The organism is Pseudorhodoferax aquiterrae (assembly GCF_014652235.1).
Lineage (GTDB): Bacteria > Pseudomonadota > Gammaproteobacteria > Burkholderiales > Burkholderiaceae_C > Pseudorhodoferax > Pseudorhodoferax aquiterrae.
Window position 1 is genome coordinate 1 of sequence record NZ_BMYK01000008.1, and the last position, 230,060, is coordinate 230,060.

Below are 230,060 nucleotides of genomic sequence, written 5' to 3' on the forward strand. Positions count from 1 at the left end.
TTGCGCGATCGCGGCCCCCGTCAGTGGGTCAGTTTTCAACGATCGCCAACACCACTGCATCATGCTTGTCGCCACGTCCACTTCCGCACGTGCTTGAACGAGAGGCTTCCCCTGCTCGAGCGTCAAGCAGCGGGCGATGTCCTCGCGACGCGCACGAATGGCATCGATGCCGTGCTGCAGCATGCGCTGACGTTCTGCCGCTGGCACTCGCTTCCATGCCGCAAAGCCGCGCTCGGCCGCGACAAGCGCGGCGTCTAGATCGGCGGACGAAGCGTGGCTTAGCTCGTCCAGCGTATTACCGGTAGCCGGGTCGATGACTGGGCTGGCTGTGCTGGCTGATCCTAGGCGCCAATGGCCACCAATCAGCATCTGGGGCGCGGTGTAGGCGCGGAGGTCGTCGGTGTTCAGCATCAGCAGTCAGTCTTTCATTACGCGGGTTGCTCGACCCCCGCCTATCGTCGGAACCATATCCCGAGCGCCAGTATCAGCGTCTCGTCATGTCCTGATAAATGAAAACTTCAACTAGAACATGCAGTTTTGGACATACCTGTGCCACGCCGGTCGGGTGCTTTAAACGACATCGGACCGAAAAAATGGGGTCCATGCGTACTCGTCAAGCACCGTTTTGGCAGGCTAGGTCGATTCAGTCCAACTATCGACTTGTCAACAAGTCGACCTGGGGTCATCGCCGAAAAGTACGTGTTCCGGTGCTTCGGAACGCAATGCCGTCGAGAGTAAGGATCGAGTCTTCGACGACTGCTCTGGCACACCTGATCCGCCTGAGCCATCGACCGTGCGACGCCGCGGCCTTCAGGGCGCGCTGCCATAAGGCCGAACGTGTCTAGATCCCTGGACGATGGACTAACCAAGCAATGTGAATGCGCGCGCATGGCCGTGAGCAGTCTCACGCTTGAATGGTTGACAGCGCGAATTGTTGCTCGGGCTGCCCATCCGACATGTGCGCAGGCAATCAACCCATTGGCTCCTGCTATTGCCTAAACGCACTTCTTATCGACGTCGCCCAGCCAACCGAGCCGACGACCAGCAGGTCTCACTGGGCAGATCAAGCCACGTCGCAATGGAAAAACACGCGCCGTTGCGCCATGAGCACGAGTAGGTACGCGCCTGTCTCTGAAAGCTCTTCAAAGTTTTGAGCGACCCAATGGACGTCGAGACCTAGGTCCACGTACAGCTTTCCTTCAGCAGCGCCGGAGGCCAACATGCAGATGACAGCGCAAACGAGCTCTACGCACGGCACAGCTCTGCGCTTCCAAAGCGTAGCGAGAAACGGCACCTGCCCGGTCCAGACGAACCTTAATAGAAGTACCGCGAGAAGCGCGGAGAGGACGTACGGAACCATTGGCCTGTACCACAGCTGAACCGTGGAAGAGTAACGGGGGCCCGTGTCGGCGGCCATCTCGTAAGGAGGCAGAAAGCAGGCCCCCCAACTCAGCTCACGCGCAGCAAGGACAAACCAGACGGGAGCCATCAAGCGCCAAAACGTTCGCAGTTGGGCTGCCGTTTGCGTCTGCGCGTAGCGAAGGGCTAGAAGGCCCCCAGAGATCAGCATCGCAACTTGCAGATTCTCGACCGGCCCGTTCTCCCAGCCGGTCCACTTTGGTAAACGCGACGACGCAAAAAAACTCAGCGCAAGGAACAGTACAGTGGCTGGGACTGCGATTGAATGATCCGAGGCAGGTGGCGGTGCATTAGTAGCCCTTCTAAAGTGCATTTCGCCCTTGACCTTCGCGTAAGGTGGGCCGAAAGAGTTAAGCCGGCGACGATACCGCGTTCTGACGACTTCTCGCAGCGCTAAGTCTGCGCTTCGCAGCCGCAGTTGAATTCGACTGGAGCAGGCGGAATAGACTGGCGAAGCTGCGCTTGTGATCGCTTCAGAGTCTGACTTCACTGATGCGCACCGCCGCTCGCTGAGTGCTCACTCGAGCTGGTGGTGGGGCCGCCCGATGGACGACCGCTGCTGATCGGGTGCGGGTGCACTGTCTGCGGACAAGCGGAAGATATACCCCTAGTGAAAATCCCGCGACGTCGTCTCAAGCCCCCCAAGCAGCGGCGTCAGGTCCGCCAGCTTGTGCGCGACCAAGTTCTTGACACCGTCCTGCAACTGCCACTGCCCGTACACCGCCAGCAAGCGCGCACGCAGCACTTCTGCCCTTTGCTTCTCCTTCAACGTGGGCCACACGATGACCTGCACGTTGCCGGTCTCGTCCTCGAGCGAGATGAAGACGACGCCCTTGGCCGTCTCCGGCTGCTGTCGCACGGTGACGATGCCGGCGTAGCGCACGAAGCGCCCCCCCGGCACACCGTCCAGGTCGACAGCGCGCGCGAGCTTGCGCTTGTTCAGCTCCGGTCGCAGGAGCAGCATCGGATGGCTGCGCAAGGTCAAGCCGACGGTCTCGTAGTCGTGCACGACCTCTTCTCCCTCCAGAGCCGCAGGCAGCTCCAAAAAGTCCTCGTCGACCACCGCATCGTGCAGCAGCTCCGGCGCACGACGCAACGCCGAGGCTTGCCACACCTGCTGCCGGCGATGGCCGGACAAGCTCATCAGCGCATCGGCCCCGGCGAGAAGCTGCATCTCGTGCTGCTCGAGCCTTGCGCGTCGGGCCAGGTCCTCCGGATCGTCGAAGGGCGCCTGGGCTCGCGCCGCCACAACACGCGCGACCGATGCCTCCTTCAGGCCCTTCACCAGGCGCAGGCCCAATCGCACGGCCGGCGGATCAGGAAGGTCTTCGAGCGTGCAATCCCAGTCGCTGTGCATGACGTCCACTGCCCTCACCTCGACGCCGTGCCGCTGCGCGTCCTGCACCAGCTGGCTCGGCGAGTAGAAGCCCAGTGGCTGCGAGTTCAGCAGCGCGGCCAGGAACTCGGCAGGATGGTGGTGCTTGATCCAGCAGCTGGCGTAGACCAGCAGGGCAAAACTGGCGGCATGGCTCTCGGGAAAGCCGTATTCGGAGAACCCGCGGATCTGCTCGAAGATCTGTTCGGCGAAGGCTTTCTCGTACCCGCGCTTCGTCATGCCCGTGATGATCTTGTCGTAGTACTGCTGCAGGCCTCCTTTGCGCTTCCAGGCGGCCATGGAGCGTCGCAGCTGGTCGGCCTCTCCGGCCGTGAAGCCCGCGGCGAGGATCGCCACTTGCATCACCTGCTCCTGAAAGATCGGCACACCCAGCGTCCGCCCAAGCGCTTCCTCCAACGCCTCGCTCGGGTACGACACGGGCTCGCGGCCCTGACGCCGGTTGAGGTACGGATGCACCATGTTGCCCTGGATGGGCCCGGGGCGAACGATGGCCACCTCGATGACGAGGTCGTAGAAACACTTTGGCTTGAGCCTTGGCAGCATCGACATCTGCGCGCGCGACTCGATCTGGAACACACCGACGGTGTCCGCGCGGCTGATCATGCGGTAGGTCGCTGGGTCCTCGGGCGGAATGTCCTGCATGGAGAACACGTGGCCCTTGCGCTCGCCGATGAACTCCAGCGAGCGGCGGATGGCCGACAGCATGCCCAGGGCCAGCACGTCGACCTTGAGCAAGCCCAGCGCGTCCAGATCGTCCTTGTCCCACTCGACGATGGTGCGGTCTTCCATGGCCGCGTTCTCGATCGGCACGAGGCGCTTGAGCGGCCCTTTGGTCAGCACGAAGCCCCCAGGATGCTGGCTCATGTGACGGGGCATGCCGATCAGCTGAGAGGTGAGCAGCATCAATTGCTCCACCACCAGTTCCTTCGGATCCAGGCCGGCCTCGGCGACGCGTTGCTGCAGCACCTCGCTGCCGTCCCACCACGCGAGGTTCGACGCCAGCGCTTCGAGCCGCTCCAATTCGATGCCCAGGGCCTTGCCGACGTCCTTGAACGCCGACTTGGCCCGGTACTTGATCACCACCGAGGTCAGTGCGGCCCGGTCACGGCCGTACTTGCCGTACAGGTACTGGATGACCTCTTCCCTGCGCTGGTGCTCGAAGTCCACGTCGATGTCGGGCGGTTCGTTGCGCTCCTTGGAGATGAAGCGTTCGAACAGCGTTGACATGCGCGCGGGGTCGACCTCCGTGATGCCCAAGCAGTAGCAAACCACGGAGTTGGCGGCGCTGCCGCGCCCTTGGCAAAGGATGTGCTGCGACTGCGCGAAGCGCACGATGTCGGCGACCGTGAGGAAATAGTGCTCGTAGCCGAGCTCGGCGATCAGTTCCAGCTCGTGCTCGGTCTGGCTTTGCACCTTCGCCGGCATCCCGCCTGGCCACCGGCGGCCCGCGCCTTCGTAGGTGAGCTGGCGCAGGTAGCTGGTCGGGGTCTGGCCCTCCGGCACGACCTCCGCCGGGTACTGGTAGCGCAGCTCGTCGAGGGAGAACGTGCAGCGGCTTGCGACCTTCAACGTTTCTGCGAGCAAGGCGTCGGAGAAGCGCTGCGCGAGCTGGACACGGCTGCGCATGTGCTGCTCGCTGTTGAGTTCCAGGTCCAGACCGCATTCGGTCAGCGGGCGGCCGACGCGCGTTGCGGTCATGACGTCGTGCAAGGGTTTGCGCGATCGGACGTGCATGCGCACGTCGCCGCTGGCCACCAGATGGATGGCCGTCATCTCGCTGATCCGCTCCATGCGGTACAGCCACATCTCGTCGTCGAGGACGCGCTGCATCTCGACCGCGAGCCAGCAGCGGCCGGTGAAATGCGTCAGCAGCCAACGCGCGATCGTTTCCAGCTGGTCGTCGGTGGACGCGCGGTCGGGCGACACCAGGACCACGCAGTCCGTTAACGCCGCAGGGTCGATGGCATCGATTGTTAGGCAGTACGTGCCCTTCGCCGCGCTGCGGCGCAGGCCCGTGATGAACTCGCAGAGGTTGCCGTAGCCCTCGATGTTGCAGGCGAGCACGACCAACGTGAACGGGCTGTCGCATTCCACGGCGAACTGGCTGCCGTGGATGACGTGAACGCCCTGCTCCTTGCCCTCCGTGTGCGCGCGCACGGCGCCGGCCATGGAACACTCGTCGCACACCGCGATCGCGCTGTAGCCGAGTTGCTTGGCGCGCTCGACCAGCTCCTCCGGCCAGCTGGCACCTTTGAGGAAGGAGAAGTTGCTGAGCGCGCGCAGTTCCGCGTAGGGTGGGATGCCGGCACGTGGGTCGGTGTTCATGAGAAGGATCCGTGCAGAAACCAGGCGGAGTCGTCGCGCGCCAGACGCTCCTGGAACACCCAGAGCACTGCGCCCAGCGGGCTCTGCGCGACCCAGTAGTCGCGCACGACGATTGCGGTCGCTTCGTTGTCACCATCTCGCAGGCGATGCCACCACCCGCCTTCGACGCGGTGCGGGCCGATGCGCAGCTCCAGGACACCCTGGTACAGCGGTTTGTCCCCGCGCATCGCCAGGCGCAGCGGCTTGGCCAGGATGAAGCTGGGCTCGGGGAATCGGCTGCGACGCGCGCGCTTCTTCGGCAGCGACTGCGGCGCTGGCTGCCAATGGGTCTGCCATTCCGGCCTATGGTCCTCGACGACCACGGGGCGCAGCACCTTTTCGGCGCCCAGGCGGGCAGCGATGCGTTCTAGGGTGAGCGTCAACGACTCGCCTTGCTGTGCGACGTCGGGCAACAGGGACTTGCTCACTTCCTCGAGCGCGTGCACCTCGACCGCCTCGAGCTCCAGGTCACCAGCAGGCGCCTGCAGCTCTACTTTGGCGAGGTTCTCGGCGAGCAGCCGGCACAGGTGCTCGACGTCGCGCATCGGCGCGGCGGTGCGGATCGTCACTTCGCCGCCAGCGTTCGAACCGCGCGGTCGCATCGCATCGTGCACCCAGCGCAGCGTGAAGGCGGTGATGCCGGAGTGGCGCGCCGCGAGCCAACCGCACAGCAGCAGCAACAGGCGCCGGGCACCGAACAGCAGCGCCGGTGCGGAGTCGACACGGGACATCAGCTCCAGGCGTTCTCGGAACGTTTCCGGGGCTTCGATCCAGACGTGCGCCTCCGGCCGTAGCCCATAGGCCTGGTCCATCGCTGTCAGCAGCGCCTTGTCGAAACGCCTGCTGATGCCGCCCCGCGGCAGCTTGCGCACATCGCCAAGCGTTCGGCAGCCGAGCTGCGACAGCGTCGTCGCATGCGGACGCACCGCCGACAGCGTGTCCATCGGAAGCTGGTCCAGCAGCGAGGCAAGCGCACCGCGCACACCGTTCTCCTTGCCGGCCCGCGCAAAAGCCAGCGCAGCCAGGCTCGTGGGCGCCCAGGCAAGGCTGGCTACGCCAAGCTCTGCGACCTCCGCCACGATGCGGTCGCGAAGCGCACGGCGCCCGCCGAAGAGCGTGACGCTGGCCTCCAGCTCGACGACCACGGAGTCCTCGACGATGGCGGTGCGCGGCGAGAACTGCAGCGCGTACATCGTGAGGCCACGCAGCTTGTCATCAGGCGGCGGCGTGCTGGGCTTGGACCGAATCAGCAAGGCTACCCAGAGCATGGGAGATCTCGGGCGCGACGGGACGGGTCAACCGTCGCAGTCGCGGAGTCAGGACGGCCGCGAGGCCGCCGGGGATCGATGGCAGCGTCAGCGGCTGCTCGTGCGTCGGGCCCCGCCGCTTCAGGATGTGCACGTGCAGGTTCCAGTCCAGACCTGCGGATGCCTGCACCCGCAGGGGCGCAGCAGAAGACTCGTGGCGTGCCGCCTCGGGTCGGCACAGGATTGCCAGCCCATCGCAGCCCTGGGCGCAGACCTGCAAGCGGCGGATCTGGTCGGCGCGCGCCTTGGGCAGCCAGGCGATGACAGCGCCGGCCGCGCGGGACTTGATGAGCTGCTCGGTCGTCCAGAGCCGTTCGGCCGGCTGGTCGGCTTGGATCCAGACGAACTGGCGTTCACTCAGACCGAGGTGCTGCAGGCCAGGCAGATGGGGGTGACGAGGAGGTCCGACCACGACGACTTGACCACCGCCTTGCACGACGCTGCGCAGCGCCGGCGACAACAGCCGCCACTCGAGCACCGCTGGCTGCGCCGACAGGATCTCGACGAGCGATTGCTGGGGCCAACCGCCGCCGGGAAGTTCGGCATCCAGTTCGGGCCAGCCTGTGGGCTGGACGGCCGTGGTCCGGTGCTCCAGTTCGGTACCCCGCCACACCGACTCGGCGATTTGCGGTGCGACCGGCTGCAGGTGCGCCTGCGCCCTGGCGGGTCTGGCGGGGGCAGGTGGGTCGAAGGCGGGGACGGCAGACATAGTATAAAGTTACTGTACATCAATACAGTATCACGAACTTCTGGTTGTGTCTGCCGGGCGGCAGCGGTTTTTGAAGCCGTCGGCAACCGACCACGCCGCATGCAAACCAACCTGTTCGCCAACGACGAAGTCCAGTCCATTCCTGGTGTGCAGTACCAGCCGGACTTCCTGAGTCCGCAGGAGGAGCGCAACTGCTTGCGGTCATGCGCAGAAGATTGGCAAGGTGGCTCGCCGACCCGGCACACGCGAATGTGGGTTGCCAGGAAGGAGACCAGAGGGAGACGCGACTGCCGCGACAGACCACCGGCCAGTCTGCGACGGCGCAATGTCCCACACGGCATTCAGCTGCTCGGCCTGAGTATGGAGGGCTCCACCACCACTGCTGGACCTCCCGGCCACCGAAATGTCTTCAGTCCAACCGCCAGCCCCCGCAGGCGCTGTGCCCAAGCCGGCACTCACATCCGTGCAGCTGCGCATCAACGGCATGGCGCACGACCTGCAAGTCGAGCCCTGGGTCACCTTGCTGGACCTGCTGCGCGACCGCCTTGAGCTGACAGGCACCAAGAAAGGTTGCGACCATGGGCAGTGCGGTGCCTGCACAGTGCTGGTGAACGGTGAGCGCATTCTGTCCTGCCTGACGCTCGCGGTGATGCGCGACGGCGCTGAGGTGACTACGGTGGAGGGGCTCGCGCAGGGCGATAGGCTGCACCCACTGCAACAGGTCTTCATGCGACGTGACGCCTTCCAATGCGGCTACTGCACCCCCGGTCAGCTGTGCTCGGCCGTCGGCCTCATCAACGAGGGGAACGCAACCAGCCTGGACGAAGTGCGGGAACTGATGAGCGGCAACCTGTGCCGGTGCGGCGCCTACGTGCAGATCGCGCAGGCCGTGGCCGAAGTGGCGCTGGGGCAGCCCGACGCCACAAGCGCGCGCTCGCGCTGCCCTATCGTCACCGGAACGGTGCCGGCATGAACGACTTCGACTACGCCATGGCGCCTGACTCGGGCGCGGCCCTGGCTGCCTTGGGGCCAGACGCCAAGTTGATCGCCGGCGGTACCAACCTACTGGACCTTATGAAGGAAAACCTGCTGCGCCCAGCGCGGCTGGTCGACATCAACCGGCTGCCCCTCGCTGGAATCGAGGCGCTGGCCGATGGCGGCCTGCGTTTAGGCGCCCTGGCACGCAACGCAGCCACTGCCTATCACCCCCTCGTGCGCGAGCGGTTGCCGCTGTTGTCCAGCGCCATCCTGGCAGGTGCCTCGCCACAGATCCGCAACATGGCCAGCAACGGCGGCAATCTGCTACAGCGCACGCGCTGCTACTACTTCTACGATGCCGGTGTGCCATGCAACAAGCGTCAACCCGGCTCGGGTTGCCCGGCCATCGGCGGCCTGGCCCGGCAGCACGCGATCCTGGGTGCCAGCGCACACTGCATTGCCACCCATCCCTCGGACATGTGCGTGGCACTGGCGGCGCTGGACGCTGTGGTGCACGTGCGGTCGTTGCGGGGGCCGCGGGAGATTCCGTTCGCGGCGTTCCACCGGCTGCCGGGCGACACGCCTGAGCTCGACAACACACTGGCGGACGACGAACTCATCGAGTACATCGTGGTGCCGGCATCTGAGCAGTACGCCGCCCATTCCGTCTATCTCAAGCTGCGTGAGCGCCAATCCTATGCATTCGCGCTGGTGTCCGTGGCCGCCGCGTTGGACCTTGACAGCGCAGGGCGGGTACGGAGCGCGCGCGTGGCGCTGGGCGGCGTGGCGCACAAGCCGTGGCGCGACCCGGCGGCAGAGGAACTGCTGTCGGGGCAGTTGCCGGACATCGCTGCATTTGAGCGCGTCGCCACTCGTCTGCTCCAGGGGGCGCAGCCGCAAGGTATCGGCGTGGGCAGCAATGTCTTCAAGCTTCCCATGGCACATCGGGCCATCGTGCGCGCGCTGGAGACGGCTATGCAGGGCACCGTGCGCAATACCGGGGAGAACCTCCAATGACGAGCCCTCACAACGATGTGCAACCGGTGGCCGAGCCAGGCACGGGCTACGTGCGCAAAGGCGATGGCGTGCCGCGGGTGGACGGCCGTGCCAAGGTCACAGGCCAAGCGCGCTATGCTGCCGAGCACCTGGCAGACGGCATGATTTTCGGCGTGGTGGTCAATAGCACCATCGCCAAGGGCCGGATTGCGACGCTTCAGCTGGATGCGGCCAGGGCCGTACCTGGCGTGGTGGAGATCCTGTCGCATCTGAACCGCCCGCGCATGCGCAAACTCGACCTGTTCTACAAGGACATGACGGCGCCTGCCGGCTCACCGTTCAAGCCCTTCCACAGCGACGGCATCCTGTACAGCGGCCAGCCCATCGCCCTGGTGTTGGCCGACTCGTTCGAAGCTGCTCGCTACGCCGCCTCTCTGGTGCGAGTGCAGTATGTGCAGGAGGAGCACGAAACGCACCTGCTCTCCCACTTGGAGCGCAGCCACAAGCCGAGTCGGCTGAAGGCGGGCTTCTCGCCACCGCCCGACGAGACAGGCGATGCCCAGGCTGCGTTCGACGCCGCGCCGATGCAGGTCAGCGCAGAGTATTACGCCGGCGTGGAGCACCACAACCCGATGGAGATGCACGCCAGCACGGTGCTATGGGGCGAGGACGGCCATCTGACGGTCTACGACAAAAGCCAGAGTTCGCAGAACAGCCGTTGGATGGTCTCGCACGTGTTCGGTATTCCCAAGCACAGGCTGACCGTCAAGAACCCATTCGTCGGTGGCGCCTTCGGCTCCGGCCTGCGGCCACAGTACAACCTGATTCTTGCCGTGATGGCGGCCCTGCACCTCAAGCGCTCGGTGCGCGTGGTGCTGACGCGCCAGCAGATGTTCACCTTTGGCCACCGGCCCGAGACTTGGCAGCGCGTGCAGCTCGCGGCGCGGGCTGACGGCACCCTGGCTGCCGTGTTGCATGAGGCCATCGCCGAAACCGCCCGAATCGAGGACTACGTCGAAGTGGTCGTCAACTGGTCGGGCCAGCTCTACAAGTGCGACAACGTCAAGCTGGGCTACCGGCTGGTGGCCTTGGACCATTACAGCCCCATCGACATGCGTGCGCCGGGCGCGGCGCACGGCATCCATGCACTCGAAGTGGCGATGGACGAATTGTCGTACGCGGTGGGCATGGACCCATTGGCCTTGCGTCTGCATAACTACAGCGAACGCGACGAAGCGCAGGACCTGCCGTACTCGACCAAGGAGCTGCGCGCCTGCTACGAACAGGGCGCCGCGCGCTTTGGCTGGAGCCAGCGCCCCATGGCGCCGCGCTCGATGCGGGAAGGCCACGAGCTGATTGGCTGGGGCATGGCCACGGGTCAGTGGGACGCGATGCAAATGTTCGCGCGCGCTCATGCGGAGCTGCACGCCGACGGCCGTCTAGTGGTCGGCAGCGCTGCCACCGACATCGGTACTGGCACCTACACCGTCATGGCCCAGATTGCTGCAGATGCGATGGGCCTGCAACTGGAAGACGTCGTGTTTCGCTTGGGCGATTCCACCCTGCCGGTAGCGCCCATCGAAGGCGGGTCCTCACACGTCGCTACGGTCGGCTCGGCCGTCGAAGGCGTCTGCGAAAAATTGCAGAAGAAGCTTTTCGCGCTGGCACGTCGACTGGACGACCTGCCCTTCGCCAAGGCGAGGTTCGCGGACGTGCAATTCCGTGAAGGCAGCATGGTGCTGCAGGGCGGCCCCGGCGGTTCCTGCGCCATTTCGCTGCAGCAGCTGCTGGCCCGCGCCGGCGAGACCAGAGTGGAGACCAAGTACCTGATGCTGCCCAATATCCTCAAGCAGAAGAAGTACGTGCGGGCAACCCACTCGGCGGTGTTCTGCGAGGTGCGCGTGGACGAGGACTTCGGCACCGTGCGCGTGACCCGTGTGGTCAGCGCCGTTGCGGCCGGCCGCATCATGAATCCGCAGCTGGCGCGCAGCCAGATCATGGGCGGCGTGGTCTGGGGCATTAGCCAGGCCCTGCACGAAGAGACCCATGCCGACCACCGCCTGGGCCGGTTCATGAACCACAGCCTGGCCGAGTACCACGTCGCCGTGCAGGCGGACGTCCACGACATCGATGTGCTGTTCGTCGAGGAGGATGACCGCATCGTCAGCCGCCTGGGGGCCAAGGGTGTCGGCGAGATCGGCATGGTGGGCGTCGCCGCGGCAGTGACCAATGCCATTTACCATGCTACCGGGCGACGCATCCGTTCCACGCCCATGACACCGGACAAGGTCATGACGCCGGGCATGGGATGGGAGGCGCGCGACAGCGCAGTAGGCATTGGCGTGGGTTTGGACCCGCGCAGTGTGGCGCGGTGAACGAGGACGCCGCAACCTGGGTTCGAGTGCATGCGGCCGGGCCAGTGGTGTGAGTCGGGCAGTCCATGGGCGGCATGGTGGGCCTGGGTTTGGCGATCCGGCATCCGCAGCTGCTGCGTGGCCTGATGGCGGCGCACTCCTGCGCTCTCTATCCCGAGGTCGCGCGCGCGGCCTGGGACCAGCGCATCGCAACGGTCGCTGCCGACGGCATCGCCGCAATTGCGAACACGGTCATGACGCGCTATTTCCACGCGGCGTTCCGCGCGCGCAGCATCCCGAAGTGGAAACGGCTGCGCGCGCTACGCTGCTGGCCACCGACCCGGCCGGTTACCTGGGCTGCTGCCACGCGGTGCGAAACGTAGACTGGCGTGCCGGGCTGGCGGACATCCATTGCCCCCCTCTGGTGGTCGCGGGCGCCCTGGATCAGGGCGCGCCGGTCGCACCAAAATGATTGCTCACGGAGTGTCAAGGGTGCAGGTACGGGTCCTGCAGAAGTCATCGCACATCGGGTTACTTGGCCCTACATTGAGCAGCCGACCGCGCACGTGCTTTGCGTCCTCTCTATGCGCCTGTTGAGCGGCTGCTTGGCGCCCTCTGCAGGCCTCTGTCTGCTGAACCCAAGCGTCAGCAGTGCAGCGGTTGCTGTCAGTCGTTGCTGCGAGATCAACTGACGCTGACTGCCACAATGCGGCCGCTCCAGGCTGGCTTGGGCAGACTACCATGCGAGCCTCTTTAGGATGACCACCACACCATCAAGCTAAGCCTTACGCCAATACGGGAGAAGACATGAAGGTTGTCCGGCTGACCATCTCGAACTTCCGCGGCATCAAGTCGGCGGAGCTCCTGTTCGACGGGCACACCCTGATGGTGGGTTCCAACAATGTCGGCAAGAGCACGCTCTGCGAAGCCCTCGACTTGGTCTTGGGCCCCGACCGGCTCAACCGCTTCCCTCCGGTCGATGAGTTCGACTTCTACAACGCTGAATACCTGGCCCCTGCCGCAGAAGAAGGCGCGGAACGGGTGCCGACTCCGCTTCGGATCGAGGCGGTCCTCATTGAACCCGGCGCCGAGATTGGAGCCAAGTGCGGCGGCAACATCGAGTTCTGGCATGTAGCCGAGCAAAGACTGCTCGGGCCGGGAGAGGCCGACGCTGCCAATCTGCCCCATGCCGTCCCCTGCCTTCGGATCGAGACCATCGGCCAATACAACCTCGAGGAAGACGAGTTCGAGGCACGCACCTACTTCTCCCATAGCCCCGACGCTCCCCCCGGGGAGCTGACCAAGGTGCCCAAGCCGATCAAGCGGCTGTTTGGTTTCCTATACCTGCGGGCGCTTCGGACCGGCTCGCGGGCGCTGAGCTTGGAGCGTGGGTCGCTGCTCGACATCATCCTGCGGACCAAGGGCGTGCGCACCAGCCTGTGGGAGAAGACCATCGAGCGCCTGCGCGGCCTCGATATCGAAGCCGACGCGGCCGAGATCGCGCCGGTTCTTCGATCCGTGGAGAGGCGGCTGGCCCGCTACATCGCATTGGAGTCGCCCGGCAACGCCACCAAGCTGCATGTCTCGGAGCTCACGCGTGAGCATCTGCGTAAGACGATGACGTTCTTTTTGGCGCTGTCGGCGGACCAAGGACACGTTCCATTCCCCCACGCCGGCACGGGCACCATCAACACGCTGGTGCTCGCGCTGCTCTCCTTCATCGCCGACCTCAAGCCCGACACGGTCATCTTCGCCATGGAGGAGCCTGAGATCGCAGTGCCGCCGCACACCCAGCGACGCATCGCCCAGTACCTGCTGACCAAGACAACGCAGGCCTTCGTGACCTCCCACTCGCCATTTGTGATCGAGAAGTTCGAGCCATCCAAGACACTGCTGCTGGCTCGCAATGCCGGCGTGGTCACGGCGCGAAAGGTCTCCGACGCCACCGGCCTCAAAGACAACGACTACAAGCGCTTCTCTCGCTCCGGCCTGTCTGAATGCATGCTGGGACGAGCAGCCATCGTCGTCGAAGGCGTTACCGAGTTGCATGCGATGCCCGTCGTAGCACGGCGCATGGAGGAGAGCGATCCCAACTTGCAGCCGCTGGACATCGCGGGTGTGGCCTTCTTCGACGCTGATGGCGAGTCGAACATGCCCAAGTTCGGAAAGTTCTTCAAGACGCTGGGGCTACGCACCTTCGCTTTCTACGACCTTGACTACAAAAAGAAGCGCAAGCCCGAGCAGACACAGGCTCTGGCGGACAACTTCGATATCAATGTCGAGCACGCCTACAAGGGCTTCGAAGACCTCGTCGTGGCGGAGGTACCCGTGGATCGGCTGTGGTCCTTCCTGTCGGGCCTAAAAGCCAATGATGAGAACGGCAACGTCGCGATCCCCGATGCGCGCCCGAGCGACGACGCGGTCAAGGCCATCGTCAAAGAAGCCCTTGGCGGCAACAAAGGCGCCGGCTGGTCGGCGCGCCTGTTCGAGGAGTGCGAGCTCCACGAGCTGCCGGCCACTGTGACGAATTTTCTGGCGTCAGTGTTCGCACTTTTCCCACCCCCACCCCCGATCGACGACGGCGATGAAGCACCACCCGAACCGGCCGCCGCTGCGGCCGCTTCATGAACGAGCCTTGTAAGCTGCGCGAAAGCGTCATGGCTTGCGAGGGCCATGCCTTGGTCATCGGCGGACCCGGCAGCGGCAAGACGACGCTCGCGCTGCGCAAGGCGGTCAAGCGGATTCGCGACGGCATGCTTCCGGGTCAGTCGGCCTTGTTTCTGAGCTTCTCGCGGGCGGCAGTGGCGCGCATCTTGGATGCCGCCAAGCTCGAATCCACCAAAGCCGAACAGGAGCAGCTCTCCGTCCAGACGTTCCATTCGTTCTTCTGGGACATCCTCAAAGCCCACGCCTACCTGCTCGGGGGACAGCGTAGGCTCTCGATCTTGCTGCCACACGACGAGAAGGCCCTGTCGGGCGGCCTCGGCGACGAAGACGATGGCTGGTACGAGTGGCTTGCCGAGCGTGAGCGGCTGTTTCGCGAAGAGGGGCGGATCGCGTTCGATCTGTTCGCGCCCAATGCGACAGCTCTGTTGGCTCGCAGCTCGCATCTTTTGGCGTCGATCGCTCATCGGCATCCCGTCATCATCGTGGACGAGGCCCAGGACACCGGCCAATACGCGTGGCAGTGCATCCAGATGCTCGCGCCACACACGCAGGTGCTGTGCCTGGCAGACCTCGAGCAGCAAATCTTCGACTACCTGCCAGGCGTCGGCCCGGAGCGCGTGATCGCCATCAGGGAGGCATTGAAGCCGCACGAGATCGACCTTGGGACGCAGAACCACCGCAGCCCGGACTCCGAAATCTTGGCGTTCGGCAATGACATCCTGACGGCCAAGCCACGCGGCGCGCCTTACAAGGGCGTGTCCGCCCTTGCCTACCGCCCCGAGAAGCCACCGCCGAACTGGAATCATCTGCTGCGCCGAGCCCTCGGGGAGCTCTTGAAATCAATTCGGGCTCAGAGCGACAAGAAGGTGGAGACGATCGCGATACTGGTCACCAACAACCGCAGTGCGTTGAAGATGTCCAACGCTCTGAATGCGTTGGGGGCCAATGTCGGGAAGCCGGTTCGGCACAAGCTGCTGTTCGACGAGGCCGAAGCGCTGCTGTCAGCCCGTTTCGCGGCCTTTCTGCTGGAACCCAAGGACCTCGCCCAACTGGAGTCCGATGTCGCCACCAGCATGGAAATGATCGCCGCCGCGAGGCGCGCGACGGGACAGGGCCGGAAGGAAGTCGCCAAACTCTTGGAGCAGGCCAACAAAATCAAGGGTGGCAAGGCCCTGAACATCAACATCGCCAACGCGCTGCGCGGTCTGATTTCACGCTTGACAGTCAACGATTTCAGCGGCGATCCCGCCGAGGACTGGCTCACGGTCAAACATGAGCTGCGGGCGACCAATCAAGACGAACTCACGCGGGTTGCTGCGCAGCTGGACTTCTTGGCGGCGTTCCGTCGGGGACATCGCATCTCGGCTGCCCTCTCTGATGAATGGCTTCGCGACGGCGCCTACACCAATGCCCGCACCGCTCTCGACTTGGCTCTCGCACAGGAGCAAATCCTCGACGGCGTGGAACCGCCGATGGGCTTGCAAGTCATGAATTTCCACAAGGCCAAGGGCAAGCAGTTCGACGGAGTCATCCTCGTCCGCGAAGCTCGTCGGACCGGCCCCGCCGTCGAATCATCGTTCGTGTGGCGAGGCGACACTGCACCGTATCCCAAAAGCCGACGTGTGCTTCGAGTCGGCATCACGCGAGCAAAAGTCCACACGCTCATCCTCGATCCGCTTTGGCCGCAATGCCCCCTTCTCAAGGGGCACAAGCTTTAAGGAAAACTCCTCGTCAGTCGGACTGGCGCGTGGCGTTATGACGCAGGGTGACGGAGTTTTGCACGAAGACCAAGGTCTTCCCTCTTGAGCCGACCGGGCTGGCTACAGATTCCGACTGAGAGTTGTCGGCGACGAAGGGAATCGCTTCGCACGAGGAAGGTCAATGACCGGCTCCGGCAGCCGCTGACATTCGCTTTAGAACGTCGAACGACCGTACCCAGTCTGGAGCTGTCTATCGCGGCTCCGCGGCGGGCGGCTGCTCCTGGCCGAGAGCGGACGCTTGCAGCGGCGGTCAGCCTCCCCAAAGAATGATGATCAACTGCTGCTCCCAGCCGCCATTAGCTCGTCGAGTGCAGAGATCAGCGCCTTGAACCGTTTCTCCCCCACCAAATCGGACCACTCCTTTTCAACGGCTCGCACCGTGGCGCGCTGCAGTTTCGCGACCTTCCAGCCCTGCTCTGTCAGTGACACCAGGCGGCCATTCGAGCCGCCTTCGGCCACGCGCTGAACGTAGCCCATGTCCTCCAGCTGAGCCAGCAGGTAGTTCATCGCCTGCTTGGTCATGCCGGCCCGCTGGGCAAGGTCGATGGGACGCTCGTTCTCGGGTGGCGGGAACCGCAAGACCTTGAAGTGGGCACGGTTCAGATCGGCGAAGCCTTCATCACGCAACGCCTGCTCAATCCGCTCCTCAACGGCCGTAAGTGCAAAGCGCAGACGCGCTCCGATCAGCGGGTCGTCCGGGTCCGAGTCGTTCGGGAAGCGTTCGTTGATTGCTTGACGAGAGGCGGCCACGTGGTAAAGTCGCTTTACTTAAAGGTAGAGGGCATTATGGAGCGAGAGACAGACGAAGTGATCGCCATCGGGGCCATCACCATGCGCTTTCTGGTTGACGGCACCACGACCGATGGGCACATGGCCATGGCCGAAATGGTCGTGCAGCCACAGGCCAAGGTTCCACCTCCGCATCGCCATGACGATGTCGACGAGACCATCCGGGTGATCGAGGGAGCCCTGACCTACCGCGTGGATGACGAGGTCCGTGTGTTGCAGGCCGGCGACCACTGTTTCTCGCCGCGCGGCAGCGTGCACCACTTCAGCAACCAGGGCGACGTCCCAGCGCGTGCCCTCGTGGTGTTCTCGCCGGCGTCGATTGGGCCGGCCTACTTCCGTGACGTCGCAAATGTCCTTGGTGCCGGCGGACCGCCTGACCCGCACGCATTTTCCGCTGTGATGGCGCGGCATGGCATCGCCCTAGCGACCTGAGTTCCCCGTCCGGCTTCTGATGCGCCGCGTCGTGCGGCGGGAGACCGGCTGTCCGTAACCTTGCCAAGGCACAACTGTGAATATGACCCGTTTCCTTCGCCGCACCTCGCTATTCGCTGCGCTGCTCTCCCTCCACGCCTTCTTGGCCCCCTCCGCGCATGCGGACATCGTCCGGTTGGTCGATCCTACGTCGAACATGCTGAGCTGGGCCAAGGGCGTTGCGCTGGGAGACGAACTCTACGATGTCCGATTCGTCCAGGGCGCAAGTTGCGCCACCGTGTACGCCGGCTGCGCCAGCTTCTCGCCGTCGTCGTTCACGTTCACAACCCAACAGAGCGCGAACGACGCCGCACGGGCCTTGCTCGAGCAGGTCTTCGTTGACGATCTGTCGAGCGGGAAGCTCTGGGACTCAAACATTGCATTGACCTGCGGCAACGCTCGCTACTGCAACGCTGCCGTGCCTTACGGCTTTGAGCTGAACGCCCAGGGTCAGCCGTACGGCGTGAACTTCAGGTCCGTCTTGAACCAACCGGGTACCGCGTCGGGCAACTCCAATCGCTACGTGAGCGGGTATCGGGGCATCGGGCCGAGCAGCGTGTTCTCAGACACGGTCTACACCGTTTGGACGTTGGCCGAACCCGAGCCTGTGCAGGAGGTTCCTGAGCCGACGACTGCCGCCTTGGTCTTGCTGGCCCTGATTGGGTGCGCAGGAGCTCTCCGACCGGGCCATATGGTTCATCGCAAGCGCAGCCAAGCAATGCTGAGCCGCCTTCACTAGCTGGCGCGCCGGATGACGAGGGAGACCGCGACGCCCGCACGAATCGTGTTGTGGACTTCAGCGACCGCGTCCGTCTGCCGAACAAGCTCCGCGACGTCGTTGGCATTGGCGGACGAGGAGACCTTCACTTCATAGCGGATGTTGGTCGCCGCCAAACCGATGCCGGGGAAATCGGCAGTCGCCTCAACAACGACCCCGTCCACCGGCACATTCAGGCGCTGAGCTTCACGGTACAGGTCATTGCAGTAGCACGTTGCGAGCGCAAGCATGAGGAATTCACCGCCATTGACCGCCGACCCCTGGCCTGAAGGCTTGGAGGCCACAGCGATGGCCTGCTCGTTCGACCCTGTGCGGACGACGACTTCGTGGCTGGACCCCGAGTTCCGGACAGTTGCAGAAATCAGCACGGTGACCTCCGATTCGCCTAAGCAACACGACCCCAGATTCTGCCTGCGCCCCCGCCACCAAGCGCTGCCTGCGCCGCAGGACTGACGGGAAGCAACGTGGTCTGTGGCGACGCCGGTCTTAGCCTTACGCTTTCGCGCGCGGCGGCATCCGAAAGCTGATGCCCAGGCGGTTGATGGCGTTCATGGTGGCAATCGTCACCGTCAGGTCCACCAGGTCCTTCTCCTCGAACATCTTGGCGGCCGCCGCATAGGCTTCGTCGCAAGCGTGCGACTCGCTCACGCGCGTGACCTCCTCCGACCACGCCAAGGCCGCGCGCTCCGCCTCGGAGAAGAGGTACGCGGCCTCGTGCCAAACAGGGATGAGCACCAAGGTGTCGACGGGCATCCCCTCCTTGAGCAGGTCGCGGGTGTGAATGTCGATGCAGTGCGCACAGCCGTTCAGCTGGGAAACACGCAGAAAGACGAGATGCACGAGGCGCGACGGAAGACCCGTGCCCGTTGTCACGAAATGGTGGAGGCTGCCAATGGCCTTTGCGGCGTCGGGGGACACCTGGAACCAGCTTGCACGCTGCATGTCTTGCTTTCCTTCGGATGGCGATGGCCAACGGGAATCGTCGGCCCATCACTTGCAAGACGTGCGAGGGAGCACGGCTGTGACAGCCTGCTCAAAGAATGTGGACGCTGGTGGGGCACGAGCGCTACTGCGGCGTGACGATGGCGTGCCGGTAGTGCGGCCGCACCCGCCTGTCGAGGATGGCTTCCTGGGCCGCGAGGTCGCTGCGTGAGGGGTTCAGCCAAGCATCCAGGTCCGCGGGCTGGATGGGACAGATGCAGCGGTCGTGCCCTACTGCAGCGATTTCCGGTGGCGGGTCTTCCGTGATGAGCGCGAACGACAACAACTCGGGTTGACCAGGCCGGGACCACCGGGACCAGATGCAAGCGGCCAGGAGGTCCTGGGGTTCTTCGGGTCGGAACTCGACTTGCACCGTTCCAGGCGCTTGCTCGGGTGGGCGGTTCTCGGCGCGATGCCGCGGCACGTGTTCGTAGAACGCGCTGAGGACAACCACGCCGTGGTGGCTTCCGTACAGGTCTCGCCAAAACCCTTTCAAGCTGTCCCTGCGCGCGATGTAGCACCCCGGGTACTCCTTGTCGAAGCTCTCCGGCATGTTCCACGGCCGACAGCGGTACCGCATGGGCTTGAACACGCGCTGCCCGTTCTCCCAGACCATCACCGGCACATAGCTGCCCGGGAAAATCCGCGAATCCGACGCGTCGAGTTCCGCACGTTGGAGGTGGTCGATGCGCTCCTGGAATGCCGAAATCTTGTTGAGCGCGATGCGCCGGTCATCTGTGGCTGCTTTGGTTGTCTTCTTGGCCAGCTTCGCCTCGGCTGCGGCCAGCCGCTCTTGCTGCGCAGCCTGCTTCAGCCGGAGGTCCTCGACATGCGCAGCGGCGTGCTGCGCAATCATGCTTCGGATTTCCCGCGCCTCGTCGGTCTCAGGCGAAGCAAATGCCGACTCGACGGCGCGCGGAACCACCATCGTTGGGTCGCCCAGGCGGCGCCAGAACAGGTCGAAGAAGTCCTTGATGCTCAGGACCGCACCGTACTCTCGGACGAACCGGCTGTAGTCGGCCTTGATTTGCGCGCTGTAGCACATGGTGGGCTTGGCTCCCTTGCAACACGACTGGATTGCGGCTCGCGTCGTTCAGCGATGGTGCCGCAAATTGGCTGCCTGCGCTGCACATCGACGGTTCCTCGCCCCTTCCCGTGCATTCATGACGGCGCGCTCTCCATCTTCGTGGGATTGGCCTATACCCAACCGTGCGCAGCCGCGGACGGGTCGCGTCAGACGCAGCAGTAAGAAGGTCGTTTCGCGCGCCGAGATGGTCAAGGGCTACGAGGTTGAGCGCGACCACTTCGTCCTGTTCAGCCAGGACGAGCTCAAGGCGCGTGAGCAAGCCAGCAGTCATGTCATCGACACCGTGGCCTTCATCCCCGAAAAGACCGTCGACCCGCTGTACAACGACGGCCCTGAACTGGTCCCTGCGCAAGGTGCAACAGGAGCTGGGGATGTCCTGGCGCATCGTCGCGGGCTTCATGGCTGAAGGCTTCGTGCCTCCCACCAGAGTCGCGTGCAATCCGGTGCACTCGTTCCGCGACCGTTGCTGCTGCGCACTGTTCGGATGGCGAGCGAACTGCTAAAACCGCACCCGGGCGTGGACGTCGTGCCGAATGCCGCCACTCACGGCTTGATCGAGGGGTACCTTGCGGTTCTCAACAGGCTCGCCAGGTGGTGGGTGAGCCGCGCCAGCGTGCGCGTTGTCCCAGCAGTTTTCTCGGGCGTGGACTTCAGATCGACGTAGTTGGTGCTGCCCATGGCCTCGCCGACCCAGTAGGTGGACGCGCTCGCCGGGATAGTGAACCCCACATCGACTAGAGCCTGGAACACCTCGGCACAGACGTGGTGGGCGCCGTCCTCGTTGCCCACGACGGCGACGCCCGCGACCTTTCCGTACGCCGGCATGTGCCCCGTGTTCTCATCGACTTCACTGATGAAGGCGTCCATGCGTTCGAGCACGCGCTTGCAGACGCTCGATGGCTGGCCGAGCCAGATCGGCGTGCCGATCACAACGATGTCGGCCGCCATGATGCGCTGGCGCACCGCTGGCCACTCGTCGCCAGGCCCCTCGTCCGACGTCACGCCGGGCAGCAGGTTAAGGTCTGCCGCGCGGACCGACTGCACGTCGATGCCAAGCTTGCGCCACTCGGCTTCAACCTCGTCAAGCAACCGTGCGGTGGACGAGACGGCGTCCTTCGCCGTGGACTTGAGGGAGCAATTGATGGTGAGGGCCTGCATGGTCAAGTTTCCTCCCTTGGACGAAGGCCAGTGGCGGTGGGGGCGCGGCCCGTGGGTGCGCCGTCTCCGGCGAGAAGGTCCTGGCCGACCTCCTGCAAGCGCCGACGCACTGACGGTCCATCGATGATCCAGAGCAGGTCGAAGCGGTCCTTGGGCCACGCCGCGGGAACCTGCGCGGCCGCAGCGCTGTCGGCCAGGTAGGCCCGCGCCAGCGCCGGAAGGCCTTGGTGCGACCAAGCCACCAGGGCGACGCCGTCAGTGCGTTGGAGGCAGGCAGCGAGGCGGCTCTCGTCCTGTTTTTCGACTGTGGTATCGATTTCGAGCCCCAGTGCACGCGCCAAGGGCCCAAGCGTTTGCACAGACCGCCGGCTTGGCGCCTGCGCTGTTGCCGGACAGGCGTACAGGCAAGTGGGTACCGCAAGTGCAGGCGCACTGGCGGCGAGCTGGCGAAACAACGGCACCAGCGCGCCAGCACGTTGCCACCCGGCCACGCTCAGGCTGTGCGGACAAGCGCTGCCGTCCTCGGCCACGCCAGCCTCGCGCGCTCTCCTCGGCCGCTCGCCGTGGCGGATCAGCATGAGGAAGTCCAGTGCCATGGCGCGCAAGCGCTATCCGCGCCGCCCCTTGAGGTTGGCCACGACGCCGGCCCACCACTCGCGCGCGCTGCCCAGCATGGCCTTGCGCGCGTCCGGGTCGCCCTTGAGCAGCGCCGCTGCGTAGGCACGCATCTGCGCGCCGGTGACGTGTGGTGGCACTGGCGGCACATTCGGATCGGTGACCATCTCCAGCACGACCGGCCTTCCGGCGGCGAACGCCTGCTCCCACGCTGGGCCGACCTGCTCTGGATCGTCCACGCGTATCCCGCCCAGGCCAAGTTGCCGCGCGAACTCCGCGTACGCGAAGGTCGGCAGGTCCTGCGAAGGAGAAAACTTGGGGTCGCCTGCGGTGGCCCGCTGCTCCCATGTCACCATGTTCAGATCGCCGTTGTTCAGCACCATGATGACCAGCCCCGGATTGCGCCAGTGCTTCCAGCTGGCCGCGATGGTGATCAAGGCGTTGATGCCCAGCATCTGCATTGCGCCGTCGCCCAGCAGCGCTACAACCGGCCGGTCCGGATGGGCGTGCTTGGCGGCCAGCGCATAGGGCAACGCCGGTCCCATGGTGGCCAGGCCTCCCGACAGCGAGCCCATCATGCCGCGGCGCAGCTGCAGGTCTCGCGCGTACCAGGTGGCCGCCGTGCCGGAGTCGCAGGTCAGGATGCAGCCGTCCGGCAGGCGCGGCGAAAGCTCCCAGAACACGCGCTGCGGATTGATCGGCTCGGCGGGCTGCATGGCGCGTTCCTCCAGAACCCGCCACCAGCGGGCGACCTTGTCCTCGATCTCTTCGCGCCAGGCAAGGTCGGTCTGCTGCCGCAGCCTTGGAACCAGGGCCGCCAGTGTGGCACGGCTGTCGCCGACCAAGTTGAGCTCCATCGGGTAACGAACACCGAGCCGCGCGGCATCCGTATCGATCTGCACGCCACGGGCCTTGCCCTCCTCGGGCAGGTACTCGGCATAGGGAAAGTTGGATCCGACCATGAGCAGGGTGTCGCATCCTTCCATGAGCTCGGAGCTGGGGGCGGTGCCGAGCAGCCCGATCGAGCCGGTCACGTAGGGCAACGCATCGGGCAAGGCGGCTTTGCCCAACAAGGCTTTGGCCACGCCGGCGCCCAGGCGGTCGGCCACGGCCATCAGCTCGTCACTCGCGTGCAGTGCGCCAGCCCCGACGAGCATGGCGACGCGGCGGCCGGCGTTGAGGATGTCAGCCGCTGCATCCAAGGCTGCATCGTCCGGCACCTGGGCGCGGTGGGTGATGCCGATGCCACTGCGCACGCTGCCGTGTTCGCGCGGCGGCACGGCCACGGCGTCCAGCTCCTGCACGTCGTTGGGCAGGATGATGCAGGTGACGGTACGGCGCTCGGAGGCGATGCGCAGCGCGCGGTCCACCACGTGGCGCAACTGCGCCGGCACGGAAACGGTCTGCACAAACTCCGAGGCCACGTCCTTGAACAGGCTGGACAGGTCCACCTCCTGCTGATACTCGCCGCCCAGCGCACTGCGGGCCTGCTGGCCGACGATGGCGACGACAGGCTGATGGTCCATGCGTGCGTCGTACAGACCGTTCAGCAGATGGATCGCGCCAGGCCCTGAGGTGGCCAGGCACACACCTGGCATGCCGGTGAACTTGGCGTGCGCGCAGGCCATGAAGGCTGCCAGTTCCTCGTGCCGCGCCTGCACGAATGCGATGCCGTGGTCGTCGCGGCCCAACGCCCCCATCACGCCGTTGATGCCATCGCCTGGGTAGCCGAAGATGCGACGCACACCCCATTCGGACAGGCGCTGGACTAGGTGGTCACTGACGTTCATTGCGTTGGCTTTTCGTATCGGTAGTGCAGAGGTTGCGCATTCCGCGCGGCGATCCGGCAACCGTACGGCGGGGAAGCCACTAGCGGGGTCAGCCAGCCACCCCGCAAGGCCGTCGGCATGTCCTACGGTGCGGCGCTGTCACGGTCCTGTTAACGCTGTGGTCGGTGGTGACAGTGGGCACCAAGTGGTGCCGCACACCTTCGCGCTTCAATGGCTGTTCGTCCTCCGGTGGCCAGAAGCGCTTCCTCCGGGGTTTCCATGAACGTCGCGCCTGCACTGGTCCGGCGTGCTCCGCTGTCTTCTCCCATGGTGACGTGCCAACTAGGAGGGTCCTGCGGCGCCAGTGATGCAGAGGAACTGGATTGATATACAGTATATGCATGTCATCCCTGTCCCCTAGCCCTACTGCCACGCCCGTGCTCGATAGGGAAGCGGCCCGGCGCTCTGACCCGTTCGCCGACCTCAATGCGGCTCAGCGTGCCGCCGTAGAGCACGGCACCGAGGCGGAGCCGGAGCTGCGCCCGCTGCTGGTGATCGCCGGTGCCGGTTCAGGCAAGACCAACACGCTGGCCCATCGCGTTGCCAGGCTGATCCTGCACGGCGCCGATCCCCAGCGCATGCTGTTGCTGACGTTCTCGCGCCGGGCGGCGCAGGAGATGGAGCAACGGGTCTCTGGTGTGCTGCGCCGCGTCCTGGGCGGCACCACGGCCCCGGCCGTCCTGCCTTGGTCCGGCACCTTCCACAGCGTCGGCGCGCGCCTGCTGCGCGAGTACGCAGGCCGCATCGGCCTGGAGGCCAACTTCACTATCTCGGACCGCGGCGACGCCGAGGACTTGTTGGGCCTGGTGCGCAACGACCTGGGCCTGACCCAGACCAGGAGCCGCTTCCCGCAGAAGGGCACCTGCCTGTCGATCTACTCGCGGGTGGTCAACACCCAGGCGCCGCTGGCCGAGGTGCTGCAGCAGACTTTCCCGTGGTGCAGCGCCTGGGAAGACGAACTGCGCCGCCTGTTCGGCGCCTACGTGGAGGCCAAGCAGCACCAGAACGTGCTCGACTACGACGACCTGCTGCTGTTCTGGTCCGAGATGATGGGCGAGCCCAGCCTGGCGGCCGAGGTCGGCGCCGCATTCGACCATGTGCTGGTCGACGAGTACCAGGACACCAACCGCCTGCAGGCGACCATTCTGCTGGGCCTCAAGCCCGAGGGCACAGGCATGACCGTGGTGGGCGACGACGCCCAGTCCATCTACGCCTTCCGGGGTGCGACGGTGCGCAACATCCTGGACTTCCCGCACCAGTTCGGCCAGCCGGCCCGCAGTGTGGCGTTGGAACAGAACTACCGCTCGACCCAGCCTATCCTCGCGGTGTCCAACGCCGTGATCGCAGCGGCCAGCGAGCGCCACGCGAAGACCCTGTGGACCGAGCGGCCCGGTGCGCAGCTGCCGCAGCTCGTCACCGTGCCGGACGAGGCCAGCGAAGCGCGCTGGGTCGCCGACCGCATCCTGGAGCACCGCGAGGCCGGCCTCACGCTGAAGTCGCAGGCGGTGCTCTTCCGTAGTTCTTCGCACAGCGCCGTGCTGGAGCTGGAGCTGACTCGGCGCAACATCCCTTTCGTGAAGTTCGGCGGCCTCAAGTTCCTGGAGGCCTCGCACGTGAAGGACCTGCTGGCCATCCTGCGCTTCGCGCAGAACCCGCGGGGCCGGTTGGCTGGGCTGCGCACGCTGCAGCTGATGCCGGGCATTGGACCGGTGACGGCCACGCGTGTGCTGGAAGCCATCGAGCAGGCCGCCGACCCGCGCGAGGCCGTGCAGGCCTTCGAGCCGCCGGCGGCCGCTGCAGCTGAATGGGCAGGCTTCGTGGCGCTGTTCCTGGCGATGCACAAGAGCAGCGGCGCGGCGACCTGGCCGGCCGAGGTCGGCTTGGCCAAGCGCTGGTACCTGCCACAGCTCGAGCGTCTGCACGACGACGCCGAGGCGCGCCGCGCCGACGTCGAGAACCTGGAGCGAATGGCCGCCGGCTACGCAGACCGCGAGCGCTTCCTGTCCGAACTCACACTCGACCCGCCCGAAGCCACGAGCGACCAGGCCGGCCCCCCAGGCCGAGACGAGGACTATCTGATTCTGTCGACCATCCATTCGGCCAAGGGCCAGGAATGGAACGCCGTGTTCCTGCTGCGCGCGGTCGATGGCTGCATGCCCTCGGACCTGGGCACGGGCAGCAGCGCGGAGATCGACGAGGAGCGCCGGCTGCTTTACGTGGCGATGACCCGCGCCAAGGACCATCTGCACGTGATGGTGCCGCACCGCTTCTACATCACGCAGCAGGGTTCGATGGGGGACCGCCACGTGTACGCGGCGCGCACGCGCTTCATCGCCGACAGCCTCCTGCCGCAGTTCGAAAGCATCTCCTGGCCGCAAGCGGCCGCGGGACACGGCCCGCGAGCACCGCAGACCGCCGTCATGCAGATTCGCGACAGGGCGAGGTCAGCATGGCGATGACCATCATCTCCAGCGTCGGCGACCACAACGACCTGCGCACCTCCGGTGCGGAGGCTCTGGCGTTGGAACAATTGCCGGATGGTGAACTCGCTGAACTTGCCAGGTCCCTGCGCGTGGAAGCACTGCGCGGCAACCGCAAGGCCCGCGGTCAAGCACACATGTGCGAGGTGGAACTACGCCGGCGGCACAGCGCGACCGAGGCGCGGTCGAGGGAGCCGCTCGACTTGCGCTCGCTCGAACAGCGTCAGCGACCACAGGCGTGGTGGAAGCTCTGGTGAGGATGGCCTTCGGAGCACGCCAATCCCCTTGGGCGCGTCGGCACGGTTTGCGCTCCAGGTGACGTGAGCGGTCGCGCATTGCAGCCGGCCCAGGCGCCAGGCCAGTTCTTGAAAGCTTCCAGCCGGTCATCTTGCCCAGGGGCGCGTTCGGATTGCCACCTTCGCCAACTCCGCTCGCACGTGCTCTTCAACCCGCGTCGAATGCGGCGTCCACTTCCAGGTGCTCCATCCACCTGCGCGGGCAATCCATGCGCTGATGGCGCCGGCCGCCGTAGGTGGCCTGCGTGAGAGGTCCGGCCCTGCTTCCGCCCGTCCAGCGTACCCGTGCGGGTACTGCAACAATTTCTGTGTTGTAGCGCTATCCTTTGCAAGTTGGACGGCAACGACGCTGTTCTACCAGGTACGGGCCGCAGCCCGGGAGTCTTCACAACCTGGAGATATGCAGACGACCATCCCTCCCCATCACCTTCAAGCATGCGTGCAGGCACTGGCGCGCGCGGACGCGTCGGACGAGATGCGGCCGCTCGCATGCGATCTGCTCACAAGGTTGATTCGTCTGAACGACACCGGACGCTTGAGCAGAGATGTGCTCATGCTCGCCTTGGACTCACTGGCGTTGGTTCCGGAACTCGAGTCTCACTTGGAGCCGCTGCGCATCCACGCGGGTACGAGCAAACCCGCAGACCTCGGGTAAGGGGTCCTACCCACCTTCGCTGCGGCATCGGCAATCCTGGGGCTCCGATGATTGCTTGCTACGGTTGGACGTGATGGTTGTTCGCGTGTTCTTGGTCGAAGACAACCCCACCATTCGTGATGGCCTGATGGAAACGTTGAGCGAACTGCTCGACGTGCGGTGGGCCGGGTGGGCTCCCGACGAAGCAGGTGCCATCGCGTCCATGCGGGCAGTGCCATGGGACATCGCATTGGTCGACTTGTTCCTCGAAGCTGGCTCCGGCATCGGCGTGGCGCGGGCATTTGAGAGCCGCGGTGCGGCCAAGCTTTTCGTGCTGACCAACTACGCGACGCCAGACATGAGAGAAAGATGTACTGAGGCGGGGGTCGACGCGGTATTCGACAAGTCCGTCGAACTCGATGCGCTGTTGGCCGCCATCGAAGATGTCGACGCGGCAGGAGACCCATAACCCGAGGCCTCCGGATGGTCCGTCCTGCGAGCCACAAGTTGGGCTGCGCCCCTCGAGCGGGCCTTTTCCCGACCAGAGCAGCCGGCGCGACGGGTCTGCACCGACAAAGTAGCGGCGTTGGACTACGCTCAGGGCCTCTGCTCCGTCATACGGTGAATCGGTTTCAACGAATACCGGAGGCGATGATGGGACGCACACCAAGCACCAGCGGAGAAGGCTCCAGACCGACCACCGACGGAACGGTTGCCAACATCGGCGCCGGCAGCAAGCTGGACGTCGGGCGCGCAGCGACTGGCGAGCCGAACAACGGGCCGGCGGATCCGGAGCGCATGCAGGACAAGCGGGCCGATGCGCAAGCCGCAGAGCATGACGATTCCGTGCCCCTGGGCTTGCAGGGCGACAAGCACCCCCAGTCCAACCAGGAGCCGCAGCCCCCATCGCGCAGGTCCTGAACTACTGAACGTCGACTTTGCTGCACGGAGGTTCGAATGGCGACCGCGCGCTCCATTGCATCGCTCACCCTGAGCTTCGGGCTCGTCAACATTCCTGTCCGCCTGTACTCGGCGACCGAATCGGGCTCGGACGTCCACTTCAACCTGCTGGCCAAGGATGGTTCGCGCCTGAAACAGCAGTACATCTCGGAAAAGACGCAGAAGGTCGTGCCCCGCTCCGAGATGATGAAGGGATACGAGGTCGAGAAAGACCACTTCGTGCTGTTCAGCCAGGATGAACTCAAAGCCTTGGAAGAAGCCAGCAGCCATGTCATCGACATCGTCGCGTTCATCCCCGAGAAGTCGGTGGACCCGCTGTACTACGACAAGGCCTACCTCCTCGCCCCGGACAAGCGCGGCGGCAAGCCCTACCAGCTGCTGATGGCGGCCATGCGCAAGAGCGGCCGCTGTGCACTCGCCAAGTGGGCGTGGAAGGCAAAGCAGTACGTGGTGCAGATTCGGCCGGCTGAGGACGGCCTGATTCTTCAGCAGCTGCGCTACGCCGATGAGGTACGCATGCCGAGCGCGCTGGGCATCGAGAAAACTGACGTCAGCAGCAGCGAGCTGCAGTTGGCCCTGCAGCTCATCGACCAGATCGCAGAGGACACCTACGACCCCGCGCAGTTCGCCGACGAAGAGAAGCAGCGCGTTCTCGCCGCCATCGACAAGAAGATCGCTGGCAAGCAAATCGTCGCCTCGGCCCATCCGGAAGACGCAGTCGGGGGTGGACAGGTCGTTGACCTCATGGCCGCGCTGCAGGCCAGCCTCGGGAAGGGCAAGTCGGTGGGCAAGCCGTCCATCGCGAAGCGGTCATCGTCGCCCTCGAACGTGACGATCATGGACGATGCGAAGGCCCGCAAGACCGTCAAGCGCGCACCCAAGTCGGGGTCTGCGGAGCAAACGCCTCCGCGCACGAGGTCGCACAAGTGAGCACACCCGCGAATCCGGAACTGAACTGGTCCCTGCGCCAGGTCGAGCAGAAGCTGCGCCTGTCCAGGCGCATCGTGACCGGCCTCATGGCCGAGGGCTTTGTGTCCCCGACCAGAGGCGCGCGCAACGCATTCCAGTTCTCGTTCCGCGATCTGGTGCTGCTGCGCACTGCCCATGGTCTGCGCAGCGCCCAGGTGCCTCCGCGGACGATTCTTCGAGCGCTTGGCAAGCTGCGCGCCGAGTTGCCACCATCGCTTCCGCTGACCGGTCTTCGCGTCACAGCCGATGGTGGCAATGTCGTGGTCTGGGACGATGAAGGTCCGCGCGACGCCTTGAGCGACCAGCTGATGCTGGACTTCAGGCTCGTTCCGGACGAGGACGATGGCTTGGTGGTCCTCGAGACCACCGTTCCGAGGGTACAACCGGTCGGCATGGGAGGACCATCCCAGGCCGAACTTGCATTTAAGAGGGGCGAGCTCCTCGAAGATGTTGACCGCGCCGCTGCGGCCTCCGCGTACCGAGACGCGCTATCGCACGATCCGACGCAGACGCATGCCGCCATCAACCTCGGTGCCATGCTCTGCGAGGAGAAGAAGTGCGAAGCAGCGCTGCAGGTGTTCGAGGAGGCGCGACGCAACGGCGTCCAGCACCCCCTGCTCCACTTCAACCATGGCGTGGTGCTGGAGGACCTCGACAGGCCCGACGAAGCCCTGCGTGCCTACGATGAGGCGCTGCGCCTGGACCCGGTGTTCGCGGATGCGCATTTCAACGCTGGAATGCTGCGTCGCCAGCTTGGCGATGAACGTGGAGCGCTGCGACACCTCAATGCGTACCGCCGGCTGTACAACGACGCAGGGCGCGTGTCGTAGGCGTGCGCTTTTGGCGCCGACCACGTGAGACCCGGACTTTTGCGAAGCGCTCGTCAGGCGCCCGGGCCGGCCCCTTGCTCGTCCGGCGATGAGCCGTTCTCAGGCGGTGATTGAGGGCAACGCCAACGCTACCGTGCCGCCCAAGGCCTCTCGGTCAGTGCAGCCGCTTCAAGCCGCAGCCTAAGTCTGCGCGTCAAGGTAAGCAGCGGCCTCCAGCGCTCCCATGCTTCGTGCCAGTTCCGCCGCGGACAACCCCTCTGAACTCTTTCTATGGACGTCCACACCACGCGACAGCAGCAGCTTCACGATCTCCAGCCTGTTGAACATCGCCGCAAACATCAAAGGCGTCTTCCCGCCTGGCGGAGCGAAATCCGGGCCGGCTCCGTGGCGCAGCAACGCGTCCACCACCTGAAGGTGACCCTTGAACGTGGACGCGCCGAGCGGAGTTTGGGCCATGTCGTTGTACTTGTCGGGGTCCGCGCCCGCCCCCAGCAGCGCCGTGGTCGCATCGACGTGCCCGTGATAGGCGGCGAGCATCAGCAACGTGTCGCCCTTGTGGTTGCTCATGTTCGGCGGAAGACCTTTCTCCAGAAGGCGGCCCAGCGTTGACGCGTCCCCCGAGCGCGCAAGCTGAAACACCTCCTGTGCGAATGCGTTGAACTCCGCCTGTGACGCGGGACCCGTGGGTGAAATGGACATTGCTGCTCCTTCAATTGGGTTGGTCGCCCGTGCAAGCTTCGCCACATTTGGAATCGCGTGGCCAGAGCTCCCGCCAAGATCGCCTGTGTCCGAGCAAACGCACGACTCTCGGATCCCGCATCGCTGCCCCGCGCCCCGGGCGCAGTGGCTCGCATCCGGTGCCGGCCCGCTTCACTGCACACGCTCGCAGGTCAGCGCGGTGGTCCACGTACCGTTACCGCAGCGCGGACAACGAGCAGTCGCCATGGCATGAAGCTCAGCAGGGGCACCACAGCGAACACAGCAATACAGCCCAGGGGATGGTGGTTCGGTGACGACCCGTCGATGTGGGGGCGGAAGTACCGACAAGCCGGGTCGTACATCCTGCGGCTCGAAAAAGTACAGGCTCACGTCACCATCGATCTCCAGGATGGCGAGTCGCACTTGGCCCAGGTGTTCGACGCCGCGCTGCCGAAGCTCCATAAACAGTTCTGAGGATGACATGTTGAGCCCCTCCAAGGACTCCAACTTGTACAGCCCGTCTTCGATCACGGTCACCGGCTTGCCGTCCATCCACCGTTCGAGCCGCTTACTGCGCGCCATGGCGTAGGTGGTGACGCGGTACAGCGCAAGAAGGGTCAGGAAGACCATCGCCACAGGAAGCATCGGCACGTCTTCGTAGATCGACACATCGCCAGCGGCCGACCCGAGCGTCAAGATGACCACCAGCTCGAACAGCGACAGCTGCCGGATCCCGCGACGGCCGCTGAACTTGAGGAATAGGAATACGACGACGTACGCGAACGCACTTCGCAGGGCGACCTCGCCCAGAAACGCCACCGGCAGGTCCTTGAGGAACATGCGGGCGGGATCGAAGGAGGTCATCATGGGGACTCAGCCTTTGACACGGTGGCTTACAGCGGTATGGGTTCGGTACGGAAACGGGAAAGTTCGAGCCCTTGGGCCTTCCGGCGCACAGCCAGCGGTGCTTGGTCCGGCCGATGCGGGATCGCTTGTGGTGCGTCGCACAATTTGGTCACGCGCGCATCTAATTGCACCGTCTTCGCAGGAACTCCAATGATGAGAGTCGCGGCGCCGTCCGACAACTGGCGTTGCGTGCAAGCCTCGATAAGCGCGAGTGTCGGCGCACAACTGCCTGCTTGCCTGTTCTTCCGATTTCCTGCGAGGCCGGCTGGAGTAGGACTTCATGAGTCATTCGCGCGCGCAGGTCGCCCTGCCAGCGGCGCCCGGGACTTGGTACGAAGGCAGGACTTGGTACCGAGCGCGCCGGTGCTGGCCACGGACGCGGGCTGCAGTTGCTGCCAGTATGGTCGAGCTGTACCGTAGGTCTTGCAGACTACGGCAGGCAACAGCACGACCAATGGCCAAGCCCTGATGATTACTGCCACCGCCGCAAGGACCGTCACCCGCGCGCGAAGCGCCTCCGGCAAGCGAGAGATTGCCTCGTTACCGAAGGTGCCACCAACGTAGGGATCAGACGCCCATGTGCCGCGCGGAGCGCCTACCGCGCGAGCGACCTAGTCCTTTGGCCAATCCAGCGCTTCCCCAGGCGTTCTCAAGGGTTGAGCCGACCTCCTTCCATTTCCAAGTCTCGGCAATCCAGCCAGTTGGCGGCTTGCTTTGCACACGAGGCGCCGGAGGCACCGGTGGGTAAGCAAGTGCCACCGCAGGCGAGACGGGAAACTTCAATCCCCAACCGTTGCACGCGCGCTCAGTCCTTCGCCCGCGCCTCGTTGCGCAGATCTCGGATCTGATCGTGATTTTTCTGGGCACCTTCGGCTTGGCGCTCAACCACAGCTCGAACGTCCGCCGGCAGCTCGCTCTTGAGGGCCTTGCGGTACCGCGCGATGGCAGTGTCTTCTCCGCGCTCGCAAGACTCCAAGATGGACAGCTCGCTGTCTGCACCGACGGCGCCCTTGACGGCCACCCAGCCGCGGTGCATGGCGCCGTACATCGTCCCGCCGTTGGCCGGCTCGCCTCCGTACTGGCGGATCAGGTGAATGAGTTCCTCGCCGGCAACGCGGCAGCCTTCTGCACGCGAAGCGAAGAGTTCCTTGGCGCGAGCAGTCTGGACCTGGTCGGCGCAGGTCTTGAACCCGTACTCGCCGTCGCGCGCGTTTTCCAACAGGTCGTTAAGGACGTCCACGACGTCGTCTCGCGACGGGGCCTCGCTGCTGACGATGGTCGCCCCGGTGCTTTCGCGCGCTGGTACGTTGACCGGCGTGGCCTGTGCTAGGTTGTTGATCAGAGTGGGGTCGGTGGTGTTGGTCATGGAAGCTCCAGAGGTCTATGCCTACGCTGAGGCGAAGAAACCACTTTGCGGCCTTCAGTGCTCTCGCTGGGTAGGCGAGGAGTTGAGCCCTGGGTAGGCGCCGCGCCATTGCGATGGTCCATGACGCGAGTCGTCAGAACAGACTTGGGCGGCCGTCATCCTGCTGTAACGCCTGTAAGCAACGCTTTGCAGAATTTTTGTGACGGCGATCACACGCCGGCTGTAACGGCCCAACTTACGATTGCCGCGAAATGAAACAAGTCCGAATCGCCACTTCCCTGTCTGCGCAACTGCCGACCGAACGCTTCACATGCGAGTGGATGGAAGGCTCGATGATGAACCGCTGGCTCCTCAAGGCTCGTTTGTCCGAGGCTCTGGCGGCGCATGGCGAGGACACCCACTGGATCGAGACCCGGGACAAGCCACGCGTCGAAGAAGCAGCGCTTGCCTGAACGCCATGAGCTTGCCCTGGCAGGTCGGTTGCTTTTTCGCGCTCATGGTGGCCGTGGCTGGCTGGGAGCGGATACCTGACACTTGGCGCTCGGACGTGACAGAAGGGCCGGCCGGGCGGACACTGCGCTTCGCGTTCTGGAGCGCAGCCGCACTTGTTTATTACAACCTGCTCCCTTGAGTGCGCCGCATTCGACCGCATGGGGAGCCGAGCCGCAGCGGCGGTGCGTTCGGGCCACGGCTCGACCTCCGTCGGAAGACTGGCCGTGCCCCTACCCAAGTTTGCGATCCCTCCCATGTATTCCGCAACCGTCTGGACCGACCCAAAGCTCTACGCCGGGCATTTCCAAGGTCACATCGACCTGAACGCGTTCCACGAAAGCTTCCGGCGGCGCGCGGCAGGTAATCGCGTTGCTATCCCGACCGAAGTGGACCAGGCGTTCCTTGACACGCAAGAGGCCGAACTTGAGCCCATCCGCGACCTGGTGATTCGACATCGGCTCGCACAAATTCAGGCCGCCGACGAAGAGATCGCATCGCAAGTGGCACGGTTGGCTGACGCGCAGCACCGCCTCGGGTCGAAGGAAGCGAAGGCCGCCGGGCACAGCGCGCGCATGTCCATGCACAAGATTGCGGCGGCGCGGCGACGTCGCGCTTCACTCGCTCAGAACGTGGATGGATGCCAGCTTGGGCGGATGTTTCCAGGAAGCTTCGTGCCGATCGTGACCGTCCAGGACGGCCAGACGCTCATCAGGCCCATGCGATACCAATGCAGGCCCTCCAGCGTCGAGCGTCGCATGGAGAACCTGCTGGAGAGCCCGCACCATGCGCGCAAGGACTGCCTGCAAGGTCGATGGCGGACGGAGTTCGGCCACACGCACGGAGTGATCGCCGTCGAGTCGCTCTTCGAAGCGGTTGCGCTCCATCGCCTGCGAAACCGCCAGCTCCTGAGAGGTGAAGGCTTGGCCGCACTCGAGCTGGAGTTCCTTCCCACCCCGCGCCAGACCTTGTACGTGGCGTGCCTGTGGTCCCATTGGCAACGACCTGGCAGAGCCGACTTGCTGTCTTTTGCGACCATCGTCGACAGGGCTCCAGCCGAGGTCCAAGCCGCTGGACAGGACATCTGCCCCGTGGTGATCAAGCAGGAGAATGTCAATGCCTGGCTCAACCCGGATCCGACGGACCTTGCTGCCAGCCTTGCGATCTTGGAGGATCGCCCCGCGGTTTCGTACGAGCACTTTCCGTCTTCGGCCGAGCGGGAGCGTCTTGCCCGTCCGGCGCCGGCAAAAATCATCAACCTCTGGAAACCGCCTCAATCGAGGAGCCCGCTGGCGGCATAGGCTTCGCCATGTCTTCGGGCCAACGTTTCTCTTTACAGACGCCACTTCCTACCGTAGATCCGCATGAACTGGCTGGCCATCGAACGTTGCGCGTCTTCCATTGAATCGGAATCGAAGGCATGGAAAGGCCACCGCAATGTAGATCGTGCGGGCGCGCGGACCAGCAGCCCGTGCTCGTTGGCAAGCGGAAGCTTCTCGGCTCCGAACATGGTGCATGTGGCAATGACGGTTTCATCGACTCCAGCCGCGTGCAGAACGCGCCACCCGACGTCCACGCATCCATGAAGGCGTCCGCATAGAACGTGGCGACGCAAGGCAACCGGCCGACTTGCTCCGGAAACCTCCATATGGCCGCGAGGAAATGGCCGTCGCTGTGAAGCTCGGTAACGTATCCCGCCAGCCGGTCCTTGTCGTGGGATGCCAGCCCATCGAGCACCATGGCAGGGCCTTGCGGTCCTTTGAAACCGTGCCACCATCCATCGGATGCCGTGGCCGACCCTGCTCGAATCGACTGCGCCACATCGGCATTGAACAGATCGATGCTTCGGGGGGCCTCTGAAGCCATCTGCCAAACCAAGGACGGTACGTCGCGCAGCCCATAGTCGTCGAGCAAGTTTAAGCGCTTGCGTTCAAAGAAACGTTCTCGCATTTCAAGGGCCGCCGCGTGTTGGGGAAAGGTCACGGACGCTCCTTCTTGATCGGTTTCATCGCTGGGCGCGCTCGACAAACATGCTCCAAAGCAACTCGGCGTATTCATCCTGAGTCAGAAGATCAGCTCGCCCGAACCTTGTCGCCATCCCCATGGAGCGCATGTGCAACGCATGCGGACTGGCCTCCACACTCAGCATCTCGTTGAACGAGGTGTCGCTGTGCTGGCGGCCCAATGAAATCACGATGCCGTTGGAGTTGAACAAGCCGCCTAGACGCACCGAGCACTCCGTGAGCGTCTTGCCGTGGCGGCAAAGAACCGCGTGCATGCGTCGCGAATCGATGCGCTCGAAGCTGCCCTGCACGTTCGAATGCTGCTTTCCGATGTCGTGGATCGACTTCTCGAAGTAGTTGCAGACGAGGTCGAAGGTGTTTCGCACGAACGCATCCCGGTCCTGGTCCGAAAACTCTTCCTTCAACCGCAAGTTGCCCGAGCGCGGACCGAACAGCCCAGGCTGCGATGCGGTCTGAAGATCCGCACGCATTGGACTTGCCGTCGGCGCGGGAGAGCGTGCCGGCGTCTCAAGGCTTTCGATCGCCCTTCGAACCTGGAGGACCACGTCGGTGAATGCCTCGTCGCGGTCTTGCCAACTGGTCACGGCTTTGCCGTCTTTCGGCGCCGCCATCAACTTCCCGAAGGGTGCGGATTTCCAGTCGCAATGACGCAAGATCACGGGTATGACACGCGCCTGCCTTGTGTCGTGCCGTTCCATCGCGCGGACCATCTCCCGGGAGTAGCAGTACCACGAGTTGATGAAGTCCGAACTGATGAGCAACAGGATGACATCGGCACTTTCCAAGTTTTGGAAGATTGCGGATCCAACTCATCACCCGCGAGGATCTTGCGGTCGTGCCAGTGCTCGATCAACCCCTGGTTCTTCAGCAGTCCTAGGTGCGCCTCCAGCTCGTCGCGCAGCGCTTCCGTCTTTGTGACTGTATGAAAAGAACAAGGTGGCCATGGACCTATTGTGCATGGCACGAGGCACTTCCAATGGGCCGATCTCGCAGCTAAACCGTTGGCGGCGAACTCGACGTCCGATGCTCAGCTGGCCGTCGTTCCAGACGGACAGCGGCGCTTCGAGCGAAGCCTCTTGCGCGACGACTTGATTCCGGGCGTCAAGGTCTCACCCGAAAACTCCTCGATGCCGAGCCCCTCGACCTCGCTCATAACGCGATCAAGAAGAGCCTGGAGTTCGCGTTGCTGGGGGTGCCGCAAAGAAGTACATTCGCGGGCTCCACGGAGCCGTTTTGCTGTGACCCATCGAGCGCCTGACCCATCGCATTCCGCAGGACAACTACTGCGAGAGCTGGGCCGTGCGCTTCGCAGGCCGGGCCTGCCTCGCAGGTCCGTGTTCACCGGCGCCCCTGGGGTCTTCGCCTACTCCGCCGACCCCGAGGATCCAAGCCGCCTCGTTCGGGAGGCAGAGGACGGCACGCGCACCGTGGGCGTGTGGCGCGGTGGACGATTCCGGCCCGTCCGGAGGGGCAGGTGAGCGTCGCGCGCGGCGCTTGACGCAAGGCGGACAGCCATGCAGGCAGAGCATCAAGTTCGAGCACTCCTGGACCGCTACACGTCCATGTTCAGACAACCCGACCTGCTCGATGTCTACGCAGGATGGGTCTCGCCGTTGGTCGCGCTGTGCGCTGAAGTCGAGGTCCTACTTGTCGGTGGTCCGTTTGTCTTCCATTTCACTCGGATCAAAGAGAAGTTCGGGCAGTGCCGCATCTCCTTTGTGCTTGAGCATGGGCCTGATGCGCGGCGAACTGCAGAGACCGAGGACGAGTTGGAGCGGTGCACGAAGGAGATCGAACAGCGAGTCAAAGCAGCGCAGTGCGCTTGCGCCTCCCGCTGCTTGGTGTGCGGTCGCACCGCAGCGGCCCCCGCCGCTTGCATGCCCACCCCGCTGTGCAAATTGCACGCGTGGTCAGAGGACCAGCGGGACCCCTGGTCGATTGGAAAGATCCACCTCACCGTTAGGCTGGACCGCTGACATCAAGGTGCTGCACCTCAAAGCTTGCACACGTGGCGCGAAATTCCCAGCGACTGTACGATGAGCTACTCAAGAGGACTTGCGTAGATGACACACCGTCTCCTCACTCCGTACAAACTCGGTCCATCCGCCGTGCCGATCGACGGGCTTGTAGACACCGTGCTGATTCCGACGTATGCGATGCCGATGGCCCGCTGTTTTGCCGTTGCGCGAGCCGTGACCGTACGGGGTGGAACCCCGTTGCTCTTGCGTGCTGCGAATCAGCCGATGCCGTCCATGCCGGAGTTCCTGCGTATCCGAAGGTGCGTGCGGAACTGCTGTCGGTCGACGTGCGCTTCGCCGAAGAGTCCACGAGTGACGAAGAACTGCTTTCCCACGTCGCCCAGGCTATCAAGGGCTGCCTGCCCGCCTCGAACGCCCCACCGCCCAAGTTGGGGAGGGGGCGGCCGGTCCCCGGCCCAAAGATTCCGGATCTCACTGCCGAGGAGCGGAAGCAGTTTCTGGCTGCGATTTACTCGCCCAGGCGCATCTATGACGCCCCCTGAGGCAGTCGACGCGCATCCTTCCCGAAGCATCCCGAGGGACCATGCAATGGCAGGACACTTCGAACCGCCCCCTCCGGGCTACCGTCAGACGTTCCGCGGCATAGCGCTGCTTGAAATGCACGCCATGGCAGAAGCGTGGTCGGAGTTCACGGAGATGCTGGATCAGGATCCGAACTACGCGCACCAAGTTCTTGGATTGGTTCTGCGCCGAGGATCAAGTTGACCACTACTGTTGGCGCCGACCGAAAACTGAGCCACTTTTGAAGGGTCTGCCGACCCAAAACTGAGCCAGGTGAAGAACCTACTCTGCTGCTTTTTTGTGCAGCAGAGGAATAGGAGTGATCACCATGGACATGATTGGCAGAATCCGGCGGCTGCACAGCCGGGGCAACAAGTCGGAGCGCGAGATCGCGCGCATCACGGGGCTGTCGCGCAACACAGTCTCCAAGTGGCTGCACGGCCAGGTCGACGGCCCGCCGAAGTACCAGCGCGGCGAGCAGCCGACCAAGCTCACGGCGTTCCACGAAGCGCTGCGCCAGGCCCTGACGGCCGATGCCCGGCGACCGAGGCAGCAGCGTCGCACCGCCCGCGCCCTGTACACCGAGATCAAGGTCGCCGGCTACGAGGGCGGCTACAGCCGCGTGACCGACTTCATCCGCGCGTGGCGCCAGGGCGAAGGCCAAGGCGCTGCGACCAACGCCTTCATCCCGCTGGCGTTCGCGCTCGGCGAGGCCTACCAGTTCGACTGGAGCGAAGAGGGCCTGGTGGTGGGCGGCATCTACTACCGCGTGCAGGTCGCGCACATGAAGCTGTGCGCCTCGCGGGCGTTCTGGCTGGTGGCCTACCCCAGCCAGGGCCACGAGATGCTGTTCGACGCCCACACGCGTTCGTTCGCCGCACTCGGCGGCGTGGCCCGACGCGGCATCTACGACAACATGAAGACCGCGGTGGACAAGGTCCGCAAGGGCAAGGGCCGCGTCGTCAACGAGCGCTTCGCCACCATGTGCGCGCACTACCTGGTCGATCCGGACTTCTGCAACGTGGCCTCGGGCTGGGAGAAGGGCGTGGTGGAGAAGAACGTGCAGGACAGCCGCCGGCGCATCTGGATCGAGGCGGCCAAGCGCAAGTTCTCCAGCTTCGCCGAGCTGAACGCCTGGTTGGCCGAGCGGTGCCGAGCCCTATGGGCCGAAGTGCGCCACCCCGAGCACGCGCAGTTCAGCGTGGCCGAGATGCTGGAGCATGAACGCGCGCACCTGATGCCCATGCCGGCGCCGTTCGACGGCTACGTGGAGAAGCCCGCTCGCGTGTCCAGCACCTGCCTGGTGGCGGTGGCGCGCAACCGCTACTCGGTGCCGTGCGAGCTGCACGGGCAGATGGTCAGCACGCGGCTGTACCCCGCCAGCGTGGCCATCGTGGCGGGCGACAGTGTCGTTGCGCGCCACGACCGGCTGAGCAACGCTGGAGAGACCCGTTACGACTGGCAGCACTACATCCCGCTGCTGCTGCGCAAGCCCGGCGCGTTGCGCAACGGCGCGCCGTTCGCCGACATGCCCGAGCCGCTGCAGCGCCTGCGTCGCGGTCTGCTGCGCAATCCGGGCGGCGACCGCGTGATGGCGCAGGTGCTGGCCATCGTGCCGGCGGCCGGGCTGGACGCGGTTCTGGTTGCCGTGGAGCTGGCGGGCCACCGGGCAAGGTCAGCGTGGAGCACGTGGTCAACGTGCTGGGCCGGCTGAACGCGGCGCCCATCCCGCCGACAGCGTCCACGCACCTGAAGGCCATCACGGCGCCGCTGGCCGACACCGCGCGCTATGACCGCCTGCGTGCGGGCACCGAGGCTGCTGTCGAGGAGTCCAGCCATGAAGCCTGACGTGCTGATCGAACTGAAGGCGCTGCGCCTGCACGGCATGGCCGGCGCGTGGGCGGACCTGGTCGAGCAAGGCGGTGGTGCGGGTGCAGGCGCTGGCATCGAGTCCTCGCGCTGGCTCATCGAACACCTGCTGCAGGCCGAGGCCACGGACCGCGCGATGCGCTCGGTCAGCCACCAGATGCACGCGGCCCGCTTCCCGGTGCACCGCGACCTGGCAGGCTTCGACTTCGAGGTCTCGCCGGTGGACCGCGCGCTCGTGACCACGCTTGCCACGACGGCCTTCACGGACAACGCGCACAACGTTGTGCTGGTCGGCGGGCCGGGCACCGGCAAGACCCATCTGGCCACGGCCATCGGCGTGTCTGGCATCACCCGACACGGCAAGCGGGTGCGGTTCTATTCCACCGTCGACCTGGTCAACGCGCTGGAGCAGGAGAAGGCGCAGGGCAAGGCCGGACGCATCGCTGCGAGCCTGTTGCGCATGGACCTGGTGATCCTCGATGAGTTGGGCTACCTGCCGTTCAGCCAGGCCGGCGGGGCACTGCTGTTCCACCTGCTCAGCAAGCTGTACGAGCACACCAGCGTGGCGATCACCACCAACCTGGACTTCGCCGAATGGTCCAGCGTGTTCGGCGACGCCAAGATGACCACGGCGCTACTGGACCGGCTCACGCACCACTGCCACATCGTGGAGACCGGCAACGAGTCCATCCGCTTCAGCCGCAGCACGGCGGACGCCAAGAAGCGCATCAAGGCCCGCGAGCAGGCACGCAAAGGCGCCAAAGCCGACGCCGGGATCGAACCGTTCTGAGCCACGCGCGATCAACACGGCATCGAGGAGGTCCACGAAACAGGCTGACAACTACACTTATCCACAGCCGACCATCTCAACGTCGGCTTCCACCCCTGGCTCAGTATTCGGTCGGCGCGGTGGCTCACTTTTGCATCGGCGCCGACAACCTGGCGCTGGAGCGCCTGAAGGCCCTGCAGCGTCAGCTCTTCGCGGCCAAGAGCGAGGCGCGCAGCACTGACCAGAAGGACCTGTTCCTCAACGAGGCCGAGCAGCTCGCCCCCACGGACCAGACGCCAGCAGTGCTGACCGAGGAAGAGGAATCGACGCCGGTCGCCGGCCACCAGCGCAAGAAGCGCGGCCGCAAGCCACTGGACCCGGCACTGCCGCGCGAGATCGTGCGCCACGAGTTGCCCGAGGCCGAGCGCGTGTGCGCCCACGACGGGCACGCGCTGGTGGAGATCGGTGCAGAGGTCAGCGAGCAGATGGACGTGATCCCCGAGCAGGTGCGCGTGCTGCAGCACCACCGCATCAAGTACGCCTGCCCGTGCTGCGACCAAGGCCTGAAGGTCGCGCCGACACCGGCACGCATCATTCCCCGCGGGCTGCTTACCGAGCGGGCACAGGCCTGGGTCATCACCGGCAAGTACCAGTTCGGCATGCCGCTGTACCGCACAGCCGCACTGCTGCGCCGCTTCGGCGGCGACATCGCGAGCAACACGCTTGCCGCCGGCGTCGTGCGCATCGGCCAGGCCGTGCAGCCCGTCATCAACCTGCTGCGCGACCACCTGCTGGACGCGGACCTCATCTACGGCGACGAGACCACAGTCCAGGTGCTCAAGGAGCCCGGGCGCAAGGCACAGACCAAGAGCTACATGTGGGCGCAGATGAACGGCACGGGCCCGCCGGTGCGGCTGTTCGCCTATGCGCCGGGACGTGGCGCCGCGCATGCGGAGAAGCTCTACGCCGGCATCCGCCCGGGCGCCACGCTCATGAGCGATGGCTACGAGGTCTACAACGGCATTGCCAAGGCCGGCGGGCTCACGCACCTGGGGTGCTGAGTCCATGCGCGCAGACCGTTCATCAAGGCTGAAGACGCCATCCCGAAGGCCGCACGTTCAAAGGACCAGGTCGCCAGCCGGTTCGTGCGGCTCATCGCCAAGCTGTACCGCGCGGAGGCACTTGCCAAGGACTGGGCTGCAGCGCGCCGGCTGCGGCTGCGCTCGCGTTACAGCCGCGCGGTCGTGCGCGAGATCGAGCAGATGCTGCTCACGCACCTGCACCGCGTCGCGCCGTCCAGCCTGCTGGGCGAGGCGTTGCACTACCTGCACGGGCAATGGCCCAAGCTCGTGCGGTTCCTGGACAGCGGCAGCTGGCCGCTGGACTCCAACCCGGTGGAGAACGCGATCCGGCCGTTCGTCGTCGGAAGACGCAGTTGGTTGTTCGCCGACACCGTGGGCGGCGCCAACGCCACTGCCAACCTGTACTCGTTGATCGAGACCGCCAAGGCCAACAACATCGAGCCCTACCGCTACCTCGTCGCGCTCTTCAAGAAGCTGCCGCTCGCGCAGACCGTGGACGACTACGAGGCTCTGCTGCCCTGGAACATCGTGCTCGGCGAGCCGTAGAACGCGGCTCGCGGATCGGCGCCAGCGCCGCGCGCAAGGGCGGGGTTCATTGACGGCTTACGAAGGAGCTGCTCAAGAACGCGAACGAGCGGCGTTCTGAAGACAGCCGCTTTTCACGGCAAAGGCTGGACAAGCTGAACGGCAGAGACTACACCGCATCGGTCATGGTTGAGATGCTGGACCTCAGCAGCCCACTGCCCCCACTCCTTTATGCGAACCTGGAGAAAGCAAGGAAGGCACGCAACAACTGAGCACACGACATGAAGACGCCGGAACACGCCGATGTGGAAGCTTGTCTTTCAGCCATCAAGCAACTGCTCGACGAGTGTGGCATCCAGCTCAACTTGATCGGCATTTTCCGTACTGGAGGACCCACATCGCCAGTTGGGAATGTTGCGAGGCTCAGAGGGGGCCATCCGAACCTCCAAGATCCGGATGCGCCGACCGAATAAGCACCGAAGGCAGCAGTTCGGTCGATTGATGTTTGCCGGCCCAGCTCTTCGGTTGGGGCATCAAAACTCAGAGCCGCCAAAGGCTCGTGCAGAGCGTCGGGCCAACCTTTTTCTGGGTTGATCCGTTTCACAAAGGTCAGTTTGCTCGCGGCGGCGAAGCCCACGTGGGTTGGTGACGCCGCGCAAGTTCGTCTGGCCCGTGCTTGCTGCCCGTGCCGCGCAGCAAGGCTGCGCGAGTGAGTGCGGTGATCGAGGTCAAAGTCGTCTGGCTAAGCACCGGGCCCACGGACACGCACGCGGGCACGGGCACGACTTTCGCGCGCATGGTGCGCGTCCTCGGTGAGACGCTTGCGACCAGCGTCCACACCTCGCAAGCGAACTTTCCTCGCGCTTGAAGATGCTCGCTCCTCACGGCACTGGCGTCTGACCCGCCTCGGGGTTCCCGCCCCAAGGCCGCCTCTCCTGTTAGGTGGCGTTGCAATGCTTGATGCTACGACAGGCATACCTAGACCTCGGGCCGTTGAGGTGACCTGTCGGGGTAAGGCTCCATGAGGCGGAAAGAAGCGCCGGAGAGGGAACCGCTGGCTGGTTCGCGTCAACCCGGCATTGGCGCCGTCGTCTGAGAAAACAACGTTAGATCAAACTCAAATCAATCTCAAAATGCAATAGTTGCATCACAAAGAAAACAGATCGAGCGGCTATGGCCCCGCCGCTAGAGGCGCCGACGCTTACAAGTTGACTTTGGGTCATGCCGACATGATTCTGGAGGTCCTCCGCCCGTATGGCCCATCCACTTCACAACAGGCTGTCGTTTCATGATCTGACGCCCGGCCGACAGTGACACCCCAACTCTCGGACAGCCGTGCGGCCAGCTCCCCGATCTGGCCTGCTGCAAGTGAACTCAACGACATTCGTCAGAACGCCGTCAACAGGACGCAACACCCGAGTCGCGGGTTCAGATCAGACGAAAGGGGACTGGGAGGTCGGCCACCACCAAGCGAGTTGGGTGGCGGAGTTCCAACCTTGACTTTCCCAACGAGTCGCCAATTTGGATTAGCAGGGCTAGAGTCTGCGATCTTCCGATTCATCAAACCCAACAAAACGCGCTGTATTGTGCGACTGAATCAGCAGCGCGCAGCCATGGCGCCTCGTCCACTACCTCCGCATAGAAAAGAGACCGGTGCAGCGAGAATCATGCGGACTGCTTGTCTGCTTTCGCTCTGCCGGGTTAGCGTGGACTCGCCTGATAAAACAAGCAGATAGAAAAATAAGTTCACAAAATCGGCGAGCGCCACTACCGATCCCTTTGAATGGGTGAGTCCCATCGCTCAAATTGAGCAAGAGCACCAGCGAGAGAATCGAAAGGCACCCACCGATTCTCGATCCCCATCCCCCACCTCAAATCAATACAAGCATCCAACAAGCGTTGCAGGGTAGCAACAACGCTACGCTCTGAAGAAAATTTTTGGCCAGAGTCCAAACCGGAGAAGTTGTAAAAAAAACGTGAGGCACATCTCTTGAGAAACAACTCCGCAGTACTTCAGTCTCGCCGGCCCTAACTCAGCACCGAAATCCTCCGAGCCTCTACCAATAAAAACTTGACTTACTTCACTTTCGACATCAAATTCAAAATTTTTTCTTAGCTATCAAGGCTTTATAAAATTCTCGGCCTTCATGCACATTATGGGCCGGCCGTTGAAAACGGGGCTGATTCCGCCGATTTGGGCACTCCATCACCCCGACCCAAAGTGTTACAGAACCCGTCAAAAAAACGGTTGTCAAGAAATTTCGACATCTCAGCGAACGCCAAATCACCTGGCACATAGTTGAAACCAGTCGGCAATTTTCTTAAAGTCTCTCCCAACGCAAGGAAAGACAGGGCCAGCCCTCTCCCCAGGACTGACCCCTAAAACCTGCGTTAACCCTCAGCGCTCATTACAAGTGAGCCCCCTCAATCCCCAAAGAAGGAAAGGATCGCCTAACGAGATAAGCACTAGTTCTAACCCTAATGGCAACTCGCTAAACCGCAGATAACCGACGGATGAATTATGTCGTTATCTGTGAGAGGTGTCAAGGGAGAACTATTGCCGATCGAAATGTGAAGTGCGAAACGTGCAATATGTCCATCAACCTCTTTCAACCCGGTGACGCAACCCGCTCCAATCACGTCCCGGAGCATTTTCGAAGGCTACGCGGCCGAAATAGAGCACCGCTTCGCTGCCATCGATTGTCGGCGAGCGAACCCATTGCGCCACGATTTCTGGTGGCAGCCCGAGGCTGGCAGTTTCCACTGGAACTGGCAATGCGGGCGATGCAATCGTCTCCCGCTCCTGCCATCGCGCCGATGCCAAGCAGTTACTCCCGGGGACTGACCCGGAAGCGGCGCCGGAACTGGCCCGCCACCGCCGGCCGTAGCTACCTCCATTGAGACCTGCCGCGGCGCGCAGCACTTGACCTTTCTCATGCGGCGATGCGCCGCGGGGAAGGGTCGTCACCAGACGAGTTTGACTGTTAACAGGAATCTTATGAAAAAACCGCATTGTGAGATGAGGGCCAAGCAACCCCGAATTACTTGCCGTCGCATGCCCCGCCAGGGTGGCTCGGCCCATCGCGTGGCTGGAAACCGTCCACGGTTGCCGGATCCTCCGACGATTGGAGAACCGTTCGACGATTCTGAGTGGTGGGCAATCTGCAACTCGCTGGGCATCGACCAGCGAACCGCCGCTGAATGAGGGTGCCCCATGCACATTACCACTCATGAGCATTCCCTCAAGGCGCGCATCACACGAGGGCTACGTCGCGCCGTTCGTCGCGGCGCAAGCTCGCAGCCATGTCATCGAGCAGCACCAAGGAGCCGCCCTACCCGTAGCGCCTTGGCAGAAGTTCTCACCTCAGCTCCGGACGGTCGGTGTGCGGCCCAAGCACAGGAGCGAGCGTCCGGTTCGAGAGCAACGACTGCCATCCACGCATCTAGCGTCGCTGCGTCTCACTCTCCAATGCAGAACCGAACAACTGGGATCTGCATGCGGCGAACGGACCAGCACTCGATCTGGGCCATTCAATTCATCAGCCGCTTGAGGCACCTGTGCCCGTTAGGGAGTTTCTACGGATCTTCCGATTGCTGCGAACGCCCCCTAGACCGGCGTGTCGGGGCGCCTTTGTCATCAGTTTTTGCGGGGAGCTTTTGCATGGATACGAAAACGAAGACGGCTGACCTTTCAACTGAAAGGCAGCAACGCTTGAAAGGCCCGACTGCTGCGAAGCGGGCAGCGTCACCAACTTTGGCAGCACGACGCCGGAGCACGCAGTTCAGCGATGACGCGGAAGCCAGTCCCATCGCACGGTCATGGCCCGACTTGCGCCTCATCCGCCGACCAAGGCCGGTGCTGAAGGCGACGTGTCGCGCTTTGCAAGAGCGGCCGAGCCGCTCGTCAGCGGCCCTCACGCCGACGTTCTTGCAAAGGAGTGCTGCTGTGCCTCCGCTGCTCGCCACCTCTGCCACAACTGCCCTGCACGGCCGTCCCAACTGCCGTCGGGTCCATGCGGCGTATGCGCTCCCAGGTCTCGACCGCTTAGGCGGCTCGGACCTCGTCTGAACACGCCGCCTCCGGCGGCGCCCCTCCAACTCGATCGTCGCGCGGCTCATGGCCGCGGGGCGGAGCGTTGCCGCCAGAAATTTGAACTTTATTCCGAGGAACCTAAGTATGACGCTTACCAGAAACCCCTTCTCCACACCGCGTCGCCGCATGACGTGCCACCGGCGCAATCGCCCAGGAGGCGGTACGCACGCCTTGGACCCATCCCGTCCGCAACTGCCGCCGCCCGGTCCGCAATCCGGTGCCGCTGAGCACACCCACCGCTGGGAACGCGCTCCAGCCTTCCACCGCAACCCGCACGTCGCCAACCATTGAAAGGAGCCATCGACATGCAAACGACTACTCACTCGCAGCGCGAGATTGCCCTACCCCCTGTCGGCGACCGCTTGCCCAAGCGGGCGCGGTCGCAGCAAAGCCGAGCCGGCCAACGGCGTCATGCCACCACGGCTACAGCCGCGCATTGCGATCAGAAGAGACCGAGCGCACGAGGCGGCTGGCTCTGCGACTTGCGAATCCGCGACGACAACGGCGCGATCGAGGTGTGACACCCGTGCGCACGACTCGCTTCACACGTTTGCCTTACGCCGGGGAGCAGACCGTCGGCGACTTGGCTTCAACCCATCCGGAGCGGCGGCATCCGAAAGCGCCGAGCTGCCCCCTCTCCATCTAAGGAAAGATCTATGAAACACAAGAGCAACAGCTGGCTGACGAACATGCAGCCGTGGCATCCGAAGCTTCCCTGCGTGGAAGCAATCAACACCGCCATGTTCGACTGCCGTCTCAACGGAGAAGGGCGCGCGAACGTCAACAGCGCGATCGCCAATGGGCCTTCACGTCGGGTCCAAAGCCATCGAGGGAACGTCACCATTCGCTTCACGAGCACGAAGATGGCGACCCAGGTGATGCTCGAGAGCCGACGTGGTGAACTGCCATTGGCCGTGCTCGCGGAGGCCAATCCCGACGTGGTCGCCTTCTTCGCCCAGCCGGATCCGATCGAGCTGGAAATCAAGGACGCCAGCGGCAAGGTGTTGACCCGCCTCTCGTACACGCCAGATCTGATGGTCGTGTTCAAAAACGCCGTGGAGATCTGGGAAGCAAGGGACCTCGCCAAGCTGGCCGCGGATCACCTCAAGAATCCGATGCGCTTCGTCTTGACCGAGGACGGCCAATGGCACGACCGCGCAGCCGAGGAGGCGTACAAGAAGCTTGGCTTCCAGCATCGTCTGATCGACAACAGCTCGATCCCATCGGTGCTGGTGCGCAACATCCGTTTCCTTGAGGACTACACACGCTCAGACAGCCCTCCCCTCGATCCGAAGGTGGGCGAGGCTATCGCAGCGTACGTGCAAGCGCAACGCTTTGTCACCCTGCACCATCTGATTCGGCTCGCGGGGTTCAAAGCTGACGACGTCTACAAACTGGTCCTGCTCAACGGCGTGTACGTTGACATGAAAACTCAGCTTCTCGACAACTCTTCCGATCTCACGATCTACTCCGATGCGACGACGTGCGCAGCTCACCAGCGCGTGGCCACTGCGCAATTGGAGAAGCCGTTGCCAGTACCCGGGCGCGCTTGGATCCGAACAGGAGGTCAGCTCAAGTACCAGGGAGTCACCTACACCGTGATCTTGGTAGGTGAGCGCGACGTCTTGGTGCGCAACTCTGACGGCATCGACTCGACCTTGCAACTCGAGGCCCTCAGGGCGCTCAACGATGCCGGTCACATCGTGACCGACGCATTGACTCAAAAGTCGGACATTCGCCAGCTTGCCGACTTCTCCCCTGAGGAGATCGAACGCGCCATGGCCCGCATGGACGCCATCGCCAACCCTGGTGCATCCAAGTATTCGATTCGCCAAATCAACAAGTTTCGCAGGTGCATCGCCCACTGCGTCACGCAGATCGACGCGCTCATCGCGCTGATGGATCGGCAACGGGACCGCGGCAACTTCAAACCGCGGCATCCGAGTCGATCCCAAGACCTGCTCAGGCAGGCCATCGACGAGCACTACAACAAGCCGGAACGCCCCACCAGGATGGACGCCTGGAAAGAGTACGTCAAAGCGTGTCGCACCACGCTTCCGGACCAGAGCGCGGTCACTCCGATCTCGTACTCACGGTTCTGCAAGTCTTGCAATGAACACGAAGACGTGAAGAAGCGCGAGGGAAAGAAGCAGGCCTACCAAAAGCGCGCCATCGTTCAGTCTCTGGACAACGCCTACCCTGTCCATGGGTTGAGGCCACACGAGGTGGTTCACATCGACCACACGGTTGCGACGATGGCAACCATCAGCCCCAACGGCGCGGACCTTGGCAAGCCCTACTTGAGCATCGCCTTCGATGCTTGCATCGCGAGCTGCCGGGCAATGGTTCTTTCTTACAACCCGCCTTCCTCTGCGACGGTACTGCTTCTTCTGCGGGATTACGTGCGTCGAAATGGCCGCGCACCGAGCGGCTTGGTACTTGATCACGGCAAGGAATTCAAAAGCGCCGAGCTTGCGTTCTTCTGCGCCTTGCACGGGATCGAGATCCGCTACCGACCGCCCGGAATGCCGCGCGGAGGGTCCCCAGTCGAGCGCGCCTTCGGATCGCTGGAGACTGAAGTCTTCGCAGCGCTGGAGGGAAACACCCGCCAAATGCGTGACCCCCGCCTTGTGACCGCCGAGGTGAACCCTTTCGCTCGTGCTACCTGGACGCTGACCGCGCTTTACTACGCGATCGAGAAATATTTCTTCCAGGACAAGCCCAACGAAGTGTCCCCAGCTTTGGGCATGACGCCGAAGGAGTACGAGAAGAAGCTGCTCGAGGAGACCGGGCAACGTGCGCACATGCTCGTTCGTTACGACGAGAACCTCATGCTGTTGACGTGCCCTCACCCGACGCGGCGGCACCATGTGGTCGACCCGAAGCGCGGCGTTTGGGTGAACGGCATGTGGTACATGCACCCCGACTTCAAGAAGCTGCTCGGGAAGACCAAAGCCGAGGTGCGGGTGGAGCCGTGGCTTCATCGCGTGGTGTACGTGCAGATCAACCAACGTTGGGTCGCCGCTACGGCCAGCAACGCTCGTTGGGTTGGCAACAAGACCAAGGAAGAAGTTGAGATCGCCCTGCGAGAGGAACGCCGCCAGGCCGGGGCTGACGCCTAGCGGGACCGTTTGTCGGTGAAGAAGGCAAAGGCGCAAGTGAACGTCAAAGAGCCTTCGTACTTCGACCCGCGGCTGCGCTGCCAACAAGACGAAATGCTGCACCTGTACGGCAGCACCGGCATGCACGGCATGACGTACGCAATGGAATCGGTCAGACCATGCAGGATGGTCGAGGTGGTAGCCGTGGAGCCCTCTAGCAACTCGTTCGCGGCACCGGCCTCTGCAGCGATCGAGCTTTCCGCCCCGACCGGCGAGCCCGCAATCGTGTCCGCAATCACACCGCACTGCGACAGCGAACCTGCTTCGGATAACGGCTCGGGCGATGCGCCTTCGACGATCTTGCAAGACTATGGAGACCAAATTGACCTGCCCGGCTGGCACTGAGACGTTGCCGCTGTTGCGACACCGCATCGGGCATCTGCCACATCCTGCTTGCGCGCGTCGTCCTCGTAAGCCTGGCTGGCAGAGACGGTCGCACGTCATCGTCACCCATCAGTGGCCGTCCTTCGCCCATCGCCTGCACCGCGGCGCCGGCTGTCTCGCTATCGATTCGGCGGCGTCCCATTCACTTGATCCTCAACCGTCCATGAAAGGCTCTTATGACTGTTAACTCCAAAGCACCATCGCCCCTCGACCAGGCGGTCAGCGAAGCCAGCAACCCTGAGCGTCTGGACGTCGACGCATCCCTAATCGGGCTCAAGCGCGAAGCTGTCCTTGGCCTGAGCATGGCTCTGCGCCTTCGGTGGTTCCATTTGCAACAGGTCAGACATCCGCGCTTGCTTCACGTGTTCCAAGACCTCTCTGAACTCATGGAACCCAACAACGACGTCAACATTGTCAGCCTCGTCGGCATGACTGGTGTCGGCAAGACGACTCTGGCGCGCCAGTTGGTGCCGCACATCGTCTCACTCTACGGCGACGCTCCACCCAACGAGATTCCGGTTCTCTATGTCAAAGTGCCTGCAAACGGAGAACGTTCCCTTTCGTGGCGCGTCTTGTACCAGCGCATCTGCAACGCAGCGCAAGAGATCATGCTGCAAAACCGGATCAACGTGGACACCTCCACACCTGGAGAGATGCGATACACCGGACGTGCAGGCAGGTCCATCGCTGCCATGCGAGAGGTACTTGAGCCCATCATCGAACATCGCAACGTGCGCATGCTGATATTGGACGAGGCGGTGCATCTTCTGCGCTTCCAGGAATACAAGGAGGTGATGGACACCGTCAAGAGCCTCTCCGACATCGGCAACATGAAGCTGCTGCTGATCGGCAGCTACGACATCGTCGAACTGATGTCCAGCTACGGCCAAGTGGCCAGACGAAGCGAGATCGTTCACTACCGAAGATACAGCGTGGAGCAAACGAAGCCCGTCGTCAAGGATGGCGTGGAGAAATTGACCGCCGACCAGATGGAGTTCAGAAAAGTTCTCAAGCAGTTCGAGGAAATCTGGCCGAGCAAGAACGTACCGAACCTGCAGCTTGCCTGGTTCGAATGGATGCTCCAGACGCTTGGCTGCATTGGGCTGCTTAAGCTCATCCGATTGGCGGCGCTGCAGCTCAAGGCACCTGGCGAGAAACTGAAAGTGCCGATGCTGAAGAAGATCTTCAAGACGAAGAAGGCGCTGCAGCTGCTCGAGGAGGAAACCAGCAAGGGCGAGGATGCACTTCGCGGCGGCTGCTACGGAGAGTCGCCTTTCGACGACGATGCCCTTGCTGCGCTTTTCAGCACCATGACTGGGGAAAAGATCGTGAAGCCCACCAAGGAGGGCGCCGATGCGGTCGCTTGAAAAACTTTACACGCCGACGCCGCTTTATGGGCTGAAGTTGCTGCGCACATCGGAGGGAGACCCGGAGTCGCTCCACAGCTACTTTCAGCGACTCGCCTTCGCGCACCGAGTCACACCTCATCACCTGCTGCATAAGTTCGTCGCTTGGAGGCATCACGAGCGCACCGGGTATCACATGACCTTCGCATCTGGGGCCGACGCGGGTATCCGAATGCTCGGCGCCACAAAGGCAGCCCAGCGGTTTTGTACCGAGTTCACAATCCTGAACGGAGTCAAAGGTCTGGAGCTTGGCACGGCACTGACTCTTTCAGGACACTGCAGTACGCAGGAACTCGTGACACCCGCGGACCGTGTTTGCCTCGCCTGCGTCCAGGAGGATCTGGAAATCGGCAAAGCATCCTTCGGCCGGCTGCTGTGGCGATTGGCCTGCGTCCGATGTTGCCCGCGGCACGGCTGCAATCTTGTTGAAGTGGGGCACTGCGGCCCCATGCCGTTCAAGTTCGACAGACGGAAACCGGCGAAGCTTTACGGCGTTTGTCCAGCTTGCGCTTCCATTGGCTACAAATGCTTGACACGCGGTGAGGAAGCCGGGCCGGAGGAGCTTGCCACCGCTGTCCTATGTCGTGACCTGCTTGTAGCGGCGCCACACCTTCCGTCGACATCGGAAGCTGCAAAGTCCGCGTTCCGGGAGCTTGCAATGACCCTAGAGGCAGGTTACTCGGGTGTAGCCAAGAACGCCAACTTGAACAAGTCAATCCTAGCGAGGTGGCTCAATGCGCCCGACGCCAGACTGACTTTGCCTGCCATCATCGCCATCGCGAAGGTACTTGAAGTGACAGCGGTGCAGTTTCTAAGAGGTGAGATGACAAGTGCCACGCGGGAGCCTACGCGGACAGTTGGGAGGCAGAAGCGCGTATTCACTACTAGCGATCCTGCCTCGCTCAAAGCTGCGCTTGAGGCCGCGCTTGACTCCGACTCGACGAGCGCTGCAGACATTCTGCGCACCTTCAAGGTGGACAAGAAGGCCTTGCGCCGAGCAGACCCGGTACTGCTCGATAAACTGGTCAAGCGCCGCACGCAACAACGAGCCGAACAGATCCAGAAGCGCTGGGAAGACGCGTATGACCGGGCGGCAAGCGTTGCATTGCGGCTACGTGCGTTGGGTCACCGAGTGACCTTGCAGGCAGCATCGGCACTTGAGGGAGGGAATCGGTGGACGCCCACCGATGTTCATTCAAGAGTCCTATTCGCGCTGGCGTCTGGCAACGTCGAGAAAACGATTCGGCGTCACTTTATTCCGGCAGACATCGCCGATCGATGCCGGAAGTTTGTCGCTGATCGTGAAGCGACGAAGGCTCAGCAGTTCGCAAAGGGACCTGTGTCGGAGTGCCTACCATGAGTTCTGAACTTCCCCAACGAAAGGACGCCACGGCGTCCTTTTTTGTTGTCGAATGAACTACAACGAAGCCTAGTTTGCGTTGAACCACAACGGCGGAATGGCGCCCTTTTATGCGGAACTTGACAATGAGGTACTGCTGCATGTGCTGGGACGCCAGGAACACGCAGTTCTCGAACAGCGCGCTCTGCACCTCCTGGCCTTTGCCGGTGCGCTCGCGCTCGCGCAGCGCGGCCAGCACGCCGATGGCGCCGAACAGGCCGCCCATGATGTCGTTGACCGAGGTGCCCGCGCGCAGCGGCCGGCCCACCGGCCCGGTCATGTACGAAAGCCCACCCATCATCTGCACCACCTCGTCGAGCGCAAGACGGTTCTCGTAAAGGCCGGGCAGGAAGCCCTTGTGCGTGACGTAGATGAGCCGGGGAAAGCGCGCCGACAGCGTGGCGTAGTCCAGGCCCAGCTGCGCCATGAGGCCGGGGCGGAAGTTCTCCAGCACCACGTCGCACTGGCCGGCGAGTTCGGCGGCCGCGGCGCGGCCCTCCTCGCCCGTGATGTCCAGCACGATGCTCTTCTTGTTACGGTTGAAGCTGCGGAAGAAGCCGATGCCCAGGCCCGGCAGCCTGCGCGTCTTGTCGCCGCCGGGCGGCTCGACCTTGATGACCTCGGCGCCCAGGTCCGCAAGGACCATGCCGCAGGTCGGGCCCATGACCATGTGGGTGAATTCGAGCACGCGGATGCCCGAGAGGGGAAGCGTCTGTTCCATGGATGTTCCTAGGCGGTTGGAGCGAACGTCTTGGGCAGGCCGGCGCGCCACAGCGTGCCGTGCAGCACCTCGCCCTGCAGCCAGGCCGCGACCTTGTGGCGCAGCGCGAGCAGCCGGTGCAGGTCGATGCCGGTGGCGATGCCCATGTCCTCCAGCAGGAAGGCCAGGTCTTCGCTGGCCGCGTTGCCGCTGGCACCCGGAGCGTGCGGGCAGCCGCCGATGCCAGCCAGCGTGGCGTCGAAGCGGTCCACGCCGGTCTGCAGCGCCGCGTAGACGTTGGCCAGCGCCAGGCCGCGCGTGTCGTGGAAGTGGCCGCAGCACAGGCGCTCGCCCGCGATGGCCCGGGCCTGCTCGAACAGACGCAACACCGCCGCGGGATTCGCATAGCCCACGGTGTCGGCCAGGCTCACGCGGTCGGCGCCGGCATCGAGCAGCGCCTGCATGCAGCGCAGCACCTCCACGGCCGCCACCTCGCCCTGGAGGGTGCAGCCAAAGGCCGTGCCGACACCACCTTCGATGAGCGTCTTCGACCCCGCCGCATCGCGCAGGGCGCGCATCTTCGCCACCTCGGCCACGACCTCGTCGGGCGTCCTGCGCAGGTTGGCCAGGCTGTGCGCGTGGCTGGCCGACAGCGGCACCAGCATCACGTCGGCCTGGGCATCGATGGCGCTCTCGGCGCCGCGCAGGTTGGGCACCAGCACCGAGACCACCAGGCCGGGCAGCGTCTTCGCATAGGCCACGAGTTCGGCCGTGTCGGCAAGCTGCGGCAGCAGCCGCGCCGGCACGAAGGAGCCGACCTCGATCTCGCGCTGGCCGGCCGCGTGCGCATCGCGGATCCATTCCTTCTTGCGCGCCGTGGGCAGCACGGTGGAGATGCTTTGCAGGCCATCGCGCAGGCCGACTTCGCGCACCACGGCGCGGCGGGGTTGGGTCACGGTCTTGTCTCCGTGTAAAGGCTTGGCCCGCACTCTAGACATGCCGATGCGAATCGAGAAGCGCTATTCTTTCGCGCCTGACATGCCATTTCGGAACGTCTCCATGCACGACCTCGACCTCACCACGTTGCGCCTCTTCGTTGCCACCTGCACGCTGCGCACCATCGCGCGGGCCGGGGAGCAGCAGCACATCGGGGCCTCGGCCATCAGCAAGCGTCTGGCGCAGCTGGAGCGGACCGTCAACGCACCGCTGTTCGAACGCGGCCGCCGCGGCGTGGTGCCCACCGCCGCCGGCGAGATCCTGCTGGAGCATGCGCGCGCCATGCTGGCCAGTGCCGACCGCGTGGCACGCGACATGGCGGCCTACCGGCACGGCATCAAGGGCCAGGTGCGCGTGCTGGCCTCGATGTCGTCGATCGCCGAGCAGCTGCCGGACGACATCGCCGGCTTCCTGGCCGACCCGGCGCACGCCGAGATCCGCGTGGACCTGGAGGAGCAGGTCTCCAGCCAGATCGTGCGCGCCGTGCGCGAGGGCCTGGCGCCGCTGGGCATCTGCTGGGACGCGGCAGACACCGAAGGCCTGCAGACCCGGCCCTACCGCAGGGACCGCCTGGTGCTCGTGGCGCACCCGCAGCACCCAGCGGCGCAGCGGCCACGGCTGGCCTTTGCCGACAGCCTGGTCCACGAGCATGTCGGACTGCCCGCCTCCACCGCGGTCTACAGCATGCTGGCCCGGGCCGCGGCCATCGCCGGTCGGCCGCTGCACTACCGCACGGTGGTCTCCACCTTCGAGGCCAGCCTGCGTTGCGTGCGTGCCGGCCTGGGCATCGCCGTGGTGCCGCGCGAGGTGGTGCCGCTGGTGGCCTCTGCCGATGGCCTGCGCGTGGTGGAGCTCACCGACCCCTGGGCCACGCGGCAGTTCGCGATCTGCTTTCGTGACGCGCAGGGACTGTCGCCCTCGGCGCGGCTGCTGCTCGCGCACCTGCAGGCGAAGGCGGCGACCTGACCATGCCGGCCTGCGTGCCGCACCCCGGTGGCGCGCGGCGGCCGCTGACGGGCGCTGAACCGCGCCGCGTGCGACAGCGCTCAGGCAACCAGCGCGCGCAGGTCGGGCGCCGCTTCCAGCGCATGGATGCCGGCCAGCAACGCGCGGGCGCGCGCGGCGCCGATGACGGGCGACGCCAGTTCCAGCAGCTTGTCCTGCAGCTCCGCATCCGACAGCGGCAACTCGGGGTCGCCCTTGCGGTCGGGCTGCAGCCAGGACAGGCGCCGCCCGTCGCGCGTCTCGATCTCCACGCGCGCGGCGCGGCGCCCCGGGAAGCCGGCGTCGATGGCCGGGTCCACCGCGGCCGAGACGCGGCCGAGCATGTCCCGCAGCCGCGGATCGGCCAGCCGCTCCGGGGTGTACGCGGACAGGCGCACGCTGCCGTGCACGAGCGCGGTGGCCACCACGAACGGCAGGCTGAAGCGGGCTTCGTTCTCGGTCTGGGGCTGGGTGTGGCAGGCGATGTCCAGCGCGGGCCCGTAGGTGGCCACGTGCACGCGGGCCACTTCGTCCGGCCGCAGGCCGTGCCGACGCGCCAGCTCCAGCGTGGCGTCGATGGCCGCGAACGTGTGGCCGCAGCCGATGTGGTTCTTGAAGGTCAGGCGCGTGATGTGGAAGTCGCGGCCCAGCGTGGCACCGACCTGCGCCCAGTCCGGTCCGTCGCTCATGGCGCGGCCGAGACCGACCTCGCCGTCCAGCACGTCGCGCGCGCCCGTCACGCCCTGCGCCGCGAGCTGCGCGGCCAGCAGCCCGCCCTCCGCGGCCCGCCCGGCGTGCAGGGGCTTGGACATCGAGTCCGTGCGGAAGGCCTGTTGCAGCCCCGCGGCGAAGGTGGCCGCGGTCGCCAGCGCATGCGCGAACGGCGCGCCGTGCAGCGCGAAGAGGCCGGCCGCCGCGGCCGCCGCGCCGAAGGTGCCCACCGTGCCGGTGCTGTGCCAGTGGCGGTAGTGCGGCCGGCCGAGCACCACGCCGATGCGCGTGGAGACCTCGTAGCCCAGCACCACGCCGCGCAGGAAGTCCAGGCCGCTCGCACCGCGCTCCTGCGCGGCCGCCAGCGCCGCGGCGACGGTGGCGGCACCCGGGTGGTACATGGCGTCGCGAAAGCTGTCGTCCACCTCCGCCGCATGGGCGGCCGTGCCGTGCAACAGTGCCGCGCTGCGCGCCGGCAGGGCCTGACCGTCGAACCGGCGGGCGCGGCCCTGGCCCAGTTCGTCTGCCAGCAGGGCCTGCAGCTGCGGCACCGGGTCTGCGGCCAGACCCGGAAACAGCGCGGCATACCAGTCGATCACGGCGCGCTTGGCGTGGTGCAGCACGTCGGCGTGCAGCCGCTCGCGCTGGAACGTGGTGACCCAGGCGCCGAAAACTTCGGTGGCGTGCATGGTGGATCCCATCCCTTTCTCGCGTTGTTCAGACAGTGTCATGGTCATTCCGCCTTGATGGACTGCGCCTGCACGAGGCGCAGCCATTTGGCGCGCTCCTCCCGCACGATGCGTTCGGTGGCGGCCGGGTCCTCGCGCGTGAGCTGCAAGCCTTCCTGCGCCGCGCGCCGCTCGAAGGCGGGCGTGGCGCTGGCACGGCGCATGGCGGCGTGTACGGCCTGCAGCAGCGCGTCGGGCAGGCCGGCCGGCGCGAACAGGCCATACCAGACATCGGCCTCGTAGCCAGCCACACCCGCCTCGGCGAAGGTCGGCACGGCGGGCAGCAGCGGTGAGCGCCGGCCCGCGGTCACGGCCAGCGCGCGCAGCTTGCCCGTGGCCAGGAACGGTGCCACGCTCGGCAGCGTGCCGAAGCCCAGATCGATCTGCCCCGCCAGCACATCGTTGACCATGGGGGTCGCCCCCCGGTAGGGCACGTGCGTGACGAAGATGCCGGCCGAGTTCTTGAGCAGCTCGGCAGCCAGGTGGGTCGATGTGCCATTGCCGGCCGAGCCGTAGGCCAGCCCACCGGGCCGGGCCCGGGCCTTGGCGAGGAAGTCGGCTGCCGAGGCCAGCGGGCTCTCGGCACGGACCACGGCCACGTTCGGCGCGCGACCCAGCAGCATCACTGCGGCGAAGGCGGTGTCGGCCGGGTACGGCAACCGCGGGTACAGGCTGGGCACGATGGCCAGTGCGCTGGTGTTGAGCAACAGCGTGTGGCCGTCGGGCGCGCTCTTGGCCACCAGGTCGTTGCCGATCACGGTGCCGGCGCCCGCCCGGTTGTCCACGAACACGGGCTGCCCCGTGTCCTGGGCGATGGCCTCGCCCAGCGCGCGCGCCATCGCGTCGGTGCCGCCGCCCGCCGGGAACGGCACGACCAGCCGGATCGGCCGGGACGGCCAGGCCTGCGCCCGCGCTGCCACGGCCGTGGCCGCAGCCGCGATGGCGCCGCCAGCCTGCAGAAGAATTCGTCGCCGCATGGCGTTGCTCCGTGGAATGTCGGTGGGTGGCGTGCAGCCCCGTCGCGTCCCGGCGCACGGGCCGGCCGGTCCGGGGGCCGCAGGCGGTTCAAAGCAGCACGACGACGCCGTCGGCCGCGCGCACACCCTGGCCTTCGGGCAGCACGAACACGGGGTTGATCTCGGCCTCGAGCAGCCGGTCCCCGAGCTGCGCGACCATCTGCGAGAAGGCGACGACGGCCGTGACCAGCGCCTGCACGTCGGCCCTGGGCCGGCCGCGGAAGCCGTCCAGCAGCGGCCAGGTCCGAAGCGCCTGCGCCATCGCCAGCGCTTCGTCGTGCGACAGGCCGCCCGAGGGCGGCAGCAGGCGCAATGTGGTGTCCTGGAACAACTCCGCCGTCACGCCGCCCATGCCCAGCAGGATGGCCGTGCCCAGTGCATCGCGGTGCATGCCCAGGATCAGCTCGGTGCCGCCGCCGACCATCTCCTGCACGAGGAAGCGCCGGGGCTGCACGCCGGCCCGGGCCTCGACCTCGCAGGCCATCTGGCCCAGGCGTGCGCCGATGGTTTCGGGTGTCAAGCCCACGGCCACGCCGCCGACATCGCTCTTGTGCGTGATCTGCGCCGACAGGATCTTGAGCACCACGCGCCCGCCCAGTGCAGCCGCCGCCGCCTGCGCCTCCTCGGCCGTGGCGACCACGCGTTCGGCCGCACAGGGCACGCCGAAGCGGGCGAACAGCCGCTTGGCCTCGGCCTCGTCGAGCGCGCCGCAGGGCAAGGGGTCCAGCGCCACGGCGCGCGGTGCGGCAGCGTCCTCCCGCACAGGCGCCTGGAACTGCGCCACGCGCAGCATGCCGGCCAGCGCGGCCGTGCAGCTCTCGGCGGCGGCGAAGGCGGGCACGCCGCGCTGCGTCAACAGCGCGCCGATCTCGGGCGCGTGCGGACTCACGTAGGCCAGCACCGGCTTGTCCGAGGCGGGCAGGCAGTCCTGGATCGCGCCAGCCAGCAGTTCGGGCATGGCCAGGCTGGAGGAGCCGACGATGATGACCAGCGCGTCGTAGGTCGGGCTGGCCAGCAACGCCTGGATCGCGCCGCGCAGCAGATCGGGCCGCAGGCCCGCGAGCGTCACGTCGATGGGGTTGCGGTCCAGCACCGCCTCGCTGCCGCTCTGCAGCGCACGCAGCGCATCGGCCGTGGCCACGTCGGGCGCTGGCGTCTCGAAGCCCGCCACCCCCAGGTCGTCGGAGACCAGGGTGCCGGCGCCGCCGGTAGAGGTCAGGATGGCCACGCGCCTGCCGTGCAACCGGCGCCCGGTGGCCAGCGCCGCGGGAATGTCCAGCAGGTCGGAGAAGCTCTGCGCGCGCACCACGCCCACCTGGCGGAACAGCGCGTCGTACATGCGGTCGGCCCCGGCCATGGCGCCCGTGTGCGAGACCGCGGCCTGGGCCCCGGCTTCGGAGCGCCCGATCTTGAAGGCCACCACCGGCTTGCCGGCGCGCGCGGCCTTCAGGCAGGCAGCGCGGAACTTCGCGGGATGGCGCACCGTTTCCACGTACAGCGCGATCACCCGCGTCGCCGGATCGTCGGCCAGGTGGTCCACGAAGTCGGCCAGTTCGAGATCGACCTCGTTGCTCGTGGCGATCAGCTTGGACAGACCGATGCCGCGCGCCGCGGCGCGCGACAGCAGCGCGCCCAGGATGCCGCCGCTCTGCGACACGACGCCGATGCCGCCCACCGGGAACGCGTCCATCTCCAGCGCACCCGAGGGCGAGAGCACGATGCCGTCGGTCAGATTGACCAGGCCGATGGTGTTGGGGCCGAGGATGCGCATGGCGCCGGCCGCCTCCACCAGTTGCTGCTGCCGGCGTGCCCCCTCCGCGCCGGTCTCGGTGTAGCCGCTGGCCAGCACGATGGCCGCCGCGCAGCCGCGCGCCGACAGCTCCCGGACGGCCACGTGCGCGCGCTCGGCGCCCAGCAGCACCACGGCCACGTCCGGCACCTCCGGAAGGGAGGCGATGTCGGGGTAGCACGGCAGATCGCCGATGCGCTCGACCTTGGGGTTGACCGGCAGGATGCGGCCGGCGTAGCCGTGCTTGCGCAGGTAGGCCACGGGACGACCGCTGGTCTTCTTCGGGTCGGCGGAGGCGCCGATGACGGCGACGCTGCGCGGCGAGAGCAGTCTGGAAATGGCGTCGTTCATCGCATCACTCCCTGGCAGCGTTCTTGTGGAGAAAGGCTTCGACGGCGGCGCGGTGCTCGCTGCTCGTGTAGCAGATGCCCTGGGCCTGGCTGCCCTGCGCGAACACGTCGTGCGCTGACAGCTCGAAGCTCTGGTTCAGGATGGTCTTGGTCAGCGCGAGGGCCGTGGCCGAGCCCTGGCCGAGTTCGGCGGCCCAGGCCTGCGCGTCGGCCACCAGCGTCTCGGCGCTGGTCTTTCGGTCCACGATGCCCAGCGCGAGGGCCTCGTCCACCTTGACCTGGCGGCCCGTGAAGATCAGCTCCTTGGCGCGGGCCAGGCCCACACGGCGCGGCAGGAAGTACATGCCGCCGCCGTCGGGGATGATGCCGCGGTGGATGTACGACCAGGCGAAGCTGGCCCACTCGCTGGCGATCACGAAGTCGCAGGCCAGCGCCGTATCCGCCCCCAGGCCCGAAGCGGCGCCATTGACGGCTGCGATCACCGGCTTGGGCATGGTGTGCAGCAGGGCCTGCACATGGTGCACGCGCTGCTGGCGGTGCCAGCCGTTGAAGCCCACTTCACCGGCCGGCGCGTTCATGCGCTTTTGCATGCCGGCGATGTCGCCGCCGGCGCAAAAGCCCCTGCCGGCTCCGGTCAGCACCAGGGCCTTGATGGACTTGTCGGCCGCCACGCGTTCCAGCGCATCGATGAATTCGGTGCGCATGTCGTCGCTCATGGCGTTGCGCTTGTCGGGACGGTTCAGGGTCAGCGTGGCGATGCTGTCGGCCACCTGCAGGGTGATGAGTTCGTAGGTCATGGCGGTCTGTCGGAGATGGGTGGGTTCAGTCGGCCTTGATGCCGTTTTCCTTGACGATGCGGGCCCAGCGGGCCTCCTCGGCGCGCACGTAGGTGTCGAGTTCGGCGGGTTCGCCCGCGCCGATGGCAAGGCCCTCGGCCTCGACCTTGCGCGCGAACTCCGGCGAACGGGCCGCCTTGCGGGCGGCGGCGTTCAAGCGAGAGATCACGTCCTTCGGCGTGCCGGCCGGCGCGTACAAGCCATACCAGCTTTCCACCGTAGCCGGCAATGCTGGCGCCGATGGTGGGAATGCCCTTGAAGGCGGCGGACGGCTCGGCGCTGGTCACCGCGATGGCGCGCAGTTGCCCGCGGTCCACGAACGGCGCGACGGCCGCGGCCGTGCCGAAAAACATCTCCACCTGCCCGCCCATGAGGTCGGTCATCGCCGGGCCCGCGCCGCGGTAGGGCACGTGCAAGGTCTTCACCTTGGCCAGGTTGTCGAACATCTCGCCGGCCAGATGCGCTGAGGTGCCGGCACCCTGTGAGGCGTAGGTCAGTTTGCCCGGGTTGGCCCGCGCGGCGGACAGCACGTCCTGCACCGTCTTGAGCGGACTGGCCGGGCGCACCACCAGCACGTTGGGACCGCGGCCGACCAGCATCACGGGCGCGAAGGCATTGGCGTTGTCGAACGGCAGCTTGCTCTGCAGACTGGGGTTCACCGCATGCGCGAAGCTGGCCATCACGAGCGTGTAGCCGTCCGGCGCCGCCTTGGCCACGGCATCGGTGCCGATGATGGTGCCCGCGCCGGGCTTGTTGTCGATGATGACGGGCTGGCCCAGGTCTTTGGCCATCTCCTGGCCCAGCGTGCGCGCGATCAGGTCGGTGCCGCCGCCGGGCGCGAAGGGCACGACGATGCGCACCGGTTTGGTCGGGAAGTCGGCCTGGGCCGCGCCTGCGGTCAGGGCCAGAACGAGGCCGGCGCCGGCCAGCCGCAGACACCATGCACGGGAAAGGAAAGCTCGCATCGAAAGGTCTCCGAACGTTGGAATGGAACATCCAGCTGCACTGGAATGGCCGCGAGCTTAGGGATCCGAGGCGGCGCTGTGACCCCCCTTGTTCCATGGAGTGGAACCGCAGTCCGGACAGGCGGCGCCCCCACCGCGCTGTCGGCATGGCGTCGTGCCGTACGATGCCGCCATGCCCGCGAGCCGCTCCGCCATCCTCGACCCCAAGCCCGGGGCCTCGCCTGCCAACCGCTCGCTGGAGCGCGGCATCGAGATCCTGCGCGCGTTCCGGCCGGGTTCGGAACTGCTCGGCAATGCGGACCTGGTGGAGCGCACGGGCCTGTCCAAGGCCACCGTGAGCCGGCTCACGCAGACCCTGGTGGGCATGGGCATGCTGCAGCAGGACAGCGCCGGACGCGCGTTCCGCCTGGCACCCGCGGTGCTGAGCCTGGGGCAGGCCATGCGCACGGGCTCGCGCATCCTCGCGGTGGCGGCGCCATTCATGCAGGCGCTGGCGCAGCGCGAGCGCATCAACGTGGGACTGGCCGCGCCCGACCGCGACGAGATGGTCTACCTCGAATCGATCCGCTATGCGCGGCGCGTGGCGCTGCGCCAGGTGGTGTCGGGCCAGCGCGTGCCGATGGAGCTCACCTCGCTCGGCCGCGCCTACCTCGCAGTGGCACCGCCGGCGCGCCGCAAGGCCCTGCTCGCCCTGTTCCGCAGCCGGCGCGGCCGCACCTGGCCGGCATTGGCCGAGGCGATCGAAGCGTCACGCCAGGCGGTGCTTGCGCATGGGTACTGCGCGGCGTCCTGGCAGCCCGAGGTGGTGGCCGTGGCGACGCCGCTGGACGCGTTCGGTGCGCCCTACGTGCTCAACCTCAGCACGTCGACCGAGGAACCCCTCGAACAAGCGGCCGCGCGCCTGGCCACACCGCTGCTGGAACTGCGCGCCGCGGTCGTGCGGGCCGAGGCGCAGCAGTCGGCCTGGCCGGCGGGCTGAGGCGCCACATCGGCGTCCAGACGCCGCGCCGAGCGCCTCGCTTCTTCCTGGCCACGGAGCGGCGAACAGCTGTGGTCGCAAGCCCTGCCGGTCCCAGGGACTGCCGGCCGGGACGACGCGCAGCGGTCGGCGCGGCCAGGCCGAGGCCCATGCGCGGACCATCGCGGAGCCCAACACGTTGCCCGCACCGCAAGACAGCAGTGTGCGGTGGGAAGGGGATTGCTTGAGCACGGCGCGCCTGCTCAATCCAGCTTGACGCCCGCCGCGCGCACCACCTGGCCCCACATCGCGCGGTCGGCCTCGATGAAGGCCGCGAACTCGGCCGGCGTGTTGCAGCGCAGCTCGCCGCCGTAGTCGCGCCACTTCTTCTGCAGGTCGGGCGACTGGCAGACCTTGGCCATGGCCGCGCTGAGCTTTTCCAGGATGGCCGTCGGTGTGCCGGCCGGCGCCAGCACGCCCTGCCAGGCGATGGGCGTGTAGTCGGGAAGGCCCTGCTCGGCGAAGGTGGGCACGTCCGGGAAGCTCGGATGGCGCGCCTTGCCCGTGATACCCAGCAGCTTGAGCTTGCCGCCGCGGATGGGACCGGCCGCCGCCGGCAGGCCGTCGAACATCAGCTGCACCTGGCCGGCCATCAGGTCGGTGTAGGGGCTGTTGCTGTTGTAGGGAACGAGGTTGCTGCGCACGCCGGCCGCGTTGTTGAACCACACGCCCGACAGGTGCGAATAGCTGCCCGGCCCCTGCGTGGCCACGGCGACCGACTCGGGCCTGGCCTTGAGCTGGGCCACGAGTTCGCGCGCGTCCTTCGCCGCCAGGCCCGGCGTGGCGATCAGGCCGGTGTTGAGCACGCCCAGCAGGCTGATCGGCGCGAAGTCGCGGGCGGCGTTGAACGGCAGCTTGCTGTACAGGTGCGGCACCACCGACAGCGAGCTCGTGGTGCCGATGTACAGCGTGTAGCCGTCGGCCGGCGCGCGGGCCGCGGCCTCGGTGCCGATGATGTTCGAGGCGCCCGGACGGTTCTCGACGAAGAAGCTCTGGCCCAGCACGGCCGTGAGCCCGGCCGCCAGCTCGCGCGCGTTGGCGTCCGGCCCGCTGCCTGCGGGGAACGGCGCAACGATGCGCACCGGTTTGGCCGGGTAGTCGGCCTGCGCTGCCGCGCCCAGCGGTATGGCGGCCAGCAGCGCCGCCAGCGCCAACCCCGCCCCGCTTTTCACGAACCCTTGGAAAAAAGCCATCGATGTCTCCTGTTGCGAATGTGTGCCCATTGCACGGCGTGAATCTTACAAAAATCCAGTCTATTGTCAAAATACGATAATTCAGATACTATTTGACCATCGACACGATCATCAAGGACACCCGTTATCGGGAGGAGACAATTCGATGGAAACACCTTCGCAACTGCAGTTCAGCCACATCGGCCTGTACGTGACCGACCTTCCGCGCATGGCGCGCTTCTACAAGGGGGCGCTGCGCTTCACGCAGACCGACGCGGGCGACCTGGGCGCCGTGCAGCTGGTGTTCCTGAGCCGCGACCCGAACGAGCACCACCAACTGGTCCTGGCCACGGGCCGGCCGGCCGACATGGCCTTCAACGTGGTCAACCAGATCTCGTTCCGCGTGCCCGACCTGGCGGCGCTGCGCGGCTTCCACGACCGGCTGCTGGCTGAAGGCGCCAGCGACATGCACCCCGTCACGCACGGCAACGCGGTCTCGCTGTACTGCCGCGACCCCGAGGGCAACCGGCTCGAGCTGTTCATGGACACGCCCTGGTACTGCGACCAGCCGCTGCGCGAGCCCATCGATCTGGCCCGGCCCGATGCCGAGATCCTGGCCCAGGCCGAGGCCATCGCGCGGCGCTACCCCAAGTTCATGCCGCGCGCGCAATGGCAGGCCGAGGTCGCCCGCCGCATGCAGGAAGACCAGCGTGGCTGAAGAAAAGTCCGTCTACGACGTGGCCATCGTGGGCCTGGGGCCCACGGGTGCCATGCTGGCCAACCTGCTCGGCGCCGCCGGCCGGTCCGTGCTGGTGCTGGAGAAGGAGGCCGGCATCTTCCCGCTGCCGCGCGCCATCCACTTCGACGGCGAGGTGCTGCGCGTGCTGCAGTCGGTCGGCCTGCGCGAGCAGGTGCTGGCCATCGCGCGGCCCGGCACCCAGGGCATGCACTTCGTCAACGGCACGGGGCAGACCCTGCTGGTCCGCGGCGGCACGGCCGCGCTGGGGCCGCACGGCGGGGCCAACAACTACTACTTCCACCAGCCCGAGCTGGAGGCTGTGCTGCGCGCCGGCCTGGCGCGCTACCCGCAGGTGGACCTGCGCCTGGGCCACGAACTCGTGGGCATCGCCACGCAGGATGACGGCGTCGCGCTGCAGGTGCGCCATGCCGGCGGCACCGACAGCCTGCGCGCCCGCTACCTGGTCGGCTGCGACGGCGCACGCTCGCCCGTACGCCAGCACATGGGCAGCACGATGGTGGACCTGGGCCTGCGCCAGCCCTGGCTGGTGTTCGACGTCATCCTGCAGCAGCCCGTGGACCTGCCCGCCCACACGGTGCAGCACTGCGACCCGCGCCGCCCCATGACCTACTGCAACGTGGTAGGCGCACGCCGGCGCTGGGAGATCATGGTGCTGCCCGAGGACGACCGCGCCGCGCTGGTGCAGCCCGGGTCGCTGTGGCGCCTGGTCGCGCCCTGGGTGCGCCCCGAGCAGGCGCAGCTCGAGCGTGCGGCCATCTACACCTTCCATTCCGTGATCGCCGAGGGCTGGCGCGCGGGCCGGCTGCTGCTGGCCGGCGACGCCTGCCACCAGACCCCGCCCTTCCTGGGCCAGGGCATGTGCGCCGGCATCCGCGACGCGGCCAACCTGGCCTGGAAGCTGGACGCCGTGCTGGCCGGCCGCGCGCCCGAGGCGCTGCTGGACACCTACGAGTCCGAGCGCAAGCCCCATGTGCGCGCGCTGATCGAACTGGCCGTGCGCCTGGGCGGCATCATCCAGACCACCGACGCCGCCGAGGCCGCCGCGCGCGACGCGCGCTTCGCCGCGGGCCGGCCCGAGATCTTCGAGCTGCCGCCGCAGCTGCTGGGCGCGGGCGCCTTCGACCCGCAGGCCGAAGCCATCGCCGGCCGCCCCTTCCCGCAGCCGCGGCTGCGCGATGGCCGCCTGCTCGACGAGCTGCTGGGCCGGCGCAGCGCCGTGATCGGCCGGCGCGACACGCTGCAGGCCGCCGCCCCGGCCACGGCCGAGCGCTGGCGCCGCAGCGACGCCATCGTCATCGACCAGCCCGAGCCCGGCATCGAGGCCTGGCTGGACGCCCATGGCGCCCAGGCCGTCATCCTGCGCCCCGACCGGTATATCGTCGGCGTCGCGCGCACGGGCCCTGAACTGGATCGCATCTCGCAATACCTTCCCGTCGCGCCATGAACCACTCAACGGGAACCTGCCTTGTCGGAATCTTCTTCGTCCAGCCTGGAGCGCATGCTGGGCGTGCTCGACCTGTTCGACGACACCCACCGCGCGCGCAGCGCGGAGGACATCGCGACGCTGCTCGAGGTGTCGCTGCCCACCAGCTACCGCTATGTCCGCCTGCTGCTGCAGGCCGGGCTGCTGCAGCGCGTGGAGGACTCGCAGTACGCGCTGGGGCCGCGCATCATCCTGCTGGACCACTACATCCGCGGCGCCGACCCGGTGCTCCAGACCGGCCTGCCGGTGCTGCGCGAACTGGTGGCCGCCACCGGCTTCGATTGCGTGGTGACCGGGCTGTTCGGCACCCAGGTGCTGGACACGCACCGCGAGATGGGCGGTGCGCCGGCCACGCTGGCCTACGGGCGCGGCCGGCCGCGCCCGCTGTTCCTGGGCGCGGCCCCCAAGGTGCTGCTGGCCAGCTTCGCGCCGGCGGCGCTCAAGAAGGTGTTCGAGTCCCAGCATGCCGAGGCCGTGCGTGCCGGCCTGCCGGCGGACTGGAGCAGCTTTCGGCGCAGCTTCGCGGCCATCCGCAAGGCCGGCCACTATGTCTCGCGCGGCGAGCTGGAGCCGCAGCTCGTGGCCGTGGCCGCGCCCATTCCCAAAGCCGATGGCGGTGCCTGGGCCGCCATCTCGCTGGTGTTCGCGTCCTCGCGCCTGGCGATCGTCGACCTTGACAAGCTGGTCCGACTGGTCACCGACGCCGCCACGCGCATCGGAGGTCGGTTGGGCTGAAACCTCCCTCCCCTCCCTTTGATAAGGACATCCCGTGAAACTCATCAGCTACCAGACCAACGGCCAGGACAGCTACGGCGCCGTCGTCGGCGAACGCGTCGTCGACCTGCGCGCCGTGTTCGGCGCGCGTGCGCCCGACCTCAAGGCGCTGATCGCCGCCGGCCTCGTCGACGAAGCCCGCACCGCCGTGCAGAACGCCAAGGCCACGCTGCCGCTCAACGAGGTGCAGCTGCTGCCCGTGGTGCCCAACCCCGGCAAGATCTTCTGCATCGGCCTGAACTACGGCGAGCACGTGCGCGAGACCGGCAAGCAGGTGACCGAAAAACCCGTGATCTTCCTGCGCGTGGCCGATTCGCAGCTGGCGCATGGCGAGGACATCGTGCGCCCGCGCGTGTCCGAGCGGCTGGACTACGAGGGCGAGATCGCCATCGTGATCGGCCAGGGCGGCCGCCACATCGCCGAGGCCGATGCCTGGCAGCACATCGCCGGCTACAGCTGCTACAACGACGGCAGCGTGCGCGACTGGCAGCTGCACACCTCGCAGTGGGCGCCGGGCAAGAACTTCTGGCGCACGGGCGGCTTCGGCCCCTGGCTGGTGACGGCCGACGAGATCGCACCCGACCAGCAGATGACGCTGGTCACGCGCCTGAACGGCCAGGAAATGCAGCGCGCCACCACCGACATGATGATCCACAGCATCCCGCGCCAGATCGCCTACATCTCGGCCTTCATCCCGCTGGAGCCCGGCGACGTGATCGTGACCGGCACGCCGGGCGGCGTGGGCAACAAGCGCACCCCGCCCGTCTTCATGAAGCCGGGCGATGTGGTGGAGATCGAGGTCGACGCGATCGGCGTGCTGCGCAACGGCATCCGGGACGAATGAGCGAAGCCGCGTTGCTTGCGCTGGAGGAGCAGCGCCGCACGGCGATGCTGGCCGGCGACATCGCCGCGCTGGAGAGCCTGCTGGCGCCGGACCTGCGCTACACGCACTCCACCGGCGCCAGCGACACGCAGGGCAGCCTGCTGGCCAAGCTGGCCGGCGGGCAGATCGCCTACCGGCGACTGGCCTTCAGGCCGCTGGCCGTGCAATGCACGGCGGACGCCGGCACCGTCGCGGGCGAGATGCACGCCGAGGTGCTGCGCGACGGCCTGCCGCGCAGCGTTGCCGCCTGCTACCTCGCGGTGTGGCTGCGGCGCGCGGGGGCGTGGCAGCTGGCGGCCTTTCAGGGCACGGCACTGCCGCCGCGCTGAGCGGCGCTCAGAACGTCGCCTGCGGCAGGTCCTTGGGGCCGAACACCAGCGACACGCGGGCCTCCTGCGGGATGGGCGGCATCTGCGCGTCCAGCGCTTCCCAGGCCGCACGCAATTCAGCCAGGCGCGCGGGCTGGCGCGCCGCCTGGTTGGCCCGCTCGCGCGGGTCGGCCACCACGTCGAACAGGAACTCGTTGCCGTCCTGGCGCAGGTACTTCCAGTCGCCGCGCAGCAGCGCGCGCTGGCCGCGGTGCTTCATGCGCCAGAACAGGTCGCGCTCGGGCGCCGGCGCGGCCGGGTCGGCGAAGTGCGGCAGCAGGCTCTGGCCATCCAGCGGGTAACCAGGGTGGGGCGCCACGCCGGCCGCATCGAGGAAGGTGGCCGTCCAGTCCATGCTCAGGTTGGGCCGGTCGCTGACACCGCCGGCCGCGATGCGCGCGGGCCAGCGCGCCAGCAAGGGAACGCGCAGGCCGCCTTCGAGCAAATCCATCTTGCCGCCCACGAAGGGCCAGTTGTTGGAGAAGCGCTCGCCGCCGTTGTCGCTCGTAAACACCACCAGCGTGTTGTCCGCCAGGCCCCGCCGCGCCAACGCGTCCAGCACGCGGCCGATGCCCTCGTCCATCTGCGTGACCATCTTCTGGTAGGTGGCCAGGCTGCCGCCGTCCAGGTGCTTGAGGCCGGCGCCGATGCGCGCGGACTCGGCCGCGTCCTCGCGCGTGAGCCAGGGCCAGTGCGGCGCGCTGTAGTGCAGGCTCAGCAGGAAGGGCTTGGCCGCATCCTGGCGTTCGATGAACTCGGCGGCACGCGCGCTGAGCAGGTCCGTGAGGTAGCCCTCGCGGTGGATCTCGGTTTCGTTCTCCCACAGGTCGTGGTTGCCGCGCGGGTCCAGGTGCGAGAAGTAGTCGGCACCGCCCGCATGGAAGCCCCAGAACTCATCGTAGCCCGACAGGCGCGGGCCGAAGTGCGGCGGGTAGCCCAGGTGCCACTTGCCCACCAGGGCCGTGGCGTAGCCGGCGTCCTTCAGCAGCGAGGGCAGCGTGGGATGCGCGGGCGGCAGGCCCAGCACCTTGTCGCCATGGGCGGCGGCCAGCGGCTCCTCGGCCGCGCCGCGCAGGCGGTACTGGTAGCGGCCCGTGATCAGCGCGAAGCGCGTGGGCGAGCAAACGGCCGAGTTGGCATAGCCGCGCGTGAAGCGCAGGCCCTCGGCTGCCATGCGGTCCAGCCGGGGTGAAACGTCGATCGGCCGGTTGGCCGCATCGCGCGCGCCGGTGCAGCCCAGGTCGGCATAGCCCAGGTCGTCGGCAAGGATGAAGATCAGGTTGGGGCGGTTGTCTGGCATGCGCGGGACTCTACGCCAAGCGCGCCGGCACCATCTGCATGGACGGCGGGCCTTCAGGGCGGGCCCAACCCGCGCTCATCTGCGCGGCTTGGCCTGGCGCTCGAACTTGCGCCAGTAGGTGAAGGCGTCCTCGTGCACCTCGAGGTCGAGCTCGGCCACGCGGGCCTGCAACCGCTCCTGCACGTCGGCCACGGCCTGGTTGTAGACGGCAGGGCCGATCTCCTCGAGGAAGAAGCCCAGCAGACCGCCCGCGGCGATGTTGCCGATGGGCTCGTCCATGTGCTCGCGGAAGTAGCGCTCGATGGAGGCGATGGCCTCCTTGCGCACGTCCTTGGACAGTTCGATGGCCATGGCCCGGCGGCCCTCAGGACGGCTTGACGCGGTAGACGGCGCAGAGCTTGTTGCCGTCCGGGTCGCGCACATAGGCCAGGTGCATGGCGCCCATGTTGCTCTCGCGCAGGCCCGGCGGTTCTTCGATGGAGCGGCCGCCGTGCGCCACGGCGACATCGTGGAACTGCTGGACCTGCTCGGGCGAGCTGCACTTGAAGCCGATGGTGCCGCCGTTGGCGCAGGTGGCCGGCTCGCCGTTGATGGGCTGGCTCAGGCCGAAGCTGCTGCCGTCGTGGCGGTAGAACAGCCGCACATGGCCCGAAGCCGCGACATTGCGGAAGGCCTCGCCGGCGCCGAGGACGCCGAGCACGGCGTCGTAGAAGCGCTTGGAGCGTTCGATGTCATTGGAGCCGAGCATCACGTGGTTGAGCATGGGGCACAGGAGTTGGTTGAAGGGGCTGCGATGGTATGGCGACGGTGGGCGGCGAGCTGAGCCGCGCGCGACGGCGCAGCGGCCGGCTGCCCCGCGGCCCGCGCCACCCGCCGGTCAGTCGCTCTCGGGGGGCACAACGCCGAACAAGCGCTCCGCCGCACGAAGCCCTTGCGCAAGCCCCTGCTCCGTGAGCCACACCGACTTCGCCCGACCCACGGGATCGCCGAGCATGCCCTTGGCATGGAGCCGGTCCAACACCCCGAAGTCGAACCCCTTCCACGACCGGCCGCCGTCGAAGCTGAACGCGGCCAGCAGCGCCAATGCCACTTCGTCGATGCGCTCTTCGTCATAGTCCATGCGTGCCTCCAAAGGAAGATCCATCTCCGGGCGACCACCTGGACAGATGCCTGGTGCCGCGTTGCCGGTGCTTTCCAAGACCGGCCTGCCCGAGCCGCCAGGTTCGATCGCCTTATCAGACGACACGGCCTCGCGCTGCGCCAAGTTTTTGCACGGGCTGCGATTGCACCGGATGCCTGAGGTCCCGCTCCCGCACGATCTTGTAGCCGCCCGACAAGTAGTTGGGAAGCGCATGCGGGTGATCATCGGTGGCGGTGTGCAGCCATACCTTGCGGGCCCCTGTCGCGAAGGCCTGTTGCGTCGCCGCTGTCAGGAGGTCCCGACCAAGGCCCTGACCTCGGTATGGGGGAAGCAGTCCAAAGCCCTCGATCTTCACACCGCGGATCGACTCGGTGAGCTCGAAACATCCCACTTGCTGACCCGATACCTGTGCCACCCAGAAGGAGACATTTGGCTGCCGGAGGTGCTCTTGCCACCGCATCGGACTCCAGCGGATGCGCTCAGTCCAGAATCCGGCCCCTACCTCTGACCACAGGCGTTTGCACAAGGCCGCATTGCGTTGCTTCACAGGCACGATCTGGAGGCGGGCTGCATGAGACGCCCGCGGCTGAAACATGGCTGGCGCACATTCGAGCGTAAAGCTGCGATGACGCATCACGCAGTCCCTCGCATGCGAGCACGGCGGCCGCCGAAGGCGGTCCGATCAAGAAAATTGTTCTGCATCGTTGGAACGCGGAGTTGCTGCGCTTTTCTGCCGTCTGCATCTGCCATCCCCGGCCCATTGGCCGGGCAGCATGGAATCCCGTCTCCGGTCAACCCAATGGAAATCAGCCGCTTCGGATTCGCAGCCTTCGGCCGACCACGACGCGTCGGTCATTCAGCAGGCGGAAGCAACTTGGGCGTCATTGGTCCAAGCGCCATTGCAGGAATTGCTCAGCCGTCTCGGGCTGCGCCATTTCAAGCACTGCCTCGGCAATTGCGTGCTGTCCCTGGGCGGCGGCGGTGGCAGACAGGGCACAGGCAACCACACCTCGCTCACGCCGACCGGCGAGAGCCAACGCCGCCAGCGAAGGAAGGCGCGCCAGGGAGCCGAAATAGGCCTCGGACAGCTCTTCGGGAACTTCGACTGCGCCTTTCGCCCTGCAGATCTCCACCCATGCGGGGAATTGCAGAAATGATGCATCAGCTTCGGCTGGCGCGATTGCCAGCGCGGCAATGACATGTGGAACAGCAGCAAACGACGCGGAGTAAACATCGCCTTGGTGAGCGAGTGCGCTCCAAAGACTGAACCACGGCTCGGCATCGCCTTCAGACGATGGAAGCGAACTCAATCGAGCTAACAGCGCGGGCGCGTCCGCCGCGCTGCCATATGCGTGTTGCAGTTTTGACCACTGTTCACTCATCAAACTCAGCACAACGATTCCTTATGACGTCCGACGCCCAAGCTCAACCGACCAACACCTGGTGCGAAGCAAAGAGATTGCGGCTCTTATGGAGCGCACTGTTGGTGCTTGCAATCGTTTGATGACGCCTTGCGCGCCGTTGCAAAGAAGAACCAACCCGCGACCTCCAACACAAGCCCTAAAACGATGAAACCCCCGGACACCGGATTGACGCGCCACCAGAGAAGTGCGCCAGCGATGAGCCAGCAGGTGATGGGGGCCAAATGAAAAAGCCAGCGCATATGGTGTCCAGATGACTATGCCCAACATTGAAATTCAGCGGGCGGTGAAGCCGTCCGCTGCAATGACAGGTTAGGGCTCAGCTAGGCAGTCACCACAGACAAAAAGAGCCCCGTATTCAGTTCAACAACAGAACACACGCGTTTTGTAGCTTCACGCTGCTGGGTTCTGGCTTCTTCACGAAGCTCGAATTTTGAAGAGAAATCTTTTCTACGCTCACAGAACAACTGGATTGGCCGGTTACATAGGTTACCTCGTACTCCTCGCGCGCAGCGGGAAGAAACGATACGCTGACCTTACAAGACCTACCAGGTTCCTCTCCAATTATTGTGAAATGAAAGCGCTTGTCAGCGTGTACCGACGTTTCGAAGTACTGGCCGAGGACATAAGTAGATACAGGGTTCTTCGACATGCCGATGTCACCCAATTCGGGTGCTAGTCCACCAACATTTAGAACTCCTCCGCCCAGACCAACAATCTTCTGGGGCGCTCTGCATCCTTCGCCTGTATGGGCGTACACCGACATCGCCGAATGCTTGTGCTTCTGCTGCGCAGCGACAAATCGGACTTTCGCAGTGTCGTCGAGGCCCATCGGCCGCTGATAGACGGAGTTACAACCCGACAATGTCAGCGCGAGCGCAGTGCAGAAAATTTTTTGCATTCAAGTCTTTTGGATCATTTGAAAGACGTGGCGCGCTGAGCCATAACGTTTGCGGTAAGCGGACCAGCCAGCGTAGCTGGCGCAGGTCCGCTTGACCAAAAGGTTATGGACGCGCATAGCCGCTCTCGCTGAAGAAGTAGATCGCTGCAGTATTCAGTGTGGGAAATGATGCCCAAGAGGAAACCCGTCCCCGCTCCTGGAAATACACCTCGAAGCCGTCGGCGCCTTCAACCAGATACCACCCGTCGAACGCCTTCTGCCGAAAGTGATACCAGTCGCCATCGGTGCCGCCAGCCTGCAGCGCTTCGAAGACAGCGCGGTCCTTGAACAACTCGGCAATGCGCCGCTCATCGCCGCCAAGTCGCGATACAACTTGACTGCGGAGAAAGTCGTAGCTAAACAGCGCCATAACTTGTTGTATCACGCACGCAAACGCCGGATATCACAACCCATGCCGTGCGATCCGGCTGCAGAACGATCGAATAAGCCATTGATTTCCATCAAAATTCATTCAATTTACTGGATCTCCATCCAGTGATAAATTGGCCACCGAAACCTGCGGGCGTTACAAATTTGCTTGACGGCCTGTGGATCTTGCCACGAGGTGCAGCCGATGTTGTCTTCCGCCATTGCATTCCGTCAACGCGATGTGCATACGAACAACATGGCGCCGTTGCCGCCGCTGCAATCGGCGCGCCTGCTCGACCGGGTGCGCGAGCGCATCCGTCTCATGCACTACAGCCTGCAGACCGAGCGGGCCTACGTGCAATGGTGCCGGGCCTTCATCCGCTTCCATGGGCTGCGCCACCCTGTCGACATGGGCAGGGAAGAGGTCGAAGCCTTCCTCACGCACCTGGCCGCCGAGCGCTGCGTGGCGCCGTCCACGCACCGGCAGGCGCTTTCGGCCTTGCTGTTCCTCTATGGCAAGGTGCTGGAGGTGCAACTGCCCTGGATGGCAGAGATCGGCCGGCCCGTGCCCAAGCGGCGGCTGCCGGTGGTGCTGGCGCCAGATGAGGTGGCCGCGGTGCTGGGCCGCATGAAGGGCGAACACGGGCTGCTGGCCAGGCTGCTGTACGGCACCGGGCTGCGCATCAACGAAGGCCTGCGCCTGCGCGTCAAGGACCTCGACTTCGCGCAGCGCGCAGTCTTCGTGCGCGAAGGCAAGGGCGGCAAGGACCGCGTGGTCATGCTGCCCGACAGCCTGGTGCCCGACCTGCGCGCGCAACTGGCGCGCAGCCGGCTGGTCTGGAACGCCGATGCGGCGGCCGGCCAGGCCGGCGTCGAGTTGCCGCATGCGCTGGAGCGCAAGTACCCGCGCGCCGGCAGCAGCTGGGGCTGGTTCTGGGTGTTTCCGCAAGACCATGTCGCCACCGATCCGCGCAGCGGCGTCATCCGGCGCCACCACCTCTACGCAGAAACCTTCCAGCGCGCCTTCAAGCGGGCCGTGCAGCAGGCCGGCATCGCCAAGCCCGCCACGCCGCACACGCTGCGCCACTGTTTCGCCACGCACCTGCTGCAAAGCGGCAGCGACATCCGCACCGTGCAGGAACTGCTGGGCCATGCCGACGTGGCCACCACCATGGTCTACACCCACGTGATCCGCATGGGCGGCATGGCCGTGCGCAGCCCGCTCGACCGGCTGGCGGCCGCTCACGCCTGAAGCGCAGCGCCACCCTCGCCATCCTCCGCCCCCGTCAGCCCCGGCACCGCCGCCCGCATCGCCGCCACGAAACGCAGCAGCCGCGAGGGGTAGTAGCGCGCCTGCGGGTAGACGATGTAGACAGGCAGCGGCGCTGCTTCCCACTGCGGCGCCAGGTGCAGCAAGCGGCCCTGGGCGATGTCGTCCTCCAGCAGCCAGGCCGAACCCGCGCACACGCCCAGGCCTTGGAGCGCCGCGCTGCGCAGCGCGTAGAGGCTGTCGGTGCTCATGCGCGGCTGCAGGGTGATGCGCGCGAGCCGGCCGCTGGCGCGGTGGCGCAGCGCGATCTCGTGGCGGTAGAAGGTCTGCAGCGCCAGCCAGGGCAGCGCCGCCAGCTCCTGCGCGTCCTGCGGCGGCGGCGCGCCGGCCAGCAGCCGCGGCGCGCCGACCACGATGCGCGGCACCTCCGACAGGCGCACGGCCACCACCGAGGGGTCGGCCGGCTCGCCCACCTGCACGGCGCAGTCGATGCCGGCGGCGATGAAGTCGCGCACGTCGTCGCGCAGCAGCCATTCCACCGACACGCGCGGGTGCGCGCGCAGGAAATCGGCCAGCGGCGCGACGAAGCGGTCCTGGCCGAAGGCGTGCGGCATGGCCACGCGCAGCGTGCCCTCGGGCTCCTGCTGGGCACCACGCAGGTCGGCCTCGAACGCGGCCCAGCTGGCCAGCAGCTCCTTGGCGCGCGCGAAGCAGCGCTCGCCATCCACCGTGAGCCGCATCGCGTGCGTGGAGCGCTGCAGCAGGCGCACCCCCAGCGAGCGTTCGAGCAGCTGCAGCCGCCGGCTCACGGTGGGCTGGGTGGACTGCAACTGCGCCGCGGCGGCCGACAGGCTGCCGGCCTCGACGATGCGCACGAAGGTGTCCATGAGCTGCAGGCGGTCGCCCGCGATGGAAGAACTGGTCGGCTCGGTCATGCGCCAAGCGTATAGCAATTGTGCGCCCGGTGCGCCTTCCATGCGAGGCGCGGTGCCCCGACACTTCCTGCCATCGCATCTGGAAGGAAGCATCATGCAAGCAATGAATATCAAAGCCGAGGCGGCGCCTGCCTTGCCGGCGCCGCTGCTCGGTCTCTTGGCCACCGGCGCCGGCATGTCCGTGGCCGCGCTCTACTACAGCCAGCCCATGCTGGGCCGCATGGCGGCCGACCTGCAGGCCACGCCCGGCGCGGCAGGTGCCGTGCCCACGCTCACGCAGCTGGGCTATGCGCTGGGCATCGCACTGCTGGCGCCGCTGGGCGACCGCTTCGACCGGCGCACCATCATCCTCGTCAAGGCCGCCGTGCTGGCGGCCATGCTGCTGGCCACGGCCGCGGCGCCCTCGCTGCAGCTGCTGCTGGCCACCAGCCTGGCGATCGGCCTGGCGGCCACGCTGGCACAGGACATCGTGCCAGCCGCAGCCACGCTGGCGCCAGCGGCCGAGCGCGGCAAGGCCGTGGGCACGGTCATGACGGGGCTGCTGCTGGGCATCCTGCTCTCGCGCGTGGTCAGCGGCTTCGTGGCCGAGCACTGGCACTGGCGCGTGGTCTACGCGGGCGCTGCCATCGGCGTGGCGGCCGTGGGGCTGGCCGCCTGGCGGTTGCTGCCGCGCTTCGCGGCCACCACGCGGCTGGGCTATGGCGCGCTGCTGGCCTCGCTCGCCCAGCTGTGGCGCAAGCACCCCGCCCTGCGCCGCGCCACCGCCGCCCAGGCCCTGCTGTCGGTGGGCTTCAGCGCGTTCTGGTCCACGCTCGCGGTGATGCTGCAGGCCGAGCCTTTCCACATCGGCGCCAGCGTGGCGGGCGCCTTCGGCCTGGCCGGTGCCGCCGGTGCGCTGGCCGCGCCGCTCGCGGGCAAGCTGGCCGACCGCAGCGGCCCGGCCCGCGTGGCGCGGCTGGGTGCGGGCCTGGCGGCCGTGAGCTTTGTCGCGCTGGGCCTGGGTGCCGGCCTGCCGGTGGCCGCGCAGCTGGTGCTGCTGGCCCTGGGCGCCGTGGCCTTCGACCTGGGTGTGCAGGCCACGCTGGTGGCGCACCAGAGCATCGTCTACGGCATCGACCCGGCCGCACGCAGCCGGCTCAACGCCGTGCTGCTGACGGGCATGTTCGTCGGCATGGCCGCGGGCTCGGCCCTGGGTGCCACGCTGCTGGCCCATGCCGGCTGGGCCGCGGTGATGGCGCTGGCCGCCGCCGCATCGGGCCTGGCCTGGTGGCTGCGCCGCTGAAGCTCAGGCACCGGCCACGTGGCGGCCGGCGATGTAGCCGAAGGTCATGGCCGGCCCCAGGTTGATGCCGCCCGAGGGATAGCAGCCGCCCAGCACGCTGGCCATGTCGGTGCCCACCGCGTACAGGCCGGCGATGGGCGCACCGCCGGCATCGAGCACACGCGCACGCGCATCGGTGCGCAGCCCGGCGAAGGTGCCGAAGCTGCCGGGCAGCACCTTCACCGCGTAGAAGGGGCCGCGCTCGATCGGCGCCACGCAGGGGTTGGGGCCTTGGTGCAGCGCATCGCCCATCTTGCGGTTGTAGGGTGTGCTGCCACGGCCGAACGCCGGGTCTTCGCCGCGCCGCGCATGCTCGTTGAACTCCCGCACCGTCTCGGCTAGCGCAGCGGGCGCGATGCCGCAGGCCCGGGCCAGCGCCTCGATGGTGGCAGCGCGCTGCAGGTAGCCGCTGCGCAGGGCCGGCCCCACGGGCAGCGGGAAGGGCCGCGCATGGCCCAGGCCGTACAGGCGCTGGAAGCGGTGGTCGCAGACCAGCCAGGAGCAGACCTCCTCGCCCGCGGGCGCCTGCGCCACCATGGCCGCCGTGTAGTCGTGGTAGCCGTCGGCCTCGTTGACGAAGCGCCGGCCGTTGGACAGCACGCCGATCACGCCGGGCTTGCCGCGGTCGATGATGTGCGGGAAGTGGCCGACTGTGCCGTCTGCATGCGGCACGCGCGAGACCGGCGCCCAGGCGACGGGCGAAGCCAAATCGGTCTCCAGCACACCGCCGGCCCACTCGCCCAGGCGGATGCCATCGCCCGCGCAACTCGTGGGCGGCAGCGCCAGGTGCTCGCGGCCCGTGGGCGTGCGCGGAAACAGCGCCTGGCGCCGCGCCACGTCGTTCGGAAAGCCGCCGGCCGCCAGCACCACGCCGCGGCGCGCGCGGATCTCGGTCTCGCCGCCCTCCATCGCGACGACGGCGCCGCGCACTGCCCCCTCCTCCACGAGCAGCCGCTGCGCGGGGGCCGACGCGATCAGTTGCACCCGGAGGTCCTGCGCCGACTTGGCCAGCCGCCCGATCAATGCCACGCCGTTGACGAGGTGCATGGCGCGGCCGTGCAGCGCCAGATCGCGCAGGTGGCGCAGCACGCGCCCGGCCACGTAGAAGAAGGATTTGGCCGAGCGCGTCATGCTCAGGAAGGCGCCGAGGTCGGCACCGGCCATGATGGGCATGCCCATGAACGCCGTCTCGCGCATGGTGGGCCGCAGCAGCTTGTTCAGTGCGCCGATGGCGCGCGCGTCGTAAGGCGCCGCGATGAGCTGGTGGCCGCCCGTGGCCGCACCGGGCAGCTGGCCATGGATGTCGGGAATGCCGTTGCCGTCCACGAACTGCAGCGCAGTGTGCTGCTCGAAGAAGGCCACCATGGCCGGCGCGTGGTCGAGGAAGGCGTCGATGCGCGCCGCGTCGTAGTGCGGGCCGAGTTCGCTCTGCAGATAGGTGCGCGGCTGCTGCGGGTCCTCGTGGATGCCGGCGCGCTTGGCCAGGGGATTGCCGGGCAACCACATCCAGCCGCCCGACCAGGCCGTGGCGCCACCGAACACCGGGGCCTTCTCGACCACCACGACCTGAAGGCCGTGCCAGGCGGCCGTCACGGCGGCGGAAAGGCCGGCGGCACCGGAGCCGACCACCAGCAGGTCGCAGTCGATGCGCTTCATTCCTCCACCTGTGCGAGCACGCGCCGCGTGGCGGCCAGGGCCCGGCGCGCGCGCTCGGTCGCATCCACGGTGCGCGCGAGCCTCTGCGTCGGCACCTCCACGCTGAGCGGGATGCCCGGCGGCACAGCGCGCAGCAAGCCCACCAGGTCCAGTTCCCCCTCGCCCGGGAACAGCCGCTCGGCGCGCGCTTCGGCCAGGATCGCGTCCATGCTGGGCGGGATCGCGGCCGGCACGTCGCAGAACTGCAGGTAGCGCAGTTGCGCGGGCGGCACCAGCGCAATGTCCTCGAGCCGGCTGCGCGAGCGGCTGAAGTGGAAGGGATCGATCAGCACGCCCGCGTTGGCGCAGCCGCTGTGCGCGACGATGCGGGCCGCCGCGGCCAGGTCCTTCGCCTCCGTCCACGGCATGAACTCCAGCACGGCACCCAGGCCGTAGCGGCCGGCCAGCGCGCAGAAGTCGGCGAAGGCGTCCATCTGGCGCGCATCGTCGGGGTCGTTGCCGGCCACCAGCAGTTCGCGCGCACCCAGCCGTGCCGCGGTCGCGACGGCGGCCTCGTGGTCGCCCACCCGCTGGCCCGGCAGCAGCCGGAAGATCTCGGCATCGAGCACCTGCACACCGGTGTCGGCCAGCACGGCCGCCACCTCGCGCACCAGCGGCGTGTCGCCCACGAGGTCGTACCGCGGCTCGGTACCCGTGGCAGGAATCAGGCGGAGGCCAACGTGGCTGTAGCCGGCATGGAAGGCGCAGCGCACCATGGCGGGCGGGGTCAGCTCGAGCACGGTGAGGGCGGCGAGCGAAAGCGGGCGGGTCATGCAGGTGTCTCCTCGGAAGGCGGCACTCTACTGACGACACTTCGCGCAAACAAGCCGCCGGATGTGGTTCTATGATTCACGAACCGTGAACCTCAATTTCCAGCTCGACGACCTGCGCGTGTTCTGCCTGGCCGCGCGCAAGGCCAGCTTCGCCGCCACCGCGACCGAGCTGGGCACTTCGCCCGCCTATGTCAGCAAGCGCATCGCGCTGTTGGAGAAAGCGCTGGGCGTGGCGCTGTTCCACCGCACCGCGCGGCGCGTGACGGTGACCGAGGACGGCGAGCGCGTCTACGCGGCGGCCCAGCAGATCTTCCAGGGCGTGGACCATCTGGGCGAGACCGTGGCCGGCGGCCGCATCGAGCCGCGCGGCACGCTGCGCGTGACGACGAGCTTTCGGCTCGGCCGGCGCCACATCGGTCCCCTGCTCTCGCAGCTCGCGCAGCGCCACCCGGCGCTGGACATCAAGCTCGATGCGGTGGACCGCCGCGTCGACCTGATCGCCGAAGACGTGGACCTGGACGTGCGCGTGGGCGCCGTCGACGAGCCGCACCTGGTGGCCCACCAGCTCGCCAGCGGCGCGCGGCTGCTCTGCGCCGCGCCCAGCTACCTCGCGCGGCGCGGCGCACCGGCCAGCGTGGCCGAGCTGAGCCGGCACGACTGCCTGGTGCTGCGCGACCGCAACCAGGCCTTCGGCGTCTGGCGCCTGGCCGGCCCCCATGGCGAGGAGAAGGTCAAGGTCACGGGCCGGCTCGCGTCCAACAATGCCGAGATCGTGCGCGGCTGGGGCATCGACGGCCACGGCATCGTGCTGCAGGCGGACTGGGACCTGCACGAGGACCTGGCCGCCGGCCGGCTCGTGCCCGTGCTGCCCGGCACCACGCAGCCGGCCGACATCTGGGCTGCCAGCACGGTGCGGCTCAGCCACTCGGCCAAGGTGCGCGCCTGCGTGCAGTTCCTGCGCGAGGAGCTCGCGGGCGACGGACCGTATGCCTTGCGCCGCGGCGCCGCCAGCGCAGCGCAGCCTGCGTGACAGGCGGCTGCGCCGGCGCGGCCGATACTGGCCCGGCAACCAAAACCAGCAAAGGCACGAACATGCAAGCATCCGCACGCAAGGTCTGCGTCGTCACCGGCTCGTCCTCCGGCATCGGCGCGGCCACCGCCCGCCTCTACGCCAGCCAGGGCTGGAACGTGGCCGTCAACTATTCGCGCGATCCGGCGCCGGCAGAACAGGTCGCGCAGCAATGTCGCGATCTCGGTGCCGAGGTGCTGGTGGTCAAGGCCGATGTGTCCAGCGATGCCGACTGCCGTCGCTTCGCTGACGACGTGCGGGCGCGTTGGGGCCGGGCCGACGTGCTGGTCAACAACGCGGGCACCACGCGCTTCGTGCCGCTCAAGGATCTGGACGGCCTGCAGGCCGAGGACTTCCAGCGCATCTACGCGGTCAACGTGGTCGGTGCCTGGCAGATGACACGGGCCTTCGTGCCGCTGCTGGAGCAGCACCCCATCAGCGCGGTCGTCAACGTGTCGTCCACCGCCTCGTTCATGGGCGCGGGCTCGTCGATCGCCTACATGGCGTCCAAGGGCGGGCTTAACGCGATGACGATCGGCCTGGCGCGTGCGCTGGGGCCGACGATCCGCGTCAACGGCATCGCGCCGGGCCTGGTGGACTCGCCCTGGCTGCGGAACGGGCTCGGCGAAACGACCTATGCCGCGTCGGTGGAGAGCTACAGGCAGCGCGCCGCGCTGGGCGAGATCATCCAGCCCGAAGACGTGGCCCAGGCGGCCTGGTGGCTCGGCGTCGGCGCGGCCAAGACCACGGGCGAGATCCTGGTGGTCGACGGCGGCATTCGCCTGACGCGGGCCTGAGCCGCCCGGTCTAGAACGCCTCCCAGTCCGCCTCTGCCGTCGCCGTTTCCTTGGCCTTGGCCTTGGGCGGCAAGGCGCGGGCGGACGGCGGCGCCGGCGCGCGCACGGTGGCCGGCCGCTGCGGCTGACGTGCCGGCGTCGGCTTCGGCGCCGGCACCGCAGCGCGGGGCGCGGTCGCCAACTGCACCGGGGCGTTGGCCGCCACGCGGAACACCGCCACCGCGCCCGTCATGCGCGCGGCCTGGCTCTTGAGGCTGTCGGCCGCGGCGGCCATCTCCTCGACCAGGGCCGCGTTCTGCTGCGTGACCTGGTCGAGCTGCGACACGGCCTCGCCGATCTGGCCGATGCCGCTGCTCTGCTCACGGCTGGCGGCGCTGATCTCGGCGATGAGGTCGTTCACGCGCCGCACCTGGGCCACGATCTCGTCCATGGAACTGCCGGCCTCGGCAACCAGCCTGGCCCCGGTTTCCACGCGGTCGCCGCTCTGCGTGATGAGCTCCTTGATCTCCTTGGCCGCATCGGCGCTGCGCTGCGCGAGGCTGCGCACCTCGCCGGCGACCACCGCGAAGCCGCGCCCCTGCTCGCCTGCGCGCGCCGCCTCCACGGCCGCGTTGAGGGCCAGGATGTTGGTCTGGAAGGCGATGCCGTCGATCACGCCGATGATGTCCGCCACCTTGGAGGAGGACTGCGAGATGCCCTGCATGGTCTGGATGACCTCGGACACCACGCGCCCGCCGGCCTGCGCCGAGCTCGAGGCCGACTGCGCGAGCTGCGCGGCCTGCTGCGCGGTGTCGGAGTTCTGTCGGATGGTGGCGGTCAGCTGCTCCATGGAGGCGGCGGTCTGCTCCAGGCTGCTGGCCTGGGCCTCGGTGCGCGCGCTGAGGTCGGAGTTGCCGCTGGCGATCTCGGTGGAGCCCGTGGAGATCGAGTCCGAGCTGTCGCGCACCTGGTGCACGATAGTGGCCAGCTTCTCGTTCATCTCGCGCAGCGCAGCGAGCAGCACACCGGTTTCGTCCGTGCTCTGCACTTCGATGACCGAGGTCAGGTCACCCTGCGCCACGGTTTGCGCCACCTGCACCGCGCGCGCCAGCGGCCGGGTGATGGAGCGGGTGAGCAGCCAGGCCAGCACCGCGCCCAGCGCCACGGCCGCAGCCAGGATGCCAATCACTTCCAGCCGGGCCTGCGAGAAAGCGCCTTGCGACTGCGCGTACGCCGCGTCGCCGCCCTCCACCTGCAGCGCGATGGTCTTGTTCAGCGCCGCCACCAGGGCCGCATAGGCCTTGCCGCTGTCGGTCATGTAGAGCCCCCGCGCCTCCTGGGCCGCATCGGGGCCCTTGCGCGAGGCCGCCAGGGTTCTGTCCAGCGCCGCGAAATAGGCTTGCTGCGCGCTCCTGACAGAAGCAGCCAGCGCGCGCTCGGCACCTTCGCCGATGAGCGGCTCGTAGCGCTGCCAGCTCTTGTCCATCGCCGCCTGGGCGGCCTTGATGCTGCTCTCCTGCGCCGCCATGTCGCTGGCCTGGGTGGCCGACAGGTGCGCGCCTTCGGCATCGCGGACCATGGCCAGGTCGGTGCGGTAGTCGTCCAGGGCGTCCATGGAGACCAGCCAGTTCGTGGCCATGTCCCGGGTCGCGTTGTTGACGATGCCGAGTTGGTGCAGCGCGAGCACGCCGACCAGCACCGAGAGCAGCAGCACGGCACCGAAGCCCAGGCCCAGACGCGGGCCGATGTTCAGACGGGACAGGAACTTCATGCGAACACCCCCAGGTACCGATTGGTGAACCCTCGACTGCTTCGGCGTCGGTGCACATGTGTCGCGCCTGGTGTCGCCGCGCCGGCAATTCGGGCGGATTTCTACCACACCCGGCCCACGGCAACTGCGTGCGGCCCGCACCCACAGACAGTGCGGGTCGCCTGGCGACAGGTCTGTCAGCCAGCGACGCCGCGCACTGGCTGCGTGCGCCTACACCCGCGCTGCTCGCGGCCGCCCAGCATGGAGACTTTCCAACCCACGAAGGATCCACACCATGGCCACGACCAAGACCACCAAGGACGCCTGCGACCTGCTGGACGCCGACCACCGCGCCGTCAAGAAGCTGTTCAAGGAATACGAGGAGCTGGCCGGCTCGCGCAGCCGCACCGCCGTGGCGCGCAAGGAGGAACTCGCGCGCGAGATCTGCACGCAGCTGACCGTGCATGCGCAGATCGAGGAGGAGATCTTCTACCCGGCCCTGCGCGCCGCCATGTCGGCCACCGACCTCATCGACGAGGCCGAGGTCGAGCACCAGACGGCCAAGGACCTCATCGCGCAGATCGAGGCCGGCGAGGACAGCCCCGAAGTGCACGACGCCAAGGTCAAGGTGCTGGGCGAGTACATCGACCACCACGTGAAGGAAGAGCGCAACGAGATCTTTCCCAAGGCCCGCAGCGCACGCAAGCTGGACCTGGTGGCCATGCGCGAGCAGCTCGAGGCGCGCAAGGCCGAACTGCTCGAAGAGCACATGGCGGCGGCTTGAGAAGCTGTGAACGAACCCCTCACGACCACGCGAGGCCCGATGACCCGTGGTGTTCAGCACCATCGCCCCGCCCAGGGCCTCGCCCTTCGGGCCGGGGCGCGCCGAGCCACATGCGGGCGTTGCAGGCCTTGCCCGGGCATGAGCCCGGGCGGCGGCCTGCGCCTACGCCTGCGGCCCGGCGCACCCCGTCGTGGCCGCGATCGGTTCATTCACAGCTTCTGAGGCCGCGCGCCACGGCCCGCCGGTTCAGGCGTGCAGCTGGTCCTTGGCCTGGTCCAGCAGGTCCACGGCCACGAGGCTGTCGTTGTGGCGCACGTGCCAGGCGGCCTCGCTGAGCTTGGACAGCTGGGGCTCCAGCGCCTTGTCGTCGCAGGCTTCGAGCAGCTGCATGGCGTGGCGGATCGCGACCAGCGCCTGGGCCCGGTGGTCGCAGTAGAGCTCGACCTGGGCCATCTGCAGGTCGTGGCGGGCCTCGCGCTCGGCGGCTTCGTGCGAAACCGCCGGCGCACTGGATTCCAGGTGGCCGTCGTAGCCACCGGCACCGACGATGGCGCCCAGCAGGACCGAGTGGGAAGCGTTGTCGTTGAACATGGTGAACTCCTTTCAGGGAAGCTTTGTTGCGATGGCTCCATGGTGCGCCGTGGGCGTTGCCGGATGGCTACGCGCAGGGCGGCGCAGGTTGCATCTGCAACCTTGAAGGCATCAGTGCCAGTGGCGGCCGCCCCAGCCCCAGCCGGCATCGACCTCCACACCCACGGGCGCGACCCAGGGACGCTGCACCACCACCGGGGCCGGCGCCACGACCACGGGCGGCAGCATGGTGGTGCTGCCGTAGGCCACCGGTGCCGGCTGCACCACCGCATTGGCCGGCGTCACGCTGACGTTGAGCGGCACGTGGTCGCCCGGGTCGCTGGCCAGCCGCGTGCTGTAACGCTGGCCGTTGTAGTCGTAGACCACGTCGAAGCCGACCAGCCGGTTCTCCACGCGCTGCTCCTGGTGGCAGGTTTGCACCGGGGTGACGACGGTGGGCGCACCGTTGGCCTCGACGTTGTTGCCGGTGATGGCCCCGGCCAGCACGCCCACGCCGGTGGCCAGCGCGCGACCGCTGCCGTGGCCGATCAGGTTGCCGGCGCCGCCCCCGACCAGTGCGCCGATCAGCGCGCCGGCACCGCTGGGTTGGGCCCGGCTGACCTGGTCCTGCTGCACGCACTGCTGCACCGGCACGGCCACCTGGCTGTACACGGCCGTCTTGGAGACCACGGTGCCGTATTCGGTGGCCATGGCGTGGCCGGCCAGCAGCGCCGCGGCCGCGGCCAGGGCCTGCATGGCCCGGCGGTTGGCGTTCTTGCGCATGGTGATTCCTTTCCTCGTCCATGACGGGCCGGGTGCGCCACGCGCCAGCGGCTCCGTTGGAAGGAACTGTGCGCGCGCCGGGTTACGCAGCCATGCAGCCGGCCCACGGATCCATTACGTTTGCAACGGAGCCTGCAGCGCCTGCGCCACGGCCCGCGCAAGCTCGGCCCGCGCCAGCGGCTTGGCCACGACCACGCGCACGCCGGCCGCGGCGGCGCGCTGCGCGAGTTCCGGCCCGCCGTAGCCGCTGGCCAGCACCACGGGCAGGTCCGGCCGGATGCGGCGCAGCGCCGCCGCGAGTTCGGTGCCGGCCAGCTCGGGCATGCGCTCGTCGGTGAGCACGAGTTCGAAGCGCCCGGGCTCGGCCGAGAAGCGTGCCAGCGCCTCGGTGCCGGAGACCAGGCCGAAGGGCTCGTAGCCCAGGCCGGCCAGCATCTCTTCGGCCAGCGCCACGAGCGCGGGCTCGTCGTCGACCACGAGCACGCTCTGGCCCTGGCCCAGCGGCAGCGCGCCGCCGGCCACCGGGGCCACGGCATCGGCCGGCGCGTCCAGGCACGGGAGGTACAGCGTGAAGCAGGCGCCCTCGCCTGCCCGGCTCTGCACGTCGATGGCGCCGCCGAGTTCGGCGGCCACGCCATGCACCACCGCGAGGCCCAGGCCCGTGCCTTTGCGCGGTCCTTTGGTCGTGTAGAAGGGCTCGAACAGGCGGTCCATGGCCTCGGCCGCGATGCCGGTGCCGCTGTCCTGCACGCGCAGCCGCGCGTAGCGGCCGGGCTGCAGCTGGCCTTCGAACAGCGTGCGCGTGGTGTCCACGGTTTCCACTGCGAGCAGCACCTGCAGCGCGCCGCCGTCCGGCATGGCCTGCACGCCGTTGGTGCACAGGTTCAGCACGGCCTCGTACACCAGCGTGGGATCGCCGGCCAGCACGGCGGCCGGCGCCTGCAGCTGCGGCGCCAACGTCACGCCGGGCGGCAGCGAGGCCGCCATGAGCTGCAGCACCTCCTCGACCACGGGCTGCAGTGCGAAGCGCTGGGCCACGTGGGGCGTGCCGCGGCTGAACGACAGCACACGCTCGACCAGCGCCTTGCCGCGCTGGCCGGCCTGCAGCACCTGGTCGAGCTGGCGCGCCTGGTCCGAGCCCGCGCGCGCGGCCGCACGCGCCAGTTCGCCGTAGCCGACCACCGAGGCCAGGATGTTGTTGAAGTCGTGCGCCACGCCGCCGGCCAGCGTGCCGATGGCCTCCAGCCGGCGCGCGCGCTGCAGCTGGTCCGCCAGCGCGCGTTCGCGCGCGCGGCCTTCCACCTCCTCGCTGACGTCGGCAGCCATGCCCGAGAACAGCAGCGGCGCCCCGGCCGCATCGCGCCAGGCATTGCCGCGCAGGCGCACATGGCCCCAGCGGCCGCCGGCCTGGCGCACGCGCACGGTCGCGTCGAACAGCGGCCGGCGCCCGCGCGCATGCGCCGCCAGCGCATGGCGCAACGCGCGCAGGTCGCGCGGGTGCACGCGCTCGCGCAGCAGCGCCATGGGGTCAGGCGGCACGGGCGCATCGCGCGCCAGGCCCAGCAGCTCCTTCATGCGCGGCGACAGGTCCACGCGGCCCGAGCGTGCATCCCACTCCCAGTTGCCCTCCTGCGCGGCCTGGAAGGCGCGCAGCGCCCGCTGCTGGTCGGCCGCCAGCGCCTGCTGCGCCGTCAGGCGCAGCCGCTGCTCGCGAACGTTGCGCACCAGCAGGAACAGCGTGACCGTCAGCGCCGAGGCACCGAAAGCCACCACCAGCCAAGCCTGCTCGGTCCAGTCGGCCAGGGCCGGCCGCAGGTCGCGCGCCACCACGACCATGAGCGGATGGCCGCGCAGGGCCTGCGCGGCCACCAGGCGCTCGCGCCCATCGGCCAGGCGCACCCGGTGCGGCGCCGGCATGTCCCACAGCGCATCGGTCACGCTGGCGGGCAGCAGCTGCGAGGGGTCTTCCCCGGGGCCGTCGGACACCAGCACGCGGTCGCTGCGGTAGATCGCCAGGCTGGTGTCGGCGGCCGGCGCGATGCGGCGGAAATTGCCGTCCAGCACTTCGGGATCGGCCAGCAGCACCACCGCCCCCAGGAAGCCGCCGTCGGCAGCGTTCCAGGGGATGGCCATGGCCACCAGCGGCCGGCCATCGCGCAGGCTGGGGAAGGGCGTGCCGACGAAGGCACGCTCCGCCAGTCCGGCCCGGGCGGCGCGGAAGAAGTCCAGCCCCGCCAGCGAGCCGGCCGGCAGCGGCCCGGGCACCGAACTGGCCAGGATCCGGCCCGCCGCATCGGTGACCGCCAGCGCGCGGAACTGCGGCAGCGCCGCCATGCGCGTGTGCAGCAAGGTCTGCGCGGCCTCGGTGCCGGGCTGGATCAGGCCTTCGGCCAGCTCGGTGCGGGTGGCGCGCAGCGTGGCCTCGGCCACGTCCAGGCCGGCGTCGGCCTGCGTGGCCATGGCGGCGGCCAGCGAGCCGAGCCGCCGCAGTTCGCCGTCCAGCGACTGCTGGCGCAGCACCCACAGGCCCCAGGCCACGGCCAGCAGGATCAGCGCCTCCACCAGCAGCACGGCCGTGACGCCGCGCAGGTGCGCGCGGTCGGGGCCGGGCGGTGGCACGGCTATAGTGGAATCGTCCATTGCATCGAGCCCATCGGAAGCCCCAAGTATGTCCGCCACGCCCCCGCCGGCCGCCCTCGCCGGCCACATCCTGGTCGTCGACGACGACCCCGCCGTGCGCGATCTGCTGCTGGAATACCTGGCGGCCAACGAGCTGCGCGTCTCGGCCGTGGCCAGCGGCGCGGCCATGCTGGAACTGCTGGACCGCGAGGCCATCGACCTCGTGCTGCTGGACCTCAAGATGCCGGGCGAGGACGGCATGCAGCTGGCGCGTGCGCTGCGCGAGCGTGCCGGCATCCCCATCGTGCTGCTGACAGGCAAGGCCGAAGAGGCTGACCGCGTGATGGGCCTGGAACTCGGGGCCGACGACTACGTGACCAAGCCCTTCAGCCCGCGCGAGCTGCTGGCCCGCATCCGCGCCGTGCTGCGCCGCTACCACGTGCAGACCGAGCTGGCCAGCCGCGACGACAAGCGCCGCGCCTACCGCTTCGCGGGCTGGGAGTTCAACCTGCGCACGCGCAAGCTGAACCACGCGGACGGCCGCAAGCTGGACCTCAGCAACAACGAGTTCAGCCTGCTGGCGGCCTTTTGCAGCGCGCCGCAGCGCGTGCTGAGCCGCGACCAGCTGCTGCAGCTCTCGCGCCTGCACAACGCCGAGGTCTACGACCGCACGGTGGACGTGCAGGTGCTGCGGCTGCGCCGCAAGATCGAGGCCGACCCATTCACGCCGCAGCTGATCCTGACCGAGCGCGGCGCGGGCTACCTGTTCAACGCCAGCGTCGAGACGCTGTACTGAGCGGACAGGCGTCGCTCAGACGTCCCAGTTGCCGCCCAGGCCGCCGGCATCAGCATCCGTGGTGTCGTCGTCCCAGCCGGCGCCCGGGTCCCGGATGCCGAAGTCCGGATCGGACCAGCCGTCTGCCACCGGCGCCGCCTGCGCCAGCGGCGCCGTGTAGGGCACGGACGCGGGCGCGGCCACGGTCTCGTGGCCGAACAGGCCCCGGCCCAGTTCCTGCCCGGCGACGGCCGCCGCACCGGCGGCCAGGCCACCGGCCACGCCGGCCGCCACCTGTGCGCCCCAGCCAGGGGTGGCCGCTGCCGCCGGTGCGCCGCCCCAGGGCACCGTGCCCTCGGACGGTGCCGCGCCCCGTGGCCAGGCCATGGACGGGCCTGCCGCGGCCATCGGCGCCATGGCCGGCCCCTGGGCCGGGCGGGGCCGGTTGGCGCGCGTGAGCAGCCAGCCCAGCAGCGCGCCGAACGCCACGGCCAGGCCGAGCCCCCAGGCCAGCGGACGCCCATGGGCCGCCTCGGCCGCGGGCATGGCCAGCGCAGTGCGGCCGGCCGCCACGGGCGTCTGGTCGAGCACGCGGTGCAGGTGTTGCAGCGACTGCTCCTGCACGAAGGGCAGGCCGGGCGCCAGCCGCTCGGCCGTCGCCAGTTCGGTGCGCGCCGGCCCCAGCCGGCCCTGCTGCGCCAGCAGCTCGGCTTCGACGTAATGGGCCTTGGCGCTGTTCGGGTGGTCGCGCAGCACCGGGTCCATCATTTGCAGGGCCTGGTCCACATGGCCGCTGTGGGCGGCCTGGTAGACCTGGTCCAGGCTGGCGTCGGCGGCCAGCGCGGGTCCGGCCAGCGTGGCAGCGCAGGTCAGTGCCAGCAGCAGGCGGGCCGCGCCGCGGCGGCGGGAGGTGGTGGTCGGTACGGTCATGCGCGTCTCCTGCAAGCGGCAGGGCGGGCGGCCCTGCCATGGACGCACTGTCGCGCCGGCGCACTGCAGCGCCGTTGCAGGGGTCGCCGCGTCGATGACATTTGCAACCCGGCGTTCAGCCGAACTGCAACCAGGCCTCGCGCGAACGGTCGTGGCTGTCGAGCCGGCACAGCGGTGGCGCGGCCGGGGCCGCGCGCTGCACGGCGGGCGCCGCGGCGGGCCGGGGCGCAGGCGCCTCCCGTTTCCACAGCTGCAGGGGGCAGCGTGCGGAATTGTGGCCTTCACGGCCGCAGGCGATGCAGTGCATGGCGTACTCCTGAAAACGCCTCCAGCTTGCGCCCGCTGCGGCCCTGCGCGCCAGCGCCGATGGCCGATCTTCGCGTCGGCAGCTGCGCACAGCACGCAGGCCGATGCGCACAGGGCTGTCGGACAGCGCGCCGGCAGGCCATCAAAGGAATCGATGGCCATGCATCAGCAATCCGTATTTCCGTGATGGCCGGCGTTCTGGGACAGTGCCTGCACCGCGGCGCGACGCGCCAAGACCCAGGAGACAAGCCCTTGACCGCCCCCATCCTCCGCCCCGTGACCAACGTGGGCGCACTCGTCGCCCGCAGCGCCCGGCACCATGGCGCGCGCCGCGCCATCGTCACGCCCGAACGCAGCCTGTCCTACGCCGAACTCGACGCGCGTGCCAACCGCCTGGCCAACGCCTTGCTGGGCCTGGGCCTGGCGCGCGGCGACCGCGTGGGCATCTACCTGCCCAACTGCGCCGAGATCGTCGAGACCGAACTCGCCTGCTACAAGGCGGCGCTGGTCAAGGCACCCTACAACGCGCGGCTGTCGCCGGCCGAGGTCGGCGCCACCGTGGACAACAGCGAGGCCGCCCTCGTCATCACCACGGCCGCGCGGGCCGAGTCCTTCCGCCCGCACGTGCGCGGCGCCATGCCGCGCCTGCTGCTGCTCGACGGCCCCGACGACAGCAGCTACGAGGCCGTGCTGGCGCGCGCGAGCGACCGCTTCGAGGCCGTGGCCGTGCACGCGGACGAGCTGGCCGTGCTGCACTACACCTCGGGCTCCTCGGGCGTGCTCAAGGCCGCGATGCAGACCTTCGGCAACCGGCTCGCGCAGCTGCGCAAGTTCCTGATGCGGCCGGACACCACGCGGCCGGACCACATCCTCGGCCTGGTCGGGCCCATCACGCACGCCTCGGGCATGCAGCTGGTGCCGGCGCTGTGCAGCGGCACCACCATCCGGCTGTTCAGCGGCTTCGCGCCCGACCGTTTCCTGGCCGACATGCGGGCCGAGCGCGTGACCCACACCTTCCTCGTGCCGACGATGATCAACATGCTGCTGGCCGAGTTGGAAGGCCAGTACCGACCGCTGCCCGACCTGCAGCGCCTGGGCTACGGCGCCGCGCCCATGGCGCCGGCGCGCATCCTGCAGGCCATGGACGTGTTCGGCCCCGTGCTCTCGCAGGGCTACGGCGCGGGCGAGACCACCTCGGGCGTGTGCGGCCTCACGGTGGAGGACCATCTGCACGCCCGCGCCGCCCGGCCCGAGCGGCTGGCCTCCTGCGGCCGGCCGCTGCTGGAATGCGACGTGCAGATCCTGGACGACGCCGGCCAACCCGTGGCGCTGGGCGAGATCGGCGAGATCGTGGTCGGCGGCGAGGACGTGTTCGCCGGCTACTGGCGCGCGCCCGAACTCACGGCCGAGGTGCTCAAGGACGGCCGCTACCACACGGGCGACCTCGCCCGGCTGGACGAGGAGGGCTTCGTCTACATCGTCGACCGCAAGAAGGACATGGTCATCAGCGGCGGCTTCAACGTCTACCCCTCCGAGGTCGAGGCCGTGCTGTACCAGCATGCGGCCGTGGCCGAGGCCTGCGTGTTCGCCGTGCCCGACGACAAGTGGGGCGAAGCCGTCGCCGCCCATGTGGTGCTCAAGCCCGGCCAGGCCGCCGATGCGCGCGCGCTGGACGCCTTCTGCGCCGAGCGGCTGGCCGGCTTCAAGCGCCCGCGCCACCTGGAGTTCGTCGCCGCGCTGGAGAAGAACAGCAACGGCAAGGTGGCCCGCAAGGCGATCCAGGCCCCCTACTGGGCCAAGCACGCACGCAAGGTGAACTGAGCATGACGACCATTCCCAAGCCCTTGTTCGACGGCCCCTTCGAAGGCAGCGCACGCGCGGCCGACATCATCGCGCGCGTGCAGGATTTCCTGCACGGCGAGCTGGCCGAACTGGCCCGCGCCCACGGCATCGACCACGAGCACGGCGCCGACCGCGCGCTGCTGCAGCAGGTCTGGCGCCGCGCCCATGCGCTGGGCTTTTACGGCATGACGCTGCCCGAGGCCATGGGCGGCCTGGGCCTGCCGGTGCTGGACCATGTGCTGATCAAGGAGGCCATCTACGCGAGCGGGTCGCCGTTCGCGCCGCACGTGTTCGGCGAACTCAGCGGCCCGCCGCGCGTGGGTGCGCTGGCGCGCCAGGCCACGCCCTACCAGATGCAGCAGTTCATCGTGCCCGTGGCCCAGGCCGAGATGGCGATCTGCTTCGCGCTGACCGAAGCCGAGGCCGGCTCGGACGCCGGCGCCGTGCAGACCCGCGCCGTGCTGCAGGGCGAGCACTACCTCGTGAACGGCCGCAAGCGCTTCATCTCGGGTTCGCCATTTGCCGACGCGGCCGTGCTGCTGGCCTCCACTGCCGCCGAGGGCGCGGCCGAGCGCGAGGTCACGGCCTTCTTCGTCGACCTGCGCAGCGAAGGCGTGCGTGTGGAATCGGGCTACAAGACCATGGCGGGCCAGAGCAGCACGGGCGACATCGTGCTCACGGACTGCCGCGTACCGCTGGCCAACCGCATCGGCGAGCCCGGCCGTGGCCTGGCGCTGGCGCTGGGCCGCATCAGCGTGAACCGGCTGCTGCACTGTCCGGCCATGCTGGGCCTGGCGCAGCTGGCGCTGCGCGACGCGCGCGACTATGCGCAACAACGCCGCCAGTTCGGCCGCAGCATCGCGCAGTTCCAGGCCATCCAGCACATGCTGGCCGAGATGGCGACCGAACTGGCCGCAGCGCGGGCGCTGATGCTGGGCACAGCCCGGGCGCTGGACGCCGGCGGCGCCGCGCGCGCCGAAACCTCCATGGCCAAGCTGTTCTGCTCGGAAACCGCGTTCCGCGTGGCCGACCGCGCCGTGCAGATCCACGGCGGCGAGGGCATCGTGCAGGGCCGGCGCGTGGAATTCCTGTTCCGCCTGCTGCGCATGTACCGCGTGCTGACGGGCACCAGCGAGATCCAGAAGAACACCATCGCCAAGGAGCTGCTCGAATCGACCTGAGCGCCTCGCCTTTCGAAGAACACCAGGAGACACCATGCAACCGACCCTGCAACGCCGCGCCCTGCTGGGCGCCGGCCTGGCCGCGGCCCTCGCGCCCTTCGCCCACGCCGCCGACCCCTACCCCAGCCGCCCCGTCAAGTGGCTGCTGCCCTACCTGGCCGGCACCGGCCCGGACAACACCGCCCGCATCCTGGCCGAGGCCGTGGGCCCGCTGCTGGGCCAGCCCGTGGTGATCGAGAACAAGGGCGGCGCGGCCGGCAACATCGGCGCGCGGCTGGCGGCCAAGTCGCCGGCCGACGGCTACACCTGGGTCTACTCGGCCGCGCCCATGGCCGCCAACATGCGCATGTACAAGCAGCCTGGCTTCGACGCGCTCAAGGACTTCCGCCACGTGATGCGGCTGACGAGCTCGGACATCGCGCTGATCGTGCACGCCGACTCGGACATCGACAGCGTGCAGGCACTGGCCGCCAAGCTGCGCGCCGCACCCGGCAAGCTCGAATACGCCTCGGGTGGCGTGGGCACGCCCTCGCACCTGGGCATGGAGCTGCTGCTCAGCGCGCTCGATGCGCGGGCGCTGCACGTGCCCTACAAGGGCGCCTCCGAGCTCGTCAACGCGGTGCTGGGCAAGCAGGTGGTGTTCGGCACACCCATCCTGTCCGTGCCCTACCAGCAGATCAAGGCCGGCCACCTGCGCGCGCTGGCCGTGGCCGGGCCGCGCCGCAACCCCATGCTGCCGCAGGTGCCCACGCTGGCCGAGGCCGGCGTGCCCGGCGTCGAGCTGGTGTCCTGGGGCGGCGTCTCGGTGCCGGCCGGCACGCCGGACGCCGTGGTCGAGCGCATCCGCGCCGCGTTCCGCGCCGCGCTGCAGCAGCCACGCGTGGTGGAAGCCCTGCAGGCCCAGGGCGGCAGCGTGGACATGCTGGACGGCGAGGACTACGTGCGCGGCTTCACGCGCGAGATGGCCCTCACGGAAGCCATGATGAAGCGCGTGGGACTGGCGCCGATGTGAGCCGCACGGGCGCCGGCCGCCCGGCCTTACAGTCCAGCCCCGTGGAACTGCGAACCCTGCGTTACTTCATCGCCGTGCTCGAGGCCGGCAGCCTTTCGCGCGCGGCCAGCACGCTGTACGTGGCCCAGCCCGCGCTGACGGCCCAGATCCGCAAGCTCGAGGACGACCTCGGCGCCCAGCTGTTCGAGCGCTCGCACGCGGGCATGACGCCCACGCCGGCCGGTCTGCAGCTCTACCAGGACGCGCGCCGGCTGCTGTCGGACGCGGCCGCCGTGCGCGAGCGCGTGCGCAGCCTGCCGCAGGGCCCCGAGGGCTCGGTCACGGTGGCCCTGCCTTTCCTGCTGGCCTCGCTGCTCATGGGCCCGGTGCTGGCCGGGCTCAAGGCCACGCATCCGCGCATCCGCGTGTTCGTGCTCGACGACCTGAGCCTGATGGTGCGAAAGGCCATGCTGGACCGGCGCGCCGACATCGGCATCCTGGTCGACACCGCCCAAGTCGACGGCCTGCGCTGCCGACCCTTCGCGCGCGAGGCCATGTACTTCTGCGGCCACGATGCCGATGGCCGCGTGGCCCCGCTGCTGCAGCGCGCCGCGCCGCGCAGCGGCCACCCGCGCATCGCCTTCGCCGACGCCGCGGCCCAGCCGCTCGTGCTGCAGTCGCGCCGCTTCTCGATCCGCCAGCGTGTGGAGGATGCCGCGGCCGGCCAGGACGTGGTGCTCAACATCGCGCACGAGCACGATTCGGCGCGCGTGATCCGTTCGCTCTACGCAAGCGGCGCCGGATTCACCTTCACGCCGGCCTGCGCCCTGCCCGACGCCGGCCACCGCGCCGCGCCGTGGCTGATCGCGCGCGTGGTGCAGCCCGAACTGCAGCGCAGCTACAGCCTGGCGACCGCGGCCGACCGGCCGCTCGATGCGGCCGCGGACGTGGTGGCGCAGGCGCTGGGGGATGCGGCCCGCATGCTGATCGCGAGCGGGCGCTGGGAGGCGGAATGGCTGGGCGAGGCCGCGGCCGCGCCCGCCAGGCGCGCCGGCAGGCCGCGACGCGCCGGGCAGTGAACGGGCTGGGACGCGTGCACTCCATCTGGCGTTCCGAGGCAACCGTCGAGAATCTCTGGAGTGGCATGTCGATCCTGCGCTGCACCGTTCGTCGTGGGAAAAGGCGCGCGAAGCAATGCCTGTCCAAGCGCGGATGCAGCGCGCCACGCCCCAGCCACCCACAACCCAAGGAACCCCACCATGGCGACACAGAGCACAGTGAAAGGCCCCGCCTCCTACTTCCCGTCCATCGAGCGCCAGTACGGCCAGCCCATCGACCACTGGATGGCGCTGCTGCGCGCCGCCGAGCCGCGCAAACACATGGAGTACGTCGCCTGGCTCAAGACCGAACACGGCCTGGGCCACGGGCATGCCAATGCCCTCGTGGCGGCGTTCCTGGCCGAGCGCGCGTAGCGGCCGCTCAAGCCACCAGGATCGGCCGCCCGCCCCGCCCGGCGCGGGCACCCCGCAACACGCCCAGCAGCGCCAGCCCGAGCAAGGCCGCCGTGGACGGCTCGGGCACCTCGGCCGGCGGCCCGTTGTCGGCGGCCAGGTAGAGATCGGAGGCGCCGCTGCCATCCGTCACGCGCAGGCCGAGCAGAAAGCGCCCGTCCTGCCAGGCCTGCAGCAGATCGGCGAACAGCCCGTCCAGGCCCAGCGTGAGTTGCAGCGTGGGCGCGGCATCGGGGTCGTCGTAGGCGAAAGCGAAGCTGAAGTCCGGCGCGATGCCGGCGCTGCCGGCCGGCAGCGCGATGGCGCCCTGCCCCGGCGTGCCGTCGACAGGTGCCAGCGCCACCGTGGCGCCGACCTGCTCCAGGGCTTGCCGCATCGCCGCCGCCTGGTCCGGCCCGGCACTGGCCAGCAGCACCGAAGGCGCATCGTCCACGAGCTGCTTGGCCTGCGTCAGGCTGAGGTTCGTCAGGTCCTGCAGCGTCTTGATGACGTTGAGCTTGCTGGGGCCCGCGGCGGTCAGCACCACGTCGTAGCCGGTGGGCGCCGCGCCGAGCATGGCCACGCCCAGGTTCGCACCCACGGGGACCGAGGGGTTCTGGCGGCTGCTCAGCGCCACCTGCGCACCGGCGTCCTCCAGCGCCTGCTTCAGCTGCGCGTTGCCGGCCGGCGTGGAGGCCGAGCGGACCACGCTGGGCGCGCTGTCCACCAGCGTCTTGGCCTCGGCCAGCGAAATGGCCAGCGCGTCCGACAGCGCCTTGATCACGGCCAGCTTGTTGGCGCCGGGACTGGTCAACACCACCTCGTGGAGCTGGGTCTCGGACAAGCGCGCGAGCGCCCCGCCGGAGACGCTGTCGCGCGCAACCACGCCCGTGCCGTCCTGCACGTACAGACCGGTGATGCGCGAACCCGGCCCCGCGCCGGTGACCAGCTGCAGCACGCCCTGGCTGGCACCGCTGCCAGGATTCAGCGCGGCCGTGAAGCGGCCCGAGGCGTCGTTCGTCCCGTTGTCCGTGGCTTTGTGGAACACGACCGGCTCGGCCTGCGCCGTTTGCCACGGACCGGCGAGCACCAAGCCCCCGCACACCGCCCACGCCACCGCAGCGGCACGCACGCATGTTCTGACCATCGCAAGCCTCCGAGCTTCTCGTGCGGGCGCACCATGCGCCGCACGGACGACGGGGCGCAGTATCGGGACACGGTGCGCGCGCAACCATCCCGCAATCGCGGGAGCCCGGCGCCAGGCTTCAGCCTGCGGCGCGCCGCCCCGCTGCCTCCAGCGCGGGCTTGACGCTCTCGAAGGCCCCGCCGCCATCGCAGGGAATCAGCGCGCCCGAGATGTAGGCCGCATACGGCGAGCCCAGGAACAGCGCCAGGTTGGCGATGTCGTCCAGGCTGCCGAAGCGCTGCAGCGGCACCTGCTGTTGCGCGAAGGCGCGATCCTCGGCGCTCGGCGCCATGAGCTTGCGAAAGCCTTCGGTGCCGTCGATGGGCCCGGGCGAGATCGAGTTCACGCGGATGCCCTCGCCGCCCCACTCCAGCGCCAGCGCGCGCGTGAGCTGGTCCACGCCGGCCTTGGCGGCGCTGGCGTGGGCCTGGAAGCGCATCGGCACGAAGGACTGCGGCGCGCTGATCTGGACCACGGCCGCACCCGGCTTGCGCAGGTGCGCATGGGCCTGGCGCAGCACGTGGAAGCTGCCGACCAGGTCGATGTCCACCACCACCTTGAAGCCGTTGGACGACATGTCCTGCGCCGCGCACAGGAAGTTGCCGGCCGCGCCCGAGACCAGCACGTCGATGGGGCCGAATCGCTCGACCGACTGCGCGAAGGCCGCGCCCACGGCCGCGAAGTCGCGCACGTCGGCCACCACGCCCAGCACCTCTCCGCCCGCCTCGCGCAGGCTGGCCACGGCCGCGTCCACGTTGTCCTGCTTGCGGCTGGCCACGGTCACCCGCGCGCGCTGGCGCGCGAAGGCCTGGGCGATGCCGAAGTTGATGCCCGTGGTGCCGCCGAACACGACGACATGGCGGCCGGTGTAGTCGAGATCGATCTGCATGCTAGTGGTAGCTCGGGCGCGGCACACCGGCGCCGCTGGCGTACAGCGCCAGCTTGCGGCTGCCCGCGAAGATGGACTTGGGCGTGAGCCCGTAGACCTGGCGGATCGAGTGGCTGAAGTGGGTGGAATCGGGGTAGCCCGCGTCCAGCGCGATGTCGGTCAGGTTGCTGCTCTGCGTCACGTAGTACAGCAGGCTGCGTGCGCGCTGCCAGGTGCGAAAGCTGCGGAACGGCGAGCCGGTCTCGGCCTTGAACAGGTGCAGAAAACGCGAGACCGACAGGTGCGCGGCGGCGGCGCACTGCTGCGCCGAGACGTGGCCGTTGGGGTCGGACTTGATGCGGTCCAGCACGGCCTGCACGCGCGCATCCAGCGCCCGCGTGCGCAGCGGCGCGCCGAAGAAGGCTTCGTCGAACGCCGCCGTGCTGGCATAGCGCCGGTTGTCGGCACGGCGCAGGGCGTCCAGCGCCTCGCGCATGCGCTGCAGCGCGGCCGGTGCGTCCACGGCGCCGCGGCCCGTGCGCAGGTGCGGCGGCAGTGCCGCCACGTCCACCGTCTCGGCCTCGACCAGCAGGTTGCAGATCATGCGTTCGCCCGAGACGATGCGGTGGCGCACGTAGGGTGGCACCACCGAGACCGCGCTGTCCTGCCAGTCGCCGCCGTCCACGCAGATGCGGTGCGTGCCGCGCAGCGACAGGTAGACCGAGAAGCCGCCGAAGCAGCGCACCGTGGGCTCGCCGAGCAAGCCGAGGTAGAGCACGCGGTCGGCGTTGATCCACATCATGCGCTGCCAGTCGGCGTCGGGCGGGCGGCGGCCGGGCGGCTGCCCGGTGCCGTGGAAATCGATCTGCATGCCGTTGTCTCCTGTTGCTGGTGGGCGTGGCGTGCGCCTCAGCGGTACTTTGCCAGTTCGAGCTTGCCGATCTGGGCGCAATGCACTTCGTCCGGGCCGTCGGCCAGGCGCAGCAGCCGGGCCGTGGCGTAGGCCGCGGCGATGCCCAGGTCGTTGTTGGTGCCGCCGCCGCCATGCGCCTGGATCACCCAGTCGATGACCTGGCAGGCCATCTGTGGCGCCGCCACCTTGATCATCGCGATCTCGGCCTTGGCCGCCTTGTTGCCCACGGTGTCCATGCGGTGCGCGGCGTTCAGCGTGAGCAGCCGTGCCTGGTCGATCAGGATGCGCGACTGCGCGATGCGCTCCAGCGTCACGCCCTGCTGGGCCAGCGTCTTGCCGAAGGCCGTGCGCGTGAGGCTGCGCTGGCACATGCGCGCGAGCATGCGCTCCGCGAGGCCGATCAGCCGCATGCAGTGGTGGATGCGGCCCGGCCCCAGCCGGCCCTGCGCGATCTCGAAGCCGCGGCCCTCGCCCAGCAGCATGTGCGACACCGGCACGCGCACGTTCTCGAACACGACCTCGGAGGCGCGATCCGGCACGCCGTAGAAGCCGAACACCGGGATCGCGCGCCGCACCTGGACGCCCGGTGTGTCCATGGGCACGAGCACCATGGACTGCTGCCGGTGGCGGTCGGCGTTGTCGGGGTCGGACTTGCCCATGAAGATGCAGATCCTGCAGCGCGGGTCGGTCGCGTTGGTCGTGTACCACTTGTGGCCGTTGACGACGTAGTGCTCGCCGTCGCGCACGATGGAGCTCTCGATGTTGGTCGCGTCGCTCGAAGCCACGGCCGGCTCGGTCATCGCGAAGCACGAGCGGATCTCGCCGGCCAGGAGCGGCTTGAGCCAGCGCTCCTGGTGCTCGGGCGTCGCGTAGCGCGCCAGCACCTCCATGTTGCCGGTGTCGGGCGCCGAGCAGTTGAAGACCTCGGGCGCCAGGTGCGAGCGGCCCATGATCTCGCACAGCGGCGCGTACTCGAAGTTCGTGAGGCCCGCACCGTGCTCGGAGGCCGGCAGGAACAGGTTCCACAGTCCGGCCGCGCGCGCCAGCGGTTTGAGTTCCTCGAGCACGGGTGCGACCTTCCACGGGCCGAGCGCCTCGGCCTCGCGGTAGTAGCGCTGCTCGTTGGGGTAGATGTGCGCTTCCATGAAGGCGGCGAGGCGCTGCTGCAGATCCTGGACCCTGGGCGAGAACTCGTACACATCGTCCTTTCGGGGCGGCCGGTGTGCCGCATGTTGAACAGGCGGGCGGTGACCTGCGCTGGCTCGCGATGGTAGGGCCAGATTGTCAGACAATCATCAGGGTTTGTCCGGCGTGGTGGCGGGCGGACGGCCGAGCCGCTGCACGCGCCTATGCCGCATCCTGGCCGGGGGCTTGTGCCCAGGCGCTGCGGGCTGCGCGACAATGCGGGCCCCATGAAGTCCCTGCCCATCGTCCGCTTCGCCCGCCTGGGCGGCTGCTGCGCCGCGCTGCTGCTGGCCTGCGCCGCGCCGGCCCGGGCACAGCCGGCTGGGTCCGAGGGCCTGGTGGCCGAGACCGTCCACGCCCTCGAGGGGCGCCTGACCTACTACGCGCGCCGGCTCGCCGGCCGCCCGACGGCCAGCGGCGAACGCTTCGATCCCGAGAAGATGACCATGGCGCACGACACCCTGCCCTTCGGCACGCTGGTGCGCGTGACCAACCTGCTCAACCGGCGCAGCGTGGTGGTGCGCGTGAACGACCGCGGCGCCTGGAGCGCCGACCGCATCGGCGACGTGTCGACGGCCGCCGCGCGCGAGCTGGGCATGTTGCAGCGCGGCGTCGTGCGCGCCCAGCTGGAACTGGTCCAGGCCATCGACGGCGCGGCGTCATCGGCGCGTTGAGAGGCCGTCCGGCGCCGGCATCGGGCCTGCCGACGGGCATGGCCTGTCCGCCGATATTGCCGGACAATCCAAGCCCGTGAAGACCAATCCATCCCCTGCCGAAGCACGCGCGGCCCCGCGCCCGGGCGCAGCAGCCGAACGCCACCCGCGCAGCACGCCCGACCGCGTGGCCGATGCGATCAGCAAGGGCATCCTGATGCGCCGCTTCGCCGTGGGCCAGCGCCTGGTGGAGGCCGACCTCACGCGTGAATTGCAGGTCAGCCGCAGCACGGTGCGCGAGGCCCTGCGCATCCTGGCCGCCAGCGGCGTGGTCGCGCTCACGCCGCACCGCGGCGCGGTGATCCGCTCGCTCACGCGCGAGGACGCGGCCGACCTGCTCGGTGTGCTGGAGGTGCTGTCGGGCCTGGCGGCGCGGCTGGCCGCGTCCCGCATCGGCGCCGGCGACAACGCGCGCCGCTTCGCCGCGGCGGCGCACCAGCTCGTCACGGCCGACACGCCCGAGGCGCTGGACCGCGTGCTCGATGCGCGCGCCAACTACTACAAGGTGATGTTCGACATCGCCGGCAACCAGGAACTGGACCGCGTGCTGCCGCAATCGCGCGCCCACCTGTTCCGCGCCCAGTTCTACCATGCGCTCACGGCCGCCGACCTGCGCGCCATGGTGGCCGAGTACCGCGGCATCACCGAGGCCATCCTGGCCGGCGACGCCGCCCTGGCCGAGAAGCGCATGCGCAGGCATCTGCAGAAGTCCGGCGAGCGCACGCTGCCGCGCATGGCGCGGTTGTCGATTTAACGCCAGCGCAGCGCGCCCACAATGCGCGCATGCAAGCCCTCTTCACCGCCGCCGCGCGGGCGCTCGCCATCGGCGACGCGCTCGGGGCGCTGCGCCTGGTCGCACTGCACGAGGACCCCACGGCACTGGCGCTGCGCGGCATCGCCATGGCCCAGCTCGGCGAGCATGGCCGCGCCCGCGAACTGCTGCGCCGGGCCGCGCGCGGCTTCGGCCCGCGGGCCACGGTCGCGCGGGCGCGCTGCGTGGTGGCCGAGGCCGAGATCGCGCTGGCCATGCGCGATCTGGGCGGCTCCACGCGCCCGCTGCTGGCCGCGCTGGCCACGCTCCAGGCACAGGGCGACCTGGTCAACGCATGGCTGGCCCGGCTCGTGGCGGCGCGGCGCGCACTGCTGCTGGGCCGGCTTGACGACGCGGAACGGGCGCTCGCGCCGCTGCGGCCGGTGCCGGCCTCGCCGGCGCGGCTGCGCGCCGTGGCCGAACTCTGCGCGGCCGAGCTCGACCTGCGCGCGCTGCGCACCGCGGCCGCACGCAGCGCGCTGGCACGCGCCGCAGTGGCCGCAGCGCTGGCCGGCGTCCCGGCGCTGCAGGCCGAGGTGCGGGCAGCCCAGGGCGCGCTGGAACAGCCGGCCGCCCGGCGCGCGGACCAGGGCCGTGCCGAGCCGCTGGTACTCGACGCCGTGGCCGCCCTGCTGGCCTCGGGCGCGCTCGTGGTCGACGGCTGCCGCCGCGGCCTGCAGTGCGGCGCGCACTGGATCGCCCTGGCGCGCCGGCCCGTGCTGTTCACGCTCGCGCTGGCATTGGCCGAGGCCTGGCCCGGCGCGGCCGACCGCGCGGGGCTGATCGCCGCGGCCTTCCGCATGCGGCAACCCGACGAGACCCACCGGGCCCGGCTGCGCGTGGAGCTGGGCCGGCTGCGCGCGCTGCTGCAGGGCCATGCGCAGATCGAGGCCACGGCCACAGGCTATGCGCTGCGGCCCCTTGCAGCACCCGAAGTCGCCGTGCTCGCACCGCCGATCGCCGGCGAACAGGCGGCCCTGCTCGCGCTGCTGTCCGATGGCGCGGCCTGGTCCACCTCGGCGCTGGCGCTGGCGCTGGACGCGAGCCAGCGCACCGTGCAGCGCGCGCTCGTGGAACTCGCCGAACAGGGCCGCGTGCGCGCGGTCGGCCAGGCCCGCGCGCGGCGCTGGCTCGCGCCGCCGCTGGCCGGATTCACGACGGTCTTGTTACTCCCCACTGCGCTGCCCCCGGGCTAACAATGGCTTCACCCGGCGCCCTTCCGGTGCCAGTACAGGAGAAGCCCCATGTCCACCGCCACCCAAGCCCCCATCCACACTGCCGAAGTCGTGCGCGAGTACGGCCCCTTCCCCGCCGCCCCGCGCGTGCATGGCGTCTCGCACGACGGACGCCAGGTCTGGGCCGCGACCGATGGTGCGCTGTTCGCATTCGACCCCACCAGCGGCGAGCCCACGCGCCAGCTGGACCGCGCCTGCGATGCCGGCACGGCCTGGGACGGCAAGCACCTCTGGCAGATCGCCGGGGCGCGCATCGACAAGCTCGACCCGGCCACGGGCGAAGTGCTGCACTCCATCCCCGCGCCGGGCGCAGGCAAGGATTCCGGCCTGACCTGGGCCGAGGGCCACCTGTGGGTGGGCCAGTACAGCGACCGCGCCATCCGCCAGATCGACCCGGCCACGGGCGCGGTGCTGCGCAGCATCGCATCCGACCGCTTCGTGACCGGCGTGACCTGGGTCGACGGCGAACTCTGGCACGGCACCTGGGAGCACGACGAGAGCGAACTGCGCCGCATCGACCCGGCCAGCGGCGCCGTGCGCGAACGCCTGCGCATGCCCACCGGCCTGCACGTGAGCGGCCTCGAATGGGACGGCGCCGGCCTGTTCTACTGCGGCGGCGGCTCCAGCGGCAAGGTGCGTGCGGTGAAGCGCCCCGGGCGCGCCGGAAAGGCCGAAGGGCAGCGTCGGTGAACGTTGTGCAGGTTCAGCAACGTCCCTGCTGAAGGCCTGCGGGGACGACTGAAGACGGCCTGCGTGCACGGCGGCGATTTGCCACGCGCCAGCAGACAGGACAGCGGTCATGGGCTGGACCGCCTTCGACAACCACCTGCCTGCGGCGCTGGGCCACATCGGTCCGATGGCGTCCAGACAACGCTGGCGGGCAGCGCAGGGCGAACCTCCGCCTGAGAACCCGGCGGCGTACACCGCTCCTCAGGGCCCCCTCCAGCGGCAGGTCCACGCGCTGTTTCTGCGTGTCGTTGCCTGGCGTACAGCGGTCAAGCCCCCATCCTACGTCGCCGCCCAAATCGCTTCCCACACTTCAGGGATCGCCCCACAGGAGTTCCCATGAGTTCAACACTTGCGTACCAAGATGCCGTCGACCTGCTCGATGCGGACCACAAACTGGCGCAGAAGCAGTTCATCGACTACCAAGGCCTGTGCGAGGACGGCGCGCCGCCCGAAGCGCGCCAGCAACTGGCCTTGAAGATCTGCCAGGACCTCAGCGTGCACACGCAGATCGAGGAAGAGATCTTCTACCCGCGTGTGCAGGAGGCGATCGACGACGACGCGCTGATGAACGAGGCGCTGAGCGAGCATGCCGAAGCCAAGGAGGCGATCGCCCGCATCCGCGGCATGGTGCCCACGGACGCGGCCTATGACAGCACGGTGATCGAATTGGGCCAGGCCATCATGGACCACGTGATGGACGAACGCGAGAAGATGTTCCTCAAGGCGCGCTATGCCCCGGTCGACCTGCGCGGCATGGTGCCCGCGCTCTACGCGCGCAAGAAGGCGCTGCAGAGCGGCAAGCCGGCGCCTGCGCCGGCGGGAAAGAAGGAGGTGGCGGCATGAAAGCCCTGGTCTACAACGGGCCCCGCGATGTCCAGGTGATGGACATGCCCGATGCACGCATCGAGCGCGCGACGGACGCCCTGGTGCGGATCACGCGCACCAACATCTGCGGTTCCGATCTGCACATGTACGAAGGCCGGACCGACATGAAACCCGGCCGCATCCTCGGCCACGAGAATGTCGGCGAGGTGATCGAGGTCGGTGCCGCCGTCGACCGCGTCAAGGTCGGCGACATGGTGTCCCTGCCCTTCAACATCGGCTGCGGCTTCTGCGAGAACTGCGAGCGCGGGCTGAGCAACTATTGCCTGACCACGAATCCCGGCCTGGCCGGTGCTGCCTATGGCTTTGCCGACATGGGCCCCTACCACGGCGGCCAGGCGGAATTCCTGCGCGTGCCCTACGCCGACTACAACTGCCTGATCCTGCCGCGCGACGCAGCCGAGAAGCAGAACGACTACGTGATGCTCTCCGACATCTTCCCCACGGGCTACCACGCCACCGAGATGGCACAACTGCGCCCGGGCGAGTCGGTGGTGATCTACGGCGCAGGGCCGGTGGGGCTGATGGCAGCCCTGTCGGCCACCATCAAGGGCGCGAGCCTGGTGATGGTGGTCGACACCCACAAGGACCGGCTGGCGCTGGCCGAGAAGATCGGGGCGGTCGCGATCGACGACAGCGAGGGCGGCGGCATCGAGCGGGTGATGGAGCTGACCGGCGGGCGCGGCGCGGATTGTGGCTGCGAATGCGTGGGCTACCAGTGCTGCAACATGCACCAGGAGGAAGTGCCGAACCTCACCATGAACAACCTCGTGAACGCGGTCAAGTTCACCGGCCACATCGGCTGCGTGGGGGTGTTCGTGCCGCAGGATCCGAATGGCAAGGACAAGCTGCAGCGCCGGGGCCAGATGGCTTTCGACTTCGGCATGTTCTGGTTCAAGGGCCAGAAGCTCGGCACGGGGCAGTGCCCGGTGAAAGGCTACAACCGCTTTCTGAGCCGCCTCATCGAGCAGGACAAGGTCAAGCCCTCGTGGATCGTGTCGCACGAACTGCCGCTGGACCAGGCGCCGCAGGCCTACAAGAACTTCGATGCACGCGAGGAAGGCTGGACCAAGGTGACGCTGGTGCCCAACGGTTGACATGGAGCGGGCGCTCCGCATCGGAGGCGACCCCGCCCTTGCTGGCGACGCACCGCTTCTCGTTGCAACACGGGCCGCGCGCGCGTACGGGATGTTCAAGAACAAGGAAGACGGGCTCGTGCGAGCGGTCTTCGAACCCTGAGCGCGGAGGTCCCATGGAACTCAGTCACCAACTGCAGGCACGCAGGATCGCGGTGTTGGCCGCGGACGGTTTCGAGAAGGTCGAGTTGACGGTGCCGGTCGCGGCCCTGCGTGCAGCCGGAGCGCAGGTGGACGTGGTCTCGCTGCGTGCGGGGCGCATCCGGGGTGTGAACCTTCACGAGCCCGCAAGCCGTGTGAAGGTGGACCACACCCTGGATGAAGTCTTGCCTGCCGACTATGACGCCTTGCTGATCCCGGGCGGCTTCATCAATCCGGACCTGTTGCGCCAATCCGCGACCGCACGCCAGTTCGTCAAGGACTTCGATGCCTCCGGCAAGCCCATCGCCACGCTCTGCCACGGGCCGTGGCTGTTGGCGTCCGCCGGGCTGGCCTCCGGACGAACGATGACGTCGTGGCCCGGCGTGCGCGACGACATGGTCCATGCGGGCGCGGTCTGGCTGGACCGAGCCGTCGTGCAGGACGGTAACTGGCTCACCAGTCGCGGGCCGCAAGACATGGTGCCGTTCGTGCGGGCCTTGTTGCCGTTCTTCGCAGGCGACGAGCCGAGCCACGGTACGCTGGCGTCCACCGATGCCGGATCCTCCCCTCAACGAGAGGCGCCGCCGCAACTGGTACTGCAAGCCATGAAGTGGCTACACGGACCGCATGCGCAGGCTGCGCAGCCGGCCCACCACGCCGCTCGGGAAGAAGTACACCGAGAGCACGAACACCAGCCCCAGCCACAGCATCCAGCGGTCCGGGTGGAACAGCTCGGGCAGCAGCGGCAGGCCCTTGAGGCCGCCGCTTACGCCGCCCAGCAGGCCTTGCAGGTAGTTCTCGGCCACCACGTAGACCGTCACGCCGACGACCGCGCCGTAGACCGTGCCCAGGCCGCCGATCACGGCCATGAGCAGGATGTTGAGCATGACGTTGAACCCTACCGTGGTCTGCGGCCCCACGTAGCGCAGCCACAGCGCCATCAGCACGCCGGCACAGGCCGCCATGGCGGCGGCCAGGCAGTTGGCCGCGATGCGGTAGTGCAGCGTGCGGTAGCCGATGGCCTCGGCGCGAAAGTCGTTCTCGCGGATCGCCTCGAGCACGCGGCCGAAGCGCGAATTGACCACGCGCAGCATGCACAGGAACAGCACCAGCGCCACCGCGAACACCAGGTAGTAGACGAAGACCTTGCCGTTGACCGTGACGCCGAACACATCCTCCTCGAACGGCCGGAATGCCGGCATCAGCACCTCGGGCAGGCGGAAGCTGCGGCCATCGTCGCCGCCCGTGAGATCGGACAGGCGCAGCACCAGCGCACCGAAGGCAGCGCCAAAGGCCAGCGTCATCATGGTGTAGAAGATCGCGCGCACGCGCAGCGAGATCAGCGCGATCAGGAAGGACAGCAGCACGGCCAGCGCGATGCCGGCCAGCGCACCCAGCGCCATCGCGCCCCAGGTCGGCCCCAGCCTGTGCATGGCGATGGCCACGCCGTAGGCGCCGATGCCGTAGAACATGGCGTGGGCGAACGAGACCACGCCGCAGTAGCCCAGCAGCAAGTCGAAGGACGCGACCAGCACCACGAACACGCAGACCGTGGCCGCCACGTTGAGCGCGCGTGCACCCGGGAACAGGAAGGGCGCCGTGGCCAGGTACAGCAGGATCAGCAGCAGCGCGCCCGAAAGCACGCGGCTGCGCGGGAAGTCGCCCGAGAGCAGATGGGTCAGCATGGCGCGCTCAATGGTGGTTGACGGGGTACAGGCCTTGCGGGCGCCACAGCAGCACCACGGTCATCACGAGGATGCTGGACACCAGCGCCAGGTCCGGCAGCAGGAAGCTCACGTAGTTGCTGGCCAGCGCGATCAGCATGGCGCCGGCGAAGCAGCCCGTGACCGAGCCCAGGCCGCCGATCACCACAATGATCAGCATCTGCACCAGTACCTCGGCGCCGATGGCCACCGTGAACTGCTCGCGGTAGAAGGCCCACATCACGCCGCCCAGGCCCGCCAGCGCCGAGCCGGCCACGAACACGCCGACGAAGATGCCGCGCACGCGGTAGCCCAGGGCCTCGACCATGGCGCGGTTCTCCACGCCGGCGCGGATCAGAAGGCCGATGCGCGTGCGGCCCAGCAGCAGCGTGAGCCCCACGAAGACCACCGCGCCCACGCCCACGGCCACGAGCCGGTAGCGCTCCACCCCCACGTCGCCGACGACGATGGAGCCGCGCACGGCCTCGGGCAGCGGCAGCAGCATCTGGTTCACGCCGAACAGCACCAGAACGAGCTGTTCGATGATGATCATGGCGCCGATGGTCACGAGGATCTGCTTCAGATGGTCGCCATAGACCGGCTTGACGAACAAGCGCTCGTAGACCCAGCCCAGCGCGGCCGTCACCGCCATGGCGGCCGCGATCACGGCCACGATGGCGAGCAGGTTCGCGCCGATGGCCGGCGAGGCCAGCAGGCCCTGGAGCGGCGCCACGAGCAGCGTGGCCGTGTAGGCACCCACGGCCACGAAGGCCGCGTGGCCCAGGTTCATGACGTCCATGAGGCCGAACACCAGCGTGAGCCCGCTGGCCATGATGAACAGCATCATGCCCATGGCCAGCGCGGCCACGGTCAGCGTGATCCAGGTCGGCACGCTGCCGACCAGCGGCAGCGCCAGGACCATCACACCGACGATCATGGCGGCCGGCGCCCAGTCGCGCGTGCGGCCCGGCAGGGGCTCGGGCGCGGCGGCAGCGCGAGGTGGATCGAGAACGGCCATGGCTTCTCCGGAAGAAGGGGCGGCGGCGCGCATCAGTGGACCGCTCCCGCATGCAGGCCCAGCAAGCGCGCCTGCAAGGCCTCGTCGGCCGACAGCGCGGCCATGGCGCCCGTATGCACGATGCGGCCATCGTCCATCACGGCCACGTGCTCGCCCAGCCCGCGCACGAAGTGGAAGTTCTGCTCCACGAGCAGGATGGTGGTGTCGCGCGCCTTGAGGTCCTCGAAGGCCTGGGCCAGGTTGTCGACGATGGCCGGGGCCAGGCCCTTGGTCGGCTCGTCGATCAGCAGCAGCTGGCGCGGCTCGACGATGGCGCGCGCGATCGCGAGCATCTGCTTCTGCCCACCCGAGAGCAGGCCGCCGGGCCGCAGCCAGAAGCGCTTGAGCGCAGGGAACAGGCCGAAGATCCAATCCAGCCGCGCGCTGTCGAAGCGCCCCGCGATGGCGGCCAGGCGCAGGTTCTCCTGCACCGTGAGGCCGGAGAAGATGCCCATGTCCTCGGGCACGAAGGCGATGCCCGCGCGCGCGATCTCGGGCGTGCTGGCAGAGGTGATCTCGCGGCCGGCGAAGGTGGTGCGGCCACGGCTGGCCTGCCACAGGCCCATGATGGTGCGCAGCGTGGTGCTCTTGCCGGCGCCGTTGCGGCCCAGCAGCACCGTGAGCGCGCCGCGCGGCACGGCGAGGTCCACGCCCTGCAGGATGTGGTACTCGCCGATGTGGGTGTGCACGCCTTCCAGGCGCAGCAGGCTGCCGTCAGACATGGGCCGGCTCCTTGCTCTTTCGGCGCACGCCCAGGTAGGCCTCCTGCACGATGGACGAGGCCATGACCTCGGCCGGCCGGCCATCGGCCACGAGGCGGCCGTTGTGCAGCACCACGATGCGGTCGGCCAGCGTCTGAATCACATCCATCTTGTGTTCCACGAGCAGGATGGTCTTGTCGCCGCGCGCCTTGAGGCGGCGGATCAGCTCCAGGATCACGGGCACCTCGTCCACGCCCATGCCGGCCGTGGGCTCGTCGAACATCACGACCTCGGGCTCCAGCGCCATCAGCATCGCCACCTCGAGCTTGCGCTTGTCGCCGTGCGGCAGCTTGGCGGCCAGGTCGTCGCGGCGCGCGGCCAGGCCGACCTGCTCCAGGCAGGCCTGCGCCTGCTCGATGAGGTCGGCGCGCTGGCGCCACAGCGCCAACATGTTGAAGCCGGCGCGGTGCCGGCTCTGCACGGCCAGGCGCACGTTCTCGGCCACCGACAGGCGCGGGAACAGGTTGGTGAGCTGGAATGCGCGGCCGATGCCGCGCGCCGTGCGCTGCGCGGCCGACAGCCGCGTGATGTCTTCGCCCTTGTAGAGCACCGCGCCCGCACTGGCCTTCAGCTGGCCCGACAGCAGGTTGAAGTAGGTGGTCTTGCCGGCGCCGTTGGGGCCGACGATGGCGGTCAGCGTGCCGGCCTCGAAGGCCGCGCTCACGTCGTCGACGGCGGCATGGCCGCCGAAGCGGATGCCCAGACCGCGGCTGGCCAGCGCGGGTGTGCCTGCCATGGGTGCTCAGCGCTTGACGGTGACCGGCACCGGCATCTCGGCCGCCGGGATCTCGCGCACGAGTTCGAACAGATCCCACTCGCCCTGCCCGTCCTTCTTCATGCGGAACTGGTACTGCACCTGCATGGCCTGGTGGTCTTCCTTGCGGAACTGCATCTTGCCCTTGGGCGTGTCGAACTCCATGCCCTCCATCGCGGCGATGAGCTTGGGCGTGTCCACGCTGCCGGCCTTCTTGATGCCGGCCACGATGGCGGCCGCGGCCGTGAAGCCGCCCGCCGTGAACAGGTCCGGCGGCACGTTGTAGCGTTTCCTGTGCTCGGCCACGAGCCAGTCGTTCATGGGGTTCTTCGGGAAGTCGTAGTAGTAGAAGGTGCCGCCGCCCACGTCCAGGCCGCGCCAGGGCTTGGCGTTGTCCAGGTTGGCGCCGCCGATGGACAGGAACTCGATGCCGTGGCGACTCGGATTCAGCTCGGAGATCTTGCGGATCGGGTTGGGCGCGCCCCAGATGACGACCAGGTACTTCTTGCCCTTGAGGTCCTTCATGCGGTCGAAGATGCGCTGCATGTGCGCCGTGAAGTCGGTGGTCGAGAGCGGGATGAACTCCTCGTGCGCGAGGTTCACCTTGCGCTTGGTCGCGCCCAGCGCGTCCTTGAAGGCCTTGACGCCGTCCTTGCCATAGACGTAGTCGGGCGCGAGGAAGGCCACGTTGTCGCCATCGCCCAGCGCGGCCGCCGTGGCCAGCGCGTCCTGGAAGGAGTTGCGGCTGGCGCGGAACAGGTACATGTTCCAGGCCGAGCCGGTCAGCGAATCGGCGATCGCCGGCTCCAGCATGAGGATCCTGCCGTACTCCTCGGCCACGGGCGCCATGGCCAGCGCCCCGCCCGACCAGGACGTGCCGATCGCGATGTCGGCCTTGTCGTCGGCGAAGGCCTGGGTCAGCAGCGCCTTGGACTGCTCGGGCTTCATCTGATCGTCCTTGACGATGAGCTCGATCTTGCGGTCCAGCAGCGTCATCGAGCCTTGCGTCAGGTAGTCCAGCGCCAGGCGCACGCCGCGCTCGGTGTCGCGCGCGTACTGCTCCGAGGGGCCGGTCTTGCTCGCGATCAGCGCGATCTTGATGGGCTTGCCGGCCTGGGCCAGCGCGGCAGGTGGCAGGGCCCAGCAGGACAGGGCCGCGGTGGCGGCGTAGACGAGGTTCTTCAGCATGGCGGGTGTCTCCTGGGAATGTGTTCTGGCGATCAACCGACGGCGCGGCGCTGGCCCTTCCAGTAGGGCTCGCGCAGCACGCGCTTCAAGATCTTTCCGCTCGGGTTGCGCGGCAGTGCGTCGACGATGTCCACGCTCTTGGGGCACTTGTAGTGCGCGAGGTGCTCGCGCATGAAGCCGATGATGGCGGCCGCATCCGCGGACATGCCCGGACGCAGCACCACGCAGGCCTTGACGGCCTCGCCCCAGGTCGCGTCGGGCACACCGATCACGGCGCCGTCGGCCACGGCCGGGTGCCGCATGAGCACGTTCTCGACCTCGGCCGGGTAGATGTTCTCGCCGCCCGAGACGATCATGTCCTTGATGCGGTCGTGGATGTAGAGGTAGCCCTGCTTCAGGTAGCCGCCGTCGCCCGAGCGGAACCAGCCGCCGTTGGCGTTGCGGCCTTCGGGGTAGGCGGCGGCCGTGGCCTCGGGGTTGCGCCAGTACTCCAGCAGGTTGCGGTCGGACTCGATCCAGACTTCGCCGACCTCGCCCTCGGCAACGTCCTGCTGCGTGATCGGGTCCACGATGCGCAGTCGCGCGCCGCCGATGGGCTGGCCGGCCGAGCGCAACAGTTCGGCATCGCCGGCGCGGTGGTCCGCCGGGCGCAGGAAGGTGGCCGGCCCGGAGACCTCGGTCAGGCCGTAGACCTGCAGGAAGTCGCAGGCGAACACGCCGAAGGCCTGCTGCAGCACGGTCTCGCTGATCGGCGAACCGCCGTAGGCGATCAGCTGCAGCGCCGGCTTGGGCATCTCCTTCGCACCCGGCACCTGCAGCATGAACAGCAGCATGGCCGGCACCACGAAGGTGTGCGTGATGCCGTGCGCGGCGAAGGCCGCCAGGTAGGCCTTGGGATCGAAGTCCGGGTAGGCCGCGGTCTGCCCGCCGGTGTAGAGCGTGAGCAGCAGCATGGTCATGCCGGCCACGTGGAACACCGGCAGCGGGTTGCCCAGCACATGGCGCTCGTCGAACTTCCACTCGCGTGCCACCACGCGCGAGGTCGACAGCAGGCCCGCGTGCGACAGCACCACGCCCTTGGGCAGGCCCGTGGTGCCCGAGGAGTACAGCTGCAGCGCCGCGTCCTGCGGCGTCAGGGCCACCGGCGTGCACTGCGCGTCGAAGCCGGCGTACCAGTCGGCCAGGCCGGGCAGCCCGGCACTGGCGCCCTGGGTGCAGACCAGGGTCGTGACGCGCGGCAGGTCGGCCGCCTGCACGGTGGGCAGGAATTCGGCATCGGCCATCAGAAAGCTGGCCTCGCCGTTGTTGACGATGTAGGCCACCTCGGCGCCCGTCAGCCGCCAGTTCACGGGCATGCAGACGGCGCCCAGCTTGCAGGCCGCCAGGGTGACCAGCAGGCATTCGATGTGCTGCTTGGTCAGCACCGCCACGCGGCTGCCGCGGCCCACACCGGTGGCAGCCAGCGCATTGGCGAGCCGGTTCGTCTCGCGCTCCACATCGGCGAACGTGAGACGGCGCTCGCCGCAGCGGTAGGCCAGGGCCTGCGGCCGGGTGGCGAGCTGGCGGGCCAGGCCATCGACCAGCGTGCGGTCGTTCGTGGCGGGGTCGTGCATGCGCATGTCCTTGGTAGATGGGCAGATCCGGCTGGCCACGCGGCCGGTGGCCGGAACCCGGCCACCGCACCCTCATGGAGTTCGCGGAAGGCTACCGGCGGGGTCGCGCCCGCTCTTGCGTCAACTCGCTGTGGCACTGCGGGTCTGCCCGGACCGACCACCGGTCAGCGCAGCGCCTGGGCGCAAGACAGGGCGCCATCTGGGACAGCAGGAATGCGCGAGCCGTCCAACCGCGTCCCGCGTCACAGTTGCGCGACATTTCCAGCGCGCCCTGCCCCTACAGTCGCGACCGCCCCGGCGCAGACCGGACCCAGAACCCACAGGACGAGGACGATGTTGAGCAGATTGAGCATTCGCGCCCGGCTGGCCCTGGCGTTCGGCGGCTTGACCGCCCTGGTGTTGGCCGTCGCCGGCCTCGCATTGCTGGAACTGGCGGCCGCCAACGACCGCTTCCTGCACTACACCCAGGGCCTGAACGCCCGCGCCACCGTGGCCGCCCATGTGCGTGCCGCCGTGGACGACCGCGCCATTGCCGCGCGCAACCTCGTGCTCGTCACCCAGGACGCCGACCTCGCCGCCGAAAAGGCGGCTGTAGCGGCCGCCCACCAGCAGGTGCAGGAGCAACTCGCGCGGCTGGGCCGCATGCTCGCGGAAGACCCCACCGCCTCCGAGCAGGCGCGCCGGCTCGCGGCCGACATCGGCCAGATCGAGCAGCGCTACGGCCCCGTGGCGTCGGCCATTGCCGAACTGGCGCTCAAGCACCAGCGCGAGCAGGCCATTGCGCGCATGAACGCCGAATGCCGCCCGCTGCTGGCGGCCCTGGTGCGCGCCACCAAGGCCTACGTGGACTACACCGAACAACGCACCCGCGACCTGCAGTTGCAGGCCGCCGTGGACTACGGCCGCCAGCGCGCCCAGCTCATCGCGCTGTGCCTGCTGGCCATGGGAGCCGCCATCGTGGCGGGCTGGTGGATCACGCGGGGCATCACGCGGCCGCTGGACCAGGCCGTGCAGGCGGCCGACCGCATCGCCGCCGGCGACCTCGGCATGCCCATCGCCGCCACCGCGAGCGACGAGACCGGCCGCCTGCTGGCCGCGCTGCAGCGCATGCAGCAAGGCCTGGTCGACACCGTGCAGGCCGTGCGCGGCAATGCCGAAAGCGTCTCCGCTGCCAGCACGCAGATCGCCCTGGGCAACAACGACCTGAGCCAGCGCACCGAAGAGCAGGCCTCGGCGCTGCAGCAGACCGCTGCTGCAATGGAGCAGCTGGGCACGACCGTACGCCACAACGCCGACAACGCCCGCCAGGCCGGCGAACTGGCCGGCGCCGCCTGCGCCGTGGCCGCGCGTGGCGGCGCGGCGGTGGGCGAAGTCGTGACCACCATGGGCGGCATCCAGGACAGTGCGCAGCAGATCGGCGAGATCATCGGCGTGATCGACGGCATCGCTTTCCAGACCAACATCCTGGCGCTCAACGCGGCCGTGGAGGCGGCCCGCGCCGGCGAACAGGGGCGCGGCTTCGCGGTGGTGGCCGGCGAGGTGCGCACGCTGGCCCAGCGCAGCGCCCAAGCCGCCAAGGAGATCCGCACGCTGATCACGGCCAGCACGGCCCGCGTCGAGCAGGGCACGGCCTTGGTCGGCCGCGCCGGCAGCACCATGCAGGAGCTCGTGGCCTCGGTGCAGCGCGTGTCCGAGCTCGTGGCTGCGATCAGCACCGCCAGCCAGGAGCAGAGCCTGGGCGTGGACCAGGTCGGCCAGGCGCTGGGGCAGATGGACACCACGACCCAGCAGAACGCCGCACTGGTCGAGGAAAGCGCCGCAGCCGCCAGCAGCCTGCAAAGCCAGGCCCGCGAGCTCGTCGCGGCGGTGGCGGTGTTCCGACTGCTGGCGGCCGAGGCTGCCCCGGCCGCGCGCCAGGCCGAGCGCTCGGGCGGCGACCTGTCCGCGGCCCTGGCAGGCGCCTGATCGCAGCCTGCCCGCACGCGACACCGCGCCCGCCGGCACCGCGCTAGAGTGCGCGGCATGAACACCGCAGCCTCCTCCTTTGCGACCGCCCCGGGCCTGCCGGGCTGGCGCCGCCTGCAGAGCAACGGCATCTCAATCGCCGCCAGCGTGGTCGCGGCCAGGCCGGGCCGGCCCACGGTGGTGCTGCTGCACGGCTTTCCCGAGCTGGCCTACTCCTGGCGCCACCAGATCGCGGCGCTGGCCGCGGCCGGCTACGGCGTGCTGGCGCCCGACCTGCGCGGCTACGGCGAGACCGGTGCGCAGGGCGCGCTGGAGGACTACCGCATGCAGAACCTCGCGCTGGACGTGACCGGCCTGCTCGACGCGCTGGGCATCGCGCGCGCGGTGGTCGTCGGCCACGACTTCGGCGGCGCGCTGGCCTGGACCCTGGCACGCGACCATGCGGACCGCGTGCTGGGCGTGGTCTCGCTCAACACGCCCTACACGCGGCGCACCGAGACCGACCTCGTGGAAACCATGCGCCGCACGCGCGGCCCCACGCACTACATGGTGCAGTACCAGGAGCCCGGCGTGGGCGAGAAGCTGTTGGGCGAGGACGTGGAGGCCACGCTGCGCGGCCTGATGCGCCGGCCCGGCGTGACCTTGGAGCAGTTCGCCCAGGTACCGCAAGACCTGCAGGCGCTGCCGGCCGAGCTGTTCAAGGGACACGAGCAGGTCATGGGCGCGCCATTGCTCAGCGAGGAGGAACTGGCGGTGTTCGTGAAAGCCTACGAACGCAACGGCTTCACGGGGCCCTTGAACTGGTACCGCAACCTGCGCCGCAACTGGGAAGACACGGCCCGCACGCCCGACCACGTCGCTGTGCCGGCCCTCATGGTCAGCGCCGCGCAGGACATCTTCCTGCCGCCCGCGACCACGCGCGGCATGGAGCGCATCGTGCCCGACCTGGAGCGCGCCACCGTGGCCGACTGCGGGCACTGGACACAGCAGGAGAAGCCGGACGAAGTTAATGCGCTGCTGCTGGAATGGATGGGGCGGCGCTTTTCGGCACAGCAGCGCTGAGACCAGTGCATCGGCCCACGCGCCTCAGGCCGATGCCGCAGGCGCCACGTGCAGTTGCAAGCCCAGCGCGCGCAACACCTTGAGCACGGTGCCGAAGCTGGGATTGCCCTGGTCGCTGAGCGCCTTGTAGAGACCTTCGCGGGTGAGGCCGGCATCGCGCGCCAGTTGCGACATGCCACGCGCGCGCGCTACATCACCCAATGCAGCGGTGACCAAAGCCGGATCACCGTCTTCCAAGGCCGCCGTCAGGTACTCCGCGCAGGCCTGATCGGTCTTCAGGTAATCGACCGCATCGAAGACCGGCAACTCCGCCACCTTGATCCTGCCCATGTTCAATCCTCCAGGGTTGCCGCCAATGCCTTTGCCGCGGCGATGTCGGCCTGCTGCGAGGACTTGTCGCCCCCGCCCAGCATCACGATCACAACCGAGCCGCGCTGCACGTAGTACAGACGCCAGCCCGGTCCGAAGAACTCGCGCATCTCGTATACGCCATCGCCGACCGCCTTCACGTCGCCGAGATTGCCCAGGCTCGCCTTGCGCAGCCGGGCCACCAGGCGGCGCTGGGTCATGCCATCGCGCAGTCCGTTGAACCAGGCGTCGAACGCCTGGGTGCGGCGAATCGTGAACATGGGAAAGTGTAAACCCTAGTTCACATATTTCCAACGCGCTGGAAGGTGCAGCCCTCACCCTCATCAGACACAGACCTCCAGTGGGCGCACGAGCCGCCGTCCGCGACCCCGCTTGGACGGGGGCGGCGCCCCAACCACCAGGCGACGCCGACCGCAGCAGCCGCGGCGTTCAACACCCCGTCCACACCGGCTTGCGCTTCTCGTTGAACGCCGCCAGCCCCTCGCGCGCGTCCTCGGTCATGGCCAGCAGGGCGATCTGGCTTTCGGTGTAGGCGATGCCCTCGTCGAAGGACATGGCGGCCATGGCGCGCATGGCGTACTTGCCGCGCCGGATCGCGGTGGGCGACTTGCCGGCCAGGCGCTCGGCCAGCCAGTCGGTCTTGGCGTCGAGCTCGGCGAGCGGCACCACGTGGTTCACGAGGCCGGCCTCGCGCGCTTCGGCCGCGCCGAAGGGCTCGCCCGTCAGGCACCACTCGCGCACGGTGCGGCGCGGAACGATGTCCTGCAGCAGGCTGAGCACCTGCATCGGGAACAGGCCGATCTTGACCTCGGGCAGGCCGAACAGCACATGGTCGGCCGCGATCGCCAGGTCCGTCATGCAGGCCAGGCCCACGCCGCCGGCCATGCAGACGCCGTTGATGCGCGCGATCGAGGGCAGCGTGCTGTTCTGCACCTCGCGCAGCATGTCGGCGTAGTCCACGCTGGGCTGCGAGAGGTCGAACGCGAAGCCGGCACCGGGCTGCAGGTCGCCGCCTGCGCAGAAGGCCTTGTCGCCCGCACCGGTCAGCACGATAACGCGCACGCCCGGGTCGGCATGGGCGGCGCGCCAAGCGGCGCGGATGCCGGCCACCACCTCCTTGTTGATCGCGTTGCGCTTGTCGGGGCGGTGGATGGTGATCCACTGCGCGTGGCCGCGCCGCTCCCAGAGCACGGCGTCGTTGGCAAGGTCTCCCATGGCGGTCTGGTCTCCCGGTGTTCAGTCCTCGATTTCGGCGACCACGCGCTGGGCCGCGACCTGGTCGCCGGCCTTCACATGCAGCGCCACGAGCCGGCCCGCGCGCGGCGCGGCGTGGATGTGCTCCATCTTCATGGCCTCCAGCGTCACGAGCGCCTGGCCGGCCTGCACGGCCTCGCCCACGGCCGCCAGCACGGCCACGACGCGACCGTTCATGGAGGCGCGCAGCTTGCCGTCGCCGCCCGCCTCGCCCTGGCGCACGGCAGCGGCGCGCGTGAGGTCCTGCACGCGCAGCGGCTGGCCGCGGTAGTGCAGCAGCAGGCTGGCACCGTCGCGGTGGAACCAGGCGCGCTCGCCCAGGCCGTCGCAGCTGAAGCGCAGGGCCTGCGCGCCGACCTCCTCGAGCACCAGCGTCGACTGCGTGCCGCCGATCTCCACCACGAAGCGGTGTCGGCGCGGCTGGGTCACGCGGGCTTCCAGCGTCTCGCCACCCAGCGTGAAGCGCAGGCCCACGGGCAGGTCGTAGGTCATGTGTCCGGCCTGTGCACCTGCACTGGGGGCCTGCGTCTGGAGCAACAGCACGGCCGCCAGCACCGCGGCACGCGCGCGCAGCGCGGGGTCGGGCGCCAGCAGGTCCTGCTGGTGCCGGGCGATGAAGTCCGTCGTGGCGCCACCGGCCGCGAACACCGGATGCGCGAGACAGCGCTGCAGGAAGCCCTGGTTGGTCGTGACGCCCAAGGCCACGGCATCCTCCAGGCCCGCGAGCAGCTTGCGGCGCGCTGCCTCGCGTGTGTCGCCATGGGCGATGAGCTTGGCGATCATGGAGTCGTAGTACGGCGGGATCTCGGTCCCCGAAGCCAGCGCGTGCTCCACGCGCAAGGATTCGGGCATCTGCCACAGCGCCATGCTGCCGCTCTGCGGCATGAAGTGTTGGTCGGCATCCTCGGCGCACAGACGCACCTCGATGGCATGGCCGGCGAAGCGCACCTGCTCCTGCGTGAGCGGCAGCGGCTCGCCGGCCGCCACGCGCAGCTGCAGCGCCACGAGGTCCAGGCCCGTGATGGCCTCGGTGACCGGGTGCTCGACCTGCAGGCGCGTGTTCATTTCCATGAAATAGAAGTTGCCGTCGCCGTCGAGCAGGAACTCCAGCGTGCCCGCGCCTTCGTAGCGGATGGCGCGGACGGCCTGCACGGCCACGGCGCCCATGCGCGCGCGCAGTTCCGCGTCCACGGCGGGCGACGGTGCCTCTTCCACGAGCTTCTGGTGGCGGCGCTGCACCGAGCAGTCGCGCTCGCCCAGGTGGATGGCGTTGCCGTGGCGGTCGGCGAAGACCTGGATCTCGATGTGGCGCGGCTGCACGATGGCGCGCTCGAGGATGACCTCGGGATCGCCGAAGGCGCTTTGCGCCTCCGAGCGTGCGCTGCGCAGCAGTTCGGCGAACTGGTCCGCCGAGGGCACGAGCCGCATGCCGCGCCCGCCGCCGCCGGCCGTGGCCTTGACCATCACGGGGTAGCCGATGCGCGCAGCCTCCTGCGCCATGCGCGCCTCGCCCTGGTCCTCGCCCTGGTAGCCCGGGATGCAGGGCACGCCGGCTTCCATCATGAGCGCCTTGGCGCCGGCCTTGTGGCCCATGGCGCGGATGGCCTCGGCCGAGGGGCCGATGAAGACCAGGCCGGCGTCCTGGCAGGCCTGGGCGAAGTCTTCGTTCTCGGCCAGGAAGCCGTAGCCCGGGTGCACGGCATCGGCGCCAGCCAGGCGCGCGGCCTCGATCAAGGCGGGAATGCGCAGATAGGACTGGGCCGGCAGCGGCTCGCCGATGCAGACGGCCTGGTCGGCCTCGCGCACATGGCGTGCGCCGGCATCGGCCGTGGAGTAGACGGCCACCGTGCGGTAGCCCTGGGCCCGCGCCGTGCGCATGATGCGCAGCGCGATCTCGCCGCGGTTGGCGATCAGGATCTTGCGGAACGGGGTGGTAGGTGCGGTCATGTCAGTGGCCCGCCGGGAAGGTGCCCATGAATTTCGAGAGGATCTGCAACATCACCTCGTCCGCCCCTCCACCGATGGAAGTCAGCCGCCCGTCGCGGAAGATGCGCGAGATCGGTGTTTCGTCCATGTAGCCCATGCCGCCCCAGAACTGCAGGCAGCCGTCGGCCACGGCGCGGATCACGCGCCCGGCCTTGAGCTTGGCCATGGTGGCGGTGCGCGTGGCATCCTGGCCGGCCACGACCTCCTGCACGCCCTGCCAGCTCAGCGCGCGCAGGGCCGCCACCTCGGTCTGCAGCTCGGCCAGCGTGAAGTGCACCCACTGGTTGTCGAGGATGGAGCGGCCGAAGGCGCGGCGCTCGCGCGTGTAGGCGACGGTGGTGTCGATGGCGCGCTGGGCCATGGCGCCCGCGTTCAGCGCGCCCCACAGCCGCTCGATCTGGAACTGCTCCATCTGGTAGATGAAGCCCATGCCCTCCTCGCCGATCCGGTAGCGCTGGGGGACGCGCACGCTGTCGAAGTGCAGCTGCGCCGTGTCGGACGCGTGCATGCCCATCTTGACGAGCTTGCGCGCCACGCTGACGCCGGGCGTCTTCATGGGCACGACGATCAGCGACTTGTTCTTGTGCGAGGAGCCGTCCGAGGTGTTGGCCAGCACCACGCAGAAGTCGGCCTGCGTGCCGTTGGTGGTCCACATCTTGCCGCCGTCGATGACGTAGTCGCCGCCCTGCTTACGCGCCGTGGTCTTGACCGAGGCCACGTCCGATCCGCTGCCGACCTCCGAGACGCCCAGGCAGGCCACGTACTCGCCCGCGACGGCCGGCGCCAGGAACTCGTCGCGCAGCTCCCTGCTGCCGCGGTGCGCCAGCGCAGGCGTGGCCATGTCCGTCTGCACGCCGATGGCCATGGGGATGCCGCCGCAGTGCATGTGGGCCAGGCCCTCGGCCATCACGGCACCGTAGGAATAGTCCAGACCCGCGCCGCCGTTCTCCACAGGCTTGGTCAGGCCCAGCATGCCCAGTTCGCCGAGCCGGCGGAAGACCTGGTGGGCCGGAAAGATCTGCGCGCGCTCCCACTGGTCGACATGGGGGTTGACCTCCTTGTCGATGAAGCGGATCAGCGTGTCGCGCACGCTCTCGTGTTCGGGGGTCAGTTGCATGGCTGTGGTCCTCAGGGGCGGGCGACGGAGAACTGCATGGGCTGCGGCTGGCGCAGCTCCGATTCGCGGCAGATCGACAGCACGCGGGCCAGTACCTCGCGCGTGTCGCGCGGGTCGATCACGGCATCGTCCAGCATGCGTGCGCTGGTCGTGAACACGCTCATCTGGCTGTCGAAGCGCTCGATGATGCGGCGCTCCATCTCCGCGAGCTTGGCGCGGTCGACCTCGCCGCCCTTGCGCCGCATGGCGGCTTCGGTCACGTTGACCATGGTCTGCGCGGCCTGCTCGCCGCCCATCACGGCGGTCTTGGCGTTGGGCCAGGAGAAGCAGAAGCGCGGGTGGAAGCCGCGCCCGCACATGCCGTAGTTGCCCGCGCCGAAGGAGGCGCCGCAGTAGATGGTGATCTGCGGCACGGTGGCGCAGGTCACGGCCTGGATCATCTTGGAGCCGTGCTTGATGATGCCGGCCTCCTCGTAGGACTTGCCCACCATGAAGCCCGTCGTGTTGTTGAGGTACAGGATCGGCGTGCGGCTCTGGCAGCAGGCCTGGATGAAGTGCGTGGCCTTGCTCGCGCCGGCCGGGTCGATCGGGCCGTTGTTGGTCACGATGCCCAGCGGCAACCCTTCGATCTTGATGTGGCCGACCACGGTGGCGCTGCCGTAGTTGGCGCCGAACTCCAGGAACTCGGAGTCGTCGGCGATGCGCGCGATCACCTGCTTCATGTCGACCGGCCGCTTGTGGTCCATGGGCATGATGCCCAGCAGTTCCTCGGCGTCGTAGCGCGGCGGCTTGAAGGCGCGCGCGGGCTGCTGCGGCATGCCGCGCTGCCAGTCGATGCCGGCCAGGATCTCGCGCGCGATGCGGATCGCGTCGCGGTCGTCCTCGGCCAGGTAGTCGCCCAGGCCCGAGATGGACGTGTGCATCTCGGCGCCGCCGAGTTCCTCCTCGGTCGCGATCTCGCCCGTGGCGGCCTTGAGCAGCGGCGGGCCGGCCAGGAAGGCGCGCGAGCGGCCGCGCACCATGACGATGTAGTCGGCCAGTCCGGTCTGGTAGGCGCCGCCGGCCGTGGACGAGCCGTGCGTCACGGTCACCACGGGCAGGCCCGCGGCCGAGAGACGCGCGAGGTTGCGAAACAGGTTGCCGCCCGTCACGAACTCCTCGACCTGGTAGGTCATGAGGTTGGCGCCTGCGCTTTCGACGAGCTGCACGTAGGGCAGCTTGTTCTCCAGCGCCAGTTCCTGCAGGCGCAGCTGCTTGGGGATGCCCATGGGCTGCAAGGCGCCGGCATCGATGCCGGAGTCCGAGGCGTTGACCATCACACGCACGCCCGAGACCCAGCCGATGCCACCGATCACGCCGCCGCCCGGCACGCTCTTGTCGAGGTCTGGGTGGTCCAGCCCCAGGCCGGCCAGCGCACCGATCTCCAGGAAGGGCGTGCCCGGGTCCAGCAGCAGCGCCAGCCGCTCGCGCGGCAGCAGCTGGCCGCGCTGCACGAAGCGTTCACGCGACTTGCCCGAGGTGGCAACGCTGCGCTGGGTGTAGCCGTGCACGCGTTCGAGCAGGGCCAGCATGCCGGCGCGGTTGGCTGCGAAGGCGTCGCTGCCGGGGGAGATGGTGGACTCGATGGTGCTCATGGTGCTGTGGGCCAGGGGGTGCCAGCAGCTTAGGCAGCGCCCCGCCCGGGGTCTTGCGCCAACTGGCTACAAGCCCAGTTGTCGCGCTGCCAGATCCTTCATGACCTCCTCCGAGCCGCCGCCGATCATCATGACCTTGACCTCGCGGTAGATGCGCTCGCTGGCCGTGCCGCGCATGAAACCCATGCCGCCCAGCAGCTGCACGGCCTGGTCGGCGCAGAACTGCATGGCCTGCGTGGCCTGTACCTTGGCCAGGCAGACGCGCGCCACAAGCTGGGCAGGGCGAGCGTGGCTGTGCTGGATGCGCCAGGCCAGCTCGTAGACCAAGGTGCGCGCAGCATCGACGCGCTGGGTCATGTCCATGAGCTTGTGGCGCACCACCTGGCGTTCGGCCAGCGGGCTGCCCGCGATCTGGCGCTGGCGCGCCCAGTCCACGGCCTCGCGCAGGCAGACTTCGGCGAAACCGCAGGCCAGCGCGGCCATGAACAGGCGCTCGCTGTTGAAGTTGTTCATGATCACCTTGAAGCCCTGGTTCTCTTCGCCCACGAGGTGGGCCACGGGCACGCGGCAGTTGTCGAAGCGCAGGTGGGCGGTGTCAGAACTCCACCAGCCCATCTTCTTGAGCGGCGTGCGCGTGAGGCCGGGCGTGTCGCCATCGATCACCAGCACCGAGATGCCACCTGCGCCGGGGACGGCAGGGTCGGTGCGCACGGCCGTGGTGATGAAGTCCGCGCGCATGCCGGAGGTGATGAAGGTCTTCTCGCCGTTGACGATGTAGTGCTCGCCCTCGCGGACGGCCGTGGTGCGCAGGTGGGCCACGTCCGATCCGCCGCTGGGTTCGGTCACGGCCAGGGCCGCGATCTTCTCGCCGCGCAGCACGGGCGGGATCACGCGGCGCTGGATGGCGGCGCTGCCGGCCTTGAGGATGGGCGGCAGCGCGATGCTGTGCGAGTTCAGCGAGGCCTGCACGCCGCCGCAGCCGCAGCGCGCGAACTCCTCGGCCACGACGAGCTGGTAGAAGATGTCGGCCGGCGTGCCGCCGAGCTCCTCGGGGTAACCCAGGCCCTGCACGCCGAGTTCTGCCACGCGCGCATAGAGGGCGCGCGGGAAGGTCTCCGCCTCGTCCCAGTCGTTCACATGGGGTGTGATCTCGCGCGCGATGAAGGCGCGCAGCGTGGCGCGGAACTGTTCGTGCTCGGGCGTGAAGTAAAAGGGCAGCGCGGGGGCGTCGAGGAAGTCCATGGGGGCTCCTGGTGGGCCGCCAAGCCTAGCCGCCGCCGCGCACGCCGGTCTTGCGCCAACTGGCTGGAGCAGCCATGGCGGCGCCCCGTTCAGCCGGGCAAGGCCGGGCGTGACTCCTGCACGCCGCCCACCCGGAACACGGACACCAGCGCGGCCAGGCCCTGGGCCTGCTCGCGCAGGCTTTGCGCGGCGGCCGAACTCTGCTCGACCAGCGCGGAATTCTGCTGCGTCATCTGGTCCAGCTCCGCAACCGAGCGGTTCACGCCGGAGATGCCCTGGCTCTGCTCCGATGTGGCGCTGCGGATCTCGCCGATGATGTCGTTGACGCGCTGGACCGAATGCACGATCTCCTCCATCGTGCGGCCCGCGTCGGCCACCAGCTGGGTGCCGCTCTCGACCTTCTCTACCGAGGCGCCGATCAGGCCCTTGATCTCCTTGGCCGCCTCGGCCGACCGGCCGGCCAGGTTGCGCACCTCGCTGGCGACGACGGCGAAGCCGCGCCCCTGCTCGCCAGCGCGCGCGGCCTCCACCGCGGCGTTGAGCGCCAGGATGTTGGTCTGGAACGCGATGCCGTCGATCACGCCGATGATGTCGCTGATCTTCTTGCTGCTGGTGTTGATGTCGCTCATGGTGCTGACCACCTGGGACACGACCTGACCACCGCGCGAGGCCACCTCGCTGGCCGAAGCCACGAGCTGGCTGGCGGTGCCGGCCGAGCCTGCGGTCTGCTGCACCGTGGCGGTCAGCTGCTCCATCGACGAGGCGGTGCTCTGCAGGCTGCTGGCGGTCTGCTCGGTGCGGTGCGACAGATCGGCATTGCCCTGCGCGATCTCGCTGGAGGCGGTGGCAATGCTGTCGGTGGACGAACGCACCTTGCCCACGATGTTCGCGAGCGAGCCGTTCATGTGCTGCAGCGCGCGCATCAGCTCGCCGAACTCGTCCAGGCGGCGTGCATCGATGCGCTGCGTCAGGTCGCCATCGGCGATCGCGCTGGCCACGCGGATCGATTCCTGCAGCGGCTGGCGGATCGAACGCACCAGCCACCACGCGACCAGCATGCCCAGCAACACCACGACGACCGCACCCGCCGCGCCCCAGGACGCGCTGGCCTCGCGCGCGCGGTCGGCCGCGGCCGCCGCATCGGCGCCCTTGCGTCGCTGCAGCTCGACGAACACGTCGATCGACTCCAGGTAGGCACGGGCGGCGGCACTGTATTCGCCATGGACCAGGGCGATCGCCGCGGCCCGGTCGCCGGCGGCACCGAGATCGCGGGCCTTTCGGCTGGCCGCCAGCAGCGCAGCGCCCTTCGCGACGATGTCCTTGAGCTGCGCCTGGTCCGCGGGCGACGTGGCCTGCTTGGTGATGTCTTCGCGCACCTTGGCGACGCGGTCCGCATCGCCGGCGACGTTGGCCTTGAACAGCTCGCCCACGGCCGGGTCGGCACTGATCGCCGAAGCCATGCTGCGAATGACGGCCGCTTCGGTGAGGCCCTTCCAGAGCATGGATTGCTCGATCAGGGCGTTCGCCGCCGTCATGGCCGCCAGGGATTGCCGGTACGCCTTGCCGGCGCCGTACAGCGTGAAGCCGCCGAGCGCCACGACGGCGAGCAACAGCAGCAACAGGGTGGACCAGAGCTTGTGCGCAACGCGCAGGCGGTTGAAGAACATGGTTAAAGAGGGGTTGGGCTGCCAGAGCTGAGGTCGACAGGGCGCCACCAGAGGTCCGGTGGCAAGGCGCAGGAGCGGTTACTTGTCTGAAAAATGAACGATATCTGATCGAATTACGCGAAGTCAACGAATCAAATTGCATTCCGTCCCGCTAGCGACTCCGCACAAGCAGCGACGGCCACGGGTGGCTAAGCTGCGGGCCAGCCATCGACAGGAGACATTGCATGACCATTGCCGCCAAGACCGTTCGCATCGGCGGTGCCTCCGGTTTCTGGGGCGACAGCATGGTGGCGGCACCGCAGCTCGTGCGAGGCGGCCGGCTCGACTACCTGGTGTTCGACTACCTCGCAGAGACCACCATGGCCATCCTGGCCGCGGCGCGCGCCAGGAAGCCGGAGCTGGGCTATGCGACGGACTTCGTCGACATCGCGATGAAGTCGGTGCTGGCCGAAGTCAAGCGCCAGCGCATCCGCGTGGTCAGCAATGCCGGTGGCATCCACCCGCAGGCCTGCGCGGCGGCGCTGCAGGCGCTGGCCGCGTCGCAAGGCATCGCGCTGCGCATCGCGGTCGTCGAAGGCGACGACGTGAGCGCGCAGATGCCGGCGCTGCGCGCGGCCGGCACGCGCGACATGTTCACGGGCGAGGCCCTGCCCGAGAAGGTGCTGAGCGCCAACGCCTATCTGGGCGCGAAGCCGATCGCCGCGGCGCTCGCAGCCGGTGCCGACGTGGTCATCACGGGCCGCTGCGTGGACAGCGCCGTGACGTTGGGCGCGCTCATGCACGCGTTCGGCTGGGCCGACGACGACTACGACCGCCTGGCCTCGGGCAGCCTGGCCGGCCACATCATCGAATGCGGCTGCCAGGCCACGGGCGGCCTGCACACCGACTGGGAGGACGTGCCGGACTGGGCCCACATGGGCTACCCGGTCGTGGAATGCAGCGCCGACGGCAGCTTCGTCGTGACCAAGCCCGCGGGCACGGGCGGCAGCATGCTGCGCGCCAACGTGGCCGAGCAGCTGCTCTACGAGATCGGCGACCCGGGCGACTACCAGCTGCCCGATGTGCGCTGCGACTTCCGCTTCGTCGAAATCACCCAGCTGGATGCGGAACGCGTGCAGGTGGGCCCGGCCCGCGGCCGCGCGCCGACGCCGCACTACAAGGTCTCGGCCACGCAGCTGGACGGCTTTCGCTGCGCCAGCAGCATGGTGTTCATCGGCATCGATGCGGCGAAGAAGGCGCGCCGCACGGGCGAAGCCATCTTCGAGCGCACGGGCGAGATCCTCAAGGCCCAGGGCCAGCCCCCCTACACCTCGACCTACCTCGAGGTGCTGGGCGCCGAGACGCTGTACGGCCCGCATGCGCGCACGGCAGCGGCGCGCGAGGTGATGCTGCGCGTGGTCGCCAACCATCCCGACAAGAACGCGCTGGCCCTGTTCGCGCGCGAGATCGCGCCGGCTGGCACCTCCTGGGCGCCCGGCACGACCAGCCCGGGCGGCGGCCGGCCTGCGGTGTCGCCGCTGGTCAAGCCCTTCGCCTTCCTGCTGGACAAGGGCGCGGTGCCGGTCGCCCTGTGGCTGGACGGCCAGCGGCAGACCGTAGAGGTGCGAGCCGGCACGGACCAGGATGCAACCGTGGCTGCGCCGCAGCCGCCGGCCTGGCAAGAGCCCGACGAGCCGTCGGAAGAACTGCGCCTGATCGATCTCGCCTGGGCCCGCAGCGGGGACAAGGGCGACATCTCCAACATCGGCATCGTGGCGCGCCGGCCCGAATGGCTGCCGCTGCTGTGGGACCGGCTCACGCCGGACGTGGTGGCGGCCTACTTCGCCCACTTGGTGCACGGCCGCATCGAACGTTTCTACCTGCCTGGCATCGCCGCCATGAACCTGCTGCTGCACGCCGCGCTGGACGGCGGCGGCCCCTCGTCCATGCGCATGGACCCGCTGGGCAAGGGCATGGCGCAGATGCTGCTGGACATCCGCATCCCGGTGCCGGCCAGCGTGGCGCGCGCGGCCCGGCGCCACTGAAGCCGCCAAAGAAAAAAGGCCTTGCGACGAATCGCAAGGCCTTTCGTTTGGAGCGGGAAAAGAGTCTCGAACTCTCGACCTCAACCTTGGCAAGGTTGCGCTCTACCAACTGAGCTATTCCCGCATCGTCTCTTCACTGCCGCAGAGCGATGCTCTCTCTGCGGCGTTCTCACTGGAGCGGGAAAAGAGTCTCGAACTCTCGACCTCAACCTTGGCAAGGTTGCGCTCTACCAACTGAGCTATTCCCGCATCGTCTCTTCGCTGCCGCAGAGCGATGCCCTCTCTACGGCGTTCTAACTGGAGCGGGAAAAGAGTCTCGAACTCTCGACCTCAACCTTGGCAAGGTTGCGCTCTACCAACTGAGCTATTCCCGCGAAGCCTCAGATTATAGGCTAAAAATCCCTCTTCCGGCAAGCTTTCCTGAAATTTTCGATCTCAGTGCTTGGTCGAGGCACCGCGCGTGGCATCCGCCCCGGCCGTCGCCGGCACGTCCAGCGCAGCCGCGGCCGGCTCCTCCTCGGCCAGCGCCGATGGCACACGCTCCAGCGCCACCTCCAGCACCTGGTCGATCCACTTGACCGGCACGATCTCCAGGCCGTTCTTCACGTTCTCGGGGATCTCCTGCAGGTCCTTGGCGTTCTCTTCCGGGATCAGCACGGTCTTGATGCCGCCGCGCAGCGCGGCCAGCAGCTTTTCCTTCAGGCCGCCGATGGCCGTCACCTCGCCGCGCAGCGTGATCTCGCCCGTCATGGCGACATCGCCGCGCACCGGGATGCCGGTCAGCGCGGACACGAAGGCCGTCGTCATCGCAGCGCCGGCGCTCGGACCGTCCTTGGGCGTGGCACCGTCGGGCACGTGGATGTGGATGTCGCGCTTCTCGAACACCTCGTCCTTGATGCCCAGGCGGCGCGCGCGGCTGCGCACCACGGTGCGGGCGGCCTCGACCGATTCCTTCATCACGTCGCCCAGCGAACCCGTGCGCGTGATCTGGCCCTTGCCGGGCATGGTCGCGGCCTCGATGGTCAGCAGGTCGCCGCCGACCTCGGTCCAGGCCAGGCCGACCACCTGGCCGATCTGGTTCTGGTGCTCGGCGCGGCCGTAGGTGTGCTTGCGCACGCCCAGGAACTCGTTGAGGTTGTCGGCGTTGACGACCACCTGCGGCGTCATCTTCTTGAGCTGCAAACCCTTGACCACCTTGCGGCAGATCTTGGAGAGCTCGCGCTCGAGCGAACGCACGCCGGCTTCACGCGTGTAGTAGCGCACCACGTCGCGCACGGCGTCTTCGGTGACCAGCAGTTCGTCGTCCTTCACGCCGTTGTTCTTGAGCTGCTTGGGCAGCAGGTAACGCAGCGCGATGTTGACCTTCTCGTCCTCGGTGTAGCCCGACAGGCGGATGACTTCCATGCGGTCCAGCAGGGCCGGCGGAATGTTCATCGAGTTCGAAGTGGCGACGAACATCACGTCGGACAGGTCGAAATCGACCTCGACATAGTGGTCGCCGAAGGTGTGGTTCTGCTCGGGATCGAGCACCTCGAGCAGCGCGCTGGACGGATCGCCGCGGAAGTCCGTGCCCAGCTTGTCGATCTCGTCGAGCAGGAACAGCGGGTTGCGCGTGCCGACCTTGGACAGGCTTTGCAGCACCTTGCCCGGCAGCGCGCCGATGTAGGTGCGGCGGTGGCCGCGGATCTCGGCCTCGTCGCGCATGCCGCCCAGCGCCATGCGCACGTACTTGCGCCCCGTGGCCTTGGCGACCGACTGGCCGAGCGAGGTCTTGCCCACGCCCGGCGGGCCGACCAGGCACAGGATGGGCGCCTTGACCTTGTCCACGCGCTGCTGCACCGCGAGGTACTCGAGGATGCGGTCCTTGACCTTGTCCAGGCCGTAGTGGTCTTCGTTGAGCACTTCCTCGGCGTTGGCCAGGTCGTGCTTGATCTTCGTGCGCTTGCTCCAGGGCAGGTTGGTCAGCACGTCGATGTAGTTGCGCACCACGGTGGCTTCGGCCGACATGGGCGACATGAGCTTGAGCTTCTTGAGCTCGGCCTCGGCCTTCTTCAAGGCCTCCTTGGGCATCTTGGCGAGGCGGATCTTCTTCTCGATCTCCTCGATGTCGGCGCCCTCCTCGCCTTCGCCCAGCTCCTTCTGGATCGCCTTGACCTGCTCGTTCAGGTAGAAGTCGCGCTGGTTCTTTTCCATCTGCCGCTTCACGCGGCCGCGGATCTTCTTGTCGACGTTGAGGATGTCGACTTCGCGCTCGAGCTGGCCGTACAGGTTCTCCAGGCGCTCAAGCACGTCCGACAGGTCGAGCACGACCTGCTTGTTGTCGAGCTTGAGCGGCAGGTGGGCGGCGATGGTGTCGGCCAGGCGGCCGGCGTCGTCGATGCTGGAGATCGAGGTCAGGATCTCGGGCGGGATCTTCTTGTTGAGCTTGACGTACTGGTCGAACTGCTGCATCACGGCACGGCGCAGCGCCTCCACCTCGGTGTTCTTCTGCGCCGCATCGGGCAGCGCGATCGGCGTGACGTTGGCGTTGAAGTGCGACTCGCCGTCCTCGATGTGGTTCACGCGCGCGCGCTGCTGGCCTTCGACCAGCACCTTCACGGTGCCGTCGGGCAGTTTCAGCATCTGCAGGATGGTGGAGACGCAGCCGACGTCGAACATGTCGGTGACCAGCGGCTCGTCCTTGGCGGCGGCCTTCTGCGCCACCAGCATGATGCGGCGCTCGGCCTCCATCGCGGCTTCCAGCGCCTTGATGCTCTTGGGGCGGCCCACGAACAGCGGGATCACCATGTGGGGGAACACCACCACATCGCGCAGCGGCAACAGCGGCAGATCCAGCGGCGTGGATGGCAGGGGGGTTTGACCGGACATCGGAATCCTTTGTGTGACCCAGCGAATATGGTCGCCGACCTCACATTTTCAACCCGTGCCGCGCGCGGCACAGGAGAGGTTGAACAATGCCGGCACCGCCTGGGCGGACACCGGCCGCACGGTCAGGCTTTCTTGGCCGCTTCGCGGTAGACCAGCAGCGGCGCCTTGTTCTCTTCGATGGTGGACTCGTCCACGACCACCTTGTCGACGTTGGTCTGGTTCGGCAGGTCGAACATCGTGTCGATCAACGACAGCTCGAGGATGGAGCGCAGGCCGCGTGCGCCGGTCTTGCGCGCCAGCGCCTTGCGGGCGATGGCCTTGAGCGCCGCGGGGCGGATCTCCAGGTCCACGTCTTCCATCGACAGGAGCTTGGCGTACTGCTTGACGAGCGCGTTCTTGGGCTCGGTCAGGATCTGCACCAGCGCGTCTTCGCTGAGCTCCGCCAGCGTGGCGACGACCGGCATGCGACCGACCAGCTCGGGGATCAGGCCGAACTTGATCAGGTCTTCGGGCTCGACCTCGCGGAACACCTCGGTCAGTGCCCGCTCCTGCTTGCTCTTGACCGCCGCACCAAAGCCGATGCCGGACGATTCCTGGCGGCTTTCGATGACCTTCTCGAGGCCCGCGAACGCGCCGCCGCAGATGAACAGGATGTTGGTCGTGTCGATCTGCAGGAAGTCCTGGTTCGGGTGCTTGCGTCCGCCCTGCGGCGGCACGCTGGCCATGGTGCCTTCGATGAGCTTGAGCAGCGCCTGCTGCACGCCCTCGCCCGACACATCGCGCGTGATCGAGGGGTTGTCGGACTTGCGCGAGATCTTGTCGATCTCGTCGATGTAGACGATGCCGCGCTGGGCCCGCTCGACGTCGTAGTTGCAGCTCTGCAGCAGCTTGGCGACGATGTTCTCCACATCCTCGCCGACGTAGCCGGCCTCGGTCAGCGTGGTAGCGTCGGCCATCACGAAGGGCACGTCCAGCATGCGCGCGAGCGTCTGCGCGAGCAGCGTCTTGCCAGAACCCGTGGGGCCGATCAGGAGGATGTTGCTCTTGGAGAGCTCGACCTCGTCCTTCTTGGCCTTGTCCTTGTAGCGCAGGCGCTTGTAGTGGTTGTAGACCGCCACCGACAGCGTGCGCTTGGCGACCTCCTGGCCTACCACATAGTTGTCCAGGTTGTTCTTGATCTCCAGCGGCGTCGGCAGGTCGCCCCGGCCCTCGCGCGCCTCGCCGGCGGCGGGCACCTCGTCGCGGATGATCTCGTTGCACAGGTCGATGCACTCGTCGCAGATGAACACGGACGGTCCTGCGATGAGTTTCTTCACCTCGTGCTGGCTCTTCCCGCAAAACGAGCAGTACAGGGTCTTTTCGCTGGAGGAGCCTTTTTTCTCGGCCATGGGGCAATGCCTTCTAAAAGACGTTGGGCAATGATAACCAAACGAAAAACGGCGCCTTCCACCAAAAAAGGCGCCGTTCTCCGCGCAATCCGCGCGGCTGTCGCGGGAGCCGGATCAGGGCCGGCGCGAGATCACCTGGTCGACGATGCCGTAGTCCTTGGCTTCGTCGGCCGTCATGAAGTAGTCGCGCTCGGTGTCGTGCTTGACCTTGTCCAGCGGCTGGCCGGTGCGCTCGGCCATGATCTTGTTCATCTGGTCCTTGGTGCGCAGGATGTCGCGCGCATGGATCTCGATGTCCGTGGCCTGGCCGCGGGCGCCGCCCAGCACCTGGTGGATCATGATCTTGGAGTTGGGCAGCGAGAAGCGCTTGCCCTTGGCACCGGCCGCCAGCAGGAAGGCACCCATGCTGGCCGCGAAGCCCACGCACAGCGTGGACACGTCGGGCTTGATGAACTGCATGGTGTCGTAGATGGCCATGCCGGCCGTCACGCTGCCACCGGGCGAGTTGATGTAGAACGAGATGTCCTTGTCGGGGTTCTCGCTCTCCAGGAACAGCAGCTGCGCCACCACCAGGTTGGCAGTCTGGTCGTTGACTTCGCCCACCAGGAAGATCACGCGCTCTTTCAGCAGGCGCGAGTAGATGTCGTAGGAACGCTCGCCGCGGCCCGACTGCTCGATCACCATCGGAACCATGCCCAGGTTCTGGGTCTCGAGCGAACTGTTGTGGATGGCCATGTTTTCTCCGGAAATTGGGTTGGCAAGCATCAAGTGGGGGCCTTGCGGTGCAACGCAAGGCCCACCGGGGCATCAGCCCTGCTGCGCCATCAGTTCGTCGAAGCCGATCGCCTTGTCGGTGACCTTGGCCTGGGCCAGCACGTAGTCGGTCACGTTGTTCTCGATCACGGCGGCTTCCACGTCGGCCAGGCGCTGGCGGTCGCCGTAGTACCAGCGCACCACGTCTTCCGGCTTCTCGTAGCTGGCAGCCAGGTCGTCGATGTGGGCCTTGATCTGCTCGGGCTTGGCCATCAGCGCGTTCTTCTTCACCAGCTCGGCCACCACCAGGCCCAGGCGCACGCGGCGCTCGGCCTGCGGACGCACGATCTCTTCGGGGATCGGCGCCTTGTCGGCGTCCTTGAGGCCGCGCTGCTTGAGGTCGGCACGCGTGCTCTCGATCATGCGGCCGATCTCGGCCTGCACGCTGGCGTTGGGCAGGTCCAGCTCGGCCTTGGTCAGCAGCGCGTCCATGACGGCCTGCTTGTTGCGGGCCAGCAGGCGGAACTTGACTTCACGCTCCAGGTTCTTGCGGATGTCGGCGCGCAGGCCGGCCACCGTGCCGTCGGCGATGCCCAGGGACTTGGCCAGCGCGTCGTCGACTTCGGGCATGTGGCCGGCTTCGATCTTCTTGACCGTGACCAGGAAATCGGCCTGCTTGCCGGCCACGTCCTTGCCGTGGTAGTCGGCCGGGAAGGCCAGCGGGAAGGTGCGGCTCTCGCCGGCCTTCATGCCGCGCACGGCGTCTTCGAACTCCTTGAGCATCTGGCCTTCGCCGACCACGTACTGGAAGTCCTCGGCCTTGCCGCCCTGGAACGGCTCGCCGTCGATCTTGCCTTCGAAGTCGACCGTCACGCGGTCGCCGTCGGCGGCGGCGGCGTCCTGGGCACGCTGGGCGAAGCTGCGACGCTGCTTGCGCAGGATGTCCAGCGTCTTGTCGATGGCTTCGTCCGTCACTTCGGCGGACAGGCGCTCGATCTCGGCCGTGGACAGGTCGTTGATGACCACTTCGGGGAAGACTTCGAAGACCGCGTCGAACGCGATTTCACCTTCGGGCGCGCCTTCCTTCTCGCTGATGCGCGGCTGGCCGGCCACGCGCAGCTGGGCCTCGTTGGCCGCGGCCGAGAACGCCTCGCCCACCTTGTCGTTCATGACTTCGTAGTGCACCGAGTAGCCATAGCGTTGGGCGACGACGTTCATCGGCACCTTGCCCGGACGGAAGCCGTCCATCTTCACGGTGCGCGCCAGCTTCTTGAGGCGGTTGTTGACCTCGTTCTGGATCACATCCACCGGCAGCGACAGGGTGATCTTGCGCTCCAGCTTTTCGAGGTTTTCAACGGTAACGGCCATGGTGGTCTCGGGTAAAAGAAATAGGGGTGTGGTGCGCGGGGGGGGACTCGAACCCCCACACCATTGCTGGCGTCAGGACCTAAACCTGGTGCGTCTACCAATTTCGCCACCCGCGCAGTCTCGGTCAACCCGCCATTTTAGCCGGTCGCGCCGAGCCACTTGCGCGGGCGGCCTGCGCCGCTCAGACGCCCAGTGCCGCCGCCCGGGCGCGCTCCTCGTCGGTGGGCTTCTTCACGCGGAACCAGGCTGCATACATCGCCGGCAGCGACAGCAGTGTGAGCACCGTGGCGACGATCAGGCCGCCCATGATGGCCACGGCCATCGGGCCCCAGAACACCGAGCGCGAGAGCGGGATCATGGCCAGCACGGCCGCCAGTGCGGTCAGCACGATGGGGCGCAGCCGGCGCACGGCCGATTCCACGATGGCGTCCCAGGTCGGCACGCCGCGCGCGCGGTCCTGCTCGATCTGGTCGATCAGGATCACCGAGTTGCGCTGGATCATGCCCATCAGCGCGATCACGCCCAGGAGCGCGACGAAGCCGAACGGCCGGTTCAGCAGCAGCAGCGCGCCGGCCACGCCGGCGATGCCCAGCGGGCCGGTCAGGAACACCAGCATCGCGCGGCTGAAGCTTTGCAGCTGCAGCATCAGCAGCGTGAAGGTCAGGAACAGCATGATGGGCACGCCCGCGGCGATGGACGAGGAGCCGCGGCTGCTCTCCTCCACCGCACCGGACACCTGCACCGCATAGCCGCCCGGGCCCTGCTGTTTCCACTGGGCCTCCAGCGCGCGCAACTTGGGCAGCAGCTCCTCGGTCACGGTGGCGCCTTGCAGGCCTTCCACCACGTCGCTCTGTACGGTGATGGCGTAGTCGCGGTTCTCGCGCCACATCACGCCCGGCTCCCAGCTGAACACCGGCGTGGCGATCTGGGTCAGCGGGATCGCCCGGCCCGACGCGGTCGGCACGTAGGCGTTGACGATGTCGGTGATCAGCGCGCGCTCGCTGGCCGGCTGGCGCAGCACGATGTCGATGAGCTTGTCGTACTCGCGGAACTGGCCCACGGTGGTGCCGGTCAGCGCGATGTTCGCGGTCTGGGCGATGGACTGGCTGGTCACGCCGAGCGCGCGCGCCTTGGCCTGGTCGATCTCCAGCCGCACGGTCTTGACCGACTCGTTCCAGTTGTCGTTCACGCCGCGCGTGTTCGGGCTCTCGCGCATGGCGGCCTTGACCTCGTCGGCGCGCTGGCGCAGCAGTTGCGGGTCCGAGCCGACCACGCGGAACTGCACCGGGTACGGCACCGGCGGCCCGTTGGGCAGCAGCTTGACGCGGCCGCGCACCTCGGGAAACTCCTCGGCCAGCAGCTTGGGCAGGGCCACGCGCAGGCGCTCGCGCACCGGCACGGACTCGGTCAGCACGATGAACTGCGAGACGTTGGTCTGCGGGAACACCTGGTCCAGCGGCAGATAGAAGCGCGGCACGCCCGAACCCACCCACAGCGTGACCGAACGCACGCCCTGCTCCTGGCGCAGCCGCTGCTCCACACGCTTGGCGACGGCTTCGTTGGCGGCGAAGGACGAGCCCTCGGGCAGCCACAGATCCACCAGGATCTCGGGCCGGCTTGAATCGGGGAAGAACTGCTGCTGCACCTTGCCCATGCCCACGATGCCCAGCGCGAACACGCCGACGGTGGCCAGGATGGTCAGCCAGCGGTGCGCCACGCACCAGTTCACCGACCTGCGGAAGGCGTTGTAGAAGCCCGAGTCGAACATCTCGTGCGGCTGGCCCTGCTCGGCGCCTGCGCCATGGTGGGGCTGGGCCTTGAGCAGCAGCGTGCCCAGATAGGGCACGAAGTACACCGAGACGAACCAGCTCAGCACCAGCGCGATCACGGTCACCGCGAAGATCGCGAAGGTGTATTCGCCGGTCACCGACTTGGCGATGCCGATGGGCAGGAAGCCCACGGCCGTGATCAGCGTGCCCGTCAGCATGGGCATGGCCGTGATCTCGTAGGCGAAGGTCGCGGCACGCACCTTGTCGTAGCCCTCCTCCATCTTGCGCACCATCATCTCCACCGCAATGATGGCGTCGTCCACCAGCAGGCCCAGGGCGATGATCAGCGAGCCCAGCGAGATCTTGTGCAGGCCGATGCCCCAATACCACATGGCCAGGAAGGTCACGGCCAGCACCAGAGGGATCGTGATGCCCACCACCAGGCCCGGCCGGATGTCGATGTAGTAGCGGCGCAGCAGGCCGTGCTCGCCCGGGCGCCGGTGGAAGCCCAGCGAGATGAAGCTCACGGCCAGCACGATGACCACGGCCTCGATGAGCACCTTGACGAACTCGTTGACCGAGTTGGACACCGCGCTGGGCTGGTCCTGCACCTGGGCCAGGTGCACGCCGGCCGGCAGGCCCTTCTCGATGTCGGCGAACGCGGCCTTGAGCGCCTTGCCCAGGCGGATGATGTCGCCGCCCTTGGTCATGGACACACCGAGCGCAATGACTTCGCGCCCGTCGTGCCGCACCTTCACGGTGGGCGGATCGACATAGCCGCGCCGGATCTCGGCGATGTCGCCCAGGCGCAGCTGCGCGCCCGAGGGCCCGCGGATCGGCATGTCGCGCAGTTGCTCGACCGCGCCGAACTGGCCCGTCACGCGCACCTGCACCACGTCCAGCGGCGTCTGGATGGCGCCGGCGCTGGCCACCGCGTTCTGCTGGCGCAGTTGCTCGAGCACCTGGTTGAAGTCCAGCCCCAGTTGCGCCAGGCGGCGCTGCGAGACCTCGATGAAGACCTTCTCGTCCTGCACGCCGAACAGCTCGACCTTGGCCACGTCGGGCACGCGCAGCAGGGTCTGGCGCGCATCGTCGGCGAAGGTCTTGAGTTCGGCGTAGCTGAAGCCGTCCGCCGACAGGGCGTAGATCACGCCATAGACATCGCCGAAGTCGTCGTTGAAGAACGGCCCGATCACGCCCTGCGGCAGCTGGTACTGCATGTCGCCGATCTTCTTGCGCACCACGTACCAGAGGTTGGCCACGTCCTTGGGCGGCGAGTTGTCCTTGAGCTCGAAGATGATCTGCGACTCGCCCGGCTTGGAGTAGCTGCGGATGCGGAAGGCATAGGGCACCTCCTGCAGCGTGCGCTCGAGCTTGTCGGTGACCTGCTCGGCCACCTGCTGGGACGTGGCGCCGGGCCAGTAGGTGCGCAGGACCATGGCGCGGAATGTGAACGGCGGGTCTTCGTCCTGCCCCAGCTGGAAGTAGGTGGCGAAACCCAGCAGCATCAGCACCACCATCAGGTAGCGCGTCAGCGCCGGGTGGTCGAGCGCCCAGCGCGAGAGGTTGAAGCCAGCCTTGGGCTGGTCCATGGAATTCGGTTCGCTCATCGTCGGCTCAGCGCGGTGAGGAAGCAGCGGTGGCGGGGGCGCCGGCCTTGTCGCCGCCCACGCGCGGCTGGTAAACGGTGACCTTTTGCCCCGGTGTCAGCACGTGCACGCCAGCCGCCACCACGCGCATGCCGGGCTGCACGCCGGAGCTGATCACCGCATCGTTGCCGTCCGCCGTGGCGATGGTCACGGGTTGCGCGCGCACCGTCATGCTGGCCTCGTCGAGCACCAGCACCGAGGTCTGGCCGGTGCCGGCGTCCTGGCGCAAGGCGCTGGTCGGCAGCTTGATCACGGGCACGCCGCCGCTGCTCAAGGCCTTGGGCGCCACCGTGACCGTGGTGCCCAGCGGCGGCGGCGTCTTGGTGTCCAGCGCCACCTTGACCTGGAAGGTGCGCGTGGCCGCGTCGGCACTGGCCGCCACCTCGCGCACCTTGCCGGCCAGCACCTCGTCCGAGTTCCACAGCTTCACCTCGACCGGCGAGCCGACCGCCACGGCGGCCACGCGGTCCTCGGGCACCGAGAACACCACGTCGCGCACACCGCTTTGCGCCAGCCGCACCACCGGCGTGCCGGCGGCCACCACCTGCCCGGGCTCGGCCTCGATGCCGGTCACCACGCCGGCCACGTCGGCCACCAAGCGCGCGTAGTCGGTCTGGTTGCCCTGGGCGGCCAGCTGGGCCTTGGCCTGGTCGAGCTGGGCCTGCGCCGCCTGGTAGGCCGACTCGCGGCGCTCCAGCTCGGCGCCGCTGATGAAGTTCTGGGCGCGCAGTTCCCTGTAGCGCTTCTGGTCGGCCAGGGCCAGGTCGCGGTTGGTCTGGGCCGCCGCCACCTGGGCGCGCGCGGCATCGGCGGCCAGCCGCAAGTCCTGGGCATCGAGCTCGGCCAGCAGTTGGCCCACACGCACGGTCTGGCCCAGGTCGACGCTGCGGCGCACGATCTTGCCGGCCACCCGGAAGCCCAGCCGCGACTCGATGCGTGGGCGCACCTCGCCCGCGAACTCCATGCCGAAGGTCGACGCGGCCGGTGCCACGGTCAGCAGCTTGACGGAGCGCACCGGCTCGGGCTCGGCTGGCGGCTTGCTGCAGCCCGCCAACCCAGCCGCCACGACCAGGACAGCCGCGCACGGCCAGGGAAAACGGCGCACGCGCCTCGGCTGGTTTGACATTGGGAAGCCCCGATCTAGCGCTCCGGGGCCCGCGCGTCGCCGCTCCCCAGGCCCACTACTGACTGATGGGTTAGTAATCTAGGAGAATTGTTTGCGCATTGTCAACCAAGCGCGCTTCCAAATTGGCGCGGAAAACACAGCGAAAATCCGGCGCACATGCGTGCAAGGCCCCAAAGCGCGCCGGCTGTTGCGCCGAGCGTTACACATTACGAGAACTTCCCCGTCGCGTCCTGGCTTTGTCCACCAGCGCTGCGCCCTGCCGTGGCGGCGATCTACTGGTTCGCGCGCACCGGAGACGACATCGCCGACGAAGGCGACGAGGACGCGGGCAGCCGCCTGCAACGGCTTGCGCAGTACCGGGCCGATCTGGCCGCGCTCTATGCAGGGCAGCCGCTGTCCGGCCGCTGGCCCGGCGTGTTTGCGCCGCTGGACGCCGCCCGGTCCCGGCACCGGCTGCCGTTCGCCCCGCTGGACGACCTGCTGGACGCATTCATGCAGGACGTGCGCAAGACCGCGGCCGGCGCCGGCTACGCCGACCGCGCCGAGTTGCTGGACTACTGCCGCCGATCCGCTGCGCCGGTGGGCCGGCTGGTGCTGCACCTGTACGGCATCGAGGACCGCGAGGCCTTGCGCCAGAGCGACGCCATCTGCAACGCGCTGCAGCTCATCAATTTCTGGCAGGACCTGAGCGTGGACCTGCCGCGCGGCCGCTACTACCTGCCGCAGGACCGCTGCGCCGCGCACGGCACGACGCAGGCCGCACCCGTGCGTGCGCTGGTGGCCGAGCAGGTGCAATGGGCCCGCGCGCTGATGCTGGAGGGCGCACCGCTGGTGCACCGCGTGCCCGGCCGCATGGGGTGGGAACTGCGGCTCGTGGTGCAGGGCGGCCTGGCCATCCTGGACAAGATCGCCGCGTTGGACCATGCCAGCTGGCGTGAGCGCCCGAAACTCCACAAAACCGATGGACCCCGGCTGCTCTGGCGCGCCTGGCGCATGCATGGATGAACAACCAGGCCGTGGACAATCGCCCCCCATGACAACGACACCGGAACAGTACGTCCAGCAGAAGGCAGCGGCCTCGGGCAGCAGCTTCTACTACGCCTTCCTGTTTCTTCCCAAGCCGCGCCGCGCGGCCATCACCGCCTTCTACGCCTTCTGCCGCGAGGTCGACGACGTGGTCGACGAGGTCAGCGACCCCAGCGTCGCACGGACCAAGCTGGCCTGGTGGCAGGCCGAGGTCGCCAAGGCCTATGCTGGCCAGCCCAGCCATCCCGTGATGCAGGCGCTGATGCCGCTCGCGCCGCAATTCGGCATCGAAGAGCGCCAGCTGCAGGCCGTGATCGAGGGCTGCCAGATGGACCTGGAGCAGACGCGCTACCTCGATTTCGCCGGCCTGAAGCGCTATTGCCACCTGGTGGCCGGCGTGGTCGGCGAGGTCTCGGCGCGCATCTTCGGCCAGACCCAGGAGGCCACGACGCAGTACGCCCACACCCTGGGCCTGGCCTTCCAGCTCACCAACATCATCCGCGACGTGGGCGAGGACGCCATGCGCGGGCGCATCTACCTGCCCATCGACGAGCTGCAGCGCTTCGACGTCAAGGCGCACGAGCTGCTCAAGCGCCAGCATTCCGAGCGCTTCGTCGCGTTGATGCGCTTTCAAGCCGAGCGCGCCCATGCGCTGTACGACCAGGCGCTGGCGCTGCTGCCCGCCGCCGACTGGCGCGCGCAGAAACCCGGTCTCATGATGGCCAGCATCTACCGCACGCTGCTGCGCGAGATCGAACGCGACGACTTCGCCGTGCTCCACCAGCGCATCGCGCTCACGCCGCTGCGCAAGTTCTGGCTGGCGTGGAAGGTCCAGGCACTGGGCAGGTTATGAGCCGCGCGGCTTTGCACTCCCTGCGGTCGTGCCACTCCACCCCCCGGGCGGGAGGCACGGCCGGCTTGGGGCGGCCCGGCGCTCGGCCGTGAAGCTCGCCATCGTCGGCGCCGGCTGGGCCGGCTTGGCGGCCGCCGTTCACGCCACCGCGTCCGGCCACCAGGTCGCCGTCTTCGAAGCTTCCCGCCAGGCCGGCGGCCGCGCGCGCAGCGTGGTGCACGCGCATGACGGCCGCACGCTCACGCTGGACAACGGCCAGCACATCCTGATCGGCGCTTACACCGAGACGCTTGCCCTCATGCGCACCGTCGGCGTGGACCCCGCGCAGGCCCTGCTGCGCCTGCCGCTGGACCTGCGCGGGCCCGACGGCAGCGGCATCGCCCTGCCCGACCGCGCCCCGCCCTGGGACGCGCTGGCCGGCATCCTGGGCGCGCGTGGTTGGGGCTGGCGCGACAAGGCCGCGCTGCTGGCAGCCACCACGCGCTGGCAGTTGGCGGGCTTTCGCTGTGCGCCACAGACCACGGTGGCCCAGCTTTGCGCCGCTCTGCCCGCGCGCGTGCAGCAGGCCTTCGTCGAGCCGCTGTGCCTGTCGGCCCTCAACACGGCGGCCGACCAGGCCAGCGCCAGCGTGTTCCTGCGTGTGCTGCAGGATTCGCTGCTGGGCGGCCGCGGCGGCTCCAACCTGCTGATCCCGCGCCGGCCGCTGGGCGCGCTGTTCCCCGAGCCCGCCATGGCATGGCTGCAGGCGCACGGCCAGACCGTGCATCTGGGCGCACGCGTCCACCTGCTGGCGCGCCACGGCGCCCAGTGGCAGGTCGGCGGCCAAGCCTTCGACCGCGTGCTGCTGGCCTGCCCTTCCTGGGAAGCTGCGCGCCTGGTGCGCATGGCCGGCTGCGCCGCCGGCGCCTGGTTGGCCCAGGCCGAGGCGCTGCACTTCGAACCCATCACCACCGTCTACGCCACGAGCGCCACGCGCCTGCCGCGGCCCATGGTGGCGCTGGCGGGCACGCCCGCCCAGTTCGTGTTCGACCGCCGCCACCTGGGCGAGGACGGCCTGCTGGCCTTCGTCGTGAGCGTGAGCCGCGGCACGCGCGAGGCGCTGCAGCAGCAGGTGATCGACCAGGGCCGCACGCAATTGGGCCTCGCGGACCTGCAGCCCGTCGTGACCATCGTCGAAAAGCGCGCCACCTTCGCCTGCACGCCAGGCCTGCAACGGCCCGGCCTGCAGATCGCGGCTGGCCTGGCGGCCTGCGGCGAGTACGTGGCCGGCCCCTATCCCGGCACCATCGAAGGCGCGGTGCGCAGCGCGCGCGAAGCTCTGGCCGGACTCAGCTGAACAACGCGCAGAGCCCGCGCAGGTCCGTCAGGCTTGCGTGCGGCTGCACGGATTGCGTCCACGGGTGTTCGCCGCGGTTGATCCAGGCCGTCTGCATGCCCACGGCATGCGCACCCAGCACGTCGAGCAGCGCGTCGTCGCCGACGTGGAGCACCGCCTCGGCCGGCACGCCCGCCGCCTCGGCGGCGGCCACGAAGATGCGCGCGTCGGGCTTGCCCACGCCGAACGTGGCGGCACTGAACGCAGCGCGGAAATGCGGCATGAGGCCGATGCGACCCAGGTCGGCATTGCCGTTGGACACTGCCACCAGCGGGAAGCGAGCGGCCAGGAATTCCAGCGCCTCCAGGGCATCTTCGTACAACTCGACCTCATGGCGCACGGCGATGAAGACCTCGAACGCCGTGGCCGCCAGCGCCTCGTCGTCGCCGGCCTGCACGAGTGCGCGCCGAATCGATTCGCGCCGCAGGAAGGCCATGTCGTGCGCCAAGTGTTCATGCTCCTGCAGGACCTGCTCGCGCAGCAGGCGGCGCCGTTCGGCATCACTCCAGAACCGGCCTGTCGCCGGCGCGTGGCCTTCGAACCAGGCGCCGAGCGCCTTCTCGGCCTTGGCGATGGTGGGCCAGATCGGCCAGAGGGTGTCGTCCAGGTCGAGCGTGATGGCCCGGACTTTGTGGGTCTGCAGCATGGGTGGCCGAGAATAGCGCAATGCCCTCCCGCCCCGCGCCCGCCGCCCTCGATGCCCCTGGCAAGACCGCCGTTCTGTACTGCAACCTCGGCACCCCCGACGCACCCACCGCCCCCGCGGTGCGGCGCTACCTGGCCGAGTTCCTGTCCGACCCGCGCGTGGTGGAGATTCCCAGGCTGGCCTGGTGGCCCATCCTGCACGGCATCATCCTGCGCGTGCGGCCGGCCAGGTCGGCCGCGAAATACGCAAGCATCTGGACACCCGAGGGCTCGGCCCTGAAGGTCTGGACCGAGCAGCAGACCGGGGGCCTGGGCAGCCTGCTGGCCGAACGCGGCCACCGGCTGGAAGTGCACTACGCCATGCGCTACGGCCAGCCCGCCATCGCGGCCCAGCTCGACGCGCTGGCCGCCGGGGGCGTCACGCGCCTGCTCGTGCTGCAGGCCTATCCGCAGTATTCGGGCACCACCACGGCCAGCGTGCTCGACGCCGTCGCCGCCTGGAGCCAGCGGCAGCGCCGCGTGCCCGAGATGCGCTTCGTCGCCGACTACCACGACGACGCGGGCTACATCGGCGCGCTGGCCGACAGCGTGCAGCGCCACTGGGCGCAGCACGGCCGCGGCGAGCTGCTGCTCATGAGCTTTCACGGCATCCCAGCGCGCAACATCGCGCTGGGCGACCCCTACCAGGTGCAATGCCAGGCCACGGCCAGGCTGCTCGCGCAGCGGCTGGGCCTCACGGACCAGCAATACCGCCTGACCTTCCAGTCGCGCTTCGGCCGCGCCAAATGGCTGGAGCCCTACACCGAACCCACGCTGCGCGCGCTCGCGCAACAAGGCACGCGGCGCATCGACGTGATGTGCCCGGGCTTTCCGGGGGACTGCCTGGAGACGCTGGAAGAGATCAACATGGAAGGGCGCGCCGCCTTCCTCGAGTCCGGCGGCGAGGCCTTCCACTACATCCCCTGCCTGAACGACAGCCCGGCCTGGGCCCGCGCCCTGGCCGACCTCGCTGAACGCCACCTGAGCGGCTGGAATACCCGGACCATGCCGGCGGATCAGCCAGCCGTCAGCTAGCGCTTCTTACGCTCGCCGCACAGCCATGCCCTCTGCGTGGCTGCGTCGGTGCGCGAGTGCGTACCGGCCCGTTCCACTTCGGGGCCGCGTGCTCCCCTGCCTCCATGAAAACCACCCGAGACATCCACGATCTGGTCGGCGGACTGCTGATGACCGCCGCCGGTCTCTTCTTCGCGCTCTATGGCGAGCGCTACACCTTCGGCACGGCCGCCCGCATGGGCCCGGGCTACTTTCCCGTCGTGCTGGGCTGGACCCTCGCCGTGCTGGGCCTGCTGGTCGCGCTGCCCGCCTGGTGGCGGCGCGGCACAGGCATCACGGTGCAGTGGAACAACCTGCTGTGGAGCATCGCCGCGCTGCTGGCCTTCGCCTTCGCGCTGCACCCGCTGGGTCTGGTGCTGTCCTCGTTCCTCGCGGCGCTGCTCTCGCTCGTGCCTTCGGCGATGGCGCTGCGCACCCGCCTGACAGTGTGCGCCGTGGTGGCATTGCTGACCACGCTCATTTTTCCTGTGGGTCTACAGATGATCCTCCCCCTGTGGCCCTGGAGTGCATAGGACCACCCCGTTTGGCTGGCTCACTTCGTGCAGCCATCCCATCCCCCTCCAGGGGCGCACCCAGCGGTCCGGCAGAGCCGGTCCCGCGGGTGCACTCGCATGGCCTGCTCCGCGGCCTTCTGAACCGCTGCCCACAAGACGCCCTCGTGCACCGCGAGTGACACGGCGCGCAATGGACTGACATGGAACTACTTTCGAACCTCTGGCTCGGCCTGCAAGTCGCCTCCGAGCCCAGCACCCTGCTCTACTGCTTCGGCGGCGTGCTGCTGGGCACCGTGGTCGGCGTGCTGCCCGGCATCGGCGCGCTGGCCGCCATCTCGCTGCTGCTGCCGCTGACCTACCACATGCCGCCCACGGCGGCCATCATCATGCTGGCCGGCGTCTACTACGGCGCGCAGTACGGCGGCTCCACGGCCTCCATCCTGCTGAACCTGCCCGGCACACCGTCCTCGGCCGTGACCTGCCTGGACGGCTACCCCATGGCCAAGAACGGCAAGGCCGGCGTGGCGCTGTTCGTGACCACCATCGCCTCGCTGGCGGGCGCGATGTCGGGCCTGGTGCTGCTGGTGCTGTTCTCGCCCGCGATTTCCGAGATGGGCCTGAAGTTCGGCCCGGCAGAGTTCTTCTCGATGATGGTGCTGGGCCTGGTCGCGGCCTCGTCGATGAGCGCGGGCTCGGCCGCCAAGGGCCTGGCCATGGTGGTGTTCGGCCTGCTGCTGGGCATGGTTGGCACCGACGTGAATTCGGGCGTGGCGCGCTTCTCGTTCGACGTGCCCGAGCTCATGGACGGCATCAACCTCGTGGCGCTGGCCATGGGCCTGTTCGGCGTGGCCGAGGTGGTGCGCTGCATCAACTCGGCCGACATGAACCGCAAGCCCGAGAAGGTCACGCTCAAGTCCATGGCGCCCAGCGGCGAGGAGTTCCGCGCCACCGTCAAGCCCATGGCGCGCGGCTCGGCGCTGGGGGCGGCGCTCGGCGCACTGCCGGGCGTGGGCCCGTCGATCGCGGCGTTCATGGCCTACGCCATCGAGAAGAAAGTCGCCAAGGACCCGAGCCGCTTCGGCCGTGGCGCCGTCGAGGGCATCTCGGCCCCCGAATCGGCGAACAACGCTGCAGCGCAGACAGCCTTCGTGCCCTCGCTGTCGCTGGGCATTCCGGGCGACGCGGTCATGGCCGTGATGCTGGGCGCGCTGATCATCCACGGCATCCAGCCCGGCCCCATGCTCATCAGCGAGCAGCCGCAGCTGTTCTGGGGCCTGGTGGTGAGCTTCGCGATCGGCAACATCATGCTGGTGGTGCTGAACCTGCCGACCATCGGCCTGTGGGTTGCGCTGCTGCGCATCCCGTTCGCGTGGATGTACCCGGCCATCCTGGTGTTCGTGGCGCTCGGCGTCTACAGCGTCAACAACAACACCTTCGACATCTTCTCGGTCGCCGTGCTGGGCATCATGGGCTATGCGCTCATGGTGCTGCGCTTCGAGCCGGCGCCGCTGCTCTTGGGCTACATCCTGGGGCCGATGCTGGAGGAAAACCTGCGCCGCACGCTGCTGCTCTCGCGTGGCGACCCGATGGTGTTCATCGACCGGCCCATCAGCGCCGGCCTGCTGGCCGTCACCGGCGCCATGCTGCTGTGGGCGGTGTGGTCCACCGTGCGCGCCACGCTGCGTTCCAGGCGTCAGCTGGAACGCGCGGAGCAGGCTCCGGCATGAACGCGCCATCTGCTAGCCTCGGCCTCCATGCGAATCCTGCTGGTTGAAGACGACGCCGTGCTGCGCGAGGTCATGGCGCGCAGCCTGGAGCACGCGGGCCACCGCGTCGACCCGGCCGAGAGCGTGGAGGACGCCGCCCACCTGTGGCGCGTGCAGCCCTTCGACGCCGTGCTGCTCGACCTGAACCTGCCGCAGCATGCGCGCGCCGGCAGCACCATGGGCTCGGGGCTGGCGGTGCTGCGCGAGGCGCGCGCGCGGGGCGACCGCACGCCGGTGCTGGTGCTCACGGCGCGCAACCGCACCGAAGAGCGCATCGCCGGCCTGGACGCCGGCGCGGACGACTACCTGGGCAAGCCCTTCGACCTGGCCGAGGTCGAGGCCCGGCTGCGCGCACTGGTGCGCCGCGCCATCGGCACCGACGACGTGGCCACGCTGGGCCGGCTGCAGCTGGACCGGCGCGCGCGCCGCTTCAGCGTGGGCGACGCGCCACTGGACCTGCCCGCGCGCGAGTTCGAGGTGCTGTGGGAACTCATGAGCCCGCCCGGCCACGCCGTGCACAAGCGCACGCTGTCGGACAAGCTCTCGGGCTTCGACGACGCACTGGGCGACAACGCGCTGGAGGCCTTCATCTCGCGCCTGCGCAAGAAGCTCGTCGGCAGCGGCGCGGCCATCCGCACGCTGCGCGGCATCGGCTATCTGCTGGAGCCCGAGGCTTGAGCATGGGCGCCGCGGCTGCGCCCTCGTTGCGCGTCCGCATGCTGCAGCACGTGATGCTGCCGCTGGTGCTGATCTGGCTGATCGGCACCGTCGCCACGCTGGGCGTGGCCAGTTATTTCACCGAGCAGGCCTTCGACCGCGCGCTGCTCGACGACGCCTACTCCATCGCCTCGCAGGTCGGCCCCGCGCCCGACGGCCAGGTGGTGCTGCACCTGACCAGCAGCGAGCTCACGGCCGCACTGTTCGACCAGGCCGAAGCCGTGTACTTCAGCGTGCTGCGGCCCGACGGCACGCGCCTGGCCGGCGAGCCGCTGCCACCCATGCCGTTGCCGGCCCAGGCCGAAGGCCATGTCTATGGCAACACCGCCTACAAGGACCAGCCCGTGCGCGCCGTGGTGTTGCGCCACACCGTGGACGGCGCCGACTACCACGTCGTGATGGCCCACACCACGCGCATCCGCGGCGCCCTGGTGCAGCGCCTGCTGGTGTTCGGCGCGCTGCCCTTGCTGGTGCTGCTGGGCATGCTCGCCATCTGGCTATGGCGCGGCATCCAGCGCGACCTGGCACCGCTGAGCCAGCTGCAGGCCGCGCTTGCGCACCGCCATGCGCAGGATCTCTCGCCCGTGCCGCTGTCCCCGTCCACGCAGGAGATCGACGAGGTCGGCCAGGCCGTCAACGCCTTGTTCGAGCGCCTGGGCCGCAACGTGCGTGCCCAGCGCGAGTTCGCGGGCAACGTGGCGCACGAATTGCGCACGCCGCTGGCCGGCATCCGCGCGCTGGCCGACTACGGCCTGGCCCACCCGGGCACCGCGGTCTCGCGCCAGCAGCTGCAGCAGATCGCCAGCAGCGCCGAGCGCGCCGGCCGGCTCGTCAACCAGCTGCTGGACCTGGCCCTGGCCGACGAGGGCGAGCTCGTGCTCCAGCGCGAACGCCTGGCGCTGGGCCCGCTCGTGGGCCAGACCATCGTGCGCCACCTGGACAAGGCCGACGCGCGCGGCGTGGACCTGGGCGCGCGCGGCCTGGACGAGGCCGGCGAGGACGACTTCACGGTCTGGGCCGATGCCGCGCTCGTCGAAGGCATCCTGGACAACCTGGTCGACAACGCGCTGCGCTACGGCGGCCGCACGCTGACCATCGCGTTGCACGACACGCCCGCGCGCGATGCCTGCGTGCTGGCCGTCATCGACGACGGTCCCGGCATCCCGGCTTCGGCACGCCAAGCCTTGATGCAGCGCTGGGCCCAGGGCCGCGACGGCGAGAAGCTGGGCCAGGGCGCGGGGCTGGGCCTGTCCATCGTGGCGCGCTATGCGCAGCTGCTGGGCTCCGAACTGCGGCTGGACAGCGGCGAGGACGGCCGCGGCCTGCATGCCAGTGTGACCTTGCCGCGCGCCTGAGCCGGCGGGCAGCGCAGGGCCGCATTGCCCGCATGTAGGACCCGGCGTGACGGCCGGTTACAAATGGCCGCCGAATGGACTGCCTGCGCGGCTGCCCAGCGGCCGCATGCGCCTACATTCGGCCGCGCACATCGCCACGCACCCCAGCCATGCGGGACCGCGTGCCTTCCCCTCAACGACGGAAAGACCCTCTCGACCATGACGGAGACTGCATGAACGCCCTGAAGAACCTCAAACTCGGCACGCGCCTGGCCTTCGGCTTCGGCCTGGTGGTGGTGTTGCTGGTGGGCGTCGCCGTCCTCGGGCTGGTGTCCATGGCCCAGGTCCAGGACCGGCTGGACGACATCGTGTCGGTCAACAACAAGGCGTCCAGCCTGGCCGGCGCCATGCGCGGCGCCGTGAGCCAGGTGGCGCAGCGCAGCCGCGACATCGTGCTGTACGACGGCGTGCGCAAGCGCGTCGCCATCGAGGGCATCACCCAGGCCCGCCAGCGCTACGAGGCGGCCGAGAAGGAACTGGCCGTGATGTTCGAGCGGCCGGACACCTCGGAACACGAGAAGGAACTCTTCGCCAAGGTCGCCAAGCTCAAGACCGCGGCCGCGCCGCTCGTCAGCAAGGTGGTCGAACTGGGCCGCACGGACATGACCGACGAGGCGGCCCGCTTCCTCGGCACCCAGGTCGATGGGCCGATGCAGGCCTGGTATGAGGCGCTGGGCGAGCTGTCCGACTCCGAGGAGAAAGCCAACAACGACGCGGCGGAAGAGGCGCAGACGGCCTACGCCCGTGCCCGCACGCTGATGCTGGCGCTGTGCGCCGCGGGCGTGGCGCTGGGCCTCGTCGCGGCCTGGTGGATCACGCGCAGCATCACGGTGCCGATCTCCGAAGCCGTGCGCATCGCCCGGACCGTCTCGGCTGGCGACCTGACCTCGCGCATCGAGGTCCGCGGCAAGGACGAAACCGGCCAGCTGCTGGCCGCACTGCGCGACATGAACGACAACCTGATCCGCGTCGTCTCCACCGTGCGCCACAGCAGCGATTCGATCGCCACCGGCGCCGGCGAGATCGCGGCGGGCAACCAGGACCTGAGCCAGCGCACCGAGGAGCAGGCCAGCAATTTGCAGCAGACCGCGGCCTCGATGGAGCAGATCGGCTCCACCGTGCAGTCCAACGCCGAGACGGCGCGCCAGGCTGCGCAGCTGGCCACCGCGGCCGCGGCGGCGGCCGAGCAAGGCGGCGCCGTGGTCGGCCAGGTGGTCGGCACCATGGACGCCATCTCGGGCGGCTCGCGCAAGGTCAGCGAGATCATCGGCCTGATCGACGGCATCGCCTTCCAGACCAACATCCTGGCGCTCAACGCCGCCGTGGAGGCGGCACGTGCGGGCGACCAGGGCCGCGGCTTCGCCGTCGTGGCCACCGAGGTGCGCAGCCTGGCCGGCCGTTCGGCCCAGGCCGCCAAGGAGATCAAGAGCCTGATCGGCGAGAGCGTGAAGATGGCCGAGGTCGGCACCACCCAGGCCGACGCGGCCGGTGCGGCCATGGGTGACATCGTCAAGCAGGTCAAGCGCGTGGCCGACCTGATCGCCGAGATCAGCGCCGCCAGCCACGAGCAGACCACCGGCATCGGCCAGGTCAGCGGTGCGGTGAACCAGCTCGACCAGGTCACGCAGCAGAACGCCGCGCTGGTCGAGCAGTCCGCCGCGGCGGCCGACAGCCTGAACGCCCAGGTCGGGCGCATGGTGGATGCGGTCGGCGTGTTCCAGCTTCCCGCCGACGCTGCGGCTGCCGTGCAGCAGCCGGCGCAGCGCGCCCTCGCCGCGACCTGAGGTCGCTCAGCCGCGCGGGTGGTGCCGCGCGTGCAGCGCGTGCAGCCGCTCGCGCGCCACGTGGGTGTAGATCGTGGTGGTGGAGATGTCGGCGTGGCCCAGCAGCATCTGCACCGCGCGCAGGTCGGCGCCGTGGTTCAGCAGGTGCGTGGCGAAGGCATGGCGCAGCGTGTGGGGCGACGGTGCCACCGTGATGCCCGCGGCCAGCGCATGGCGCTTGACCAGGCCCCAGAACATCACGCGGGACATGGCGCTGCCGGCCTGGGCGCCGCGCGTGGTCACGAAGAGGTCTTCGCTCTGGCGTCCATCCAGCAGCGCTGGCCGCGCCTCCTCGAGGTAGCGCTCCAGCCACTCCTGCGCCACTTCGCCGAACGGCACCAGCCGCTCCTTGTTGCCCTTGCCGGTCACGCGCAGCACACCTTCGTTGAGGCCGATCTGAAAGGTCTTGAGGCCCACGAGTTCGCTCACCCGCAGACCGCTCGCGTAGAGCAGCTCGAGCATGGCGCGGTCGCGCACGCCCAGCGGCGTCTGCACGTCGGGCGCGGCCAGCAAGGCCTCGACCTGGGCCTCGCTCATGGTCTTGGGCACGCGCAGCGGCTGGCGCGCGGACTGCAGCTTGAGCGTGGGATCGGTCTGCACCGCACGCTCGCGCAGGGCCCAGCGGAAGTAGCGTTTGAAGACGGTGAGCCGGCGGTTCGCCGTGGTGGCCTTGGTGCCCGCGTGGCGGGCCGCGAAGTAGGCCTGCAGGTCGCTCTCGCGCGTGGCGTCCAGCGCACTGCCGCGGCCGGCCAGCCATTGCGCATAGAGTGCCAGGTCGCGCCGGTAGGCGGCCAGCGTGTTGCGCGCGAGGCCCTGCTCCAGCCAGAGCGCATCGACGAAGGCGTCGATGCGGGCCTGGCTCTGGTTCAGCACCGCCGAGGGCGGCGCGCTCACTCCAGCGTCAGCTTGGAGGTTTCCACGACCTTCTTGTAGACGTCGAACTCGGCCTTGATCTGCGCCGCGAACTCCTCGGGCGAGTTGCCGATGATCAGCGAGCCCGTGTCCTCGATGCGCTTGCGCACGGCCGGGTCTTCCAGCGCCTTGCGCACGCCGGCGTTGATCTTGTCCACCACTTCCTTGGGCAGGCCCTTGGGACCGACGATGCCGTAGTAGGCCATGCGGTTCACGGGCTCCAGGCCGACTTCCTTGAACGTGGGCACGTCGGGCAGCGCAGCCACGCGCTGCGGCGCCGCCACGACGATGGGCACCAGCCGCTTGCTCTGCACGAAGGGCAGCGTGGACGGCAGGTTGTCGAAGATCATGGGCACCTGGCCGGCGACGGTGTCGTTCAGCGCCGGGCCCGCGCCGCGGTAGGGAATGTGCGTGACGAACACGCCCGCCATGTTCTTGTACAGTTCCATCTGCAGGTGGCCGATGCCGCCCGTGCCGGAGGAGGAGTACGAGTACTTGCCCGGCGACTTCTTGAGCTCGGCCACATAGGCCTTGTAGTCCTTGGCCGGGAACGAGGGATTCACCGCGATGATGTTGGGCGTGGCCGCAATGTTGATGATGGGCGTGAAGTCCGTCAGCGGGTTGTACGGCGTCTTCGGGTTGATGGCCGGGTTGGCCGCCGTGGTCGACACCGTGGCCACGCCCAGCGAGTAGCCATCGGCCGGCGAACGCGCCGTCTCGGAGGCACCGATGATGCCGCCGCCGCCGCTCTTGTTGTCCACCACGACGGGCTGGCCCAGCGCCTTGCCCAGCGGGTCGGCGATGACGCGCGCGATGATGTCCGTGGTGCCGCCCGGCGCGAACGGCACGACCAGCTTGACCGGCTTGTTCGGATAGGACTGGGCGAAGGCTGAGCTGGCGGCGGCCAGCAGGGCCAGGGTGAAAACGGAACGGCGTTGCATCGGGGAAGTTCTCCGCTGAGGGTGGATCGGTGGCAGGTGGCCGGCTCGTGGCCGGCCCCGAAAAATTATAGGAGTCGCCCTGCGCCCGCCGCCCCCGGGCATGCCCTTGCGTGGCGCTGGTATTCTCGGGTGCCGACCCGCGCCGCTGTGCGACCCGACCCGTGAACTACGCACAACTGCTGCTGCCCGATTTCTCGCTGATCCTGATCGGCTTCCTGTTGTGCCGCTACACGCCCATGAACCGCGAGGTCTGGGTCCAGGTCGAGAAGCTCGTCTACTACGTGCTGTTCCCGGTGCTGCTGTTCCAGTCGGTGCTGCGCTCGCGCATCGACTTCGTCGCCACCTCGGACCTGATCCTGGGCGGGCTGGCACTGGCCGCTTGCGGCATCGCGCTGTCCTACAGCCTGCCCTACTGGCCCGGCCTGGCGCGGTACGTGGAGCGGCGCGAGCACGCAGGTGCCGCGCAGATCGCGTTCCGCTTCAACTCCTTCATCGCGCTGCCGCTGGCCGAGCGGCTGGCCGGCGCGCCGGGCGCGCTGGCCATGGCCGTGCTGATCGCGGTCTGCGTGCCGATTTTCAACATCGCGGCCGTGTGGCCCATGGCGCGCGGCGCCAGCGCGAACTTCGGGCGCGAGCTGCTGCGCAATCCGCTGATCGTGGCCACGGGCACCGGCCTGGCGGCCAACCTGGCGGGCCTGCGCATTCCGGAGTGGATCGAACCCACGGCCACGCGCATCGGCGCGTCCTCGGTGGCCATGGGCCTGATGGCCGCCGGAGCCGGCATGCAGTTCGGGCCGCTCGCGCGGGCCAAGGCCCTGGGGCTGGGCCTGCTGGCCATCCGCCACCTGCTGCTGCCCGTCGTGGGCCTGGGCCTGGTGCTGCTGCTCAAGTTGCCGCCCGTGCAGGCCACGGTGCTGCTGATCTTCTCGGCTCTGCCCACGGCCTCGAGCTGCTATGTGCTGGCCGCGCGCATGGGCTACAACGGGCCCTACGTGGCCGGGCTCGTCACGCTGTCCACGCTGGCCGGCATGATGAGCCTGCCCTATGCACTGGGCATCCTGCGGCCGCTGGCGCCTTGAGCGTCAGGCGGTCTGGTCGGCGCGCAGGCTCAGCTCCTCGCTCATGAGCTCGCGGATCCGGAACTTCTGGATCTTGCCCGTCACCGTCATCGGGAACGCAGCCACGAAGCGGATGTAGCGCGGCACCTTGTAGTGCGCAATCCGGCCCTTGCAGAATTCGCGCACGGACGCCTCGGTCAGCACCTGGCCGGGCTTGGGGATGATCCAGGCGCAGAGCTCCTCGCCGTAGCGGCTGTCGGGCAGGCCGACCACCTGCACGTCCTGCACCTGGGGATGGCGGTACAGGAACTCCTCGATCTCGCGCGGGTAGATGTTCTCGCCGCCGCGGATCACCATGTCCTTGATGCGGCCGACGATGTTGACGTAGCCCTCTTCGTCCATGGTCGCGAGGTCGCCGGTGTGCATCCAGCCTTGGGCGTCGATGGCCTCGCGCGTCTTCTCGGCGTCGCCCCAGTAACCGTGCATGACCGAGTAGCCGCGCGTGCAGAGCTCGCCGGACTGGCCGCGCGGCACCAGGGCGCCGCTGGACGGGTCGACGATCTTGACTTCCAGGTGCGGCTGCACCTGCCCGACCGTGGACACGCGCTTGGCCAGCGGCGTATCGGTCGAACTCTGGCAGCTGACCGGGCTGGTCTCGGTCATGCCGTAGGCGATCGTGATCTGCGACAGGTGCATCTGCTCGACCACGCGCTTCATGACCTCGATCGGGCAGGGCGAGCCGGCCATGATGCCGGTGCGCAGCGAGGACAGATCGAACTCGGCGAAGCGCGGATGGTCCAGCTCGGCGATGAACATGGTGGGCACGCCGTGCAGGCCGGTGCAGCGCTCGGCCTGCACGGCCTCGAGCACCGTGAGCGGATCGAAACCGTCGTTGGGATAGACGATGGCGCTGCCGTGCGTGAGGCAGGCCAGGTTGCCGAGCACCATGCCGAAGCAGTGGTACAGCGGCACCGGGATGCACAGGCGGTCAGAGGGCGAGAGCTTCATGCACTCGCCGATGAAGAAGCCGTTGTTGAGGATGTTGCGGTGGGTCAGCGTCGCACCCTTGGGGAAGCCCGTGGTGCCGCTCGTGAACTGGATGTTGATCGGGTCCGTGTTCTTGAGGCTCCGCTGCACCTCGGCAACGCGCGGGTCGGCCTCCTCGCCCGACGCCAGCAGCGCCGAGAAGCGCGTCATGCCGGGCTCTTCCGCACCTTCGCCAGTCCGGTCGATCCAGTAGACGCGCTCGAGCTGGGGCAGCTTGCCGTCCAGCTCGCGCAACATGCCGAGGTAGTCGCTGGTCTTGAAGCGCGCCATGGCCACGATGGCGCGGCAGCCGACCTTGTTCAGCGCGTACTCGAGCTCGGCCGTGCGGTAGGCCGGGTTGATGTTGACGAGCACGAGGCCCGCCTTGGCCGTGGCCAGCTGCATGAGCAGCCAGGCGCTGTTGTTGTGCGACCAGATGCCGATGCGGTCGCCGGGCAGCAGGCCCGAGCGCAGCAACGCGCTGGCCAGGCGGTGGGCGCCTGCCTGCAGTTCGCCGTAGCTCATGCGCACGCCTTCGTGGCGGCTGACCAGGGCCAGCGCATCGGGCTGGCGTACGGCCATGGCGTCGAAGCAGTCGCCGATCGTCTGCTCGATCAGCGCGGGCGCGGTCGCGCCCTTGGCGTAGCTGTCCATGGTCAGGCGGTCTCGGAGAACAGCTCGCGGCCGATCAGCATGCGGCGGATCTCGCTCGTGCCCGCGCCGATCTCGTAGAGCTTGGCGTCGCGCCACAGCCGCTCGACCGGGAAATCCTTGGTGTAGCCCACGCCGCCCAGCGCCTGGATCGCCTCGCCGGCCATCCAGGTGGCCTTCTCGGCCGAGTAGAGGATGGCGCCGGCCGCATCCTTGCGGAAGCTGCGCGCATGGTCCTGCCGGTCGCAGGCCTTGCCCACGGCATAGACGTAAGCGCGCGTGGCCTGCCAGGTGCTGTACATGTCGGCGATCTTGCCCTGCATCAGCTGGAATTCGCCGATGCTCTGGCCGAACTGCTTGCGCTCGTGCACGTAGGGGATCACGGCGTCCATGCAGGCGGCCATGATGCCCAGCGGGCCGCCCGACAGCACGGCGCGCTCGTAGTCCAGCCCGCTCATGAGCACCTTGGCGCCCATGCCCTCGCCGCCCAGCACGTTCTCCTCGGGCACCTCGCAGTTGTCGAAGAACAGCGGGAAGGTGTTGGAACCGCGCATGCCCAGCTTGTCGAGCTTGGTGCCGGCCGAGAAGCCCTTGAAGCCCTTCTCGACGATGAAGGCCGTCATGCCGCGCGCGCCCATCTCGGGCTCGGTCTTGGCGTAGATCACCAGCGTGTCGGCATCGCCGCCGTTGGTGATCCACATCTTGCCGCCGTTGAGCACGTAGTAGCCGTCCTTCTTCTCGGCCTTGAGCTTCATGCTGACCACGTCGGAGCCGGCGCCCGGCTCGCTCATGGCCAGCGCGCCCACGTGCTCGCCGCTGACGAGCTTGGGCAAATACTTGGCCTTCTGCGCGGCGCTGCCGTTGCGGTGGATCTGGTTCACGCACAGGTTGGAGTGCGCGCCGTAGGACAGGCCCACCGACGCCGAGGCGCGCGAGACCTCCTCCATGGCCACGATGTGGGCCAGATAGCCCAGCTCGGTGCCGCCGTACTCCTCCTTGACCGTCATGCCGTGCAGGCCCAGGCTGCCGAGCTTGGCCCACAAGTCCTTGGGGAACTGGTTGTCGCGGTCGATGGCCGCCGCGCGTGGCGCGATCTCGGCGGCGCAGAAATCGGCGATCGCGTCGCGCAGGGAATCGATGGTCTCGCCCAGGTCGAAGTCGAGGCCGGGCAACTGAGAAGTGGGGGAAGCGGGCATGGGGGCAGTCTCCTGAAGGGGTTGCGGTCGCAGCGCGACAGCTTACGCCGGCCTGCCGGGCATTTGACGCCACAATGGTTGCAGATTGCGCCACGCTCCGCTTGCCGCCGCCATGCCCTCCCCCCTCGCCTCGCCGCCCGCCCGCGCCGCCACACCGATGGCCTTCGTCCAAGCCATCGTGCAGGCCTATGCACGCTACGGCCGGGATCCCTCCGCGGCCCTGCGCGCGGCACAGATCGCGCCGCGCGAGCTGCAGCAAGGCGGCGCGCGCGTGACCGCCGCGCAGTTCGAGGCGCTCAACGCCCACGCCATGCAGGAACTGGACGACGAAGCCCTGGGCTGGTTCGGCCGGCGCCTGCCCTGGGGCAGTTACGGCATGCTGTGCCGTGCCTCGCTGACCTCGCCCAACCTCGGCGTGGCGCTGGCGCGCTGGTGCCGCCACCACCGGCTGCTGGTCGACGACGTGCTGCTGCACCTCGAGGTCGAGGGCGGCAGCGCGCGGCTGTGGATCGAGGAGCGGCGCGCGCTCGGGGCGCTGCGCGAGTTCTGCCTGGTGTCCTGTCTGCGCTTCGTGCACGGCTATGCGAGCTGGGCCATCGACTCGCGCGTCTCGCTGCAGGAGGCCAGCTTCCCCTTCCCCGCGCCCGACCATGCCGATGCCTACCCGCTGATGTTCGGCGGCGCGATCCGCTTCGGCGCGCGCGAGGCCGGGTACCGTTTCGACGCGGCCTATCTCGGCCTGCCGCTGGTGCGCGACGAGCGCGCGCTGCGCACCATGCTGCGGCGCGCCTTGCCGCTGACGGTGCTGCAGTACCGGCGCGACCGGCTGCTGGGCCAGCGCGTGCGCGAGCTGCTGCGCACGCGCAGCGACGCCGGCACGGCCGATGCGCTGGCCGGCCTGCTGCATGTGTCCACCCGCACGCTGCACCGCCAGCTGCAGGCCGAGGGCCTGTCGCTGCAGGGCCTCAAGGACCAGGTGCGCCACGAGCAGGCCGTGGAGCAGTTGCGCCGCACCCAGCGCTCGGTCAAGCAGATCGCGCTGTCCGTGGGCTTTCGTAACGAGAAGAGCTTCGCGCGCGCGTTCCGGCAATGGACCGGCATGGCGCCGGGCGCGTTCCGGCAGGCACAGGCGCCCGCTCAGCCTTGAGCCAAAGCCCAGGCGACGTGTTCGCGCACGAGTGCGCTGGCGTGTTCTGCGCGCGTGTGCAACGCGGCGCGCAGCGGTGCCCGTTCCTCGGCCGGTACCTGCCGCAGCGCATTGCCCAGCGCCACCGCGATGTTGCGCAACCAGCGCGCGTGGCCGATGCGGCGGATCGCGCTGCCTTCGGTGCGGCGCAGGAACTCGTCCTCGCTCCAGCCGAACAGCGCGGCCAGCGTGCTGCCGGCCAGGCCCTCGCGTGCATCGAAGTCAGGCAGCGGCGAGCGCTGCGCGAACTTGTTCCAGGGGCAGGCCAGCTGGCAGTCGTCGCAACCGTAGATGCGGTTGGCCAGCAAGTGGCGCAGCGGCAGCGGAATCGGCCCTGGGTGTTCGATGGTCAGGTAGGAGATGCAGCGCCGCGCGTCCACGCGCTGCGGCCCGACGATGGCGCCCGTGGGGCAGATGGCGATGCAGGCCTGGCACTGGCCGCAGTGGGCGCTGACCGGCGCGCTCTGCGGCAGCGCGATGTCCAGGTAGATCTCGCCCAGGAAGAACATGGAGCCGCCCTCGCGGTTCAGCACCAGCGTGTGCTTGCCGCGCCAGCCCTGGCCGCTGCGCGCGGCGAGTTCGGCCTCGAGCACGGGCGCTGAATCGGCGAACACGCGAAAGCCCAGCGGGCCCACTGCCTCGGCGATGCGCTCGGCCAGCTTCTGCAGCCGCGCGCGCAGCACCTTGTGGTAGTCGCGGCCCCGCGCATAGACCGAGACGATGGCCTCGCCGGGCCGCGCCAGCCGCGCGAGCTCGGCGGCCTGCCAGTCGTCCGGCGTGTCCTGCGGCAGGTAATCCATGCGCGCGGTCAGCACGCTGAGCGTGCCCTCCACGAGCTCGGCCGGGCGCGCCCGCTTCATGCCGTGGCGGGCCATGTAGTCCATCTCACCGTGGAAACCGGCCGCGAGCCAGGCCGCAAAACCCGGTTCGGCCGACGACAAATCCACAGGGGCGATGCCGATTTGGGAGAATCCGAGCGCGCTGGCCCATTCCCTGATACGGGACACCAGCCGGAGAGCATCGATCTGAACCACAGCAGCCGTCACCCGCCGATTGTAGAAACCGCACCCTCCCCAGCGGCTGGTGCGCAGACGTCCCCCCTCCCCGTCTCCCTGGTGTTGCACTGGCCCGACGAAGCCGCGACGGCCGCCTTCGCCGCGCGCCTGGCCGCGCAACCGGACACGCGGGAGGCCTTCGTCACGCTGCATGGCGACCTGGGCGCAGGCAAGACCACGCTGGTGCGCCATCTGCTGCGCGCGCTGGGCGTGCAAGGCCGCATCAAGAGCCCGACCTATGCCGTGGTGGAGCCACATGTGGTGGACGACCGCCAGCCCCCGCTGGCGATCTGGCACTTCGATTTCTACCGCTTCGACGATCCGCGCGAATGGGAAGACGCGGGCTTTCGCGACATCTTTGCCAGCCCCGGCCTCAAGCTGGCCGAATGGCCCGAGAAGGCCGGCGCGCTGCTGCCGCCAGCGGACCTCGCCATCACGATCACCGCACGGGCCGACGAGGGCCGCGACGTGCACGTCACGGCCCGCACGCCGCGCGGCCGCGGGCTCCTGGAGAACCTCAAATGACCCCCACGCTCATCGCTGCGCGTATCGCTGCCCCCCGAGGGGGCGCATCGGCGCCTTCGGGCCGCCGGGCGGCGCCGACATGAAACGCCGCCGCCTGCTCGGCCACGGCGCGCTGGTGCTGCTGCTGGGCGTGACCCATGCTGCGCGCGGCGCTGGCATCGTCGCCGTGCGCGTCTGGCCCGCGCCCGACTACTCGCGCGTGACCATCGAGTCCGACGTGCCTTTGACCACCAAGCAGATCTTCGTGGCCGACCCGCCGCGCCTGGCGGTGGACATCGAAGGCATCGACCTGGATGCCGCGCTGCGCGAACTCGTGGGCCGCGTGCGGCCCGACGATCCCAACATCGAACGCATCCGCGTCGGCCAGAACCAGCCCGGCGTGGTGCGCCTCGTGATCGACTTGAAGCGCGCCGCCGTGCCGCAGGTGTTCACCTTGAAGCCCGTGGCGGCCTACCAGAACCGCCTGGTGCTGGACCTGTACCCGGCCGAGAAGGAAGACCCGCTGCAGGCGCTGATCGACGAGCGGCTGCGCGACGTGCAGGCGGGCAAGGCGCCCGCGGCCGACCCGCTGGACGACCTGATCGCGCGCCACACCGGCCCGGGGACCAGCGGCACGCCCGCTGCCGGCCCGGAGCTGCGCGAGTCGCCGCCGCCGGGGCAAGTCAAGCCCCTGCCCGGCCCGGACAGCACGGCACGCCCCCCCTCGCCCGAACTGCCGCACGGCACGCTGGCCGCCGCGCCCGAGAAGGCGCCACCGCGGCCGGCCAAGCCGACGCCTGCGCCGCCCAGCCGCACCGACCGCCTCATCATCGTCGCGCTGGACCCCGGCCATGGCGGCGAGGACCCCGGCGCGATCGGCCCCAAGGGCACGCGCGAGAAGGACATCGTGCTGCGCGTGGCGCACAAGCTGCGCGAGCGCATCAACGCGGCCAGCGTCAACGGCAACCCGATGCGCGCCTTCCTCACGCGCGACGCCGACTTCTTCGTGCCGCTGCAGACGCGCGTGCAGAAGGCGCGCAATGTGCAGGCCGACCTGTTCATCAGCATCCATGCCGACGCCTTCACGACGCCGGCCGCGCGCGGCGCCAGCGTGTTCGCGCTGAGCCAGCGCGGCGCCACCAGCACGGCCGCGCGCTGGCTGGCCGACAAGGAGAACCAGGCCGACCTGATCGGCGGCGTCAACGTGCAGGCCAAGGACCAGCATGTGCAGCGCATGCTGCTGGACATGAGCACCACGGCCCAGATCAACGACAGCCTGAAGCTGGGCAGCGCCGTGCTCGGCGAGATCGGCGGCATGGCCCGGCTGCACAAGCCGCGCGTGGAGCAGGCCGGCTTCGCGGTGCTCAAGGCACCGGACATCCCGAGCGTGCTCGTGGAGACGGCCTTCATCAGCAACCCCGAGGAAGAGGCCAAGCTGCGCAGCGAGGCCTACCAGGACGAGCTGGCGGACGCGATCATGCGCGGCATCCGCGGCTACTTCGCCAAGAACCCGCCGCTGGCGCGCAGCCGCACCGTCTGATCTGGCGCGGCCCCACACGCCGCGCCGGCCCTGGCCTACAGGCGCGGGCCGGTGCCGTTCCTACAGTGGTCCTACAGGCCCATGAAGCCTGGCATCGCAACAGCAAGAGACGAGGTATCCCCATGATCAAGACCATCCTGGCAGTCACCGCGGCATCGGTCATCGGCCTGACGGGCTGCGCCTCCAACCCCACCAGTGCGCAGGTCGGCACCGGCGTCGGCGCCGTGGCCGGCGGCGTCGTCGGCAATGCCGTGTTCGGCAGCACGCTGGGCACCGTGGGCGGCGCCGCAGCCGGCGCGCTGGTCGGCAACGAGGTCGGCAAGCGGCGCGACCAGGGCCGCTGAGGCGCGGTCGCCTGATCGGAAGGGCCCTGCGGGGCCCTTCGCCGTTTCAGGACCCTTCCGGCAACTTGGCCGACTGGCACTGGATCGCGCCGCTCGCCATATGGCAGGCGATGGCCCGCCCGGTCGCAGGGTCGTGGAACCAGGCGGTGCTGCCGTTGCCGCTCGACGACACGCCGACGGGCTGGTAGCTGGGATTGGCGCGGATCTGCGATTGCGCGCTGGGCGCCAGCAGCACACCCAGCGCAATGGCACAAGCGCCCGCTACGGCGATGGCGGGAAGGCGGGAACCGGAGAACAGGGACATGCGAAGCTCCTGAGGAAGAAACCCGCATCATGGCCCAGTGCGAAAGCGCCGGGCGTGACAAGCCGTGTTCAGGACGTGGCCGCGCCGGCGGCGTCGCGCTCGGCCTGGCGCTTGGCCTTCCAGGCGCCGTAGATGGCGATCAAACCGGGGATGAAGATCATCGCCCAGATGATCTTGTCCAGGTTGGCCTTGACCCAGGGCAGGCCGCCCAGGAAATAGCCCGCCGTGCAGATGCCCAGCACCCAGATCAGCGCGCCGGCCACGTTGTAGGCGGTGAACTTGGTGCGGCCCATCTCGGCCACGCCGGCCACGAAGGGGGCGAAGGTGCGGATGAACGGCATGAAGCGCGCCAGGATGATGGTCACGCCGCCATAGCGCTCGTAGAAGGCATGGGCCTGGTCGAAGGCCTTCTTGTTGAAAAAGCGCGAGTCTTCCCACTGGAACACCTTGGGCCCGAAATAGCGGCCGATGCTGTAGTTGCACTGGTCACCCAGGACCGCGGCCACCACCAGCACCGCCATCGCCAGCGGCAGGCTCATGAGGCCCAGGCCGCACAGTGCCCCCACCACGAACAGCAGTGAGTCGCCCGGCAGGAAGGGCATCACCACGACGCCGGTCTCCACGAACACGATCAGGAACAGCAGCGCATAGACCCAGGTGCCGTAGTTGCGCACGAAGGTCTCCAGGTGCACGTCCACGTGCAAGATGAAGTCGATCAGAAAGCTCGCCAGTTCCATGCGGCGGCATTATGGCGGCCCGTCCCCACCGGGCCCGTGACAGGCCCGCGCGGCCAGGGAATTGCCCGCGCAGCGCATTTGCTAGCATCGGCCCGCCCTGGCGCCAGCCGGCCGCAGCCGGCGCACCACGGCCCCGTCCACCCCGCTGTTTTCCTTTGTCCAAGACCTGCCCCGCATGCGGCACCGGGAACCGGCCCATCGCCAGGTTCTGCAGGAAGTGCGCTACCCCTCTGGATCCGGCCACGCCGGCGGCCGGCGCCGCCGCACGTGCGCCGACGGCGCCGGCCGCAACGGCCACGCCAGCCCTGGCCTGCCTGGCCTGCGGCAAACCCAACCGGGCCGGCGCGCGCTTTTGCCGCCGTTGCGGCAAGTCCTTGGCCAGGCCCGCCGAGCCCGCCCTCGCACCCCGGCTGGTCCAACCCGACCGGCAGCCCGGTATGCCGCAGGGCGTGCCGGCCGCGGCGGCGGCCCGGACCGCGCCTGCACCGGCGGCAGCGCGCCACCGCCCGGTCCTGCCGTTGCTGCTGCTCGTGCTGGTGCTCGTGGCCGCGGTGCTGTGGTGGCAGCGCGGGGCAGCGCCGCCGCCGGTCACCGCTCCCCCGGCGCCGGCCGCCGCCCCCGTCGAGGAGTTCCTGACCGATCCGCCGCCCCCGGCTTCCGACAAGCCGCCCGCTCCGGTGGAGGCACCGAGCGTAGCGCCACCGGCGCCACCCGCGTCCGAGCCGGCGCAGGCCCCTGCCCCGCAACGCCCCCAGCCGGCGCCCGCGGCCGTCAAGCCGCCCGAGCCGGCGGCCAGCGCCGCCTCCGCGGCTGCCGCGCCGCCCGCCGAGCTCGCCACCGTCTACACTGCGCCCCCCGCGCCCCGGCCACCACCGCCGCCATCGCCCCCGCCGCGCCAGGCCGCCGCCCCGCCCGCGGCGCCGAGCCCGGAATCGGTCTGTGCCGACAGCAGCAACGGGCTCGCGCGTTCGCTGTGCATCGGCATGCAATGCTTCAAGTCGGAGTTCCGCCGGCACCTGACCTGCGTCCGCCTGGAAAATGAGGCCCGCGAGCAGCGCCGGCGCGAGATCGAACAGGGTCTGGTCGGCAACTAGCCGGCCGCGCCGCAGCCAACCTCAGGAGTACCCCGCCCGTGCTTTCCCAACAGATCAAGGACAGCAGCAGCCTCGTCGACAGCATCGACGCCATGCGCAACTGGCGCGCCCTTGTGCTGCTGCTGGTCACGCTGGTCGCGGGCGCCATGGTCATGGGCCTCGGCACGCTGCTGGCCAGCGTCAGCTACTTCTTCGTCGCGCTGTTCGCGGTGGCGGCCTATGCCGTGCTGTTCTACGGCGTCAATGCCGCCGGCGTGATGCTGATGGACGAGGCGCACGGCGTGCGTTCGCGCTCCATCGTCGAGGCCGTCTCGCATTCGCTGACGCACTCGCACCGCCTGCTGCTGGTCTACCTGTGGATCGCGGGCCTGTACCTGGCCGGCGTGCTGGCGCTGATGGTGGTGGTGTTCCTGTGCAAGCTGCCGCTGCTCGGGCCGCTGCTGTACGCCTTCGTGTTCCCGGTGGCGGTGGTGTTGACGGGCGTGGCGCTGTTCGCGCTGCCCATGGTGGTGTTCCCGCTGTCGGCGCCCTCGGTGTGGAACGGCGCCACGGCCATGGAGTGCGTGAGCCAGCTGATCGCCATCGCGCGGCGCCGGCTCGGCATGGTGCTGCTGCTGATGCTGGTGGTGTCCTTCATCGCGGTGCTGATCGGCCTGTTGATCGGCACCATCCTGTTCGGCGGCGTGGCCATCACGGCCGGCATCTCCGCCCCCATCCTGGGCAACATGGACATGGGCAGCTTCGGCATGGGAAGCGGTGGCGCGCATGCCGCGGCGGCCGGCTTCGGCAGCGGCGTGCTGTTCGCAGCCGCCTGCACGCTGCCGGGCCTGGTGTACCTGCGCGGTGTGAGCAGCGTCTACCTGCGCGCGCTGGACGGCCTGGACCTGGCGGCCGAGCAGGCCCATGTGGACGCCCACCTGGCCTACGCCGTCGACAAGGCCCGCGGCATGCAGGAGCAGGCCCAGGCCCGCGCCCAGCGCGTGGCCGAGCGCGCGCGCGCCGCAGCCGCCAATGCCGCGCAGCCGACCGAGCCGCCCAAGCCACCCGCCACCTGTCCGGCCTGCGGCACCAACGTGCGCGCGACCGACACCCAATGCGCCGCTTGCGGCCAAGCGCTGCAATGAAAGCCCCCACGCGCATCACTTCGTGTCTCGCTGCCTCCCAAGGGAGCGCTTCAGCGCCTTCGGGCGGCCGGGCGGCCCTGAAATGACCGAACGCCGCCAGATCCGCGAGCTGCCCGACGAGCTGATCAGCCAGATCGCCGCCGGCGAGGTGGTCGAGCGTCCGGCCTCGGTGGTGCGCGAACTCGTCGACAACGCCCTCGACGCCGGCGCGCGCCAGATCGTGCTGCGCCTGCTGGCCGGTGGTGTGCGCCTGATCGCCGTGGAGGATGACGGCATCGGCATCCCCGTGGCCGACCTGCCGCTGGCGCTCAAGCGCCATGCCACCAGCAAGATCGGCAACCTGCAGGAGCTCGAGAGCGTGGCCACCATGGGCTTTCGCGGCGAGGCGCTGGCGGCCATCAACTCGGTGTCCGACATGGCGATCGCCTCGCGCACGGCCGAGCAGCCGCACGCCATGCTGCTGGACGGGCGCACCGGCGAGATGAAGCCCATCGCGCGCGCCGTCGGCACCACGGTGGAGGTCAAGGAGCTGTTCTTCAGCACGCCGGCGCGGCGCAAGTTCCTCAAGACCGATGCGACCGAGCTGGCCCACTGCATCGAGGCCGTGCGCCGCCACGCGCTGGCGCGGCCCGACGTGGGCTTCGCGATCTGGCACGAAGGCAAGCTGGTCGAGCAGTGGCGCGCCGCGACCGACGGCGACGATGGCGGCATGGACCAGCGCCTGGCCGACGTGCTGGGCGAGGAGTTCTGCGAGCGCTCGGTGCGGGTGGACTGGTGCAGCAGCGCGCAAAGCGAGGGCGGCGGGCCGCTGATCCGCGTGCGCGGCCGCGCCGGCATCCCGGACGCGGCGCGCGCGCGCGGCGACCACCAGTTCGCCTACGTCAACGGCCGCTTCGTGCGCGACAAGGTGCTCGCGCACGGCGCGCGCAGCGCCTACGAGGACGTGCTGCACGGCCAGCGCCAGCCGGTCTACGCGCTCTACGTGGACATGGACCCTACGCGCGTGGACGTGAACGTGCACCCGACCAAGATCGAGGTGCGCTTTCGCGACAGCCGCGAGGTGCACCAGGCCGTGCGCCGCGCCGTCGACCAGGCGCTGGCCGCACCGCGCGCCGCGCTGGCCCAGCCGGCGCCGCAAGCGCCATTGCCCGGCGTGGCGGCACCCGCGCCGGTGCCGATGCCGGCCTGGCGCCAGCCCGCCATGGCCTTCGCCGAGCCCGTGGCAGCGCCCGCGGCGGGCTTCACGCCCTGGAGCCCGGCTCCGGTGCCGGCCGTCGCCGAACCCATGCCGCGCTGGCAGGAGGCGGCCGACAGCGCGGTCGCCACGCTGCCCGAGCCGCCACCCGCTGCGCTGGCCCGGGCAGAAGCCCCCGTCCCGCAGCCGCGCGCCACGCCCGCACCGGACGAGGCGCCGGCCTGGCCGCTCGGCCGCGCCCTGGCCCAGCTGCAAGGCATCTACATCCTGGCCGAGAACCAGCAGGGTCTGGTGGTGGTGGACATGCATGCCGCGCACGAGCGCATCGTGTACGAGCGGCTCAAGGCGCAGGCCGACGATGCGGCCATGGCCAGCCAGCCGCTGCTGATCCCGGCCACCTTCGCGGCCACGCCGACCGAACTGGCGGCTGCCGAGGCCCATGCCGACACGCTGGCCCAGCTGGGCCTGGACGTGGCGCCGTTCTCGGCGCGCACGCTGGCGGTGCGCGCCGTGCCCGCCAGCCTGGCCCAGGGCGATGCCGTGGCGCTGGCGCGCAGCGTGCTGGCGGAACTGGCCCAGCACGAGGCCAGCGGCGTGGTCGAGCGGGCCCGCAACGAACTGCTCGCCACCATGGCCTGCCATGGCGCGGTGCGCGCCAACCGCCGGCTCACGCTGGAGGAAATGAACGGCCTGCTGCGCCAGATGGAGGCCACCGAGCGCTCCGACCAGTGCAACCACGGCCGGCCGACCTGGCGCCAGATCAGCGTGCGCGAACTCGACCAGCTGTTCCTGCGCGGGCGCTGAACGGTCGCCCGGCCTGGCCCTGATCGTGCTTGCGCTGCGTAGGATTGAACTTACGCCGCACTTCCGAAGTCTGTGCCTGCCATGCGCCGCTTATCCTTGATCGCCCTGCTGTGCTCGACCCTGTCCCTGGGTGCGGTCACGGGTTGCAGCCTGCTCGACGAACGCCAGCGCGACTGGATCTTCCAGCCCGGCGACCGCGCCTGGGGCGGCAGCGCCGCCAGTGCCGAGGGCATGGAGGAGGTCTGGATCGGCTTCGACTCCAAGGTCTCCAGGGAGCCCGTGCGGCTGCACGGCCTGTGGCTGGAGAACGAAGCCGCGCTGCACACCGACCCCGCGCAGGCGCCCATCCTGCTGTACCTGCACGGCGCGCGCTGGAACGTGCAGGGCTCTGCGCCGCGCATGCGCGCCATGCAGCAGCTGGGCTTCTCGGTGCTGGCGATCGACTACCGCGGCTTCGGCAAGAGCACCACCGAGCTGCCCTCCGAGGACCGCGCCTTCGAGGACGCCCGCGCCGCCTGGGACTGGCTGGCCGCGCGCTACCCCGACCGGCCGCGCTACATCTTCGGCCACTCGCTGGGCGGCGCCATCGCGATCGACCTGGCCTCCAAGGTCAAGGACGAGCGCGGCGTGCTCGTCGAAGGCACCTTCACTTCCATCCCCGAGGTGGCGGCCAGCATGAAGTGGGGCTGGCTGCCGATCGGCTGGCTCATCACGCAACGCATGGAGTCCATCCGCAAGGTGCCCCACATCGGGGCCCCGCTGCTGGTGGTGCACGGCTCGGACGACAGCCTGATCAAGCCGGACCTGGGCCGGCGCCTGTACGAGGCCGCGCAGGAGCCCAAGGCCTTCGTCGTGGTGGACGGGGGCACGCACCACAACACCATCGTGCGCGGCCAGGCGCAATACCGCGCGGCCCTGCACCAGTTGTTCGGCTGGCCCGCGAGCAGTGCGCTGGCACAGGCCGGCGAGTAGAGGGCTTTTCCCGAGTGTTGTTCTTTCGCTCAGCTTTCGTACAGCTGGGGCAAGCGAGTACCCCCGGTTAGCGGGCGAATGCCCATAATCGGCGCACCGTAGGCTCTCGGGAGGCTTGTTGTGCACCAAGAAGAAGTACGTGTCCGGACCTGGGGCGAGCAGTCCATCGCAGCCGGAGGTGCCGCATGAACGCGCTGCGCCAGCTGCGCATCGGCGCCCGCCTGACATTGGCCTTCAGCATCCTGCTGCTGATCATCGCCGTCAGCGCCGCCGTCGGCTATTGGCGGTTGCAGGAAACCGCCGCCGACGCCCAGCGCCTGGGCACGTACGACAGCGAGAAGCTGCGCCTGGCCGAGCGCTGGCGGCAGAACATCGAGATGAACTGGGTCCGCACCCAGTCCACGCTGCTCGAGTCCGACGTGGGCCGCATCCCGGCCTGGACGGCGCAGATGGACCGCACCTCCAAGCGCATCTCCGAGGTCAGCGAGCGCATCGGCCAGCTCGCCGTGACGCCCGAGGAAAAGGCCCTGATCGCCGAGATCAACAAGCGGCGCGAGGCCTACCGCGGACCACGTGCCGACCTGATCAAGCGACGCCAGGCCGGCGAGGATGTGGCGTCCCTGCTCAACAGCCAGCTGCGCCCCCTGGCCGACCAGTACGACGCCGCGCTGCAGCGCTTCGAGGAAGGCCAGCAGGCGATCTACGACGCATCGCTGCGTCAGACCGCCGAGCAGGCCGCGCTGGGCCAGTCCATCCTGCTCGGCTTCGCCATCGTGGCGCTGGGGCTGGTGGCCCTGTTCGCCTGGCTGCTCACGCGCAGCATCACGGGCCCGCTCGCGCAGGCAGGCAGCACGGCGCGCCGCGTGGCGGCCGGCGACCTGACCGAAGACATCCAGGTGCACGGCCGCGACGAGGCCACCACCCTGCTGGCCGCGCTCAAGGAGATGCAGCAGCAGCTGGCCAGCGTGGTCTCCGAGGTGCGGCGCAACGCCGAAGGCGTGTCCACGGCCAGCAGCGAGATCGCGGCGGGCAACAACGACCTGTCCGGCCGCACCGAGCAGCAGGCCTCGGCGCTGGAGGAGACGGCCGCCTCCATGGAAGAGCTGAGCTCCACCGTGCGCCAGAACGCCGACAACGCGCGCCAGGCCAACGCGCTGGCGGCCAATGCCTCGTCGGTCGCGAGCAAGGGCGGCGAGGTGGTTTCGCGCGTGGTCGAGACCATGAAGGGGATCCACGAAAGCTCGGACCGCATCGCCGACATCATCGGCGTGATCGACTCGATTGCCTTCCAGACCAACATCCTGGCACTGAACGCGGCCGTGGAAGCGGCGCGCGCCGGCGAGCAGGGCCGCGGCTTCGCGGTGGTGGCCAGCGAGGTGCGCAGCCTGGCCGGCCGCTCGGCCGAGGCGGCGCGCGAGATCAAGACGCTGATCGGCGCCAGCGTGGAGCGCGTGCAGCAAGGCACCACGCTGGTGGACCAGGCCGGCAGCACCATGGAAGAGGTCGTCGCCGCGATCCGCCGCGTCACCGACATCGTGGGCGAGATCAGCGCGGCCAGCAACGAGCAGAGCTCGGGCGTCGCGCAGATCGGCCAGGCCATCACCGAGATGGACCAGACCACGCAGAAGAACGCGGCCCTGGTCGAGCAGTCCGCCGCGGCGGCCGACAGCCTGCGCCACCAGGCCGCGCAGCTGGTGCAGGCCATGGCGGTGTTCCGGCTGCGCGACGGTGCCGTGCCGGCACCCGTCCGTGCCCCGGCCCCGGCGGCGCCCCCGCGCCCCGCCGCTGCGCCGGCGCCGCGCGTGGCCGCGAAGCCCGCCGCCGCACCGACGGCGGCGAAGCCCAGGCCGGTCGCCGCCGCAGCGCCCCGGGCACTGCCTGCCGCCAAGGCCCCGGCCAAGAGCGAAGAGGGTGAGTGGGAAAGCTTCTGAGCGGTTGAAGGCGCGCGCGGGGGACGTGTGCGGCGTGTGCGGCGTGTGCGGCGTGTGCGGCGTGTGCGGCGTGTGCGGCGTGTGCGGCGTGTGCGGGTATGGGCAGGGTGCGGCGTGGCTTTGCCACAATCGCGGGCCTGGCATGCCACGGCGTGCCGCCCGCCCCGCCCTGGACACCATGCGCCCTGCCCTGACCCACCTGCCCTGCCTGCCGCCCGCCACCGCGGCGCGGCGCTGAGGCCGCCAGCCCCGTGGACATCGACTGGATCGGCCTGGCCGGCCCCACGGCCTCCGGCAAGACCGCGGCCGCGCTGGCCATCGCGGCACGCCGGCCGGTGGAAATCGTCAGCGTGGACTCGGCCCTGGTCTACCGCGGCATGGACATCGGCACGGCCAAGCCCACGCCCGCCGAGCGCGCGGCCGCGCCACACCACCTGATCGACATCCTCGACCCGTCCGAGGCCTACAGCGCAGCGCGCTTCGTGGCCGACGCCACACGCCTGGTCGGCGAGATCCGCGCGCGCGGCGCCCTGCCCCTGCTGGTCGGCGGCACCATGCTGTACTTCAAGGCCCTCATCGACGGGCTGGACGCGATGCCGACGGCCGACCCCGCGCTGCGCGCCGCGCTCGAGGCCGAGGCCGCCGCGCGCGGCTGGCCCGCCATGCATGCCGAGCTGGCGCGGCACGACCCGGTCACCGCGGCCCGGCTGGCGCCCCACGATGCCCAGCGCATCCAGCGTGCGCTGGAGGTCTGGCGCCTGACCGGCCGGCCGCTGTCCTCCTTCCACGGCGCGCGCGCACTGAAGGCCGCGCCGCGCCACCGCCTCGTCACGCTCGAGCCCACGGAGCGCGGCTGGCTGCACGCGCGCATCGCAGAGCGCTTCGACGCCATGCTGGCCGGCGGCCTGGTCGACGAGGTGCGCGCCCTGCGCGCGCGCGGCGACCTGCACGCCGACCTGCCGTCCATGCGCTGCGTGGGCTACCGCCAGGCCTGGCAGGCGCTGGATGCGCTGCCCGACCGCGACGCCCCCTTGCCGGCGGCCGCGCTGGCCGCACTGCGCGAACAGGGCATCGCCGCCACGCGCCAGCTGGCCAAGCGCCAGATCACCTGGCTGCGCTCCATGCCGGCGCGCGAGGCCGTGCCCTGCGACGCGCCCGACGCCCTGGCCCAGGTGCTGGAGCGCATCGCATGAGCACCGCCGGGCCGCCCCAAGGTGCGCAGCACCGCAGCGCGCAGCGCGAAGGGACGCCGGTGCCGCCGGCCCTGGCCGTGGATGGTCTGGCCAAGCGCTATGGCGAGACCAGCGTGTTCGCCGATGTCACGCTGCGCGTGGCACCGGGCGAGTTCGTCGCCATCGTCGGCGAATCGGGCGTGGGCAAGTCCACCTTGCTCAACTGCATGGCCGGACTGGACCATTGGGACGCCGGCCGCGTGCTGCTGGCAGGCCGAGACCTGTCGGCCCTGGACGACGACGCGCGTGCGCGGCTGCGCCGGCAGGCGCTGGGCTTCGTGTTCCAGGCCTTCCACGTGCTGCCGCATCTGGACGTGGCGCAGAACGTGGCGCTGCCGCTGATGCTGCTGGGCCGGCACGACACGGACGCTGCGGTCCATGCCATGCTGGAGGCGGTCGGCCTGCAGGGCCTGGCCGCACGGCTGCCGCAGCAGCTCAGCGGCGGCCAGCTGCAGCGCGTGGCGATCGCGCGCGCGCTGGTGCACCGTCCGGGCCTGCTGCTGGCCGACGAGCCGACCGGCAACCTCGACCCCGGCACCGCGGCGCGCGTGATGGACCTGCTGATCGCCCAGGTCCGCGCGCACGGCGCCGCGCTCGTGCTCGTGACCCACTCCGAGGCGGCCGCTGCGCGCGCCGACCGCGTGCTGCACCTGACGGCGCAGGGCATCGCCGATGCGCCGCGCTGAAGCCCCCGCCGGCGTGCTGCGTGCGCTGCTGGCCAGCTTCTCGTGGCGCGAACTGCGCCAGCACCCCTGGCGCAACGCCGCCGCCGTCGTCGCCGTGATGCTGGGCGTGGCGCTGGCCTTCTCGGTGCACCTGATCAACGCCTCGGCGCTGGACGAGTTCGCCAGCGCCGTGCGCAGCGTCAACGGCCAGCCCGACCTGGAACTGCGCGCCACGCAGGGCGGCTTCGACGAGAACCTCTACGCGCGCGTGGCCGCCCATCCGCAGGTGCGCCATGCGAGCCCGGTGCTCGAGCTGCAGACCCTGGCCGGCTCGGACCGCAGCAGCCAGCGCGTGCCGCTGCGCGTGCTGGGCCTGGACGCACTGCGCGTGGCGGCCTTCGCGCCGCAGCTGCTGCCCGCGCCCACGCCCGGCCTGGCCGGTGCGCGCGAGGCCTGGTTCGCGCCGGCCACCGTGTTCCTGAACCCGGCCGCGCAGCAGGCCCTGGGCATGGACGGTCTGCAGCTGCAGCTGGGCCTGGCACTGCATCCGGTGCGGGTGGCCGGCACCGTCGCGGCCGGCGGCCCGGCGCTGGCGGTGATGGACATCGGCGCGGCGCAGGACCTGTTCGAGCGCCTGGGCGAGATCTCGCGCATCGACGTGCAGCTGGTGCCCGGCGCCGTGCGCGCGCAGGTGCTGGCCGAGCTGGCGCTGCCCTCCGCGGTGCGCGCCCAGACACCCGGGCAGGACGCGCAGCGCGTCAGCAACCTCTCGCGCGCCTACCGCGTCAACCTCACGGTGCTGGCGCTGGTCGCGCTCTTCACGGGCGCCTTCCTGGTGTTCTCGGTGCTGTCGCTGTCGGTCGCACGGCGCACGCGGCAGTTCGCGCTACTCGGCGTGCTGGGCCTCACGGGCCGTGAGCGGCAGTACCTGGTGCTGGCCGAATCGGCCGTGCTCGGACTGGCCGGCAGCCTGGCCGGGCTGGCGCTGGGCACGGCGCTGGCAGCGGCGGCCCTGCGGCTGCTCGGGGGCGACCTCGGCGGTGGCTACTTCAACCAGGCGGCGCCGCCGCTGCAGTGGAGCCCGGTGGCGGCCACCGTCTACGGGCTGCTGGGCATCGCCGCCACGCTGGCCGGCGGCTGGTGGCCGGCCCGCGCCGCGCAAGACCTGCCGCCGGCCCAGGCGCTCAAGGGCCTGGGCCTGGCCCCCGCCGGCCTTCGCCGCCAGCTGTGGAGCCTGCTGCTGCTCGCGCTGGGCGGCCTGCTCGCGCTGGCCCCGCCCGTGGGCGGCATCGCGCTCGGCGCCTATGTCTCGGTGGGCCTGCTGCTGGTCGGCGGCATCACGGCGCTGCCGCTGCTGATCCAGGCCTTGTACGACCGGCTGCAAGCGCGCGTGGCGCACCGGCTGCTGCCACTGCTGGCCGTGGAGCGCGCGCGGCGCGTGCGCGAGAGCGCGGCCGTGGCCGTCAGCGGCGTGGTCGCGGCGCTGAGCCTGGCCGTGGCCTTGACGGTGATGGTGGCGAGCTTTCGCGAGTCCATGATCGGCTGGCTGGACCAGGTGCTGCCGGCCGACCTGTACCTGCGGCCGGCTGCGGCGCCCGGCGATGCGCTGTTCTTCAGCCCCGAGACCGTGGAAGCGGTGGCCGCCAGCGAAGGCGTGGCCCGCGTGGCCACCACGCGCCAGCGCGCCGTGCAGCTGAGCCCGGAGCGGCCCGCCGTGCAGTTGCTGGCCCGCAGCCTCGCCGACCCGGCCAGCAGCCTGCCGCTGGTGGGCGCGGCGCTGCCGGTGCCGCCCGGCATGCTGGGCGTCTACGTCAGCGAGCCCATGGTCGACCTGTACGGCGCCGTGCCGGGCAGCCGGCTGGACGCGCTGGCCGCTGCGGCCTTTCCTCAGGCCGACACGCCGCCACTGTTCGTGGCCGGCGTCTGGCGCGACTACGTGCGCCAGTTCGGCGCGGTGGTGTTGCCGCAGCAGGCCTACCAGCAGCTCTCGGGCGACCGGCGCATCAACGACATCGCGCTGTGGCTGGCCCCCGGCACCGATGCGGCGGCACTGCAGCAGCGCCTGCGCGCCCTGGTCGAGGCACAGGCGAGCGGCGCCGGCGCGCTGCTGGAGTTCACCTCGGTCGGCGCGCTGCGCGCCAGCTCGCTGCGCATCTTCGACCGCAGCTTCGCCGTGACCTACTGGCTGCAGGCCGTGGCCATCGGCATCGGCCTGTTCGGCGTGGCCGCCAGCTTCAGCGCCCAGGTGCTGGCGCGGCGCAAGGAGTTCGGCCTGCTCGCGCACCTAGGCCTCACGCGCCGGCAGATCCTCGCCGTGGTGGCCGGCGAAGGCGCGGCCTGGACCCTGGTCGGTGCCGTCGCCGGCCTGGCCCTGGGCCTGGCCGTGGCGGTGGTGCTGGTGCACGTGGTCAATCCGCAGAGCTTCCACTGGACCATGGACCTGCACGCGCCCTGGGGCCGGCTGCTGGCGCTGTGCGGGGCCGTCGTCGCCGCGGGCACGCTGACGGCCTGGCTCGCCGGCCGCGCGGCGGCCGGTCGTGACGCGGTCATGGCCGTCAAGGAGGACTGGTGAACACGCAGCGCGGCATGGTGCTGCGCGGCGCGCTCGCCATGGTGGCCTTCTGGCTCGCCGTGATGGCGCTGCTGTACTGGGCCATGGACCGCTGGCAGCAGCCGCGCGCGGCGCGCGTGACGGCCACGGGCGAACTGCTGATCCCGCGCCATGCCGACGGGCATTTCCGCATCCCCGGCACCATCAACGGCGAGCCCGTGCTGTTCCTCGTCGACACCGGCGCCAGCGTGGTCGGCGTCAGCGAAGCCCTGGCCCGCCGCGCCGGCCTGCAAGGCGGCGAGCCCGCCAGCTTCCACACCGCCAACGGCGTGCGCGAGGGCCGCATGGTGCGGGCCGGCCGCATCGAGTTGCAAGGCGGCGCCAGCGTGCGCGACCTGCGCGTGGGTGTGGGCCTGGCGCTGGGTGACGACGACGCCCAGGCCCTGCTGGGCCAGAACTTCCTGCAGCACTTCGAGGTCCGCATGGACCGCGACAGCATGCGGCTACGCCCACGGGACCCGTGAGGCTGCGATCGGAAAGGGGGAGCACCGCGGTGCGAGAGACGCGCCCTGCAATGGGTGCAGGGGCTGAAGAATCCTGGAGGAGCTACGGGGAATCGAACCCCGCTTCTCAGAATGAAAATCTGATGTCCTAACCGATAGACGATAGCTCCGGGAAGCGCGCATCATACCCCAGAAAGTGGGTCCATTCGCCGCACGCCATCCACAAAGCTCCAGCAAGCGCAGCAGCGGCGACGCGCCCTCCTACATCGCCGTCATGCTTTTGCCACGTGCGTGGCTTAGGGTGGACCGGTAGACTCGCGGGGATGTCCAAGGACCTTCCGGCTGCCCTGCCGTCCCGAGGCGTACGGGGCGACCCTGCGCCAGGCCTGGACCGGATGCGCGCCGTGCTGCTGCTGGCCGGCGCGGCCAGCATTCCGGTCGGCTTGCTGCTCCCTGCGCATTGGGGTTGGGAGAACAGCTGGATCGAGAACCTTCAAGTGCTCATCCTGCTCCTGGGATTCTCTTGCGCTGCCATGTTGCTGCGCCGGTCCCCCGGTCGCCGGGACCGCCTGCTCTGGCTGGGCATCGCGCCGGTCTGGCTGCTGGTCGCCGCCCGCGAACTCAGCTGGGGCGCCGTGTTCGCCGAGCCGCTGGCCTTCACGGCCGAGGGACCGCAGTTCTCGTCGAACACGCTCTGGTTCAAGCCTTACGTCTATGGGCTGGCCGGGGCCGCGCTCGGCACATGCGCCGGCTTGCTGGCCGCCGCCCGGCTCGACCGCGTGATCGGGCAGATGCTCCGCCATGGCGCGTTCCCCTGGGCCGAGGCGCTCGTGGTCCTGCTGGCGGCCATGGGATCGTCGCTGGCCGAAGGCCACCTGGGCTGGGACGCCAATGCGCTCGGAGACCAGGCCCAGGTGCTGGAAGAGCTGCTCGAGCTGGTGGGCTACATGGCGCTGGTGCTGGCGCAGGCCAGGGTGGCCTGGTCCCTGCGGAGCACGGCGCAAGAAGACGTCCGAAGCGGACGCGGCACGCGGAAATGAAAAAGCCGGGCGGTCTCACATCCGAGATGCAACACCAAGCCTTTGCTGATCCATTCATGGATCGTCGCGTCGCGCTGCTCGGCCATGCCTTGCACAAGTTCGCGCATGGCCCGGATGGGCTGCGCCAGTCGAGTGTGGCCCGCGGCCGCTTGTTCAGCAGGTCAGCGATGGCGTCCAGTCCTTCTGGCTGTAGACCGACAGGTCCGTGTCCTTGGGCGCTCGCCTGCGATCACCCCGTCGCAGTGCCATCGCCCCCCGGCCAGGCCAGCCGTGTTCCCTATGGAGGCCGCCTACGACATGCTCTGCATCACCAGCGCTTGCAGGATGCGGTGCCGCTTGTGTTGCAGTGGGTCGGCTCCCGCCAGATGCTGAGCCAGCGCATCTGCATGGGCGGCCGCGCCGATGTAGCCGGCTCGAACGGCAACGGTGGCGGATCGCGCCAAACGGTCGACCACTGCGTCGGGCAGGCCATCGCACACGACCGCATCGTACAGGCGGCTGAGCAGCCTGGCGGTGTCCTCGACCGTCTGCGGCGCGCTGTTCAGGTGCAGATCGGACACCAGCACTGCCACGTTGGCTCCCAGGCCAGAGGCAGCGTTTCGGAAGTCTTCCAGTCCAGCAACATGCCTGCTGGCACAGAGCAGCACGAGATTGCGATGTTTGAACGGCGCCGGCCGGGAACCTGACATCGGCGCATGCCCCAAGCGCCGGGCACATTCGAGCACTGTGTCGAGAGCCGGCCACGCAGGATCCAGGCGCGGGAGGTGCGCAGCAAGCGGTTTGGAGGCGTTGAGCATGTGGCGGTCATGGCTGGTGCCGGATGCCCAAGACTAGAGGCATCGGGCGGGCGGTCCGTTGTTCTCCGTCAAACACTGCAGCATGGGCCGCCGGCCGAACGCCTGATACACGCGGTTCACGCAGTGTTACGGAGCAGTTCCAAGCGTTGGCACGGCCGTGCAGTGCGATGCCTAGCATTGGTGCTCGAGCCATCCTTAGTCGACTGCCAGGAGCACCCCATGTTCAACGCCATCGAAGAGGTTCGCGACCGCACCCACTGGTTGAGCGATGTCGATCCGCTCCGACATCCGGGGGCGCCAGATGCGCGCATCGCGTTCAGTCAACGGATCGTGCAGACCCTCGACCTGGTGCAATCCTCCGCGGCATTGCAGCGTCGCCTGGTGCACGCGGGCGACACCATCTACCAGGCCGGGCAAGCCTTCGAGAATCTGCACATCCTGAGCACAGGGTGCGCCAAGATCGTGAGCCTGAGCGCCGACGGCCGCGAACAGGTCGTCGGCTTCAAGTTCAAAGGCGACTGGATGGGTTTCGACGGCATCGCGGACGCTTGCCATCGCTGCGATGCCATCGCCATGGACACCGGAGAGGTCTGGACCATCGGCTACGACGCTTTGCTGGCCGGCTGCGCCAAAGCGCCCGCACTGCTCAAGCTGCTCCATGCGGCCATGAGCCATGAGATCGCGCACGACCGCGACTCATTGATGTCGGTCTGCACCTTGCCTGCCGAAGCCCGCGTCGCGGATTTTCTGCTGCAATGGGTAGAGTCCATGGCCAAGCGGGGCCTGCGCACCGATGCGATCACGCTCAAGATGACGCGCGCAGAGATCGGGAACTACCTGGGCATGGCACTGGAAACCGTCAGCCGCACGCTGTCCCGCCTTGCGCGCGAGAACATCATCGACTTCGTGGAAAAGGGACGACGCGACCTGCGCATCGCCGACCCCCAGGCGCTGCAGGGCTTCGTCCGGCGTTACGGGGTCGTTTGACCGCCTCAGGCCGATCGCTGGGCTTGCGCCGCCAGCACGCGCGCGATGGCCTGCGCCAGCTGTTGCCGCGAGAACGGCTTGGCAAGGACCTCCCAGCTGGAAGATCCGTGTCCCTCTGCATGGACCAGCTCGGCCGAGAAGCCGGACATCAGGAGCACGGGCAGATCGGCCAACTGCCGCGCATGCCGTGCCAGGTCGGTGCCGCGCATTCCCTGACCGAGCGCGATGTCGGTCAACAGCAGGTCGAAACGTCCATCTCCTTGCAGCTCTGCCAGGGCTTCCTCAGCGCTGAACACCTGGGTAACGACGCAGCCCATCGTTGTCAGGAAGCTCCGCACCACCTGCCGGACCTCAGGATCGTCCTCCACCATCAAGACCTTCAGCGCCGAAGGCAGGCGCGTCGCGTCCGCTTCGGCCTCGCCAGCACAGGGAAGCGCGCGCCCTCCCCGTGGCAGGTACAGCGCGAGGGTCGTTCCCACCTGCGGGACGCTGTCGATGGCGACGGCACCACGTGACTGCTTGACGAAGCCATAGACCGTGCTCAGCCCCAGGCCAGTTCCACGGCCCTTGTCCTTGGTGGTGAAGAACGGCTCGAATGCGTGTTCGCGCACGTGTTCGCTCATGCCGCATCCGGTGTCGGAAACGCTGATCAGCACGAAGCTCTCCGCGGTGGCGGTCGGGTCGTCGAGCCCGAGGCGAACGGAGGCCGGCAGTGTCTGGCAGGGTTCGGCGCTGAAGGTCAGCGTCCCGCCCTCCGGCATGGCGTCCCGAGCGTTGATCGCGATGTTCAGCAAGGCCGATTCGAGCTGGCCAGGGTCAGCGAGCACCTGCGGGCAGTCGGCGGATTGCTGCAACGCGATGCGGACGCGCTGGTCCAAGGTACGTCGCAGCATGTCCACGAGCGACTGCATCAAGGCCCCGAGATCGACCGCCGTCGGCTGCAACACCTGTCGGCGCGAGAACGCCAGGAGCTTGCCCGTCAGTTCCGCGGCACGGCGGCTCGCGCGCGCGGCGGCGGCCAGCAACTCCGGAGCCACCCCATCCGATCGCAACGCGGGCAGCTCGTCCAGCACCTGGAGATTGCCCTGGATCACGGTCAGAAGGTTGTTGAAGTCGTGCGCGATGCCCCCGGTCAACTGACCCACGCTCTCCAGACGCTGCGCGTGGTTCAGCGCTTCCTCGGATTGCGCGCGTTGCAAACTGGTCGACAGCAGGCTGGACAAGGATTCAAGAAAGCGCTTCTCCTCGTCGCCGAAGCGCTTGGGTGTCCGCGAGCGCACGGCCAGTGTGCCGATGACGCGGCCGCGGTCGTACAGCGGCACGGCCAGGGCACTGACCAAGCCCGCCGCAAGGTAAGCCGGGGGAACACGAAAGCGGCGTTCGCTGCGGTAATCCTCCACTGTGATGGCCTCGCCTTGGAGCAGCAGGAATCCCGCCGCCTTGTCCGGGTGCGCCCCAAGGCGCGCGCCGACCTCCTCGCCGGGCAGCAGGCCGACGCCACCTGCCACGCGGAACTCCTGGCGGTCGGGGTCCAGCAGCACGACCATTGCCAAGGGCACCTGCAGGGCTTGTGCGGCGATGGCCGGTGCGATCTCCATGAGCACATCCGCCTCCCGCGCGTCCACCGCCTGGCGCCCGAAGTTGGCGAGGTGCTCGCTGTAGCGGGCACGTTGCAGGGCCTGTTGCACGCGTGGGTATGCGCCGATGCCGCGGATCGCAGCCACCACCAGAGGCAGGCCATCCCCCTGCAATGGGCTCAGCGCGATCTCCACCATGACCTCGCTGCCGTCCTTGTGCTTGGCGACCAGGTCCATCTGCGTGCCCATGGGCCGTGCGCGCGGCGCCCGCTCGTAGCCCTGCCGATAGGCCGCATGGCGTGGACGGATGCCGTCCGGCACCAGTGCATCGACGTTCAGCGCAACGAGCTCCTCGCAGCGATAACCCAGCAGCGCCGCCGCCGCCGGATTGGCCATGGCGATCCGGCCCGTGTGTTCGACCACGAGCAAGGCATCCGGGTATGCGGCGAAGAGCGAGCGAAAGACCGTGCGTTCGTCGATGCCTGCCGCAAGCGCCAGGGCTGGAGGCGGTGCGGATGGCATGGCTTTGCAGGCAATGCCATCAGCAGCGGCTGACGGCCGGAACGAAGACGTAGCCCACACCGCGGACCGACTTGATGATCTGCGGGAACTCGGGATCCGCTTCCATCTTCTTGCGCAGGCGCCCCACCTGCACGTCCACGGTGCGGTCAAATGGTCCGGCCTCGCGGCCGCGGGTCTGGACCAGCAAGACGTCGCGGGACAGGACCCGTCCCGGCCGCCGCGCGAACACGCAGAGCAGTTCGAACTCGCCGGTCGTCAGCGGAACCTCGTGGCCTCGCGGATGCGTCAGCGTGCGGCTGGCGGTGTTCAGTTGCCAGCCCTCGAAGGCCAGCGTCTCGGCCGCGGCAACGCCGACGCGCGCTGCCGGCTGCGAAGCGGGGCTGCGCCGCTCTGGCGCCTGCTGCACCCGCCGCAGCACGGCCTTGACCCGCGCGACCAGTTCGCGCAGATCGAACGGCTTGGTCACGTAATCGTCCGCACCGACCTCCAGGCCCACCACCTTGTCCACAGGGTCGCAGCGGCCCGTGACGATGACCAGGCCGCAGCGCCAGTGCTCGCGCAACTGCCGGGCGATGGAGAACCCGTCTTCGCCCGGGAGCCCGAGATCCAGCAGGACGACGTCGGGCGCGTCCTGCGCCATCAAGGCCATGAGCGAAGCCCCGTCATGGACCTGGGACACGCGGAAACCATGGCCTGCCAGGTACCGGGCCAGCAGGGCCGTGATGTCGACTTCATCGTCGACGACAACAAGATGGACTGCGGTGCTCACGTCTGTGGAAGGACGGTCGGGTGCGTCCAGTTTAGTCAGCAAGGCTGTTTTGGGCGAGCGTCCGGGACGAACGGCGCACGCCCGGCGCGTCCACGCTTGGCGCAGTGCAAGCCTCCGATGGCCTGGGGCTTGGGCCTGCCGACGCCAAAGCGCACGCAGGACGAGGGGCGCTTGCCAATCCCTGATCGGCGTCAAACGCATGCGCGCGCATCCACGTAAGGTAGGCGCTTTCAGCGGAGACCGACCATGGCCATTTCCAGACCATTGCTTTTTCTGTACGCCGCCTTGATCGCAACGGCCGCGTGCGCAGCCTCCACTACCCCCGCGACTCCACCGGCCTCTGCCTCCCGGAACAAGGAGGCGAACACGGAAGGAATGGGCCGCGCCGCAGAGGCCGCGCAGTCGGCAGCAGTGCGCGCTCATGCGGCTGCGGAGCGCAGCAAGGAGGTGGTGGGGGATCTGAGCAAACGAACCGCACTGGCGATCGTGCATCTTGCAGCGAAGGCCGACGCGGCGGCGCGGGCCGCTGCCAGCCAGTGGCGCGAGCAGGTGAAGCTTGCACGCAGCGAAGCGCGCGAAGAGATCGAGCGGGTGGACGAGCAGCTGCGGCAGGCCGCGCAGGCCAGCGCGCAGGCGCTGGACCGCGCGAAAGAAGCTGCACGAGCCAGCGTGCACAAAGGGGAGCAAGAAGCAGAGCGCGCCGCCGCTGCCGCCCGCGAAGCACTTGCACGCGCCGAGGCAACCGCAAATGACGCCGCCCGAGCGGCTGCCGACGCCGCCCGCAAGGCGCTCAAGCGACCGGGCCGCAAGCATGACACCACCGAAGACCAGCCCGGCGACCCGGCTTGAGCGACCCGGGGGCGAAGGCCCAGCGCACGCCCATCCTCTACCAAGGAACGCATGACCGTCACCGCCGCACCAGCAGCTGAACCGCAAGCGTCGGCGCTGCCAGACCTGGGCAATCCCCTTGCGCATGGCAGCTGCATGGTCGGCGGCCGGCCGGCCGCACTGTCCGATCTGCGGGTTCCCATCGCTGCCGTCGGCACGCTCACGCACCGCAGCTCCCCCTGGCGATCGGTCTGCAAGCTGCACCGGCCTGGGAGCGACGTGGCGACATGACCCCGTACCACGAACAACCCGAGGTGCTGGCCCAGGCGATCATCGCGTCGGCGCCGGACGGGATCTTGCTTGTCGACGACAGCAACCACATCCTGCTGGCCAATTCAGCAATGGAGAAGATCTGCGGCTACACGCGCACCGAGCTCGTGGGGCAGCCGGTGGAAATCTTCCTGCCGCCCCAGGCCCGGGAGCGCCACCGGACCAACGTCCAGCGTTATGCAGCCAACCCACAGCAGCGCCCCATGGGCATGGTGGAGAATCTGTCATTGCAGCACAAGAGTGGCCGCATGGTCCCGGTCGACATCGCCCTCGGGCAGGTGGTCCGCGACGGCGGTCAGGCCACCGTCGTCTTCGTGCGCGACATCACCGGCATCAAGGAACTGCAACGCCAGATGCAGTTCCACGCCACACGTGACACGCTGACGGGCCTCGCCAACCGCTGGATGTTCAACCAACACCTGGCGCAGGCGTTCCGGCAGATGGGGCGGCAGCCCGGCAAGCTGGCCTTGCTGCTGCTGGACCTGGACGACTTCAAATCCGCCAACGACCGCCACGGCCATGCCGTGGGCGACCTGGTCCTCGTGGAGGCCGCCCGGCGCATTGCCGCGTCCGTGCGCACCGGGGATGTCATTGCCCGGCTGGGCGGTGACGAGTTCGTCGTGCTGCTGCGAGAGATCGGAACCTCGGACGCGGTGGTCGTGGCCGAGAAGATCGTGGAAGCACTTGCGCAACCATGCATGGTGGAAGGCCACGGCATCACGCTGGGTGGCAGCATCGGCATCGCGTACTGTCCGGACGATGCCCAGGACGCAGACACCTTGATGCGGTATGCCGACATGGCCATGTACCGCGCCAAGTCGCTGGGCCGCGGGCAATGCGCCGTCTACTCCGCAAGCATGGCACAGCAGATCGCCCATCGCGCTCGGGTGCGCGACCGGCTCAAGCTCGCGCTGGACGCTGGAGAGCTGCAGCTGTGCTACCAGCCGCAGATCCGTCTGCCTGGGCAGACAGTGACGGGCGTCGAGGCCTTGCTCCGGTGGACCGACGCGGAGCTGGGCGAGCAACACCCGGCAGACTTCATCCCGATCGCCGAGAGCGCCGACCTGATCGTGCCGATCGGCGAATGGGTCATCGAGATGGCCTGCCGACAAGCCGTCGCATGGCGCGATGCGGGCATGCCGCTACGGGTCGGCGTCAACCTGTCGGCCAGGCAGTTCCGCAACGAAGCCCTGGCCGACCAGATCCGGACGACCTTGGAACGCCATGGGCTGGATCCTGCGTTGATCGAGCTGGAGATCACGGAGTCGGAGGCCATGGCAGACCCCAAGCGAACCGGGCAACTGCTCAAGCGGCTGCGAGGACTGGGTGTGGCCATCGCGCTGGACGACTTTGGCACAGGACATTCGTCGCTGGCCTACCTGCGCGAGCTGCCCGTCACCCGGTTGAAGATCGACAAGGCGTTCATCCGTCCGATCGGCGAGCCTGGGAGCGAGACGGTGCTGGTGAAGGCGATCCTGGCATTGGCCTCCACCCTGGGCCTGGAAGTGGTTGCGGAAGGCGTGGAGACCCGCGCCCAACTGGACTTCCTGCGTGACAACGGCTGCAACGCCTACCAAGGTTGGCTGTTCGCCAAGGCCGTGCCGGCGGAGCGCGTGACGGCGCTGGTGCAGGCCATGCAGCGCTGAAACTTGCGCAACGTCAAACGGCGCTGCGACGGGCTCTCTAGAGTTGCCTCCATGTCAAGGAGAGATCGCCATGGCCCGCAGTATTCCCGCCCCTTCCAATGCTCACATCGCCTCCCATCCGCCAGAAGTCGCCCGCGACGCTGCCGCAGCCGCCGTGGATGCGGAGGTGCAAACGCACCACCGCTTGCTGCTGTGCCTGGAGCAATCGCGGCGTGCACAGCTCCAGATGGTGCACGACTGCATGCGCGACATGCTGGGCACAGCCCGAACCCTGTCGACCAGTACCGACCAGGGCCAGTGGTTGCAAGCGTCGACGGCATTGGCCTGGGGCCTGTGCGCGCGCGGCCTGTCGGCCCAGGCCACGATGTCGGCCGCCTGGTCCGAGTTCCAGCGTTCGGTTCTCGACCAGGCGCGCACCAGCGGAGAGGTCGCCCAGGCCGGCAACTGGCCCTTGGCGTCAGCGCAGCCGGCCACGCCGGGCAAGCCCAGCGCTGAAGGTGCCGATCCGCAATGGCTGACGCAAGCGATGCGAAACTGCGAGAAGCTGGCGACGGCCTGGACGTCCGCATGGATGCCCGGCAGCCTGCAGACCGAGACACCCCGCTGAAACAGTCGGCGCTGGCCTGCGCGACAGCGGCCGGCGCCACCGTCGCATCTTTGGTGGAGGGCATCCCATGACCGTCATCCAGTCGATCCTGCTGCATCTGGACAGTTCCGCCCTGTGCGCGGAGAGAGCGCGCATAGCGCACCGCCTTGCGCAGCAGTTCTCCGCACAGGTGAGCGCCGTCTACAGCGTGACGCCCTCGGTGCTGCGCTATCCGATGGGCCTGGACGGGCCTGCCGGTGCGCTGGGCTTGGAGGAGTACGACGCGCAGTGCCGCCGTGACGCCGGTCGTCTGCTCAGGGATGTCGACGCGAACGTGGAGCGCATGCGGTGGGAAGACGTCCCCGGGGACGCCATCGCCGAGTTCGAGCGGCGCGCCTTCTATGCCGACTTGGTGGTGCTTGGCCAGCGCGCGAACGATTCTGCGCTGGCGGCGCAGACCCCTGCGGACTTCGTGCCCCGGCTGGTCGTGCACAGTGGGCGGCCGTGCCTGGTCGTCCCCTGCGTGGGCTCCTTTCCCGTGGTGGGCCGCACGGTCGTCATTGCCTGGAAGCAGACGCGCGAAGCCGCGCAGGCGGTCACAGCGTCCCTGCCCTGGCTGCGCACGGCGCAGGCGGTGCACGCCCTCGGCTACGGCGAAGGCGCGGCGGATCCGCTCACACGGCTGCAGGCCTACCTGCAAGGCCACCACGTGAACATCACGATCCACCCGGACCCGGGACGAGACGTCGATGTGGGAGAGGACTTGCTGTCCCGGTCGGCAGACCTCGCCGCAGACCTGATGGTCATGGGTTGCTACGGCCGCTCCAGGGCACGCGAATGGGTGCTGGGCGGCGTCAGCCGCTCGGTCCTGCGCGGGATGACCATCCCCGTGCTGATGGCCCATTGACCGCAGGCGTGGTGGCCGGGGCCATGCAGCCCCCGGGCAGCTGCGGTCTGCGCGGGCCTCCGGATGGCCGACATCCCGTGCGGCTCAGCTGTCCTGGTCAGGCGCCCGGCCCCGGACGGTCAGAACGGGCACCTTGGAGAAGCGGATGATCTGTTCCGCGCCGCTTCCCAGCAGGACGCGGCCCAGGCCGCGCCGGCCGTGGCTGCCCACGACGACCAGGTCGGCCTTCCACTGGCTCGCCTCTTCCGCAACGGACTGCCCCAGCCGCTGACCCTCCCGGTCGATCAGGTGGGAGCTGGCGTCGATGCCGGCGGCGCGGCAGATCTCCAGGCCCTCGGTGAGCACACGGTCCGCATCCCTCCTGGCCTGGTCCAGCAGCGCAGGGCCGTACTCGTACCCGCTGAGGTACACCAACGCGTCCAGGCAGTGCAGCAGCCGCAGTTGGGCGCCTGTACCGTGCGCCAGCTCGAGTGCCGTCGCCAGGGCCGCCTTGGACGTTGCACTGCCGTCCAGCGGAACCAGGATCTTCGTGAACGTGGACATGGTGGTGAGCCCGCGTCTTCAGGAGATCTGCAGCACCGAGCCCTTGGCCTGGGCTCGCTTGGGCAAGGTCAGCGTCAATACACCGTCCTTGAACACCGCGGCGGAGTTCTTGTCGTCCACCTCGCAGGCCAGCGTGAACCCGCGGGCCATGCTGCCGTAGTAGCGTTCGCGCGTCAGCACACGCTCGCCGTCCTTGGTTTCCTTCTCGTCCTTGACCTCGGCGCTGATGGCGACGTAGTTGCCCTCGATCTGCACGCGCAGGTCTTCCTTCTTCGCACCGGGCACCTCGGCCTTGACCGTGTAGCGCTCGTCCGTCTCGCTCACGTCGATCTTGATGTCTGCGCCGTCGCGCAGGGCGGGCAGGTCCGTCCGACGCATGACGCGCCGGAACAGGTCCGAGAACGGGTCGGCCATCAGGTCTTCCAGACGGTCGAATCTTGTCAATGCACTCATGGTTAGCTCCTTGGGTTGAATGAACTGGTTTCAGAACTCCGCTGGAAATCCACTGTAGAGACCTCGCGCGCAGGCGGCTTGCGCGGCATCAAGCTCGTCGCGTCCCGCACGCGCCGCAGCTTGCGGTGGACGTCAACGGCGCGCGGTGGAGTAAGCCCAGCAGCGGTGCGAGCCATGCTACGCAGGCCACCACGTCGACGCTCTGACGGGCGTCAAACCAAGACGCAGGCCAGCCAGACGACGCCAGGGTGCAGCGCAGTCTGGCGACGCAGTCTCCGCCAGACTGCGCATCTGCGCGGCGCTGGCACCGCGGTCCGAAGCATCGGCGCAGAGGGAAGCGCCGCGTCCGACACGAAACCTTGACGCCCCGCACAGCGTGCGCACCGGTGCCGGAAACGGCGTCGGCGCTGCGCTGGTTTGTTCTGGCGCAAGTCCCGAACGCCGGCTGTGCCTAGACTTTTTGGCGCGGGAGTTGACGTGCCGCGCCGCGGCAGTCCTGCACAGCAACACAGCGCAAAGTAAACACCATGAAGACCGACGTGCAACTGAAGGACGACATCCTGGCCGAGCTCAAGTGGGCCCCTGATGTCCACGCAACCGATGTGGGCGTGATCGTCAAGTCACCCTGCGCGGCAACGTGCACTCGTGGGCACGTGGTCAATGCATTGACGGTCGACCAGGTCGGCCTGAGAGGCTTCGCACGGCGCGCCCGGTCACCATCCCGCTGAGCACGATCCGATGTTGCCTGCGTTCGATCCTGTCCAGAGTTGCGCGGTCGCGTTTGACGTGATCGCGGCGGGATACGCGAACGCCCCGTCCCTGGACAGGCGCCGGGAGATGCGGCTCGCGATGCTGCTGGCAGCGGCCGTCGAGCGCTCGCCGTTGTACCGTCGGGCGTGCGGCGGCACCCGGAATGTTCCGGCGCTGCAGGATTTTCCCGTGGCGACCAAGGCCGACCTCATGGCGCGCTTCGACGAATGGGTCACCGACCGCCGCCTGGATCTCGAGTCGGTGCGTCGTTTCGTGGCCGACCCCGCGCGCATTGCCGAGCCGCTGCGCGGCCGCTACACGGTGTGGGAGAGTTCAGGGAGCAGCGGACAGCCCGGTCTCTTCGTCCAGGATGCCAAGGCCATGGCGGTGTACGACGCACTGGAGGCGTTCAGGCGCCCCCCGCAACTGGCGTGGCCCCAGCTGCTCGATCCGATGCTGCTGCTCCAGCGGCTGGCATTCGTCGGCGCGACAAACGGACACTTTGCAAGCTTCGTGTCGCTGGAACGCATGCGGCGTCTGAACCCCCTGGCGGCAATGCGTTGTCGCAGTGTGTCGTTTCTGCAGCCGGTCCGCCGCATCGTCGCGCAGGTCGATGCCTGGTCTCCAGCGGTGCTGGCCACCTATCCCAGCGCGGCGGTCATGCTCGCCGAGGAGAAGACCGCAGGGCGGTTGCAGTGCAAACCGCAAGAAATCTGGACGGGCGGCGAGAATCTGACGCCGGCCATGCGCGCGTTCATCGCCACGGCGTTCGGCTGCCGTGTACTGGACAGCTACGGTGCTTCGGAGTTCCTGGCGCTGGCATGCGAATGCAGCCATGGCCGCTTGCACCTCAACAGCGACTGGGCGATCCTGGAATCGGTGGACCGGGAAGGCCGCGCGGTGGCGCCCGGAACGGCAGGCCACCGAACGCTGCTGACCAATCTGGCCAACCACGTGCAACCCATCATCCGTTATGACCTCGGCGACCGCACGGTGCTGCACGCGGCGCCGTGTGCGTGCGGCTCCGCACTGCCCGCCATCGAGGTCTGCGGCCGTGAGGACGACGTGCTCCATCTCGGGAACGCCGAAGGGTCGCCCGTCAGCGTGCTCCCGCTGGCGCTGTGCACGGTGCTGGAGGAACAAGCCGGACTGTTCGATTTCCAGATCCATCAGGTGCACCGGTGCGAACTGGAACTGCGCGGCGGACCCGGAACGAGCGAAGCGGCGCACACCCTGGCGCGCGCCAAGCGTGCGCTCGAAGACTATCTTCGTGGCAGCGGCGCCCACGGCGTGCGCATCCGCTGCATGCATGGCGTGCCCCTGCGCAAAGGCCGCAGCGGAAAGGTGCAGCGCGTGGTGGGCATGTCTTGAGGCCCGGCGTCAGCCAAGGCCATGATCAGCCCACCAGGCCGGCGGGACTGCGCCGCGCGATCCGGCGCGCGTCACACGGCCTCAGGCAGCCTGCGGCGAGAGTTCCGCCGGCCGCTGCGGACCGGGTTCACCCTGGCCCACGATGGCTTCGGCGATGCCGCTCAACCGGCCTGCACACGAGCCGTCCTGGACCTCCGCCGTCGTGAAGGCCGCGCTGAGCAGCGGTGCGCGGCCGAACATGTGCTCGATCTCGGCATCGGCGCGCGCCGCACCGCGGCGCCCCATCACCGAGAGCAGCGCATAGTGACGCGTGCGCGATGCCATGCGCGCCACGAAGCTCCGCATGGGGCTGGCCGCTCGCCCCGCCCAGATCGGAAAGACGAGCACGACCGCACCGAAGTCGTCGACTGCCGGCCCGTCGTAACGGATCTGCGGATGGCGGTGCAACGCGGAATCGAGCAGGCAGCGCACCAGTCCGCGCCAACCGGCGCGGCCCGACGCTTCGCTGATTTCCCCCATGGGCCAACCGCGCTCCGCGCAGAGGCGCTGGGCCAGGAGCCGGCTGCTGCCGGTATTTGAATAGACCACGACCAGCACGCTGCGCATCGCTTTGCTCCTGTACCAATGGTCCGAGCAACTGTAGGCTGCACGGCGCGCACTGGTTTGCGCTGCGTCAAATGCGGTACCGACAAGCCTGCCACCATCGGACGGCATCGAAGGAGAGCACCATGCCCACACTCGCCCCCGCCATCGACGCCAACGCGCGCGAAGCCCTTGCGCCGACCGATGGCGCTGCTCCCACGGCCACGCTGGGCTCCTGCAAGGCGCAGAAGAGGCTGCGCCGCATCCTCGTGCACATCGACGATGCGTCGAGCGCCGTGCTTCGCCTCGTCAGCGCCCGGACCTTGGCGGGAGTGTTCGACGCAGGGCTGCTGGCCTGCTACTGCACGACGCCCAGTGCGAAGTGGCACGCGCTGGAGGTCGGCCTCACCCTGCGCGGGATCGACCGCTGCGACGAAGAAGACTACGCCAGAGGCCGGGCGGCCTATGACGCCTTCGCCCAGACCTGCGAGCGGCTTTCGGATGTGGACTGGCTCGACCTGTGCGGGGAACCTGAACAGGCGTTCGAACGCGAAGCGCTGTACGCAGACTACCTCGTGCTGCAACGACCTGACCGGTTGAACCATGTGGCTGGCGTCTCCGCGTCGTTCGTTGACCATGTGCTGGTCCGGTCCGGGAGGCCGGCCGTCGTGCTGCCACCGCGTGGCGTGCTCCGTCAGATGCCCCGCACGGTGGCGATCGCCTGGACCGAGTCGCCGGCGGCAGCCCGCGCGCTGGCCAGTGCCATGCCGCTGCTTCGTGAAGCAAGGAACGTACACATCATCGGATGCGGTGAAGGGGCTTATTCCTCGGTCGCCGGCCTTGCCGCGCGGCTCGAAGCGCGGGGATCGGTGCCGCGCTCCCACATCCTGGAGGATGCCGGGTCGGATCTGGGAATTCCCCTGCTCAACTGCGCGGCCAGGCTGGGTGCCGATCTGCTGGTCATGGGGTGCTTCGGGCACAGCCAGACCAGGGAGCGTGTCCTGGGCGGTGCCTCGCGCACTGCGCTGGACCGCGCTCCGATGCCCTTGCTGGTGGCCCACTGAGCCCCGCCCAGGGTTCGCCAGCCCTCACGACGCAAGCGCTCGCCAGCCCCGTGACGCCCGGCAGCGGACTGGATGCGCGCAGCCTTGCCGTGCTCGACCGTTTCGGTGCGCTCGGGCGCCTCGATCGACCGGAGCAATTCGCACGGATGGCGCCGGCCCGTCAGCGGATCACCCGCTTGGTGGCTCGGCCCCGGTGCCGCCACAGACGCCAGATGGCCCAGCCGGTGGGCAGGAGGATCCAGGCGGACCAGGGCCAGGGAACCGTGGCCAGCTCGAACACCGCCGCCACGGCTGGGACGGATGTCAGTGCACTCCAGACCAGACAGACGGCCACCAGCAGCACGTCGAAGGCGGTGTTGGCTGCCGCCCGGTGCGCGCCCTGTCGCCGAAACCACACCAGCAGTGCCAAGTTGCCGACGACGATGGAACCCAGGCTGGCGGTGCGCAGAGCGGCTTCGGTCGCGCCGCTGTGGTGGCCGAGCCATTGCACCAGCCCCGCGCCCACGAGCACCAACGCGCCCAGGCCCACCGCCTGGCCCACGGCCGCCAGGGAGAACAGCGCTTCCCGGCGCGGGCGGGGTGGGACCTCCATGCTGTCGCGCGCTGGCGGCTCGGATTCGAATACCAGCGAGCAGGCAGGGTCGATGAGCAACTCCAGCAACACGACTTGCAGCGGAAGCAGCAATGCCGGGCCGCCGAACACCACGGGAACCAGCGCCACACCCACGATCGGCACGTGCACGGCGAACAGGTAGCCCAATGCCCGGCGCAGGTTGGCAAAGATGCGCCGGCCTGCACGGACTGCCTCGACCAGGGAGGCGAAGTTGTCGTCCAGCAGCACCAGCGACGATGCCTCGCGGGCCACATCGGTCCCGCGCTGCCCCATCGCCACACCGATGTCCGCAGCCCTGAGCGCCGGCGCATCGTTGACGCCGTCGCCGGTCATGGCCACGACCTCTCCGCGCGCCTGCAGCGCGCGCACGATCCTGAGCTTCTGGTCGGGGTCGACACGCGCAAAGACACTGACGTCTCCGACACAGCGCCGCAGCGCCGCCGCGTCCATCCGGGCCAGCTCCCGTCCCGTCACGGCCTTCACCTCGCCGCACTCGGCAAGGCCCGCCTGCCGCGCGATGGCGGCCGCGGTCAGCGGCGAATCCCCGGTGATCATCACCACCCGGACACCGGCTCGCCGGCATTGCGCGATGGCAGCCGGAACCTCGTCGCGCAATGGGTCCGCGAATCCGAGCAGCCCCAAGGCGCTGAGCTGCACGTCGGCGGGGAGTGCGGCCTCGTGGCCAGGGCCCGATCCGGTGCCACGCGCGACGGCCAGCACGCGCATCCCTTGTTCGGCCCAGCGGCTCGCCAGCGCACGGAGGTCCTCTGCCAGCACCGGCGTGGCTGCGCACAAGGCGAGCACGGCCTCCGGCGCGCCCTTCACCGCCACGACCTGCCGCGCCTGCCCAGGCGCATGCCACCAATGCACGACGTAGGGCTCGCCCGTCCGGATACCGCGGTGCTCACCGGCCTGCCAACCCGGTCCGAGAGCGACGCCGGCCGCCCGCGCCATGGCACGGATGGCTTCGTCCATGGGCTCGAATCCATCCATGCGGCTGGCAAGCAGCGCCGACGACACCAGGCCGTGCAGACCTTGCGGCGGCATGCCGCTGTCCGACACGCGCCACTGCGCATGGCCGTCGCCCAGCGCGACCAGCGCCATGCGGTTGCGGGTGAGCGTTCCCGTCTTGTCCACGCACAGGACGCTGGTCGTGCCGAGTGCCTCGATGGCTTGCGGCTGCCGGGTCAGCACCTTGGCCTGCGCCAGACGCCAGCTTCCCAGGGCCAGCATGACGCTCCAGACGACCGCGAACTCCTCGGGAATGAGCGCCATGGCCAGCGTCAAGCCGACCAGCAGGCCTTGCGCCCAGGATCCGTCACGGGCAGCGTAGGCGACGGACGCCGCGACGCAGGTGATGGCGGCCAGCAGCGCGACCCGCCGAACCAGGCGCTGGAGTTCCTGTTGCAGGCGGCTGGAGCGCGGCTCCAGTCGGGCCAAGGTCCGGTGGATGGCACCAAGCGCGGTTGCCATCCCGGTCTGCGTCACCCGCGCCGCGCCCTCGCCGCGCACCACGAGGCTGCCGGCATGGAGTTGACCGGCCTCGCCCGGGTCGCCGGGGATCTTGGTGACTGGCGTGGACTCGCCGGTGCGCTCCGACTCGTCCACCTGCAGCCCTGAGGCCTCCAGGATGCAGGCATCCGCCGAGAGACGATCGCCCTCGTGCACGAGCAGGTGGTCGCCCCGCACCAGTTCGCGGCTGGCCACCCGCAAGACCCTGCCGTCGCGCACGACCAGACTGCGCGGGCTCGACAGCACCTTGAGGGCCTCCAGGACCCGCTCGGTCCGCTGCTCCTGATAGACCGACAGGCCCGCGACCGCAAGCACGGAGACGAGGAGCATCCCCGCATCGCGCGCGTTTCCCAAGAGCGCGTAGAGCGCCGCGGCAGCCATGAGCAACACGAACATGGGCTGCGTCAGGGCGCGCCAGCTGATTTCCAGCAGACCGCGGTGCGACAAGGAGGGCAGAACGTTGGGCCCGTCCCGGCGCAATCGCGCCGCAGCTTCGGCGTCGCTCAGTCCTCGCACGGGAGCCGTGGCCACGATGGCGGGGCGGAAGCGGTCAGGACCTGCAGCGGCCCATCACAGCTCGCGCGATTCCAGGTAGTCAGGCACCGTGCACGGCCAGCCATAGCGCTCCTCGATGGCCAGCCGCAGCGCATCGGCCGCGACCGGATCGCCGTGCGTGACGAAAACGCGGCGCGGTTTGCCCTGCGCACCGAGCCAGGTCAGCAACTGCTCGCGATCGGCGTGCGCGGAAAGTGACTCGAGGTTGGCGACCTCTGCCCGCACCGGAACGTAGGCGCCGTGGATCTTGATGGCCTGCGCACCGGCGATCATGGCCGCGCCGCGCGTTCCCGCCGCCTGAAATCCCGTGAAAAGAATGGTGTTCCTGGCGTCGGGCGCATACGCCTTGAGATGGTGCAGAACACGACCGCCGGTCGCCATGCCGCTGGCGGAGACGATGATGGACGGAAAGCGCAACTCGTTGAGCCGGCGTGACTCTTCGACGCTGCTCACGATGACCGTCTGGCGCTGCATCGCGGAACACTGCTCCGGACTGAGGCGGTGTTCCGCGGCGTGGCGCTGGTACAGCCGCGTCGCGTCCGCTGCCATCGGGCTGTTCAGGTACACGGGCATCTCGGGGATGCGCCGTGCCTGTTTGAGCAACTGGATGGCGTGCAGCAAGGTCTGGGCGCGGCCGACGGCGAAGGCCGGGACCACGACCACGCCCCCGCGCGCGGCCGTTCGGTTGATGACCGCGGCCAGCTCGTCCAAGGGGTCCGATCCCGGATGCATGCGATCGCCGTAGGTGGATTCGATGACCACGTAGTCGGCTGGCTCGGCGGGCTCCGGCGCGCGCATGAGCAGGTCGTCGTCGCGTCCCAGGTCGCCCGAGAACAGGATGCTCGTTCCGCCGCATCGCACACGGACGCTTGCCGCGCCGAGGATGTGGCCGGCCCGGCCCAGGCGCCAGCTCCAGCCATCCCATGGTGCGCACTCGCGGCCGGAGGGAACGTCCTTGAAGTGCTTGAGCGCCGCGATGGCCTCCCGTTCGGAATACAAGGGCAGAGCGGGCTGGTGCTTGGACTTCTCGTGGCGGTTCAGGTACTCGGCGTCTTCGTCCTGCAATCGGCCGGAATCCGGTAGCAGCAACTCGCACAGTTCCCGCGTCGCCGGGGTGGCATGCACCGTCCCCGTGAAGCCCAGGCGGACAAGCCGGGGCACGAAGCCGCTGTGGTCCAGGTGCGCGTGCGTCAGCAGCACGGCATCGATGCTCGCTGCTGCGACGGGAAACGCGGCCCAGTTGCGCAGCCGCAGTTGCTTGAGACCTTGGAACAGGCCGCAGTCGACCAGCAGTCGACGTCCGGCGTGCGTCAGGAGGTACTTGGAGCCGGTCACCGTGCCTGTGCCGCCCAGAAAGTCGATGCGCATCGCGGTCTCCTGTGCGCCGCTCAGTGCGACATCAGCACCGGCAGCGTCATGCTGTCCAGGACGGTCCGCGTCGCCCCGCCCAGCACCCACTCCCGCGTGCGGCTGTGGCCGTAGCAGCCCATCACGAGCAGATCCGCGCTGGTGTCGGCCGCGAGCGAAAGAAGCTGGTTGCCGACCTGGTCGTCCCGACTGCCCGCATGCAGGTGCACATCGCCAACCCCATGGGCACGCAGAAACGCGCGCAGCCGTTCGAGCGGCTGCTGCGCATCCTCCCCGTAGGCCACGGCTTGCACGCTGGATGCGGTGCGCAGCCACGGCAGCGCGGCGGTGACGGCCCGGGCGCTCTCCCGGCTTTCATTCCATGCCACGAGCACGCGCTTGCCGATCGGGCCGATGCTGCCGGCGTAGGGAAGGACCAGCGCAGGGCGCCCGCTTTGCAACAGCACGGTCGGCAAGAAATCCGCTGGAAGCAGATGGTCCATGGGATCGCTGCGGTCGCGCTGCCCCAGCAGCATCAGATCGGCGTAGAACGCGTGCCGGGAGAAATCCCAGGGTGACGTGTTGTCCGCTTCGATCCAGTGCAGGCGCGGCGACCCCGCGCCTTCGGTGCTGAACAAGCGGAAAAGGCGGTCCCGGCTGGCTTCTTGTGCCTGGCGCATGGCTTCCACGGCCTGTGTCCCCGCGCCGATCGTGAAGGGGTAGCGCATGAGCTCGGACATCGCGCATGGCCGGCAGGTGACGTCGGCATCCAGGGCTTCGGCCAGGACGCGCGCACAGCGGATACGCTCCGCCGTGCGCGCCGTCGCGTCCAGATGAAGAAGGATGGTACGGGGTGCATGCATCGCAAGGCTCTCGGGTCGTTGGTGACCGCCACCTTAGAGCGTTTCACGGCGGTGACCTTGCGTTGCGTCAAGGTGCGCTCGCGTGGGCGCTCGCGGGCGAAGGCGACCAGCGCCGTGCCCTGTGGCGCTGGTCCGGCGCCGCGTCGAGGCAGACGGGACGCCTGCCTGGGCCAGGCCACTGCCCGGCGAAGCAAACGAGCTTCAGTCCGATGCCGCGGCGGCATCCGCCTCGGCTGCGGGCAGCTGGCGCGCGCCCACCGGCGGCCGGGCCGGCCGCGCGGCGCCGAGCGAGGGCTCCCTGCGCGGCGCGGGCACCGGAGCCGCGAGGCGCGCTGCCGGCTGCGCCGGGGCCCCGCCGATGCGGAACACCGCCACGGCATCGATCAGCTGCGACGCCTGGTTCCTGAGGCTGTCGGCGGCAGCCGCCATCTCCTCGACCAGCGCGGCGTTCTGCTGCGTCACGCGGTCCAGTTGCTGGACCGCCTCGCCCACCTGGCCGATGCCGGCGCTCTGCTCGTGGCTCGCGGCACTGATCTCGGCGATGAGGTCGTTCACGCGGCGCACCTCGGAGACGATGTCCTGCATCGAACTGCCCGCCTGCGAGACCAGTCGGGTGCCGCTCTGCACCTGCGTGCTGCTCTGCGCGATGAGTTCCTTGATCTCCTTGGCCGCCTCGGCGCTGCGCTGGGCCAGGCTGCGCACCTCGCCGGCGACGACGGCGAAGCCGCGGCCCTGCTCGCCGGCACGGGCCGCTTCCACCGCCGCGTTCAGCGCGAGGATGTTGGTCTGGAAGGCGATGCCGTCGATCACGCCGATGATGTCGGCGACCTTGGCCGAGGACTGGGCGATGCCCTCCATGGTCGCCACCACGTCGGCCACCACGCGCCCGCCGGCCTGGGCGGTCGACGAGGCGGCCTGGGCCAGCTGCGCGGCCTGCTGCGCGGTCTCGGAGTTCTGCTTGACGGTGGCGGTCAGCTGCTCCATGGACGCGGCGGTTTCCTCCAGGCTGCTGGCCTGCTCCTCGGTGCGCTGGCTGAGGTCGGCGTTGCCGCTGGCGATCTGGGTCGAGCCGGTGGCGATGGAGTCGGAACTGTCGCGCACCTGGGACACGATGGACGCCAGCCTGCCGTTCATCTCGCGCAGCGCGGCCAGCAGCATGCCGGTCTCGTCCTGGCTGTCGACGCGGATCACGGACGTGAGATCGCCCCGGGCCACGGTTTGCGCGACGGCCACCGCCTGCTCCAGCGGGCGGACGATGGAACGCGTCAGCACGAAGGCCAGCAGCGCGCCCAGGCCCACGGCCAGCACGAGGATGCCGATGACCTGCGTGCGGGCCGCAGCGAAGGTGCTTTGCGAACGCTCGAACGCGGCGACGCCGCCGGCGGCCTGGTAGTCGACCGTCTTGTCGAGGGCGGCGACCAAGACGGTGTAGGCCTTGCCGCTGTCGGTCATGTAGGCCCGGCGTGCGGCTTCCGCGCTTTCCGCGCCGTCGCGCGAAGCCTTGAAGGTACGCGGTACGGCGTCCAGATACGCGCCCAGGGCCTCGTGCACGCTGTTCGCCAGCGCGCGCTCTTCAGGGTCGCCGACGTTGCGTTCGTAGTTCGTCCAGGCCGCTTCGAGGTCCGTCCTGGCGCTGTCGGCCGTGTCTTCCTGGGCCTTGAGGTCGGCCATGGTCGAGGCCGAGAGGTGGGCCCCTTCCGCGCTGCGGATGCGCGCCAGGCCCTTGCGGTAATGGTCCAGCGCGTTCATCGAGGCCAGCCAGTTCTCCGACATGTCGCGCGTCGCGTCGTTGACGGTGCCCAGATGGCGCAGCGCGAGAACACCGACGAGGATGGAGAGCAGCAGAACGATGGAAAAGCCGGCGGTCAGCCGCGGCCCGATGTGCAGGCGAGACAGGAGTTTCACGATGAAGAGCAGCGAGGGACGAAGACAGCCAGGCACGCCGCTTGCGCGCTGCATGCCGGCCGGGGGAGCCGGCTTGTCGCCCCGTAGGGGGCCATCCCGCAGGGGGACACCGGTCTGCGGGCGGGATTCTTCCATGCGCAACGGCGCACGGCAGCCGCGGTCCAGCGCTTCCGTCGCGCCCCCGGCGCACTTCGTCGGTCAACCCAGCATGGGATAGACCTGGGTCAGCGGCGTCACCCGGCCCGCGGCCGCAGGGTCGTAGCCCGGCAACGCCGCCAGCACCTGCCGGAACGCCGGATCGCGCAGCGCCTGCAGCACGGCCTGCAGCGCGGGCGTGGCCATCGCGTCGGCGCGGCACAGCAGGAAGTAGCGCTCGGTCGCGATCGGCACGAAGTCGAGCTTGAACTGGCGCGCGGGCGGTTCCAGCCCGAAGCCCGCATCGGCCATGCCGCTGGCCACGTGCGCAGCCACGGCGGCGTGGGTGTACTCGCCCTGCTCGAAGCCGGCGATGGCGGTCGCTGCCACGTGCTGGGCCGCGAGCAACTGCTCCAGCAGGAAGCGCGTGCCCGAGCCCGGCTGGCGGTTGATGAAGCGCACGCCCGGGCGCGCCAGGTCGGCCAGCGCGAACAGCTCCTTGGGGTTGCCGGCCCGCACCATGAGGCCCTGTCGGCGCACGGCGATGTCCACCAGCTGCAGGTCCAGCCCGCGCAGCCAGCGCAGGTAGTGCGCCAGCGCCGCGGGCTCCACCGGCCCGATGGGAATGTGCAGGCCTGCCACGTCGCAATCGCCATCGCGCAGCGCCGCGGCAGCGGCCGAACTGCTGGCGTAGGAGAACGCGATCTGCGATCCGTCGCCCGCCAGGCGCTCGCGCAGCCGCTCGATGGCAAAGCCATGGCTGGCATGGATGCGCAGCGCCGCCGGCACCTCTTGCAGCACGCTGCGCAACTCCTCGGCCAGCTCGGACGACAAGGTCTGCAACACCGGGCGCAGCCGCGCATGGATGCGCCGGTCGGCCCAGGCGATGCGCGCGCCGAGCTCGGTCAAGGTCGAGCCCTTGCCGCGCTCCATCCGCATCAGCGGCGCCTGGAACAGCGCCTCGCCCTGGCGCACCAGCGCCCAGGCATGGCGGTACGACAGGTCCAGCACGCGCGCCGCGCTCTGCAGGCTGCCCGTCTCCGACACCTGGACCAGCAGCTCGATCAGGCGCGCCGGCAACTGTGCGCCCTGCGCATCCTGGATGGTCCAGACCGGAACGATGGAAACCTGCTTCATGCCTGCTTTGCCCTTTATGAGATGGAGTTCCTATGCACCGGCGGTCGCGCCTCATATTGCCGCACGCGGCGTTCGGAGCGAGGATGCACGCCCGTGGCGATGGCCCCCCGCATTGTCTTGCCCGTGGCACGGGCCCTGACCGCCGTGCCCCGCCGAATCCTTCCACCGAGGCCGCACCGACACCGTGAACGAACAGAAGATCGCGTTCTACCCAGGCCCCGCGGGCGGCTGGGGTGCACTCAACAGCGTGAAGAACGCGCTGCTGCGCCAGGACATTCCGATCAAGGGCGCCAGGACGCTGCTGTCGGCCAACCAGCCCGACGGCTTCGACTGCCCGGGCTGCGCCTGGCCCGACCGCAACCACACCTCGACCTTCGAGTTCTGCGAAAACGGCGTGAAGGCCGTGGCCGCCGAGGCCACGGCCCGGCGTGCCGGGCCCGAACTGTTCGCGCGCCACACCGTGGCCGAACTGCTGCAGCAGAGTGACTTCTGGCTGGAGGACCAGGGCCGGCTCACGCACCCCATGGTCTACGAGGCCGCGAGCGACAGGTACCGGCCCATCGCCTGGGACGAGGCCTTCGCGCTGATCGCACGCCACCTCCACGCCCTGCCCGACCCCGACCAGGCCATCTTCTACACCTCGGGCCGGGCCAGCAACGAGGCCGCCTTTCTGTACCAGCTGTTCGTGCGCGAGTACGGCACGAACAACTTCCCCGACTGCTCCAACATGTGCCACGAGCCCAGCGGCAGTGCCATGAAGCCGCAGATCGGCGTGGGCAAGGGCACGGTGACCCTGGACGATTTCGAGCAGGCCGACGCGATCTTCATCTTCGGCCAGAACCCGGGCACCAACCACCCGCGCATGCTGGGCGAGCTGCGCGCGGCCTCCAGGCGCGGCGCGCGCATCGTGAGCTTCAACCCGCTGCGCGAGCGCGGGCTCGAGCGCTTCCAGGACCCGCAGAGCAAGATCGAGATGGCAACGCTGGGCTCCACGCCCATCAGCTCGCACTACTTCCAGCTGCAAAGCGGCGGCGACCTGGCGGCCGTCAAGGGCATGCTCAAGCGGCTCATCGAGCGCCAGGACGCCGGCGAGGACGTGCTGGACCAGCGCTTCGTCGCCGAGCACACCGTCGGCTTCGAGGCCCTGGCCACCGACGTGCGGGCCGAGCACTGGGACGCGATCGTGCAGGAGTCCGGCCTCACGCTGGCGCAGATCCACCAGGCCGCCGACGTCTACATCGCGGCCCGGAACGCGATCTTCTGCTGGGGCATGGGCATCACCCAGCACCAGCACTCCGTGGCCACGATCCAGATGATGGGCAACCTGCTGCTGGCGCGTGGCAATGTGGGCCGGCCCGGTGCCGGGTTCTGCCCCGTGCGCGGCCACAGCAATGTGCAGGGCGACCGCACCATGGGCATCTGGGAGAAGCCGCCGGCCGCACTGCTCGACCGGCTGGGCCAGGTGTTCCAGTTCGAGCCGCCGCGCAGGAACGGGGGCGACACGGTGCAGGCGATCCAGGCCATGCTCGAGGGCAAGGGCAAGGTGTTCTTCGCGCTGGGCGGCAACTTCGCGGCGGCCACGCCCGACACCCACGCCACCTGGCGCGCGCTGCGCCAGTGCGCGCTCACCGTGCACGTGGCCACCAAGCTCAACCGCAGCCATGTGGTGCACGGCCGGGAGGCGCTGATCCTGCCCTGCCTGGGCCGCACCGAGATCGACATGCAGGCCGCGGGCCCGCAGGGCGTGACCGTGGAGGACTCGATGGGCATGGTGCACATCTCCAAAGGCATCAACCCGCCGGCCAGCGAACAGCTGCTGTCCGAGCCGGCCATCGTGGCGCGCCTGGCGGACGCCACGCTCGCCGGACGCAGCCGCACGCCCTGGCTCTGGCTGGTGGAAGACTACGCGCGCATCCGCGACAAGATCGAAGCCGTGTTCGACGACTTCAAGGACTTCAATGCGCGCGTGGCGCACCCGGGTGGCTTCCGCCTGCGCAACACGGCCAGCGAGCGGGTCTGGAACACGCCCAGCGGCAAGGCCACGTTCTTCGCGCACGCCGTGCCACGCGACACGCCCGTGCACCGTGCCCGCCGGCGCGAGAAGGCACTGGACACCATCGTCTTCTCGCTGCTGACCACGCGCTCGCACGACCAGTACAACACCACCATCTACGGCATGGACGACCGCTACCGCGGCGTGTTCGGCCAGCGCCGCGTGGTCTTCATCCACGCCGAGGACATCCGCGCGCTGGGCCTGCAGGACGGCGACCGGGTCGACATCCACACCATCTGGGACGATGGTCAGGAACGCCGGGCCGATCGGTTCAAGCTCGTGGCCTACGACATCCCGCGCGGCACGCTCGCGGCCTACTACCCGGAGACCAACCCTCTGGTGCCACTGTCGGCCACGGCCATCGCGGCCGGCACGCCAACCTCCAAGGCCATCCCGGTGCGGTTGACGCCACATGCACCGGCCGACGCAGTGCAGCCGGCCGGGTCGGCCAGCGTGTGATGGACCATGGCGCACCGCTGGCCCTGCGCATCCTGCAGGAACTGGCCACGGCGCCGGCCGAGGGCGGCATGTCGCTGCCGCGCCTGGGCAAGCGCCTGGGCCTGGGCGCCAGCGTGCTGATGCGCGAACTCGCGGGGATGGGCGATGCCGCCATCGGCGGCGTGCGCGGCCCGGGCTGGGCGCGCGTGGAGCAGCTGGACGGGCGCTGGGTCGCCCACATCACGCCCGCGGGGCGGGAACGGCTCAGCGCAGGGCCGCGTTGATCCGGTCCAGCGCCCTGGCGCCGGGGCACAGTTCGGGCGCGTCGAGCCGGTTCAGGGGCGTCTGGCTGGTCTGCAACATGGCGTGCAGGTCCTCGGCCTCGCGGTCCACGTAGAGCAAGCCAGTCAGCAACTCGCCACGCGCCTGCTGCGCGACCACATGCTGCAGGGCCGCGGCCCGGTCGCCCGGGTCGTGGTCCTCGCGCAGCTTGCGCAGGCGCAGCAGCGAACCGTCGGCCTGCGGCAGCGTGAGCAGTTCGCCGGGCGCCGGCTCGGCCTGGATCTCGTCGGCCAGCCGGATGAAGTCGATGCGGTTCACGGCCTCGTTGTGGCCGCGCACGTAGTCGTAGCTCTTGGTGCTGCCGGCATGGTTGTTGAAGGCCACGCAGGGGCTCACCACGTCGATGAAGGCCGCGCCACGGTGGCCGATGGCGCCGCGGATCAGCGGCACCAGCTGCGCCTTGTCGCCCGAGAAGCCGCGCGCCACGTAGCTCGCGCCCAGCTGCAGCGCCAGGCCCACGAGGTCGATCGGGCTGTCGTGGTTGACCGCCCCCTTCTTGCTCCTGGAGCCCTGGTCGGCCGTGGCCGAGAACTGGCCCTTGGTCAGGCCGTAGACGCCGTTGTTCTCGACGATGTAGACCATGTTCACGCCGCGCCGCATGGCGTGCGCGAACTGGCCCAGGCCGATCGAGGCCGAATCGCCGTCGCCCGACACGCCCAGGTACAGCAGCTCGCGGTTGGCCAGCTGCGCGCCGGTCAGCACCGAAGGCATGCGGCCGTGCACGGTGTTGAAGCCGTGCGAGGCGCCGAGGAAATAGTCCGGCGTCTTGGAGCTGCAGCCGATGCCCGAGAGCTTGGCCACGCGGTGCGGCTGTACGTCCAGCTCCCAGCAGGCCTGGATGATGGCGGCCGAGATCGAGTCGTGGCCGCAGCCGGCGCACAGCGTGGAGATCTTGCCCTCGTAGTCGCGCCGCGTGTAGCCGACCCGGTTCTTCGCGAGCGAGGGGTGGTGGACCTTGGGTTTGGCCAGGTAGGTCATGCAGCGGTCTCCGGCTGGCGTTGCAGGGCCGAGGTGATGGCGCGGGCGATGAAGCGCGCCGTGATGGGCGTGCCGTCGAAATGCAGCACGCGCACCAGGCGTGCCGGGTCGGCATCGAGTTCGTTGACGAGCAGGCTGCGCATCTGGGCGTCGCGGTTCTGCTCCACCACGAACACGCGTTCGTGCGCGGCGATGAAGCGGCGGACCGAGGCCGGGAACGGGAAGGCGCGCAGGCGCATGGCGTCCACGTGCACGCCGGCTGCGGCCAGTTGCTGCAAGGCCTCGTCCATGGCCGGACTGGTGGAGCCGAAGTACAGGACGCCCAGCGGTGTGGCCTGCGCGGCCGCGCGCTCCACGGGCGCGGGCACGAGGTCGGCAGCGGTGGCGAACTTGCGCAGTAGCCGTTCGACGTTGTAGATGTAGTCCGGCCCGCGCTCGGAGTAGCGCGCGTAGGCGTCGCGCGTGGTGCCGCGCGTGAAGTAGGCGCCGCGGCTTTCGTGCGTGCCGGGCAGGGTGCGCCAGGGGATGCCGTCGCCGTCCACGTCCTTGTAGCGGCCGAAGTCGCGGCCGGCCTCCAGCATCTCGGCCGTCATGAGCTTGCCGCGGTCGTAGCCCCTGCCCTCCTCCCACTGGAAGGGCTCGCACAGGCGCTGGTTCATGCCGATGTCCAGGTCGGTCATCACGAACACGGGTGTCTGCAGCCGGTCGGCCAGGTCCAGCGCGGCGGCGGCATGTTCGAAGCACTCGCGCGGGTCTTCGGGAAACAGCAGCACGTGCTTGGTGTCGCCGTGCGAGGCGTAGGCGCAGGCCAGGATGTCGGCCTGCTGCGTGCGCGTGGGCATGCCCGTGGACGGTCCGCCGCGCTGCACGTTGACGATGGTCACGGGGATCTCGGCGAAGTAGGCCAGGCCGATGAACTCGGTCATCAGCGAAACGCCGGGGCCCGAGGTAGCCGTGAACGCACGCGCGCCGTTCCAGCCCGCGCCCACCACCATGCCGATGGAGGCGATCTCGTCCTCGGCCTGCACGATGGCGTAGCGGCGCTCGCCGGTCTCCTTGTCTTCGCGGAACTTCGTGCAGTAGGACTGGAAGGCCTCGGCCACCGAGGACGATGGCGTGATCGGGTACCAAGCCGCCACCGTGGCGCCGCCGTACACGCAGCCCAGCGCCGCGGCGCTGTTGCCGTCCACGAAGATGCGCTGGCCCACTGCGTCGGCCCGGCGCACGCGGATGGGCAGCGGCGCCTGCAGGTGCTCCTGCGCGAAGTCGCGGCCCAGGTGCAGCGCGCGCACGTTGGAGGCCAAGAGCTTCTCCTTGCCCTTGTACTGCTCGCCGAACAGGTCGACGATGACCTCGGCATCGATGTCCAGCAGCACCGACAGCGCGCCCACGTAGATGATGTTCTTGAACAGCTGGCGCTGGCGCGGATCGCTGTAGACCGCGTTGGCGATCTCGGTCAGCGGCATGCCGATGACCGTGATGTCGCTGCGCAGCTGCGCGGGCGGCACGGGCCGCGTGCTGTCGTAGAACAGGTAGCCGCCGGGCTCGATCTCGGCCAGGTCCTCGGCCCAGGTCTGCGGGTTCATGGCCACCATCATGTCGATGCCGCCGCGCCGGCCCAGGTGGCCGGCCTCGCTGACGCGCACCTCGTACCAGGTTGGCAGGCCCTGGATGTTGCTCGGGAAGATGTTGCGCGGGCTCACCGGCACGCCCATGCGCAGGATGGACTTGGCGAACAGTTCGTTGGCCGAGGCCGAGCCCGAACCGTTGACGTTGGCGAACTTGACGACGAAGTCGTTGACGGCGCTGATCGGGGTCATGCGTGCGCTCCCTGGCACGCGCCTGCCTGCGCGGTCTTGAACAGGAACTTCTGCATGTCCCAGGCGCCCGTGGGGCAGCGCTCGGCGCACAGGCCGCAGTGCAGGCACAGGTCCTCGTCCTTGGCCATCACGCGGCCGGTCTTGAGCGGGTCGGAGACGTAGAGGTCCTGGTCCGGGTGCAGGGCCGGCGCCTTCAGGCGCTGGCGCAGCTCGGCCTCCTCGCCGGGCGCCGTGAAGCTGATGCAGTCCATGGGGCAGATGTCCATGCAGGCGTCGCACTCGATGCAGGCTTCCTGCGCGAAGACGGTCTGCACGTCGCAATTGAGGCAGCGCTGGGCCTCCTTGAAGGCGGTGGCGGCGTCGAAGCCCAGCTCCACCTCCACGCGGATGCTGGCCAGCGCGACCTCGGCCTGCGCCCAGGGCACCTTGAAGCGCGCCTCGGGCGCCACGGCGTTGTCGTAGCTCCACTCGTGGATGCCCATCTTGGTGGACGCCAGGTTGCTGGTGGGCGCCGGCCGGGCCTGCACATCCTGGCCCTGCAGAAAGCGGTCGATGGAGATGGCGGCCTCGTGGCCATGGGCGACGGCCGTGATGATGTTCTTGGGGCCGAAGGCCGCGTCGCCGCCGAAGAACACCCGGGGCAGCGAGGACTGGAAGGTTAGCGCGTCCAGCACGGGCAGGCCGTTCTCGTGGAAGGCGATGCCGCAGCCGCGCTCGATCCAGGGGAAGGCGTTTTCCTGGCCGACCGCGATCAGCACCTCGTCGCAGGGCAGCAGCACCTCGGGCTCACCTGTCGGCACGAGCTGGCGGCGGCCGCGCGCGTCGAGCTCGGCGCGCACGATCTGAAAGCGCATGCCCGTGAGCCGTCCGCCCTCGTGCACGAAGGCCACGGGCACGTGCCAGTTCAGGATCGGGATGCCCTCGTGCTGCGCGTCCTCCTTCTCCCAGGGCGAGGCCTTCATCTCGTCGAAACCGCTGCGCACCACGACCTTGACGTCCTCGCCGCCCAGGCGCCGTGCCGAGCGGCAGCAGTCCATGGCCGTGTTGCCGCCGCCCAGCACCAGCACGCGCCGGCCCGTGCGCGTGACGTGGCCGAACGAGACCGAGGCCAGCCAGTCGATGCCGATGTGGATGTGGGCCTTGGCCTCTTGCCGGCCCGGCAGGTCGAGGTCGCGCCCGCGCGGCGCGCCGCAGCCCACGAACACCGCGTCGAAGTCCTGTGCCAGCAGGCCGGCCATGGAGTCCACGCGCTCGCCACCGCGGAATGCCACGCCCAGGTCCAGCACGTAGCCGGTCTCCTCGTCGATGACCTCTTCGGGCAGCCGAAAGCGCGGGATCTGCGTGCGGATGAAACCGCCGGCCTTGGCCTCGCCGTCGAACACCGTCACGTCGTAGCCCAAGGGGGCCAGGTCGCGCGCCACGGTCAGTGCGGCCGGGCCGGCGCCGATGCAGGCCACGCGCTTGCCGTTGCGCGGCGCGCGCTGCGGCATGCGCCCGCGCACCTCGCCTTTCATGTCGGCCGCCACCCGCTTCAGGCGGCAGATCGCCACCGGTTCAGGCTGCGCCTGGCTGGCCTCTTCGACGCGGCCGCGCCGGCAGGCCGGCTCGCAGGGCCGGTCGCAGGTGCGGCCCAGAATGCCGGGAAACACGTTGGACACCCAGTTGACCATGTAGGCATCGGCGTAGCGGCCCTGGCCGATCAGGCGGATGTACTCGGGAACGGGGGTGTGGGCGGGGCAGGCCCATTGGCAGTCGACGACTTTGTGGAAATAAGACGGACTGGCTACTTGCGTTGGCTGCAATCTTTGTCTCCTTGCCCAGCGGTGCCGGTGGCCCACTGGTCAGACCAGTCTACGCGCGGGGGCGGCGCCGAGCCTACGGTGAATCCCGCACCCGTGGCGCCTGCGCAAACGCACGTCTGGCGCGCCAATTCATCCGGGTATTCGCTATAGTTGTGCGCAGTAACGCCTTGAAACGTCCGGGCGCTGCCGCCCCCCTCTTCTGCACGAGGTTGCCATGACCCTGCCCCTGGCCAAGCTGCTCCGCCTGTCCGTGCTCCTGCTGGCCTGGCTGGCGCCGGGCTGGGCCGCCGCACTGGACAAACCCTCGGGCGAGGTGGTGCTGACCATCAGCGGCAAGGTCGGCCAGCCCAATGCCGGCCAGCGCGCGGTGTTCGACATGGCCATGCTGGAGAAGCTGCCCCAGCACAGCTTCTCGACCAGCACTCCCTGGCATGCCGGCCCCACCCGCTTCACCGGCCCGCTGCTGCGCGACGTGCTGGCCGCCGCGGGCGCCAACGGCACCAAGCTCGTGGCCGTGGCGCTCAACGACTACAAGACCGACATTCCGTTCACCGACGCGGCCCGCTACGAGGTGATCGTGGCCCGGCTGCTCAACGACAAGCCCATGCCGGTGCGCGAGAAGGGACCGCTGTTCATCGTCTATCCCTTCGACAGCAAGGCCGAGCTCAAGGCCGAGACCTTCTACAACCGTTCGGCATGGCAGCTGCACCAGTTGCAGGTGCAGTGACGCCGCCGAACGCTCCAGCGACGACCGGGCGCCGCCCGGCCAGCCCCTTCGCATGCCGCGCAGCCAACGCCTCCTGCGCCTGTTGATCGCCAGCCTGGTGCTGGTCTACATCGCCATCGGCGTGCTGCAGTACCGGCAGTACCGGGCGCTGGACGACGTGATGCGCCGCGGCGACATCAATGCGCTGTGGACCTTCGCGCAGCTCAATGTCGAATACGAGCGTTTCGACCACGCGCTGAATGCGCACCTGCTGGATGCGGCCGCCATGCCGCACAGCCAGCTGCAGCTGCGCTACGACGTGTTCATCAGCCGCGTGGGCGCGGTCGACAAGGGCACGGCCTACCAGCTCATGCGCGACGATCCCGCCTACCAGCAAGGCATGGAGGAGCTGCGCCGCTTCATCGCACAGGGCGACCAGGTGCTGGGCCCGGGCGCCGCGCAGAGCCAGCCACGGGCGGCGCTGGAGACGCTGCGCGAGCAGTACATGGCGATCCGCACGCCGGTGCGCGACATGTCCTTGGCCGCCACCCAGTCCTCGGGCGAGCTGACCGACCAGCGCAACCGCGAGGTGCAGGCCCAGACCTTGCAGACCGGCGTCCTGACGGCCTTCCAGTGCGTGCTGACGCTGCTGCTGGCCGGCGCCATGGCACGCCAGTTCGCAGCCCGCCAGCGCGCCAGCGCCGAGGCGCTGAAGGCCCAGGGCGAACTGGTGGACTCGCTCAAGCGCAGCGAGGAGGCGCTGGAGGCGCGCGTGCAGGAACGCACGGCCGCGCTGGCCGAGGCCAACGAGAGCCTGCGTGCCCAGGAAGGCGCGCTGCGCCAGGCCCAGGCGCGCGCCGAGCAGGCCTCGCAGATGAAGTCCGATTTCCTGGCCAACATGAGCCACGAGATCCGCACGCCGCTCAACGCCGTGATCGGCATGAGCCACCTGATGCTGCGCGCCGAGCTCACGGCGCGCCAGCGCGACTACGTGCGCAAAACCCAGCGCTCGGGCCAGCACCTGCTGGACCTCATCAACGACATCCTCGACTTCAGCAAGATCGAAGCCGGCAAGCTCGAGGTCGAGAGCGTGGACTTCGACCTGCAGAACGTGCTGGACGGCGTGGCCGACCTGGTCGGCGAGAAGGCCACGGCCAAGGGCCTGGAGCTGGTGTTCGACACCGAGGGCGCGCTGCTGCCGCGCCGGCTGCGCGGCGACCCGCTGCGCCTGGGCCAGATCCTCATCAACTACGCCAGCAACGCCATCAAGTTCACCGAGCAGGGCGAGGTCGTGGTGCGGGTGCGCCACCAGGTGCTGGCCGACGGCGCCGTGCTGCTGCGCGCGGAGGTGCGCGACACCGGCATCGGCATGACCGCCGAGCAGAGCGCTCATCTGTTCCAGTCGTTCCAGCAGGCCGACAGCTCGACCACGCGCAAGCACGGCGGCACCGGACTCGGACTGGCGATCTCCAAACGGCTGGCCGAACTGATGGGCGGCGAAGTCGGCGTGGAAAGCCGCCCGGGCCAGGGCAGCACCTTCTGGTTCACCGCCCGGTTGCTGCCGGCCCAGCAGGCCGACGGCGCGCGCCCGTCCGTTCCCGACCTGCGCGGCCGACCCGTGCTGGTGGTGGACGACAACCCGACGGCGCGCGAGATCCTGGGCAGCATGCTGGAGCAGATGCATTGCAGCGTGGCGCAGGCCGCAGGCGGTGCCGAGGCCCTGGCGCTGGCCCGCGCGGCACAGCAGGCCGGCCAGCCCTTCGCGCTGGCCTTCCTGGACTGGCGCATGCCGGACATGGACGGCATCGCGCTGGCCGAGCAGCTGGCGCGGCTGCCCTCGCCGCCCGCCTGCGTGATCGTGACGGCCCATGGCCGCGAAGAGGTGGCGCAGGACGCGCAGCGCGTCGGCGTGGAGCTGCTGCTGGTCAAGCCGGTCAACACCTCGCTGCTGTTCGAAACCGCGATGCGGGCCCTGGCCGTGGCCCAGCCCGCCGCCGCGCCGGTGCCGCGCGCCGCCCAGCAGGCCGACGCACCGCACCTGGCGCCCCTGCGCGGCGCGCTGGTGCTGCTGGTCGACGACAACGACCTGAACCGCCAGATCGGCACCGAACTGCTGGAGGCCGTGGGCATCCAGGTCGAGGTGGCCGAGGACGGCCGGCAAGCGCTGGACCGGCTGGCCGCCAGGCCCTACGAACTCGTCCTCATGGACATGCAGATGCCGGTCATGGACGGTCTGGAAGCCACGCGCGCGATCCGCCGCGACCCGCGCTGGCAGCAGCTGCCCGTGCTGGCCATGACAGCCAACGCCATGGCCATCGACCGCCAGCGCTGCCTGGAGGCCGGCATGAACAGCCACATCGCCAAGCCGATCGACCCGAACGAGCTCTATGCCCAGCTGCTGCAGTGGCTGCCGCGGCGCGAGCGCGCGGCAGCGCCCGCCGTGGTGGTGGCAGAGCCGCCGCAGGACGCCCTGGCGGCCGACGACGCCCTGCTGCGCATTGCCGGCCTGGACGCCGCCGCCGGCCTGCGCCGCGTGCTGCAGCGGCGCAGCACCTACGACGGCCTGCTGCGTCGCTTCGTCGACGGCCAGGCCGGTGCCGTCGCCACCGCGCGCGCTGCGCTGGCCGCGGGCGACCGCACGCAGGCGCAGCGCCTGCTGCACACCCTGAAGGGAACGGCGGCCACCATCGGTGCCGGCCCGCTGGCCCAGGCTGCGCAGGCGGCCGAAACGGTCCTGGGCCAGCCACTGCGGGATGCGACCGAGGAAGAACGGCTGCTCGCCGCGTGCGAGGCGCTGTGCGGCCCGCTCGTGGCGGCGCTGCGCCAGGCGCTGGCGGCCCCGCAAGAAGCCTGCACCCCAGCCACAGGCCAGGAGCTGGACTGGGCCACCGTGCGTCCGCTCGCAGAGCGTCTGCAGGCCCTGCTGGAGCAGGACGACGCCGATGCCATCGACCTGTTCCAAAGCAATGCCGCGGTGTTGCGCCCCGCCCTGGGGGAACGCTACGACGGCATCGCGAACGCCATCGGCGATTTCGACTTCGGCAGCGCCGCGCAGCAGCTGCGCGATGCGCTGCCTGTTGCGGTGCGGTCTTAAGCGGGCAGCGCCAGCGCTGCCGCCACCTCGGGCGGCGCCTGCACGAGTTCGATCAGCACGCCCTCGCCCGCGATCGGGAAGGCCTCGTTGGCCTTGGGATGCAGGAAGCAGATGTCGTAGCCGGCCGCGCCCTTGCGGATGCCGCCCGGCGCGAAGCGCACGCCCTGGGCCGTGAGCCACTCCACGGCCTTGGGCAGGTCGTCGATCCACAGACCCACATGGTTCAGCGGCGTGGTGTGCACGGCGGGCTTCTTCTCGGGATCCAGCGGCTGCATGAGGTCGACCTCGACCTTGGTCGGGCCGCTGCCGATCGCGCAGATGTCCTCGTCCACGTTCTCGCTCTCGCTGCGGAAGTTGCCGGTGACGGTGAGGCCCAGCATCTCGACCCAGAGTTTTTGCAGCCGCTGCTTGTCGGGGCCGCCGATGGCGATCTGCTGGATGCCCAGCACGCGGAAGGGGCGTTGGGGGGTGCTCATGCGTGTTCTCCTGGTTCGATGGAAACGGCGCGGGTGGCGTAGCCCAGCTTGTCGAGCAGCCGGCGGTCGGCATCCGCATCGGGATTGCCGGTCACGAGCAGCTTGTCGCCGTAGAAGATGGAATTGGCGCCGGCCAGGAAGCACAGCGCCTGCACCGGCTCGCCGAGCTGCTGGCGACCGGCGGACAGGCGCACGCGCGCGGTGGGCATGGTGATGCGCGCGACCGCGATCACGCGCACGAAGTCCAGCGGGTCGATGGGCGGTGCGTCGGCCAGCGGCGTGCCGGGCACGCGCACCAGGCTGTTGATGGGCACCGACTCGGGATAGGGGTCGAGGTTGGCCAGCTGCGCGATGAGCCCCGCGCGGTGCACGGGCGACTCGCCCATGCCCACGATGCCGCCGCAGCACACTTTGACGCCGGCCGCACGCACATGGGCCAGCGTGTCGAGCCGGTCCTGGTAGCTGCGCGTGTCGACGATGTCGGCGTAGTACTCGGGCGCGGTATCCAGGTTGTGGTTGTAGTAGTCCAGCCCCGCGTCGCGCAGGGCCAGGGCCTGGTGCTTCTCCAGCATGCCCAGCGTGGCACAGGATTGCAGGCCCAGGCCCTTCACCGTGCGCACGAGCTCGGCCACCTTCTCGATGTCGCGGTCCTTGGGCGCGCGCCAGGCGGCGCCCATGCAAAAGCGCGTGGCGCCCGCGTCCTTGGCGGCCTGGGCTGCATGGCGCACCTCCTCGACCGACATGAGCTTCTGGGCCTTCACGCCCGTGTCGAACTCGGCCGACTGCGGACAGTAGCCGCAGTTCTCCGGGCAGCCGCCGGTCTTGACCGAGAGCAGCGTGGCCAGCTCGATGTCGCGCGCGGGCCAGTGCGCGCGGTGCACGGTCTGGGCCCGGTACAGCAGTTCGTCGAACGGCAGGTCCAGCAGCGCCTGCACGTCCTCGACGCGCCAGCGCTGAAGTGCCGGCGGTGCCGCCCGGCGGGGTGCTGCGAAGTGCAGGGGCTGCGCCTGCGCGGCCGGAGCGGTGGGGGTCAACAGGGATTCTTGGGGCATCGCGTCCTTCCGGGTTTCAAGGGCATCTGCGGCGATTGTGAAAGGCCCGCGCGGCGCCTGGGAAGCCTGCAGCCGCAGAAAGTCGGCCTCATTTTCGTGCCGCCAACTTCGTCGAAATCCGCAGGAAACATGGCCGACGATGCACGGCGTTGGGCGCTTGTTCACGGCACTTGCGCGCTGCCTTCCTGGCAATGCACCGTTCTGCCGCGAACCTGCGACGAACCGCCGCGAACCCAGGGCGCGGCCGCCCGGCGATGGGCGCAGCTGCGCGCGCCCAAACCGGGCCGGCCTCAGGCGAACTCGACGATGGGCTGGTCCACAGCCAGGCTTTCGCCTTTGGTGGCCAGCACCTTGCCGACCACGCCGTCGGCCGCGGCGAACAGCACGTTCTCCATCTTCATGGCCTCGATCACGGCCACGCGCTCGCCGGCCTGCACCTTCTGGCCCGGTTGCACCGAGACCTCGACCAACAGGCCCGGCATGGGCGAAAGCACGAAGCGGCTCATGTCCGGCGGCGCCTTGTAGGGCATCAGCTGGAACAGCTCGGAGCCGCGCGGCGACAGCACCAGCGCGTCGAGCTGCGTGCCGTTGTGCTGCACGCGGATGGCGAGCGGGTTCTTGGGCGTGCCGCGCTCGACCTGGGCGCTGAAGGGCGTGCCGTTGCTGGTACCGGCCAGGCGGATTGCGCCGAGCCGGCTGCTGCTTTCCAGCGCGTAGCTGCGCGAGCCCACCTCCACGGTGCTGCTGCCGGTCTGGCCTTCGTAGCTGGTCACGCGCACGGGCGTGGCCTTGTGGTGGCCGTCCGCGCCCATGGCCACGACCACGAAGTCCTGGCCGACCTTGACGCCATGGCCGGCCATCTGGCCGCTGATGCCGCTGGCGCGGCCCAGGTAACGCCGGTTGGCGAAGGCCGCCAGCGCGAGCAGGAACTCGGGCTCGTCGTGCGGCACGTCCTCGGCATGGAAGCCATGGCTGTAGTGCTCGGCGATGAAGCCGGTGTTGAAGTCGCCCGCGACGAACTTGGGGTGCGCCAGCAGCGCGGCCTGGAACGGGATGTTGCTGCTGATGCCGCGGATGATGAAGCCATTGAGGGCCTCGCGCATCTTGGCGATCGCCTCGTTGCGGTCGCGGCCGTGCACGATGAGCTTGGCGATCATCGAATCGTAGTACATCGGGATCTCGCCGCCGTCCTGCACGCCGGTGTCCACGCGCACGCCCTGCAGGTGCTCGGTGTCGGCCGAGAACATGGTCTCCTGCGGCGGCGCGAAGCGCACCAGGCGCCCGGTGGACGGCAGGAAGTTGCGGAACGGATCCTCGGCATTGATGCGGCATTCGATGGCCCAGCCGTCGCGCTTGACCTCGGCCTGCGTGAGCGGCAGCTTCTCGCCGGCGGCGACGCGGATCATGAGCTCCACGAGGTCCAGGCCCGTGATGCACTCGGTCACCGGATGCTCCACCTGCAGGCGCGTGTTCATCTCCAGGAAGTAGAAGTCCTGGTTCTTGCCGACCACGAACTCCACCGTGCCCGCGCTCTGGTACTTGACGGCCTTGGCCAGCGCCACGGCCTGCTCGCCCATGGCCTTGCGCGTGGCGTCGCTGATGAAGGGCGACGGCGCCTCTTCGATGACCTTCTGGTGGCGGCGCTGGATCGAGCATTCGCGCTCGTTTAGGTAGATCACATTGCCATGGGCATCGCCCAGTACCTGGATCTCGATGTGGCGCGGCTGCTCGACGAACTTCTCGATGAAGATGCGGTCGTCGCCGAAGCTGTTGCGCGCCTCGTTCTGGCAGGCCGTGAAGCCTTCCAGCGCCTCCTTGTCGTTGAAGGCCACGCGCAGGCCCTTGCCGCCGCCGCCCGCGCTGGCCTTGATCATGACCGGGTAGCCGATGTCCCTGGCGATCTGCACGGCGCGCTCGGCCGATTCGATGGCGTCGTTCCAGCCCGGGATGGTGTTGACCTTGGCTTCGTTGGCCAGCTTCTTGGAGGCGATCTTGTCGCCCATGGCCGCGATGGAGTAGTGCTTGGGGCCGATGAAGGCGATGCCCTCTTCTTCCACGCGCTTGGCGAAGGCCTCGTTCTCCGACAGGAAGCCGTAGCCCGGGTGCACGGCCTCGGCGCCGGTCTGCTTGCAGGCTTCGATGATCTTGTCGGCCAACAGGTAGCTCTCGCGCGAGGGCGCTGGGCCCAGGCGCACGGCCTCGTCGGCCAGCTCCACATGGCGCGCGTCCTTGTCGGCGTCGGAGTAGACGGCGACGGTGGCGATGCCCATCTTCTTCGCGGTCTTGATGACCCGGCAGGCGATTTCGCCGCGGTTGGCAATGAGGATCTTCTTAAACATGGCTGGTCTCCGCGGCGAAATCGCCTGCGCACGCTGCGCGTGCCATGCAATGTGATGAAACGCCCGCTGCGCGGTCGTTTTCGCCGCGGTTGGCAATCAGGATCTTCTTGAACATGTTCCTGTTCTCCGTGTCAAAGGGGGATGTTGCCGTGCTTGCGCCACGGGTTGTCGAGCTTCTTGTCCTTGAGCATGACGAGGCTGCGACAGATGCGCTTCCTCGTCTCGTGCGGCAGGATCACGTCGTCGATGAAGCCGCGTGCGCCGGCCACGAAGGGATTGGCGAAACGCGCCTTGTACTCGGCCTCGCGCGCGGCCAGCTTGGCCGGGTCGCTCTTGTCCTCGCGGAAGATGATCTCCACCGCGCCCTTGGCGCCCATCACCGCGATCTCGGCATTGGGCCAGGCGAAGTTCACGTCGCCGCGCAGGTGCTTGGAACTCATCACGTCGTAGGCGCCGCCGTAGGCCTTGCGCGTGATCACCGTGATCTTGGGCACCGTGCACTCCGCATACGCGTACAGCAGCTTGGCGCCGTGCTTGATGATGCCGCCGTACTCCTGGCTGGTGCCCGGCATGAAGCCCGGCACGTCGACGAAGGTCACAACCGGAATGTTGAAGGCATCGCAGAAGCGCACGAAACGCGCGGCCTTGATCGAGCTCTTGATGTCCAGGCAGCCGGCCAGCACCAGCGGCTGGTTGGCCACGATGCCCACCGTCTGGCCTTCCATGCGCGCAAAGCCCACCACGATGTTCTTGGCGTACTCGGGCTGGATCTCGAAGAAGTCGCCGTCGTCGACGGTCTTCGTGATCAGCTCCTTCATGTCGTAGGGCTTGTTCGGGTTCTCGGGCACCAGCGTATCGAGGCTCATGTCCTGGCGGTCGGCCGGGTCGTTGCTGGGCCGCACGGGCGGCTTCTCGCGGTTGTTGAGCGGCAGGTAGTTGTACAGGCGGCGCAGCATCATGAGCGCCTCCACATCGTTCTCGAAGGCCAGGTCCGCGACGCCCGAGCGCGTGGTGTGCGTGATGCCGCCGCCCAGTTCCTCGGCCGTCACCTCTTCATGGGTGACCGTCTTCACCACCTCGGGGCCGGTCACGAACATGTACGAGCTGTCCTTGACCATGAAGATGAAGTCGGTCATGGCCGGCGAGTACACGGCGCCGCCTGCGCAGGGGCCCATGATCATGCTGATCTGCGGCACCACGCCCGAGGCCATCACGTTGCGCTGGAACACGTCGGCATAGCCGCCCAGCGAGGCCACGCCTTCCTGGATGCGCGCGCCGCCCGAGTCGTTCAGGCCGATCACCGGGGCGCCGACCTTCATGGCCTGGTCCATGACCTTGCAGATCTTCTCGGCATGGGCCTCGGACAGCGCGCCGCCGAACACCGTGAAGTCCTGACTGAACACGAACACCAGGCGGCCGTTGATCATGCCGTAGCCCGTGACCACGCCGTCGCCCGGGATCTTGTTGTCGGCCATGCCGAAGTCCACCGAGCGGTGCTCGACGAACATGTCCCATTCCTCGAAGGTGCCGTCGTCCAGCAGCAGCTCCAGCCGCTCGCGCGCCGTCAGCTTGCCCTTCTTGTGCTGGGCGTCGATGCGCTTTTGCCCACCACCCAGGTGCGCCAGCGCGCGCTTCTTTTCCAGTTGTTCCAGGATGTCCTGCATGTCACTCCTCTAGCGGTTGTCTCTGTTCAGTTCGTCGGTACGGATGCGCTGGCCAGCAGCTGGCGCGCGGCGGTCGATGCGGCGATGCGGCCTTCGGTCACGGCGGTCACCATGTCGGGCAGCTGTCCGCGCACGGCGGGGTGGGCGCGGAAGGCCTGCTTGAGCCCGGTCTCGATGCGTTCCCACATCCAGGCCAGGGCCTGCTTCTGGCGCCGGGCCTGCAGGCGCCCGTTGGCCGTCTGCAGCGTGCGGAACTGCACGACCTTCTCCCAGAAACGGTCGACGCCCTCGCTGCGCAGCGCGCTCAGCTGCATGGCGCGGGGATGCCACAGGCTCTCGTCGTGGTGCGCATGGCCGGCGTTGCCGTGCATGCCCAGGAGCCGCAGCGACGAGGTGATCTGCGCCTGTGCGCGCGTCGCCGCGTCGGGGTCGATGTCGGCCTTGTTGATGACGACGAGGTCGGCGATCTCCATCACGCCCTTCTTGATGGCCTGCAGCTCGTCGCCCGCATTGGGCAGTTGCAGCAGCACGAACATGTCGGTCATGCCGGCCACGGCCGTCTCGCTCTGGCCCACGCCCACGGTCTCGACAATGACCACGTCGTAGCCCGCGGCCTCGCAGACCAGCATGGCCTCGCGCGTCTTCTCGGCCACGCCGCCCAGCGTGCCCGAGGACGGGCTGGGCCGGATGTAGGCGCGCTCGTGCACGGACAGCTGCTCCATGCGCGTCTTGTCGCCCAGGATGGAGCCGCCCGAGACGGTGGAGGACGGGTCGATGGTCAGCACGGCGACGCGGTGGCCCTCGCGGATCAGGTACAGGCCCAGGGCCTCGATGAAGGTGCTCTTGCCGACGCCGGGCACACCCGAGATGCCCAGGCGGAAGGCCCGTCCGGTGTGCGGCAGCAGCGCGGTCAGCAGTTCGTCGGCCTGGGCCCGGTGGTCGGCGCGGGTCGACTCCAACAGCGTGATGGCCTTGGCGATGGCGCGGCGCTGGGCCGTGCCTTCGCCGCGCAGAAGCGGCTCGGCCCAGGGGATGGATGGCATGTTCACAGGATCTCGAAAGCACGCCCGTCGGGCAGGCGGTAGCGGGAGAAGTCGCGCACGTCCATGGTCATGATGCGGGTGAGGCCCGAGTCGCGCGCCAGCCAATAAAGGGACGCATCCGCGAGGTCCATCTCGGTGCGCGGCTGCTGCGTGTACTGGGTGATGAATTCGCACATGTCCTGCAGATCCGAGACATCGAACGGGTAGACCTGCACAGCCCCGCCCGCCACCCATTGCAGCAGTGCGATCCGGTAACGCGGTCCGAGCAGGTGGCTGGCTTCCGTCACGCATGGCCAGGTCGTGTACATCTGCAAGGGCTGGTCCGGCTGCTCGATCGCGGAGCGGAAGTGCGCGTGGAAGCGATCCCCCCGGTCGAACAACGCCACCATCGGGCCGGCGTCGAGCAGGCAGGGAGTCAATCCGAGGTCCTCTTGCGCTGGGCCAGATAGGCCGCGTAGTCGTCCTGCTGCCCTGCATGCGCGGCCCGCAGGCTGGTGCGCAAGGCGGCCTTGTGGCCAGGCAGGGCGTCGTCGGGCACGCCTTCGGCCACGTGGTGGTGTGCCGCTTCGTCCATGACCTGGCGGTACAGCGCCGCCGGGTCCTTGCGCCCGAGCGCCCGTTCCACCGCCTCGACGATGAACTGCGACTTGGTGATGCCCTTGCGCTTGGCGGCGAGCTCCAGCTCCTTCTCCAGCAGTGGATCCATGCGGACAGAAACAGCCATGGCAATCTCCGATGAATACGGTATTACCGAATTACACCACGCCCGCCGTCGCCTTGCGAATCTGTTCCAGCACGTCCTTGGCGCTGGCCGGGATCGGCGTGCCGGGGCCGTAGATGCCCTTCACGCCGGCCTCGTACAGGAAGTCGTAGTCCTGGCGCGGGATCACGCCGCCGACGAAGACGATGATGTCGTCCGCACCCTGCTTCTTGAGTTCTTCGATGATGGCCGGCACCAGGGTCTTGTGGCCGGCGGCCAGCGTGGAGACGCCCACCGCGTGCACGTCGTTCTCGATGGCCTGGCGCGCGCATTCCTCGGGCGTCTGGAACAGCGGGCCCATGTCCACGTCGAAGCCCAGGTCGGCGAAGGCCGTGGCGACGACCTTGGCGCCGCGGTCGTGTCCGTCCTGGCCCAGCTTGGAGATCATCACGCGCGGGCGGCGGCCCTGCTCTTCGGCGAAGGCGTCGATCTCCTGCTTGAGCTTGTCCCAGCCCTCGGCCGAGTCGTAGGCCGCGGCGTAGACGCCCGTGACCTTCTGCGTGTCGGCGCGGTGGCGACCGAACACCTTCTCCAGCGCGTCGCTGACCTCGCCGACGGTGGCGCGCAGGCGCACGGCATCGATGGTGAGCGCGAGCAGGTTGCCCTCGCCGCTTTCGGCCGCCTGCGTGAGTGCGGCCAGCGCCGCCTCGACCTTGGCGGCATCGCGCGTGGCGCGGATCTTCGCGAGCCGCGCCACCTGGCCCTCGCGCACCTTCATGTTGTCGATGGACAGGATCTCGACCGGGTCTTCGTTCTTGAGCTTGTACTTGTTGACGCCCACGATCACGTCCTTGCCCGAGTCGATGCGCGCCTGCTTGTCGGCCGCGGCGGCCTCGATCTTGAGCTTGGCCCAGCCCGAGTCCACGGCGCGCGTCATGCCGCCCATGGCCTCGACCTCCTCGATGATGGCCCAGGCCTTGTCGGCCATGTCCTGGGTGAGCTTCTCCATCATGTAGCTGCCGGCCCAGGGGTCGATCACGTTCGTGATGTGGGTCTCTTCCTGGATGATCAGCTGGGTGTTGCGCGCGATGCGCGCGCTGAACTCGGTCGGCAGCGCGATGGCTTCGTCCAGCGCATTGGTGTGCAGGCTCTGCGTGCCGCCGAACACGGCCGCCATGGCCTCGATGGTGGTGCGCACCACGTTGTTGTAGGGATCCTGCTCGGTGAGGCTCCAGCCCGAGGTCTGGCAGTGCGTGCGCAGCATCAGGCTCTTGGGGTTCTTGGGCTCGAACTCGCTCATGATGCGGTGCCACAGCAGGCGCGCCGCGCGCATCTTGGCGACTTCGAGATAAAAGTTCATGCCGATGGCCCAGAAGAAGGACAGCCGGCCCGCGAAGTCGTCCACGTTCAGGCCCTTGGCCAGCGCGGTCTTCACGTACTCCTTGCCGTCGGCCAGCGTGAAGGCCAGTTCCAGCGCCTGGTTGGCGCCGGCTTCCTGCATGTGGTAACCGGAGATCGAGATCGAGTTGAACTTCGGCATGTGCTGGGCCGTGTACTCGATGATGTCGCCGATGATCCGCATGCTCGGCTCGGGCGGGTAGATGTAGGTGTTGCGGACCATGAACTCCTTCAGGATGTCGTTCTGGATGGTCCCACTCAGCTTGTCCTGGCTCACGCCCTGCTCTTCGGCCGCGATCACGTAGCCGGCCAGCACCGGCAGCACGGCGCCGTTCATGGTCATGGAGACGCTGACCTTGTCCAGCGGGATCTGGTCGAACAGGATCTTCATGTCCTCGACCGAATCGATGGCCACGCCGGCCTTGCCCACGTCGCCCGTCACGCGCGGGTGGTCGCTGTCGTAGCCGCGGTGCGTGGCCAGGTCGAAGGCCACCGACACGCCCTGCCCGCCGGCAGCCAGCGCCTTGCGGTAGAAGGCGTTGGATTCCTCCGCCGTGGAGAAGCCCGCGTACTGGCGGATGGTCCAGGGGCGCACCGCGTACATGGTGGCCTGCGGGCCGCGGATGTAGGGCGCGAAGCCAGGCAGGGTGTCCGTGTACTGCAGGCCTTGCAGATCGGCCGCGGTGTAGAGCGGCTTGACGGTGATGCCGTCGGGGGTGAGCCAGTTCAGTGCGGCCAGATCGCCGCCCGGCGCGGATTTGGCGGCCGCCTGTGCCCACTTCTGCAGATCGCCCTGATCCAGTGCCATGTTGCTTGTCCTCTTGTATTGCAGCCTCGCAATGTTCGCAAAAGAGCAGCACCTGCGCAACAAGTGAAAGTGCAAGCATTGCAAACTGCCTCTGCAATGGTGCAAACTTTGCGAATATGGCGAAAGCATTCATGGGTGTGCACCTGAAGACGCTGCGCGAGCAGCGCGGCCTCACGCAGGCCGCACTGGCGCAGGCGCTCAAGGTGTCGTCGAGCTACCTCAACCAGATCGAGAACAACCAGCGGCCCTTGACGGTCAACGTGTTGCTGCGCCTGCAGTCGGCCTTTGGCATCGACCTGCAGCTGTTTTCCGAAGACGCGCAGACGCGCCAGCTGGCCGAGCTGCGCGCGGTGCTGGCCGAAGGCCCGGACGCGGGCACGGTGCCGCAGGCCGAGGCGCAGATGCTGGCCCAGCAACTGCCGGCCGTGTCCAGGGCCATCCTGGCCCTGCACAAGCGCGCGCGCTCGGCCGAAGAGCGGCTGGGGCTGATCGCCGAAAGCAGCGGCGACTCGGCCGCCAGCACGCCGCTGCAGCCCTACGAGGAAGTGCGCGAGTTCTTCTATGCGCGCCACGAGCCGCTGGCGCAGCTGGACGAGCGCGCCGAGCAGGTCTACGCCCAGTTGCAGGACACGTTCGCGCCACCGCGCGCACCCAGCGCCGCCAAGCTGTTCGCCGCGCTAGAGCACCGCCTGCGCCGCCTGCACGGCGTGGCCGTGCGCTGCGAACTGGGCACCTCGGTGGCCGAGCAGCCGCTGCGCAGCTTCGACCCCGCCAGCCGCACCATCACGCTGGCCGCCGGTTTGAGTCCGGCCCAGCAGGCCTTCCAGTTGGGCGTGCAGCTCGCGTTCTTCGAGATGGGGGGCATGATCGATGCCTTCATCCAGGCCAACGAGTTCAGCACCGACGAGGCGCGCGCGCTTGCACGCATCGGCTTTGCCAACCACTTCGCCGGCGCACTGGTGTTGCCCAACCGCATCTTCCAGGAGAGCGCCGAGGAGCTGCGCTACGACATCGACCTGCTCAGCGAGCGTTTCGGCGTGGGCTTCGAGACCGTGGGCCACCGCCTGTCCACCATGCGCCACCCGCATGCGCAGAGCATCCCGTTCTTCTTCGTGCGCGTGGACCGGGCCGGCAACATGTCCAAGCGCCAGTCCTCCGCCGACTTCCACTTCTCGCGCACGGGCGGCACCTGCCCGCTGTGGAACGTCTACGAGGCGTTTTCGCAGCCCGGCAAGATCCTCACGCAGCTCGCGCGCATGCCGGACGGCCGCACCTACCTCTGGATCGCACGCACGGTGGAGCACCGGCGCGGCGGCTACGGCACGCCGCACCGGATCTTCTCGGTGGCGCTGGGCTGCGATGCACGCCACGCCAACCGCCTGGTCTACGGCGACGGGCTGGCCGCCGACGCGGCCGAGCGCGCCGTGCCGATCGGCTCGGGCTGCAAGGTCTGCGACCGAGAGAACTGCGTGCAGCGCGCCTTCCCGGCCATGGGCCGCCCCCTCAGCATCGACCCGAACGCACGGCGCTTCGCACCCTACGCACCCGCGGGCTGACGCGGTGGCTACGGCCACCCCGCACTGCGGGTTTCTCGCGGCACGCTGATGCGCAGCGGCCTGGCCGGCGGCTGCCGTCCTCTGCTACAAACGGTACCAACCGCAGGCAACGCGCTCGTCGTGTGCACAAGCCATCCGGCAGGATCGCGTCCACGCAACCGCGCCAGACTGCCCCGCCTGCTTTTGGAGCCGCCGCATGCCGCCACTGCCCGGGCCCCAGCCCGCCGAAGCCCCACCCCCGCTGCGGCCCATCCACCTGTGGACGGCCGCCGCGGCAGTGGCCTGGCTGCTGGCCACGGCGCTGGCCGGCCACCTGCTTTCCGACCGCATCGTCGGTGCCCAGGTCGAAACCCTCGCCGATGGCGCCCGGCTGGACGCCTCGGCCACCGGGCGGCTGATCGACCGCATGTTCGTCGAACTGGGCAGCGTCTCCAACATGGCGGCGCACCAGGTCGACGTGATCGAGGCTTCGCGGCGCTTCGTCGTCAACAGCCCCATCGAGACGGCGCAGACACCGGCCGAGCGGGCCGCCACGCTGTCGCAGGACCCGCTGGTGCGCAGCGTGGGCAACTACCTGCGCCGGCTGATCCAGGACCTGAGCTACGACCAGATGTTCGTGGTCAACCGCTCCGGCACCGTGATCGCCAGCGGCGACTGGACGGAGCCCGGCGGCCTGCTGGGCGCCAGCTACGGCGACCGCGACTACTTCTACCAGGTGCTGGTCGAGGGCGTGGGACGCCGCTTCGACATGGGCAGCGATGGCCGCCACCCCGGCTTCTACGTGGCCAGCCGCGTCGACGCGAACGACGGCACCTTCGGCGCGGTGGTCGTGCGGCTGGACACCGCGACCATGAACGAGATGCTGGCCGGGCAACGCGTCGCGGCCATCGTCGACGGCGACGGCATGGTGCTGGCCTCCTCGCGGCCGGACTTCGTGCTGCAACGCGTCGGCGCGCTGGTCGGCGAACCAGCCGAACCGCAGGCCGCGCCCTCCGGGGCGGCAGCGCCGTCCATGCTGCCCGTGCAGCGGCCGGCGCAGCTGCTGCATGCCAACCACTGGCTGGTCAAGGGCACGCCCTATGTGGTGGAGCGGGCCGACCTGTCCGAGCCGGGCTACCGGCTGCTCACGCTCAGCGCGCTGGACGCCGTGGCGCCCATGCGCCAGCTGCACCGCACCGTCACCGGCATCGTCGCCGCGCTGGGCCTGCTGCTGATCCTGCTGGCGAGCCGCTCGCTGAGCCAGCGGGCGCGCCACCGCCATGCTGCGCTGCAGGTCAACGCGGAGCACACGGCCTTCCTGCAGTCCGTGCTCGACGCCGTGCCGACGCCCATGTTTTACAAGGATGCGCAGGCGCGCTTTCTGGGCATCAACGCGGCGTTCGAGCAGGCCTTCGGCGTGCAGCCCCAGCAGTTGATCGGGCGCCGCGACGAGGAGCTGGACCCGCAAGGCAGCAACCAGGACCTGGCACTGCGCCAGGAGCAGCGCGCGCTGCTCGTCGAACGCGGCAGCTTCACGCGCGAGCAGAGCTTTCGCTTCGCCGACGGCCAGGCGCACCGAACGCTGTACTCGGCCAGCACCATCACGCGCAAGGACGGCAGGCCGGCCGGCCTGGTCGGCGTGATCGTGGACATGACCGAGCAAAAGCAGGCCGAGGAGGCCCTGCGCCACGCCAACGCACGCCTGCAGGTCGCCCAGGACGCCGGCAGCATCGGCCTGTTCGACCTGGACTTCGAGACCGGCAACCACTACTGGACGCCGCAGCTCGAACGCCTGTACGGCGTGGAGCCGGGCAGCTACGCCGGCGACTTCCTCGAATGGAACGCGCTGCTGCACCCGGACGACCAGGCACGCTCCGCGCAGACCTTCCGCGCCGCGCTGGCCGATCCGGCAACGCAGATGTACAGCGACGAATTCCGCATCGTGCTGCCCGACGGCAGCCTGCGCGTCGCGCAGGCCGTCGGCCGCATCGAGCGCAACGCCCAGGGCCGGGCCACGCGCGTCACGGGCGTGCACGTGGACGTGACCGAACTGGCCCGCGCCCGCGACGAGGCCGGCGCCGCCAGCCGCGCCAAGAGCGACTTCCTGGCCAACATGAGCCACGAGATCCGCACACCGATGAACGCCATCATCGGCATGTCGCACCTCGCGCTGAAGACCGAGCTGACGCCGCGCCAGCGCGACTACATCGCCAAGATCCAGCAGTCCGGCCAGCATCTGCTGGGCATCCTCAACGACATCCTGGATTTCTCCAAGGTCGAGGCCGGCAAGCTGGACGTGGAGTCCACCCCTTTCGACCTGGACGGCATGATGGCCACCGTCTCCGGCGTGGTGGCCGAGAAGGCCACGGCCAAGAACCTGGAACTGGTGTTCGACGTGGCGCCCGACGTGCCGCAGCAGCTCGTCGGCGACCCGCTGCGCCTGGGCCAGATCCTCATCAACTACGTCAACAACGCCATCAAGTTCACCGAGCAAGGCGAGGTCGGCATCGTGGTGCGGGTCGACAGCCTGCACCGCGCGCAAGCGAACACCGGGCCGCAGGCCGTGCTGCGCTTCGAGGTGCGCGACACCGGCATCGGCCTGTCGGAAGAGCAGATGGCCCGGCTGTTCCGCAGCTTCGAGCAGGCCGACACCTCGACCACGCGGCGCTACGGCGGCACCGGCCTGGGACTGGCGATCAGCAAGCAGCTGGCGGCGCTGATGGGCGGCGAGGTCGGCGTGCGCAGTGAACTGGGCAAGGGCTCGGTGTTCTGGTTCACGGCGCGGCTGGGCCTGGGCGAGCGCCGCGCGCCGGCCGCGCTGCCGCTGGTCGACCTGCGCGGCCAGCGCGCGCTGGTGGTGGACGACAACGCGCATGCCGCCAGCGTGCTCTCCGAAATGCTCGAACACATGTCGCTCAAGGTCACGACGGTGCACTCGGGCGAGCAGGCCGTGGCCGCCGCCCGCGCGGCGGCCGACGCCGGCCAGCCCTTCGACTTCGCCATGCTGGACTGGCGCATGCCGGGCATGGACGGCCTGCAGACCGCAGAGGCGATCCGCGCGCTGCAGCTCCAGCGTCAGCCCGAGTTCATGATCGTGACGGCCTATGGCCGCGACGAGATCGTCCAGGGCGCGCAGCAGGCCGGCATCGAGCATCTGGTGCTCAAGCCGGTCAGCGCGTCCGTGCTGCTGGACACCATGATGCGCGCCAGCCACGGCGCGGCCATGCCCGCCGTGGCGCCCGCGCCGGGCGCAGGCCGCAGCGGCGCGCTCGACGCACTGCGCGGCCTGCGCGGCGCCCGCATCCTGCTCGTGGAAGACAACGACCTCAACCAGCAGGTCGCCAGCGAGCTGCTGCGCGACGCCGGCTTTGCCGTCGACATCGCGGCCAACGGCCGCATGGCCCTCGACATGGTGCAGGCACGGGCCGACCGCACGCCGGCCTACGACCTGGTGCTCATGGACATGCAGATGCCCGTCATGGACGGCGTGACGGCCACGCGCCTCCTGCGCGAGGATCCGCGCCACGCGGCCATGCCGGTCCTGGCCATGACCGCCAATGCCATGCAGGCCGACCGCGACCGCTGCCTGCAAGCGGGCATGCAGGACTTCATCGCCAAGCCGATCGAGCCCGATGCGATGTGGCAGGCGCTGGCGCGCTGGCTGCAGCCACGCGCCGGCCTGGGCGCGGAGGCCGGCCCTCCTGCGCTCGCAGCGGCGACCACAGCGGCCACGGCACCGGCGGCCGGACTGCCCGTGGTGCCGGGGCTGGACACGGCCGCCGGCCTGCGCCGCGCGATGGGCAAGCAGGCGCTGTACCGCCAGCTGCTGGAGAAGTTCGCAGCCGGCCAGGCCCAGGCGCCCGAAGCCATCGTGCAGGCGCTGCAGGACGACGACCCGGCCACGGCGGAGCGCGTGGCCCACACGCTCAAGGGCGTGGCCGGCAACATCGGCGCCCACGATCTGCACCAGCACGCCGCGGCCCTCGAGGAGGCGCTGCGCGAACGCCGTCCACGGCCTGCCATCGACGCCACGCTGGCCGCAGCCGCGGCCAGCCTGCACGCGCTGCTGGACGCGCTGCGCCCGCACCTGGCGCCGGCTGCGGCCAGCGGCGCCCATGTGGCTGCACCGGCGGCCGGCCCGTCCGAGCAGGCCTTGCTGCAGCGCCTGGCCCGGCTGCTGGAGCAGGACGACGCGGAAGCCGCCGAGCTGCTGGCCGAGCACCAGGCCACGCTCGGCGCGGCGCTGGGCCCGCGCTACGCCACGCTGTCCCAGGCCGTGGCCGACTACGACTTCGAGGCCGCGCTCGACACGCTGCGCCAGGCCAACGGCCAGGCCGCGGCGTAGCGCGGGCCTTCGTCCGTCTTCAGTCCGCCGCCGCCTCGCGCGGCCCCTTGTTCACGTAGCTCGCGTTGCCAAGGCCCGTGCCGATGGTCAGCACGGCCCAGCGCTTGACGTCGCGCATGAACGGCAACTCCGACAGCCCCTGCACCACGGCGTCGTTGTGCATGAGCACCTGGGTCGCCTCCTGGCCGACCACGGGCAGCTTCTCGCGCAGCGCGGTCGGCAGGTGGAAGGTGTCGGCCGCCCAGTTGCCCGGCAGGTTCTGCGCGCCACGCGCGATGCTGCCGTCCTCGCGGATCAGGCCCGGGCAGGCGATGCCCACGAAGGGCGCCAGGCGGATGCCCCTGCGCCCCGCCCAGGCGATCATCTCGGTGAGCATGGCGACCAGCCCGTCCACCAGCGCGGTGCGGCTGGGCTCGTCGTCGGCATGGCGCCACTTGCTGCGCCGCACCACCTTGGCGCGGGACAGGTCCTTGGCCTTGTCGCGCCGGAACTTCACGATGCCGCAGCGCACGTTGGTGCCGCCGATGTCCAGCGCCAGCAGCGCGTCGGCATGCTCCACGAAGTGTGGCGGCGCCAGGTGCACCCAGCCGATCAGGCCGCCGTCGTCGGGCTCGTGGCGCAGCCGCGCAAGTTCCACCGGAATCTCCGCGACCTGGCACAGCGCAGCGGCCTGCAGGATCGCCAACTCGCCGACCTCGCTCTCCGGGAAGCCGCCGCCGATCACGATGCGCTGCACGCCGTGCCAGGCCTTCTGGCGCATGAAGCGCTCGATCACGTCGGTGAGCTCGATGGCGAACTCCTCGATCGCGCCGCGCACGATGTCGCCGGCCTCGGAGGCTGCCTTGCCGCGCAGCGCACGGTCCAGCACCTTCTTGCTGAGCTGGGCCGAGGGCAGATCGCCCAGCGGGTCGGCGCGGCCCTTGTCGCGGCAGCGCTTGCGCCAGCCGTCCAACAGCTTGCGGAACGCCGTCTGGCTGGCCCGGTCGCCGATGAAACCCTCCTCGTCGGCGACCTCCAGGTTGTAGCCCGCGATGTCGAGCGTGGGCAGCTGCGCCGTGCCATGGTGCGCGCCGACCACGCTGGGCATGTGGCGCTTCTTGGGCTTGGTCTTTTGCGGCGCGCGCGCTGCCTTCTTGCTCATCGTTGCCTGTCCTCGTTGGTGCTCGTCGGTGTGCGCCATGTGTGCGCTCGTTGCATGGTGGGGCGCCTCGTTCGTGCGGTCTGCGGGCCGAGCACGCCATGCGATCGGCGCCCTCGCGTGTTCGCTTGTAAGACAAGGCCCCGTCCCCGGTTCCGAGGCTGGCGACGCCTCTGCACCGGCTTACCATGTTTTTGCGGAGATTGCATCTCCGTCCACCACACCCGATCGGTGCACACAAAAAACCGCAAACACAACACTCCACACGACGAAGGGAATTCCGATGTCCGACCCCTCTGCGCCCCGCCGTCGCAGCTTCCTGCTGGCCTCCGGTGCCGGCGTGGCACTCACGAGCGTGCCCATCGCCTTCCATGCCAGCGCCAAGGACGCGCCGGTGCCGCTCGACCAGTACGAGCCCGCCTATTTCACGCCTGACGAATGGGCCTTCGTGCTTGCCGCCACGGCGCGGCTGATTCCGTCCGAAGGCGAAGGCCCGGGCGCGCTCGAAGCCCGCGTGCCGGTGTTCATCGACCGCCAACTCCAGGGCGAGTACGGCAGCGCGGCCGACTGGTACATGGCCGGCCCGCACGACCCCACCGCGGCGCCAGACCGGGGCTGGCAGACCCCGCTGAACCCGGCGCAGCTCTACCGCCAGGGCATCGCGGCCTTCAACGCCTGGTGCCAGCTGCGCTGGAGCAAGAACTTCCAGGCCCTGGCGCCCGCGCAGCAGGACGAGGCCCTGACCGCCCTGCAAAAAGGCGAGCCCCATCTGGCGCCGGAGCTGAGCATCTTCTTCTCCACGCTGCTCGCCAACACCAAGGAGGGCTACTTCGCCGACCCCCTGCACGGCGGCAACCATGGCATGCAGGCGTGGACGCACATCGGCTTTCCGGGTGCGCGCGCCAGCTACCGCGAATGGGTGGACCAGCACAACGTGAAGTACCCCCTGGGGCCCGTCTCCATCCGCGGCGAGAGGGCCTGACCATGGCACGCACCGAGAAGAAGAAGGACGTGGTCATCGTCGGTCTGGGCTGGACCGGCGCCATCGCCGGCATCGAACTGGCGGCCGAGGGCCTGGAGATCGTGGCGCTCGAGCGCGGCCGCGACCAGAACACCGTGCCCGAATTCAAGTACCCCAACCAGATCGACGAGCTGACCTGGGGCGTGCGGCTCAAGAACATGCAGCACCCGCGCCAGCAGACCGTGACCATCCGCCGCACGGATGCCGAGACGGCGCTGCCCTACCGGTCCATGGGTTCCTTCCTGCCGGCCAACGGCGTGGGCGGCGCCGGCACGCACTGGAACGGGTTGCTCTGGCGCCCGCAGCCGCAGGAGATCCAGCTGCGCAGCTATGTGAAGGAACGCTGGGGCGAGTCCATCATCCCCGCGGGCATGCACCTGATGGACTACCCCGTCAGCTATGACGAACTGGAGCCGCACTTCACGCGCTTCGACCAGGTCGCCGGCATCTCGGGCAAGGCCGGCAACCTCAAGGGCCAGATTCAGCCAGGGGGCAACCCTTTCGAGGGCTGGCGCTCCACCGAGTACCCCATGCCGCCGCTGCCACCGACCTACGACGCCAGCCTGTTCGGCAAGACCTGCGAGGCCATGGGCTACCACCCCTTCCCCGCACCGGCCGGCATCGCGTCCACGGCCTACGTGAACCCCTACGGCATGCAGATGGCGCCCTGCAACTTCTGCGGCTTCTGCGAACGCTACGGCTGCTACCAGTATTCCAAGTCGTCGCCGCAGACGGCCATCCTCGACGCGCTCAAGCGCAAACCCAACTTCAGCTACCGCACGCATGCCGAGGTGCTGCGCATCGAGAGCGCGGCCGACGGCAAGACGGCCACCGGCGTCACCTACTTCGACGCGATCCGCCAGGAAGAGGTGTTCCAGCCGGCCGACCTCGTGATCCTGTCGGCCTTCCAGCTCAACAACGTGCACCTGCTGTTGGTCTCGGGCATCGGCGAGGTCTACGACCCGGTGACCGACCGCGGCGTGACGGGCAAGAACTACGCCTACCAGATGAACGGCGGCGTGACCATGTTCTTCAAGGACGCCAACTTCAACCCCTTCATCGGCCACGGCGCCAACGGCATCTGCATCGACGACTTCAGCGTCAACCAGAACGACTTCGGCGCGCTGGGCTTCATCGGCGGTGCCTACTGGCGGGCCGGCACCTTCAACGGCCAGCCCATCCGCTCGATGACGCTGCCGCCCGGCACGCCCGGCTGGGGTGCCGAGTGGAAGAAGTCGATCAAGCAGTGGTATGGCCGCTCGATGTCCATCGGCACGCACGGCTCGCACATGGCCTACCGCGCCAACCACCTGGACCTGGACCCGACCTACAAGGACCCACACGGCCGCCCGCTCATGCGCATGACCTTCAACTGGCAGGACAACGACCTGAAGATGAACCAGTACATGAAGGTCAAGGCCGGCGAGGTCGGCCAGGCGATGAAGCCCGACCTGATCCAGCTGGGCTTCAAGGGCGAAGGCGCCATGTTCGACGTGCGGCCCTACCAGACCACCCACACGACGGGCGGGCACATCATGTCGGCCAATCCGCGCGAAGGCGTGGTCAACCGCTACTGCCAGAGCTGGGACCGGCACAACGTGTTCACCATGGGGGCGGGCAACTTCGTGCAGAACACGCAGTACAACCCCACGGGCCTGGTCGGCGCGCTGGCCTACTGGACCGTGCATGCGATCCGCACGCAGTACCTGCGCGATCCGCGCCCGCTGGTCTGAGGAGCGCGCCATGAGAACCCTCCTCCGCATCCTGGGTGCGCTGGTCGTGCTGGGCGTCTTGGCGGCGCTGGCCCTGGTCTTCGTGCCCTTACGCCTGACGCCGCCGCAGGAAGCGCTCGCGGCCGACTGGCAGCCCGAGCCGGGCCGCGGCGCCTACGTCATGCGTGCCGGCGACTGCGTGGCCTGCCACACGGCCGACGGCGGCGCGTCGCTGGCCGGCGGCCGCGGCATCGCCAGCCCCATGGGCACGATCTGGTCCTCCAACATCACGCCCGACAAGGAGACCGGCATCGGCAACTGGACGCTGGACCAGTTCCGCGCCGCCATGGTCGACGGCGTGAACGCGCACGGCCAGCACCTGTACCCGGCCATGCCGTACGAGAACTACCGCTTCATGCAGGAGCGCGACATCCGCGCGCTGTATGCCTACCTCATGCACGAGGTGCCGCCGGTGCGCAACGCGGTGCAGGACACGCGCTTGCAGTTCCCGTTCAACCTGCGCTTCGGCATCCGGGCCTGGAACTGGCTCGCACTGCGCGGCGACCCGCGCTGGCAGCCGGCCAGCGCCGATGCACAGCGCGCGCGCGGCCAGTACCTCGTCGAAGGCCCGGGCCATTGCGCCGCCTGCCACAGCCCGCGCACCTTCTACATGGCGCAGAACGGCACGCGGTTGGGCGATGCGGCCTTCCTCACGGGGGGCGTGCTCGACGGCTGGACCGCGCCGGCGCTGCGCGGTGCCGACGCACCGATCCGCAACTGGTCCGTGGCCGAACTGGCGGCCTACCTCGCGACGGGCCGCAATGCCCATGCGGTGGCCAATGGCGAGATGGCGCTGGCGATCGAGCACTCGCTGCAGCACCTGACCGACCAGGACCTCGTCGCCATGGCGGCCTTCCTGCGCGGCATGGACGGCCAGCCGGTCGGGCCCTTGCCGGACCAGGTGGCCGCGCCCGGGCCGCGCGCCATGCCGGCCCCCGCGGCCGACGACGCCGGGCAGGCCACCGCGAAGATGCTGACCGCCGCCACGCCGGCCATGCCGCTGGGTGCACGCCTGTACCTGGACAACTGCGCCGCCTGCCACTTCGACACCGGCAAGGGCGCGGCCGAGATCTTCCCGGCGCTGCAGGGCAACGCGCTCGTGCAGGGCCGGGACCCGGGCCCGCTGCTGTCCATCATCCTGCACGGCACCGCCGCGCCTTCCACCGACCGCCGGCCCATGCGCCTGGTCATGCAGGGCTACGCCGACCGCCTGAACGACGAAGAGGTCGCCGCGCTGGCCGACTTCGTGCGTTCGGCCTGGGGCAACGGCGCCGGCACCGTCTCGGCGCAGCAGGTGGCGGCCGCCCGCTCCGCGAAGCGGCACTGAGCGCGCGCGGCGCAGCGGCCGGGCCCGGCCCTGCGAGGCCCACTACACTGGGCCGATGCCTGCCCTGCGCCGCCTCCTGACCCTGGCCTGCTGTGCACTGTGGCTGGCCACGGCCGGCCACGGTGCCCATGCCGCCGACGAGGGCGCGCTGCGCGTCGGCTCCAAGCGCTTCACCGAGTCCTACATCCTGGCCGAGATCTTGGCCCAGACCGCCGCGCCCCAGCTGCGCAGCCCGCCCACCGTGCGCCAAGGCCTGGGCAACACCGCCATCGTCTATGAGGCACTGCGTTCGGGCGCGATCGACCTCTATGCCGAGTACACCGGCACGATCTCGGCCGAGATCCTGCGCAGCCCCGCACCGCTCACGCGCGAGGCCATGCAGCAGCAACTCGCGCCGCTGGGCCTGGGCGTGGCGATCCCGCTGGGCTTCAACGACGGCTATGCCTTCGCGATGCGCTCGAGCGAGGCCGAGCGCCTGGGCATCCGCCGCCTCAGTGACCTGGTTCGGCATCCCGAGCTCAAGCTCGGCCTGTCCAACGAGTTCATCGGCCGCGCCGACGGCTGGCGCGGCGTGGCACAGCGCTATGGCCTGCCGCACACGCCGACGGGGCTGGACCACGGCCTGGCCTACGACGCCGTGACGGCCGGCCAGATCGATGTGATCGACATCTACACCACCGACGCCAAGATCGACCATCTGGGCCTTGCGGTGCTGGAGGACGACCGCGCCTATTTCCCGCGTTACGACGCGGTGGTGCTGTACCGGCTGGACGTGCCGCAGCGCCTGCCGCAGGCCTGGGCCGCGCTGCAGCGGCTCGAAGGCCGCATCGACGAGCGCGCCATGATCGCCATGAACGCGCGCGCGGAGCTGCAGGGCCAGGCCTTCGACCGCATTGCGCGCGACTTCCTGGCCGGCGGTGCGGTGGCGGCCGACCATGCGGGGGGCTTCATGGCGCGGCTGCTCGGCCCCGACCTCCCCCGGCTGGCGCGCGAGCACCTGATGCTGGTGGCGGTCTCGGTGGGCCTGGCCACGCTGCTGGGTGTGCCGGTGGCGATCTGGGTCTTCCCGCACCTGCGGCTGCGGGCCATCGTGCTGGGTGCGGCCGGGCTGCTGCAAACGGTGCCCTCTCTCGCACTGCTGGCCGTGCTGATCTCGGCGATCGGTGCCATCGGCACGCTGCCCGCGCTGATCGCGCTGACGCTCTATTCGCTGCTGCCCATCATGCGCAATGCCGTGACCGGGCTGGCCGACGTGTCCGACGGGCTCAAGCAAGCCGGCACGGCCCTGGGCATGACGCCGGGCCAGAACCTGCGGCTGGTGCAGCTGCCGCTGGCCCTGCCCACGCTGGTCGCGGGCGTGCGCACGGCCACCACGATCGCCATTGGCACCGCCACCATCGCGGCCTTCATCGGCGCGGGCGGCTTCGGCGAGCGCATCGTCACGGGCCTTGCGCTCAACGACAAGCAACTGTTGCTGGCCGGCGCCGTGCCCGCCGCGGCGCTGGCACTGCTCAGCGAGGCGGTGTTCGAGCTGCTGGAGTGGTTGCTGCGCCGCTGGCGGCGCTGAGCCGGCAGCCGAGGGCCCGGAACGGCGCGGTTCCGTGACGCCGAGCGCACCGAACGCACGGCGCAGCACGCTTCTTCGCAAAGCTATACACGAGCCACACAGGGGCAGCACAGCGGCTGCCCAGAATGCGGCGCTCGCCGTTCCGACGGGCTTTCGCGCGCCCGCCCTGTCCCATGAGATTTCCTCCCGGCCTCCCCTGTCTCGGGGCCTCGCTGCTGCTGTGCGGCCTAGGCCTGTCGCCCGCCCTGGCCGGTGACACACCGCCATCGAACACGGTCACGTTGGACTTCGTGGACGCCGACATCCAGGGCGTGGCGCGCACCCTGAGCGTGATCACCCAGCGCAACACCGTGGTGGATGCGCGCGTGAAGGGAACGCTGTCGCTGAGCGCGGAAACACCGGTCACCCCGGTCCAGGCCTGGGCGCAGTTCCAGGCGGCCCTGCGCCTGCAGGGCTACGCCGTGGTGGAGACCGCCGGGCTGTACAAGATCGTGCCCGAGGCCGATGGCAAGCTGCAGTCCGCCGCGGTGCAGGTGGCGGCCAGCCCGCTGCGCGGCGACCAGATCGCGACCGAAATCTTCCGGCTCAGCCATGAGAGCGCCAGCAGCCTGGTGCCCGTGCTGCGGCCGCTGATCAGCCCGAACAACGTGCTCAGTGTCGCCACCGGCAGCAACGCGCTGGTGATCACGGACTACGCCAGCAACCTCGCGCGTCTGCGCACCCTCATCGCCGCGCTGGACACGCCCAGCGCCACCGATGTGGAAGTCATGCCCCTGCAACACGCAGTGGCGGCCGACCTGGCGGCGACCGTTCAGCGTCTGGCCGAGACGGCCGGCAACCCATCGGGTGCCGGTGCGAACGCCACCGGTGCAGCAGCCGCGGCGACCGCCGGTGCCAGCGCCACGGCCGCTGCCGGCGCCGCAGCCGGCGCATTCATCGTTGCGGACCCGCAGAGCAACAGCCTGCTGGTGCGCGCGCCCAACCCGGTGCAGTTGGCCTTCATCCGCGCCCTCGTGGCACGGCTCGACCAGCCGCGCAGGAACGCCAACGTCCACGTCGTCTACCTGAAGAACACCGACGCCACCCGCCTGGCCCAGGTGCTGCGCGCGGCGTTTCCGGCAGAGGCCGCGGGCGGCAACCGCGCCAGCGCGTCCTCCCCGACGGCCGCGACGTCCAAGGCCACCGCCGGCAGCTCGACCAGCAGCACCGACAGCACATCGCAATCCACGGCCGCGGTGACCGCCACGGCACAGCCGTCCACCGGTGGCGAGATCCAGGCCGACCCGGCCAGCAACGCGCTGGTCATCAGCGCGCCCGAGCCCCGCTTCCAGGAGATGCGCCTGGTCATCGAGCAACTGGATGCGCGCCGCGCCCAGCTCTGCGTGGAATCGCTGGTGGTGGAGGTGGACGCCAGCCGCAGCGTGGACCTGGGCGTGCAGTGGAGCAAACTCTTCGACATCAGCAGCAGCACCGCGCTGACCCTGGGCACGGTGGCCACGGCGCTGGAGTCGATGGCGGGCACCAACATCCTGTCCACCGCCAACCTGGTCACACTGGACAACGAGGAGGCCAAGATCGTGGTGGGGCAGAACGTGCCCTTCGTCACGGGCTCGTACACCAGCACCAGCAACAGCAACCCGTTCCAGACCGTGGAGCGCAAGGATGTAGGCATCACCTTGCGCATCCGGCCCCAGATCGGCCAGAACGGCAACATCCGCATGGCGATCTACCAGGAGTCCTCGTCCGTGGCGTCGACCAGCAGCACGCTCGGGCCGACCACCAACAAGCGCTCCATCGAATCGAGCGTGGTGGTCAACGACGGCAAGATCCTCGTGCTGGGCGGCCTGATCGAAGACAGCGCCACGGACAGCGC

Annotated in this window: 189 protein-coding genes, 5 tRNA genes and 6 pseudogenes (1 of these 200 running past the window's edge); 98 read left to right on the forward strand and 102 right to left on the reverse strand. The window is 68.8% G+C overall.

All coding sequences use genetic code 11. The annotated features are described in order from the left end of the window. The 4 genes from IE209_RS14655 to imuA all read right to left on the reverse strand — a co-directional run. Window positions 1-411 (reverse strand): aldehyde dehydrogenase family protein (locus IE209_RS14655; protein WP_189687707.1); only part of this gene is annotated, 411 nt, incomplete at its 3' end. Window positions 412-2,026: 1,615 nt separating this feature from the next. After that, the gene (locus tag IE209_RS14660; protein ID WP_189687708.1) at window positions 2,027-5,140 is read right to left on the reverse strand and encodes an error-prone DNA polymerase; all 3,114 of its coding nucleotides are present in this window, start codon (window positions 5,138-5,140) and stop codon (window positions 2,027-2,029) included. Next, a complete protein-coding gene (locus tag IE209_RS14665; protein ID WP_189687709.1) occupies window positions 5,137-6,447 on the reverse strand; it encodes a DNA polymerase Y subunit UmuC family protein in 1,311 nt (436 codons plus the stop codon). The genes IE209_RS14660 and IE209_RS14665 overlap by 4 nt, the downstream gene beginning before the upstream one ends. Then, window positions 6,395-7,195 (reverse strand): translesion DNA synthesis-associated protein ImuA, encoded by an 801-nt coding sequence (gene imuA, locus IE209_RS14670; RefSeq protein WP_189687710.1) that lies wholly within the window; start codon window positions 7,193-7,195, stop codon window positions 6,395-6,397. Before imuA ends, IE209_RS14665 begins: the two co-directional genes overlap by 53 nt. Window positions 7,196-7,598: 403 nt before the next feature. On the opposite strand from imuA, the gene IE209_RS14675 reads away from it, so the two are divergent. The 6 genes from IE209_RS14675 to IE209_RS14700 all read left to right on the forward strand — a co-directional run bounded on the left by IE209_RS14675 (window position 7,599) and on the right by IE209_RS14700 (window position 15,908). After that, on the forward strand, window positions 7,599-8,168 hold the full coding sequence (locus IE209_RS14675; protein ID WP_189687711.1) for a (2Fe-2S)-binding protein: 570 nt from the start codon (window positions 7,599-7,601) through the stop codon (window positions 8,166-8,168). Next, window positions 8,165-9,190 (forward strand): FAD binding domain-containing protein, encoded by a 1,026-nt coding sequence (locus IE209_RS14680; protein ID WP_189687712.1) that lies wholly within the window; start codon window positions 8,165-8,167, stop codon window positions 9,188-9,190. The genes IE209_RS14675 and IE209_RS14680 overlap by 4 nt, the downstream gene beginning before the upstream one ends. Beyond that, entirely contained in the window at window positions 9,187-11,544 is a 2,358-nt protein-coding gene (locus IE209_RS14685; RefSeq protein WP_189687713.1) for a xanthine dehydrogenase family protein molybdopterin-binding subunit, read from the forward strand. The genes IE209_RS14680 and IE209_RS14685 overlap by 4 nt, the downstream gene beginning before the upstream one ends. A 65-nt stretch (window positions 11,545-11,609) precedes the next feature. Continuing rightward, window positions 11,610-11,906 (forward strand): hypothetical protein, encoded by a 297-nt coding sequence (locus tag IE209_RS14690; protein WP_189687714.1) that lies wholly within the window; start codon window positions 11,610-11,612, stop codon window positions 11,904-11,906. 424 nt (window positions 11,907-12,330) lie between these two features. Then, complete coding sequence (locus IE209_RS14695) at window positions 12,331-14,151, forward strand: ATP-dependent nuclease (RefSeq protein WP_189687715.1); 1,821 nt, start codon at window positions 12,331-12,333, stop codon at window positions 14,149-14,151. Next, window positions 14,148-15,908, forward strand: coding sequence for a UvrD-helicase domain-containing protein (locus tag IE209_RS14700; RefSeq protein WP_189687716.1), 1,761 nt, complete (start codon window positions 14,148-14,150; stop codon window positions 15,906-15,908). The genes IE209_RS14695 and IE209_RS14700 overlap by 4 nt, the downstream gene beginning before the upstream one ends. A 315-nt stretch (window positions 15,909-16,223) precedes the next feature. On the opposite strand, the gene IE209_RS14705 is transcribed toward IE209_RS14700, so the two are convergent. Next, complete coding sequence (locus tag IE209_RS14705; protein ID WP_189687717.1) at window positions 16,224-16,700, reverse strand: MarR family winged helix-turn-helix transcriptional regulator; 477 nt, start codon at window positions 16,698-16,700, stop codon at window positions 16,224-16,226. Here IE209_RS14705 and IE209_RS14710 point away from each other — a divergent pair, their 5' ends adjacent. Further along, complete coding sequence (locus tag IE209_RS14710; protein ID WP_229882858.1) at window positions 16,701-17,171, forward strand: cupin domain-containing protein; 471 nt, start codon at window positions 16,701-16,703, stop codon at window positions 17,169-17,171. It begins immediately after the preceding gene. A gap of 82 nt (window positions 17,172-17,253) precedes the next feature. Next, window positions 17,254-17,949, forward strand: coding sequence for a hypothetical protein (locus IE209_RS14715; RefSeq protein ID WP_189687718.1), 696 nt, complete (start codon window positions 17,254-17,256; stop codon window positions 17,947-17,949). Here the strand turns inward: IE209_RS14715 and IE209_RS14720 are convergent. The 3 genes from IE209_RS14720 to IE209_RS14730 form a co-directional block, all read right to left on the reverse strand. Continuing rightward, window positions 17,946-18,356 (reverse strand): OsmC family protein, encoded by a 411-nt coding sequence (locus tag IE209_RS14720; RefSeq protein ID WP_189687719.1) that lies wholly within the window; start codon window positions 18,354-18,356, stop codon window positions 17,946-17,948. The genes IE209_RS14715 and IE209_RS14720 overlap by 4 nt on opposite strands. A 124-nt stretch (window positions 18,357-18,480) precedes the next feature. After that, window positions 18,481-18,930, reverse strand: a complete 450-nt coding sequence (locus tag IE209_RS14725; RefSeq protein WP_189687720.1) for a carboxymuconolactone decarboxylase family protein — start codon at window positions 18,928-18,930, stop codon at window positions 18,481-18,483. Between the two features lie 124 nt (window positions 18,931-19,054). Then, entirely contained in the window at window positions 19,055-20,014 is a 960-nt protein-coding gene (locus tag IE209_RS14730) for an SOS response-associated peptidase family protein (protein WP_189687721.1), read from the reverse strand. A gap of 118 nt (window positions 20,015-20,132) precedes the next feature. Between IE209_RS14730 and IE209_RS14735 the strand changes: the two genes are divergently transcribed. After that, window positions 20,133-20,462: a Ku protein gene (locus IE209_RS14735; protein ID WP_189687722.1), complete on the forward strand. Its 330-nt coding sequence runs from the start codon at window positions 20,133-20,135 to the stop codon at window positions 20,460-20,462. A gap of 137 nt (window positions 20,463-20,599) precedes the next feature. Here IE209_RS14735 and IE209_RS14740 read toward each other — a convergent pair whose 3' ends face one another. The 3 genes from IE209_RS14740 to IE209_RS14750 are packed head-to-tail and all read right to left on the reverse strand — an operon-like array spanning window position 20,600 to window position 23,619. Further along, window positions 20,600-21,214, reverse strand: a complete 615-nt coding sequence (locus IE209_RS14740) for a flavodoxin family protein (protein ID WP_229882860.1) — start codon at window positions 21,212-21,214, stop codon at window positions 20,600-20,602. A 2-nt stretch (window positions 21,215-21,216) separates the two neighbouring features. Continuing rightward, window positions 21,217-21,810, reverse strand: a complete 594-nt coding sequence (locus tag IE209_RS14745; protein ID WP_189687724.1) for a hypothetical protein — start codon at window positions 21,808-21,810, stop codon at window positions 21,217-21,219. A 12-nt stretch (window positions 21,811-21,822) separates the two neighbouring features. Continuing rightward, entirely contained in the window at window positions 21,823-23,619 is a 1,797-nt protein-coding gene (locus IE209_RS14750; RefSeq protein WP_189687725.1) for a thiamine pyrophosphate-requiring protein, read from the reverse strand. 380 nt (window positions 23,620-23,999) lie between these two features. Here IE209_RS14750 and IE209_RS14755 point away from each other — a divergent pair, with 380 nt between their 5' ends. The 6 genes from IE209_RS14755 to IE209_RS14780 all read left to right on the forward strand — a co-directional run bounded on the left by IE209_RS14755 (window position 24,000) and on the right by IE209_RS14780 (window position 29,827). Beyond that, on the forward strand, window positions 24,000-26,117 hold the full coding sequence (locus tag IE209_RS14755; protein WP_189687726.1) for an ATP-dependent helicase: 2,118 nt from the start codon (window positions 24,000-24,002) through the stop codon (window positions 26,115-26,117). Beyond that, window positions 26,108-26,395 (forward strand): hypothetical protein, encoded by a 288-nt coding sequence (locus IE209_RS14760; protein ID WP_189687727.1) that lies wholly within the window; start codon window positions 26,108-26,110, stop codon window positions 26,393-26,395. The genes IE209_RS14755 and IE209_RS14760 overlap by 10 nt, the downstream gene beginning before the upstream one ends. 767 nt (window positions 26,396-27,162) lie before the next feature. After that, window positions 27,163-27,537, forward strand: a complete 375-nt coding sequence (locus IE209_RS14765) for a response regulator (RefSeq protein ID WP_189687728.1) — start codon at window positions 27,163-27,165, stop codon at window positions 27,535-27,537. A 185-nt stretch (window positions 27,538-27,722) separates the two neighbouring features. After that, complete coding sequence (locus tag IE209_RS14770; RefSeq protein ID WP_189687729.1) at window positions 27,723-27,989, forward strand: hypothetical protein; 267 nt, start codon at window positions 27,723-27,725, stop codon at window positions 27,987-27,989. Between the two features lie 36 nt (window positions 27,990-28,025). Beyond that, complete coding sequence (gene ku / locus IE209_RS14775; RefSeq protein WP_189687730.1) at window positions 28,026-28,958, forward strand: non-homologous end joining protein Ku; 933 nt, start codon at window positions 28,026-28,028, stop codon at window positions 28,956-28,958. Beyond that, window positions 28,955-29,827 carry a tetratricopeptide repeat protein gene (locus IE209_RS14780; RefSeq protein ID WP_189687731.1) on the forward strand — a complete coding sequence of 291 codons (873 nt, stop codon included), beginning with the start codon at window positions 28,955-28,957 and terminating at the stop codon, window positions 29,825-29,827. Before ku ends, IE209_RS14780 begins: the two co-directional genes overlap by 4 nt. A 180-nt stretch (window positions 29,828-30,007) precedes the next feature. Here IE209_RS14780 and IE209_RS14785 read toward each other — a convergent pair whose 3' ends face one another. From IE209_RS14785 to IE209_RS14795, 3 genes are all read right to left on the reverse strand, one after another. After that, on the reverse strand, window positions 30,008-30,526 hold the full coding sequence (locus IE209_RS14785; RefSeq protein ID WP_189687732.1) for an ankyrin repeat domain-containing protein: 519 nt from the start codon (window positions 30,524-30,526) through the stop codon (window positions 30,008-30,010). Between the two features lie 171 nt (window positions 30,527-30,697). Next, window positions 30,698-31,393: a DUF421 domain-containing protein gene (locus IE209_RS14790; RefSeq protein WP_229882861.1), complete on the reverse strand. Its 696-nt coding sequence runs from the start codon at window positions 31,391-31,393 to the stop codon at window positions 30,698-30,700. Between the two features lie 844 nt (window positions 31,394-32,237). Next, window positions 32,238-32,798: a ferritin-like domain-containing protein gene (locus tag IE209_RS14795; protein WP_189687733.1), complete on the reverse strand. Its 561-nt coding sequence runs from the start codon at window positions 32,796-32,798 to the stop codon at window positions 32,238-32,240. 251 nt (window positions 32,799-33,049) lie between these two features. Between IE209_RS14795 and IE209_RS14800 the strand changes: the two genes are divergently transcribed. Both IE209_RS14800 and IE209_RS14805 read left to right on the forward strand, forming a co-directional pair. Then, window positions 33,050-33,250, forward strand: a complete 201-nt coding sequence (locus tag IE209_RS14800) for a hypothetical protein (RefSeq protein WP_189687734.1) — start codon at window positions 33,050-33,052, stop codon at window positions 33,248-33,250. A gap of 294 nt (window positions 33,251-33,544) precedes the next feature. After that, window positions 33,545-34,588, forward strand: a complete 1,044-nt coding sequence (locus IE209_RS14805; protein WP_189687735.1) for an SOS response-associated peptidase family protein — start codon at window positions 33,545-33,547, stop codon at window positions 34,586-34,588. Here IE209_RS14805 and IE209_RS14810 read toward each other — a convergent pair. Beyond that, a complete protein-coding gene (locus tag IE209_RS14810; protein ID WP_189687736.1) occupies window positions 34,542-35,270 on the reverse strand; it encodes a hypothetical protein in 729 nt (242 codons plus the stop codon). The two genes, IE209_RS14805 and IE209_RS14810, sit on opposite strands and share 47 nt — an antisense overlap. Window positions 35,271-35,292: 22 nt before the next feature. Beyond that, window positions 35,293-36,096 carry a toll/interleukin-1 receptor domain-containing protein gene (locus IE209_RS14815; RefSeq protein ID WP_189687737.1) on the reverse strand — a complete coding sequence of 268 codons (804 nt, stop codon included), beginning with the start codon at window positions 36,094-36,096 and terminating at the stop codon, window positions 35,293-35,295. A 2,083-nt stretch (window positions 36,097-38,179) separates the two neighbouring features. Between IE209_RS14815 and istA the strand changes: the two are divergent. The 8 genes and pseudogenes from istA (at window position 38,180) to IE209_RS14855 (ending at window position 52,500) form a co-directional block, all read left to right on the forward strand. Next, a pseudogene (gene istA / locus IE209_RS14820) lies at window positions 38,180-39,699 on the forward strand (IS21 family transposase). Then, window positions 39,689-40,510, forward strand: coding sequence for an IS21-like element helper ATPase IstB (istB, locus tag IE209_RS14825; protein ID WP_057390713.1), 822 nt, complete (start codon window positions 39,689-39,691; stop codon window positions 40,508-40,510). Before istA ends, istB begins: the two are co-directional and overlap by 11 nt. A gap of 146 nt (window positions 40,511-40,656) precedes the next feature. Continuing rightward, window positions 40,657-42,117, forward strand: a pseudogene (tnpC, locus tag IE209_RS14830) (IS66 family transposase); the annotation flags it as partial. A 260-nt stretch (window positions 42,118-42,377) separates the two neighbouring features. After that, complete coding sequence (locus IE209_RS14835; protein ID WP_189687738.1) at window positions 42,378-42,569, forward strand: hypothetical protein; 192 nt, start codon at window positions 42,378-42,380, stop codon at window positions 42,567-42,569. 4,276 nt (window positions 42,570-46,845) lie between these two features. Beyond that, window positions 46,846-49,311 carry a TnsB C-terminal domain-containing protein gene (locus tag IE209_RS14840; protein ID WP_189687739.1) on the forward strand — a complete coding sequence of 822 codons (2,466 nt, stop codon included), beginning with the start codon at window positions 46,846-46,848 and terminating at the stop codon, window positions 49,309-49,311. A 9-nt stretch (window positions 49,312-49,320) separates the two neighbouring features. After that, on the forward strand, window positions 49,321-49,695 hold the full coding sequence (locus IE209_RS14845; protein WP_189687740.1) for a hypothetical protein: 375 nt from the start codon (window positions 49,321-49,323) through the stop codon (window positions 49,693-49,695). A 215-nt stretch (window positions 49,696-49,910) separates the two neighbouring features. Then, window positions 49,911-51,101, forward strand: a complete 1,191-nt coding sequence (locus IE209_RS14850; protein ID WP_189687741.1) for a TniB family NTP-binding protein — start codon at window positions 49,911-49,913, stop codon at window positions 51,099-51,101. Continuing rightward, window positions 51,088-52,500, forward strand: a complete 1,413-nt coding sequence (locus IE209_RS14855) for a TniQ family protein (protein ID WP_189687742.1) — start codon at window positions 51,088-51,090, stop codon at window positions 52,498-52,500. The genes IE209_RS14850 and IE209_RS14855 overlap by 14 nt, the downstream gene beginning before the upstream one ends. Window positions 52,501-52,629: 129 nt before the next feature. Here the strand turns inward: IE209_RS14855 and IE209_RS14860 are convergent. After that, window positions 52,630-53,260: pseudogene (locus IE209_RS14860) on the reverse strand (CaiB/BaiF CoA transferase family protein); the annotation flags it as partial. A gap of 8 nt (window positions 53,261-53,268) precedes the next feature. Then, complete coding sequence (locus IE209_RS14865; protein ID WP_229882862.1) at window positions 53,269-54,195, reverse strand: hydroxymethylglutaryl-CoA lyase; 927 nt, start codon at window positions 54,193-54,195, stop codon at window positions 53,269-53,271. Window positions 54,196-54,298: 103 nt separating this feature from the next. Between IE209_RS14865 and IE209_RS14870 the strand changes: the two genes are divergently transcribed. After that, the gene (locus IE209_RS14870; protein ID WP_189687744.1) at window positions 54,299-55,201 is read left to right on the forward strand and encodes a LysR family transcriptional regulator; all 903 of its coding nucleotides are present in this window, start codon (window positions 54,299-54,301) and stop codon (window positions 55,199-55,201) included. An 80-nt stretch (window positions 55,202-55,281) separates the two neighbouring features. On the opposite strand, the gene IE209_RS14875 is transcribed toward IE209_RS14870, so the two are convergent. From IE209_RS14875 to IE209_RS14895, 5 genes and pseudogenes are all read right to left on the reverse strand, one after another. Beyond that, window positions 55,282-56,619: an MmgE/PrpD family protein gene (locus tag IE209_RS14875; RefSeq protein ID WP_189687883.1), complete on the reverse strand. Its 1,338-nt coding sequence runs from the start codon at window positions 56,617-56,619 to the stop codon at window positions 55,282-55,284. A gap of 44 nt (window positions 56,620-56,663) precedes the next feature. After that, a complete protein-coding gene (locus IE209_RS14880; RefSeq protein WP_189687745.1) occupies window positions 56,664-57,635 on the reverse strand; it encodes a tripartite tricarboxylate transporter substrate binding protein in 972 nt (323 codons plus the stop codon). An 88-nt stretch (window positions 57,636-57,723) separates the two neighbouring features. After that, the gene (locus tag IE209_RS14885) at window positions 57,724-59,814 is read right to left on the reverse strand and encodes an acetate--CoA ligase family protein (protein ID WP_189687746.1); all 2,091 of its coding nucleotides are present in this window, start codon (window positions 59,812-59,814) and stop codon (window positions 57,724-57,726) included. Window positions 59,815-59,818: 4 nt separating this feature from the next. Then, window positions 59,819-60,610 (reverse strand): enoyl-CoA hydratase/isomerase family protein, encoded by a 792-nt coding sequence (locus tag IE209_RS14890; protein ID WP_189687747.1) that lies wholly within the window; start codon window positions 60,608-60,610, stop codon window positions 59,819-59,821. 25 nt (window positions 60,611-60,635) lie between these two features. Beyond that, window positions 60,636-61,614 (reverse strand): annotated as a pseudogene (locus IE209_RS14895) (tripartite tricarboxylate transporter substrate binding protein). Window positions 61,615-61,786: 172 nt separating this feature from the next. Here IE209_RS14895 and IE209_RS14900 point away from each other — a divergent pair. Continuing rightward, window positions 61,787-62,593: an IclR family transcriptional regulator gene (locus tag IE209_RS14900; protein ID WP_189687748.1), complete on the forward strand. Its 807-nt coding sequence runs from the start codon at window positions 61,787-61,789 to the stop codon at window positions 62,591-62,593. A gap of 242 nt (window positions 62,594-62,835) precedes the next feature. Here IE209_RS14900 and IE209_RS14905 read toward each other — a convergent pair whose 3' ends face one another. Then, window positions 62,836-63,825 (reverse strand): Bug family tripartite tricarboxylate transporter substrate binding protein, encoded by a 990-nt coding sequence (locus IE209_RS14905; protein WP_189687749.1) that lies wholly within the window; start codon window positions 63,823-63,825, stop codon window positions 62,836-62,838. Between the two features lie 145 nt (window positions 63,826-63,970). On the opposite strand from IE209_RS14905, the gene IE209_RS14910 reads away from it, so the two are divergent. The 5 genes from IE209_RS14910 to IE209_RS14930 are packed head-to-tail and all read left to right on the forward strand — an operon-like array spanning window position 63,971 to window position 68,033. After that, on the forward strand, window positions 63,971-64,522 hold the full coding sequence (locus tag IE209_RS14910) for a VOC family protein (protein ID WP_189687750.1): 552 nt from the start codon (window positions 63,971-63,973) through the stop codon (window positions 64,520-64,522). Next, entirely contained in the window at window positions 64,515-66,008 is a 1,494-nt protein-coding gene (gene mhpA / locus IE209_RS14915) for a bifunctional 3-(3-hydroxy-phenyl)propionate/3-hydroxycinnamic acid hydroxylase MhpA (protein WP_189687751.1), read from the forward strand. The genes IE209_RS14910 and mhpA overlap by 8 nt, the downstream gene beginning before the upstream one ends. 21 nt (window positions 66,009-66,029) lie before the next feature. Next, a complete protein-coding gene (locus IE209_RS14920; protein ID WP_229882863.1) occupies window positions 66,030-66,782 on the forward strand; it encodes an IclR family transcriptional regulator in 753 nt (250 codons plus the stop codon). 34 nt (window positions 66,783-66,816) lie between these two features. Further along, entirely contained in the window at window positions 66,817-67,665 is an 849-nt protein-coding gene (locus tag IE209_RS14925; RefSeq protein ID WP_189687752.1) for a fumarylacetoacetate hydrolase family protein, read from the forward strand. Beyond that, entirely contained in the window at window positions 67,662-68,033 is a 372-nt protein-coding gene (locus tag IE209_RS14930) for a nuclear transport factor 2 family protein (protein WP_189687753.1), read from the forward strand. Before IE209_RS14925 ends, IE209_RS14930 begins: the two co-directional genes overlap by 4 nt. 7 nt (window positions 68,034-68,040) lie before the next feature. On the opposite strand, the gene IE209_RS14935 is transcribed toward IE209_RS14930, so the two are convergent. From IE209_RS14935 to IE209_RS14970, 8 genes are all read right to left on the reverse strand, one after another. Then, window positions 68,041-69,372 (reverse strand): sulfatase family protein, encoded by a 1,332-nt coding sequence (locus IE209_RS14935; RefSeq protein ID WP_189687754.1) that lies wholly within the window; start codon window positions 69,370-69,372, stop codon window positions 68,041-68,043. 75 nt (window positions 69,373-69,447) lie between these two features. Then, a complete protein-coding gene (locus tag IE209_RS14940; protein WP_189687755.1) occupies window positions 69,448-69,723 on the reverse strand; it encodes a DUF2164 domain-containing protein in 276 nt (91 codons plus the stop codon). A gap of 13 nt (window positions 69,724-69,736) precedes the next feature. After that, entirely contained in the window at window positions 69,737-70,135 is a 399-nt protein-coding gene (locus IE209_RS14945) for a VOC family protein (RefSeq protein WP_189687756.1), read from the reverse strand. A gap of 114 nt (window positions 70,136-70,249) precedes the next feature. Further along, complete coding sequence (locus tag IE209_RS14950) at window positions 70,250-70,492, reverse strand: DUF6429 family protein (RefSeq protein WP_189687757.1); 243 nt, start codon at window positions 70,490-70,492, stop codon at window positions 70,250-70,252. Window positions 70,493-70,607: 115 nt separating this feature from the next. After that, entirely contained in the window at window positions 70,608-71,147 is a 540-nt protein-coding gene (locus IE209_RS14955; RefSeq protein ID WP_189687758.1) for a GNAT family N-acetyltransferase, read from the reverse strand. 247 nt (window positions 71,148-71,394) lie between these two features. Then, window positions 71,395-71,907, reverse strand: coding sequence for a hypothetical protein (locus IE209_RS14960; protein ID WP_189687759.1), 513 nt, complete (start codon window positions 71,905-71,907; stop codon window positions 71,395-71,397). A 385-nt stretch (window positions 71,908-72,292) separates the two neighbouring features. Then, window positions 72,293-72,835, reverse strand: coding sequence for a hypothetical protein (locus tag IE209_RS14965; RefSeq protein ID WP_189687760.1), 543 nt, complete (start codon window positions 72,833-72,835; stop codon window positions 72,293-72,295). 103 nt (window positions 72,836-72,938) lie between these two features. Further along, window positions 72,939-73,244 (reverse strand): hypothetical protein, encoded by a 306-nt coding sequence (locus IE209_RS14970; protein WP_189687761.1) that lies wholly within the window; start codon window positions 73,242-73,244, stop codon window positions 72,939-72,941. Between the two features lie 255 nt (window positions 73,245-73,499). Between IE209_RS14970 and IE209_RS14975 the strand changes: the two genes are divergently transcribed. Then, window positions 73,500-74,495, forward strand: coding sequence for an integron integrase (locus tag IE209_RS14975; protein WP_189687762.1), 996 nt, complete (start codon window positions 73,500-73,502; stop codon window positions 74,493-74,495). On the opposite strand, the gene IE209_RS14980 is transcribed toward IE209_RS14975, so the two are convergent. Beyond that, entirely contained in the window at window positions 74,486-75,448 is a 963-nt protein-coding gene (locus IE209_RS14980; protein WP_229882864.1) for a LysR family transcriptional regulator, read from the reverse strand. The genes IE209_RS14975 and IE209_RS14980 overlap by 10 nt on opposite strands. Window positions 75,449-75,542: 94 nt before the next feature. On the opposite strand from IE209_RS14980, the gene IE209_RS14985 reads away from it, so the two are divergent. After that, the gene (locus IE209_RS14985) at window positions 75,543-76,730 is read left to right on the forward strand and encodes an MFS transporter (RefSeq protein ID WP_189687764.1); all 1,188 of its coding nucleotides are present in this window, start codon (window positions 75,543-75,545) and stop codon (window positions 76,728-76,730) included. A 3-nt stretch (window positions 76,731-76,733) separates the two neighbouring features. On the opposite strand, the gene IE209_RS14990 is transcribed toward IE209_RS14985, so the two are convergent. Next, window positions 76,734-78,425 (reverse strand): FAD-dependent oxidoreductase, encoded by a 1,692-nt coding sequence (locus IE209_RS14990; RefSeq protein ID WP_189687765.1) that lies wholly within the window; start codon window positions 78,423-78,425, stop codon window positions 76,734-76,736. Then, window positions 78,422-79,237: a sugar phosphate isomerase/epimerase family protein gene (locus IE209_RS14995; RefSeq protein WP_189687766.1), complete on the reverse strand. Its 816-nt coding sequence runs from the start codon at window positions 79,235-79,237 to the stop codon at window positions 78,422-78,424. Before IE209_RS14995 ends, IE209_RS14990 begins: the two co-directional genes overlap by 4 nt. Window positions 79,238-79,322: 85 nt before the next feature. On the opposite strand from IE209_RS14995, the gene IE209_RS15000 reads away from it, so the two are divergent. Together IE209_RS15000 and IE209_RS15005 are read left to right on the forward strand one after the other, a co-directional pair. Next, on the forward strand, window positions 79,323-80,267 hold the full coding sequence (locus tag IE209_RS15000) for a LysR family transcriptional regulator (RefSeq protein WP_308433179.1): 945 nt from the start codon (window positions 79,323-79,325) through the stop codon (window positions 80,265-80,267). A 62-nt stretch (window positions 80,268-80,329) separates the two neighbouring features. After that, the gene (locus tag IE209_RS15005; protein ID WP_189687768.1) at window positions 80,330-81,103 is read left to right on the forward strand and encodes an SDR family NAD(P)-dependent oxidoreductase; all 774 of its coding nucleotides are present in this window, start codon (window positions 80,330-80,332) and stop codon (window positions 81,101-81,103) included. A gap of 10 nt (window positions 81,104-81,113) precedes the next feature. Here IE209_RS15005 and IE209_RS15010 read toward each other — a convergent pair whose 3' ends face one another. Next, window positions 81,114-82,853 carry a methyl-accepting chemotaxis protein gene (locus tag IE209_RS15010; protein WP_189687769.1) on the reverse strand — a complete coding sequence of 580 codons (1,740 nt, stop codon included), beginning with the start codon at window positions 82,851-82,853 and terminating at the stop codon, window positions 81,114-81,116. A gap of 274 nt (window positions 82,854-83,127) precedes the next feature. On the opposite strand from IE209_RS15010, the gene IE209_RS15015 reads away from it, so the two are divergent. After that, a complete protein-coding gene (locus IE209_RS15015; protein ID WP_189687770.1) occupies window positions 83,128-83,616 on the forward strand; it encodes a hemerythrin domain-containing protein in 489 nt (162 codons plus the stop codon). A 246-nt stretch (window positions 83,617-83,862) separates the two neighbouring features. Here the strand turns inward: IE209_RS15015 and IE209_RS15020 are convergent, their stop codons facing one another. The 3 genes from IE209_RS15020 to IE209_RS15030 all read right to left on the reverse strand — a co-directional run bounded on the left by IE209_RS15020 (window position 83,863) and on the right by IE209_RS15030 (window position 87,609). After that, window positions 83,863-84,207: a hypothetical protein gene (locus IE209_RS15020; protein WP_189687771.1), complete on the reverse strand. Its 345-nt coding sequence runs from the start codon at window positions 84,205-84,207 to the stop codon at window positions 83,863-83,865. A 111-nt stretch (window positions 84,208-84,318) separates the two neighbouring features. Further along, a complete protein-coding gene (locus IE209_RS15025; protein ID WP_189687772.1) occupies window positions 84,319-84,969 on the reverse strand; it encodes a glycine zipper 2TM domain-containing protein in 651 nt (216 codons plus the stop codon). A 114-nt stretch (window positions 84,970-85,083) separates the two neighbouring features. Beyond that, a complete protein-coding gene (locus IE209_RS15030) occupies window positions 85,084-87,609 on the reverse strand; it encodes an ATP-binding protein (protein ID WP_189687773.1) in 2,526 nt (841 codons plus the stop codon). A 28-nt stretch (window positions 87,610-87,637) separates the two neighbouring features. On the opposite strand from IE209_RS15030, the gene IE209_RS15035 reads away from it, so the two are divergent. Then, window positions 87,638-88,384 carry a response regulator gene (locus IE209_RS15035; protein WP_189687774.1) on the forward strand — a complete coding sequence of 249 codons (747 nt, stop codon included), beginning with the start codon at window positions 87,638-87,640 and terminating at the stop codon, window positions 88,382-88,384. Window positions 88,385-88,399: 15 nt separating this feature from the next. On the opposite strand, the gene IE209_RS15040 is transcribed toward IE209_RS15035, so the two are convergent. Together IE209_RS15040 and IE209_RS15045 are read right to left on the reverse strand one after the other, a co-directional pair. Then, complete coding sequence (locus IE209_RS15040; protein ID WP_189687775.1) at window positions 88,400-89,293, reverse strand: tetratricopeptide repeat protein; 894 nt, start codon at window positions 89,291-89,293, stop codon at window positions 88,400-88,402. A gap of 115 nt (window positions 89,294-89,408) precedes the next feature. Next, the gene (locus tag IE209_RS15045; protein WP_189687776.1) at window positions 89,409-89,600 is read right to left on the reverse strand and encodes a hypothetical protein; all 192 of its coding nucleotides are present in this window, start codon (window positions 89,598-89,600) and stop codon (window positions 89,409-89,411) included. A gap of 251 nt (window positions 89,601-89,851) precedes the next feature. Here IE209_RS15045 and IE209_RS15050 point away from each other — a divergent pair, with 251 nt between their 5' ends. From IE209_RS15050 to IE209_RS15070, 5 genes are all read left to right on the forward strand, one after another. Next, entirely contained in the window at window positions 89,852-91,420 is a 1,569-nt protein-coding gene (locus IE209_RS15050) for an AMP-binding protein (protein WP_229882865.1), read from the forward strand. 2 nt (window positions 91,421-91,422) lie between these two features. Continuing rightward, window positions 91,423-92,622: an acyl-CoA dehydrogenase family protein gene (locus IE209_RS15055; protein WP_189687778.1), complete on the forward strand. Its 1,200-nt coding sequence runs from the start codon at window positions 91,423-91,425 to the stop codon at window positions 92,620-92,622. A gap of 34 nt (window positions 92,623-92,656) precedes the next feature. After that, window positions 92,657-93,634: a Bug family tripartite tricarboxylate transporter substrate binding protein gene (locus IE209_RS15060; RefSeq protein ID WP_189687779.1), complete on the forward strand. Its 978-nt coding sequence runs from the start codon at window positions 92,657-92,659 to the stop codon at window positions 93,632-93,634. 41 nt (window positions 93,635-93,675) lie between these two features. Continuing rightward, window positions 93,676-94,692 carry a LysR family transcriptional regulator gene (locus tag IE209_RS15065; protein WP_189687780.1) on the forward strand — a complete coding sequence of 339 codons (1,017 nt, stop codon included), beginning with the start codon at window positions 93,676-93,678 and terminating at the stop codon, window positions 94,690-94,692. Window positions 94,693-94,872: 180 nt separating this feature from the next. Continuing rightward, a complete protein-coding gene (locus tag IE209_RS15070) occupies window positions 94,873-95,085 on the forward strand; it encodes a DUF4287 domain-containing protein (RefSeq protein ID WP_189687781.1) in 213 nt (70 codons plus the stop codon). 7 nt (window positions 95,086-95,092) lie between these two features. Here IE209_RS15070 and IE209_RS15075 read toward each other — a convergent pair whose 3' ends face one another. The 4 genes from IE209_RS15075 to IE209_RS15090 all read right to left on the reverse strand — a co-directional run bounded on the left by IE209_RS15075 (window position 95,093) and on the right by IE209_RS15090 (window position 99,269). Next, entirely contained in the window at window positions 95,093-96,151 is a 1,059-nt protein-coding gene (locus IE209_RS15075; protein WP_189687782.1) for a ribosomal protein L7/L12, read from the reverse strand. Window positions 96,152-96,368: 217 nt separating this feature from the next. Then, window positions 96,369-97,178, reverse strand: a complete 810-nt coding sequence (locus tag IE209_RS15080) for an SDR family oxidoreductase (RefSeq protein WP_189687783.1) — start codon at window positions 97,176-97,178, stop codon at window positions 96,369-96,371. Window position 97,179: 1 nt separating this feature from the next. Further along, window positions 97,180-98,028 carry a helix-turn-helix domain-containing protein gene (locus tag IE209_RS15085; protein WP_229882866.1) on the reverse strand — a complete coding sequence of 283 codons (849 nt, stop codon included), beginning with the start codon at window positions 98,026-98,028 and terminating at the stop codon, window positions 97,180-97,182. A 38-nt stretch (window positions 98,029-98,066) separates the two neighbouring features. Then, entirely contained in the window at window positions 98,067-99,269 is a 1,203-nt protein-coding gene (locus IE209_RS15090) for an acyl-CoA dehydrogenase family protein (protein ID WP_189687784.1), read from the reverse strand. Between the two features lie 213 nt (window positions 99,270-99,482). Between IE209_RS15090 and IE209_RS15095 the strand changes: the two genes are divergently transcribed. The 7 genes and pseudogenes from IE209_RS15095 to IE209_RS15125 form a co-directional block, all read left to right on the forward strand. Then, window positions 99,483-99,929: a septal ring lytic transglycosylase RlpA family protein gene (locus tag IE209_RS15095; protein WP_189687785.1), complete on the forward strand. Its 447-nt coding sequence runs from the start codon at window positions 99,483-99,485 to the stop codon at window positions 99,927-99,929. A gap of 76 nt (window positions 99,930-100,005) precedes the next feature. Next, entirely contained in the window at window positions 100,006-100,722 is a 717-nt protein-coding gene (locus tag IE209_RS15100) for a GntR family transcriptional regulator (protein WP_189687786.1), read from the forward strand. A gap of 29 nt (window positions 100,723-100,751) precedes the next feature. Continuing rightward, the gene (locus IE209_RS15105) at window positions 100,752-101,975 is read left to right on the forward strand and encodes a helix-turn-helix domain-containing protein (protein ID WP_189687787.1); all 1,224 of its coding nucleotides are present in this window, start codon (window positions 100,752-100,754) and stop codon (window positions 101,973-101,975) included. Between the two features lie 48 nt (window positions 101,976-102,023). After that, complete coding sequence (locus IE209_RS15110) at window positions 102,024-102,704, forward strand: Vgb family protein (RefSeq protein ID WP_189687788.1); 681 nt, start codon at window positions 102,024-102,026, stop codon at window positions 102,702-102,704. 375 nt (window positions 102,705-103,079) lie between these two features. Continuing rightward, window positions 103,080-103,586: a hemerythrin domain-containing protein gene (locus IE209_RS15115; protein WP_189687789.1), complete on the forward strand. Its 507-nt coding sequence runs from the start codon at window positions 103,080-103,082 to the stop codon at window positions 103,584-103,586. Then, on the forward strand, window positions 103,583-104,722 hold the full coding sequence (locus tag IE209_RS15120; RefSeq protein WP_189687790.1) for a glutathione-independent formaldehyde dehydrogenase: 1,140 nt from the start codon (window positions 103,583-103,585) through the stop codon (window positions 104,720-104,722). The genes IE209_RS15115 and IE209_RS15120 overlap by 4 nt, the downstream gene beginning before the upstream one ends. Before the next feature lie 155 nt (window positions 104,723-104,877). Beyond that, window positions 104,878-105,345, forward strand: a pseudogene (locus IE209_RS15125) (type 1 glutamine amidotransferase domain-containing protein); the annotation flags it as partial. A gap of 171 nt (window positions 105,346-105,516) precedes the next feature. Here the strand turns inward: IE209_RS15125 and IE209_RS15130 are convergent. Genes IE209_RS15130 through IE209_RS15155 form a run of 6 tightly spaced genes read right to left on the reverse strand, consistent with a single transcriptional unit; the run spans window position 105,517 to window position 111,978 of the window. Then, a complete protein-coding gene (locus IE209_RS15130) occupies window positions 105,517-106,587 on the reverse strand; it encodes a branched-chain amino acid ABC transporter permease (RefSeq protein ID WP_189687791.1) in 1,071 nt (356 codons plus the stop codon). 7 nt (window positions 106,588-106,594) lie between these two features. Next, window positions 106,595-107,623 carry a branched-chain amino acid ABC transporter permease gene (locus IE209_RS15135; RefSeq protein WP_189687792.1) on the reverse strand — a complete coding sequence of 343 codons (1,029 nt, stop codon included), beginning with the start codon at window positions 107,621-107,623 and terminating at the stop codon, window positions 106,595-106,597. Between the two features lie 32 nt (window positions 107,624-107,655). After that, on the reverse strand, window positions 107,656-108,384 hold the full coding sequence (locus IE209_RS15140) for an ABC transporter ATP-binding protein (RefSeq protein WP_189687793.1): 729 nt from the start codon (window positions 108,382-108,384) through the stop codon (window positions 107,656-107,658). Then, complete coding sequence (locus IE209_RS15145; protein WP_189687794.1) at window positions 108,377-109,159, reverse strand: ABC transporter ATP-binding protein; 783 nt, start codon at window positions 109,157-109,159, stop codon at window positions 108,377-108,379. Before IE209_RS15145 ends, IE209_RS15140 begins: the two co-directional genes overlap by 8 nt. 6 nt (window positions 109,160-109,165) lie before the next feature. Next, window positions 109,166-110,365, reverse strand: coding sequence for a substrate-binding domain-containing protein (locus IE209_RS15150; protein WP_189687795.1), 1,200 nt, complete (start codon window positions 110,363-110,365; stop codon window positions 109,166-109,168). 32 nt (window positions 110,366-110,397) lie between these two features. After that, a complete protein-coding gene (locus IE209_RS15155; protein WP_189687796.1) occupies window positions 110,398-111,978 on the reverse strand; it encodes a long-chain-fatty-acid--CoA ligase in 1,581 nt (526 codons plus the stop codon). A gap of 333 nt (window positions 111,979-112,311) precedes the next feature. On the opposite strand from IE209_RS15155, the gene IE209_RS34330 reads away from it, so the two are divergent. Both IE209_RS34330 and IE209_RS15165 read left to right on the forward strand, forming a co-directional pair. Continuing rightward, window positions 112,312-113,943 carry a methyl-accepting chemotaxis protein gene (locus IE209_RS34330; protein WP_189687797.1) on the forward strand — a complete coding sequence of 544 codons (1,632 nt, stop codon included), beginning with the start codon at window positions 112,312-112,314 and terminating at the stop codon, window positions 113,941-113,943. A gap of 57 nt (window positions 113,944-114,000) precedes the next feature. Next, window positions 114,001-115,005, forward strand: coding sequence for an alpha/beta fold hydrolase (locus tag IE209_RS15165; RefSeq protein ID WP_189687798.1), 1,005 nt, complete (start codon window positions 114,001-114,003; stop codon window positions 115,003-115,005). Window positions 115,006-115,029: 24 nt separating this feature from the next. Here IE209_RS15165 and IE209_RS15170 read toward each other — a convergent pair whose 3' ends face one another. From IE209_RS15170 to IE209_RS34335, 8 genes are all read right to left on the reverse strand, one after another. Next, entirely contained in the window at window positions 115,030-115,335 is a 306-nt protein-coding gene (locus IE209_RS15170; protein WP_189687799.1) for an addiction module antidote protein, read from the reverse strand. 2 nt (window positions 115,336-115,337) lie between these two features. Then, complete coding sequence (locus IE209_RS15175; protein ID WP_189687800.1) at window positions 115,338-115,634, reverse strand: type II toxin-antitoxin system RelE/ParE family toxin; 297 nt, start codon at window positions 115,632-115,634, stop codon at window positions 115,338-115,340. Between the two features lie 169 nt (window positions 115,635-115,803). Beyond that, window positions 115,804-116,589 (reverse strand): enoyl-CoA hydratase/isomerase family protein, encoded by a 786-nt coding sequence (locus IE209_RS15180; RefSeq protein ID WP_189687801.1) that lies wholly within the window; start codon window positions 116,587-116,589, stop codon window positions 115,804-115,806. Between the two features lie 21 nt (window positions 116,590-116,610). Continuing rightward, window positions 116,611-118,575: an acetyl-CoA carboxylase biotin carboxylase subunit gene (locus tag IE209_RS15185; RefSeq protein WP_189687802.1), complete on the reverse strand. Its 1,965-nt coding sequence runs from the start codon at window positions 118,573-118,575 to the stop codon at window positions 116,611-116,613. A gap of 1 nt (window position 118,576) precedes the next feature. Next, a complete protein-coding gene (locus IE209_RS15190) occupies window positions 118,577-119,731 on the reverse strand; it encodes an acyl-CoA dehydrogenase family protein (protein ID WP_189687803.1) in 1,155 nt (384 codons plus the stop codon). A gap of 11 nt (window positions 119,732-119,742) precedes the next feature. After that, on the reverse strand, window positions 119,743-121,365 hold the full coding sequence (locus IE209_RS15195; protein WP_189687804.1) for an acyl-CoA carboxylase subunit beta: 1,623 nt from the start codon (window positions 121,363-121,365) through the stop codon (window positions 119,743-119,745). 66 nt (window positions 121,366-121,431) lie between these two features. After that, a complete protein-coding gene (locus tag IE209_RS15200) occupies window positions 121,432-122,607 on the reverse strand; it encodes an acyl-CoA dehydrogenase family protein (protein ID WP_189687805.1) in 1,176 nt (391 codons plus the stop codon). Between the two features lie 89 nt (window positions 122,608-122,696). After that, window positions 122,697-124,274: a methyl-accepting chemotaxis protein gene (locus IE209_RS34335; RefSeq protein WP_189687806.1), complete on the reverse strand. Its 1,578-nt coding sequence runs from the start codon at window positions 124,272-124,274 to the stop codon at window positions 122,697-122,699. Window positions 124,275-124,498: 224 nt separating this feature from the next. Here IE209_RS34335 and IE209_RS15210 point away from each other — a divergent pair, with 224 nt between their 5' ends. After that, window positions 124,499-126,298 carry an acyclic terpene utilization AtuA family protein gene (locus IE209_RS15210; RefSeq protein ID WP_189687807.1) on the forward strand — a complete coding sequence of 600 codons (1,800 nt, stop codon included), beginning with the start codon at window positions 124,499-124,501 and terminating at the stop codon, window positions 126,296-126,298. Between the two features lie 48 nt (window positions 126,299-126,346). Here IE209_RS15210 and IE209_RS15215 read toward each other — a convergent pair. The 10 genes from IE209_RS15215 to IE209_RS15260 all read right to left on the reverse strand — a co-directional run bounded on the left by IE209_RS15215 (window position 126,347) and on the right by IE209_RS15260 (window position 137,219). Next, window positions 126,347-126,422: transfer RNA gene (locus tag IE209_RS15215), tRNA-Gly, on the reverse strand. A gap of 49 nt (window positions 126,423-126,471) precedes the next feature. After that, window positions 126,472-126,547, reverse strand: a tRNA-Gly gene (locus IE209_RS15220). 49 nt (window positions 126,548-126,596) lie between these two features. After that, window positions 126,597-126,672: transfer RNA gene (locus IE209_RS15225), tRNA-Gly, on the reverse strand. A 61-nt stretch (window positions 126,673-126,733) separates the two neighbouring features. Next, a complete protein-coding gene (gene lon, locus IE209_RS15230; protein ID WP_189687808.1) occupies window positions 126,734-129,166 on the reverse strand; it encodes an endopeptidase La in 2,433 nt (810 codons plus the stop codon). Between the two features lie 122 nt (window positions 129,167-129,288). Then, window positions 129,289-130,554, reverse strand: coding sequence for an ATP-dependent Clp protease ATP-binding subunit ClpX (clpX, locus tag IE209_RS15235; RefSeq protein WP_189687809.1), 1,266 nt, complete (start codon window positions 130,552-130,554; stop codon window positions 129,289-129,291). 114 nt (window positions 130,555-130,668) lie between these two features. Continuing rightward, window positions 130,669-131,289, reverse strand: a complete 621-nt coding sequence (gene clpP / locus IE209_RS15240; protein WP_189687810.1) for an ATP-dependent Clp endopeptidase proteolytic subunit ClpP — start codon at window positions 131,287-131,289, stop codon at window positions 130,669-130,671. 72 nt (window positions 131,290-131,361) lie between these two features. Further along, the gene (gene tig / locus IE209_RS15245; RefSeq protein WP_189687811.1) at window positions 131,362-132,675 is read right to left on the reverse strand and encodes a trigger factor; all 1,314 of its coding nucleotides are present in this window, start codon (window positions 132,673-132,675) and stop codon (window positions 131,362-131,364) included. Between the two features lie 29 nt (window positions 132,676-132,704). After that, window positions 132,705-132,791 (reverse strand) — tRNA-Leu (locus IE209_RS15250). 65 nt (window positions 132,792-132,856) lie between these two features. Beyond that, a complete protein-coding gene (locus IE209_RS15255) occupies window positions 132,857-136,054 on the reverse strand; it encodes an efflux RND transporter permease subunit (protein WP_229882867.1) in 3,198 nt (1,065 codons plus the stop codon). Window positions 136,055-136,061: 7 nt separating this feature from the next. Continuing rightward, a complete protein-coding gene (locus tag IE209_RS15260; RefSeq protein ID WP_189687812.1) occupies window positions 136,062-137,219 on the reverse strand; it encodes an efflux RND transporter periplasmic adaptor subunit in 1,158 nt (385 codons plus the stop codon). A 156-nt stretch (window positions 137,220-137,375) separates the two neighbouring features. On the opposite strand from IE209_RS15260, the gene hpnC reads away from it, so the two are divergent. The 3 genes from hpnC (at window position 137,376) to hpnE (ending at window position 140,434) form a co-directional block, all read left to right on the forward strand. Next, window positions 137,376-138,224, forward strand: a complete 849-nt coding sequence (gene hpnC, locus IE209_RS15265; protein ID WP_189687813.1) for a squalene synthase HpnC — start codon at window positions 137,376-137,378, stop codon at window positions 138,222-138,224. A 28-nt stretch (window positions 138,225-138,252) separates the two neighbouring features. Further along, entirely contained in the window at window positions 138,253-139,098 is an 846-nt protein-coding gene (gene hpnD / locus IE209_RS15270; RefSeq protein ID WP_189687814.1) for a presqualene diphosphate synthase HpnD, read from the forward strand. Between the two features lie 88 nt (window positions 139,099-139,186). Then, entirely contained in the window at window positions 139,187-140,434 is a 1,248-nt protein-coding gene (hpnE, locus tag IE209_RS15275; RefSeq protein ID WP_189687815.1) for a hydroxysqualene dehydroxylase HpnE, read from the forward strand. Here hpnE and IE209_RS15280 read toward each other — a convergent pair. Continuing rightward, window positions 140,427-141,119, reverse strand: coding sequence for an HAD family hydrolase (locus IE209_RS15280; protein ID WP_189687816.1), 693 nt, complete (start codon window positions 141,117-141,119; stop codon window positions 140,427-140,429). The genes hpnE and IE209_RS15280 overlap by 8 nt on opposite strands. 20 nt (window positions 141,120-141,139) lie before the next feature. Here IE209_RS15280 and hemH point away from each other — a divergent pair, with 20 nt between their 5' ends. The 6 genes from hemH (at window position 141,140) to IE209_RS34210 (ending at window position 148,386) form a co-directional block, all read left to right on the forward strand. Continuing rightward, window positions 141,140-142,192: a ferrochelatase gene (gene hemH / locus IE209_RS15285; RefSeq protein ID WP_189687817.1), complete on the forward strand. Its 1,053-nt coding sequence runs from the start codon at window positions 141,140-141,142 to the stop codon at window positions 142,190-142,192. A gap of 104 nt (window positions 142,193-142,296) precedes the next feature. Next, on the forward strand, window positions 142,297-142,743 hold the full coding sequence (locus IE209_RS15290) for a tripartite tricarboxylate transporter TctB family protein (RefSeq protein ID WP_189687818.1): 447 nt from the start codon (window positions 142,297-142,299) through the stop codon (window positions 142,741-142,743). 182 nt (window positions 142,744-142,925) lie between these two features. Then, the gene (locus IE209_RS15295; RefSeq protein WP_189687819.1) at window positions 142,926-144,452 is read left to right on the forward strand and encodes a tripartite tricarboxylate transporter permease; all 1,527 of its coding nucleotides are present in this window, start codon (window positions 142,926-142,928) and stop codon (window positions 144,450-144,452) included. Between the two features lie 27 nt (window positions 144,453-144,479). After that, on the forward strand, window positions 144,480-145,169 hold the full coding sequence (locus IE209_RS15300; protein WP_189687820.1) for a response regulator transcription factor: 690 nt from the start codon (window positions 144,480-144,482) through the stop codon (window positions 145,167-145,169). A 2-nt stretch (window positions 145,170-145,171) separates the two neighbouring features. After that, window positions 145,172-146,563, forward strand: coding sequence for a sensor histidine kinase (locus IE209_RS15305; RefSeq protein WP_189687887.1), 1,392 nt, complete (start codon window positions 145,172-145,174; stop codon window positions 146,561-146,563). 212 nt (window positions 146,564-146,775) lie between these two features. Beyond that, window positions 146,776-148,386, forward strand: coding sequence for a methyl-accepting chemotaxis protein (locus IE209_RS34210; protein WP_268245964.1), 1,611 nt, complete (start codon window positions 146,776-146,778; stop codon window positions 148,384-148,386). Window positions 148,387-148,392: 6 nt separating this feature from the next. On the opposite strand, the gene xerD is transcribed toward IE209_RS34210, so the two are convergent. Further along, complete coding sequence (gene xerD, locus IE209_RS15315; RefSeq protein WP_373305349.1) at window positions 148,393-149,319, reverse strand: site-specific tyrosine recombinase XerD; 927 nt, start codon at window positions 149,317-149,319, stop codon at window positions 148,393-148,395. Beyond that, on the reverse strand, window positions 149,316-150,278 hold the full coding sequence (locus IE209_RS15320; RefSeq protein WP_189687821.1) for a tripartite tricarboxylate transporter substrate binding protein BugE: 963 nt from the start codon (window positions 150,276-150,278) through the stop codon (window positions 149,316-149,318). The genes xerD and IE209_RS15320 overlap by 4 nt, the downstream gene beginning before the upstream one ends. A 161-nt stretch (window positions 150,279-150,439) precedes the next feature. Here IE209_RS15320 and IE209_RS15325 point away from each other — a divergent pair, with 161 nt between their 5' ends. Next, window positions 150,440-151,357, forward strand: a complete 918-nt coding sequence (locus IE209_RS15325; protein WP_189687822.1) for an AEC family transporter — start codon at window positions 150,440-150,442, stop codon at window positions 151,355-151,357. Window positions 151,358-151,360: 3 nt separating this feature from the next. Here IE209_RS15325 and IE209_RS15330 read toward each other — a convergent pair whose 3' ends face one another. Both IE209_RS15330 and IE209_RS15335 read right to left on the reverse strand, forming a co-directional pair. Then, window positions 151,361-153,016 (reverse strand): AMP-binding protein, encoded by a 1,656-nt coding sequence (locus IE209_RS15330; RefSeq protein WP_189687823.1) that lies wholly within the window; start codon window positions 153,014-153,016, stop codon window positions 151,361-151,363. A gap of 2 nt (window positions 153,017-153,018) precedes the next feature. Further along, entirely contained in the window at window positions 153,019-154,209 is a 1,191-nt protein-coding gene (locus tag IE209_RS15335) for an isovaleryl-CoA dehydrogenase (RefSeq protein ID WP_189687824.1), read from the reverse strand. 112 nt (window positions 154,210-154,321) lie between these two features. Between IE209_RS15335 and IE209_RS15340 the strand changes: the two genes are divergently transcribed. Then, entirely contained in the window at window positions 154,322-155,356 is a 1,035-nt protein-coding gene (locus IE209_RS15340; RefSeq protein ID WP_229882869.1) for an AraC family transcriptional regulator, read from the forward strand. Here the strand turns inward: IE209_RS15340 and queG are convergent. After that, window positions 155,347-156,393 carry a tRNA epoxyqueuosine(34) reductase QueG gene (queG, locus tag IE209_RS15345; protein WP_229882877.1) on the reverse strand — a complete coding sequence of 349 codons (1,047 nt, stop codon included), beginning with the start codon at window positions 156,391-156,393 and terminating at the stop codon, window positions 155,347-155,349. The genes IE209_RS15340 and queG overlap by 10 nt on opposite strands. 27 nt (window positions 156,394-156,420) lie before the next feature. On the opposite strand from queG, the gene tsaE reads away from it, so the two are divergent. The 3 genes from tsaE to IE209_RS15360 all read left to right on the forward strand — a co-directional run bounded on the left by tsaE (window position 156,421) and on the right by IE209_RS15360 (window position 158,838). Beyond that, complete coding sequence (gene tsaE, locus IE209_RS15350) at window positions 156,421-156,975, forward strand: tRNA (adenosine(37)-N6)-threonylcarbamoyltransferase complex ATPase subunit type 1 TsaE (RefSeq protein WP_373305352.1); 555 nt, start codon at window positions 156,421-156,423, stop codon at window positions 156,973-156,975. Window positions 156,976-157,054: 79 nt separating this feature from the next. Further along, complete coding sequence (locus IE209_RS15355; RefSeq protein ID WP_189687826.1) at window positions 157,055-158,494, forward strand: N-acetylmuramoyl-L-alanine amidase; 1,440 nt, start codon at window positions 157,055-157,057, stop codon at window positions 158,492-158,494. A gap of 122 nt (window positions 158,495-158,616) precedes the next feature. Next, window positions 158,617-158,838 carry a YMGG-like glycine zipper-containing protein gene (locus tag IE209_RS15360; RefSeq protein ID WP_189687827.1) on the forward strand — a complete coding sequence of 74 codons (222 nt, stop codon included), beginning with the start codon at window positions 158,617-158,619 and terminating at the stop codon, window positions 158,836-158,838. 46 nt (window positions 158,839-158,884) lie between these two features. Here the strand turns inward: IE209_RS15360 and IE209_RS15365 are convergent, their stop codons facing one another. Next, on the reverse strand, window positions 158,885-159,142 hold the full coding sequence (locus IE209_RS15365) for a hypothetical protein (RefSeq protein ID WP_189687828.1): 258 nt from the start codon (window positions 159,140-159,142) through the stop codon (window positions 158,885-158,887). Between the two features lie 68 nt (window positions 159,143-159,210). Further along, window positions 159,211-159,879: a DedA family protein gene (locus tag IE209_RS15370; protein ID WP_189687829.1), complete on the reverse strand. Its 669-nt coding sequence runs from the start codon at window positions 159,877-159,879 to the stop codon at window positions 159,211-159,213. An 11-nt stretch (window positions 159,880-159,890) separates the two neighbouring features. Between IE209_RS15370 and IE209_RS34430 the strand changes: the two are divergent. The 10 genes and pseudogenes from IE209_RS34430 to IE209_RS15415 form a co-directional block, all read left to right on the forward strand. Next, window positions 159,891-160,235: pseudogene (locus tag IE209_RS34430) on the forward strand (DUF7577 domain-containing protein); the annotation flags it as partial. Between the two features lie 18 nt (window positions 160,236-160,253). After that, window positions 160,254-160,973 carry a hypothetical protein gene (locus IE209_RS15375; RefSeq protein ID WP_229882870.1) on the forward strand — a complete coding sequence of 240 codons (720 nt, stop codon included), beginning with the start codon at window positions 160,254-160,256 and terminating at the stop codon, window positions 160,971-160,973. 38 nt (window positions 160,974-161,011) lie between these two features. Next, on the forward strand, window positions 161,012-162,097 hold the full coding sequence (locus IE209_RS15380; RefSeq protein ID WP_189687831.1) for a zinc ribbon domain-containing protein: 1,086 nt from the start codon (window positions 161,012-161,014) through the stop codon (window positions 162,095-162,097). Between the two features lie 82 nt (window positions 162,098-162,179). Further along, window positions 162,180-164,096 carry a DNA mismatch repair endonuclease MutL gene (mutL, locus tag IE209_RS15385; protein WP_189687832.1) on the forward strand — a complete coding sequence of 639 codons (1,917 nt, stop codon included), beginning with the start codon at window positions 162,180-162,182 and terminating at the stop codon, window positions 164,094-164,096. 81 nt (window positions 164,097-164,177) lie between these two features. Next, the gene (locus tag IE209_RS15390) at window positions 164,178-165,068 is read left to right on the forward strand and encodes an alpha/beta hydrolase (RefSeq protein WP_189687833.1); all 891 of its coding nucleotides are present in this window, start codon (window positions 164,178-164,180) and stop codon (window positions 165,066-165,068) included. 185 nt (window positions 165,069-165,253) lie between these two features. After that, on the forward strand, window positions 165,254-166,999 hold the full coding sequence (locus tag IE209_RS15395) for a methyl-accepting chemotaxis protein (RefSeq protein WP_189687834.1): 1,746 nt from the start codon (window positions 165,254-165,256) through the stop codon (window positions 166,997-166,999). Between the two features lie 251 nt (window positions 167,000-167,250). Then, window positions 167,251-168,192 (forward strand): tRNA (adenosine(37)-N6)-dimethylallyltransferase MiaA, encoded by a 942-nt coding sequence (gene miaA / locus IE209_RS15400; RefSeq protein WP_189687835.1) that lies wholly within the window; start codon window positions 167,251-167,253, stop codon window positions 168,190-168,192. Further along, entirely contained in the window at window positions 168,189-168,917 is a 729-nt protein-coding gene (locus tag IE209_RS15405; protein WP_189687836.1) for an ABC transporter ATP-binding protein, read from the forward strand. The genes miaA and IE209_RS15405 overlap by 4 nt, the downstream gene beginning before the upstream one ends. Continuing rightward, window positions 168,904-171,468: an FtsX-like permease family protein gene (locus IE209_RS15410; protein ID WP_189687837.1), complete on the forward strand. Its 2,565-nt coding sequence runs from the start codon at window positions 168,904-168,906 to the stop codon at window positions 171,466-171,468. The genes IE209_RS15405 and IE209_RS15410 overlap by 14 nt, the downstream gene beginning before the upstream one ends. Further along, window positions 171,465-171,971 carry a retropepsin-like aspartic protease family protein gene (locus IE209_RS15415; RefSeq protein ID WP_229882871.1) on the forward strand — a complete coding sequence of 169 codons (507 nt, stop codon included), beginning with the start codon at window positions 171,465-171,467 and terminating at the stop codon, window positions 171,969-171,971. The genes IE209_RS15410 and IE209_RS15415 overlap by 4 nt, the downstream gene beginning before the upstream one ends. A 74-nt stretch (window positions 171,972-172,045) precedes the next feature. Here the strand turns inward: IE209_RS15415 and IE209_RS15420 are convergent. Beyond that, window positions 172,046-172,120 (reverse strand) — tRNA-Glu (locus IE209_RS15420). Between the two features lie 234 nt (window positions 172,121-172,354). Between IE209_RS15420 and IE209_RS15425 the strand changes: the two genes are divergently transcribed. Beyond that, window positions 172,355-172,990, forward strand: a complete 636-nt coding sequence (locus tag IE209_RS15425) for a hypothetical protein (protein ID WP_189687838.1) — start codon at window positions 172,355-172,357, stop codon at window positions 172,988-172,990. 290 nt (window positions 172,991-173,280) lie between these two features. On the opposite strand, the gene IE209_RS15430 is transcribed toward IE209_RS15425, so the two are convergent. Then, window positions 173,281-173,787, reverse strand: a complete 507-nt coding sequence (locus tag IE209_RS15430; protein WP_189687839.1) for a hypothetical protein — start codon at window positions 173,785-173,787, stop codon at window positions 173,281-173,283. A 219-nt stretch (window positions 173,788-174,006) separates the two neighbouring features. Between IE209_RS15430 and IE209_RS15435 the strand changes: the two genes are divergently transcribed. Next, window positions 174,007-174,774 carry a Crp/Fnr family transcriptional regulator gene (locus tag IE209_RS15435; protein ID WP_189687840.1) on the forward strand — a complete coding sequence of 256 codons (768 nt, stop codon included), beginning with the start codon at window positions 174,007-174,009 and terminating at the stop codon, window positions 174,772-174,774. 5 nt (window positions 174,775-174,779) lie between these two features. On the opposite strand, the gene IE209_RS15440 is transcribed toward IE209_RS15435, so the two are convergent. Both IE209_RS15440 and IE209_RS15445 read right to left on the reverse strand, forming a co-directional pair. Continuing rightward, entirely contained in the window at window positions 174,780-176,873 is a 2,094-nt protein-coding gene (locus IE209_RS15440) for a PAS domain S-box protein (RefSeq protein WP_189687841.1), read from the reverse strand. Between the two features lie 19 nt (window positions 176,874-176,892). Continuing rightward, window positions 176,893-177,642 (reverse strand): response regulator, encoded by a 750-nt coding sequence (locus IE209_RS15445; RefSeq protein ID WP_189687842.1) that lies wholly within the window; start codon window positions 177,640-177,642, stop codon window positions 176,893-176,895. 246 nt (window positions 177,643-177,888) lie between these two features. Between IE209_RS15445 and IE209_RS15450 the strand changes: the two genes are divergently transcribed. The 5 genes from IE209_RS15450 to IE209_RS15470 all read left to right on the forward strand — a co-directional run bounded on the left by IE209_RS15450 (window position 177,889) and on the right by IE209_RS15470 (window position 181,939). After that, window positions 177,889-178,491: a hypothetical protein gene (locus IE209_RS15450; protein WP_189687843.1), complete on the forward strand. Its 603-nt coding sequence runs from the start codon at window positions 177,889-177,891 to the stop codon at window positions 178,489-178,491. A 51-nt stretch (window positions 178,492-178,542) separates the two neighbouring features. Beyond that, window positions 178,543-178,761, forward strand: coding sequence for a hypothetical protein (locus IE209_RS15455; protein WP_189687844.1), 219 nt, complete (start codon window positions 178,543-178,545; stop codon window positions 178,759-178,761). Between the two features lie 23 nt (window positions 178,762-178,784). After that, window positions 178,785-180,446, forward strand: coding sequence for a putative bifunctional diguanylate cyclase/phosphodiesterase (locus IE209_RS15460; protein WP_189687845.1), 1,662 nt, complete (start codon window positions 178,785-178,787; stop codon window positions 180,444-180,446). Window positions 180,447-180,612: 166 nt separating this feature from the next. Then, window positions 180,613-181,053: a hypothetical protein gene (locus IE209_RS15465; RefSeq protein WP_189687846.1), complete on the forward strand. Its 441-nt coding sequence runs from the start codon at window positions 180,613-180,615 to the stop codon at window positions 181,051-181,053. 67 nt (window positions 181,054-181,120) lie between these two features. After that, on the forward strand, window positions 181,121-181,939 hold the full coding sequence (locus tag IE209_RS15470; RefSeq protein ID WP_189687847.1) for a universal stress protein: 819 nt from the start codon (window positions 181,121-181,123) through the stop codon (window positions 181,937-181,939). An 84-nt stretch (window positions 181,940-182,023) separates the two neighbouring features. Here IE209_RS15470 and IE209_RS15475 read toward each other — a convergent pair whose 3' ends face one another. Both IE209_RS15475 and IE209_RS15480 read right to left on the reverse strand, forming a co-directional pair. Then, the gene (locus IE209_RS15475) at window positions 182,024-182,482 is read right to left on the reverse strand and encodes a universal stress protein (protein WP_189687848.1); all 459 of its coding nucleotides are present in this window, start codon (window positions 182,480-182,482) and stop codon (window positions 182,024-182,026) included. Window positions 182,483-182,500: 18 nt separating this feature from the next. Beyond that, window positions 182,501-182,935 (reverse strand): Hsp20/alpha crystallin family protein, encoded by a 435-nt coding sequence (locus tag IE209_RS15480; RefSeq protein WP_189687849.1) that lies wholly within the window; start codon window positions 182,933-182,935, stop codon window positions 182,501-182,503. Between the two features lie 527 nt (window positions 182,936-183,462). Here IE209_RS15480 and IE209_RS33860 point away from each other — a divergent pair. After that, a complete protein-coding gene (locus IE209_RS33860; RefSeq protein WP_229882872.1) occupies window positions 183,463-183,663 on the forward strand; it encodes a hypothetical protein in 201 nt (66 codons plus the stop codon). Window positions 183,664-183,673: 10 nt separating this feature from the next. Further along, complete coding sequence (locus IE209_RS15490; protein ID WP_189687850.1) at window positions 183,674-185,056, forward strand: phenylacetate--CoA ligase family protein; 1,383 nt, start codon at window positions 183,674-183,676, stop codon at window positions 185,054-185,056. 81 nt (window positions 185,057-185,137) lie between these two features. Here IE209_RS15490 and IE209_RS15495 read toward each other — a convergent pair whose 3' ends face one another. Then, the gene (locus IE209_RS15495) at window positions 185,138-185,662 is read right to left on the reverse strand and encodes a flavodoxin (protein WP_189687851.1); all 525 of its coding nucleotides are present in this window, start codon (window positions 185,660-185,662) and stop codon (window positions 185,138-185,140) included. A gap of 122 nt (window positions 185,663-185,784) precedes the next feature. Here IE209_RS15495 and IE209_RS15500 point away from each other — a divergent pair, with 122 nt between their 5' ends. Further along, window positions 185,785-186,702 carry a universal stress protein gene (locus IE209_RS15500; RefSeq protein WP_189687852.1) on the forward strand — a complete coding sequence of 306 codons (918 nt, stop codon included), beginning with the start codon at window positions 185,785-185,787 and terminating at the stop codon, window positions 186,700-186,702. A 160-nt stretch (window positions 186,703-186,862) separates the two neighbouring features. Here the strand turns inward: IE209_RS15500 and IE209_RS15505 are convergent, their stop codons facing one another. The 5 genes from IE209_RS15505 to IE209_RS15525 all read right to left on the reverse strand — a co-directional run bounded on the left by IE209_RS15505 (window position 186,863) and on the right by IE209_RS15525 (window position 194,769). After that, complete coding sequence (locus IE209_RS15505; RefSeq protein ID WP_189687853.1) at window positions 186,863-189,358, reverse strand: cation-translocating P-type ATPase; 2,496 nt, start codon at window positions 189,356-189,358, stop codon at window positions 186,863-186,865. A 39-nt stretch (window positions 189,359-189,397) separates the two neighbouring features. Beyond that, entirely contained in the window at window positions 189,398-190,750 is a 1,353-nt protein-coding gene (locus IE209_RS15510; protein WP_189687854.1) for an MBL fold metallo-hydrolase RNA specificity domain-containing protein, read from the reverse strand. A 20-nt stretch (window positions 190,751-190,770) separates the two neighbouring features. Then, window positions 190,771-191,592 carry a universal stress protein gene (locus tag IE209_RS15515; RefSeq protein WP_189687855.1) on the reverse strand — a complete coding sequence of 274 codons (822 nt, stop codon included), beginning with the start codon at window positions 191,590-191,592 and terminating at the stop codon, window positions 190,771-190,773. 201 nt (window positions 191,593-191,793) lie between these two features. Further along, a complete protein-coding gene (locus IE209_RS34340; protein WP_308433182.1) occupies window positions 191,794-193,497 on the reverse strand; it encodes a methyl-accepting chemotaxis protein in 1,704 nt (567 codons plus the stop codon). A gap of 198 nt (window positions 193,498-193,695) precedes the next feature. Continuing rightward, a complete protein-coding gene (locus tag IE209_RS15525) occupies window positions 193,696-194,769 on the reverse strand; it encodes a substrate-binding domain-containing protein (RefSeq protein WP_189687857.1) in 1,074 nt (357 codons plus the stop codon). Between the two features lie 184 nt (window positions 194,770-194,953). Between IE209_RS15525 and IE209_RS15530 the strand changes: the two genes are divergently transcribed. Together IE209_RS15530 and IE209_RS15535 are read left to right on the forward strand one after the other, a co-directional pair. Then, a complete protein-coding gene (locus IE209_RS15530; protein ID WP_189687858.1) occupies window positions 194,954-197,281 on the forward strand; it encodes an FdhF/YdeP family oxidoreductase in 2,328 nt (775 codons plus the stop codon). Beyond that, a complete protein-coding gene (locus IE209_RS15535; RefSeq protein ID WP_189687859.1) occupies window positions 197,281-197,544 on the forward strand; it encodes a hypothetical protein in 264 nt (87 codons plus the stop codon). Before IE209_RS15530 ends, IE209_RS15535 begins: the two co-directional genes overlap by 1 nt. On the opposite strand, the gene IE209_RS15540 is transcribed toward IE209_RS15535, so the two are convergent. The 3 genes from IE209_RS15540 to IE209_RS15550 are packed head-to-tail and all read right to left on the reverse strand — an operon-like array spanning window position 197,525 to window position 202,202. Beyond that, window positions 197,525-198,580: a 2-oxoacid:ferredoxin oxidoreductase subunit beta gene (locus IE209_RS15540; protein WP_189687860.1), complete on the reverse strand. Its 1,056-nt coding sequence runs from the start codon at window positions 198,578-198,580 to the stop codon at window positions 197,525-197,527. The genes IE209_RS15535 and IE209_RS15540 overlap by 20 nt on opposite strands. Beyond that, window positions 198,577-200,400 (reverse strand): 2-oxoacid:acceptor oxidoreductase subunit alpha, encoded by a 1,824-nt coding sequence (locus IE209_RS15545; protein WP_189687861.1) that lies wholly within the window; start codon window positions 200,398-200,400, stop codon window positions 198,577-198,579. The genes IE209_RS15540 and IE209_RS15545 overlap by 4 nt, the downstream gene beginning before the upstream one ends. Then, window positions 200,397-202,202, reverse strand: coding sequence for an FAD-dependent oxidoreductase (locus IE209_RS15550; protein WP_189687862.1), 1,806 nt, complete (start codon window positions 202,200-202,202; stop codon window positions 200,397-200,399). The genes IE209_RS15545 and IE209_RS15550 overlap by 4 nt, the downstream gene beginning before the upstream one ends. Window positions 202,203-202,416: 214 nt before the next feature. On the opposite strand from IE209_RS15550, the gene IE209_RS15555 reads away from it, so the two are divergent. After that, the gene (locus IE209_RS15555; RefSeq protein ID WP_189687863.1) at window positions 202,417-202,929 is read left to right on the forward strand and encodes a putative pterin-binding protein; all 513 of its coding nucleotides are present in this window, start codon (window positions 202,417-202,419) and stop codon (window positions 202,927-202,929) included. A 52-nt stretch (window positions 202,930-202,981) separates the two neighbouring features. Then, on the forward strand, window positions 202,982-206,002 hold the full coding sequence (locus IE209_RS15560; RefSeq protein ID WP_189687864.1) for a hybrid sensor histidine kinase/response regulator: 3,021 nt from the start codon (window positions 202,982-202,984) through the stop codon (window positions 206,000-206,002). Here IE209_RS15560 and IE209_RS15565 read toward each other — a convergent pair. The 9 genes from IE209_RS15565 to scpA form a co-directional block, all read right to left on the reverse strand. Next, window positions 205,999-206,478: a VOC family protein gene (locus IE209_RS15565; RefSeq protein WP_189687865.1), complete on the reverse strand. Its 480-nt coding sequence runs from the start codon at window positions 206,476-206,478 to the stop codon at window positions 205,999-206,001. The two genes, IE209_RS15560 and IE209_RS15565, sit on opposite strands and share 4 nt — an antisense overlap. Beyond that, window positions 206,475-207,530, reverse strand: a complete 1,056-nt coding sequence (bioB, locus tag IE209_RS15570; RefSeq protein WP_189687866.1) for a biotin synthase BioB — start codon at window positions 207,528-207,530, stop codon at window positions 206,475-206,477. The genes IE209_RS15565 and bioB overlap by 4 nt, the downstream gene beginning before the upstream one ends. Before the next feature lie 290 nt (window positions 207,531-207,820). Continuing rightward, window positions 207,821-209,869 carry an acetyl-CoA carboxylase biotin carboxylase subunit gene (locus tag IE209_RS15575; protein ID WP_189687867.1) on the reverse strand — a complete coding sequence of 683 codons (2,049 nt, stop codon included), beginning with the start codon at window positions 209,867-209,869 and terminating at the stop codon, window positions 207,821-207,823. Then, window positions 209,862-209,984, reverse strand: coding sequence for a hypothetical protein (locus IE209_RS34215; protein WP_268245965.1), 123 nt, complete (start codon window positions 209,982-209,984; stop codon window positions 209,862-209,864). The genes IE209_RS15575 and IE209_RS34215 overlap by 8 nt, the downstream gene beginning before the upstream one ends. 16 nt (window positions 209,985-210,000) lie before the next feature. Beyond that, window positions 210,001-211,533 carry an acyl-CoA carboxylase subunit beta gene (locus tag IE209_RS15580; protein WP_189687868.1) on the reverse strand — a complete coding sequence of 511 codons (1,533 nt, stop codon included), beginning with the start codon at window positions 211,531-211,533 and terminating at the stop codon, window positions 210,001-210,003. 26 nt (window positions 211,534-211,559) lie between these two features. After that, complete coding sequence (gene meaB, locus IE209_RS15585) at window positions 211,560-212,576, reverse strand: methylmalonyl Co-A mutase-associated GTPase MeaB (RefSeq protein WP_189687869.1); 1,017 nt, start codon at window positions 212,574-212,576, stop codon at window positions 211,560-211,562. 2 nt (window positions 212,577-212,578) lie between these two features. Then, window positions 212,579-212,995 carry a type II toxin-antitoxin system VapC family toxin gene (locus tag IE209_RS15590; RefSeq protein WP_189687870.1) on the reverse strand — a complete coding sequence of 139 codons (417 nt, stop codon included), beginning with the start codon at window positions 212,993-212,995 and terminating at the stop codon, window positions 212,579-212,581. Continuing rightward, window positions 212,992-213,282 (reverse strand): hypothetical protein, encoded by a 291-nt coding sequence (locus tag IE209_RS15595; RefSeq protein ID WP_189687871.1) that lies wholly within the window; start codon window positions 213,280-213,282, stop codon window positions 212,992-212,994. The genes IE209_RS15590 and IE209_RS15595 overlap by 4 nt, the downstream gene beginning before the upstream one ends. Before the next feature lie 49 nt (window positions 213,283-213,331). Beyond that, the gene (gene scpA / locus IE209_RS15600) at window positions 213,332-215,482 is read right to left on the reverse strand and encodes a methylmalonyl-CoA mutase (protein ID WP_189687872.1); all 2,151 of its coding nucleotides are present in this window, start codon (window positions 215,480-215,482) and stop codon (window positions 213,332-213,334) included. A 116-nt stretch (window positions 215,483-215,598) separates the two neighbouring features. Between scpA and IE209_RS15605 the strand changes: the two genes are divergently transcribed. Continuing rightward, on the forward strand, window positions 215,599-217,038 hold the full coding sequence (locus IE209_RS15605) for a short-chain fatty acyl-CoA regulator family protein (protein ID WP_189687873.1): 1,440 nt from the start codon (window positions 215,599-215,601) through the stop codon (window positions 217,036-217,038). Window positions 217,039-217,234: 196 nt separating this feature from the next. Further along, the gene (locus IE209_RS15610) at window positions 217,235-221,362 is read left to right on the forward strand and encodes a response regulator (protein WP_189687874.1); all 4,128 of its coding nucleotides are present in this window, start codon (window positions 217,235-217,237) and stop codon (window positions 221,360-221,362) included. 19 nt (window positions 221,363-221,381) lie between these two features. Here IE209_RS15610 and IE209_RS15615 read toward each other — a convergent pair whose 3' ends face one another. Continuing rightward, entirely contained in the window at window positions 221,382-222,503 is a 1,122-nt protein-coding gene (locus IE209_RS15615) for an ROK family protein (RefSeq protein ID WP_229882873.1), read from the reverse strand. Window positions 222,504-222,783: 280 nt separating this feature from the next. Here IE209_RS15615 and IE209_RS15620 point away from each other — a divergent pair, with 280 nt between their 5' ends. The 5 genes from IE209_RS15620 to IE209_RS15640 form a co-directional block, all read left to right on the forward strand. Next, complete coding sequence (locus tag IE209_RS15620; RefSeq protein ID WP_189687875.1) at window positions 222,784-223,482, forward strand: gluconate 2-dehydrogenase subunit 3 family protein; 699 nt, start codon at window positions 222,784-222,786, stop codon at window positions 223,480-223,482. A 2-nt stretch (window positions 223,483-223,484) separates the two neighbouring features. After that, a complete protein-coding gene (locus tag IE209_RS15625; protein ID WP_189687876.1) occupies window positions 223,485-225,254 on the forward strand; it encodes a GMC family oxidoreductase in 1,770 nt (589 codons plus the stop codon). Between the two features lie 10 nt (window positions 225,255-225,264). Further along, complete coding sequence (locus IE209_RS15630) at window positions 225,265-226,620, forward strand: cytochrome c (RefSeq protein WP_189687877.1); 1,356 nt, start codon at window positions 225,265-225,267, stop codon at window positions 226,618-226,620. A gap of 55 nt (window positions 226,621-226,675) precedes the next feature. Further along, window positions 226,676-228,187: an ABC transporter permease/substrate-binding protein gene (locus IE209_RS15635; protein WP_189687878.1), complete on the forward strand. Its 1,512-nt coding sequence runs from the start codon at window positions 226,676-226,678 to the stop codon at window positions 228,185-228,187. A 173-nt stretch (window positions 228,188-228,360) separates the two neighbouring features. After that, window positions 228,361-230,060: the 5' portion of a secretin GspD/PilQ domain-containing protein gene (locus IE209_RS15640; protein WP_189687879.1), read on the forward strand. The gene runs 247 nt beyond the window's last position; the window shows 1,700 of its 1,947 coding nt (coding positions 1-1,700); it begins with the start codon at window positions 228,361-228,363; its stop codon lies off the right edge, out of view.

What these genes read in the sequence shown, in the direction of transcription:
- clpX (WP_189687809.1), bottom strand. Translation starts at nt 130,554, where the DNA reads ATGGCCGAGAAAAAAGGCTCCTCCAGCGAAAAGACCCTGTACTGCTCG.
- IE209_RS15200 (WP_189687805.1), bottom strand. Translation starts at nt 122,607, where the DNA reads ATGGACTTCCTCGACGCCCCCGCGCTGCCCTTTTACTTCACGCCCGAG.
- IE209_RS14900 (WP_189687748.1), top strand. Translation starts at nt 61,787, where the DNA reads ATGCCCGCGAGCCGCTCCGCCATCCTCGACCCCAAGCCCGGGGCCTCG.
- IE209_RS14880 (WP_189687745.1), bottom strand. Translation starts at nt 57,635, where the DNA reads ATGCGGCGACGAATTCTTCTGCAGGCTGGCGGCGCCATCGCGGCTGCG.
- tig (WP_189687811.1), bottom strand. Translation starts at nt 132,675, where the DNA reads ATGGCCGTTACCGTTGAAAACCTCGAAAAGCTGGAGCGCAAGATCACC.
- IE209_RS14940 (WP_189687755.1), bottom strand. Translation starts at nt 69,723, where the DNA reads ATGGCCATCGAACTGTCCAAGGACGTGCGCAAGGAGGCCATCGCCTCC.
- IE209_RS14750 (WP_189687725.1), bottom strand. Translation starts at nt 23,619, where the DNA reads ATGAACGTCAGTGACCACCTAGTCCAGCGCCTGTCCGAATGGGGTGTG.
- IE209_RS14905 (WP_189687749.1), bottom strand. Translation starts at nt 63,825, where the DNA reads ATGGCTTTTTTCCAAGGGTTCGTGAAAAGCGGGGCGGGGTTGGCGCTG.
- IE209_RS15615 (WP_229882873.1), bottom strand. Translation starts at nt 222,503, where the DNA reads ATGAGCAAGAAGGCAGCGCGCGCGCCGCAAAAGACCAAGCCCAAGAAG.
- IE209_RS15280 (WP_189687816.1), bottom strand. Translation starts at nt 141,119, where the DNA reads ATGCTGCAGACCCACAAAGTCCGGGCCATCACGCTCGACCTGGACGAC.
- IE209_RS14660 (WP_189687708.1), bottom strand. Translation starts at nt 5,140, where the DNA reads ATGAACACCGACCCACGTGCCGGCATCCCACCCTACGCGGAACTGCGC.
- IE209_RS15190 (WP_189687803.1), bottom strand. Translation starts at nt 119,731, where the DNA reads ATGCAACTGACCCCCGAACACGAGAGCGTGCGCGACACGCTGATCCGC.
- IE209_RS15070 (WP_189687781.1), top strand. Translation starts at nt 94,873, where the DNA reads ATGGCGACACAGAGCACAGTGAAAGGCCCCGCCTCCTACTTCCCGTCC.
- IE209_RS14995 (WP_189687766.1), bottom strand. Translation starts at nt 79,237, where the DNA reads ATGACCCGCCCGCTTTCGCTCGCCGCCCTCACCGTGCTCGAGCTGACC.
- IE209_RS33860 (WP_229882872.1), top strand. Translation starts at nt 183,463, where the DNA reads ATGAAGACCGACGTGCAACTGAAGGACGACATCCTGGCCGAGCTCAAG.
- IE209_RS14765 (WP_189687728.1), top strand. Translation starts at nt 27,163, where the DNA reads ATGGTTGTTCGCGTGTTCTTGGTCGAAGACAACCCCACCATTCGTGAT.
- IE209_RS15035 (WP_189687774.1), top strand. Translation starts at nt 87,638, where the DNA reads ATGTCCGCCACGCCCCCGCCGGCCGCCCTCGCCGGCCACATCCTGGTC.
- IE209_RS15500 (WP_189687852.1), top strand. Translation starts at nt 185,785, where the DNA reads ATGCCCACACTCGCCCCCGCCATCGACGCCAACGCGCGCGAAGCCCTT.
- IE209_RS15175 (WP_189687800.1), bottom strand. Translation starts at nt 115,634, where the DNA reads ATGTTCACGATTCGCCGCACCCAGGCGTTCGACGCCTGGTTCAACGGA.
- IE209_RS15535 (WP_189687859.1), top strand. Translation starts at nt 197,281, where the DNA reads ATGGACCATGGCGCACCGCTGGCCCTGCGCATCCTGCAGGAACTGGCC.
- IE209_RS15060 (WP_189687779.1), top strand. Translation starts at nt 92,657, where the DNA reads ATGCAACCGACCCTGCAACGCCGCGCCCTGCTGGGCGCCGGCCTGGCC.
- IE209_RS15525 (WP_189687857.1), bottom strand. Translation starts at nt 194,769, where the DNA reads ATGAAGCAGGTTTCCATCGTTCCGGTCTGGACCATCCAGGATGCGCAG.
- imuA (WP_189687710.1), bottom strand. Translation starts at nt 7,195, where the DNA reads ATGTCTGCCGTCCCCGCCTTCGACCCACCTGCCCCCGCCAGACCCGCC.
- IE209_RS15340 (WP_229882869.1), top strand. Translation starts at nt 154,322, where the DNA reads ATGCCCTCCCCCCTCGCCTCGCCGCCCGCCCGCGCCGCCACACCGATG.
- IE209_RS15580 (WP_189687868.1), bottom strand. Translation starts at nt 211,533, where the DNA reads ATGCAGGACATCCTGGAACAACTGGAAAAGAAGCGCGCGCTGGCGCAC.
- scpA (WP_189687872.1), bottom strand. Translation starts at nt 215,482, where the DNA reads ATGGCACTGGATCAGGGCGATCTGCAGAAGTGGGCACAGGCGGCCGCC.
- IE209_RS15410 (WP_189687837.1), top strand. Translation starts at nt 168,904, where the DNA reads ATGCGCCGCGCTGAAGCCCCCGCCGGCGTGCTGCGTGCGCTGCTGGCC.
- IE209_RS14700 (WP_189687716.1), top strand. Translation starts at nt 14,148, where the DNA reads ATGAACGAGCCTTGTAAGCTGCGCGAAAGCGTCATGGCTTGCGAGGGC.
- IE209_RS14800 (WP_189687734.1), top strand. Translation starts at nt 33,050, where the DNA reads ATGAAACAAGTCCGAATCGCCACTTCCCTGTCTGCGCAACTGCCGACC.
- IE209_RS14690 (WP_189687714.1), top strand. Translation starts at nt 11,610, where the DNA reads ATGGGCGGCATGGTGGGCCTGGGTTTGGCGATCCGGCATCCGCAGCTG.
- IE209_RS15110 (WP_189687788.1), top strand. Translation starts at nt 102,024, where the DNA reads ATGTCCACCGCCACCCAAGCCCCCATCCACACTGCCGAAGTCGTGCGC.
- mutL (WP_189687832.1), top strand. Translation starts at nt 162,180, where the DNA reads ATGACCGAACGCCGCCAGATCCGCGAGCTGCCCGACGAGCTGATCAGC.
- IE209_RS14730 (WP_189687721.1), bottom strand. Translation starts at nt 20,014, where the DNA reads ATGTGCTACAGCGCGCAAATCAAGGCCGACTACAGCCGGTTCGTCCGA.
- IE209_RS15185 (WP_189687802.1), bottom strand. Translation starts at nt 118,575, where the DNA reads ATGACCGCACCTACCACCCCGTTCCGCAAGATCCTGATCGCCAACCGC.
- IE209_RS15450 (WP_189687843.1), top strand. Translation starts at nt 177,889, where the DNA reads ATGGCCATTTCCAGACCATTGCTTTTTCTGTACGCCGCCTTGATCGCA.
- IE209_RS14855 (WP_189687742.1), top strand. Translation starts at nt 51,088, where the DNA reads ATGCGGTCGCTTGAAAAACTTTACACGCCGACGCCGCTTTATGGGCTG.
- IE209_RS15030 (WP_189687773.1), bottom strand. Translation starts at nt 87,609, where the DNA reads ATGGACGATTCCACTATAGCCGTGCCACCGCCCGGCCCCGACCGCGCG.
- IE209_RS15510 (WP_189687854.1), bottom strand. Translation starts at nt 190,750, where the DNA reads ATGCGCATCGACTTTCTGGGCGGCACAGGCACGGTGACCGGCTCCAAG.
- IE209_RS15355 (WP_189687826.1), top strand. Translation starts at nt 157,055, where the DNA reads ATGAAACGCCGCCGCCTGCTCGGCCACGGCGCGCTGGTGCTGCTGCTG.
- IE209_RS15575 (WP_189687867.1), bottom strand. Translation starts at nt 209,869, where the DNA reads ATGTTTAAGAAGATCCTCATTGCCAACCGCGGCGAAATCGCCTGCCGG.
- IE209_RS14715 (WP_189687718.1), top strand. Translation starts at nt 17,254, where the DNA reads ATGACCCGTTTCCTTCGCCGCACCTCGCTATTCGCTGCGCTGCTCTCC.
- IE209_RS15545 (WP_189687861.1), bottom strand. Translation starts at nt 200,400, where the DNA reads ATGACCCCGATCAGCGCCGTCAACGACTTCGTCGTCAAGTTCGCCAAC.
- IE209_RS15295 (WP_189687819.1), top strand. Translation starts at nt 142,926, where the DNA reads ATGGAACTACTTTCGAACCTCTGGCTCGGCCTGCAAGTCGCCTCCGAG.
- IE209_RS15595 (WP_189687871.1), bottom strand. Translation starts at nt 213,282, where the DNA reads ATGGATCCACTGCTGGAGAAGGAGCTGGAGCTCGCCGCCAAGCGCAAG.
- IE209_RS14910 (WP_189687750.1), top strand. Translation starts at nt 63,971, where the DNA reads ATGGAAACACCTTCGCAACTGCAGTTCAGCCACATCGGCCTGTACGTG.
- IE209_RS15365 (WP_189687828.1), bottom strand. Translation starts at nt 159,142, where the DNA reads ATGTCCCTGTTCTCCGGTTCCCGCCTTCCCGCCATCGCCGTAGCGGGC.
- IE209_RS15115 (WP_189687789.1), top strand. Translation starts at nt 103,080, where the DNA reads ATGAGTTCAACACTTGCGTACCAAGATGCCGTCGACCTGCTCGATGCG.
- ku (WP_189687730.1), top strand. Translation starts at nt 28,026, where the DNA reads ATGGCGACCGCGCGCTCCATTGCATCGCTCACCCTGAGCTTCGGGCTC.
- IE209_RS14840 (WP_189687739.1), top strand. Translation starts at nt 46,846, where the DNA reads ATGAAACACAAGAGCAACAGCTGGCTGACGAACATGCAGCCGTGGCAT.
- IE209_RS15515 (WP_189687855.1), bottom strand. Translation starts at nt 191,592, where the DNA reads ATGCATGCACCCCGTACCATCCTTCTTCATCTGGACGCGACGGCGCGC.
- IE209_RS15320 (WP_189687821.1), bottom strand. Translation starts at nt 150,278, where the DNA reads ATGCAACGCCGTTCCGTTTTCACCCTGGCCCTGCTGGCCGCCGCCAGC.
- IE209_RS14935 (WP_189687754.1), bottom strand. Translation starts at nt 69,372, where the DNA reads ATGCCAGACAACCGCCCCAACCTGATCTTCATCCTTGCCGACGACCTG.
- IE209_RS15005 (WP_189687768.1), top strand. Translation starts at nt 80,330, where the DNA reads ATGCAAGCATCCGCACGCAAGGTCTGCGTCGTCACCGGCTCGTCCTCC.
- IE209_RS14755 (WP_189687726.1), top strand. Translation starts at nt 24,000, where the DNA reads ATGTCATCCCTGTCCCCTAGCCCTACTGCCACGCCCGTGCTCGATAGG.
- IE209_RS15130 (WP_189687791.1), bottom strand. Translation starts at nt 106,587, where the DNA reads ATGCTGACCCATCTGCTCTCGGGCGACTTCCCGCGCAGCCGCGTGCTT.
- IE209_RS34210 (WP_268245964.1), top strand. Translation starts at nt 146,776, where the DNA reads ATGAACGCCCTGAAGAACCTCAAACTCGGCACGCGCCTGGCCTTCGGC.
- IE209_RS15440 (WP_189687841.1), bottom strand. Translation starts at nt 176,873, where the DNA reads ATGCCATCCGCACCGCCTCCAGCCCTGGCGCTTGCGGCAGGCATCGAC.
- IE209_RS15360 (WP_189687827.1), top strand. Translation starts at nt 158,617, where the DNA reads ATGATCAAGACCATCCTGGCAGTCACCGCGGCATCGGTCATCGGCCTG.
- IE209_RS15620 (WP_189687875.1), top strand. Translation starts at nt 222,784, where the DNA reads ATGTCCGACCCCTCTGCGCCCCGCCGTCGCAGCTTCCTGCTGGCCTCC.
- IE209_RS15470 (WP_189687847.1), top strand. Translation starts at nt 181,121, where the DNA reads ATGACCGTCATCCAGTCGATCCTGCTGCATCTGGACAGTTCCGCCCTG.
- IE209_RS15040 (WP_189687775.1), bottom strand. Translation starts at nt 89,293, where the DNA reads ATGACCGTACCGACCACCACCTCCCGCCGCCGCGGCGCGGCCCGCCTG.
- IE209_RS15255 (WP_229882867.1), bottom strand. Translation starts at nt 136,054, where the DNA reads ATGAGCGAACCGAATTCCATGGACCAGCCCAAGGCTGGCTTCAACCTC.
- bioB (WP_189687866.1), bottom strand. Translation starts at nt 207,530, where the DNA reads ATGCCCCAAGAATCCCTGTTGACCCCCACCGCTCCGGCCGCGCAGGCG.
- IE209_RS14785 (WP_189687732.1), bottom strand. Translation starts at nt 30,526, where the DNA reads ATGTCCATTTCACCCACGGGTCCCGCGTCACAGGCGGAGTTCAACGCA.
- IE209_RS15335 (WP_189687824.1), bottom strand. Translation starts at nt 154,209, where the DNA reads ATGCCCGCTTCCCCCACTTCTCAGTTGCCCGGCCTCGACTTCGACCTG.
- IE209_RS15390 (WP_189687833.1), top strand. Translation starts at nt 164,178, where the DNA reads ATGCGCCGCTTATCCTTGATCGCCCTGCTGTGCTCGACCCTGTCCCTG.
- IE209_RS15145 (WP_189687794.1), bottom strand. Translation starts at nt 109,159, where the DNA reads ATGGCAGGCACACCCGCGCTGGCCAGCCGCGGTCTGGGCATCCGCTTC.
- IE209_RS14875 (WP_189687883.1), bottom strand. Translation starts at nt 56,619, where the DNA reads ATGCACGCCACCGAAGTTTTCGGCGCCTGGGTCACCACGTTCCAGCGC.
- IE209_RS14740 (WP_229882860.1), bottom strand. Translation starts at nt 21,214, where the DNA reads ATGCAGGCCCTCACCATCAATTGCTCCCTCAAGTCCACGGCGAAGGAC.
- IE209_RS15170 (WP_189687799.1), bottom strand. Translation starts at nt 115,335, where the DNA reads ATGGGCAGGATCAAGGTGGCGGAGTTGCCGGTCTTCGATGCGGTCGAT.
- IE209_RS15560 (WP_189687864.1), top strand. Translation starts at nt 202,982, where the DNA reads ATGCCGCGCAGCCAACGCCTCCTGCGCCTGTTGATCGCCAGCCTGGTG.
- clpP (WP_189687810.1), bottom strand. Translation starts at nt 131,289, where the DNA reads ATGGCCATCCACAACAGTTCGCTCGAGACCCAGAACCTGGGCATGGTT.
- IE209_RS15210 (WP_189687807.1), top strand. Translation starts at nt 124,499, where the DNA reads ATGACCATTGCCGCCAAGACCGTTCGCATCGGCGGTGCCTCCGGTTTC.
- IE209_RS15435 (WP_189687840.1), top strand. Translation starts at nt 174,007, where the DNA reads ATGTTCAACGCCATCGAAGAGGTTCGCGACCGCACCCACTGGTTGAGC.
- IE209_RS14965 (WP_189687760.1), bottom strand. Translation starts at nt 72,835, where the DNA reads ATGCAAAAAATTTTCTGCACTGCGCTCGCGCTGACATTGTCGGGTTGT.
- IE209_RS14695 (WP_189687715.1), top strand. Translation starts at nt 12,331, where the DNA reads ATGAAGGTTGTCCGGCTGACCATCTCGAACTTCCGCGGCATCAAGTCG.
- IE209_RS15395 (WP_189687834.1), top strand. Translation starts at nt 165,254, where the DNA reads ATGAACGCGCTGCGCCAGCTGCGCATCGGCGCCCGCCTGACATTGGCC.
- IE209_RS14680 (WP_189687712.1), top strand. Translation starts at nt 8,165, where the DNA reads ATGAACGACTTCGACTACGCCATGGCGCCTGACTCGGGCGCGGCCCTG.
- hemH (WP_189687817.1), top strand. Translation starts at nt 141,140, where the DNA reads ATGCCCTCCCGCCCCGCGCCCGCCGCCCTCGATGCCCCTGGCAAGACC.
- IE209_RS34335 (WP_189687806.1), bottom strand. Translation starts at nt 124,274, where the DNA reads ATGTTCTTCAACCGCCTGCGCGTTGCGCACAAGCTCTGGTCCACCCTG.
- IE209_RS15305 (WP_189687887.1), top strand. Translation starts at nt 145,172, where the DNA reads ATGGGCGCCGCGGCTGCGCCCTCGTTGCGCGTCCGCATGCTGCAGCAC.
- IE209_RS14805 (WP_189687735.1), top strand. Translation starts at nt 33,545, where the DNA reads ATGTATTCCGCAACCGTCTGGACCGACCCAAAGCTCTACGCCGGGCAT.
- IE209_RS15015 (WP_189687770.1), top strand. Translation starts at nt 83,128, where the DNA reads ATGGCCACGACCAAGACCACCAAGGACGCCTGCGACCTGCTGGACGCC.
- IE209_RS15370 (WP_189687829.1), bottom strand. Translation starts at nt 159,879, where the DNA reads ATGGAACTGGCGAGCTTTCTGATCGACTTCATCTTGCACGTGGACGTG.
- IE209_RS14760 (WP_189687727.1), top strand. Translation starts at nt 26,108, where the DNA reads ATGGCGATGACCATCATCTCCAGCGTCGGCGACCACAACGACCTGCGC.
- IE209_RS15055 (WP_189687778.1), top strand. Translation starts at nt 91,423, where the DNA reads ATGACGACCATTCCCAAGCCCTTGTTCGACGGCCCCTTCGAAGGCAGC.
- IE209_RS14795 (WP_189687733.1), bottom strand. Translation starts at nt 32,798, where the DNA reads ATGACCAACACCACCGACCCCACTCTGATCAACAACCTAGCACAGGCC.
- IE209_RS15605 (WP_189687873.1), top strand. Translation starts at nt 215,599, where the DNA reads ATGGCGAAAGCATTCATGGGTGTGCACCTGAAGACGCTGCGCGAGCAG.
- IE209_RS14890 (WP_189687747.1), bottom strand. Translation starts at nt 60,610, where the DNA reads ATGACCTACGAACTCATCACCCTGCAGGTGGCCGACAGCATCGCCACG.
- IE209_RS15045 (WP_189687776.1), bottom strand. Translation starts at nt 89,600, where the DNA reads ATGCACTGCATCGCCTGCGGCCGTGAAGGCCACAATTCCGCACGCTGC.
- IE209_RS15180 (WP_189687801.1), bottom strand. Translation starts at nt 116,589, where the DNA reads ATGGGAGACCTTGCCAACGACGCCGTGCTCTGGGAGCGGCGCGGCCAC.
- IE209_RS14745 (WP_189687724.1), bottom strand. Translation starts at nt 21,810, where the DNA reads ATGGCACTGGACTTCCTCATGCTGATCCGCCACGGCGAGCGGCCGAGG.
- IE209_RS15630 (WP_189687877.1), top strand. Translation starts at nt 225,265, where the DNA reads ATGAGAACCCTCCTCCGCATCCTGGGTGCGCTGGTCGTGCTGGGCGTC.
- hpnD (WP_189687814.1), top strand. Translation starts at nt 138,253, where the DNA reads ATGACAACGACACCGGAACAGTACGTCCAGCAGAAGGCAGCGGCCTCG.
- IE209_RS14990 (WP_189687765.1), bottom strand. Translation starts at nt 78,425, where the DNA reads ATGAAGCGCATCGACTGCGACCTGCTGGTGGTCGGCTCCGGTGCCGCC.
- IE209_RS34215 (WP_268245965.1), bottom strand. Translation starts at nt 209,984, where the DNA reads ATGTTCAAGAAGATCCTGATTGCCAACCGCGGCGAAAACGACCGCGCA.
- IE209_RS15610 (WP_189687874.1), top strand. Translation starts at nt 217,235, where the DNA reads ATGCCGCCACTGCCCGGGCCCCAGCCCGCCGAAGCCCCACCCCCGCTG.
- hpnC (WP_189687813.1), top strand. Translation starts at nt 137,376, where the DNA reads ATGCGTGCAAGGCCCCAAAGCGCGCCGGCTGTTGCGCCGAGCGTTACA.
- IE209_RS15455 (WP_189687844.1), top strand. Translation starts at nt 178,543, where the DNA reads ATGACCGTCACCGCCGCACCAGCAGCTGAACCGCAAGCGTCGGCGCTG.
- IE209_RS15635 (WP_189687878.1), top strand. Translation starts at nt 226,676, where the DNA reads ATGCCTGCCCTGCGCCGCCTCCTGACCCTGGCCTGCTGTGCACTGTGG.
- IE209_RS15330 (WP_189687823.1), bottom strand. Translation starts at nt 153,016, where the DNA reads ATGGACAGCTACGCCAAGGGCGCGACCGCGCCCGCGCTGATCGAGCAG.
- IE209_RS14685 (WP_189687713.1), top strand. Translation starts at nt 9,187, where the DNA reads ATGACGAGCCCTCACAACGATGTGCAACCGGTGGCCGAGCCAGGCACG.
- IE209_RS15480 (WP_189687849.1), bottom strand. Translation starts at nt 182,935, where the DNA reads ATGAGTGCATTGACAAGATTCGACCGTCTGGAAGACCTGATGGCCGAC.
- IE209_RS14945 (WP_189687756.1), bottom strand. Translation starts at nt 70,135, where the DNA reads ATGCTCAACCACGTGATGCTCGGCTCCAATGACATCGAACGCTCCAAG.
- IE209_RS15080 (WP_189687783.1), bottom strand. Translation starts at nt 97,178, where the DNA reads ATGCAGATCGATCTCGACTACACCGGCCGCCATGTCGTCGTGTTCGGC.
- IE209_RS15155 (WP_189687796.1), bottom strand. Translation starts at nt 111,978, where the DNA reads ATGCACGACCCCGCCACGAACGACCGCACGCTGGTCGATGGCCTGGCC.
- IE209_RS15565 (WP_189687865.1), bottom strand. Translation starts at nt 206,478, where the DNA reads ATGAGCACCCCCCAACGCCCCTTCCGCGTGCTGGGCATCCAGCAGATC.
- IE209_RS14835 (WP_189687738.1), top strand. Translation starts at nt 42,378, where the DNA reads ATGAAGACGCCGGAACACGCCGATGTGGAAGCTTGTCTTTCAGCCATC.
- IE209_RS14980 (WP_229882864.1), bottom strand. Translation starts at nt 75,448, where the DNA reads ATGACCGAGCCGACCAGTTCTTCCATCGCGGGCGACCGCCTGCAGCTC.
- IE209_RS14665 (WP_189687709.1), bottom strand. Translation starts at nt 6,447, where the DNA reads ATGCTCTGGGTAGCCTTGCTGATTCGGTCCAAGCCCAGCACGCCGCCG.
- IE209_RS15625 (WP_189687876.1), top strand. Translation starts at nt 223,485, where the DNA reads ATGGCACGCACCGAGAAGAAGAAGGACGTGGTCATCGTCGGTCTGGGC.
- IE209_RS15135 (WP_189687792.1), bottom strand. Translation starts at nt 107,623, where the DNA reads ATGGCCGTTCTCGATCCACCTCGCGCTGCCGCCGCGCCCGAGCCCCTG.
- IE209_RS14970 (WP_189687761.1), bottom strand. Translation starts at nt 73,244, where the DNA reads ATGGCGCTGTTTAGCTACGACTTTCTCCGCAGTCAAGTTGTATCGCGA.
- IE209_RS15260 (WP_189687812.1), bottom strand. Translation starts at nt 137,219, where the DNA reads ATGTCAAACCAGCCGAGGCGCGTGCGCCGTTTTCCCTGGCCGTGCGCG.
- IE209_RS15105 (WP_189687787.1), top strand. Translation starts at nt 100,752, where the DNA reads ATGCAAGCCCTCTTCACCGCCGCCGCGCGGGCGCTCGCCATCGGCGAC.
- IE209_RS14770 (WP_189687729.1), top strand. Translation starts at nt 27,723, where the DNA reads ATGGGACGCACACCAAGCACCAGCGGAGAAGGCTCCAGACCGACCACC.
- IE209_RS15540 (WP_189687860.1), bottom strand. Translation starts at nt 198,580, where the DNA reads ATGACCTACCTGGCCAAACCCAAGGTCCACCACCCCTCGCTCGCGAAG.
- IE209_RS15555 (WP_189687863.1), top strand. Translation starts at nt 202,417, where the DNA reads ATGACCCTGCCCCTGGCCAAGCTGCTCCGCCTGTCCGTGCTCCTGCTG.
- IE209_RS14950 (WP_189687757.1), bottom strand. Translation starts at nt 70,492, where the DNA reads ATGGACTATGACGAAGAGCGCATCGACGAAGTGGCATTGGCGCTGCTG.
- IE209_RS14735 (WP_189687722.1), top strand. Translation starts at nt 20,133, where the DNA reads ATGACGGCGCGCTCTCCATCTTCGTGGGATTGGCCTATACCCAACCGT.
- IE209_RS15020 (WP_189687771.1), bottom strand. Translation starts at nt 84,207, where the DNA reads ATGTTCAACGACAACGCTTCCCACTCGGTCCTGCTGGGCGCCATCGTC.
- IE209_RS15195 (WP_189687804.1), bottom strand. Translation starts at nt 121,365, where the DNA reads ATGAGCACCATCGAGTCCACCATCTCCCCCGGCAGCGACGCCTTCGCA.
- IE209_RS34330 (WP_189687797.1), top strand. Translation starts at nt 112,312, where the DNA reads ATGTTGAGCAGATTGAGCATTCGCGCCCGGCTGGCCCTGGCGTTCGGC.
- IE209_RS14985 (WP_189687764.1), top strand. Translation starts at nt 75,543, where the DNA reads ATGCAAGCAATGAATATCAAAGCCGAGGCGGCGCCTGCCTTGCCGGCG.
- IE209_RS15430 (WP_189687839.1), bottom strand. Translation starts at nt 173,787, where the DNA reads ATGCTCAACGCCTCCAAACCGCTTGCTGCGCACCTCCCGCGCCTGGAT.
- IE209_RS14790 (WP_229882861.1), bottom strand. Translation starts at nt 31,393, where the DNA reads ATGATGACCTCCTTCGATCCCGCCCGCATGTTCCTCAAGGACCTGCCG.
- IE209_RS15085 (WP_229882866.1), bottom strand. Translation starts at nt 98,028, where the DNA reads ATGCAGATCGATTTCCACGGCACCGGGCAGCCGCCCGGCCGCCGCCCG.
- IE209_RS15490 (WP_189687850.1), top strand. Translation starts at nt 183,674, where the DNA reads ATGTTGCCTGCGTTCGATCCTGTCCAGAGTTGCGCGGTCGCGTTTGAC.
- IE209_RS14725 (WP_189687720.1), bottom strand. Translation starts at nt 18,930, where the DNA reads ATGCAGCGTGCAAGCTGGTTCCAGGTGTCCCCCGACGCCGCAAAGGCC.
- IE209_RS15405 (WP_189687836.1), top strand. Translation starts at nt 168,189, where the DNA reads ATGAGCACCGCCGGGCCGCCCCAAGGTGCGCAGCACCGCAGCGCGCAG.
- IE209_RS14850 (WP_189687741.1), top strand. Translation starts at nt 49,911, where the DNA reads ATGACTGTTAACTCCAAAGCACCATCGCCCCTCGACCAGGCGGTCAGC.
- meaB (WP_189687869.1), bottom strand. Translation starts at nt 212,576, where the DNA reads ATGCCATCCATCCCCTGGGCCGAGCCGCTTCTGCGCGGCGAAGGCACG.
- IE209_RS15010 (WP_189687769.1), bottom strand. Translation starts at nt 82,853, where the DNA reads ATGAAGTTCCTGTCCCGTCTGAACATCGGCCCGCGTCTGGGCCTGGGC.
- istB (WP_057390713.1), top strand. Translation starts at nt 39,689, where the DNA reads ATGAAGCCTGACGTGCTGATCGAACTGAAGGCGCTGCGCCTGCACGGC.
- IE209_RS14870 (WP_189687744.1), top strand. Translation starts at nt 54,299, where the DNA reads ATGCACGACCTCGACCTCACCACGTTGCGCCTCTTCGTTGCCACCTGC.
- IE209_RS15120 (WP_189687790.1), top strand. Translation starts at nt 103,583, where the DNA reads ATGAAAGCCCTGGTCTACAACGGGCCCCGCGATGTCCAGGTGATGGAC.
- IE209_RS15140 (WP_189687793.1), bottom strand. Translation starts at nt 108,384, where the DNA reads ATGTCTGACGGCAGCCTGCTGCGCCTGGAAGGCGTGCACACCCACATC.
- IE209_RS15165 (WP_189687798.1), top strand. Translation starts at nt 114,001, where the DNA reads ATGAACACCGCAGCCTCCTCCTTTGCGACCGCCCCGGGCCTGCCGGGC.
- IE209_RS15300 (WP_189687820.1), top strand. Translation starts at nt 144,480, where the DNA reads ATGCGAATCCTGCTGGTTGAAGACGACGCCGTGCTGCGCGAGGTCATG.
- IE209_RS15095 (WP_189687785.1), top strand. Translation starts at nt 99,483, where the DNA reads ATGAAGTCCCTGCCCATCGTCCGCTTCGCCCGCCTGGGCGGCTGCTGC.
- IE209_RS14885 (WP_189687746.1), bottom strand. Translation starts at nt 59,814, where the DNA reads ATGAACGACGCCATTTCCAGACTGCTCTCGCCGCGCAGCGTCGCCGTC.
- IE209_RS15025 (WP_189687772.1), bottom strand. Translation starts at nt 84,969, where the DNA reads ATGCGCAAGAACGCCAACCGCCGGGCCATGCAGGCCCTGGCCGCGGCC.
- IE209_RS14930 (WP_189687753.1), top strand. Translation starts at nt 67,662, where the DNA reads ATGAGCGAAGCCGCGTTGCTTGCGCTGGAGGAGCAGCGCCGCACGGCG.
- IE209_RS15290 (WP_189687818.1), top strand. Translation starts at nt 142,297, where the DNA reads ATGAAAACCACCCGAGACATCCACGATCTGGTCGGCGGACTGCTGATG.
- IE209_RS14975 (WP_189687762.1), top strand. Translation starts at nt 73,500, where the DNA reads ATGGCGCCGTTGCCGCCGCTGCAATCGGCGCGCCTGCTCGACCGGGTG.
- IE209_RS15495 (WP_189687851.1), bottom strand. Translation starts at nt 185,662, where the DNA reads ATGCGCAGCGTGCTGGTCGTGGTCTATTCAAATACCGGCAGCAGCCGG.
- IE209_RS15475 (WP_189687848.1), bottom strand. Translation starts at nt 182,482, where the DNA reads ATGTCCACGTTCACGAAGATCCTGGTTCCGCTGGACGGCAGTGCAACG.
- IE209_RS14955 (WP_189687758.1), bottom strand. Translation starts at nt 71,147, where the DNA reads ATGCGTCATCGCAGCTTTACGCTCGAATGTGCGCCAGCCATGTTTCAG.
- IE209_RS14675 (WP_189687711.1), top strand. Translation starts at nt 7,599, where the DNA reads ATGTCTTCAGTCCAACCGCCAGCCCCCGCAGGCGCTGTGCCCAAGCCG.
- IE209_RS15150 (WP_189687795.1), bottom strand. Translation starts at nt 110,365, where the DNA reads ATGCTGAAGAACCTCGTCTACGCCGCCACCGCGGCCCTGTCCTGCTGG.
- lon (WP_189687808.1), bottom strand. Translation starts at nt 129,166, where the DNA reads ATGTCCGGTCAAACCCCCCTGCCATCCACGCCGCTGGATCTGCCGCTG.